This is a genomic window from Nonlabens antarcticus (genome assembly GCF_015356755.1).
Taxonomy (GTDB): Bacteria; Bacteroidota; Bacteroidia; order Flavobacteriales; family Flavobacteriaceae; genus Nonlabens; species Nonlabens antarcticus.
In genome coordinates, this window is the sequence record NZ_JADFCO010000064.1 from 1 (window position 1) to 230,686 (window position 230,686).

A 230,686-nucleotide genomic window follows, 5' to 3' on the forward strand; every position below is an offset into this window, starting at 1 on the left:
ATACAACAATTTTAGACCACACCTATCCAATCACATGCTCACACCACAACAGATGCATAAACAGAATAAACTCAAAAGAAAACAGTACAAATCAAAAAAGCTCAACGATGCTAGCATCGTTCAGCTTTAAGTAATAAATTTAATCCTTCAATAATCTGTATCGGTTATTTAGGACGAGACATTGTATATTTAATTGCCCCTAAAAATATCCCCCATGAAACAAATTATACTTTTTGTGCTTCTATTTGCAAGTTTTGCAGGTTTTGCACAAGTTACTAATGAGTTTGAACCCAGAAGCTGGTCGATGATTGAAAAGTCATCCGTACAGATGACTCCCGTGATCCTGCCAGCTGTGGATGTCGATGCATTAATTGAAGAAGACCAGGAAATCGCAAAAACAAAGTTTAATAAAGCATTGCGGGTAGGGGAAGATATTGAGGTAGATCTTGATCTATATAACTCTGGATCATGGACTACATTAAAGAATGGCGATCGTTTATGGCGTTTGAATGTAGTTGCCAAAGGCGCAAAGTTCACTAGAGCTATTTTTGATCTCTACAGTCTTCCGGAAGGAGCTGAAATGTACTTGTATAATAATGATAAATCAGACCGTATAGGTCCTTATACGTCAAATGAGAATCAAGAAGATGGTATATTAGGTTCCTGGATCATCGAAGGAGATAATTTGTGGATTGAATATTACGAGCCTGCAAGAGTAAAAGGATTGGGCCGCTTGAGTGTTTCTTCAATCACTTATGGATATATAGATTTATTTAAAAAAAATGATGGGTTTGCCAAGCTGAATGAATCTGGGTCTTGTAATGTGGATGTTTTGTGTAATCCTAACACGGGTTCTCCTGGGATTAAGGACTGGAGTACAGCTAGAGACAACCACATTAACTCAGTAGCGAGGATTTTAATCCCTAGGGGGAATCAAGCATTTTTATGCACTGGTTCTATCATCAATAGTACCGCCCAAAATGCAACTCCCTATTTTTTAACTGCAAATCACTGCCTCGATACTTTTGAAGGCGCAGGAAGTAGTTTTAACGCAAATAACTGGACTTTTGGCTTTCAGTGGTATGCAAACGATTCTGATAAAAGATGTGCCAGTTTTCAAGCAACAGGCGCGAGTAACCCTGTGCCAGTTAGGATTTTAACTGGTGCTCAATTGAAAGCTAACAATGACGATAGTGATGTCGCTTTATTTCTTTTAAACCAAAACCCTCCTCGAGCTTGGAATTTATACTACGCAGGTTGGGATAGAAGTGGTGCAATTCCAACGCAACAATTAGGAGTACACCATCCGAGAGGAGATATTATGAAAATATCTAGAAATGACCAAGCTGCTGATCTTACAACGATAGTCTTTAATGGTCAAAATCAAACACTGACATGGAAGGTTGCAGACTGGGATTACGGAGTTACTGAAGGAGGTTCTTCAGGAAGTTTTTTGTTAAACCAGGATGATCAGATAATTGGTCAATTAGCAGGAGGAGGTGCAGAATGTCTAGGTACTACTGATAATGGAGATCCAGATTTCTACGGCAGGTTCGATGTAAGCTGGAATAGCGGGTTGAATGCGTCTACTAGACTACGTGATTGGCTTGACCCAAGTGCTACCGGAGCAATAACTCAAAAAGGAGCATATTATCAAACGTTAAGCAGCGATGAAATCATTAAACCATCATTGGAAATAAAAATCTATCCTAATCCGTCTACTGGTTTATATATTATTGAAAGTGAACTACCTACGACCTACCAAGTATACAATTTGAATGGACAGTTAATGATCAATGGTTCTACAAGTGTGACCAGCGATCAACTAGACTTAACGCCAGTAGCAACCGGCTTATATTTTATAAAAATTACCGCTGGGAATCAAACTATTACCAGAAAGTTGGTAAAACAATAAACTACGGTTTAAACCTTATACGCGTCGCTAGATTCCTTAATTTTGCGACGCGTTTTTATGGAAAATTTGAAGGATACTAGAAAAGATATACGGTCATTAACTCTCGAGCATTTGCGCGACTATTTTGTCGAACAAGGGGAAAAAGCTTTTAGGGGCAACCAGATCTATGAATGGTTGTGGAAAAAGGGCGCGCACTCTTTTGATGATATGACAAACCTTTCCATGTCTACTCGTGAATTTCTGGAGGAGCATTTTGTTATCAATCATATACGTGTGGATGATATGCAGCGCAGTAGTGACGGAACGATTAAGAATGCTGTGAAATTACACGATGGATTGACAGTAGAATCTGTAATGATACCCACGCCTACAAGAACTACTGCTTGTGTTTCTTCTCAAGTGGGCTGTAGTTTGAATTGTGAGTTTTGTGCTACGGCACGATTAAAGCGCATGCGTAATTTAAACCCAGACGAGATTTATGATCAGGTAGTTGCTATTGATCAGCAAAGTAGGTCCTATTACAACAGACCACTTTCAAATGTGGTTTTTATGGGAATGGGAGAACCTCTTATGAATTACAATAATGTAATTAAATCCATCGAAAAAATCACGGGTAATGACGGTCTGGGAATGTCTCCTAAAAGAATTACCCTTTCTACAAGCGGTGTTCCTAAAATGATTAAGAAACTTGCAGACGATGGACCTAAATTCAATCTGGCACTTTCCCTACACAGTGCGATTGATGAGAAGAGAACAAAAATAATGCCTTTCAATGAACAGTTTCCTTTGGCAGATATAAAGGAAGCGCTTAAATACTGGTACGATACCACAGGCACGCGTGTGACTTATGAATATGTGGTATGGAAAGGCATCAATGACCAGATGGAAGATGTAGATGCACTCGTTAAATTTTGCAAAGTGATTCCTTGTAAGGTGAATATTATCGAGTACAACAGCATCGACGACGCTAGGTTTGAGCAAGCAGACCAGTCTGTCATTGATATGTATGAACACGAGCTTGAAAGAAATAGAATTGTTGTAAACATACGTCGCAGTCGTGGTAAGGATATTGATGCGGCTTGTGGGCAACTGGCAAATAAGTCTTCTCAATAATTATTTTCCGCTTACGCGAAAAGGATCTTACTCTTCATTAATTAAACTACTCTTGACCTTGTTATAATATTCAAGATGAAATAAAGATTGCTTTGAAGCGTTTTACCAACGCTCTAAAAATTCAGTCTAACCGGTATCGTATCGTGATACATTGAGCGCTTACTCTTATCTTTGAGATATGAAGATTGTAGAGCAGATCAAGCAGCCTATAGGATATGAAATGGAACTTTTTGAAGAGAAGTTTCGTTTATCGATGGCATCTCGCATTCCGCTGCTTAACAGAATCACCTATTTTATTGTCAACCGCAAAGGGAAGCAAATGCGCCCCATGTTTGTGTTTCTCGTTGCAAAAATGATAGGTAATGGTCAAGTGAATGATCGCACCTATCGCGGTGCTGCCGTTATTGAATTGATACACACTGCAACTTTAGTTCATGATGATGTTGTGGATGAAAGCTTCAAAAGACGTGGTTTCTTTTCGGTAAATTCCTTGTGGAAGAATAAGATCGCCGTTTTAGTAGGTGATTATTTATTGTCAAAAGGATTGTTACTCTCTATAGATAATAAGGATTTTGATCTCTTACAAATTATCAGTGTAGCAGTTCGCGAGATGAGTGAAGGGGAACTGCTACAAATTGAAAAGGCAAGACGTTTAGATATTACAGAAGAGGTCTATTATGACATTATTACAAAGAAAACTGCTACTCTAATTGCTGCTTGCTGCAGCTTAGGTGCTTGTGCGGTATCTCCTGAAAGTCCAGATGTGGAAAAGATGCTCAAATTCGGTGAGCTTATCGGTATTGCATTTCAGATCAAGGATGACTTATTTGATTATGGTAATCAAAGAATCGGCAAGCCGACTGGAATTGATATTAAAGAGCAAAAAATGACACTCCCTTTGATCTACACGCTTAATAATGTTTCAAATAAAGAGAAGCGGTGGGTAATTAATAGTGTAAAACGCCACAATCGTGATAAAAAAAGGGTTCGAGAAGTGATACAATTCGTCAAGGATAATGGAGGTCTTGATTATGCGGTAGCTGCGATGTATGATTACAAAAACAGGGCGTTAGAAATTTTAAATACTTATCCAGAATCAGAATATAAAAGGTCACTTCTAATGATGGTTGATTATGTAATCGATCGTGAGAAGTAAATATGCTTTGTAGAATTTCGCTTTCGCGAAAGCGAATGTTTCATCATAATTAAGACAAGAATTGTCAATCATTCAAGAGCAAAAAACTGACCTCTTTTGCACGTCGTAAGCCCTATTTTACCGATTATAACTCTGCTGAAATTAACGTCTTCTTGCGAGCCTAAAAAAAGTACCTTTGCAGCTGCAAAAGCAGGATTATGAGTATAGTAGCTATAGTAGGTCGTCCCAACACGGGAAAAAGCACCCTTTTTAACCGTTTAATCAGACGCCGTGAGGCGATAACCGACGCTAGGAGCGGTGTGACAAGAGATAGACATTATGGAAAAAGCGACTGGAATGGTCGTGAATTTTCAGTCATTGATACTGGTGGTTATGCTATAGGTAGTGATGATGTTTTTGAGGAAGAGATCGATAAGCAGGTAGAACTTGCCATCGATGAGGCTGACGTTATCTTATTCCTAGTCGATGCAGCAGATGGGATTACCCGGGAAGATGAGGATGTTGCAAATCTATTGCGCAAGATCAAAAAAACTGTTTTACTCGTTGTTAATAAGGTTGATAATCCTACAAGAGAGCAAGCAGCATATGAATTCTATAATTTAGGATTGGGCGATTATTATTCCATTTCCAGTATTAGCGGTAGTGGAACTGGTGACTTGCTAGATGCCGTGGTAGAAGCTTTGCCAGAACATGTGGAGGTTGAAGAAGAGGATCTACCTCGATTTGCTGTAGTAGGACGTCCTAATGCAGGAAAGTCTTCTTTCATCAATGCACTTATCGGACAAGAACGCTATATCGTTACTGACATTGCTGGAACGACAAGGGATTCTATGGATACCAAATACAGTCGTTTTGGTTTTGAATTCAATTTAGTTGATACCGCAGGAATTCGCCGTAAGAAAAAGGTAAAAGAAGACTTGGAGTTTTATAGCGTGATGCGCAGTGTACGTGCCATAGAACATTGTGATGTATGTCTTGTCGTGATGGATGCCACTCGTGGCTTTGATGGTCAGGTGCAGAACATATTCTGGCTGGCAGAGCGCAACCGTAAGGGAATTGTGATACTCGTAAATAAATGGGATCTTGTGGAAAAAGATACCAACTCCGCTCGAGATTATGAGGCAGAAATCCGTCGTGAGATGGAACCATTTACAGATGTTCCCATTGTATTTATATCGGTTTTGAACAAGCAACGTATTTTCAAAGCTATTGAGACGGCTGTAGAAGTTTACAAAAACCGAAGCAAGAAAATTAAGACCAGTAAATTAAATGAGATCATGTTGCCTATTATTGAGCACACGCCACCGCCATCGCTTAAAGGTAAGTTTGTCAAGATCAAGTTTATTACACAGTTGCCTACATCACAGCCACAGTTTGCTTTTTTCTGTAATTTGCCACAATATGTACGTGATCCTTACAAGCGCTTTTTAGAAAATAAATTACGAGAGAATTTTGACTTTAACGGAGTTCCCGTGAGCGTTTACATGAGGAAAAAGTAATAGATCAATATTTTAAACGTTTTTATTATAGACTAAAAGATTATGAAAAGGATTTTATTCATGGGTATGCTTTTTTTAACGAGCACTACCGTTTTTGCACAACAATTCAACATTACAGGAACCGTGGTGGACTCCTTAACTAAGCAAAAACTACTGAGTACGACTGTTTTCTTAGAATCTGCTCAGGACTCGACTTTAGTCACCTATTCAATCACAGATATTGAAGGTAATTTTACATTAACGGGAAATACTAATTATGAGATTCTGAATTTCTTTACGTCGTTTCAAGGATATAAAGAAATTACTCAAACCATTGATCTTTCAAAGGAGCGCAACTTTGACATGGGTACCATTTTACTGAGTAGTGATATTGAATCATTAGGGGATGTTGTGGTCAAAGCTCGAAAAGCACCGATCACGGTCAAAAAAGACACCCTTGAATTTAATGCAAAATCTTTTAATACTCAGGCAGATGCAACGCTAGAAGATGTTATCAAACAGCTACCAGGAGTTGAACTGGACAAGGAAGGTAAGATAACCGTGAATGGTAAAGAGGTCACTAAAATTCTAGTAAACGGGAAAGAATTCTTTGGTGATGATCCACAAATTGCTTTAAAAAATCTTCCTAAAGATATAATTGACAAAATTCAGGTAACCGAATCAAAAACCGAAGAGCAAAAGCAATCTGGAGATTCTGGAGATGATAATGCGAGTGAGATTAATATCACTATTGATAAAGATAAGAACAAAGGAATTTTCTCTAGACTTACCGCTGGTGGTGGTACGGACGATCGATATTCTTTAAGCGGTATCGTGAACTACTTTAATGAAGAGTTTAGAGTTAGTGTTTTGGGAAGTAGCAATAACATTAACAGTCCTGGTTTTTCTTTTGATGAGATCTACGATGCAATGGGAAGAAGTGCGTACTCCGTGAGCCGCAGTTCCGGTGGAAGTTTTGGAATTAACGGTCTCAACTTTGGTGGCGGTGGTGGAATCACGAGCAGTAGATCAGCTGGACTTAATGTGACTAATGAATTTAGTGAAAAGCTGGAAACTGATGGAAATTACTTCTACGGTAAATCTGATAATATCTCAGAAAGTAATTCAAGAAGAACCACTTTTCTACCAGACCGTACCTTTACTACAGAAAGTGCTAACCGCAGTAATAGCCTGGGTGATAATCATAGATTTGGAGCTAGGATAACTATCAAGCCAGATACTTTAACTACTATTTATTTTAGACCTAGTGGTACGATCTCAGATAATACTGGATTTAGCGACCGATTTTCTGAATCTTCAGATGAGCAGGGAAATGTTATCAACGATGTTACTACATCAAACCAGAATACGTCAGACAATCGAAGTTTATCTGCTAACCTATATGTGAGTCGCAGGTTAAAGACAAAAGGAAGTTATCTAAGTATTTCTGCGGAGGTTTCTGATAATAAGAGTGACTCTGAAAATTTGTTTAACTCGGTTAGAAACACGTTTGGGAACAATAATACTAGTGAGGTACAAGACCAACTTATTGAGCAAAATACCCAGAATACAGAGTATAGCTTGAATCCAACTTACCGTCAAGCTTTTAGTGAAGCCTGGCGTGCAAAAATTGAATATAATTATATCAACAGGGACCAAACCAGCAACCGTAGTGTTTTTGATCTGAACGTAGGTGGTGGTCAGAATGCTTTTGATCCTTCTTTGAGCAACGATTTTAATGTATTAAGTGAGCAACACCGTCCAGAATTAGGAGTGGAATATGAAAAAAACGATCTACGGGTAGAATTAGGAACCGGTTATATCTATCAAACTCTCGAGAGCAAGGATGTTTTGCAACAATCTAGTTTTGATAAGGATTTTAATAATATCTATTTGCGTGCAAACATTCGTCAGAAATTAGGAAAATTTGGTCGTATGTCCTTAAGTTACCGCAATGGTGTTGATGTTCCTAGCGTTCGACAATTGCAACCAGTAGCAGACCGTACAGACCCTACAAATATTGTCGTGGGTAATCCAGACCTTAACGCCACAGTAAACCACAATATTTCTGTGAACCTGAGCAACTATAATTGGGAAACAAATCAAGGTTTTTTTATGGGTGGTAGACTAACCTTCAATCAAGATGATGTTACCGCTATAACAACGACCGATGAGAATTTGATACGTACCACTAGCTATACAAACGTTGATGGCAATAGAAATGGTTATGTGTATGCAGATTATAACAAATCCTGGAAAAAAGACAACCGTGAAATAGGTGGTGGACTTTCCTTGAACGGGAACTACAACCGTAATTTTGGTTTTACTAATGGGGCAATGTTTGAAAGTGTGGCGACCACCATCACTCCAGGAGCAGAGTTTGAATATTCCATAGTGGACCTATTTGATATAGATATAGAATACAGTCTCAACCTGAATAACACGGCTTATGATATTTCTTCCATCGAGGATCAAGAATTTGTAAATCACAATCTTTCCATTGACCTCACGTCCTACTGGCCTAAGAACATTACTACCGGTTTGCGTGGAGAGTATAACCGTTATGGCAATGTATCTCCAGAATTTGACAACGATAGTTTTGTGCTCATCGGTAGTCTGGGGTATAAATTTGCAGGAGATAAAGCGATCGTTAAAGTAACGGCCTATGATATTCTTGACCAGGTGATTAGCACGAGGCGTGTGGCTACACAAGATTACGTTCTTGATACCAGTAGCTTAGTTTTACAACAATATTTCATGGCTAGTTTTACCTATAAGTTTTCAAGATTCGGTGGTAAGGATCCTAATAATAATAGAAGAGGCTAAGATCTTTATGACGAGTTAGCTTTCGCGAAAGCGAACTCGTTTAAACTCTTTTAGGAACGATAATTTTAGCAACGACCATTTTAATTCACACATTTTACTAAAATCAGTCATAGAAAACTCTAGGTAGGATTCCATCGTATATCTTATCATAACTGACTTATTTATATTCTTCCCAACTATTTTGTCGACTTGTTTTGACTTACTATACTTGTAAGCTTAGGACATTGTAAAATGAATATGCAATTGTCCTTTAAATCTTTCTTCCCTTGATTAATAGTCCTGTCATCAAAGTAATTATTCCAGCCTTTAATGAGGCAGACTCTATAGGTTTAGTAATTAATGATCTTCCTGATATTGTGACTGAAGTTATTGTTATAAGCAATAACTCTACTGATGACACCGTAAAAAATGCTACAGCCTCTGGTGCAACCGTTTTAGAAGAGCCTAGACGTGGCTATGGATTTGCTTGTCTTAAGGGATTAAGATATATAGCAGACAGTAAAGCAAAGCCAGATATTGTAGTATTTGTTGATGGAGATTATAGTGATTATCCAGAACAACTCACAGATATTATTAAACCGATTATAAACGATAACATCGACTTGGTCATAGGTGCAAGAGATAAGAGGCTCAGGGAAACTGGGTCCATGACCGGACCACAGATATTTGGGAACTGGCTTGCTACATCACTGATGTCATTATTTTTCAGCTCGCGGTTTACAGATTTAGGGCCTTTTAGAGCCATTAAGTATGAAAAGTTACTAGCGCTTCACATGGAAGATCAAACCTATGGATGGACAGTAGAAATGCAACTTAAAGCACTTAAGAAAAATTACTCTTATGTAGAGGTGCCCGTCAAATACCGTAATAGAATAGGCGTATCCAAGGTTTCTGGAACTTTGAAAGGGGCTATATTTGCAGGTGTAAAAATCTTAACATGGATCTTCAAATACGGGCTTAAAAAATGATTCTCGAGTGGATTTGTATTATTATATACTCAGCATCATTAGTAATGATTTTGTTTTATGCATTATCACAGCTCAACTTGCTGGTTAATTACCTGAAGGCTCATAAGGAAACCGCCGTAGAAATTGACCCTGTTTTCTTAAACCCTGATCAACTACCCTTTGTTACTATACAACTTCCTGTGTATAATGAATTGTACGTCATGAAGCGGCTATTGCAAAATATTGCGTTGATTGACTACCCTAAAAATAAATTAGAAATTCAGGTTCTGGATGATAGCACAGACGAATCTCTCGAAATCACCTCTAACGAGATTGATAAATTACAGATTTTGGGATTTGATATTGAGCATATTATGCGTGTGGACCGTGACGGTTATAAAGCTGGAGCGCTCAAAGAAGGATTGAAAACTGCCAAAGGGGAGTTCATAGCCATATTTGATGCTGACTTTCTTCCTGATCCAGACTGGCTTCATAAAACCGTAGGGTATTTTCAGGATCCTGAAATAGGAGTGGTTCAAACACGATGGTCACACCTTAATCGTGATTACAGTATTCTAACACAAGTCCAAGCGTTTGCACTAGACGCTCACTTTACACTGGAGCAGGTAGGTCGCAATTCTAAAGGACATTTTATCAACTTCAATGGCACTGCTGGAATCTGGCGCAAACAAACCATTTACGATGCTGGTAACTGGCAAGGCGACACCTTGACGGAAGATCTAGATTTGAGTTATCGTGCCCAGCTTAAAAACTGGAAATTCAAATATCTAGAAAACGTTACCACACCTGCAGAACTCCCTATCGTTATCAGCGCCGCCCGCACACAGCAATTTCGATGGAATAAAGGCGGTGCAGAGAATTTTCAGAAAATGTTCAAGCGTGTTTTGAGCAGCGATCATTTGTCTTTCAAAACTAAATTTCACGGGATATTACACCTATTGAATAGCACCATGTTTTTAAATGTACTCATAGTGGCCGTATTAAGTATCCCTATGCTTTATATTAAAAATGAGTACGAACACCTAAAGGTCTACTTCATTGTCATGAGTTTTTTTGTGATTAGCACCGTGATATTTTTCATCTGTTATTGGTTTATGTACCGTAATATTTATGGTGGTGGTTTTAAGAAGTTTATTAGATACATAGGAATGTTTTTCGCATTTTTTTCCATCGCTATGGGTTTTTCCTTACATAATTCCATTGCTGTAATAGAAGGTCATTTTGGGAAACGTAGCGAGTTTGTTCGCACGCCTAAATTTAATCTCTCAACCATCGGTAGCAATTGGAAAACAAATATCTATCTCAGAAAAAACATGAGTCCACATGTGATAGTTGAAGGATTACTCACCTTATACTTTATTTTCGGCATGTACTCTGCATTTATAGTGGGCAATCAGGGTGGCGATTTTGGACTATTTCCGTTTCATTTAATGCTTGCATTAGGGTTCGGTTTTGTATTCATCCGTAGTTTAACCGACAAGCAGTAGATGAAGTCGCGTTTACAGAATGGCTTTGGAATATTATTGATTCTTAGTTTTTTTTGTTACGCTATATTTAGTTCGCTTTCGCGAAAGCAGTTTTCTGATAGCCTTATTTGCTATGCAGGATTATTTGTGCTCTTTTTTGGATTTTACTGGATCTCAAAAAAAGCCGAAGCTAAAAACCTCTCCTTATTTCCAGCTTATCTAGGAAAATGGTTGCGGCAACCCTCGTATATAATAGCCTGGTTTTTTGCAGGAATCGCGCTGCGGCTCGTATTTTTATGGGATACTCCTAATTTGTCTCAGGATTTCTTTAGGTTCATTTGGGATGGGCATCTACTTCTCAATGGCTTGAATCCGTATCTCTATTTACCTGATGATATCATCAAATCAACTGCCGACTTCATTCCAAATGCTACATTTTTACATGCATCAATGGGCGAGCTATCTAGCGGTCATTACACGAATTACCCACCTCTCAACCAACTTTTCTTTGCTGTTGCGGCTTATTTAGGTGGTGAAAGCATGCTTGCTAGTGTTATCTGGATGCGGTTGTTTATAATATGTTTTGATATTCTAATATTCATATATGGACTTAAGTTATTGGGATTATTAGGAAAACCAGATTACTTGATGCTTTTATACTTTTTGAATCCTTTTATTATTATTGAATTAACCGGAAACCTACACTGGGAAGGCGTGATGGCTTGCTTGATGCTGATGGGAGTTTACTATTTCATAAGCTATGACCGCATCAAAAGTCCCATCTTTTTGGGTTTTGGAATCTTGTTAAAACTGCTTCCTTTGATGATTTTACCATTGTTAATCAAAGGAATGCGCTGGAAAAAGGCCGTATGGTATTTTTTAATATTGACAGCAACGGTCTCTTTGGGTTTTGCACCTTTTATATCGCAACAGCTGATCTCAAATTACAGTTCTTCCGTAGGACTATGGTTTGGAACTTTTGAATTTAATGCCAGTATTTACTACCTGATTCGATATATCGGTTTTGAGATTACTGGTTACAATATCATAGGCATTGTTGGCAAGATCCTACCGTTAGTAACGTTTATGGTTATTTTATTGTTCGCCGCCATTAGAAAAAACCAATTTCCAGAAATTCTGCTGGGAAGTATTCTGTTTTCGTTCACGGTATATATAATGCTTTCCACCACCGTCCATCCCTGGTATTTGACCATTCCATTATTGTTTTCCATATTCACCAGATATAGATATATGGTGCTATGGAGTGCCTTAGTATTTTTGAGTTATTCTGCTTATTCAAATCTAGATTTTCAAGAAAATTTGTGGTTGATAGGTATAGAATATGCTTTAGTTTTAGGGTTCCTCATTTATGAACTCACAAAAAATTCTAATTATCTAGTACAACCACCACACGCAGATTAGTTTTTATGTAGCTGAAAATTAGTAGATTGTCACGATTGTCCTATAAGTGTCGCATATAAGTCGATCTGATTATTGATATTTAAGGATTGGCTCCAGCTACATTTGGACTAACAAATAATTCAAGATCATGGAATCCATAGCCGCCAAAATAAAGCAAGCTCGCATCAAGAAGGGAATGTCTCAAGAAGAGCTCGCAGAAGGTTCCCAGATAAGTCTGCGCACCGTTCAACGCATCGAGAGCGGTCAAAATGAACCACGAGGCAAAACATTACAGCTCATTTGCGAAACCTTGCAAATCAATATTGAGGATTTGTTGGATTATGGAAAGCATGAAGACCGGCAGTTCTTAATGTTCTTTCATTTGTCGGTTATTACGGGTGCTTTTATTCCCGTCGGAAACATCATTTTGCCATTGGTATTATGGATGACTAAGAAAGATAAAATTGTTGGGTTACATAGAATTGGAGCAAAACTTTTAAACTTTCAATTGGTGTGGACATTTTTTGCATATGCAACACCAATTTTATTTAGCATTTTTATCTCAGGACCTCTAATTAATATTGACTTTGACCCTGTTACCGTAACTCTACTTCAAATATTTGGGCTGAGTACAATCAATTACTTGTTTGCTATCCTTTTTGGGATCCAAAACTATCGCGGTAAACAAATAACCTATCCCAGTATTATTCCTATGATCAGATAACTCTTCTGGGTTATGAGAAATTAAAAAAACTGCTTTAAGATTATTACTCAAAGCAGTTTGATAATTTTTGGCCTCACTTAAATTACAAAGGTTCTACCGATTCTATCAATTCAAACTCTAATTCACCACTATCACTCAGTTGGTATTTATATAGACTTCTACCTAATATATGTCCATCTTCATAGTCAGCGATCAGCCATTCTGCTCCCAATAGCTGAACACGAACGAAATGCATCTTACCACCAAGAACTGCTTCTAATGGGATCAACTCTGGTCTGGAACGAAGTGTTTTCTCAATAAATTCTTCTGGACTATCAATGTTGTGTTTCTCGAATTGCTTACCATGAAATGCCTTGTTAAACCAGTAATTTGACTCTGGAGTTTGCGTGCTCAATACATTTAATAATGAATCGTATCGTACCTCCAAGGCTTGTTGTTGAAATACCTGGTTATTCTCTTCCGATTTATCTTTTGGGGTTTCCGTGCAACTAGAGATGAAAAATAAAATTGAAATTAACACTATTGCTTTGTTCATCTGAATAGAAATTATGTAAAGCTGCCGCAAGATCTCTTGAGGCAGCCTTTGAATTTTGTGAGTTGATAAACCCTTAATTATTTAAGTTTTTTCTTTTTAACACTATACAAGTCGGTACGACGATCTTTAATGTTTTTAACCGCACCATAATTATGCAGTTCTTTTAATAAATCAAGATCCACATCTGCCACCAGGATCATCTCAGTATTAGGCGTTGCTTCTGCTTTGACTCCGTTTGCTGGGAAAGCAAAATCACAAGGTGTAAACACGGCACTCTGGGCATAAGAAATGTCCATATTTTCCACGGCAGGTAAATTTCCAACGCTACCAGCAATAGCTACATAACATTCATTCTCGACCGCTCGAGCCTGACAACACAAGCGAACTCGTGCATATGCATTCTGTGTGTCTGTTAAGAAGGGAACAAATAGAATTTGCATTCCATCTTCCATCATAATTCGACTAAGTTCAGGGAACTCGCTGTCATAACAAATCAGGATGCCTATTTTCCCGCAATCGGTGTCAAAAGTTTGAATTTTGTTTCCACCCTTTAGTCCCCAGACTTTCTCCTCGTCAGGTGTAACATGGATTTTTTCATAGCGTTCTATAGTTCCATCACGCCTGCAAAGGTTTCCAATATTATATAGCTGCCCATCAATAATTTCAGGCATAGAACCCGTAATAATATTGATGTTGTACTTTATGCTCAACTCAGAAAACCGCTCGCGTATCATCACGGTATATTTAGCAAGCTCTCGTATGGCATCACTGACGCTGTGGTCATTATATGCCGCCATTAAAGGCGCATTAAAGTATTCTGGAAAGAGGGCAAAATCAGATCTATAGGCGGCTAGTGCATCAACAAAGTATTCTACTTGTTGCATGAGTTCCTCAAAACCAGAATAGGGACGCATTTGCCACTGGATCAAGCCTAATCTTACCGTACTCTTTACCGTTTTTGTGTCGTCAGCCTTAAGCGGTGCGGTATAATAGATATTATCCCATTCTAATAAAACGGCATACTGTTTAGAAGCAGCATCTTCTTCAAGATAATTTTTAAGTACTCGTGAGACGTGGAAATCATTGCTCAGTTGAAAGTTCAAGACAGGGTCATTGATCTCTTTCATGCGTACTTTCTCAATGTACTGTTTAGGAGTTAAATCCTTTGAGTGGTTGTGATATCCAGGAATTCTACCGCCAAAAGCGATTCCTCTTAAATTGAGGTTCTCGCACAATTCCTTACGATAGTCGTACAAACGCCTTCCTAATCGCATCCCTCGATACTGTGGTTTTATAAAGACCTCAATTCCATAGAGAACATCACCATCTGCATCGTGTGTTCCAAATTCATAACTACCAGTTACTTGTTCATAGGTGTATTGTCCTCTAAAATCATCGTAATTCACGATAATAGTAAGCGCACAAGCCACGATTTCTTCATTGACTTTGAGTACTACTTGCCCTTCAGGAAATTTCTTTACTAAGGTTTTTATTTGTTCTTTATCCCATATAGAATCAGGTAGGTTTGAATAGGAATCGATCATGGCATGTCTCAGCTCATTATAATCGCTTACCTGTAAAAATTCCAGATTTAAATTATCAATTTTATCCATCGGTACCGTACTCATATTCTAGTGTTGTCTTGTTATTGTCGTTGAACCTAATATAGGATAAGAGGTCTTCATGTTTTATTGTAATGCTGTTAATTTTAGCACTTAAAAAACCTGTAATCCACTTTGAAGTGGCTTACAGGTAATTGTTATGATATTTAATATGATGCTGGTACTCTTAAATAACAGCTTTGCGTCGCAATACTGCTCTCAAGTTTATCGCCTTGAATCAGATCGATTATGTGTAGTTATGCCTTTGAAGTCAACATAATGATTACAATCGCTTGTGCATGAAAAAGAAAGTGTTTTCCACGCAGTACCGTACAAACTCTCTAACGTCGCACCATTGTCCGTAGGAACGATTCTGAATTTGAATTCCGGCAAATCGTCGCTCAGATTGATTTCTTCGTTAGACTCGTCAGCCATACCATAAGCATTGATAACCTGAGATCGATTGTTGTTTTTAGTCCAAGATAGCTCTGTCCAGGCACATCCTTCTGTACATTCCAGTTTTACAGTACCATTATTTACTTCTAGGATGCTAATTTTAAAATTCTCAGATACTTTATCTTTTCCTTTGGTAGAGCCACAGGAAGCAAGAACAACTCCCATCAATAATGTCAAAAATATATTTCTCATAATAGATGTTTTATAAATAGTTTGGATAATACCGATATGCTTTAAAGTTAATCATTTCGCTCGATGACTTAATGCTTGTCGTTTTTACTAGATATACTTATACAGCATAAAGACCATTACCTTTTTTATCAGGTGCTAGCCTAGTTTACATTTCCAGTAAGTAAGCAAAGATCAATGGAGCAACAATTGTCGCATCACTTTCTACAATAAATTTAGGGGTGTCAATATCTAATTTACCCCAAGTAATTTTCTCATTAGGTACAGCTCCCGAGTAACTCCCATAACTGGTCGTAGAATCAGAAATCTGACAGAAATAACTCCAGAATGGCGTGTCAGTGCGTTCCATATCTTGATACAACATAGGTACAACACAGATGGGGAAATCTCCCGCAATTCCTCCACCTATTTGGAAGAACCCTATACCGTTCTTGCTGTTGTCTGTGTACCAGTCTGCGAGATAAGTCATGTATTCGATCCCACTTTTTACGGTGCTCGCTTTGAGCTCGCCTTTCAAGACATAGCTGGCAAAAATATTTCCCATCGTACTGTCTTCCCATCCAGGAACAACCATCGGCAAGTTTGCTTTGGCAGCGGCATACATCCACGAGTTCTCAATCGGGATCTCATAGTGCTCTTCCAGGACGCCACTCAATAATAATTTATACATGTATTCATGCGGGAAATAACGCTCGCCTTTCGCTTCTGCATCTTTCCATATTTTTACGATATGCTCTTGTATTCTTCTAAAAGCTTCCTCTTCTGGAATACACGTGTCCGTCACCCGGTTCAGTCCTTTTTCCAGTAATGCATATTCATCTTGCGGCGTCAGATCACGATAGTTAGGAACTCTTTTATAATGAGAATGCGCCACAAGGTTCATGACATCTTCCTCTAGGTTTGCACCGGTACAGGAAATGATCTGTAATTTATCTTTACGAATCATTTCGGCAAAAATCTTACCGATTTCTGCGGTACTCATAGCTCCAGCTAGGGAAACCAGCATTTTGGAACCTTTATTCAATTGATCCTCGTACCCTTTGGCGGCATCCACTAGGGCAGCGCTGTTAAAGTGTAGGAAGTATTTTTCTATAAATTCTGTAATCGGCTTACTCATAGTTTTGATTTAAAAGGACTAATCCTCATTTATGTTCTTCATTTTCTTCAATCCCGCTTTCGCGAAAGCGTTTTCAGCATCATATCCAGCCTCACCTTCCAGGGCAATATCTTTAAACTTGTAGCTCAACATTTTATAATACAATTTTGCCGCAAGGAAATCAGACGCCTTCTCATTAGGGTTGGGGCACAATTCAACAATGTCAAATCCTACCACATTCTTCTCTTCAAAAACACCTTTTAGAAATTCTAATGTCTCATACCAGAATAAACCTCCTGGCTCCGGAGTCCCAGTAGATGGACAAATTGAAGGGTCAAAACCGTCCAAGTCTATGGTGATAAACACGTTGTCCGTCAAGGCTTCTGTAGCTTTTTCCTGCCAGTAATCATCTTGCGCCATATCGTGCGCATAAAAAGTCTTTTCATCCTCATTGATTCCCAACTCTGCACTGTCCATGCTACGAATACCTACCTGTATCAGATTTGTAGTTTGACTGGCCTCATAAACGGCACAGGCATGGTTACAGGAACTGCCGTCGTATTCTTTTCTCAAATCTGCATGCGCATCAATTTGCAGCACGCTCAAGTTTTCAAACATTTCATTAAAAGCACGTATGCTTCCTATAGAAATAGAATGTTCCCCCCCAAAAAGGGTTACGAACTTATTCTTCTTGATATATTTTTTAGTGATTGCGTGAACAGCATCTACCATCGCTTCTGGCGAACTATTTTCTGTTACAGCATTTGCTAAAAATACACCGTGTTGGTAAACTTCTGTATCGGTTTCAATATCGTATAATTCCATGTTGCGACTCGCGTCCAGGAATGCATCAGGACCTTTGTCTGCTCCTTTTTGCCAGGTGCTGGTTCCATCATAGGGAACCGGAATAAGAACAATGGAGGCTTTGTCTAATCCAGCATATTCATCTTCAATGCCGGCATAATTTTTAGTGCTCATGAGAAAATAGTTAAAATCAAGGAATAAATATAATTAATAATCTGGGCTCATTAATAGCCTAAAATATCCAGCATTTGTTCTGATGTCTGTTGATCCCTAAAGATCCTGGATTGCAACTCGCCGTTATCGTCCCTATCAATAAGAATGTGTTTAGGAGTAGGGATCAAGCAGTGTTGTAAACCACCGTAACCACCTATTGATTCTTGATAAGCACCGGTATTGAAAAATCCTATGTATAAAGGTTTGTCTTTGTGATATTTAGGCAAGTAAATGGCATTCATGTTTTGCTCACTATTGTAGTAGTCATCGCTATCGCAGGTCAATCCACCTAATAGTACTCGCTCATATTCATCATTCCAGCGGTTGAGGGGCAACATGATAAACCTCTTACTGATCGCCCAGGAGTCTGGAAGTGTTGTAATAAATGAGCTATTAATCATGCTCCATTTCTCACGGTCATTCTGTTGCTTTTGATGCAAGATCTTATAAATCGCACCACCGCTTTCACCTACGGTAAAGGAACCAAATTCTGTAAACAAATGTGGGACATCAACACCAGAATCATCACATACGATCTTGATCTGGCTCACGATTTCTTCTACCATGTATTGATAGTCAAATTCAAAGGCCAGGCTGTTTTTGATAGGAAAACCTCCACCTATATTTAAACTATCAAGTGACGGGCACATTTTCTTAAGTTGCACGTAAACTTGCAAACATTTATGCAGTTCATTCCAGTAATAAGCGGTATCGCGTATTCCCGTATTTATGAAAAAGTGGAGCATCTTAAGTTCCACCTGATCGTTGCCTTCAATCTGATTTTTATAAAAGCCTTGGATACTTTTGTAACCTATTCCTAACCTGCTGGTGTAGAATTCAAACTTAGGCTCCTCTTCACTCGCAATGCGTATTCCTACTTTAAATTTCTTTTCCGTTGCTTGCTGTAAAAGCGGTAATTCTTCTAAATTGTCAATAACTGGAATACAGTTGTGTTGCCCATCATTAATAAGACTGGCAATATTCTCGATATATAAATCACGCTTAAAACCGTTACAGATTACATATGTATCCTTGTCGATTTTCCCGTTTGCCTTCAGACTTTTTACAATATTGATATCAAATGCACTGCTGGTCTCGATATGGATATCGTTCTTTAATGCCTCATCTAGGACATGTTTGAAATGCGAGCTTTTAGTGCAATAGCAATAGGTGTAGGATGCTTTGTAGTCCGCTTTCGCGAAAGCAGCACTGAACCATCCTTTTGCACGGTTTATATTTTCTGAAATCTTAGGTAAATACGTAAATTTCAAGGGGCTACCATATTCCTGAACCAGCTGCATCAAATCGATGCCGTGGAATTGCAGTTGGCGTTCTGTTAGCTCAAATTCCTCTGTCGGAAAATGGTACGTTTGATCTATAAGATCTATGTATTTGGTATTCAATACGTTGATTTAAATATAATAATGAATTTACTAAGTTCTATATTGTAGACAACATCTATGTTAGACAAATTATAAAATTATGCCTTCATTTTTAGGTTGATGATCTCTTGTTGATTCAATAAACGGTAATTCCCACGCGGTAGGTCTTTTTTAGTCAATCCACCTATAACTACACGGTCTAAAACTACTACTTCATAACCTACATTATCAAAAATGCGCTGTACAATATTGTCTTTATTGCTGTGTATTTCAATTCCTACCTCATTATTCTTTCCACCTTCTACATAGTTCACATCTTCCACATTGATCTCATCGCCTTCAATGGAAACACCGTTACGTATTTTCATTAAATCTTCATGCTTGAAACTGCGATCTAAAGCAACATGATAAATCTGTCGTACTTTTTTAGTAGGATTATTCATAGAATTAGCTAGGTCCAGATCATTGGTAAAAATCATTAGACCAATTGATTTTCTTCCCAACCTGCCTATATAATGTAGTTTACTTTCACTGGCGTTAGCCATCAGGTCCATAACCGTTTTTGAAGCTTTCTCTCCTGAGCGAGGTGTGATGAATCCCTTAGGCTTATTAAGTAGGAAATATTCTTTTTTCTTAGGTTCAATAGAGCGACCGTCAAACTTTACATCGTCAGACAGCTGCACGCGGTAGCCCATTTCAATCACCGGTTTATCATTCACGGTCACACTACCTGCAGCAATATAAATATCTGCATCGCGACGGCTACAAATACCACTATTTGAAATATACTTATTCAAGCGTATTCCCTTAGCGTCAGACTTTCCAGCAACACTAGTTTCTTTTTTCTTTCTAGAAACATACTCTTTTTTTGTCACTGGGTTTCCAGATCTGGAAGTTCCTATGACTTGATTTTTCCCACCACGTGTATTACTGGTAGACGCGCTGCCACGTCCTGAATTGTTACTTTTATGATCTTCAGATCCAGCATTTCTTCTATTTCCACCCTTTCCAGTTGATTTGCCGCTACCACCTTGACGGCTACCGCTTTTTCTTCCAGATCCTTCGTTGCCTCTGCTCATCGCTTTAATTTTTTGCAAAGATAACTTTTTGATATATGCTATACGAAAATGAAAATGAAATTGAATAAGAATTTGGAAAATAAGAGGTTAGAATCCTCATAATAATTAAAACAGCAAGATATGATAGGGTTTAACTATTGAAATATCATCATCCATTTTAAAAATAGGGCACTTCTTAAACCCAGTATCACTAATCTTAGATGAATTAATAATAAGACTGTCTCTCAAAACAATGTCAGAATATTCTAAGAAATAGAAATCAATGCTTTACTATAAACCTAGTAATAGCATGGTGTTTTTCTAATTCCATCATACGGTCTATGATTTATTCAAGGCTTTTTAATTATAGATCATTAGTAGTTCTTCACATTCTATGATATCGCACTATCTAACATTACTTTAAATTCGTTATTAACTGCTGTCAATAATTAAATCATAGTGTTTATCCTATTGAAGATTCCGGGTAAGTCAATTAACAGAATGGAGAATACACCAGCCACTATTATGATTTTGAGAATAAAATGAATGAGAAGGTATTCGCGCTTTCTTCTTGAAGACCATAATAGCGGTAAGCATACCAGTAATGCACCTGTGATGAATGCAAAATAGTAGTTCATGTATCCTGTCTCAAAATAAACCATTAGAGAAACTACGGGAATAATTGATATCACCGTGAGTACCGTGTAGAATTTTTTAGTCATTTTCTCTCCTAGAACTACTGGAAGTGTGTTGTAATTCTGGGCGAGGTCACCTCTCAGATTTTCTAGATCTTTTATCAATTCCCTCATCCCTATGATAAGAAATAGGAAGGAACCATGTACTAAAATGACAAGATAAAAATTCTTGTAATACATGAAGAGTACAAAAAACGGCAAGACCGCGAGAGCAGCAGCCACGAGGTTTCCAACGAAAAGGACTTTTTTGAGTTTATGGGAATAAAACCACATGGCAGTAATATATACAGCATAAAATAAACCGGCCCGCCAGGAAACAATCATTCCTAATACAAATGCCATCCCATTGAGAAAAAAGTAAACTGACCATAAAGTAGATCGCTTCACCTGGTTCTCTAACATTGTTTTTTGCGGTCGATTGATTAGATCTTTCTCACGATCGTAAAAATTATTTATGATATAACCTCCTGCAATCGTAGCAGCAGATGCTATGATGATGAACCATAATCGATAATCGGTTATAGTACTGAGAATAGGTTTATTGGGAGCAATGATAAAAATGACAGCCATCAATTGGGCCAGTGCTACTATGGCTACATTATACAACCGTACAGTGGAAAAAAGACTCAACACTTTTATAGCGAGAACCCTAATACTACGTTTTTTTAGATTCAAATCGGTTGGGATTGCCATACTACGAAGTTAGCAATTAATAGAACGTAGATTGTGAAGTAGGATATTGATTTATACCTAATAAATCAAAGTCAAATTGCTGACAGGTAAGCATTAATGATAGCTTTTATGAGATATTAGAGACTAATGAACTATTAAAAATAAGTCCATAAAAAAAGCCCGAAACCTAAGTTTTGGGCTTTCAAAATAAGTGATTAACTTATTATTTTGCTGGCATCAATACCGCGTCAATTGCGTGTACTACACCGTTAGATTGCTTAACATCTGCAATGATCACAGTTGCTTTACCACCTTTAGCGTCTGTTAGAACTACTTCACCATCAACTACCTCAGCAGTTAATTTTCCACCGTTTACGGTATCAAGTGTTGCTTTACCATTGTTTTCTTCGATCATTTTGATCAATGAAGCTGCATCTACATTTCCACTAACTACGTGGTAAGTAAGAAGACCTGAAAGTTGTTCTTTCATTTCTGGCTTCAAAAGACCATCTACAGTTCCATCAGGAAGAGCTGCAAAAGCGTCATCTGTAGGAGCAAATACTGTGAAAGGTCCTTCACTGTTTAAAGTTTCTACTAGACCTGCTTGTTTAACAGCAGCAACTAAAGTAGTAAGGTTGTCCGCTTGTGATGCATTTTCAACGATAGTCATGTCTGGGTACATTTTTGCACCACCTACAGTAACCGCCATTGCGTCACGTTCCATCATTTTGTCTTCTTCCATTTTAAGAGAATCAGCAGTACGCTGTTCCATCTCCATTTGGTCAGCTTCCATTTGTTCTTTGTCTCCATCCTTACAAGAAACTAGTGATAAAGTTCCTGCTAAAAGAGCAAAAGTAAATACTTGAGTAAATTTCATAATTGTTGATTTAATTGAGGTGTAAATATATTGTTAGAATTCGCTATCTCTACAATGTCTAACGTATGTTTATCGTTTGATTAGCTAATATTTAACAATACCGCTGTTTTTTAATGTGTAACCAACTGATAAACAGTAAAATGAAAAATCGCTTGATCGAGAAATCAAGCGATTTAATTTAAATATTTTTACGTTTTATAGGTCTGAATCACCTAAAACAGCTACTTCACTGTCTAACATTGCAAAGAATTTGTCGAGATTAGGCATAATGACGATTTGAGTTCGTCTGTTTTTTGCCATATTCTGCTTAGAATCATTAGCAACTATAGGATCAAAACTCGATCTCCCAGCAACAATGAGTTGCTCCTGTGGAACATTGAATTTAGAACTTAATCTACGAGCTATTGCCGCAGCACGTTCTGTACTTAGATCCCAATTGTCTTTCACATAACTACCTTCTTTAACGGTGCGGTTGTCCGTATGTCCTTCTACTAAAATCTCAAGGGAAGGTTCTGAATTTACCACATCTGCAATTTTAGATAGAATATCATCTGCTTTGTTGCCTACTCGGTAACTGCTATCGTTAAATAATAGATCATCAGCAATCTGGATCATAACCACGGTATTCTCGATTTTCATATCGACATTTTTACCATCGTTAGCTCCTTTTAATCGCTGCGACATTTTATAACTGATCGCAAGATTTAAACTGTCCTTTAAAGTAACCGCTGTTGCAAGTTGCTCCTGCGATACATTCTTTAAGGTACGACGCATTGATTTTTTGTTCTTTTCAGAAACGGCAAATTCACCATTGTTAGAGGTTACTAACATTCCTTCTTTGTCAGACTGTAAGGAGGCAATCTTGTCATTATATCGATCCACTCTGGTCTCAATTGCTGCAAATTTTGCTTCCAGATCTTCTTTTTCTACTCTAGTTCTGAGCAGTTCTGATCTTGTGTCGTTGTAATTTGTTTCCAGTTCTGTGTATTTCTTTTTAGAAACACAACTTACTAGTAAGGCTGCGATGGTTAGGGTACCAACTACCTTATTTAACTTGTTATTCATAATTAGGGTTTTTAGGTTGCATACAAAACCCTCAAATTGTGTCATTCGTATGTTGAGTGTATTAGAGTTTTGTTAAACTATGTCAAGAAGATCCCAACCTTGATTTCTTAAAAGCAGATAATGTGAGGCTTATATCGCTTTCGCGAAAGCGAACTCCTTCACAAAAAAAGTTCCGAAAAGAGAATTTTCGGAACTTTGTTAAATATAAATAGCAATTTTCTACTCTTCTTCTTTGCGAGCAGTGCCATCCATTTGCAGCTTATTATTAAATTCCAGTGTTCGTATTGGGAACGGCACATTAATATCGTTTGCGTCATATATTTTCTTCATAGCAAGTATAGCATCGCTTTGTGCTTGTAAATTTTGCTTATTCTTCACAGCATCTACCCAGAAACGCACAATAAAATTGATGCTGCTATCACCGAATTCCTGATAGAAAAACTCAATTTCCTCACCGTCATTTTGCTTGAATTTTTCTGATAGCGTGTCAATGGTTAGTTTCTTCACAAATTCAAGATCCATTTTATATCCTACACCACATGATATTACCACTCTCATACGAGGCGTTAAAGAAAAATTCTTCAGCGGGTTATCAATAATTGTCTTATTGGGAAGGATGACCATATTGTTATCTGCCTGTTTGATAATGAACTTATCCAGTTGGATTTGGATCACTTCACCAGAAAAATCAGTCGTTTCAATCCAATCGCCCACCTTAACCTGTTTGCGGAAGGAAAGGATGATACCACTAATTATATTAGACATGGAGCCCTGCAAGGCCAGACCTATTACCAGACCAGATATACCAGCACCCGCAATAATCCCTTGAACTGCATCATCTAATTGTAAGACGCTCATGGCAATAAAAATACCGGTCAACACCACTACTATTGCAACAGCTTTACCAGCAAGATGTCTTACACTAGCCTGGGAAACTTTATTATGAAGCAAGCTTTGAACGCCTCTACTCACCCATTTTGCTAGAAAATAGGAAATTACCAAAACCAGTATGGCAATCCCGATATTAGGCAAATGGGAAATAAAGGAATTGTACCATCCCGCCAGTTGATCTAAAATCAATGTCCCGCTATCTTTTAATTCTGTACTTGTATTAGCAGCATTGTCTGTTTGAGTTGCTGCATCTTGTAAAAATATCATCATGTTCCAAATTTAATTTTTTGATGCTATTATTATTAACGCTTAACAGCTTTTAACGTTAAATTACACCAGAAAAATTGGTAATAGGTCTAATAAGTAGCGAATTCACTATAAAACCATCAGTAATAGATTTTAATCCTTCCTGTGGTTTTAAGGCAATGAGCTGTAAAATGACCCTATCTTTGCAGCATGGAACATAAGGCAGGATTTGTAAATATCGTTGGAAACCCTAATGTAGGGAAAAGCACACTCATGAATGCACTGGTAGGCGAGCGTCTATCGATCATTACCAGTAAAGCACAAACCACACGTCACCGTATTTTAGGAATTGTGAACGGCGAGGATTTCCAAATGGTTCTAAGCGACACACCTGGAATTATTAAACCTGCATACAAGCTGCAGGAAAGCATGATGGAATTCGTAAAGAATGCCTTTGAAGATGCAGATTGTATCCTTTATATGGTAGAACTGGGTGAAAGAGAGTTAAAAAATGAAGCCTTTGAAAACCGACTGACATTTGCAGAAGTTCCGGTAATTGTGCTGATTAATAAAATTGATTTAGGGAATGAAACACAACTTACGGAGGCCTTAGACCACTGGAAAGTACGTTTGCCTAAAGCGGAGATATTTGCCATCAGTGCACTAGAAAACTTCGGAGTGCCACAGTTACTGGATCGTATTGTTGAAATTCTACCCGTTTCTCCAGCCTATTACCCTAAAGATGCCTTGACAGATAAGCCAGAGCGCTTTTTTGTGAACGAGAGCATCCGGGAGAAAATATTGATTCATTATAAGAAGGAGATTCCATATTCTGTAGAAATAGATACTGAGGAATTTTTTGAGGATGAAAAAATAATCCGCATTAGATCAGTTATTATGGTCGAGCGGGAAACTCAAAAAGGAATAATTATAGGTCATAAAGGGACTGCTCTTAAAAGAGTAGGCGTAGAATCACGTCGGGATTTGGAAAAATTCTTTGGCAAGCAAGTGCATTTGGAACTCTACGTGAAAGTGAATAAAAACTGGCGTAGTGATGAGAAGCAACTCAAGCGTTTTGGGTACAAAGGCGAGAACAAATAGTTTCTTAAACTAAAGCTTAAACCTAAACCTAAATCAAAAGGTGACTCGAATTCGAACTTAAAGTTCAAATCGATGCTTGATTTGAGTTCAAAACTATAATTGCGGCTCGTATCGAATTAAGAGATGATGCCGAAATTGAAGCCGAAATCGAGTTCTAAATCCTTAACAGAAGTTAGACTGAAACAAAACCCTCTTTAATCCGCGATTCTATTTCATGTCCAGTTACCACAAATGATTTCCCATTGAGATTTTAAATTCAATTGGTTCAGGCGATTGACCTGTAATCCATGCAGTAAGGTCAAAAGTATCTCTACATCCATTTCCATCAGCTCTACGGGTGATTTAATCGGCACTAGGAGGTTTAATGTTATAGCCCAGATTTGATAGAATTAGTAATTCGTCCAGATAGGCCTCTTCCATAATTGCTAGTCCTTCATCATTGTAGGTTGTGATTGTAAAACCATCTGACGAGGTCATATTATTGGTAGCTTCTTGACCTTTAAAAATACCTGTGTTTGTTCCAGACGCCGTCCACTTTGTAAATGTTTTATTACCTGATATTGCAACCATCTCGTATGCAAAATTTATATCTGCAAATGCGGTACGGTATTGTTCAATTAATGCTACATATCCATCCTTTCCTTCAAACTGGAGCTGCCCGTTAGAGTATCTTTTAAAGTCGTCGCTCAAGGTAGAGAGCATTAAATCTGTATCACCGGTATTCCACGCCTTAAACCTATTCTTGCTGCTTTCCCTCATTTTGGTCTCCATCATGTCGCTGTTTGAATCGGTGGATTCCTGTGGTTTTTGATTGCAAGAAGTGACGAGTAACGCTAGAAATAGTACGGCTGTAATGTTCATTGCTGCTTTCATGATATTTCCATTTTGGAGTTATCTCCCTAAGGTAATAATTGTTTTGCTCTGATTATCAGAAAAGTATAGTTATTTCGCTTTCGCGAAAGCGTGATGCCACCTGCTTTAAACCTCTTTTCTAACAATACTGTTTTCCATAGGATTCTGCTATTTTAGCATGGAGATTAAAAAATAATATTTTTCAAATTTTCAGGCAACCATTTAAAAATAGCGGTGTCTATATAAATAGAAAGCACCTAAAACGTGAAAGTGATCCAACTTTATACCAACGAGAAAAAGCTGATTGAGAAAGCCGCGCATGGGGACCGTAAGGCACAGCGCAGGCTTTACGATAAGCACGCTGGTAAAATGCTGAGTGTTTGCCGGCAGTACATCTCGCCATTGGAAACGGCTGAAGAAATTATGTTGAATGGTTTTTTCAAAGTCTTTTCAAAGTTGGAAAGTTTCCAACATGAAGGGAGTTTTGAAGGCTGGGTGCGACGCATCATGATCCGGGAATGTTTGAACGCGCTGCGTATAAAAGATCCCTTTAAATGGAGTAGCGAGATCGATGAGGAACGTCTTGAGGATCAGGATGAAGAAGAATGTGATGACTTACCACTGGATCAGATCCAGCAATGTATCGACGGTTTGCCAGATGGTTACAAAAGTGTTTTTATAATGTTTGCGATTGATGGATTGAAACATCGGGAAATTGCAATGATGCTGGATATAAGTGAGAGCACGAGTAAGACACAATTCCGCAAGGCAAGATTGTTATTGCAGGAACAGTTAATGATTTTAAAAAAGAAGCACTATGAAGCTCAATAATATAAAGAACAAATTTGAAGGTCGGGAGATCCAGCCCAGTGCAGATTCTTGGGAGAAGTTGTCCCAGCGATTGGACTCTGAAAAGACCAAAAGTAAAAAGCCCATCATCTTTTGGTTGGGAGCTATTGCGGCTGTGTTGGTTTTGGGATTGACCATGGTTCCTTCCTTATTTGTAGCTGACTCTGAAACGCAAGCGGATCAAAAGATAGTTATAGAGGAACCAGCGATTGAAAATTCAGATACGGAAACTAAATTACAGAAACCAATTCCAGTGATCCAAGATCAAAACAACAGCGTAGCGGCAAGTGAAGGTAAAGAACCGCAGCCTGCAACAAATGAAGCAAAGCCTAAAGCACCTAAAGCAAGGGTTGTTCAAGATCCATTCTTAAATCAGAAAAATGAAATCGCTTTTGAAGAAGTTAAGGAACAGGAATCCAAGTCGGCTATTTCAAAACCGAACATCATCATCGAGGACGTGGCCGCTGTTGCTCAGAATAATAATGCAAATCCCATCTCTGAATCTGACGCCTTGCTCAACAAAGCACTTGAAAACATTGCCATAAAGAATAAAGGTCAAACAACGGGCATCGCAGCTAACAAAACAAGGTCTATAAACCCGCAAAAATTGTTACGGGAAACGGAATGGGACCTGGAAGCCCAACGCCGCAATAGATTAGAAAACACGTTGCTCAATGGACTGGGCAGACTCAAACGAGAAGCCGTCGCGTTGATCGACAGAAACCAGTAAATCAAAATAAACACCAACTTAATAAGAGTCAGCTATTTAGAGATAGCAGACAGGAATTACTCACTTTAAATTCAAAACAAATGAAAAAGCAACTCTACTTCGTAACTATCATTTTATTGCTCGCTGGCACTTTTGCTGGTTGGGCTCAAGAAAAGGATAAAGACAAATCGTATACCGTGATTGACACACTAAACGGCGAGGTCAGAACTAATATTTATGAATCAGAAAAAGCATATTTAGAAATTCTCGAAAAGAAAAAGAGACGTATTTCCTACCTGAAGGTGTGGCGCAGGACTTATGAGGCTACGCAGCGCAAGGAGCTCGCTCAGAACGTTGGAACGATCAATGCTCGAGTAGAATCGTCTGACGATTACACGATAGAAATGGCTCAAATAGATAAGGAAACTATCGCTGCAGTCTACGCTGACAAAATCATGAAGCATAACATAATGATTGATTCTGAAATTGCATTTGTCGAAGTAAGCGATTCTCAATATGATAGTAATAAATCTGGTACAACGTTAAAATTATTAGGAACTCCGGGAATAACGTCGGTAGGTTCTGATAAGTATCGCAAAACTGTCTCTACCACATCGGGACTTACATTAGGATTAGGTTATAATTTTATTAATGGCGACAATCTAGGTATTGATGATTTTAGCTACGGGAATAATAATTATTTTTCTGTAGGAATAAACTGGAAAACAACACTCAATAAAAACCAAACCTTGAGATTTAAGTATGGTATCGAATACCAAACTCAAGGAACAGAATTGAATGGCAACAGAGCATTTACCATTACAAATCCAGAAAACACTCAGATTGAACGGTTAGGCTTCAATGCCAGAAAAGCAAAATTCCGTCAGGACCAGTTGGTTTTTCCACTTCATTTTGAAATAGGTGGAACAGAACGCAGAGAATATGAGGATGGTCGCGTAAGGTATAGTGAAGGCAACCAGTTTAAATTTGGTGTTGGTGGTTATGCAGGTTTAAATATGAGGTCTCAATTGAAATACAAATATGAGCTAGAAGGTGAAGACATTAAACAGACTACTATAAATTCTTTCGACAACAATATTTTCGTTTATGGTGTGGATGCCTATGTAGGCTTTGATAGTTGGACGCTTTTTGGTCGTATGGGATTAAATGACATCTTCAAATCGGGATCAGTGGACGGTCAGTATGTCGCCTTTGGGGTTAGGTTGCAGTAAACGATTTTTTAAATTGACCCTGAACAACCCTTGCAAAACTTTGCACAGGTTGTTCTATATTTAGATCAAACTAACAAGATGAAAATGAGATTATTATTACCACTTTTCTTACTAACACTAGCGGCAACTAAAGCGCAAGAGTCCGAGAAGGATGCAGATAAAGAAACTTTAAAGCAGGCCCCTAATGATTTTTTAGATCTTTTTGACTCCTCAAGAAGGGATCGGGATGTTCAGACTAAAACTAACTTATTTTTTGCTTTTGGTTGGAATCAAGCACTGGGAAATGGTAATGGTATAGGAGATGACTACACATTCTGGGGTTCAGGAATTTTTGAAGTTGGCCTCGATTTTTCTACAAAATTGTCAAGTGAGAATGATTTAATGCGTTTTAACTATGGACTTTCCGGTCAATGGCAAACGCTGCGAATCAGAGGAAACCGCGAGTTTCAAACACTAAATGACATTACAAGCTTAGAGGCTTTGAATTTTAATGTTGATAAATCTAAGTTTGAGCAGTTTACATTAATAGCTCCTTTACATCTAGAAATAGGACAAAGGGAAAAGCGCGAGTTTGATAATGGAATATCAAGATATGAAGACGACGACAGCATTGTTGTCGGCATCGGTGGTTACTTGGGATTGAGTCTTACCACCAGCCAGTTTTTAGAATTCGAGCGTAACGGTAGGGATATTTCAAACAGGCTTTACAACGATTTTGAGATGGAGGATTTTGTCTATGGATTGAGTATTTACGGCGGTTATGGAAGCGCACAGATATTTATGAAATATGGACTCAACAGTATTTTCAAGGATTCACCGGTAGACCAGCAGTACGCCAGCATAGGTTTTAGATTTAGATAATTTTTTTCATGTCAAGCCATCGCAGGATGGCTCCGTTAGCTCGTTTCATTGAAATCTTGTGTGTTTCGCTTTCGCGAAAGCGAACTCCTCACAAACCTTTTCCCTATTTTTGAACTTTAGTTTTAAAGGAAATTTAAGCTGAAATTCTCAATAGAAATCCATGATCTCACGTTCCACAGTTGATGCTGTTTTTGACGCTTCTCGAGTAGAAGAGGTTATAGGCGATTTTGTGCAGCTTAAAAAGTCTGGTTCTAACTTTAAAGGACTGAGTCCTTTTACGGACGAGCGCTCTCCCAGTTTTATGGTAAGTCCTGTCAAACAAATTTGGAAAGATTTTTCTTCGGGAAAAGGAGGGAACGCCGTGACTTTCATCATGGAACACGAGCATTTCACATTCCCGGAAGCCATAAAATACCTCGCAAAAAAATATGGAATAGAGGTAGAGGAAACGGAGCAGTCTGATGAACAAAAGCAAATCCAGGACGAGAAGGAATCTATGTTCCTAGTCTCGAAATTTGCTGCAGAATGGTTTGCTGGCCAGCTCAAAACCGGTGAAGGAAAAACCATAGGTTACAGCTATTTCAACGAACGAGGATTTACAGATGAAACAATTGAGTTTTTCCAACTGGGATATTCTCCAGATCAATGGAGTGCATTTACAGATGCAGCCATAAAGGCTGGTTATAAGTTAGAATTTCTGGAAAAAACCGGAGTTTCTATCGTTAAGCAGGACAAGCAATTTGACCGCTTTAAAGGTCGCGTGATGTTTCCCATACGCAGTATGTCGGGAAGGACTCTAGGTTTTGGTGGTAGAATCCTGAAAACCGATAAAAAAGCTGCAAAATACCTGAATTCCCCCCAAAGCGAGATTTACGATAAATCAAAAGTTCTTTACGGAATCTATGAGGCCAAACAAGAAATGGCCAAAGAAGATTTGTGTTACCTAGTTGAAGGTTACACAGACGTGATCCAGCTGTATCAAGCGGGAATTAAAAATGTGGTTTCCAGTTCTGGAACAGCGTTGACCGCAGAGCAAATAAGATTGATCAGCAGGTTGACTAAAAATATTACCGTATTATATGACGGTGATGCTGCTGGATTGAGAGCGGCAATACGCGGTATCGATTTGATATTAGAAGCTGGAATGAATGTGCGAGTCTGTACATTTCCAGAAGGTGAGGATCCAGACAGTTTTGCAAAATCCCATACAGAGTCAGAAATAAAGGAGTTTCTTGAGGACAATTCCATAGATTTTATAAGATTCAAATCTGGATTGTTAAAAGACGAGGCAGCTGGCGATCCCATAAAGAAAGCAGGAATGATTCGAGAGATCGTTCAAAGTATTGCTAAGATTCCAGATGATATATCGAGAGAAATATATGTAAGGGAAAGTGCTGCAATACTTGACATAGGGGAAGAAGTCCTTTTTTCCACACTGGCTCAAATGCGCAATTCAGAACTAACGGAAGAACGTAAAAAACAAAGTCGCGATCAGGAGTCCAGACGTTTGCAAAAAGTTCCAGAAGCCACGGCATCAAAACCGGTTGACAGGCGTGAAATTTTAGAACGCAGTCTTATTAAGATTCTATTGCTTTATGGAGACAGGGAAGAAATATTTGATGAGGAATATATCCAGGAGTCTGGGGATGGTGAGCTGGTAATGGAAAAGAAAAAGGATACCATGCTGGTCTATGAAAAAATTTACCTGGATCTACAAAATGACGAAGTTGAGTTTTCCAATGACTCATTCAAAAATCTGTACCCTAAACTTATAGACGTATTGCTCTTACAAGGAAGAATTGATGTGAATACGGTAATGACAGAATTAAAAGATGAAGAAGCTCAATTAGTGGCAGATCTCATTATGGATGAGGATCGCTATCAGTTAAGCAGGTGGGACGAAAAACAAATTTTTGTAAAACAGAAGGATGACACTGTTGCCATTTATTTGATGGATACCATTTTAAACTTTAGAAGATTAATGCTTGATGAAAAAATCAAGTCGTTGATGAGTGGAATGGGCAAGGATGATGACGATCAACGCTTAGAAATAATGTCACAGATTAAGGACAACTTAGGATTGCACCGTCATCTAGGAAAAAGGTTGAATAGGGTAATTTAACTTGTGATCTGTAATAACCTAGATTGATGAATCAACTCTGCGATATTGTCCACGTTCAGTTTTTTCAATAACCTCGTTTTGTAGGTACTGACAGTTTTCTCATTAATTGCAAGATCTTGTGCAATCTCTTTATTGCGTTTTCCTCTAGACAGTAGATTAAGTACTTCTATCTCTCTGGTAGAGAGAGTTTTGAATTTAAGTATCTCAGATTTACGAGCATCTGTACTTTCTCTTTTTTTAATATTTTCAGAAAGGAACGTCTCATTGTTACAAACAGTCAATAGTGCCGCAGTAATTTCTTTGACAGATCTGGTCTTTGCAATAAAACCATCCGCACCTGCTTTTATAGAAGAAATGGCATAAATTTCTTCAGGATGACAGCTTACAACGAGAACTTTTAAATCAGGAAAATTATTGCGCAATTGTCGTAATGTTCCCACGCCGTTTGAATTGGGAAGATCGATTTCTAGAATCAAAACATCAGGTTGATGTTTCTGTATCTCTTGTATTAAAAAACGACCATCTTCAACTTTCCCTTTGAAATTGAATTTTTTGTCGCCTTTCAACATGCATTTTAGTCCACGACGGAAAACGGGATGGTGATCTGCTAAAAGAATCTTCATTTTTCGGGTTATGCTATAAACTTGGTTGACAAATATAAAAGTATCATTTTTATAAAAATGATAATGTTCGTAGGTAATTACTTACTGAGCAGTAGGCTATCGTTGCAATCACCTCAAGCGTTCTGGAAAATTCCAGATGGGAATAGGATTCATTTTGTGTTGATTGCGAGCATTGAGTTTTAAATAAATCTTTAAAACATCTTTTTGTCTACCACTGAATGATTCAACAGGATTTCCTTCAGATAGTTGTTTCATTGCCCATTCAAGTTCGTCATAACTCGCTCCTATTTGATCTTCATCGGTTTTTTCTGCGCCATATAATCCATCACTAGGAGCGGCATTCATAATATCTTCTGGTACAGATAGGTGTTTTCCCAATTGATAAACTTCGCTCTTCATTAAATCTGCAATAGGACTGATGTCAACGCCACCATCCCCATATTTAGTATAAAATCCTACACCAAAATCTTCCACCTTGTTACCTGTCCCAGCAACTAGAAGGTTATTCATGCCTCCATGATAATAAAGCGTTGTCATGCGCAAGCGTGCCCGTGTATTTCCTTCCGTTAAGCTTTTCAGAGCATTTGATTCACTTTTGGGCATGGATTTGATAAATTCATCAAATACAGGAGTTAAATCAGATCTGACGTCACGAACATTTTCAAATGTAGATTTCAGATAAGAAATATGGCCCTGCGCTCTAGTTACATGGTCTTCATGCTGATGGATAGGCATTTCCACACAAAGTACATCCATTCCTGTGCGAGCACATAAAATAGAAGTTACAGCGCTATCAATGCCACCACTTACTCCCACAACAAAACCTTTCATGTGGGCGTTTTCTGCGTAATCCTTCAGCCATTTTGTAATCGAATCAGCTACTCGTTCTACTTGCATAATCGTATTTTTACCATCTCAAAAATATCCAAAGCAATGGATAGTTACTACATGATTAACAAGATAACAAGGATTTTAATCGTTCTCGCTTTCGCGAAAGCGTTAACCTCATGCACTCAGGAGTCTAAACTGGAGGAGCAAATACAAGCGATGCCCTTGCAAGTAGAATTTGTGAAGTTTCATGAAGAATTTGCTAATGCGCAAGTAGCTGATTTATCGACTTTAAAGAGAGAATTCCCGCAGTTCTTTCCGGTATATATAAAGGACAGTATATGGGAAGCAAAAATCAACGGGAAAGACACTATTCAAAACATACTGGAACAAGCTACTGAGAACGCACAATTTGATTATCTGAGGATGAAGGAGGAAATTGAGCTGGTTATGAAACATGTGGAATATTACTTCCCTGAGTTTGAGCCTACACCTATTATTACGGTTTTAAGTGAAGTGGATGATGAATTGAAAGTTGTGCCTACTCCTGAATCGTTGATTATAGGAATCGATAATTACCTGGGGCCAGATCATGAATTGTACACCGGTATCAATAAATACAAATCTGTAGCGCTGGACAGAGCCCAACTTCCAGCAGATGTTGCTCTAGCTTATGCTAAATTATTTGTGCCACCCAGTAACGAACGCAAGTTTATGGGGCAAATGATTTATTACGGTAAATTACATTATGTTCAACAATTGTTTGCACCTGCCGCACCGCTGTCAAAATTGATGGGTTACCCAGAAGAAAAAATGCAATTTACTATAGAGAATGAAGAATATATTTATCGATATTTTATAGATAAAGAAATACTCTTTAAATCTGACAGAGAACTCATTAACAGATTCTTGATGCCTGCACCATTTTCTAAATTTTATCTAGAAATTGATCAACAAACTCCTGGTGGTGTCGCTCAATATATAGGTTATCAGATTGTTGCCAGTTATGCAGCAAACAATAATGCAACAATTGAAGATGTTATCAGGACATCTGCAATTGATATTTTTAATAAATCCAGATATAAACCCAGATCATAAATGGCTGATAAGAAACGCTCAGAAATCCGAATAGGAATAGAATTAGATGAAAATCGTGTTCCAGAGAATATAGTCTGGAGCGCTCCAGATGGAGGTGTGGAAAGCGCCGTATCAAAAGCGATGATGGTTTCCATGTGGGATAGTGTAGAAAAGGAAAGTTTCCGTATCGATCTATGGACTAAGGACATGCCGGTAGATGAAATGCGGGTATTCTTTCACCAGACACTAGTTAGCATGGCAGACACTTATCATCGAGCTACCAATGATGATAAGATGCGAGACACCATGATTGATTTCTGCGATTATTTTGCGGAGAAATTGGAGCTTAAAAAGGACGAGGAAAAATAGATATCATCGCAAATCCCATGATAATGATAAGAGTTATGGATATAATAGGTGATAAAGAACCATGTTATCAATGAAAATGAGATGCTCCATTGTATGACATTGTCTCTCTTGATTTTTGCTGTTTTGTTTTTCATGACTATTCTTTGTTTGTTATCTATACGTAGTTAGAAATCAGGATATGTTACAATCTGATAGCATTCAAAAATTCTGGAATACATCGATCAAGAAAGTAACTTTAAATTTTGAAGTATAAACTCACACATGACAGACCTCCCATTTAATCATAAAGAACTCATCGAGCTGGCATGGTATAAGATGCCTTTTGGTGCGCACAAGGGGAAGTTTTTAAGTGAGTTGCCTGAGTCCTACTATATTTGGTTCCGCAGACAAGGATTTCCTCCAGGAAAATTAGGGAATTATATGCAAACTGTTTGCGACATGAAAGTCAATGGTATTGATTCATTATTATATGATATAAGACGCAATACAGTAAATGATCACTGATTAATAGTTAGTTGAGGGAATTTTCCTGCGCTATATTTCTAGGTAAACTCAATTGAAAGAGGCAAAATAAACCTTCCTAAAACTCACCTAAAATGAATGTAATTTTAAAAGTAGACTTCTATTCTATAGCTTGGAAACTCTTTCCTACTAGTGCTGAGGTCTTTATTTGAAATCGTTATTCATCGACTGGTTGATTCCATCGATGTATGCCAGTAATTCATCTCTACCCATTTTATTGGAAGAACTCGTAACAAAATAGGGCGGGACCTCTTCCCAGATACCATTCAATAAGACTTGTTTATAGAGATCTATATTTCTGTCCAATGCGTTAGGCTTGAGTTTATCCGCTTTTGTAAAGATGATGCTAAACGGTATCCCGCTTTCACCTAGATATTCCATGAATTCCAAGTCAATTTTTTGAGGCTCATGACGCACGTCTACTAGTACAAAACCACAAACGAGCTGTTCTCGTTGCTCGAAATATTTAGTAATAAATTTTTGAAACTTGGCTTTGCTGCTTTTGGAAACTCTAGCATAACCGTAACCGGGAAGATCCACTAGATACCAGTTCTTATTAATTAAAAAATGGTTGATTAGTTGCGTTTTTCCGGGACGGCCAGAAGTTTTTGCCAGGTTTTTATAATCTGTGATCATGTTGATCAGTGAGGACTTGCCCACATTTGAACGTCCTATAAAGGCGTATTCTGGCAACCTATTGGTAGGACATTTAGATACATCCTGATTTGAAATAACAAATTCAGCGCTATTGATTTTCATGCGTAACGGTTTTTCTAGAACTGGCGTTCTTTAAGCCATTTGAAAAGAATCTCATTGAACTGATCTGGATGCTCCATCATTGCAGCATGACCACATTTATCAATCCAGTATAGATCGCTATCTGGAAGTTTTTCGTGAAATTCTTCGGCTACATTTGGTGGGGTCACCCCATCTTGTTTTCCCCAAATGATACAAATGGGCGTGGACATTTTAGGAAGATCCTTAGACATATTATGGCGAATCGCGCTTTTTGCAATGGCTAGTGTTTTAATCAGTTTTCTCCGATCATTAACCACTCCAAAAACCTCATCTACAATTTCTTTAGTCGCTACCGCTGGATCGTAAAATACATCTTCTGCCTTTTTCTTGATATACTCGTAGTCACCACGTTTAGGATAGCTTTCTCCCATGGCACTTTCATAAAGACCAGAGCTTCCAGTAATTATGAGGGCTTTAATTTTTTCAGGATATAACTTAGTCGTTACAAGACCTATATGACCACCTAGAGAATTTCCTAAAAGGATAACTTCCTTCCAGCCCATATGATCAATAAAGCTGCGAATGTGCTTTGCAAAGGTTCCCACGCTCGTTTTAATTAGCGGCATGGTATAAAGCGGTAGTGATGGCACTACAATCTGATAACCTTCTTTTGGGAAATAATCAATAACGCCCTGAAAGTTGCTCAGGCCGCCCATCAATCCATGCAAAATGAGGATAGGTGTTCCTTCGCCTGATGTAAAGTATTCAAACTTGCCATCCTTAATTAAGTCTTGCGTCATAATTTGATAAGTGTCCTTAGGGCAAATATAGTTGATTTGCTTTAAGAAAATCAACGATTACACGAGCCAATATTTGAAAAATCTTCTTCAATTGCTCTTGAAAATGGCAGCAAATAACGCAAAATTTAAATTGTTGATAAGTGCCGTACTTATTCAGAAAAGGCCGCTTTTATCAACAATGTGGTAAATTGTGGTAAAAAGTGGGTCAGAGTTTTCTATATTTGACTATAACAGTCTATTAGACCCGTTTTTAATGAACCATTTCATAGGAACATACGAGTGTAAAGCAGATTCAAAAGGTCGCTTTATGATGCCTGCCTCCATAAAGAAGCAATTGCTTCCTATGCTGGAGGAGGGTTTTGTGATCAGGCGGTCCGTTTTCCAGCCTTGTCTAGAACTATATCCTATGAAAGAGTGGAATATCGTGATGGAAAAAATGGGAAAATTGAATCGCTTTAAAAAAAAGCATAACGATTTCATACGAATGTTTACCGCCGGTGCAAAAACGGTAGAGGTAGATACAAATGGAAGATTGTTGATACCGCGTGACCTGATTAATGTCGCGGGAATCTCAAAAGAAATTACGGTTGCCAGCGCTATCAATATTATAGAAATCTGGGATAAAGATAAATATGAGGAGGTTATTGACGCTAGCAGCGTTGATTTTGCAGACCTCGCACAAGAAGTAATGGGAAATGACACAGCAGACCTCTTATCATAATCCAGTCCTTTTAAAGGAATCTGTAGATGGACTTGATATAAACCCTTCAGGGATTTATGTTGACGTTACCTATGGCGGTGGTGGGCATTCCCGCGAGATCCTAAGTAGACTGGATCAACACGGAAAGTTATATGCATTTGATCAGGATCCTGATGCGCAACGGAATGTCATCGATGATGATCGATTTGAGTTGATTCCAGAGAATTTCAGGTATATCAAAAGGTTTTTACGTTTACACGGTGTCAAACAAGTGGATGGGATTTTAGCAGATTTAGGCGTGAGTTCCCACCAGTTCAACGAGCCATCTCGTGGTTTTTCCACAAGATTTGAATCGAGACTGGACATGAGGATGAATCAAAAATCAGATCTAGACGCAGTCAAGATTCTCAATCAATACGATGAATCTGAATTGCACCGCATTTTGAAAGAATATGGTGAACTGCGTAATGCACCACGTCTCGCGAAAGAAATCGCTAGCAGTCGTCAAGTTCAACCTATTAAAACTGTGGACGACCTGAAGAAAATTTGTGCACCATTAGTTCCCGCCCGAATAGAAAATAAACAAATGGCTCAGGTTTTTCAAGCTATCCGTATTGAGGTAAATAGAGAGATGGAAGCTTTGAATGAGTTTCTGGTCCAAAGTAAAGAATTATTAAAAGTAGGAGGTAGACTAAGTGTGATCTCTTATCATTCCTTAGAAGATCGTCCTGTAAAAAGATATATACGTAGTGGCTTATTTGAAGGGGAGCCAGAAAAAGATATGTTCGGTAAAACGAGTGTTCCATTTAAAAAGGTAGGTGGTTTAATCGTACCCTCAAAAGCAGAGTTGAAAGAAAATAGCCGTTCCCGCAGTGCAAAATTGCGCATTGCAGTAAGACTTGATCAAGAATAATATGGCAGCAAAAGTCTATGACATTTTAAGAGGTGGCTTTTTGACCAATCAGGATGCTTTCAAAAACTGGAAGTTCATGCTGTTTGCCACCGGTCTTGCGTTATTTATGATCTGGACAGGACACAGATTTGAAAGTAAAGTTCATTATATAGGTCAGCTTAGTGATGAGGTTAATGAATTGCGCAGCCATTATGTAGATGGTCAGCGCGAGTTGATGTATTTGCAAATGGAAAGTACCGTCGCAAGCCGGTTAAAACACACGGGAATTGCTCCGCCTAAGGATCCACCCTATAAAATTATAGTATCAAAAAACGCTAATGGCAATAACTGATAGAAACATACTGCACCGCATTTATGCTGTGAGCATATTGTTTGTGATCGTGGCAATTGCCATTGTTGCACAGACAGTCTACATCCAATTTTGGGAAGGTCCAGAATACCGTGCCAAAGCAGGCAAGCGCATCTTCCGCAATCAAATTGTTGATGCAAACCGTGGGAATCTTTACGATTCTAACGGTCAGTTGTTAGCTACTTCTATTACTAAATATGACATACGTTTTGATGCAGTTGCTCCCAACCAGAAAGATTTCAATAGTGATATTGATGCTCTCGCAAGTTCGCTTTCGCGAAAGCTGAACAAACCTAAATCAGAGCTGCTTCAAAAGTTCCGAAAGGCGAGAGCTAACAATTCAAGATATCTTGAAATTGCTAAAAATCTAAGCTTTACAGATCTACAGGAAATTAAGAAATATTCATTGTTCAATCGCGGTGCCTATCGTGGAGGATTGATCGTTGAGCCTCATGTAGAGCGGGAATATCCACTGGGAAAAATGGCAGAGCGCCTGGTAGGTTATGATGAGCCGGGAAAGCCTAGTGTAGGTTTAGAAGGCGCTTATCGTACCTTTTTGAAAGGTGAAAATGGTTCCCGACTAGAACAGAAAATATCTGGAAATGAGTGGAAACCTATCAATAATGTCAACGAGACGGAGCCCAGAGATGGTCTTGATGTTTACACAACTATAGATGTAAATATGCAGGATGTCGCGCATCACGCATTATTGGAACAATTAGAATATTACGAGGCTCATCATGGAACCGCTGTAGTAATGGAAGTAGCAACTGGCGAAATCAAAGCGTTATCAAATCTGGGACGTGCCAGTGACGGCACTTACTTTGAGAAGCGAAACTATGCCCTTTGGGAGTCGCATGAACCAGGGTCTACTTTCAAATTAATGAGTGTTGTCGCTGCTTTAGAAGATAAAGTAGTGGATACCAGTACCATTTTTGACACTCAAAATGGAAAAATTTCTTATTACGGTAGAAATGTGCGTGATTCAAAATATGGTGGCTACGGTAAAATCAGCGTGGCTCGTGCCTTTGAACTTAGTTCAAACACTGCTCTAGTTCAAATGGTGCAAGACAGTTATGGAGATGATCCAGAACGTTATGTTGACCGGCTTTATAGTATGAATATCCAGACTAAATTAGGTCTTCCTATAATAGGTGAAGGGAAACCTTTGATCCCTCATCCAGACGACCCTAACTGGAGTGGTCTTTCCTTACCGTGGATGGGCTTCGGTTATGGGGTTCAAATGACACCGCTTCAAGTTTTGACCTTTTATAATGCCATCGCAAATAATGGTGTGATGGTAAAACCTAGATTGATAAAAGAAGTTCGATCTAAAAATAAATTGATCGAAAAATACGAGCGCCAGATCATTAACCCTTCCATTTGCAGTCAGGAAACGATTGATAAGGTAAAAGTGATGATGGAAAATGTAGTACGTCGTGGTACTGCTCAAAACTTATACAGTAAAAACTTCTCTATGGCTGGAAAAACGGGAACCTGCCAAACAGAATACTGGAAAAGCGCCGGGAATTACATAGCCTCCTTTGCAGGATATTTTCCAGCAGACAACCCTAAATACAGTTGTATTGTAGTTATACATAAACCTAATACTGCTAAAGGTTATTACGGAAACATAGTTGCCGGTCCAGTTTTTAAAAAAATCGCTCAAAAAATTTATGCCAGCAATCCGCAGGCAGATGAAGTAAAAATGCCGACCACCGTTCCAGCTGAGATTCAGAAAAGTATGGATCGCTATTACACGAAGGCTCAAAAGACAAGTAAAAACCTACCAGACCTGCGCGGGATGGACGCTATGGACGCCATTGCCATTATTGAAAATATGGGCGCCAATGTAAAAATTGTGGGGTCTGGTAAGGTTGCCAGTCAAAGTATCAAACCAGGCACAACCTTAACGAAGTCACAACAAGTAATTCTAACCCTTTCATGAAGAACTTAAAAGACATATTATACAAGGTCAGAATTGATACGGTTATAGGTTCTACAGACATAAAAATTAATGAGATTCATTTTGATTCTCGTGAAATTACAACTGCTGATGTTTTTGTCGCGATTAATGGAACTGCTAGTGATGGGCACGATTATATCAATAACGCAATACAATCAGGCGCAACAGCTGTAATTGTGGAAAAACTTCCCGATGACCAAAATGAAAAAGTAACCTACGTGGTTGTTGAAAACTCTCATGAAGCGCTGGCATTGATAGCTGCTAATTTCTTTGAGAACCCTTCAAGAGATATGAAACTAGTAGGAGTTACTGGAACAAACGGCAAGACAACTACAACAAGTTTGTTATATCAGTTGTTTAAGAATCTGGGGTATAAATCTGGTCTTATTTCTACGGTTGAAATTTTAATCGATGGAAAATCAATAGCTACAAAACACACCACACCGGATCCATTAACAACCAATGCTCATCTAGCAACGATGCGCGATGCTGGTGTGGATTACTGTTTTATGGAAGTGAGCAGTCATGGCATTGCTCAGGAGCGAGTGACAGGATTGCAATTTGCTGGCGGGATTTTCACAAATCTCTCTCACGACCATTTAGACTATCACGCAAGTTTTGCCGAATATCGGGATGTAAAAAAGCGATTTTTCGACATGTTACCTGCAACAGCTTTTGCAATTTATAATAAGGACGACAAGAATGGACCCATCATGGTTCAGAACACCAAAGCAAGAAAACTGGGCTACGCCTTAAAAACCTATACAGACTATCAAGCGCAGATTTTAGAAAATCAGTTCGGTGGACTTTTGTTAAAAGTCAATGGTCATGAGCTATGGACTAAAATGATAGGCGAGTTCAATGCTTATAATGTGCTTGCTATTTATGCCTGTGCAATTGAATTAGGCCTCAAAGAGCGGGAAGTTTTAGAAACAATTTCAAAACTGGATGGTGTTGCTGGTAGGTTTCAATATTTCACAACTGTCAAAAAGAAAATAACAGCCATCGTTGATTATGCTCATACTCCAGATGCACTAAAAAATGTACTGGAAACTATCAACAGTATTCGCACTAAAAATGAACGATTGATTACAGTGGTAGGTTGTGGTGGCGATAGAGATCATACAAAACGTCCCATCATGGCACATATCGCAACAGAGCTTAGCGACACTGTAATCTTAACCAGCGACAACCCACGTACAGAAGATCCATTGCTCATCCTTAAAGAAATGGAAGCTGGCGTGGAACCACAAAATTTTAAAAAATCAATCACAATTGCAGATCGCGAGCAAGCCATAAAGACGGCTGCAAACATGGCTACTGAAAACGACATCATTCTAATTGCTGGAAAAGGTCACGAGACCTATCAAGAGATTCATGGAATCCGTCATGATTTTGACGATAGATTAAAAATTACAGGCATTCTAAACCAACTAGAAAAATAATATGCTCTATTACCTGTTTCAATATTTGGAAAGCGAGTTTCAAATGCCTGGTGCATCCTTGTTTGGATTCATCACATTTAGATCTGCGATAGCATTTGTGTTTTCGCTAGGCTTTTCTACGATTTACGGTAAGCGTATTATCAACTATTTACAGCGCAAACAAGTAGGGGAAAGTGTGCGCGATTTAGGGCTGGAAGGTCAAGCGCAGAAGGCGGGAACGCCTACCATGGGTGGAATCATTATTATTCTAGCAACGCTCATTCCTACTTTATTAATAGCGCAACTAGATAATATTTATGTTATCATGTTAATCGTTACCACTATATGGATGGGACTGATAGGGTTTACTGACGATTATATCAAGATTTTCAAAAAGGATAAAGGCGGTCTTAAGGGCTGGTTCAAGATTATAGGTCAGGTCGTTTTGGGTTGCATTATAGGAGCCACAATGTTTTTCCATCCAGATATCACAATCAAGGAAGAGATCATAAATCCAAAGAATTCCCAGGAGCTGATTACACAAAATTCCTATGCAGAATTTGGCCCAGCAGAGCAATCCACAAAGACGACGATACCTTTTGTGAAGGAAAATGAGTTTGATTACACGTCCTTAGTGACTTGGATCAGTCCAAGTCTTGCAAAATATGCCTGGTTGATATTTATTCCTATCGTGATTTTTATTGTTACGGCAGTTTCTAACGGCGCAAATCTTACTGATGGAATTGATGGTCTGGCAGCTGGTACTAGTGCGATTGTAGTTATAACCCTTGCATTGTTTGCCTGGATATCGGGAAACATTGTTTTCTCAGATTATCTTAATGTGATGTACATCCCTAATTCTGGTGAGATGGTTGTCTTTGTCACTGCATTTGCTGGATCGCTGGTTGGTTTTTTATGGTATAACACCTATCCCGCGCAAGTATTTATGGGCGATACGGGAAGTCTGACCATAGGCGGCATCATTGCTGTACTTGCCATTGCGACTCGCAAAGAGTTATTGATTCCTATTCTTTGTGGTGTTTTTATCATGGAGAATTTATCCGTGGTGATGCAAGTAGGCTGGTTCAAGTATACCCGCAAAATGTCTGGAGAAGGGCGCCGCATATTTTTAATGTCGCCATTACACCATCACTATCAAAAACGAGGTTTTCATGAAAGTAAGATTGTAGTCCGCTTCTGGATCGTCGGGATTTTACTTGCTATTATATCCATTGTAACACTAAAAGTGCGATAATGGTATCAGGAAAAAACATATATGATTTTTCAAGTGTCGTCATTTTAGGTGGCGGTATCAGCGGTATGGGCGCTGCCTTACTGGCTGCTGATCGTGGTTATAATGTTTTTCTGAGCAATAGAGATGAGCTTGATACCGCTTTCGCGAAAGCGTTACAAGACAACAAAATTCCTTACGAAACAGGAAGTCATACGGTTAATAAAATACTCTCAGCAAGTTTGATCGTGAAAAGTCCGGGAATACCGGACACTATCGAGATTATAATGCAAGCAAAAGAAGCTGGAATCCCAGTGATATCAGAAATCGAATTTGCAGCCGCGCATACCCAAGAAATTATAGTGGCAGTAACTGGAAGCAATGGTAAAACCACAACGACCAGCTTACTAGGACACGTTTTTCAAGAAGCCGGACTCGATTATACAATGGGTGGGAACATAGGTAAAAGCTTTGCTCAACAAGTTCAGGAAGGTGCTGCAGAATACCGACTGCTCGAGGTGAGTAGTTTCCAACTGGACGGCATTGAAAACTTTAAGCCACACGTGGCGCTATTACTTAATGTAACTCCAGACCATCTGGATCGCTACGATTATAAATTTGAGAACTATCTGGATTCTAAAATGCGTATTGCAATGAATCAAGATCAAGATGATTATCTCGTTTACAATGCAGATGATGAGGCTATAGTTGCCGCCTTAGAATCTAACAAACCAAAATCACAACTGGTTCCCTTCTCCTTGACAAGAGAGTTGGAATACGGTACATCACTAATAAACAACATCATAAAGGTCGCTATTGACCAAACACCATTTTCTATGTCAATTGAACAACTTTCCCTCAAGGGTCAACACAATACTGCTAATGCAATGGCAGCAGCAACTACTGCAAAACTTTTAAAAATCCGTAAGGAGACGATTCGTCAGAGCATGCAATCATTTCAAGGGGTGGAGCACCGTCTGGAGCAGGTTTTGAAGATTAATAAGGTGCAATATATCAACGATTCCAAGGCAACAAATATTAACGCAACTTTCTATGCATTAGATAGTATGGAGCATCCTACCGTATGGATTGTGGGTGGCGTTGATAAAGGAAATGATTACTCGCAGCTATTCCGTCTGGTGAATAAAAACGTGAAGGCAATTGTTTGTTTGGGAACAGACAACTCTAAAATCGTCAATGCTTTTAGTGGCTGTGTGGATCAAATGGTTGAAACAAATTCAATGGAAGATGCTGTGCGTGTTGCCTATAAATTAGCAGATGCTGGTGATAATGTTCTATTGAGTCCAGCTTGCGCAAGTTTTGACCTTTTTGAAAACTATGAGGATCGCGGACGCCAATTCAAAAATGCTGTAAGAGGACTATAAATTGAGAATCAAAGACTACATATCAGGAGATTTATTTTTGTGGGCACTAGTGTTGATGCTTGCGATATTTTCCTTCTTACCCGTGTATAGTGCGAGTAGTAATCTTGCCTATCTAAACGGTGGCGAGGGCAATACCTTGAAATATGTAGCAAAGCATTTTGCCCATCTGGTCCTAGGATTGGGAATTGCATATGCTATCCATAAAATACCCTACAATTACTTTAAGGGATTGAGTTTAATCATGCTTCCTTTTGTCATCGTGTTATTAATATTCACGGCCTTTCAGGGAACTAAAATGGATGGAGCAAACGCAAGCCGCTGGATAGAAATTCCCGTGGTAGGAGTTGGTTTCCAGACAAGCACGTTAGCGGCTGTTGTTTTAATGGTCTTTGTAGCTAGGTATCTCAATTCTATGAGAGAAAAAGTTATTGAGTTTAAAAAATCCATCGTGCCACTGTGGTTGCCTGTAGGCATTGTACTAGCGCTTATTTTGCCGTCTAACTTTTCTACCGCAGCCATCATCTTTATGATGGTAATATTGGTTTGTTATATAGGCGGTTACCCATGGAAATACTTACTAGGAATTATAGGGACCGGACTTTTAGTCTTGTCATTATTTGTTCTTTTTGCTAAAGCATTTCCCGGTGTTTTTCCCAACCGTGTAGATACATGGGCAAGCCGTATTGAAAGTTTTGCCGGTGCAGGGGATTCCGATTCTGAGTATCAAGTAGACAAAGCTAAAACGGCAATTGCAACTGGATATATAAGTGGAGTAGGACCTGGGAAAAGCCAGCAAAAGCATTTTTTACCGCAATCCAGTAGTGACTTTATTTATGCAATTATAATCGAGGAATTTGGTTTAATAGGTGGCGGTGTTGTGCTGCTATTATATATGCTGGTATTATTTAGAGTTGTTGTTATAGCAAACAAAGCAGATTCGGTTTTTGGGACCTTACTTGTTATAGGCGTTGGTTTTCCTATTGTATTACAAGCCTTAATCAACATGGCGGTCGCTGTAAATTTATTTCCAGTTACCGGACAGACATTACCGTTGATCTCCAGTGGAGGAACCTCCATATGGATGACGTGTATGGCAATAGGTATTGTCTTAAGTGTAAGTGCCAGAAGACAAGCGATAAAAGCTCAGGAAACTCCTGAAGAAGAGTTGAACCCTTTAGATATTCTAAGTGAAGCCTTATAAAATCATCATATCTGGCGGTGGCACTGGAGGTCACATCTATCCCGCGATCTCGATTGCAAACGAGTGCCGTCGCAGGTGGCCCGATTGTGAGCTTCTTTTTGTGGGAGCAAAGGATCGCATGGAAATGGAAAAAGTTCCAGCAGCTGGTTATGAAATTAAGGGATTGTGGATAAGCGGACTACAGCGCAGCCTTTCCTTAAAGAATCTGTCATTCCCATTAAAAGTGGCAAATAGTCTGATAGATGCACGTAAGATTATCAAAGAATTTCAACCGGATATTGCTATTGGTACAGGTGGATATGCCAGTGGCCCGTTATTGTATATGGCTTATAGAAAGGGAGTTCCAACGCTTATTCAAGAGCAGAATTCCTATGCTGGAATAACGAATAAGTTACTGGCTAAAAAAGTAGATAAGGTCTGTGTGGCCAGTGACAACATGGATCGGTTTTTTCCAAAGAAAAGGATAGTTCTCACGGGAAACCCTATTCGTCAGGATCTGGTGGAGCAAAATGCTGATAGCAAAACAGCTTTAAAACATTTTAAGCTGGATGCTGCGTCAAATCATAAAAAGACATTGCTAGTATTAGGCGGTAGCCTGGGTTCTAGAAGAATTAATCAGCTAATTGAAGCAGAGTTGCCCACGCTGGAAAAAGACGTTCAGGTTTTATGGCAGTGTGGAAAACTATATTATGATCAATATAAACATCACGAGTCTGAACAAGTTAAAGTGATGGCGTTTGTAGATCGTATGGACCTGGCTTATGCAGCGGCAGATATTATCATATCACGGGCTGGTGCTGGAACGATTTCAGAACTTGCACTGGTTGGAAAACCGGTACTATTTATTCCTTCACCTCATGTTGCTGAAGATCACCAGACTAAAAATGCGCTGGCCATCCAGAATCTGGATGCAGCATTAATGATACGGGAGGAGGAACTATCAGAAAACTTCCCAATGATATGGAAGCAACTGATGGAGGACGAGCAATTGCAAGAAAAATTATCTGCTAATTTCTCAAAAATTGCAAAACCAAACGCTACCAGAGACATTGTGAACCAAATTGAAAATTTACTTCATGCGTGAGTTGAAAGACATAACCCATTTTTATTTCGTCGGTATAGGCGGCATAGGCATGAGTGCGCTTGCTCGGTATTTTAAATCGCAAGGCAAGCAGGTAGCGGGTTATGATCGTGTGGCAACAACGCTGACAAATAAATTAGTGGTGGAGGGAATTTCTTTGCACTACAACGACAACTACGATTACATACCTGACGGGTTTAAAGATCCTGAAAAAGCCTTAGTGGTTTATACACCTGCAGTTCAACAGGGATTTGGAGAAATGGTTCGCTTTCGCGAAAGCGGAATTCCCATCACTAAACGAGCACAATTGCTGGGTGAAATATCTAAAACTATGACCTGTCTAGCTATTGCTGGAACTCATGGTAAAACAACAACAAGTGCTATTTTGGCACATATATTATACGCCAGCGGTGTGAAAATGACTGCGTTTTTAGGTGGTATTCTGGAGGGATATAATACAAATTACCTTCATTCTGGAAGTGATGTAATGGTGGTGGAGGCTGATGAATTCGATAGATCATTCCTACAGCTTGATCCTGATTTTGCTGGAGTAACTGCTATGGATCCAGACCATCTCGATATTTATGGCAGCGCAGAAGCCTTTGAGGAAACGTTCAAGGAATTTGCAGTTCTCGTCCCTAATGATCAGCTTTTCATAAACGAAAATGTAGAACTAGATGGAAAAAGGGTAGGAGTGGATCATGGTGATTATTATGCTCAAGAACTATCAATCGTTGACGGCGCATATCATTTTGATTTTCTTACTCCGCAAGAGGTCATCAGCGATTTCTCTTTCAAGCTTCCCGGAAGACATAATTTAGCAAATGCTTTATTAGCTCTTTCCATAGCCCATAGCTATGGAGTTCAAGCTGAGAAATTGCGTTCAACAATAGCAAGTTTTGAAGGAGTCGAACGCCGGTTTAGTTACAGAATCGACTCTGAAGAATACGTGTTAATTGATGATTATGCGCACCACCCTACAGAAATAGATGCAGTTTATAATGCGGTCAAAGAAATGTATCCTGATGAAAAATACACCGTCATTTTTCAGCCTCATCTATATTCCAGAACTGCTGATTTTATGGAGGAGTTTGCAATAAGCTTGAGCCAGTTTGATAATGTCGGTCTTCTAGAGATATATGCCGCTAGAGAAGAGCCAGTTCATGGCATTAGTTCAGGTGTTTTGAGCACACGTATTTATGCACAAGAAAATGCACCAATGGTTAGCTCTGTAGTTGAAAAAATAGATTTAGTAGAGTTTATAAAAGAAATGGGCAGCCGGATTGTCCTAATGTTGGGAGCTGGAGATATAGGTGTAGAAGTAACTAAAGTAAAAGAGCAATTAGGTTCATGAGAGGTTTAAAAGACATATTAATTTTGTGCTTGGTTTCCCTCTCAATTTTGGGGTTGTATGCATTTGCGGGAAACCGTCACGATAGGCTAAGAGTTAACGATATAAACATCTCATTTACAGATTACAGCAACCCTTTAATCTCTGAGGGAAACGTTAATAAACTGTTGATACAAAAAGACGATACATTAAAAAACTCGTACACAGAAAATCTAGATTTGAATAAGAGTGAAATGCGTCTGGATGCGAACCCAATGATCAGAGCTGCAGAGGTTTCTGTTGATTTGAATGGTAAACTTAATGTGTTAGTGGAGCAGCGTACGCCCATTGCAAGGATTATAGGTAAAACTGATTCTTATCTGGATGTAGATAATAAGCTAATGCCTCTATCAAGTGAGCATACCGTTTTAGTACCGATTGTCACTGGTTTTAAAGAAGCTTATCAGGAAGAATTGTACTCGTTTTTAATGTATTTAAAAGCAGACGATTTATTGGAAATGGGGATTACACAAATAGGATTTGATAAAAATGGCAGTGTAAGCTTAAGATTGCGAGCCCATAGTTTAAAAGTGCAAATGGGAGAATTGAAGGGTTACGAATGGAAAATGCCCAACTTTAAAGCGATGCTTGCCAAATTAGAAAAGGATAAAACTGTTGACTCAGTAGAAAAAATTGACTTGAGATTTGATCATCAAGTGATTGTAGTTAAAAAGGATTAGAAGGATGGAATCACAAGAATATGCAGTAGGACTAGACATCGGGACGACTAAGATCGTAGCGATGATAGGTCGTAAAAATGAGTACGGCAAGTTGGAGATTCTCGGTGTGGGACGATCTAAAAGTTTAGGTGTACACCGTGGAGTGGTAAATAATATTACCCAGACAATCACCTCGATACAGCAAGCGGTTGCACAGGCCGAGGCTGTTAGCGGTATATCAATAAAACAAGTAACTGTGGGTATTGCCGGACAGCACATACGCAGCTTACAACACAGCGATTATATCACTCGTAGCGATAGCGAGATGGTCATTAATCAAGAAGATATTACAAAACTATGTAATCAGGTTTTTAAACTGGTGATGCTTCCCGGTGAGGAAATTATTCACGTTCTACCTCAGGAATACAAGATTGATGGGCAATCAGAAATCAAGGAACCTATCGGAATGTATGGAGGGAGACTCGAGGCTAACTTTCATGTTGTTGTGGGGCAAGTTGCTTCTATAAGAAATATTTACCGCTGTGTAAAAAGTGCAGATCTAGACTTAAGTGATATTACACTAGAACCATTAGCAAGTGCAGAGGCAGTTCTTAGTCAGGAAGAAAAAGAAGCTGGAGTAGCGCTTATTGATATAGGTGGCGGTACTACAGATCTCGCCATTTTTAAGGACGGAATCATTCGTCACACGGCTGTAATCCCACAAGGAGGGAACATTATTACAACTGATATCAAGGAAGGCTGTTCCATTATTGAGAAGCAAGCAGAGCTGCTGAAAACAAAATTTGGTAGTGCATGGCCGGGAGAAAATAAAGAGAATGAGATTGTTTCCATTCCAGGTTTACGTGGAAGAGAACCTAAAGAAATTACGCTCAAAAACTTGAGTAAAATTATACATGCTCGTGTTATTGAGATATTAGAAACTGCATTTGTGGAAATCAAGAACTATGGTCATGACGAACCTAAAAAGCAGCTTATTGCTGGAGTGGTTTTAACAGGTGGTGGAGCACAATTGAAACACATCAAGCAGCTGGCAGAATACGTTACCGGTATGCCTAGTAGAATAGGTTATCCCAACGAACATCTAGCTGGTGATAGTGATACAGAAAGCACAAGCCCACTGTTTGCGACTGCTGTAGGATTGGTTTTGAAAGGATTACAAGCTCAGGAACTTGATGCGGCAGAAAAAAGATCCAGCACGCAACCGGTCTCTCCGCATAGTAAAACCGGAGCAAAACCCAGTCAAGTAGAAAACGAACAGGATGAAGTTGAGGAGGATGATGAAGATGATATTATTACTAAACCATCGGTAACCCAGCCGAAAAAGACGAAAGGCATTTTTGAAACCTGGGCGAATAAGTTTAAGGATTTTTTAGACAAAGCGGAGTAAAAAATAAAATAAAACGAAGATCAAAAACAAGTTTTGGTTAAAGTGGTTTACAGTTAAAGACGATTGAAAGAAGAAAGTAGTTTCAATATCAGTTCGAGCGCAGTCGAGAACAGGTGTGTAGCAGAGAATAACTTTTGAAACAAGAATAGAGAGAAAGTGATTTTCTTACCGAATTACGGTAATCGACAAGAGGAACCGTCCTGCGACGGTTTGACAGAATTTGAAAGATGAGCAATTAAGTTCTGATAAGTAGATGTTTGAACTAGTGAATTTTGAATTTATATTTTTTTAGAATTTGAGATTTGAGATTTGAGATTTGTGATCTGATGAATTTTGAATTGAAAGAAGGTATAGAAACATAAAGGAGTAAATAAAATTTTAAAAAACGACGTGTTACCCGACCGTCTATAATATATTAAGTAGTTAAAGTAGCAGCATATGAGCAACGACGATTTCAACAGTATTTCATTTGACCTCCCTAAAAACCAGTCTAACGTGATTAAGGTTATAGGTGTAGGCGGTGGTGGCAGTAATGCCATCAAACACATGTTTCAGCAAGGAATTAAAGGTGTGGATTTTGTTATCTGTAATACAGATGCACAAGCCCTAGAAAATAGTCCTGTCCCTAATAAAATCCAGTTGGGAGTATCTCTGACGGAAGGTTTAGGAGCGGGAGCAAATCCAGAAGTGGGTGAGAGGGCAGCTCAAGAAAGTATTGAGGAATTAAGAGCAATGCTCGACCCTCGCACTAAAATGGTATTTATTACCGCTGGAATGGGTGGTGGTACAGGAACTGGAGCGGCACCCGTGATTGCACAGGTGGCTCGCGACATGGAGATTTTAACCGTCGGGATCGTAACCACTCCTTTCCATTTTGAGGGTAAGGTTCGTAATGAACAGGCCCAAAAAGGGATTGAAAAATTCCGCCGTAATGTGGATTCACTAGTTATTATCAACAATAATAAACTGCGTGATGTTTATGGAAATCTAGGATTTAAAGCTGGGTTTAGCAAGGCAGACGAGGTTCTTGCTACGGCTTCCCGTGGTATTGCAGAGGTGATTACCAACCACTACACGCAAAATATTGACTTGCGCGATGCTAAAACCGTGCTTGCAAATTCTGGAACTGCCATTATGGGAAGTGCCCAGGCAACGGGATCTAACCGTGCCCAAGAAGGAATTTTGAAGGCGCTCGATAGCCCGCTGTTGAATGATAATAAAATCACAGGTGCTAAAAACGTATTGCTACTTATCGTTTCTGGGTCTGAAGAAATTACTATTGACGAGATAGGAGAAATTAACGAGCATATTCAGAATGAGGCCGGCGGTGGTGCAAACATTATTATGGGAGTTGGCGAGGATGAATCTCTAGGTGATGCGATTGCTGTAACGGTGATTGCGACGGGATTTAATGCAGAGCAACAAAATGAGATCTCAAATACAGAGGGCACTAGAATTATCCACACTCTAGAGGAGGAGCAACGTGCTACTCAAGTTTTAGATGATAAAAAGGACCGTGTCGTTGCGGGAACTTTGATCATGGATGACAATGATGTTGCTCAAGAGGATGCTCAAAATCAGAACATATTAAACGATTCATTAGATGATAATGAGTCTGAGAATGAGTCCGCTTTCGCGAAAGCGGAAACTCCACAAAATCCTGCACCAGCACAAGCTCCATCAGAGCCAGTGATCATCGTACACGATTTAGGCGATGAGCATCCTGAAGAAATTATTACGCCTAAGAATCAGAACCCACTAATTCCTACTACAGAGTTTTTGAGAAACCTAAGTGTCGTTTTTGAAGAGGTACTTGATCAAGAGCCTAAACTAGTCGTTAGTCGATCAGCAGAAGCTCCAGCACAGAAAAAGGCGGAAACTAGAGAGGAAAAAGATCAGTTTTTATTTGACTTTGAAATGCCGGCAAGTAAAAATAAAGAGGCGGAACACGAAGCGCCACAAGAAAAAATCACTTATCAATTAGATGATATTGAAGTGAATGATCCAGTAGCTGTGATTCCAGTGACTGAGGTTTCTAATGAGGGCGTAAAGAAATATTCTCTTGATGATTACATGGAAGTTGAACGAAAATTGAATAGTGCTTCTTCATCCCCTAAAAAATCTTATGTAGAAGAAGTCCATATTACAACAATGGAAACGCCACAAGAAGATTTAAAAAAGGAGATTCCAGCAGATGTAGATCCTACAGATTTACCTATAAATGAAGTATTGAAATTGAGAGCGGAAGAACGTAAAACAAAGATGCATGCTCATAATTTCAAATTCAAAAGCAGTCATAGACTGGACGAGATTGAAAAAAAACCGGCTTATTTGCGTCATGGTATTGAACTGGATAAAAATCCTTCAGAGGGAGAACGATCCAGAACAAGTCTTTCCACAGATGAGAATAACGATGTTCATCTAAGATCAAACAACTCCTTTCTTCACGATAACGTGGACTAGAAAAGAACTTTAACTGATATGTAGACCCGAAATCATTATGGTTTCGGGTTTTTTATGAACTTATTTTAAGGTGTAGTTATAGTATTGAACAAGCGGTTTTGGCATTCAAATCATTATTTTTGTAATTAAAACTAGAGAATTATGAGTCTTGAAAAAGAAGTGATGACAGCCTTGAAAGATGCTATGAAAGCTAAAGATCAAACGGCTCTAGCGGCATTAAGAGCAGTTAAAAGTGAATTGTTACTAGCAAGAACTTCTGGAGATAGTGATGGAATGAATGAAGAGGAAGAGGTGAAACTAGTGCAGAAACTAGTAAAACAACGTAAAGATAGCGCTCGAATCTATTCAGAACAAAACAGAGAAGATCTTGCGGAACCAGAACTGGCTCAAGCTGCGATTTTAGAACAATTCCTGCCAGTCCAATTAAGTGAAGAAGAGATTGCTGCTGTGATAGGAGAAATAATCGTTAGAACAGAAGCTAGCGGAATGAAAGATATGGGTAAAGTGATGGGAATGGCAAATACCCAACTCGCAGGAAAGGCAGATGGTAGAACAATTAGTACTATAGTTAAGGCAAAATTGTCTTAAGTTTGCGCTTGATAAAAAACGATTAATTGGCCTCGTGGCGCAACTGAATAGCGCATCAGATTTCGGCTCTGAGGGTTGGGGGTTTGAATCCCTTCGAGGTCACGAATAAATGAAAACACCTGAAAAATGTCTGAGCTTGCTCAAGCATTTTTCAGGTGTTTTCATTTTCAGAGCGTAGCTCTGTAGGGAAAGCCGTGAGGCAATCCCTTCGTTTTGATTTCCAAAACGGAGCTCTGTAGGGAAAGACCGTGAGGCAATCCCTTTATTTTCATTTCCAGAACGGATTTCTTTAGCGTTAACTGCAAGTATTTTTTCATTTTCAGAGCGTAGCTCTGTAGGGAGAGCCGTGAGGCAATCCCTTCGATTTCATTTTCAGAGCGGATTTCCTTAGCGTTAACTGCAAGTATTTTTTCATTTCCAGAGCGGAGCTCTGTAGGGAAGGCCGTGAGGCAATATCTTTATTTTCATTTCTAGAGAAAGATTCTTTTGTATAAGCTGAAAGTATTTTTTCATTTTCAAAACGGAGCTTTCTAGAATAAGCCGTGAGGCAATCACTGTTATTACTTTAAAAGCAGATTTCTAAAGGAAGCCTTCAGAAATTGCGCTTTTACTTGGCAAACGCTTGAAATTTTAAGCAAGATTTTTCATTTCCAAAGCGGATTTCTACCCTAATACAGAAAGGCATCTCCATTTCTTATACAGATTTTAAATAATGGAACTTCCAAAGATTCTATTTACAAGACAGAACAGTGTAAATTCATGACGCTCGTTGTTTTTCAACATTTGACTCTCATTGTCGGATAGATTTAAGATCCGTTAGAAACTATAGAGATACAAGGTTAGACAACCAGCTTTTCGCTCTTGCATTATCTTTAACTTTGGACAACCTTTTAAGATTTTTGATATTCTTTTATCCAGCCAAAACTCTCTTGAATGATCAGTTCCTTTTTATCATTTAAGAATTTTAAATAAGCCTCAGCAGTTGGAGAAAGCTTTTTAGCCTTAAGCCATATCAGACACCACTGTGTGCTCATAGGCAATCCTTTGGTAGTAATAATTTGTAAATCTTTATTTTGAATCTCGTTCTTGATTCCTATGAGTGGCATGATAGAATATCCTAAACCTGCAACGACTGCCTGTTTAACTGCTTCATTAGAGGTGAGCTCTATCTTTTTACGTACTGGGTGATGGTGTTTTGTAATAAATGTTTCCATAGCGTCGCGTGTGGCAGATCCATCTTCCCGATAGATAAAAGATAAGTTCTCAAAATCCTCTTTTTTAATAGTCTTTCCTTCAAATTTCCTCTCATTATTTCCAACTAAAAAAAGCTGGTTTTTCATAAGTTCAACGTGATGAATATTTAGTTTTCTAGGCAAAACAGAAACGAGTGCGAAATCCACCTCATTTCGTTCCATACTTCGCACCACTTTAGACTTGTTGGTCACATCCATTATTAATTCTACTCCCTTATGTTCCTTAATAAATTCAGATAAGAAATAGGGCATTACATATTTACCGGTAGACGCTACAGATATTTTAAGTTTTCCGGACAATTCTCCCTTAAAGGCTAGAGTCTTATAATTAATAGCATCAACCTCGTGGATAATTTTCTGCGCTGCCTCTGCTATTTCCATTCCAAATTCCGTCACGTACAATTTTCTACCTACTACTTCTGTCAACGGAATTGAAAATTGGTTTTGAAAATTTTTAAGTTGGATCGATACAGCAGGCTGAGTAAGAAATAATTCTTCTGCTGTTCGTGTAATACTCTGATTATTTGAGATTCTCAGAAATATGTTAAGCTGGTGAAGTGTGTAGTTCATAAAAACTATTTATGCATAGCATTGCAAATATAAATAATAACTAATGGATTAATTGGGTAACCTTTGCCACGATAAATCCCATAAAATCGAACCATGGAAAACTCTAAAGCAGTAGAAAACAAATCCGATCAAAAAATTCAACTTGTAAAAGGAGAGTTTACTCCATCACAAGCCTCTGAAGTTATCAATGCACTGATCGATCAGAAGATCAACTATCACAAGATTGAAAACATACAGATGTGGGAGAAAGATCACAGTACTGATCAAGAGCCTCTAAAAAAACGCATTAAGGAATTGGAAAACGAAAAAGAAGTCGCAAGAAAGTTTATTGCAGACTTGAAAGCTAAAGGTAAAAAGCTCACAATGGACGGAACGATCATCTTGAAAGCAATCGATTAATTCTGTTTCATAAATTAAATTCAGTTTTCATTCTACAATTTCAAAACAAACAAAATGGCATTGACCCAGACGGCAAACCATCATACTCAAGGTAGCATTGTAAATCACAAGGAACATCAGATCCCATTCATCTCTAAAATCGCTGCTCCCCTATTATGGTTGTTCTTTTTTACTTCCATTGCACTTTTAACCTATTATCTTATTGAGAAACCATTCTGGAATATTCAAAATATATTTTCTATAAACAGTTTTACCCTTCTTATCTGGACTACGGTAACTTTCTTTAGCGCCATCGTCAGTACTTACTCTAAAAGCTACCTGAACGGCTTTACCTACCAAGCAAAATTCACTGCATTGTGTTTAGGTTTCACCCTTTCCGTAATGCTGTTTGTAATGTCCAGCCATATTGCACCGTTCTTAATCTGCTGGTTGGCAATGGGGTTCTTCATGGCTCAACTTATAGGTGTGGACTCTAAATGGGGTGAGGCGAGAGAAGCTTCTAATTTTGCTCAGAAATTCTTTTTGACGGGAACGATTTGTTTAGGTATAGGCGTAATCCTTTTAGCCTATACCACCCAGCAATACACCATTTTAGGAATTATGGACAATTTGAGTATGGTTTCAGATTACACCTTAATAGTAGCTGCCTTATTCATAATTCTGGCGGCCATTATTCAGTCGGCTATTTATCCGTTCCATCGCTGGTTGCTATCTGCAATGACGTCGCCTACACCGGCATCTGCGTTGATGCACGCGGGATTTGTCAACGGTGCGGGAATTTTACTCGCACTATTTGCTTCAGTTATGGTAAGTTCAAACACGTTGACCTTACTCTTTATTATAGGCGGTCTTACCGCAATTATTGCACAGTTTACAAAACTCTTACAGGTTAACGTTAAGCAAAAACTGGCTTGTTCCACCATCGCACAGATGGGATTCATGATTATGCAGTGTGGACTAGGGTTTTTTAATGCTGCGGTCGCTCACTTGATCCTACACGGATTTTATAAAGCTTATCTATTTCTTTCCTCTGGGGAAGAGATCGCTCAAGGTACGCCGCATAAGCCGCATAAAATTAGCATCAAACCGCTAGAAGCTGTGGTAGTTTTAGTTTTCGGAATAGCGGGAGCGTATTTATTCTCTATCCTCACCGGAAAAACAGATATGACAGATAGCAGCATTTTTCTAACCCTGATCGTTGCCATAACAGTAGGTCAAACAACCTATAATATTGTAAAACAGGAAAGTTTTTCCTTAGTTCAGAAAGTGTTCGTCCCGATCGCGTTATTCGTTACTGGAATTGTATTGTACGCTCTTCTGTATAACGGAGTTACCATCGCGATGGCAGACTTACCTATGATTGAACAACCCCAGCCGTTGTCTATAATTCAAATAGTATTCGGGATTATATTTTTAATTGGATTCTTTATAATGAAACTAGGAGTGTATCGCAAAGTGCCATGGCTTTATGTAAAACTCATGAACATTTCACAGCCTAACGCACAAACTGTTTTAAAATATAAAACTTTACAAAAATGATCAATCAAAGCTTTTTAAACAGCATAGAACAAGCCAGTAATGTAGTTGGAAAAACCTGGCCTTTGTACTCATTTGTAACCTCAAATCCGCTTGTTGGGTATGAAAACATGCATTTTGCAGAGGCAATTAAATCAGTGGAGCAATTATTAGGGGCAACCACACTGCCTTCTGCCTCTGCTTTTAGACAGGCTTTTGAACAAGGAGAAATAGATCAAGATATAATTTATAAGTTACTGGTTGAAGGTGGCTTTAATGAAACGATCGAATTTTATATCAATCAACTTAATTCTGAAGTAACAACCAAGGCATTTAATGAAAACCATAAACTGGATAGAATTATGGTTAAATGGCTTTCTGCGTTTATGGACGAAGGTCTAGCGGAATGGGAAATGCCTCATAAAGAAGAAGGATTTTTTAAATCGTGGCGCAGTCTGGCAATCTATGATAATGAAATAGGGTTTAAATCATTAGGTGCCATTCCTAAGACGAGTTCTAGCGCATTGCAGGAAGTTTTGGGCAAACACTCTGCAGAGGAAAGACAACGTATTTTTGAATATCATCTGGGCGCATTACCAGGCTGGACGGGATACATAAAATTCAGAGAAAAGGACAACACGCTCTGGCAACAAGCTTACCGCATAACATTAGAAGAATATCTCGCGGTACGATTAACGGTTGCTGACGTTATCAAGGCGCAAATTCTTCCTGAAAAACAAGCCCTAACTGGAGAAAATCCCATCAGGAATTTACAACACATCTTTTTGAAAGCCTGGGAGAAAACCTGGCAAGCATCCATGCTGACAAAGTTAAAGCAACAAGGAATTGATGCAGGATCAAAAAACGCTGTCGATAAGTATGATGCGCAACTTGTATTTTGTATTGATACCAGATCTGAATTGATTCGTAGACATGTTGAAAAAGTTGGGAATTATGAAACTTTTGGGTATGCTGGATTCTTTGGTATTGCAATGGATTATACAAATTTTGAAGATGGATTATCTAGAAAATCCTGTCCTCCTATAGTAGGGTCTGCATACCAAGTTTCTGAATCTGTTTTAAAGGGAAAAACGGGAGAAGTTGAAAAGGTCATAAAACGAAATGAGCGTAAAACCTTTGTCAATTACTTTCTTACTCGTATGAAAAACATGCTTCCTTCTGCATTTGGGTATGTGGAAGGAGCTGGTGTCTTTTATGGATTTTCACTACTCTCGCGCACTCTTTTACCTGCAAAAACTTATAGTCCTGAACGTAGAAACCAATTAGATTATGAGAATGTTTGTAGTCCAGAAATGAATTCGACTAGTACCGATATCAATCACAGCAGCATCCCATTAGAAGAAAAAATCGGTATTGTGAAATCTGCTTTTGATCTCACGGGATGGACACAATTTTCTCCTTTAGTTCTATTTGTAGGGCATGGTAGTCATTCTGCAAACAATCCTTTCGGTTCTAGTCTTGATTGTGGTGCTTGCGCTGCAAGTCCAGGTAGACATAATGCAAGAATGCTGGCAAAGCTGGCAAATCTGCCTGAGGTAAGAAATGCCTTAAGAAATAGATATCAACTCGATATTCCGGCAGATACTATTTTTATAGGAGCAGAACACAATACCACTACAGATGAAATAGTAATTTTTGATTCTGAGGTTCCAGATTCTCATGCGACTAAACTTGATGCACTTATACAAAATTTGAAAAAGGTACAGGAAATGGCTACCCAAGAACGTTTAGGTACTAGATCAAGCGGAGTTCCTGCAGCACACAAAAAAACAAATAATTGGGCCGAAACGAGACCAGAATGGGGACTAGCTAAAAACGCAGGATTTATAGTAGGTCCTCGTTCACTTACTAAACAAATTAACTTAGAAGGAAATTGCTTTCTTCAATCCTATAACTGGGAACTTGATACGGAAGGAAAGGCATTGGAAGGAATCATGCAGGGTCCCATGGTTGTTACACAATGGATCAACAACCATTACTATTTTGCAACTGTAGATAATGAGAAATTTGGTGGAGGTTCAAAAATCACCCACAATGTTACTGGAAGGTTTGGCGTGGTACAGGGAAATGGAGGTGATTTAAAAATAGGTTTGCCTCTGCAGTCGGTTAACAGTTCTGATGATCGATTGTACCATAAACCGCTCAGGCTTTCCGTTATGATTCAGGCACCTAAAGATCGTATTCAAGATATATTAGTAAGAAATGAAAACCTCAAATCGCTTTTAGATAATGAATGGATCTACTTATTGGTTATGGATCCTACCCAAGAAAATGAAGTCGTAATCTATAAGAAGGGTTTGAACTGGATCAACACTCTTTCTAAGAGCGATACTATGGAAACGATTAATAGCTAATCTAGATCGTTAAGAATGTCACGATTGTTGATGGTTCTAATTGTAATATAAATACTTGACGTTAGTTGAGATGTTGATGAAAGTTCCGCTTTCGCGAAAGCGGAACTTTTATAATTGATATCAGAAACTTACTGTTCTTCTTGAACAGCACTGGGAGGAATGATGGATAAACTATCCACCATAACGCTATCCACAACCACCGGAGGATTTCTAAATAGGGAATCCTTAATCCTCATGGTTTCTAAATAAGTGCTATCGCTTTTGAAATAATTTGTGGCGTCAGATGCACCTTGCTCATCAAAGGCCGGACAGGGAAAGTATGGTAAATCGTATTCAAAATTAGTCAACATAGGACGGTTCCAACTGCTCAGGCTTTTGAACATGGAAGCCACCATAGGCATGGCAGTATTAGCACCACTTCCCATATAGGTACTTTCAAAATGAACCCGTTTGTCACGCGCTCCTACCCAAGAACCGATCACGACTTGCGGCGAAGCTGCGATGAACCACCCATCACCATTGTTCTGTGTGGTGCCCGTTTTTCCAATGATATTAAAAGGAATATTCCATCTGCTGAATCCAGCGCCAGTACCTTCTGTCAAAACCTCTCCCATCATTTGCTGTAGTTTCTTAACACTGCTAGCTGATGCTACACCGCCATCATACTTAGGTTTTGCCTGATACAAAATAGTTCCCTCTGTATCTGTAATTTGCTGGATCATGTAGGGATTAACCTTATTGCCGCCGTTGGAAATACTAGCGTATGCCGTCACCATCTCCATCAAACTAATATTTGCGGTTCCTAATACAATAGATGGAACTTCTGGAATATCTGAAGTAATCCCCATTTTACGCGCTTTATCTATAGTATTAGAAACTCCTACCTGCAATTGCAATGCAGCAGATATCGTGTTGACTGAATTTGCTAATGCACCGTGGAGACTATAGCTACCGCCATAAGATCCGTTACTGTTTTTAGGTTGCCAGTCTTCATATTTGCTATAAGTACGTAGTGAGTTGTCATAATAGGTACAAGGATCGATTCCTTGATCTAATGCTGTGAGATACGTTATAGGTTTAAAGGTGGAACCTACTTGGTTTTTCCCCTTGATATTATCAATCTGGGAAAACCCATAATCGATTCCACCTAAATATCCTAAAATCGCACCATTCCTAGAGTTCATGGCTAGAATACCAGTATGCAAACGAACCATGGAACTGATGATACTGTCTTCAACAGATTGCTGTCTGGGTTCAAAGCCTTTACCTATTTCCCAATATTTTCTGCTTTTCGTGGTATTTAGATACTGCTGTATTTGAGCTTCACTCTTGCCAGCTTCCATCATGTTTTTAATCACGGGTTGGATGGCCATTAAATTCTCAATGAAAGCTTCCTTACCACCTTCTGTGGTTTTACTGGTCCAGTGTTTGTCCATCAAATTCTGTAAACGCACCATATTGCGCTCCATAGTTTGTTCTGCATATTTCTGGATATTAGGTTGTAGTGTGGTGTAAATCTGAAGCCCATCTAATTCTAAATCATAAACCTCACCATCAGGCCCTGGATTTTCCTTTGCCCATTCATTAAATTCTTCACGCACATATTCTTTATAGTATCCCGTAAGTGTAGAGTTTTTTTCTGCTGGACTGTATTTCAATACAAGTTCTGTTTTTGCAGCATCTGCTTCTTCTTGAGTGATGACCTCATTTTTTACCATTTGTTGTAAAACGACATTACGCCGGTTGGTTGAATTCTCAGGATTATTTCTGGGATTATAATAAGAAGGTGCCTTCAAAACTCCTACTAAAGTTGCCGCTTCTGTAAGAGTTAGGTTTTCAGGAGTCTTGCTAAAAAACCGCTGAGCAGCCTTTTCGATACCGTAAAGATTTTCACCGAATGAAACGGTATTGAAATAAAGTAGTAGCAATTCTTCTTTTGAATATACTGCTTCTAATCGTTTTGCAATGATTACTTCGCGCATCTTATTAATGGGTGTACTCAAAAACCACAGGTCTTTCCTTCCAAAAACATTTTTGGCGATCTGTTGTGTGATTGTACTGCCGCCACCTTTACCTTGTTGCATAAGGATAGATTTGACAAAAACGCGACCATAACTTCTATAATCAACGCCTGAATGTTCATAAAACCGGACGTCTTCAGTAGCAACTAATGCTTTTATCAAATAAGGATTTAATTGGGTAGAATCGATGTTACTGCGGTTTTGTAGATAGAAATAAGCAATGGGCTTTTTGTCACTCCCATACACGGTTGAGGTAACCGGGTTTTCTAATTTGGCCAGCTCTTTACCGCTAGGCACATGACCGAACAGTCCTGCATAAGTGCCCAAGAATAAAAAACCAACAAACGCGATCCCACATAAAACTAAATACCCAGCAAATTTGAACGGGTGATGTTTTACGAAATTTAAAAATCCTTTAAATCTTGAGTTTCTCTTTTGAGAGTCGGTTGACGGGATCATACTTGTTAATTGTGGCTATCGGTGGTTATATCATCAAAATTGAACAAAATGCTTTAGGGTTGTCACTTAAATTAGGCAGCATTTTTTAAGCAATTATTTTGATCTTCTTAGTAATATTAAAATACTGGTTTGAATTGCCTGAATTTACGCTTTCGCGAAAGCAACATAAACTAGTATATCAATAAATTTCTTTAATTATGTAAATATAACGCCGCACTGTGTAAAGTTTATATAAAATGAAAGCATGTTGTGTAAACCTCTTTCGATCAGTATTTTATACAGGTTTTATTTTTTAGTAGAGTGTGAAATGTTTTAAAACTTAAAGGAATCGTACTATTTAGAAGCGGGTTTAGAGGATTGAATTATTGGTAAATAGGATTATTATTCAAAACGAAAAATAAGCCCTAAATAACACTTCAACAACAAAAGTTAAATCGCGATTTCGTCTGGCCATAATAGTATCTTTGCGCCGCTTTTAAATAAAGAAAAAAGCTATGGAGGAATACTGGACTTTTGGATTTAGTGTGTTTACCGGACTTTTTGCGATTACTAATCCTATCGCAAATGTTCCCGTGTTCTTGGGATTAACCGATGGCGCGGGAAAAATAGAAAAGCATAGGATTAATTCTAAAGCCACGATGACGGCTTTTATAATCATAGCACTTTTCACGTTATTGGGTAAATTTATTTTTGACTTTTTCGGGATTACCATACCAGCATTTAAAATCACTGGTGGATTGTTGATTTTCTACGCAGGTTTCCGCATGTTGCAATCTAAAAAGTCTAATATGAGACATTTAGATGAAGTTGCAGTTGATGAGAATATTGCGATTTCCCCACTTGCCATACCGTTAATCGCTGGTCCTGGAACAATCGTAACGACTATGAATTATGTTACGGATGCCTCTTACCTATATATTGCGATTGTAGTTGCGGTTGCAGGATTGATCTGTTGGATGAATTATCTAGCATTCAGATACAGCAACTTAATTGTGGAAAAGATCGGGAACAATGTAATCACGGTTATCGGTAAGATTATGGGTTTGATCATTTCTATTATCGGAACAACTATGGTTATTGATGGAATCAAACTAACTATCGCACTAGGATAACTTCCGCCGATTTTCTTTATAGATTAAATCTAATCTCGTTACAGGAATAGCATTGCTCACTTTATAGAACTAAACCGAAAAGAATCTAGTTTGTATAATTAATACATATTATTTAGATCTTCATGATTTAAATCTTTTGAGTGGACTATTTTAAAACAACAGATATCCAGATTTTGTTTATCATGAACTCTCGACTTTAAAAGTTTAAAATCAAGAATAGTAGAGTGGATAATAGACCCACCTTGAAAACACTTGAATTTTAGAAAACATCGTTTGATTTAATCTTTAAATCTACCCGACCGTGCTATTCTAAATTAGGTCAATTAACCTCTGTAGGAAATTAATTTAAATTAAGCTCGCGCATCATAAAAGTATTTTTAGGATTGAAGTCATCGCATGAAATTCTGTATACGAGCAATACGTCGATTCTGAAAAAAATGATTTACTAGGCAGAGTACCAGATCTTGATCAACATGACCTAAAACATAACATTTCATTTCATATATTGATTTGATCATGTTTTTGAAATTGTATCTTGAAATTCAAAAGCCGCTCCATTTATCTAATGAAGCGGCTTTTAAAGATGCTGGAAATAATTTAATCCTCCTTTTCAATCACCAAGTAATCTAGCTTGAGCGCGTTAAATTTAGTATTAAACTCTTTTATATCGTTATTTAAAACAGCGTTGAATTTATCCAATTCTGTATCGATTTGAGCTGTCAATTCGTTTTTTACACCTGTATCTTGGACGGTAGGTCCAAAGTTACCCATAGTCACAAGCGAGTTGAGGTGCGCCAATTTATTAGTTAATCTAATCGGGAAATTTAAAGGATCCTGTCCACTGCGGTTTTGCGTCTGATACAAGGCTTTCTCTACCTCTTCAAATTTTGTTTTCATGGAATCTGCCATAGTTAGCATTGCTTTAATTCCATCATCTTTACGGTCTCCATAAACCGTTTTGAAAGCAGATAGTTTTTTATTGAAAGCACGAATGTTCTTCATGGATTTATGTGCCTTATCAACTGTCGCGTTCACTTCATTTACAAAAGTAAATTGAGCTTTCATGTCTTCTACTGTAGCTTCACTTACCGGTGTTCGTTTTATAATTATAGGTTGAGATTGTTTGACACCATTCAATTCTAATTCTACCGTGTAACTCCCAGGAACAGCTTTGGGTCCTGATAAATCTGCCCACCATAATATCATTCCATCTAATTTTTCAGCACCATCGTATTGAGTATCCCAATTGAAGGAGTTAGCTCCAGTTTTAGGTTTGATTTTATTGTCCTTAGAATATGTGGCATATTCTTTAATCAACGTATTGCTAGAATCTAAGAATCTAATTGCTACGCTATCTTTCTCCTTAACCTCTGGTAAAAAGTAGTTTATCCTCACGCCTGATGGGTGATTTGTTCCTGCAGTTAGGGAACTACGGCCGCCGTAACCATCCATTCGATAGGATTCTTTAGGCTGGAAGAGTTTGAACTCTTTGTAGGCTCCTTTGTTTCCCTTATTATTGGCTGCCATTGAAAGTCCCTGGCGTACAATAGCAAGGTCATCGTGAATCCACAGACTACGTCCTTGAGTCGCGATTATTAGATTATCATCTTTCACGGCAAGGTCAGTTATTGGAACAATTGGTAAATTCATCTGAAAGGATTTCCAAGAATCTCCATCATCATTACTAATGTATAGGCCAGTTTCAGTTCCAGCGTAGAGCAATCCTTTTTGCTTCTTGTCCTCACGCACTACTCTTGTAAAATATTCGTCAGGAATACCTTTAGTGATTTTTTCCCAGGTCTTACCGTAATTTGTAGTCTTATATAAATATGGCGTGAAATCTCCTAATTTATACTTTGTAGCGGCAATGTAACAGGTAGCTGGGTCAAATTTGCTGGGTTCAATGCTGTTTATCTGTGCCCATTCAGGAAGACCTTTGGGTGTAATGTTACTCCAGTTTTTACCACCATCCTTAGATAAATGCACGAGTCCATCATCACTACCTATCCACAGTTCACCTTCTTTTAAAGGCGATTCCGCAGCTGCAAAAATGGTACAATAGTATTCGACACTAGTGTTGTCCTGGGTTATTGGACCACCACTAGAACCTAATTTAGTAGGATCATTTCTAGTTAGATCCGGAGAAATTGTTTCCCAGCTTTGGCCTTCATTACTTGTCACGTGAACGTTGTTTGAAAAGGCATATAATTTATTATCACCGTGTTTAGATATGAAAATCGGGAAGTTCCATTGAAATCTGTATTTCATGTCTTCGGCACCATGACCCATGGGGTTATCTGGCCAGACATTGATTCCTCGTTGTGATTTTGTAGCGTGGTTGTATCTTGTTAGAAATCCGCCATAACTACCACCATAAACGATATCATTATTGTTGGGATCAACGGCTATGTGAGCACTTTCTCCACCAGCAGTTTCTTCCCAATCTGTGTCTGTAATAGATCCTCCATTAGTACGGTGTGGAATTCTCACCGTGCTATTGTCTTGTTGCGCGGTATAGATTCTATATGGGAAAGCATTATCTGTCGTAAGTCTGTAAAATTGCGCTGTGGGCTGATTGTGATAGGTACTCCATGTCTCGCCGCCGTCATATGTAATTTGCGCGCCACCATCATCTGCAATGATCATCCTGTTAGAGTCTTCGGGAGCAATCCATAAGTCATGATGATCACCATGCGGTGCATTAGAACTCGTAAAATTACGTCCACCATCGGTGCTTTTGTGGTAGGAAACATTCATAACATAAACAGCATCTTCATCCTGTGGATCTGCATAAATCCTAGTGTAATACCAGGCGCGTTGTCTTAAACTTCGGTCGTCATTTGTTTTTGTCCAGGTCAAACCGGCATCATTGCTGCGGTAAAGTCCACCCTCATCTTTATTTTCTACAATAGCATAAAGTTTATCAGAATTCATGGGAGAAACGGTGATACCCATAATTCCCAAAGTCCCTTTAGCAAAGCCCTCATTTTTTGAAATCTCTACCCAGTTTTCTCCATAATCGGTACTTTTCCAAAGAGCACTGCCGTCCCCACCGCTGCTTAAACTATATGGCGTGCGTTGCAATCTCCAGGTAGAGGCATATAAATTACGTGGATTACTGGGATCAATTATTAAATCAACTGCACCTGCTAGATCATTTGTAAAAAGTGTTTTTTTCCAACTCTTACCACCATCAATCGATTTATAAACGCCACGGTTTTCAGTGCCTTTATAAATGTTTCCCATGACCGCAGCATAGACTATATTGTGGTCATTAGGATCTATTTCCAGACGTGAAACATGTCTACTGTCTGGTAATCCAGCTTGTTTCCAGCTTTTACCAGCATCTACAGATTTCCATATTCCATAACCGCTAGACACATTCCCGCGAACGGTTTTTTCACCACCACCTACATAAATGACATTGTGGTCACTGGGAGCAACGCTAACGACGCCAATACTGCCACCAAAGAAACCATCAGAAATGTTACTCCAAGTGCGACCGCCATCCATTGTTTTCCAAACACCACCGCCTGTACTTCCAAAATAAAACAGATTTGGTTTCCCGGGAACTCCAGTAACTGTAGCACTACGTCCTCCACGGAAAGGTCCCAGTAATCTAAATTCCTGTGATTCATAATATTTCTCTGCCTCAGGTGGGTCTGGAAGTTGTTGGGAGTTCGCTTTCGCGAAAGCGAAAAAACTGAGAATCGCAAGAGCATAATATAGTTTCATAGGTGCATAGTTAGACTCTAAATATAACGAATCAAATAGACTATCAGAATAGGGTAAAATGGGAAATGTTACTGTGAACGAAGGCTAACTATTAAGCTCAAATGCACGCATCTTTGTCTCATCACTTTCTTAAATTTTTTCACGAGCTTACTTAATGTACCTAAAAGAGAAAAAATAGTTTTGCCGACTCTAAAATGAATCATGAATGGATTTTAATCTTAATGCATCCATTACTTTTAATGTAAACATCTTAGAAATCAACCTCGATTTTGGAAATTTCCAGCGTCATTTTCAAATAAAAAACTACAGGTTGTAAATCTTACGGTTAGCCAGGTGAGTGGTTGTGATTATTGCCTTGTATTATCTGCAATATTAAAGAAAGGAGCAGGTTTGTTAGAAGATCAGATCTTAGGCACTTTTACATCAATTCTTACCGATCATGAAACATTAAAAGCGCTCGATGTGTTTATAAAAAACCTTACAGAAAATCGCCATTCTACAGATCGCGATATTATTATAGTGCATGCTGCATTAAGTGAATTCTAGTCAATACTTTAATAGTAACCGACTTAGAATGATACGCAAATAGTGTTCATATTACGGCGAAGTTTGATGCAGAAATCTCATTCACCAAAGCAGTGTGCCTTATTAAAAATATATTTTAAATGATGGTTTTTAAAACATAGCTCAATTATTTTTATAATAATTGAGCTTTTTTTAGGACTGGGCATAAATAATTTCTCCGCTTGCTTCTTTATCACGCAATTCTGAAACTAAATTTACCGCATCAGGAACAACGTCACTACAGCATACTATTAAGCATCCTTTTTGGGCATTTTCCACAGCATGCATAATCGCTTTTTGCTCTGAAGGAATCACGGTGATCTTTATTTTAGAATTCTTTTTTTTGATTCCATCTTCTAACATTTTAATCAATTCTTCCTCCGTTTTGCCTCGCAATTGCTTGTCTTGCCTGATGATAATCTCGTCAAACATTTCTGCGGCAATGCCGCCTATTTGATTGTTATCTTCAATTCGTCTGTCACCTATTCCTGCTATGATCCCTACTTTGTAAGTGTTTTCAAAAGTGTCCACAAAATCTTTTAAGGCATACATTCCGGCTGGATTGTGAGCATAATCTAATAAGACATCGAAATTCTTGAACTTGAACATGTTCAATCGGCCAGGTGTAGTTTGCGCTGATGGGATGAAGCTCTCTAAGGCAGCTCTCATATCTTCAATACTGATTCCCTGTACATTACCAGCGATTACTGAGGGTAATATGTTCTTAATCATAAACTGGGCTTTACCGCCGTAGGTCAACGGTACATCCTCAGCCTTTATAATGCGCATTTTCCACTGTCCTTTACATAGAGTTATGAATCCATTTTCATAGACTGCTGTGATCCCACCCAGTTTTTGCAACGCTTTGATACGCGGATTGTTTTCATCCATTGAAAACAGAGCCAGATTACAATTAATTGTTCTGCGCATTTCATATACGAGATCGTCATCTGCATTTAAAATGGCATAACCTTCTGGTAATACCGTTTCTGGAATTACACCTTTTACTCGAGCTAGTTGCTCAATCGTATGAATACCTTTTAATCCCAAATGGTCTGCACTGACGTTAGTCACGATACCTATGTTACATTTTTTAAAGCCTAATCCAGAACGCAACAAGCCGCCGCGAGCACTCTCTAAAACTGCGAGGTTTACTGTAGGATCACGTAAAACAAATTCTGCACTTCCTGGACCGGTGCAATCACCGGACATGAGTAAACGGTTTTGAATGTAGACTCCATCACTAGTAGTGTATCCTACTCGATAGCCTTTAAACTTTGCCATGTGCGCTATTAAACGACTGGTGGTCGTTTTTCCATTTGTTCCTGTAATGGCAATTATAGGAATGCGTCCCGTGTCTCCATGCATAGGGAATAATTTATCCACTACAGGAGCCGCTACATTTCTAGGTAAACCTGTGGTGGGCGATAGGTGCATACGGAATCCAGGTCCGGCGTTAACCTCGATAATAGCGCCATCAGTGTCTGTAAGAGGTTGGCTTATATCTGTGGTCATCATATCGATACCGCAGATATCTAAATCTATAATTTTGGAAATGCGCTCTGCCATTGAAACGTTGGCAGGATGAACAATATCTGTTACATCCTCAGCAGTACCGCCAGTACTTAGGTTAGCTGTGTCTTTTAAAATCAAACATTCGTCCTTAGGCAGAATACTTTCTAATGTATAACCAGAGGCTGCAATAATAGTTTCTGTAAGAGTGTTAATTGAAATTTGTGTCAATACATTCTCATGACCATAACCACGCCGCGGATCTTTATTAACCGTGTGAATTAAATTTTCCACAGAGTCTTTACCATTACCTATAACATGAGCTGGTGTTCTTTTAGCCGCTGCTACCAAAACGTTGTTTATAACGAGCAGCCTGTAGTCTGAACCTACTACCATTTTTTCAACAATGATGCGACTGGAAACTTCTTTTGCTTCTCTAAAAGCCACTAGAGCTTCATCGTAACTATTAATATCTACTGTAATGCCGCGACCATGATTACCATCTACTGGTTTTATAACTAATGGAAAACCTACATAATTGCAAGTAGCTTCTAGCGACGTCTCGTTGCGCAGAATTTCTCCGCGCGGTACGGGAACTTCCGCTTGTTGTAAAAGATATTTAGTATCCTCTTTATCGCAGGCTAATTCTACTCCTATACTGCTGGTTTCACTGGTGACCGTGGCTTGAATTCGCTTTTGGTTAGCTCCATATCCCAATTGACACAGAGAATATTTATTTAATCTTATCCATGGAATACCACGGCTTTCTGCCTCTTCTACTATAGAACCTGTACTTGGTCCCAATCGGGTCGCTTCTCGCAACACTCGCATTCTTTGAATGTCTGGATCTAGATCGTAATCTTCAGCACTAATCAATGCCTCACAAATACGTACTGCTGCGGTGGCGGCATAACGTCCCACCTCCTCTTCCATATAGGAAAACACTACATTGTAGACCCCTTTTTCTCCAAAATCTCTAGTCCTTCCAAAACCAGTATCCATGCCAGCCATTGTCTGAATTTCTAGGGCGATATGCTCAATGACATGCCCCATCCATGTGCCGTCCTTAACTCTCATAAAAAAACCACCCGGACACCCTTCAGAACAGCGATGCGTGTACATACCTGGTAAAAGCCTTTCTAAACGCTCACCAAAGCCATTGATTTTGTTAGTAGGAAACTCCTCCATCTTTTCCAGATCTAATACCATGACAATTAATTTATGGCGTCTAATGGACCAGTAATTAGGTCCGCGCATGGTATTGATCTCTCTGATATTCATATTAAAGGCTTTAAGTAAGATGATAGCTTCTAAATGTAGGCCTTTCTGTGTACAAAGAGTATTTTTGTAAATGCTAAAAAGCGTTAAAAATGAATATTAAAGGAACACTAATTCCTATAGGTGGTAACGAGGATAAAGGAACAGAAGAACAGGAAATCTATACTCTTGAGTTTATTGAGGAGGGAATTTTAGCGCGCGTCGTAGCCGAAACAGGTGGAACAGATGCCTGTATTGTAATTATTCCTACTGCAAGTCAGATTCCAGTAGAGGTTAGCGAGAACTATTTAAAAGCTTTTGGTAAGTTGGGTTGTAAAAATGTTCATATTATGGATATACGAGAGCGAGACGACTCTCTTAAACCGGAATATTTAGAATTAATGCGATCTGCAAATTGTGTCATGTTTAGCGGTGGTAATCAATCACTTATAACTCAGAAGATAGGAGGTACAGAGCTGCACGAAATTATTATGGACAAGTATAAAAACACCTCGTTCGTTATTGCTGGAACCAGTGCCGGAGCGATGTGTATGTCTGAACAAATGATTACTGGCGGTAGTGCCAAAGAGTCATTTGTAAAAGGAGCGGTAGGTCTGGGATCAGGAATGTCCTTTATCCCAAGCTTAATAATAGACTCCCATTTTATAAGACGCGGGAGATTTGGACGTATGGCAGAAAGTGTGGCAACATTTCCAGATCTACTGGGAATAGGTCTTGCAGAAGATACAGGACTGATTATTAAAAATGGTAAAACTATAGAAGTTATAGGCTCAGGAATGATCATCATATTTGACCCTAGAAAGATCAAACATAACAACTTGCCTTACATAACAAAGGGTGACAATCTATCGATCACAAACATGCGAACGCACGTTTTGTCAAACGGCGATGTTTTTAATATCAAAAACCGCAAGCTTGAAATAGTTCCTGCGTCGGTACATAATTAATGTTTTAAAAACTGATTCCAGAGAGTTTTCAAGGCACTTATTCGTCCTTATATATAGATATCGTTTTGGGAGAGTTCGCTTTCGCGTAAGCGCGGTACATGCCAGCGGTATTAAATGGTAGAGATATATTGCCTTTAGCATCCACAGCAATCAAGCCGCCATCGCCCCCTAATTTCTTGATGCGGTTATGGATGACCTCATTTGCAGCATCTTCCAACGACATATTCTTAAACTCCATCAAAGCACTAACTTCATAAGCGACAACACCTCTAATAAAATACTCGCCACTGCCGGTACAGCTCACTGCACAAGTTTCATTGTTAGCATAATTTCCAGCACCTATCATGGGACTATCGCCTATACGGCCCCATTTTTTATTAGTCATGCCACCGGTAGAAGTGGCCGCGGCTAGATTACCTTGTTGATCCATGGCTACAGCGCCAACAGTGCCAAATTTAGAATCTTTTTTTACTGAATGATCCAGCTGGAAATTGTCACTGTCCTTTATAGCCTGCCACTGGTCATGTCTCAATTGATCAAAGAAATAATCTGGATCCTCTAAAGAATAATCTCTTGATTTTGCAAATTCCATGGCACCATCACCTGCTAGAAATACGTGTTCACTATATTCCATCACGTCTTTAGCAAGTTGAACGGGATTTTTTATTCCCGTAATAAGAGACACTGCACCTGCGTTCAATGCCTTGCCTTCCATAATCGCCGCATCCATTTCATGAGTTCCCTGTGCGGTAAACACACTGCCTTTCCCAGCATTAAATAAAGGGGAGTCTTCCATAAAAGATACCGCAGCTGCTACAGTATCAACAGCGCTTCCACCATTTTCAAGAATTGTTATCCCATGATTTAAAGCTTGACTTAATGCCTCTGTGTATGACTCTTCTTTTCGCTCGGTCATATGCTCCTTAAGCAACGTTCCTGCGCCGCCGTGGATAGCGATGGTATAATTTTTCATTTTATGGGTTTTATAGTTGGCGAACATGTGTGATTTCGATGCTCGCTAAATTGATTTTTACAATGAAACCTAGTGATTTTCTAATCGAGTTTTATAAATTGAAGCTCTGAATCAATAATATCGCTTTTAGCTTTAACAACAAAAAGACTGTCCTGCACTTTTATAATATCGCAATTTATTTTCTTCCCGATCACAGAACTCACATCACCTGGGTAATTCTCAATATTAGTGTAGGTCATTTCATAACTGCAGTCAGAAGTCCATTTGATGGAAGAAGTCACAACAATATTATTCACAGGGTTCGTTTCTATTTGTGAGGTCTCTGTTCTCACGATAATTTCAGGTCTGCTTCCACCTGTATAGATAAAATTTCCTGTTTTTAAATCTGAACAATCATTTTCTTGGGAGCAACTAACTAAGGTTAATACTAGCATCGCTGATAAATACAAATACTTCATAAACTGACTTAAGCTGGGTATTAATTAAAATTCATTTTTTCTATACTCTAGAGGAGTTCTTCCGGTTTGTTTCTTAAAAAATTTAGAGAAATGGCTAGGTTCGCCATATCCTAAATCGTAAGCGATTTCCTCTGCAGTCATTTCTGAATTTCGCAATAAGCGTTTTGCCTCTAATGCGATGCGTTCGTTAATGACTTTAAGTGGAGATTTTACATCATGTTTTCTGAAAAAATTCGACAGTGTTTTGGGAGACTTAAAAAGTAAATCGGCATAGTCTGCTACTTGATGTTTTTCTTTAAAATGCTGCTCTACTAGAATGTTGAATTTTCTTATCAAATCTACCTGCTTAGTACTAAGGTTTTCTTGATGTCGATCTGTTTTAATCAATCGAGTTGCTGTTATCAACATACGCTTGAGCATTGCACGCAACATTTCACCTTGAATGTGATCCTTATTCTCGAATTCTTCTTGAAAGAGCACCAGCATAGCACTCATACTATTTTGCTCTCTCAATAAAAGATCAACCACAGGTGCGTTTGAAGAACCATAAAACAGGAGCCCTAAACAAGAGACTTCCGCATCTTGATTTTGAATACAGTAGAACTCTCTATTAAATATATAGGAAATCAGACCATAATTGTCTTTCGGTATATTGACAATATTATCTGGTGTACAAAATAACACCTGATTTGCTTTGAGAATTACATCATAGCCATCTACGGTTAATTCTTGTTCGCCAGAAACACACCACACTATTTTATAAAGGTCCTTTTCGGTTAATAAATGAAGCGATGGACCGCACTGAAAACTAGTGACGATAAAAATTCCCTCATCTCTAATATTGTGATAATCGAGTTTCATGCCTTAAAAATAAGTAATTAGGCAAGATAACCTCATTTGTTAGCGATCTGCTTCTTGACGTTTTTAATACCGCCGGCATTGACAACTTTAAATCCATTTGCTTTTAATTGTGCTGTCGCAATAGCACTGCGTCCTCCCATTGCGCAGTAAACGATGACAGGCTTGCTTTTATCAACTTCTGACATGCGCTGGTCAATGGATTGCACCGGAATATTTTTAGATGTTTGTAGGTGTCCAGTGTTGAATTCAGAAGACGTACGAACATCTAGTAGCGTAGCACCTTGATCGAGGTACTTTTTAATTTTGCGATTCTTACTGTTATTAAAAATTCCAAACATATATAGGGTCTAATCTTGTTGCTAGCAACTTAGGGAGATTGCTTTTTGATTGAGGCATGAAAGTTAAAAAAGGCTACTCTCCTGCCGCTCAATGGTAGTCGAAATGATAAGGTGTTCCTTAATTAACGTTACTTCGAAAATTCTTTTTTAATTCTTACAATTGACTTTTCAAACATTAAAACCATAGAGGTTTAACTACAATCTGATTGATGGTGAAAATTTGCTTTGACTATGCACGAGTCAAACGGTAGATGTTGTTTTTAGCTCATATTGAGATCACAATTTATCATTTGCAACAAATTTCAGTAATAAATTCAAAAACAACATCATTTTAATACTGAAGAAGGAGCTGCATTTGTTAAATGATAATTACTCAAGCAGTTCTTCAATCTCTTCTACCAATAACCATTCTTCAGGGAAATTTTCTAAAATCTCAACTTTTAGTTTCTGGAGCAACGGTTCATTGATTTTATCCTGCTCGCGATAATCACGGATTTTTTGATATAACCCATGAACAGCCTGCTCTCTTTTAGAAGGCTTGGGTTTCATCATTTTATCATCGCTTTCATGAAATACCAGGTCAAAACTGTGGTAATCTGCTGGGCCTGCATAAGCGCTAACGATCTCTTTCCCTACAGCGAGATGAAGAATACCGTCTGCAGGCGAGAATAGAATTTCGTCTTGGTAGGTAACGGTACAATCTGTAAACTGGATAAGCATGAGTTTACCGTTCACATTACGCATGCCGGTAACATTTAGTCCTTCAACGCGTATGCCGCTTTCATAGGTGAATTCTATACGCTCGTTATCATAAAAATTATATGCTTGCAAATCACGTGGCCCCATATCTTCAATAGCAAGATTGATTCCCTTCAGTTTTCCAATAGGAGATAGAAACCCCTTGTTATGAGTAGCTACACCATGACTAATTAATTCTTTCTCCCTATAAGCTAAAGCCGATTTCCCGCTGGTTTCAAAATAAATAACTTCATTGTCCTCATTTTTTATCATGCGGGTAAAGACTCCAGAAACCTGCAAGCCCGTACTCAACTCTATCGTCCCTAGGCTTTTTGAATTGATGAGCTTTTGGAGTCCTCGATGGCCACCTTTGCGCACTGCCATAGTATTTGCAAACTCTTCCAACACCTCGCTCAAATGAGCAAAATCTGGAGTAACGTAAAGATGAGGTTGCTTGCTGGTAATATCAAAATCTTGATAAGCAGCATCAATGGTATAAGGACGTTTTTCCACGGCTGGATCTAAGCAGCTTTTACTTTCACCTATGCTAGAAAGCAAGCCAGCACCATAGAGTTTAGGCTTTTCTAGTGTTCCCACAAGACCGTATTCCACAGTCCACCAGTGTAGATTTCTAATTAAAGACATTTCACTGGGTTCTACTTTTTTATTTTGAAGGCGCTCAATCTCTGCTTCCGCATTTTTGATTTTTTCTTCAAGTGTTTGGTTTTTTTGCTCGCTGCGTATTTCTTTTAAAATTGAAATCTCGCGCACCGCTTCATACATCTCATGGTCGTGGGAACTGGAAATTGCCTTGCTACCTATTTCACCAAAACGCCTGAGATATTCCGCATAATCTGGGCTGGCAATAATGGGAGCGTGACCTGCCGCTTCATGGATAATATCTGGGGCAGGAGTGTACTCGATATTTTCCAGCTTCCGAATATCTGCCGCAATCACTAAAATTTTAAATGCCTGAAACTCCATAAAAGCTGCTGGTGGTATGAATCCATCAACAGCAACCGCAGCCCATCCTATTTCTTTTAGGATACGGTTCATCCCATACATTGACGGAATTTCATCAACAGATATTCCGGTTTTTTTCAATCCATCCAGATAGGAGTTATGTGCAACTTTGGAAAGGAATTCTACATTTTTATGCATCACATGACGCCACACGGCTTGATCTTGTGCAGTGTACAATTCATAATTCTGCGGTTTGATAAACTGCTTCAAATGAGGTGGCAAACGATCAATTAATGGGTTCGTTTCTATGTTCTTTGTCATGTTCAATTAATATGTATCAAAGCTACTTTAAATAATCATCAAGCAGTGGAAGTGAGTAAGAGGTTGTAAAGAATTAATGTCACTATTTTAATAGCCTAAACCTATAATATCCTATAGAATTTCTTTAATGATACCTTTGCAGTAATGACAAAACGTAAAAATCAAATCATTACCACTGCGGCAGCACTTTTTAAAGCTCGCGGTTACAGTGCCGTGACCATGAGAGACCTTGCGGCATCTATGGATATGAAAGCAGCAAGTTTATACAATCATATCTCTGGAAAACAAGAGATCTTGACTCATTTAATTCTTGAAGTTGCCCATAAGTTTACAAAGGGGATGAATTCCATTGTGTCTGATGGCGATTCCGCTTTCGCGAAAGCGGAAAAACTTATAGCATTACACATAGAAATTGCCATCCTGCATTCTGACGCACTCGCGGTATTAAACACCGACTGGATGCATCTGGAAGGAGCAGATTATGATGAATACATCGCTTTGCGCAAAGGATATGAACAGGATTTCAAAAAGATTTTACAGCAGGGAATTCTAGCTGGCGAGTTTAAAAACCTACATGTGGAAACCATACTTTTCAATTTGCTCAGCACATTGCGATCCATCTACCTATGGATACCAAAAAAATCAGCTACCGAAGTAGCTGATCTTAAAAATGAATTACCTGAAATTCTTTTAACGGGAATCAGAAATTAATTATTTTTTTCTTGCTCTAATGTAGGGTAATCAGTGTAACCTTCAAGTCCTTGAGAGTAAAAAGTATCCTGATTCCAGTCAGCAGTTTTTGCTTTAAGTTCAAAACGGTGAACTAGATCTGGGTTTGAAATATATAATTTCCCATAAGCTACAAGATCTGCATTTCCTTCCTCAATAACTTTATTACCAGACTCACGGTCAAATTGGTTATTGATCATCAAATTTCCTTTATAGATAGGACGGTAGTGTTTTGCTATGTCATCTACTAAGAAATCAATATCGCTTACATCGGTAAATGGTTCTGATAAGTGTAGATAGGAAAGGTCGTAATCATTCAAGCGCTCGACTAGATAATCAAAAAACGGAATAGAATCTGGAGTACCTTCCAGACCGAATACTTTATTCAAAGATGGGTTTAAACGACAAGCGATGAGGTTCTCAGGCCAGTGTTTTTTGATTTCATCCAATACTTCAAAGAAAATTCTAGCTTTATTCTCGTGACTTCCTCCATATTCATCAGTTCGCACATTTGAATTGCTATTGAAGAATTGATGTAATAGATAACCATTAGAACTGTGGATTTCTACTCCGTCAAAACCTGCTTCTTTAGCATTTGCAGCCGCTTGTCCATATTCTTTTACGGTTTGCGCAATTTCCTCTTTTGTCATTGCGTGAGGAGTTACTGTAGGGTGTTCTTTTCCATCAGGGCCTACCATTTGGATATTTGGATTGATGGCACTAGGTGCCCAGGTCTCTCCATCTTCATGATAAACAGGTAAAGAATTACGACCTACGTGCCATAATTGCATAAATATTTTTCCACCTTCATTGTGGACACTTTCTACCACTTTTTTCCATCCTGCAATTTGCTCCTTATTAAATATTCCAGCTACATAAGTGTAACCTCTTGATCTTCGAGATATTTCTGCACCTTCAGTAATAATCAATCCAGCACCAGCGCGCTGTGTATAGTATTCTACATGTTTTTGTTCAGGAGACTGAGTTTCATTAGTAGCTCTAGAACGGGTCATAGGTGCCATTACGACACGGTTTTTTAATTCAACTCCGCCTATGGTTATAGGCTGCAGTAGTGGTTGTGTAGTGCTCATGTGTTGTTCTTTTCTACAAAGTTATTGTACATACAAGCAATTGCGGTTAACGTGGCGTTAATTGAGAAAAGTTTGCAGTTTAGAGCTGAGGATTCTAGAACTTAAATGAGCTTTGAAGCTCCCGTCAAATAGTCGTTAGTTGACGATTACTGGTGTCTTTTCGCGAGTTCTTTTTCAATATCTTTTAAGGAAAATCCTTTAGCTTTAAGCAATACAAGATAATGGTACATCAAATCGCCGGCCTCATAGATAAAGTCTTCTTCGGTTCCATTGATGGCGTCGATTACAGTTTCTACGGCTTCTTCGCCCACTTTCTGAGCAACTTTATTGATTCCTTTTTGGATCAGAGAATAGGTGTAGGAACCCTCCGCTTTATCGTCGATACGCTGGTGGATCGTTTTTTCTAGATCGGCAATCGTAAAACTTTCGTTTATTCCGCTTTTGCGAAAGCGAACTTCTTCTCCAGTTTCTGCACTATGCGGAGCCGAGGCATGGTCACTGAGCGGAGTCGAAGTGTCAAAACAGGAAACAGAACCTGTATGACAGGTTGGGCCGTGGGCATTTGCCATAACCAGAATAGTGTCTTGATCACAATCGATTTTCATATCAACCACGTCGAGATAATTATTTGAAGATTCTCCTTTAGTCCAAAGGCGCTGCTTGCTGCGGGAGAAAAAAGTCACGCGTTTTTCTACTTTTGTTTTTTCAAAAGCTGCGGCATTCATGTAGCCCAGCATTAAAACTTGTTTGCTGGTATTGTCTTGAACGATCACGGGTAAAAGGCCGTCGGTATTTTTATTAAAGTCAGGTTGCATCGTTTTGTTCTTCTAAAAATTGTTCTGGAGTAAGCACGGGAATCAATGATTTTTTGAATCCCTTTTCATCTCTTGTTATTATGTAATCACATTTATAATCTAACGCGCTTTGGTATTGCAATGAATCCTCAAAATCTTTCCATCCGCTATTAATAGCTAATTCTGCCTGCTCTTGATCCATCGTGCAAACTTCAGTAAAAGAACTCATATTTCTAAACCGATTCGTAAAATCAAAAACATCGTGATGAGCAGCTAGAACGTAATCTGCATTTGCCATTGATAGCGGTGTTAAATAAATGATCGCATTATTTTCTATATGGTAGGCAAATAATTTGAGCGTGGTTGCATGGTGGAATCTTGCATCAGTTAAAAGGTCGATAAGTATATTAGTATCCCAGAATATTCTCATTTACCATATTTCTTCAAAAGATATTCGGCTTTGGATTTTTTATAATCAATGTTCTCATCTGCTTTTTTACCACCTTTAAAACTCAACGCAATTTCCTTTACTTCTGGCGATAATTCTTCATAGATGTCATAGGACTTAGGTTGGACCCGTCGCCTAAGGTAATCTTCAATAAATTTTGACAAACTAGTACCTTGTTCTTTAACATATTCCTTAGCCAAATCAATAATCTCCTTATCGAGCTTCAATGTGAGTTTAGTATCCATGATTTCTCAATTTAATTCAAATGTACGTATAAAAAATATAATTAGCACGTATGGATATCAGTTTGATATTGTTAAGTCGTCGACTCGTTCTGAGCATAGTCAAAACAAGAATTGCTTCCCTATCTCATTTAAATCTAAATCATCTTGAATAGTCGTATTTTTATGTAGAAAGAATTCTAATTTCAACTCCAGCCTCAACCAATTGCCTTTTCAACTCAGGAACCGGCAATTCTCCAAAATGAAATATACTCGCTGCAAGCCCAGCGCTCGCATGAGTGTCTTTAAACAATTCTTCGAAATGCGCTGCTGTTCCACCACCGCCAGAGGCGATGATTGGAATATTTAACTTACGCGAAATCAAGTCTGTAATCTCAAGGGCAAATCCGTTTTTTACACCGTCATGATCCATGCTGGTCAACAATATCTCGCCAGCGCCACGACGCTCGCACTCTTCACACCACGCGATGGTTTCAAGGTTAGTTTCTATCCTGCCGCCTGCGACAAATACTTTATTCGTCAAGCCGTCGGCCTGTGCTGAGCGTAGTCGAAGTAAGGACGGCTTCGCTTTGTCGTTTATCTCAATTTTGTTTATATTTCTTCCATTATCAGAATCATTCTGAACTCTCTTTGTATCCACTGCCACCACCACACATTGACTTCCCAGTTCTGCCGCCAGTTCGCTTATTAGCTCTGGTCGTTTAACCGCAGCGCTATTGATGGCTACTTTGTCAGCACCGGCTTTAATAATTTCTTTAGCCAGCGTCACGTCATTAATCCCGCCACCAACGGTAAACGGAATATTCAATACTGCCGCAATTTCCCTTACCAATGGAACGAGTGTATCACGCTTCTCAACAGTCGCTGTGATATCGAGAAAACACAATTCGTCAGCACCCTGCGCTGCATATTGTTTGGCAAGTTCTACTGGATCGCCAGCATCTCGCAAACCAACGAAGTTGATTCCTTTTACGGTTCGTCCATCCTTGATATCAAGGCATGGTATTATTCTTTTTTTAAGCCCCATTGTCCTGCGGACATTTCCCCAAAAAGGGAAACTAATTTTAATTAATATTTCGTTTTCAGCCTCACACTCTTTAACTATTATGCTCCTTTTGCGAGCGACTTGAGATCGGAATTAGCTTTGCTAATTCTGACCTAGGACATAAGACTAAACAAAAAATAGTCTTATGTCTTATGTCAGGCAATGCATAGCACTGCCAAATCTTATGTCGTCTCTATAAATTCTCTTAATAGTTATACTCAAAATTAGAAAATCAACCAGCTAAATTATTGCCCTGATCAATAATCACTTTTCCCACTCTTCCCTTAACAATCCAAATTCAAAATTATCACTCCATCCAGATTTTAATGGCAGGTTCTGTCGTTGAATTCCTTCCTGAACGAATCCGCATTTTTCTAGAACTTTTTTTGAGCCATGATTTTCAACGGCACATCCAGCTTCAACCCGATGTAATTCATCTCTTGTAAAGCATTGTTTTAAAAAATAGTTCAACGCCTCTGTTGCATAACCTTTATTCCAAAATTGCGGATCAAACTTGAACCAAACCTCTGCTTTTTGATATTTTGCATTGGAATATTTAATTCCGAAAATGCCTATGAATTCATCCGTTTTTAATTTAATCGCATAGGTTCTACTTATTCTCTCTTCTTTATCATTTTCAGTAACCCAATTGTTTAAAATCTCTTTGGTTACTTTTTCGTCCTCAGGTATTCCCAGCGCATTGAATTGATCGACTTCTGGAATAGAATGCAATCTGTGGACTGAATCTAAATTCTTTGCTTCCAGCAATCGATATGTTAATCGCTCACTATACAAATTCTCTCAATTCTTTAAAACTTATTCGACCTTCATAGAATGCTTTTCCCACGATAGTTCCCTCACAACCCATCTCTTTCAAACGGTGTAAATCCTCCACAACCGCAACGCCACCAGAGGCAATGAGCTTGATGGGGTGCTCAATACTGATATTATCTAATGAAAACATCGGTGTCTCAACCACATCAATTTTATTCAGGTTTAAAATACTTTTATACAGCTGATAGCTGGGTCCAGCAAGCATTCCGTCTTTTGCTATGTCGGTACAAACGACGTACTCAATTCCTTTCTTGTTCCATTCGTGAATGAATTCTATAACTTCGAGCTCGCTACTTTCTAGCCAACCGTGGGTTGCGATCATTCCATCCTTAGCATCTGCGCCTAATATTATTTTGTTGCTTCCATACTTCTCAATCCAACCATCAAATGTTTCAGCATCCTTAACCGCAATACTTCCACCAGAAACTTGCTGGGCACCGCTTTCAAAAACTGTTTTGATGTCGGCATCCGTTTTCACTCCACCGCCAAAATCTACCTGTAAACCAGTCTGACCCGCAATACGCTCCAATACCTTCCAATTGACCACGTGCGCACTTTTAGCCCCATCCAGATCCACTAGATGTAAATGCTTGATTCCGTTCGCCTCAAATTCTTTAGCCACCTCTAATGGGTCTTCGTTGTAAACCGTTTTTTGGTGGTAATCTCCCTGGGAAAGCCTCACGCATTTCCCGTCTATTATGTCTATCGCTGGTATTATTCTCATAGTGCATTCCTCTCATTTCGCTCCGCTCATTCGTCGGATGCAGGCCGTAGGCGGAGATCTCTACGATTCCAACGCCTACGACTGATTTATTTGTTTTACTCACAGGGCGCAAGCCCCATTGTCCTGCGGACATTTCCCCAAAGGGGAAAACCTCAGTTGATTATTTTTGTTAGTGTCAAGCCGTCGCAGGACGGCTTCGCTAAGTCGTTTACTTCAAAGTGCAAATCTGAAAACCAATTAAAATCCCTTCCGCTGGAAGGGATTTAGGGCAGGTCTACAAAATTCCTCAAAATCCTTTCCCCAACTCCCGCGCTCTTCTCTGGGTGGAATTGCGTTGCATAAAAATTATTCTTCTGCAATACGCTACTAAATGGCAATATGTAACCACAAGTTGCTACAGTATCATCGCAAATCTCTGCATAATAGGAGTGGACATAGTAAACGTCTGCTTCCTGCGGTAATTCTTTTAATAATTCAGAATCGAGAATTCTAAATTCTGAATTAAGCGAGTTCCACCCCATATGAGGCACCTTAAATTCTTGTGATTTGAATAATTTTACATGAGTATCAAAAATACCAAGACATTTTGTATCTCCTTCTTCACTGTGATTGCACATCAATTGCATGCCCAAGCAAATGCCTAGAAAAGGTTGTTTTAAACTGATCAAGACTTGATCCAGTTCTCGCTCGCGCAAATATCTCATTGCCGTTCCAGCCTCGCCCACACCTGGAAAAATCACTTTATCGGCAGCTTGCAATTCTGCAGGATCGTCTGTGACTTTGTTTTCGATTCCTAAACGGTTAAGCGCGTTTGTAACACTACCTATATTTCCCGCATTATATTTTACGATCGCAATCATAGCGTTCCTTTGGTGCTAGGCAACTTGCCGTCGCCGGTTTGCTTGACGGCCATTTTTATCGCTTTTGCAAATGCCTTGAACAACGATTCAATCATGTGGTGCTCATTATCGCCTTCCACCTTCATATTCAGGTTGCATTTTGCCGCATCACTGAAGGATTTGAAGAAGTGGAAGAACAATTCCGTAGGCATATCGCCCACGTATTCTCTCTTAAATTCTGCTTCCCAAACGATCCACGGTCTTCCTCCAAAGTCCACCGCAACTTGTGCTAGCGAGTCGTCCATAGGTAACAGAAAACCATATCTATTGATGCCTTTTTTGGTGGATAACGCTTTCGCGAAAGCATCTCCCAGCGCAATTGCGGTATCCTCAATAGTATGGTGCTCATCGATTTCCAGATCGCCATTGACTTTTATATTAAGATCCAAAGAGCCGTGACGCTGCAGTTGTTCGAGCATATGATCATAAAATTTCAAGCCGGTATCAATCGTTCCATTTCCAGAACCATCAAGGTTTAATATGATCTTAATATCGGTTTCATTTGTTTTCCGACTAACCGATACTAAGCGTGGCTGACCTCTCAAAAAATTGAAAATTTCTTTCCAAGAGTCTGTTTTTAAAACAACCAACTCATCCTCAAAAGTCGAGCTGTCGGTAATAGAAGGCAATTGAATTCCCTTACAACCCAGGTTTTTAGCAAGCTCCATATCGCTATTGCGATCGCCTATCACAAAGCTGTTGGCTAGATCATAGTTGCCTTTAATATAATGAGTCAATAGGCCCGTTTGCGGTTTGCGGGTTGTTGCATTTTGCTCGGGAAAAGATTTGTCTATCAAAACTTCGCTAAAAGTCACACCTTCAGATTCGAGCACATTCATCATTAAATTATGCACTGGCCAGAAAGTGTTTTCTGGAAAACTATCTGTTCCCAGTCCATCCTGATTAGTTATCATGACTAACTCATAATCCAGTTCTCTCGCAATGCGGTGCAATTGCGTGATAGCTTGCGGCAAGAACTCCAATTTTTCAAAACTATCCAGTTGATAATCTGTTGGTGGCTCTTTGACGATAGTACCGTCCCGATCTATAAATAATACTTTTTTCATGCATTCCCGCGAAGGCGGGAAACTCATCCCGCAAACGACTTTATTTGATTAAATGCCTAATTTTCATTGGGTCTTAAAAAGGCAGGAATCTCTGTGAATTCTACACCTGCATTAAATTTATGCCGTTAACTAGCGGCTACTTTATTGTCAAGCCGTCGCAGGACGGCTTCGCTTCATACCTACCTAAATACTTTTATACTCTTTCAACGCTTCCATCAACGCCTCACACTCATCTTTAGTCCCCACCGTAAATCTCAAAGTATTTGGAATTTGACTACTGCGGTTTCGTATGATCAAGGATTTATCCTTGAGGTAATTATAGACTTTGGTCGCATCCTGAACCTCCGCCAAAACAAAGTTAGCCTCACTAGGAAATACTTGTTTAACGAAATCAAGTTGTTGTAAATCGGCTATGAGGATTTCTCTGTTGTCGATGATTTCTTCTACCTGCAATCTAGTGTTGTCAATATTATTTAAAGCAGAAACTACGGCTTTTTGCGATAATTCATTGACATTATAGGGTGGCTTGGTCTTATTGAACAATGCAATAATTTCTTTGGAGGCAAAAGCAAAACCAGTTCGCGCACCAGCAAGACCGTGCGCTTTGGACATGGTTTGTAGAACCACCAGATTTTGGTAATCGGCGAGTCTGCTTATGAAACTTTGGTTTTCCGTAAAGTCTTGGTACGCCTCATCAACGATAACTATTCCATTGAACCCACCGATCAATTGATCCATCAACCGTTGATTTTCCTTCAATTCCTCCTCAAATTCTGGAGCATAGGGCATGTCCATCATTCCGCCTTTGGTATAATTCTCTGCCTGCCAGTCGTGTTCTAAGTCGGCTTTTAGGAGAACGTTTCCTGTGGGGTTGTTGGGCGAGCAGATCCATAGGAGTTTCGCCTTTGCAAAAGCGTTACTCTTCAAAATCCCGTCGACATCAAGGTCAAATGTGCTGGTCAAGGGAAATTCTACCACCGCAACATCATTAATCGCTGCGCTCACTTCATACATTCCATAAGTTGGCGGACATGTAATAACTTGATCATTTCCAGGCTCACAGAAAATTCTATATAGCAAATCAATCGCCTCATCACTACCGTTACCCACAAAAATCTGATCTGCATCCACACCTTTCTGCTCACACAAGATTTCCTTGATCTCGCTCTGTAATGGGTCGGGATACCTATTTAAGTTAGGAATTATGAGTTCAGAATTCAGAATAGACGGATCATTGGGGTTTTCGTTCGCATCTAATAATGTGAGCCCCATTTTTCCCGAAGGAGAATTTCTTGCTGTAGACACATCGCCATAAAGCTTGAATTCACTTCGCGCGCTGGAGTAGGGCTTTAGCTCCCAGATATTTTTGCGTACTATATTTTTTAGATTGAATTTACTCATATGCTAAGCCCCATTGTCCTGCGGACATTTCCCCAAAGGGAAAACAGTTCTGTCTCGCTGCGCTCGTTATATTTTTTTGAATTCATTATATTTTACTTTTAATAGATTCAATGACAGCCTCTTTATCTTTTAAGACTTCTATATCGGTAAATCGTAAAAATTCAAAACCTTTAGATTCTAAAAATTCCTGTCTTCCTTTATCCTCATCTATTTGAATACGATGAATTCCTCCATCAATTTCTACGATAATTGATTTTTCAATACAGGCAAAGTCAACGATATATTTATCAATGATGTGTTGCCTTCTAAATTTGACGCCCAATTTTTTATTTCGTAATTCTTGCCAAATAAGATCTTCTGTTTCGGTTGGATTTTTACGCATTCTGGAAGCTCGTTCCTTCAAGGTTCCATAAATAGTTTTGCGAGCCGTTTCATAAGAATACTTTTCTCGACCTAGAGAGGTCCCTTCCGCTGGAAGGGATTTAGGGTTGGCTTGCAGATGTTTCAATCGAACACTTACCGCACTCTTATGAGCATCAAGTCCCTCAGCTGCAGCCATGGTTTCAACCGCAGGCCCTAGATTTTGCAAACCTTGTGCTGTAGCTTTTTGATAAGTCACTTTATTTACAAAACTATCAACAGAAACGCCGCTATAATTGCGCGCATAGCCGTAGGTAGGCAGCGTGTGGTTAGTGCCGCTGGCATAATCACCCAAACTTTCACAAGTGTAAGCTCCTATAAATATGGAACCCGCAACCTTTATCTGATCTGCGATTTCTTCAGAATTCTGTGTATTGATAATCAAATGCTCTGGTGCATAAACGTCAGACCAATCAATACATTCTGCGATACTGCTCAATACAATGACTTTGCTATTTTCCAGTGCTGCAAATGCCGTCTCTTTTCGCGAAAGCGATTTGATTTGTGCTTCAATCTCTTTATTCACTTCGATAGCCAATTCCTGAGAATTTGTCAATAAGATAACCTGAGAATCGTGTCCGTGTTCTGCCTGCGCCAGCAGATCTGCAGCTACAAACGCAGGATTAGCAGCGCCATCTGCAATTATTAAAACCTCAGAAGGTCCAGCCGGCATATCGATAGCAACACCTTGTTGCTGGGCTAACTCTTTAGCCCGAGTCACAAATGCATTTCCAGGACCGAAAATCTTTTGAACAGCTGGAACGCTTTCAGTTCCATAAGTCATCGCCGCGATGGCTTGAGCACCGCCCACCTTATAAATTTCAGTAACTCCACATAGATTTGCCGTGTAGAGAACTACCGGATTAATGTTCCCATCAGCATCGGTAGGACTGCAGAGGACTACTTGTTCATTTCCAGCGATTTTAGCAGGGATCGCCAGCATTAAAACCGTAGAGAAAAGAGGAGCAGAGCCTCCAGGAATATATAATCCTACTTTCTGAATAGGCAGCGACTTTCTCCAGCAGGTAATACCAGGCGTGGTTTCAACTACGGGATAATCCTTAGTGAAACAGGCAGCGTGAAATTTAAATATGTTGTTGTAAGCAACTTGTATTGCTGCTTTCAAATCGGCATTTACTTGTTCAGATGCTTTTTGAATCTCTTCGGTAGTCACTTTAAGGCTGGATAATTTGGCATTATCAAACTGTTCTGCAAAAGCGATTAGAGCATCATCACCATTTTCTACAACGAGCTGGATGATATCCTTAACAGCGCTATCGACTTCTGATCGCTGTTTAAGCGGTCTCTCTAGCAAAGAAGACTGGTGAGATTGCGATGGGTTGAGAATGATTTCCATCAGACGATTAGTTTTTCAATAGGACTTACTAATATTCCTTGCGCACCAGCTTCTTTCAATTGGTCAATGACATTCCAAAAGTCGTTTTCCTCAATCACACTGTGTAAACTGCTCCAGCCTTCTTCTGCGAGTGGAAGTACCGTTGGGCTTTTCATCCCGGGAAGTAGCGCAGTGATTTCCTCGATTTTATCGTTAGGTGCGTTAAGCAATATATATTTACTCTTAGCAGCGTTCATGACGGCCTCCATGCGGAACATTAATTTGTCCAGCAATTCTTTTTTTTCATCGTTCAATGAGGGGTTTGATATTAAAACGGCCTCACTATACATTACCGTTTCAACTTCTTTAAGACCGTTCATGATTAAGGTAGAACCGGTAGAAACAATATCACAAATACCCTCTGCAAGACCTATTCCTGGGGCGATTTCAACACTTCCACCTATTTCTTCTGTAGTGGCATTAATCCCTTTTGCTTCAAAGAATTTTTTGACAATATTAGTATAGCTGCTCGCAACGCGCTTACCGTTAAACCATTCAAGTCCAGGATAATCAACGTCTTTTAAAACGGCAAGGCTCAACCTACAGCCCGCAAAGCCCAATTGTTTGATCACATCTACTTTTTGATCTTTTTCCTCAACCTCATTAAGGCCGAGAATTCCAAGATCTGCAACTCCCTGAGCAACATATTGCGGGATATCGTCATCTCTTAAAAATAAGATCTCGATGGGAAAATTCTTTGCTTTGGAGCTCAATTTCCGGGTTCCGTTGTCAAATTTGATCCCGCAATCCTTTAATAATTGAAGAGACTTATCACTAAGTCTTCCTGATTTCTGTACTGCTATTCTAATCATAATTTTTGTTGTCATTCCGCACTTAATGAGGAACTTTTTAGATCTCTGTCAAAGCTGTTTTTTGCATCAATAGAAAACAAAAAACCCGCCTTGAAAAAGACGGGTTTATAAATATGTTGAGTTACATCAATACATTCTTAGCTCGCCTGACGGGAAGTGTTGGAATGATGGTGATGTAAATTTGTGTTTTTCATTATTATGCAAATGTAAGTGGTGTTTCGCTTTCGCGAAAGCGAAATTCTAAATAATCACGTTTATTTAACGCTAGCTTCTTTTAAGGCGATGATCAAAAGTAAATGGCTGAACGTCCTTGATCAGCATCTTTTCCAAATTTTTGTGTTTTGGATTAATCAAAATATTGTGCTCGCCTGGAACAACGTAACTGGGTACACGCAAGCCGAAGAGAATTGGATTCATCACAAATTCATCGCCCAGTCGTTGTGTAGCTTTTAAATGATACTCCCGTATATCCTTATCCAGAACAGCTTCATTAACTCTTTGATTATTGGGTATATGTAAGGTAACCATCATCATATCCTGCGGCAGATCCCTAAGTTTAAGGTGTACAAAAACCTCTGCAAAAGCAAGGGCGCGGTTTTGAGCCGTATACAACATAGGAACACCCATAGAGTTCCATCTGGACACGGGACTTAAGGATGCGCCATAGCCTGATAAGTCCCGTACGTATGGCAATCTGGCCAATCTATAAACAATCATGCAAAAACACCGTGATTGATCGCGTGAAGCTCGCCTATTACAAGCTCCTTTCCATAACTATCCCTAATAAGATCGATAGGTGGAATATTATTTAAGGCTGGCATGCCATCGAGACACCAATCGTGAAACTTATCTGGATCGCCGAAGGTCTCAATACCCAACTCACACACTTCAACAATTTCAAGGATGCGCTCACTATGAATCAATTTGAAAATATGCGTGCCTTCTTTATCATATCGTTGAAGGGACTTTAATGACATATCCAGCAATACCGACCATTCCTCGTCAGTAAAGGGAACGGTTTTACGCAATTCCTTGAATACAACATAGTGGATGCCGTCACGAATTAACCTGACCTTATCCATGATTGACCGGTTGCCGTTCAAATAGTTGATTGCTGGCTCGCGTAATTCTATGGATGAATTGTTACTAATTTTGTAGGTTTTCATAATCTAGAATTATTTCTACAAATTAACGACATATTTCTGATTCTGACAAGTTTCTTTAATACTAAGACAAGTGTCTATTTCTTAATTTCCTTTACAAATGAGGCTACGGTCTGTTTCAAATCAGTCGTTTCTGCAATCTGGCGTATAAACTCACTGCCGATGATCGCTCCATCCACGAATGAGCATGCATCCTTGAAGTTTTGGTTATTTTTTATATTGAAACCCGTCAGAACGGGCGTTTTCAAGTCCATGTCCCGCAACTTGCCCAGATAGTCTGCCGCAGCAGAGAAATCTGCCTTGCTGCCCGTCGTACTTGCGCTGCTCACAGCATAAATAAAACCAGTCGAGTTGGCATCAATCTCGCGGATGCGTTTTTCTGAGGTTTGAGGTGTGACTAGAAACACATTAGAAATATTATGTTTTTCAAAGGTTGCTTTGAATTCGTGTTCATAGATAAACATGGGCAAGTCGGGTACGATCAACCCGTCAACACCGACCGAAGCACAGCGCGCACAAAATTTATCGAGGCCGAATTGCATTACTGGATTCAGATAACCCATTAATAAAATAGGAGTATCTGCTTCAGGATTTTCTTCTCTGTAGCTTTCGAGCTGAGTGAATAATTTCTCAATCGACATCCCGTTTTCAAGCGCAATCTTGCTGCTTTCCTGAATGGTAGGCCCATCTGCCAAAGGATCACTAAAAGGAATCCCGATTTCAACAAGATCGACTTTAGCTTCTTCCAAAGCCTTCAGAATAACAGTGGTGTCTTCCAGTTTAGGATAACCAGCCGTGAAAAATATATTGAGCAAGTTTTTAGGCTTACTGCTGAATAGTTGGGTTAGGTTGTTCTGCATGGCTTAAAGTTCGTTGAGTTTGAGTTCTCGCATATACGTATCCATATCCTTATCGCCACGACCAGAAAGGTTAATAACCACACGATCTGTAGGTTTCAAATCTAGATCTTTCAATACAGAAAAGGCGTGAGCGGTTTCCAGCGCTGGGATAATGCCTTCTAATCGGCTGCATTCTACGGCGGCTTTTAGTGCATCTGCATCGGTTACCGCCATATACTGGGCGCGATCAGAAACTTTTAACCAAGCGTGTGCTGGGCCTATTCCCGGATAATCCAGTCCCGCACTAATGCTGTGTGGCTCAATGACCTGGCCATCCTTGTCCTGCATCATGATAGAACGGCTGGCGTGTAAAACACCTGGAGTTCCCAACGTTAATGTTGCTGCCGTTTTATCCGTATCAATTCCCAAACCAGCCGCTTCAACACCTATCAATTTAACCGATGGATCATCTAAGAAATGATAAAAAGCGCCCATAGCATTCGAACCACCGCCTACACAGGCAATGACATAATCAGGTAAGCCCTGCATCTGTTCTTTGATCTCTTTGGAAATGATACTTTGATAACGTGCTACCATATCTGGATAGGGATGTGGCCCCACCACAGATCCTATGATGTAATGCGTGTCCTCTGGATTGTTGATCCAGTCGCGCATGGCTTCGTTTGTCGCGTCTTTCAAGGTTTTAGAACCGCTCATGGCGGGTCGTACTTCTGCACCCAGCATCTTCATACGGGCGACGTTGGGTGCTTGACGTTCGATGTCTTTTTCGCCCATATAGACGATACATTTCAATCCTTTCAAGGCACAAACTGTTGCTGTCGCAACGCCGTGCTGGCCTGCGCCGGTTTCAGCAATGATACGTTTCTTGCCCAGTTTCTGTGCTAGAATGATCTGGCCTACAGTATTATTTATTTTATGAGCACCGGTATGGCAAAGGTCCTCGCGCTTTAACCAGATTTCGCCGCCGTATTTTGCCGACAATCGCTTAGCTAAAAATAACGGCGTAGGACGCCCTACATAATCTTTCAAAAGCTGGTGAAACTCGGTTTGAAACTCCTCGCTTTTTTCAATTTTGAGGTAGTTTTCCTGCAGCTCTTCAATGTTAGGGTAGAGCAGTTCGGGAATGAATGCTCCTCCAAATTCGCCGTAAAATCCTTTTTCATCTACTTGATAGCTCATTTTCTCAATTTTTCTATGAAACCTTTAATCATTTCAATATTCTTCAATCCTGGGGTATCCTCAAACTGTGAATTGAGATCCACACCCAGAAATAGTTCGTGTTTTATGCTTTTTATTGCCGCCGCATCTTCACTGGAAATACCGCCACTTAGCAAAAATGGCACCTGTCCTTTATAGGAGTCGAGCAATTGCCAGTTAAATTTCTTGCCGCTGCCACCGTAGTTTTTGGTCGCCGTATCAAACAGGAAAAATAGCTTGCCTGGAAACTTTTCGGCAAGTTGTTCCCATTCTTTTAAGCTGTCAAAATCAAAGTCTTCCTTGATTTGAAATACCTTAAATACTTTGAAGTCTAATTCTAATATCGCTTTGGCGAAAGCGGGCTCCTCATCCCCATGCAACTGCACTACATCTAACTGCAACGGAATGATATCCTGCAGGATTTCTTGAAAGGTTGCATTGACATAAACGCCCACGGTTCCCTTATTCATGGTCAGTTGCTCAATCGCTAATTTTTGCTTATCGTCCACAAACCGTTTGCTTTTAGGGTACCTAATGATCCCCATAAAGTCAATGTCCAACTCCTGTAGTGCGTTGATGTTGTCCGATTCTCGCATTCCACATACCTTAATCATCATAGTGTGGTCTCTTTGATAAATTTAGTACAGCTGCGACCAGGATCGTTAGTTTTCATGAAGTTCTCGCCGATTAAAAAACCGCGATAACCCAAGTCTTGTAATTCGCGTACAACTTCTGGATTTGAAATGCCGCTTTCACTTATCGCCAAAACTTTTTTAGGAAAATGCTCCAATAAATCTTTACTGATCTGTATATCTGTTTTGAACTTTTTCAAGTCCCGATTATTCACACCGATGACATATCTACTGGATTTGAAATCCTTTGAAATATTTTTGATGCGTTTCAATTCTTCGAGATCATGAACTTCAAATAATATGTCCAGATCTAGGTTGAGCGCTTCCATCGAAAGCGTTGTCAATTCTTCATCATTCAAGCAGGCGGCAATAAGTAAGATGGCATCTGCGCCATAAGCTCGTGCCTCGTGGATCTGATAAAGATCTACGATGAAATCTTTCCTTAATATTGGGATTTCAACAAAACTCCTTGCATCCTCAAGATCTTGAAGCGTACCGCCAAAAAAGGGTTCGTCCGTCAAGCAACTGATAGCGCTTGCGCCAGCTTTTTCGTAACCTTTGACCACCTGTTCCAGAGTTGCAGGACAGTTGAAAGAACCTTTGCTGGGACTCTGGCGTTTATGCTCTGCAATGATGCCGCTACCATTTTTGATGGCATCGTGAAACGAAATCGTTTCGCGTGCATACCCAGGGATCGCTCGCAGGTCAGAAAGAGTTCTGATTTCTTTTCTGATCTTGAGATCGGCGCGTGTTCTGTCGGTTATTTTTTTTAGTATGTCTTCCAAGGTAGTATTAAGTATTTAGTACAAGGTATTAAGGCTTCCTTACCTAAGGGTGGACTTAAGTCCACCCTTAGGAAAATGAACGTGTTGTTATTGTATGCTCAGTAGTTTTTCAAAACATTTCAGAGCCTTTCCAGATTCTAGCGATTCCTTTGCTTGTCCTACAGCTTCTAGTAGTGAAATTTCTTGTGATACTGATATCGCCGTAGCGGCATTTGCAATAACGACCGACTTTTGTGCTTCAGTCGCTTTGTTATGCAAAACGTTTCTGAAAATAGTAGCGGCTTCTTCAATAGTATTACCCCCAGATATTTGTTCTAGTGTTAATTTTGGTAAATTGAAATCAGTTGGTTTTACGTCTGCAACTCCATTGTTCCCTGCAATTCTGGTTTTTCCCGTTAAACTGACCTCGTCATAGCCATCGTGAGCATGGAGGATTGCGTAACGTTTTCCTTCTTCATTTTGGAAAAGATACTCATAGTTGCGGGCTAGTTGCAAATTGAAAACACCAACGCTTTGCAATTTAGGTCGGGCTGGATTTACTAATGGCCCTAACATATTGAAGAAGGTTTTTATTCCCAGCGCCTTTCTAATGGGCGCTACCGCTTTCATAGCTGGATGGAATAGGGGAGCGTGTAGGAAACAGATGTTGGCTTCATCAATCTGCTTTTCCAGGGTTTCGAAATCATTCGTAAACTTAAATCCCATCGATTCCATAACATTACTGGAACCGCTGACAGAACTCACGCCATAATTACCGTGTTTTGCTACTTTGACACCTGCACCAGCGGTTACAAAACTTGCGAGCGTACTGATGTTAAACGTATTTTTTCCATCACCGCCGGTACCACACAAATCGATAGGATTGTATTTATCCAGATCGATTAATAACGCCTGTTCCAGCATTGCATCTCTAAAACCTGCCAGCTCATCCACGGTAACACTGCGCATTCCATAAACGGTAAGGAAGGCAGCGATCTGTGAATCATTTACCTCGCCTGCTGTTATTGCAGTAAGGATGTCGTGAGCTCGCTTTCGCGAAAGCGTCTTATGTTCAAATAATTCGTTTAATATTTCCTTCATTCTAAAGTGTCGCTAAAAAGTTCTTAAGCATCAATTTTCCCTGCGGCGTCATGATACTTTCTGGGTGGAATTGAACGCCGTAAATAGGCAGTTCTCTATGTTTCAATGCCATAATCTGCTTGTTTTCATCACGGGCGGTGATTTGCAATACTGCAGGAAAGTCTGACTCCTGAGCATTCCAGGAATGGTAGCGGCCCGCCTCAAACTTCTCATCGACTCCTGTAAAAAACGGACTGTTATCATGTTGCATGGTAGTTGCGATACCATGATATACTTTTTCAAGATTCACGATGGTACCACCGAAAGCTTCTGTAATCGCCTGATGGCCTAAACAAATTCCAAGGATAGGAACATGAGCTTTTACGGTTTCTATGATTTCCATCAATCTGCCAGCCTCAATAGGAATTCCAGGACCAGGAGAAAGTACGATGGCGTCGTACTTTAAACATTCTGACGGTTCAATCTTATCATTTCTAACAATGGTAACTATTGCATCCAGATCTTCCAGATAGTGTACAAGATTGTATGTGAAGGAGTCGTAGTTATCTATGACTAAAATATTAGGAGACTTTTTCATTCCTTTATGAATTTACCATATTCATCGACATAGGCGATTTCAACTGTTCCATCGCAGATTGTTTCAATTCTTAGATCGTCGTTAAGTATTCCGGTACAATCGATATCGTTAGTGTTACTTGCCATTATATAAGAATCTATAATTTTAAAATCTTTGCTAAATGAGCGCAGGACAAATTCATAAGATTTCCCATCTGCGTTTGAGTATGTTCTTAAAATTACACGTATCTGAAATTTATCCGACTTATAAATTTGTTTGCCTTTAGAAATTGAAGCGACTAGAACTTTTTTATAATCTTCATTAGTAAAATATTGATAAGCACTATCCTGGATGATCTCAAAAGGCATGTTAGGAACGAATTGCACTACCTTTTCTTCATTTTTTTTAATGATATCTACCTTAAATAATGGATCGTTATCGGCACAGGAAATTGTTCCAATAATTATAAAACAGAAGGAGAAAAAGAGCACTATTTTATTTTTACACATGGTTTGCTTGTTGAATCGCCTTTCTAAGGGCATTAGTTTTATTAAATACTTCTTGATTTTCGCTTTCAGGATCGCTTTCTACAACTACTCCCGCACCTGCCCTAAATTGTATAGTGTTATTTCTGGAAAGAATGGTTCTAATAATAATGGCGTGGTTAAAACTACCATCAAAACCTAGGTAACCTATTGCACCACCATAAAATTCACGAGCAGATTTTTCATATTGATCAATTAATTGCATAGCGCGGTATTTAGGCGCGCCGCTTAAAGTTCCTGCAGGAAAAGTATCGCCTATTAAGGGTATTCTATTTTTAGCCTCAATGGTTCCACTCACTTTACTCACCATGTGGATGACATGGGAATAAAAATGAATATTTTGATAGTCAGTAACTCTAACCTCGCGAGCGTGACGGCTCAAATCATTTCTGGCAAGGTCGACCAGCATCACGTGTTCTGCGGTTTCTTTGGGATCTTTTTTAAGTAGGGTAGCTGCTTCTAAATCTGCGGCATCATTACCTGTTCTTTTGTAAGTTCCCGCAATGGGTTGAATGCTTGCGGTATCCTTTTTAATTAATAACTGTGCTTCTGGAGAGGATCCGAAAATTCTAAAATTCCCATAATCAAAATAGAAGAGATAGGGACTGGGGTTAATGGCTCTCAATTGACGGTACACATTAAAATCATCACCCTTGTATTGCTGTGTGAATTTCCTGGAAAGTACCATTTGGAAAACGTCACCGCGCTTGCAGTTTTCTTTTCCTTTTTCTACTAATTTTTTAAAATCCTTATCAGTCATTTCTGATGCTTCAGCTCCATCTGTAGAAAAATCATATTTGGCAATGTCTCGGTGTTGGATACTGTTTAAAACGGGTTCCATTTTTGAAGAACCACCACTATAAACATGATCAAATACATAAAGCTGATTGTGATAATGATCAAAAACTAATACATTTTGAAACACCTGGTAATGCACTAAAGGAATGGATTCGTCATCCATAACTTTAGTTCTATCAAACTCAATATTTTCAAAAAGCTGTACGGCATCATAGCTTAAATAACCGAATAACCCATTTGTAGGAAATGGAAAGTCAGCGGTTCCAGGATCAAAACGGTTCTTGAAAGTTTCCAGCCCCTTGACAAGGTTATAATCGGTAGAAAACGCTTGTTGTTCCACAGATCCATTTGGTGCTGTGATTGTAATGCTAGAATAATCAATCTCAAAAGTAGCCACAGGATTGCAACATATAAACGAGTAACTATTGCTGCGCTGCCCGTATTCATTGCTTTCCAGTAGAATACTTCCGGGATATTTGTCTCTTAACCTCATGTAAATGCCCACCGGTGTCATGGTATCTGCAAGGATTGTGGTGAGAGAGGTATCAGGTTTATAAATCATGTAATTTCAAGTTATAATAAAAGCTTAAAAACAAAAAAGGTCTGCCGTTAAGCAGACCTTGTATAGTTAAACATACGGGTGACTTCACGGCTGTTGAGCTATGTTATTCCACCACCATGTATGATTTGTTCCTTTCATTGAGGTTCAAAGATAATTCCGCTTTCGCGAAAGCGCAAACTTTACAGCATCCATTTTAATATCCATCATCATGTACTCCCGCAACCGCTCTGCCAGAAGGGTCGTTCATGTTTTTAAACGCCGCATCCCACTCGAGTGCAATAGGAGTAGAACATGCTACAGATTTCACGGAAGGTACGCAACTTGCAGCAGCATCGCTGGGAAAGTGATCGTTGAAAATACTACGGTAGTAATATTCTTCCTTACTCTGTGGTGGATTGATTTTGTATTTATAAGCCGCCGATTCCATCATGTCATCAGTAATTAAACCGTCAACCGTTTCTTTTAAGGTATCGATCCAGTTGTAGCCCACGCCATCGCTAAATTGTTCTTTTTGCCTCCAAGCTACACTCTTAGGCAGATAATCCTCAAACGCTTCACGCAAAATGTGCTTTTCCATTTTACCGTTACCACACATTTTGTCTTTAGGGTTCAATCGCATTGCAACATCCATGAATTCTTTATCCAGAAATGGAACGCGACCCTCAATTCCCCAAGCCGCCAGCGACTTATTAGCTCTTAGGTTGTCATACAAGTGTAACGTGTCTAGTTTACGAACGGTTTCCTTATGGAATTCCTCAGCAGATGGTGCCTTATGAAAATAAAGATACCCGCCGAAAATCTCATCACTGCCCTCACCAGAAAGTACCATCTTTATTCCCATGGATTTAATCACTCGAGCGAGTAAATACATAGGCGTGGAGGCGCGTATAGTGGTCACATCGTAAGTTTCTAGGTAGTATACAACATCTTTTATAGCATCGAGACCTTCCTGAATGGTGAAGTTGACACTATGGTGCACGGTGCCTATATGGTCTGCAACAACCTGAGCGGCGGCAAGGTCAGGACTTCCCTCTAGGCCTATCGCAAAGGAGTGCAGTTGTGGCCACCAGGCGTCTGTATTATCGCCAGATTCAATTCGTTTTGCTGCGTATTTTTTTGCGACGGCGCTTACAATGGAACTGTCCAGCCCGCCAGAAAGAAGAACACCATATGGAACATCGCTCATCAGGTGTCTGTGGACGCTCTCTTCCATGGCCTTGCGCAATTCTGAGACAGAGCTGGTGTTATCTTTAACCGCATCATAATCTTTCCACTCGCGATCATACCATTTTGTGAAGCTCTTGTCTTCACTGTAATAGTAATTCCCAGGAGGGAAAGGAGCGATCTCATTACAAGTACCTTCAAGAGCTTTTAGTTCGCTGGCAACATAAAACTGACCCATCTCATCTCTACCATAATACAGTGGAATAATTCCTTGATGATCTCGCGCGCACAAGAATAGATCCTTCTCAGAGTCATAGAGCGCAAAGGCGTACATTCCTAGTAAATCATCCATAAAGTCTACGCCCTTATCTTGATACAGGGCAAGAATTACCTCACAATCAGATTTGGTTTTGAAATTATAATCAGGATATTTTGCCCTGATTTCCTGGTGGTTGTAGATTTCTCCGTTGACAGCAAGTATAACCTTACCATCTGGGCTGTATAAAGGTTGTCCACCAGATTGTGGATCAACAATAGTGAGACGCTCGTGAGCTAGAATAGCATTTTTGCCACAATAGATCCCTGACCAGTCAGGTCCTCTATGTCTCAGTTTTTTTGAAAGCTCAAGTACATCTTCTCTTTGTAAAGCACTTTCTTTTTTCAGTTCGAATACCCCTACGATTCCGCACATAATTAAATTTTTAAATGAAAAAAGGTCTACTGTGAAGTAGACCTTTTGATTTGTTTTAAATACCAGGACTACCTTACATACGTAAAGAATTATTGTTCCCGATATTATTATTGTTTGTCATGATGAAGTAAATGTAGATAATAAACATTTATAATACAAGCAGTTGTAAATTTTAAAAACTGTGCTTAATTACTTCTGCAAAAAATTAAGTTTCATTTTGTCATGATTGAACCTATAGACTTTTATCAAAAGCAGTTTTTGTGTTCATTTAATTTTAGTTATTCTACCATAAATAAACCATCTATTAGCAACACAATAAAAGCCTTTACACATTGTAAAGGCTTTTATTTTGCTTTATAATTTTAGTGACTCACACCTTCTTTAATAACATTAGGCATTTTTGCCGCAAATTTTCTCCATCTAGGTATAGAAACATTTTGAATGTAGCCGTTGCTGGGGTTTAACTCCGCATAATCTTGATGGTAATCTTCTGCTACCCAAAATTTTGAAAAAGGTTGTACTTGCGCAGCTACTGTAAGACCTTCAGCTTCTAGTGATGCAATTTTATCATCAATTATTTTCTTTTGAGTGTCATTCTGATAAAAAATAATACTTCTATAAGATTCACCTCGATCTGGACCCTGGCCCATCACTTGTTCAATATTTTGAGAAGCAAAATAAACATCTACTAATGTTTTAAAAGACACCACTTCTGGGTCATAGATAATCTCATTAGCCTCTGCGTTATCTCCATGGTCCTGATAGGACGGGTTTTGAGACTCACCGCCGCTGTAGCCTGAAATAGCTTCTTCCACACCATTAACACTTTCAAAAATCTCCTCTACACACCAGAAACACCCGCTGGCAAAATATGCTTTTTCTGTTCCTTCAGGTGACATGGGAACTTGAACTGGATCGTTCATGACAACCGTTTCATCTTGACTCATTTTTTCTTTAGGCTCTTGATTGCAGCTATTGGCAATAAATAGAACCATTAAAATGCTTAAAATTTTCATGGGGTTTTATTTATTGTAAATGTAAAAGCGCCTGACGCTCATTCTATTAAAACCTAGTTAAAAGAAAAACCCTCCTAGACTAACTTGCCTAGAAGGGTTTCAATATTTTAATGAATGACCGTATTTACATTTTATCAAATGTTGCACTCATTTTTTCAGCTTGTTCGTGAGCGAGAGCTGCATCTACAAGAATACGTCCTGAATGTTCATCAGTAATGACTTTCTTGCGACTTGCAATCTCTACTTGAACTTGTGGTGGAATGGTAAAGTAAGAACCACCTGAAGCACCTCTTTCAATCGGTACAACGGCAAGTCCGTTTTTCACACTCTTTCTAATCTTATTGTATGCCTTAATCAATCTAGGCTCAATAGAATTTGCATGATCTCCAGACATTTTCATCAAGGCTTGCTCTTCCTTCTCAGTTTCCTTAAGGATTTCAGCTAGCTCATCACGCTTATGTTTCAAGTGATCGTTACGTTTTTCAACGCGCGCTTTACTTTCTGTGATAACCTCATTCTGTTGCTCAATCTGTGCTTTGAATTCACGTATGTGCTTTTCTGCAAGTTCGATTTCTAACTCTTGAAACTCAACTTCCTTAGATAGGGAGTTAAATTCACGATTGTTACGTACGTTCTTTTGTTGCTCAGAATATTTCTTGATGAGGGTTTTAGCTTCCTCTATCAAATTTTTCTTACCCTTAATCTGCTCATTGAGATCCTCAAGATGCGTATCAAGTTTGGTTAGGCGTGTATTCAATCCTTCTACTTCATCTTCAAGATCCTGAACTTCTAATGGCAATTCACCACGTACGTTACGGATCTCATCTATCCTAGAATCGATTAATTGTAGGTCGTAAAGCTCTCTTAACTTGTCTTCTACAGTTGCCTCGGTCTTTTTTGCCATCTGCTATATATAATTTACAGGGTTTGTTTGCGTCTGTGCGCAAAGGATTGCAAAATTACTAAATTTTTCACTAAGATATTCGTGTAAAAGGTTTTTTGTAAACTGTTCACTCTCATAATGTCCCACATCGCAGAGTAGTATGTCGTCTCCTTGAAAAAAATCATGGTATTTTAAATCGGCAGTAATGTAAGCATCAGCTCCTGATTGCTTTGCGTTTTTAATAGCAAATGCTCCAGAACCACCTAATACCGCTACTTTTTGAATGGTTTGCTTTCGCGAAAGCGAACTTCTCACAACTCCGCAATTGAAAGTTTGCTTCACAGTTTTTAGAAAATCGTCTTTGGACATTTCTTTTTCCAACTCACCGATGGCACCCATTCCTATGTGTTGATAATCGTTTTCTAAGGTAGAAATCTCATAAGCGATCTCTTCATAAGGATGATTTGAACGCATAGCCTCGAGTACTGCAGACTGTAAATGGGGTAAAAATGTCATCTCTAGAACACTTTCTTTTATAGTAGATCGAACCCCAGCTTGACCCGTGTAAGGTTGACTTTGATTATTTCCCTTGAATGTTCCAGTACCGTCAAGTGTAAAACTGCACTCTGCATATTTACCTAGGTGTCCACCACCAGCTGCAAACATTGCTTCTTGCATTTTGGACTTATCATCTTCCAAAACGTGTATGGAAATCTTCTTAATTAGATTTTTCTCTGGAATGAGTGTTTTTACATTTTTAAGTTTGAGTTCCTGCGTCATACGGTAGCTTACGCCGCCTTGTGCCATATCCAGCGCAGTGTGCGTGGCATAGATGGCTATGTCATTCTTTATTGCCTTTACAACAGTACGTCGCACATAATCGCTCTCTCTCAAATGTTTTAATCCTGAGAAGATAATAGGGTGGAAGGTAATAATCAAGTTGCATTTTTTTTCAATCGCCTCATCAACTACTGATTCTAAACAATCCAGTGCAATCATAACTCCAGAAACCCCTGCGGAACTATCTCCTACTAACAACCCCACATTATCAAAATCCTGGGCGTAATGCAATGGGGCGAGTTTTTCTAAATAATCTGTAATCTCTTTAATTTTCATAAGTGGAGGTAAAAAAGTAAAGATAAAATTTAAGCTACTTTTGGAACTATGCAAGGCTTGCGAATTTTACTCTATCCTTTTTCCATTTTATACGATGGTATAACTGGTTTGCGCAATTATGGTTTTGATCGCGGATGGTTAACTTCTACAAAATTTGATATTCCCATTATTGCTGTAGGAAATTTGAGCACTGGCGGCACTGGAAAAACGCCTATGATCGAGTTTTTAATCAGGCAGAATACAGGTAAGAAAATTGCTGTTTTGAGTCGTGGATATGGCAGGAAAACTAAAGGGTACAGAGAAGTTACCATAGAGAGCAAAGCGATCCAGGTAGGAGATGAACCACTCCAGTTTAAAAGTAAATTTAAAGATGAGATAATCGTTGCCGTTTGCGAAAAACGAGTTCAAGGAATTCAGCGGTTAATTCAAGATCACAATCCAGAAGTCATATTATTAGATGACGCGTACCAACATAGGTATGTTCAAGCTTCACATTACATTCTATTGACAAGCTATGATCAGCCTTTTTATAAAGACCTCGTATTGCCAGCAGGTAATTTGCGGGAGTCAGTATCTGGTGCTGTTAGAGCTCACAGTATTATAGTGACTAAATGTCCTGCGGAATTGAGTGACAAAGAAATGGCAGAGATCCGGTCGCAATTAAAACCAAGAGAACATCAACAAGTTTATTTTTCTACTATTTCCTACTCGGCAAATGTGATAGGATTAACTAAGGCGATATCCCTTGAAAGCTTGAAGGATCAAAATATAACGGTTGTTACTGGAATAGCAAAACCTAGCTATTTTGTTGATTTTCTTAAAAAATATATGACTGTAAAACATTTGCAATTTCCTGATCATTACAATTATAAGCAAAAGGATATTCAGCTTTTCAAGGATCAAAACAATATAGTCATCACTACGGAGAAGGATTATGTAAGGCTCAGGGAATTTAATATATCAAACCTTTATTACATTCCAATAGAAGCAAGGTTCTTAGGTAGAATGCCCGATCCTAATAAATCTGATAATTTGTAAAAGCCTTTTGGATTTTCTCAAAAAATTCATTCATTTTGAACGGCTTTGGTATGATGTCGTCAAAACCTATTTCATAGAACTCCTTTTCTGATTCATCCAGAGTTACGGCAGTCAAGGCAATGATAGGTAATTCACGGTCAAACTTGCGAACCTCCCTTGTACATTGCTTTCCGTCCATACCGGGCATATGAATGTCCATAAGCACTAGATCGTACTGTGTTTCCTTGATCTTGGCAAGCGCCTCGATACCGTTATTTGCGATGTCACAATCAAAATTCTTTCCTTCAAGAATCTTCCTTGTTATCATTTGATTGATCTTATTATCCTCAACAATTAAAATCTTCTTTGAGATTAAATCTTGTGGGGTGGCGTGTTTTAAAGAAATTATTGGGTTTTCAGCAGGAGATGGTTTTGACTTCTCATCCGTGTTATGAGTTTTTGTAATCGGGTCTTTTTCAGCTTTGTTTATTTTCTCATCTGATTGCACCTCTTCATTTTTTTCATCTTCTTCTACCTCTGAATTTGATTTTTGAGATGAGCGAGTCAATTTTTTATGCTCTGGGTATTCTTCTTCATCATTAAAATGATCGTAACCTTTTGTTGAATTTTCCTCATAAAACTTGTTAGTATCTGGTAATTCAAACCACAAGTCAAAAGTAAAAATACTACCGCGACCTATTTTACTATCCAGTTCGATTTTACTACCCATAAGCTCCACCAGGTTCTTTACAATTGCTAGACCTAATCCAGTACCACCATATTCCCTTGTCGTGCTAGATCCTTCCTGAGTGAAGTTATTGAAAATGTCTTCTTGTTTTTCGTCAGAGATTCCTTTACCGTTATCTTCTACCTCAAAACGGATCAAACACTTATCTTCAATTTGTTTGACTTGTGAAACACGTATCCAGATATTTCCGTTTTTAGTGAATTTGATCGCATTGCCGACAAGGTTGATCAATATCTGAGAAATCTTAACTGGATCGCCTTCGATTCGGCTTGGAATGTTTGTGTCAAACTCAAGATTTAAGTTGTTGAGTTGATCTTTAGCTTGATTTTTTAAGGAAACTGTAATGTCTTCAACACGTTTTTTGAGGTCAAAGGGTATTTTTTCCAACTCAACTTTATTAGCTTCAAGTTTATTAAAGTCAAGAATGTTATCAATAAGGGATAGTAGGTATTCTCCAGAAGACTGCAAGGTTTCAAGATGATCCTGTTGATCTTGTCTAGGCTTAGTTTCTAACAATAAATGCGTCAGTCCTGTAACGGCATACATAGGAGTACGCAGTTCATGGGTAATAGTAGAAAGAAAGTCAGCCTTGATTTTTGCTGCATCTTGAGCCCGGTCTCGTTCATCAATCAATGCAGAGTTTTTTACTTCAAGAGTAACATTACTTCTTGCTCGTAATTTATTATTTTTAAATAAAGACAAGGTTAAGAGGGAAAGAAGTGTTAAAAGAATGAGGAATAGGATGGAGTACATGTTGCGCCCCTTAATGGTACTATCTTGATTTGTTATTAGTTTTTTAAGGTTGGAAATTTCAGCTGTTTGCTTATCAATGGTTGATGCAATTTTTGGGTCATTAGTTATTGCATTAGCAGCAGCAACTGTTTTTTCTTTAATTAAGGTATAGCGATTTAAATAATCCCAGGCTTGTTGAAAATTACCCAGTCCTTTTGCAATAGAAGATTTTAATAGATAACTATCTAGTTCAATGCCTTTAAAGTCAAGAGCATTGGCAGTAGAAATAGCACTGGTTACCGCGATATTTGCTTGTTCTAAATTAGAGTTTTTGAAATAAGCTTCTGCTAGATTGTAGGCAGCTTTGGTTTCAAAGAAGAAAAGATTTTGTCTATTTAATTGAGGAATGATCCTTTGGTAAATCTCAATGGCTTGCTCAAGATTATTTGTATGCAAGTATAAATTTGCCCGCTGATATTCTAATTGTGTAGCAAGCTCCTTATTGGAGTTTTCAGCTTTCAAGGTGCTTATCAATTTCAAAGCGGCATCAGCCACAACGAAGTCTCCTTCCTTTATTTTTACATCTGCCTTTACAAGTAACAGTTCAATATAAGATGGAGAATCTTTAGATATTATCTTTTCAAGCTTGCTAATGTTTCTATCGGCTTGCTCTAATTGTCCCGTAAAAGAATATAATCTAGTTTGAACGATTTGGGCTTTGGCATATATGGCAGAATCTGACGCGATTTCTTTAGCGCTTACAAGAATTTTCTGGGCTTCAATAAATTGATTGCGTTGGAGTTCAAGATTTGCACGTTCGAGCATGGCATCAACAGCTATCTGCTGGCTTTCTGAAGAAACCGCATGATCTGACTGTTGTGCCATTCCTAAATTCCCCAACAAGGAAATGGCTATTGCTATATAAATTGCTCTTAACACAAATAATTTTGAGTACCAAATATAGAATCTACGAGCTAGGTAGTAGAAATTAAAGCTAAATAAAACCTATTAACTACCTTTTATCGATAATTACAGTAAAATACTTAACCTTAGTTTAAAGAATTGAGCTTTATGACCATGTCAATCAGGCGGTTGGAATATCCACTTTCATTATCATACCATCCTATAATCTTTACAAGATTACCTATTACTGATGTCATCTCACTGTCGTAAATACAGGAATATGGACTTCCAGAAATGTCAATGGAAACGAGTGGAACAGTAGTATAACTGAAAGTTGTCGGGTGTGCTTGCGAGTAAGCGTAAAATGCTTCATTAACTTCAGAAACGCTGATTTCTTTTTTCACATTTATGGTCATATCCGTAAGGCTGCCATTTGGGACAGGCACGCGGATACCACAACCACCAATAACATCATTCAAATGTGGAAATATTTTTGTCAGCGCTTTTGCCGCTCCCGTTGTTGTAGGAACAATGGATTGTCCTGCAGCTCTTGCGCGACGTAAGTCTTTGTGGGGTTGATCGTGGAGACTTTGATCGGTTGTGTAACTATGTATCGTGGTAATATAGGCCTGTTCAACACCACAGATTTCATCAAGAACCTTGATCATGGGGGCTGCATTATTTGTAGTGCAACTTGCATTTGAAACAATGAAGTCATCAGCATCTAGAATGTCATCATTGACACCCAGCACAACCGTTTTGATATCATCATCAATTGCTGGTGCGCTTAGAATAACCTTACGCGCGCCAGCTGTAATATGTTTTTGAAGTTCAGCTTTAGTTTTGAACTTTCCAGTAGATTCAATCACGATATCAGCGCCAGTCCAGTCTAGGTCCTCTAGTCTGGATTCATGTGAAAATTTAATTTTCTTATCATCAATTGAAATAGAGTTGACGCCAGATGTCACATCATTTTTCAATACACCATGAATAGAATCGTATTTCAGTAAGTGAGCCATAACCTCAGTAGAGGCTAGGTCATTGATAGCAATTACTTGAATTTCTGGGTGAGTTAGTGCGGTTCTCAAGAATGTTCTACCTATCCTTCCAAAACCATTTATCGCTACTTTTATCATTGAACCACAGAGAATTTCTGAATTTTAAAATCAGAATTTATAAAATATGCTTGTGTGCCTTGTAAGAACTGCGCACCAGTGCACCGCTTTCTACGTGTCTAAAGCCCATTTCTAAACCTATCGTCTCGTACTTTTTGAATTGTTCTGGAGTGATAAACTCTTTAACTGGCAAGTGTTTTTTGGAAGGTTGTAAATATTGTCCTATTGTGACAACGTCCACATTATTATCGCGCAAGTCTTCCATTACCGTTATCACCTCTTCTTCTAATTCTCCTAGACCTAACATAATGCCAGATTTAGTTCTATTGATCCCTTGTTGCTTCAAATAGCGCAGCACCTCTAGACTGGTATCATATTTTGCCTGAATACGGACCTCACGGGTGAGTCTACGCACCGTTTCCATATTATGGGAAACCACCTCTGGATTTGCCTTCACAATGCGATCTATGTTTCTTGTATTTCCTTGAAAATCTGGAATAAGAGTTTCTAAGGTAGTAGTAGGATTCATACGACGAACAGCAGCGACGGTTTCTTTCCAGATTATGCTGCCCATATCTTTAAGATCGTCACGATCCACGCTGGTAAGCACCGCATGTTTGATACCCATCAATTTAATGCTGCGAGCGACCTTTTCAGGTTCTGCCCAGTCAACATCCTCTGGTCTTCCAGTTTTTACACCACAAAAACCACAAGAGCGAGTACAGGTGTTTCCCAAAATCATGAACGTTGCAGTACCTTCTGTCCAGCATTCTCCCATATTAGGACAACTTCCAGAAGTACAAATTGTATGCAGGTCATATTTATCAACAACACTGCGCAACTCTTTATATTTTTGTCCCACAGGAAGCTTGACTCTTAACCATTTAGGCTTTCCTTTAGGTGGCGCAACGGTAGTTTCGGCTGTATTCATATAACAAAGTTAAGGATTATGTAGTCGTAAAAAGATCTTTTACCTGACTACTTCCAGCGCTTAGGTTCGCTACTGGTATTAGAGAAAAAGAGACCCAGCTGACAGCTAATGAGTACTAATTCTAGCACTGGTATAAATGGAATAAGTTCGCTTTCGCGAAAGCGAGATAAACCGCGTCCTACAACTATCATTACTATTGTATATCTTAAGAGTACTAAAGCAAAAATTGATTCCCAATGCAAACCAAAAATAAAACCTGCAATTGCAAGTATCAAAAATAAAAACTGTGAAGTGAAAAATGCTCCTAAAGCTATTTTGTGTTTGCGTTTGTATCGTTTAGCGGTACTTACATGACGTTTCTTTTGCGTCCACCATTCACTCCAGGTTTTCTTTGCTTTACTCGTTGTAAAACTGTCTGTATCGAGAGCTACCATGGTGTTTTGAGAAGTTGCTGCTTCATTGACAAAAAGATCATCATCACCACCCATGACTCTCATGTGACTCATAAAACCGCTCACGTCATAGAATTGTTTTGAAGTATAGGCCAGATTGCGGCCCACGCCCATGTAGGGATTTCCACGCAGCGCATAACCCAGATATTGCATTCCAGAGAACACCGTTTCAAATCTAATCATCGCATTGAGAAAAGATTTTGAGATCTTTTCATAACCACCATATCCCAATACGATACTTACAGTAGGACTCAAGGAAGTACTTATTAATTGAAGCCACTCGCTAGTTGCAGGACGACAATCAGCATCTATAAAAACAAGATGCTCGTTTTTAGCTTTTTTAATTCCTAGAGTAAGAGCATATTTTTTATTACCCCAGAAAGCTTCATTATTCACCACTTGAACCATATGGATGTTATGGTGCTGGATCTCAAAAGCTTCAATAACATATTGTGTATCATCAATGCTAGCGTCATTAATTAAAATGATCTCAAAATCTGGATGATTTTGATTCAGCAATTGAGGGACTAATTGTTTTAAGTTTTCGGCTTCGTTCTTAGCACAAACGATAACTGAAACTGGCGTGTTATTTAGTTTAGGATTCTCAAGTTTGTAGGAAGTAACTTTTGAGAAATAGAAATAGTAAGCAGTGTTGAGCAATACGCATCCCAACAGGAGGTAAAAAAATAAGCCTAATTCCATTTAGGAAGCTTTTGCAGTAGAGTCGCAATTACCTTGCTGTTCTGGTAATTTACCGCACATACCACAGGCATCTCCGTTTTTATTTAAATAAGGGTTTTGGCTGGCACAGGTACCAGAAAATTTACCATCTTTTTTTCCCCAGATTTTAATGGCGATACCACCAAAAGCTAGCAACAACAAACCGAATGTAATGAGTAGTAATTCCATATTGCAAATTTACAAAATCAACCGCTTGATTGTTCCTATAATGATGCTAATTCTCTATGAGGTTGACCTCTGTTTCTATGACAATCCCGAAACGTAACTTCACAGCTTTCTGGATATTCCTGGCCACCTCTAGAATCTCTTTTCCTGTCGCTTTTCCATGATTTACTAAAACTAATGCCTGTTTGTCATGGACGCCGGCATCACCGTAACGTTTTCCTTTAAATCCCGATTGATCGATCAACCATCCCGCTGGAATTTTAACACGATCTTCATCCACCTCGTAACATGGTAGCTGTGGATGCATTCTAACTAAATCATCATATTCTGATCTCAGGATAATAGGATTTTTAAAGAAACTACCACTGTTACCGATAATTCTAGGATCTGGAAGCTTATTGGTTCTTATATTAATTACGGCTTGTGCAACCTTATTAATATCGTTATTTCCAGGCAGTTGATTCATTTCTTCTTGAAGGACACCATAGTTTGTATTGAGCGTGTATTCTTGAGTTACATTCAAATCCTTCAATTCAAATTTTACAGAAGTGATAACATATTTACCTAAAGCTTCATTTTTAAAAATAGAATCTCTATAACCAAATTTACAATCGGCTTTTGAGAGTGTAGATTCCTTACCCGTGGAAACTTCCATAACATCACAGGAGTAGAATACATCTTTGAGCTCTACACCATAAGCTCCTATGTTCTGGATGGGAGCGGTTCCAGTATTTCCGGGAATTAAAGCTAAGTTTTCTATTCCAGCAAAATTATTTTGAATACAAAAAAGCACTACCTCGTGCCAGTTCTCTCCGGCCATGACCTTGAGAATAACGGTTCCATTTTCCTGCTTTTGAACTTCTGTGCCTTTGAGCATTATATGAACTACTGGTCTTTCAAGATCATTTATGATCAACATATTGCTACCGCCACCTAGAATAAAAAGTTCTTGCTCACAATAAAACCCTAGAACTTCTCTCAATTGCTGCAGAGAAGTTACTGCAGAGTACGCTTTCGCGAAAGCGGAAACACCAAAAGTGTTGTGCTCCTTGAGTTGATAATGGTGCTTGATTTCTATCACGCGTTGTAAACCTTTAGTGCTTTGTCTAAAATATGTACGGCTTTAACAAGAGATTCCTTTTCAAGAACGTAAGCGATTCTAATCTGGTTTGTTCCCATTCCTGGTGTGCTGTAAAAGCCTGCAGCCGGTGCTACCATGATCGTTTCTCCTTCATATTCAAAGGACTCTAATAACCATTGTGCAAATTTATCAGAATCTTCAACTGGCAATTCTGCCACGCAATAAAAAGCACCACCTGGATTTGCCACTTTAACCCCTTCAATATTTTTCAAACTATTGATAAGGATATCGCGCCGCTCGATATATTCACCTATGACCTCGTCAAAATAACTTTGTGGAGTGTCAAGTGCTGCCTCTGCGGCGATTTGTGCAAATGTAGGAGGACTCAATCTGGCCTGTGCAAATTTCATAGCTGCTGCCATGACCTCTTTGTTTTTAGAAACTATACATCCTATGCGAGCTCCACACATACTGTATCGTTTGCTCACACTATCGATCATGATCGCATTGTTTTCTAATCCTTTTTGATTCATGACAGAGAAGTGCTCTCTACCATCATAGGCAAACTCACGATACACCTCGTCTGCTACTAGGAAAAGGTCATGCTTCAAAACCAGTTCTTTTAATTGATCCATTTCTTCCTGCGTGTATAAATAACCGGTAGGGTTTCCTGGATTACAGATGAGAATCGCTTTAGTCTTATCTGTGATTAATTTCTCAAATTCAGAAACTGGAGGTAAAGCAAAGTTGTTTTCAATTGTAGTGGTAATAGGTTTGACCGTTACCCCACTTGCCGTTGCAAACCCATTGTAGTTTGCATAAAATGGTTCTGGAATTATTACTTCATCGCCATAATCACAGATACTTCCCATAGCAAACAAGAGTGCCTCGCTACCACCAGTAGAAATAATTATATCCTCAATGGATAGATCCATATCCAGTTTGTTATAATGGGCAATCAACTTTTCCCTATAACTTTGATTACCCGCACTGTGGCTGTATTCTAGAACTTCCATTGTTGAGTTCCTTACTGCAGCGAGAGCTTGTTCTGGGGTTTTAATATCTGGTTGACCTATATTGAGCTGGTATATATTTGTACCTCGTTTCTTTGCAGCTTCTGCAAATGGTACTAATTTACGAACTGGAGAAGACGGCATTTGTCTTCCTTTTTCTGATATCTGTGGCATGTAATATTTTTTACTTTGCAAAGGTAAGCAGAGCGCCTCGCAAGCTCAAACAGGATGATGTATATTTAAATATATATGAGGATAAAATCATTATTAATAACGATTTCATGTTTTGGAGCCTTATTTACATACGCTCAAAAAGGGTTTCATCTACCTGAAGATGTAGATAGACTAAGTATTCCATTTGCAAAGGTCTTCAATTTGATTGTTGTACCTATGGAAGTTAATGGTACACCTTTAAATTTTATTCTGGATACGGGTGCTTCTAAATCGATCATTTTTAATTTAGGAGGAGTGGATTCACTGCTTGTGGCACAAGGTAAGGTTCTTCAAATATCTGGATATGGAACCAGCGATACTTTTGAAGCCTACTACAGTGAAAACAATAAAATCAATGTAAAAGGATTTAAAAATGATAATGCTGAGTTTTTGATAATGGCAGGCCAGGAGGTCAATCTTGCAGAGGTATTAGGACTGAGGGTAAATGGGCTAATAGGTACTGATTTTTTTACTAATTCCATAGTAGAAATTGATTATGCAAATCAAAAATTAACCATTTTAAAACATAATTCTAGACAAGCTAAAAGATTACAAAGACAACATTCCATTACCATCTCCTTTATTAATAAGAAACCGTTTATACCTATTGTGGTTCAAAATGAGCAAAGTGAAATCACTACAAGTTTATTAATTGATACAGGTAACGGTGATGCATTATGGTTATGGAATATTGAAAGCAATTTCACAATGCCTCAAAAGGGATTTGAGGATCGGGTAGGAGTGGGGATGAATGGAAATGTGGAGGGGTTTCGTTCTAAACTTGATCGAGTTTCATTAGGCGATTATCAGTTGAATCGAGTAACCGTTTCATTTCCTAACAAAAACAGTTATAAGACAGATAAAGAAGATCCGGTTATTAACGATGGTACTATAGGTGGGGAAGTTCTCAGTAGATTTAAAATATTCTTGGACTATAAAAACTCCAAGATGTATCTCGAGCCTAATCGCAGTTATAAGGATGGATTTTATTACAATATGGCGGGTATAGAACTTTCAGAAGGTGAAAGTGAGATATTTACAGTTGTTAAAAATAGGGAGTTTGAAGAAGTTGAAAGTCAATATGGCGTTGTGAGGGGACAAAAAACCATAAGGACAACTCAAACACAAATAATTAAACTGGTTCCTAAAGTAATGGTGCGTTACGTTAGGCCAAATTCTCCTGCAGATTTTGCCGGTGTCAAAGCGGGCGATCAAATCACAAGAATTAATAGAATTAGAAACGACAGATTGACACTAAATAATACAGCGTCTAAATTTTTTAAAGATCCCTATTCAAAAATTCGATTAAGAGTTTTAAGGGGGCAAAAAGAAATTAAAATCAAGTTTGTATTGAAGCCTATCATAGATTGATTACTCCACTACAATTCCTTTGAGCTTTAAAGCTATAATGGGCGGAATCATATTCCCTTTTACCGTAAGAGTTTTAACGATAGGGCCTACTTTTTTTGTATCATAAGTTACTACGATCTTTCCTTTTTCCCCTGGTTTGATAGGCATGTCAGGTTTAGAAACGATATCACAGTTACAAGAGGAGAAGATATTTGAAATTTCAAAATCCACAGATCCTGTATTCGTAAATATAAATGTCCGGTTGCCATCGCTACCTTTCTTTATGGAACCATAATCTATAACCTTACTTTCAAATTCTATAGTAGTATTTTGATCAGTCTGGGCAGTTGCATTTATATTAAACGCAATCAAGCTAATAAAAAATGCTAGGTATTTCATAATTTAATCTTTATTTTAAAGGTACTCTTTGTTCTTAAACCAGCAGCTCATGCTGCTTATGATTTAACTTATAATTACTTTTGCAGCTTAAATTCAATAACTAAGCCAAACATGTCCCTAGCCACAAAATACGATTCAAAAGCTGCTGAAGATAAGTGGTACAACTACTGGATGGAAAACGATTTTTTCACGTCGGTTCCTGACGATCGTGAAAGTTATACCATTGTAATCCCACCACCTAATGTTACAGGCGTTTTGCATATGGGACACATGTTGAATAATACCATTCAAGATGTTCTAATTAGAAGAGCAAGACTCAAGGGATATAATGCCTGCTGGGTGCCCGGTACAGATCATGCATCAATTGCTACTGAGGCTAAAGTTGTTCAGAAATTAAAGGAGCAGGGTATTGACAAGAATGACCTGACCAGAGAAGAGTTTCTATCGCATGCATGGGATTGGACTCATGAATATGGAGGCATCATATTAGAACAGTTAAAAAAACTGGGTGCAAGTTGCGACTGGTCAAGGACTAAGTTCACGCTGGATGATGACATGTCAGCAAGTGTGATTCAGGTTTTTATTAATCTTCATAAGAAAGGGTTGATATATCGCGGTTATCGCATGGTCAATTGGGATCCTGAGGCACAAACGACACTCAGCGATGAAGAGGTGATTTATGAAGAGCGCAATGGTCATTTATACCACCTAGAATACCCCATCAAAGGATCTGATGAAAAGGTGACTATCGCAACGACACGTCCTGAAACAATTTTGGGTGATACTGCAATTTGTGTACATCCTGATGATAAACGATACACGCATTTAATCGGTAAAACGGTTCTAGTTCCCATTGTGAATAGAGAGATTCCTGTAATTGCAGATGAATATGTGGACATGGAATTTGGTACAGGATGTTTAAAAATCACGCCCGCACACGATGAGAATGATAAGAAGATAGGAGAGAAGCACAGTCTTGAAGTGATCGATATTTTTAATGCCAATGCAACGCTCAATAGCTTTGGATTGCATTATGAAGGCAAAGACCGTTTCATAGTGCGCAAAGAAATTTCCCAAGAATTAGAAGAGAAAGGCTTTCTCATTAAAAAGGAAAACCACGTACATAAAGTAGGTACTAGCGAGCGTACTAAAGCTGTGATTGAGCCAAGACTTTCTGATCAATGGTTTTTAAAAATGGAAGATCTTGCGCAGCCTGCTATAAAGGCGGTGCGCGAGGATATTGTAGAGCTGCTCCCAGCAAAATTCAAGAGTACTTATTTCCACTGGATGGAAAACGTACGCGACTGGAACATCTCCCGCCAGCTCATGTGGGGACAACGCATACCGGCATACTATTATGGTGATGGCAACGATGAATTTGTTGTGGCAAATTGTATGGAGGAAGCAGTGACGCTTTCGCGAAAGCAAGCAAACAACAACAACCTGCAAGCTTCAGATTTGAGGCAAGAAGAAGATGTGTTAGACACATGGTTTTCCAGCTGGTTATGGCCTATCAGCGTTTTTAACGGTGTTTTAGAGCCTGAAAACGAAGAGATTAAATATTACTATCCTACCAGAGACCTTGTAACTGGACCGGATATTTTATTTTTCTGGGTAGCGCGTATGATTGTTGCTGGTTATGAATTACGTGATGAACGGCCTTTTGATAAAGTGTATTTGACAGGCTTAGTACGTGATAAACAACGTCGTAAAATGTCAAAATCACTGGGGAACTCTCCAGACGCCCTGAAATTATTAGAAGAATATGGCGCAGATGGTGTTCGTGTAGGTTTGTTGCTAAGCAGCGCAGCGGGAAACGACTTGATGTTTGATGAAGACTTATGTCAGCAAGGAAAGAACTTTGTCAATAAGATATGGAACGCATTCCGGTTGATACAAGGCTGGGAAGTTGGCAAGACTTTACCACAACCTGATTATGCAGCGCAAGGAATTGTGTGGTACCGCAGCCGTTTTGCAGAAGCGTTGACTGAGATCGAGTACCACTATTCTAAATATCGCATTAGCGATGTGTTGATGGCGAGTTATAAATTGATCTGGGATGATTTCTGTGGATGGTTATTAGAGATCATAAAACCAGAATATCAACAACCTATTGACCCTAAGACGCTCGCTGAGGTTACAGAGTTGCTGGAGGATAATCTACGTCTAATGCACCCATTTACACCTTTCATTACAGAGGAAATATGGCAATCGATTGCAGATCGTAAGATAGAAGAAGCTTTGTGTATCAACACGTGGCCTGAGATTAATACTATTGACAAAACTCTTTTAACCGATTTTGAACTCGTACAAGAAGCGATTTCAGGAATTAGAAAGGTTCGCAAGGAAAAGCAGATCAGTTTCAAGAATGAAGTTGAATTGATGGTAATGAATAATGAAAACCTTTCCGCAGGATACAATGAGCTTATCCAGAAAATGGGAAAAGTTTCTAAAATTGAAATTGTGGAAGATCAAGTGGCTGGTGCCGCCAGTTTCCGTGTAAAATCTAGTGAATATTTCATTCCATTATTAGGAGCTGTTGACACAGAAGCAGAACTTGAAAAACTAGCAGCAGAATTAAAGCAGGCTAAAGGCTTTTTAATAGGTGTTCAAAAGAAACTGGGTAATGAGCGATTTGTTTCCAGTGCTCCAGAACAAGTGGTGGCTTTGGAAAAGAAAAAAGAAGCAGACGCACTTGCTAAAATTGAGACGCTAGAATCAAGTATGAAAGCGTTAAATTCTTAAACTATGAATCCATTTACTTTTATAGTTGTGTTTTTTGCCGCCATGATTGTTTGCCTGATTGCGCTTGCGATCTTTATCATGAGAAAGAAGTGATGGTTAATAACTTAGATTCACCTTAGAAATTCGCGATGTTACTTATATAACAGGTGATCATTTTTCCTGTAATCGTTCCTCAATTTGCACTGGTTGCAACTGGCAATAGGTGGAGTTGTCACGTTATGTGTATGTCGAAATAATTATCTGACTCTTAAAGATTCAGGGAAGTTCTGCGTTGATTTTTGTAGAAATATTTTGATGTAAAAATATAGGTTGAATATCTTTTTCGATCTCTATACCTGTATCGGCAAAATTCACCTAAATGGTTCGTCGATATTTAGAAACTGCGATACTATTCATTTGTTGTTATACCATTACATGGCACATCAAGGCTAAAAGAATTGTATGCTAGAGAATATTGTAATTACCACGGTTTCGGATATAGATCCTCGATGATCTGAATGTAACGTTCCTTTGCTTCTTTCTTTGAAATTTGTTGGACTTGAATTAATGCATTCATCTTGAAACCAGATCTCAAATCATTGGTTTCAAAACTTCGGTTGCTTACAAAGGATTCATTGATAGCTCTTTTGTAATAAGCATACAAGTGAAGTTGAAGTTCCATGGGAACCTCTGATTGCTCTTCAGAACTGGCTTTCGCGAAAGCGGCTTCAAATGCTATATTTAATTCTTCTCCCGTCATCTAGAACGTTGCTAGTATCGACTCTCCACCTTTAAGTTTTTGATTGAGCTCTACTTTAATGTTTGTATCTAAAGGAAGATAGACATCAACACGGGATCCAAATTTTATGAATCCGCTATCAGTTCCTTGAATGATTTGGTCGCCTTCTTCTGCATAGTTTACAATACGTTTTGCAAGCGCACCTGCGATCTGGCGATACATAATTTTAGTAGAATTCTTATGGTCAATGACAACAGTAGTTCTTTCATTTTCCTCACTAGCTTTAGGGTGCCATGCAACGAGGTATTTTCCAGGGTGATACTTGCTATAAGCCACTTTTCCACTAACTGGATAGCGAGTAACATGAACGTTTATAGGCGACATAAAAACGGAAATCATGATGCGTTCCTCATTGAAATATTCACTTTCCATCACCTTTTCAATGACTACAACCTTACCATCAACTGGTGAAACAACACTGGTGTCATCAAGTACCACACTGCGTTGTGGATTACGGAAAAACTGCAGTATTATTACAACAGTAAATACGGCTAAAGCCAGGAGTACAAAATGCAACCAGAGTGGCACGGGTACTGTGAATGCAACTGCAGTTAATGCTGCTGCAACAACTATGGCTATTAATATGGATGTAGTACCTTCTTTATGAAACATGATTGATAATTAAAAATGTCAAATAAGCAAATGGGGCCGCAAAAATAATGCTGTCCATACGATCAAAAATACCGCCGTGACCTGGCATGATGCTGCCACTATCTTTAACTGCGGCTTGACGTTTGATCTTTGACTGAATCAAATCGCCTATAGTACCAAAAAAGGCTACCACAAATGCAATCGCAGCCCATTGATAAACCGTGTAGTCATCAATGCCTGTCGATGCAAGATAATAATGTAAAACTATTCCTGCCACTATTGCCATGATCAATCCACCTACAAATCCTTCTATGGTTTTTTTAGGGGATATTCTTTTCATTAATTTATTCCTGCCCAGTAATCGTCCGGAGACATAAGCAAAACTATCATTTGCCCAGATGATCGTAAATATTCCAATTAACAACTCTGGTCTGTAAGATTCGACAATATCTGGAATAAGAGCTAAGAATAAACTTGAACCTATAAGATACAATAAGGCGATGACATGCTTTTTAGTATTGAAAAGTGCAATACGATCTACCAAAACGAGATCCCTAATTAAATAAATATTCACTAAAACGGTAGCAATAAGTAGAACATAGATAACATTTTGCGGTACTCCTTGCCAGACTATAAAATAATATGCAACAGGAAGCATGGGGTAAATGATCCACTGTCGCAAACGAATCATAGGCATAAGCTCTACTAAGCAGATAAAGGCAAATAAACAAAATAGCAGAATGAAAACGTCTCTGGAATATAAGGCGCTAAGCACCACTAACGAGACATAAAGAATTCCCGAAATAGATCGAACTAGGAGTTCTCTCATATTATAAATCTTCTAATAAAAGCAGATAGAGTCGCTTGTTGGGAACCATATAATTCATAAGATCTTTTTCTTTTTCCTCTTTTAAAGCGTGATCCTGAAAGTTTTTGAGAGTTGTAATGTTAGTGGGTATCACTCCTCTACTATTAAATTTTATCCCACGCAAACCCTCACCTATAGATTCCACGATCTGGCTGGTACTTGCAAGAACCACAAAAGTATCTGGAAGCTCTTTTGGTTTACTTTCCTTAATTTGATTTGAGGAAAAAAGAATGGCGCCGTTATCTGATATTACGTACTCGCAAGTAGTCAAGAAAAAGCTGCTATTCGATTTTGAGTTGTTATAGTTGAGGTTAAAGTCATGAAACCTATTTTTTAATTGCACATCGCTACAAAAAACGTCAGTTTCAAAAAAATCATGTTCTACAAGAATGTCTTCAAAATGCTGTTGCACTTCATTTTCATCCACAGCATATAAAAATCTACCGCCATGCTGAGTGAAATTATGGATGAACTGCTCATCTAACGGGAGTTTCTCTTCAGGCATATATTTTGATCGATCAGCATCTTTTCTGCTTCGATCATCAGTATAGGTTGATTTTTTGAAGATTTTTTTGAATATGCTCATCACCTACGGTCACCATTATTTAGAGGATTAATGTAAATATAGCTACTTATTTATACGGTAGCAAACTAATCTTCTTTTGTAGGGTCTGTCGCAGGTTCTGTCGCAGGTTCTGTAGTAGTCGTTTCATTAGATGGTTCAACCGGTTCAATAGGCTCATCAGCTGGTGCAGGATTAGATCTACTGGAGGATTTAAGTGCAATAGGTTCTTCCTTAATAAAGGCACGTTTACCAAATATCTTCTCTAAATCATCTTTGAAAATCACTTCTTCTTCTAGCAATAATTCTGCAAGCTCTGTCAGTTTATCCTTGTTTTCCGTAAGTATTTGAATAGCTCTTTGGTATTGCTCTTCAATTATTTTAGAAATTTCCTCGTCAATGATAACGGCGGTGGATTCACTATAAGGTTTTGTCATACTATATTCTTGCTGACCGCTAGAATCATAATACGTGATATTACCTACTTTTTCATTAAGTCCATATATGGTTACCATGGCTCTTGCCTGCTTAGTAACTTTTTCAAGATCACTCAACGCTCCTGTAGATATGTTATTGAAAATAACTTTTTCTGCAGCACGCCCTCCCATTGTAGCACACATTTCATCCAGCATTTGTTCTGGTCGTACAATCTGTCTTTCTTCTGGCAAATACCACGCAGCTCCTAAGGATTGACCTCTAGGTACAATCGTTACTTTTACTAGCGGTGCAGCATGTTCAGTAATCCAGCTTACCGTTGCATGTCCAGCTTCATGGTAGGCAATTGTTTTCTTTTCACTGGGTGTGATTAATTTGTTTTTCTTTTCAAGTCCACCAACAATACGATCCACAGCATCAAGGAAATCTTGTTTACCTACGGCTTTTTTACCTTTTCTAGCAGCTATTAACGCAGCTTCATTACAAACGTTAGCTATATCTGCACCACTAAAACCAGGAGTTTGACGAGCTAGGAATTCCGTATTTAATTCATCTGCTACCTTTTTGATAGGTCTTAGGTGAACTTCAAATATTTCTTCACGCTCTCTTACATCTGGAAGATCAACATAAATCTGACGGTCAAAACGCCCAGCACGCATTAAAGCTTTATCAAGAATGTCTGCACGGTTAGTTGCGGCAAGTACAATAACGTTTGTGTTAGTTCCAAATCCATCCATCTCTGTCAAGAGTTGATTCAGTGTATTTTCTCGCTCATCATTAGACCCAGACATATTAGACTTGCCACGAGCACGTCCTATAGCGTCAATTTCATCAATGAATATGATTGCAGGGCTCTTTTCTTTTGCTTGTTTAAATAAGTCTCGTACACGACTGGCACCTACACCTACAAACATTTCTACAAAATCAGAACCACTCAAAGAGAAAAACGGAACTTTAGCTTCTCCGGCAACAGCTTTGGCAAGTAGGGTTTTACCGGTTCCCGGCGAACCTATTAATAACGCTCCCTTAGGAATTTTTCCTCCTAGGTCTGTATATTTTTCAGGATTCTTCAAGAAATCGACGATTTCCTGTATTTCTTCTTTTGCTCCTTCAAGACCTGCGACATCCTTAAAAGTTGTTTTTACGTCTGTTTTTTGGTCAAAAAGTTTTGCTTTCGATTTTCCTATGTTGAAAATCTGTCCTCCAGCACCGCCACCGGCGCCACCTGACATTCTACGCATTAAGAAAATCCAAATACCAATGATTAGGACGAAAGGAAGAACACTTATTAAAAAGCTAGACCAGCCATCATCTTCTGCATCAAACTTTAACGTGGTCTGCAAATTATCTTCTGAGATTACCGCGTCTATTTTTTCTTGGAAAAGAGACAAATCTCCATATTCCACACTGTATTGTGGAACGTCACTGCCTGCAAGAACACCGTCTTTTTGAGACTTGCTGTGCTTTTGAAGCTTTGAAGCATCTTCCGTTAGATACACCTTAGCAATGCTGCGGTTTTTCACAATCACGACCTTGTCAACCTCGCCAGCTTCTAAGTACTGGTAAAATTCATTAGGAGTTGTTACTTTGGGCGCTGATAACTGGCTAGAAACAAAATTATAACCTATAAAAACTAGGATTATGGGCACCGCGATCCACCAGATACTGAATTTAGGCTTATTATTTAAAGGAGATCCTGACTTTTTAGGCCCCTTACTTTTTTGGTTTTTATTATCTTCAGACATGTAATGCGTTTGATATTAGTAATTACTCTCGATATTAGTGGTCTTTGCATCGCCCCACAGTCCTTCTAGGTCGTAATATTCACGTATGTGTTTTTGAAATACATGAACCACGACGTCTACATAATCCATAAGAACCCATTCTGCAGCAGAAGATCCTTCTACATGCCAGGCATTTTCCTGTAGCTCCTTGCTGACTTTTCTTTGTACTGAATTTACGATGGCGTTCACCTGAGTGTTTGAATTACCGTTACATATAATAAAATAACTTGTCACGGTATTTTCAATATCTCTTAGATCGAGAATAGTAATATTATTTCCCTTTGCATCTTCCATTCCAGCAATGATTTGGGAGATGAGCGCGTCGGGAGAAACTTTTTCTTTAGTCATTAAAAATTTTTTGTGTCCACAAATTTATTCTTTTTTTGAACAAGCTTAACTTTACCGTCTAAACTTGTTCTAATTCGTGTCATTCAAACTAGTCAAATTACATGCCACTGGCTCCACTAATGATGATTTGAAAGTTCGCTTTCGCGAAAGCGAACTGACTCAACTTACTACCATATATACAGATCATCAAACAGCGGGTAGGGGACAGATGGGTGCAAAATGGGTGTCAGAGCCTTATAAGAACCTAACATTCAGCACATTGTTAACTGTTTCTGTGGCTGGTTTAAGCGATTTTGAAATCAACAAATTTGTTACTGTAGCTTTAGTAGAGTGGTTGCGCAAAAAATTACATGTACACGCAGTTATAAAATGGCCTAACGACATACTGTCAGTAAACCATAAATTGGCTGGATTGCTAATAGAAAATATCTACAAAGGATCGACTCGAGAGTGCTCCATAGTGGGAATAGGGCTCAACGTGAATCAAACCGATTTCCAGTCGTTTGCCAAAGCAATATCGCTTTGTCAGATTACAGGAAAGAAATATGATTTAGAAGAGTTGCTTATCGACTTCTTAACATTATTAAAAACCGAATTGAAACATCCTGAAAAAACGATTGCACGTTATGAATCATACCTGTTCAAGTTTATGCAAACGTCAATTTTCCGTAAGAATGGTATAGAATTCACGGCTATTGTCAGTGGGACAGATAATCTGGGAAAACTACTGTTGGATCATAATGGTACACTACATTCTTATGATTTAAAAGAAGTGGAATGGGTGTATTAAAGCTTCTCAATTCCAGTCGCCAGCTGCTCTATAAATTTATTGATAGGTCCTTTAATCATCATTGCCATCATCGAATTGAAATCCCCATCAAATAGAAGTTGTGCCTGCGACCCAGTGGCCATTTGCTCTATTTTACAAGTTAATGTAAAGGACATCTTGTCGCCTAATGAACCTAAAACGACTTTAGTAAATTTTATCGAATCTTTCAGTCCTAATTTAATCTCAGGCATTCCTTTAAGACCGAATAAAAACTTATCGGTATCTAGCAACTCAAATTTTGTGTCTTCCGGTAGCAACTGTTTGAAATTCTCAACTTGAGTCAGAAAGTTGTAAAGTTCTTCTGGTGATTTTTGTGTGTTTACCACACGGCTTTCTAGATTCATAAATTTAAATATTGTGTTTCCAGTTGCTGGGATCTTTTCTCCAGCTTGTTAGTAACTCTGTTTCTGCGGTGTCAAAATGACCTTGTTTTTCCGCCACTTCAATCAAATGATTGTAGTCGCTCAATGTAGTTAATTCAATCCCTGCTTCCTTAAAATTATCGATTGCAAAGTCAAAACCGTAAGAGAACAAAGCGACCATGCCTTTCACTTTTGCCCCAGCTTCATGAAGAGCTTTGGCGGCGTTTAAGCTGCTTTTTCCTGTGCTGATTAGATCTTCAACGATTACTACCTTTTGATCTTTTTCAAGAAATCCCTCTACTTGATTCTGACGGCCATGTTTTTTTGCCTCTGGTCTCACATAGACAAATGGGAGCTTCATATAATCTGCTACGAGCATTCCTATTCCTATGGCTCCAGTTGCAACACCAGCGATAACATCAGGTTTTCCATAAAGCTCTTCAATCTGGGCGGCTAGGTGTTCCCGCAAGAAATTCCTTATCGTGGGATAAGAAAGTGTCACCCGGTTGTCGCAATAGATAGGCGACTTCCAGCCACTCGCCCATGTAAAAGGCTTTTGCGGTTGCAATTTTATTGCTTTAATTTGCAATAACAACTCAGCAGTTTTAATCCCAACGTTTTTATCTCTGACCATGCCGCAAATGTATAAAGTTTTTGTCAAAGAAGTCGCTATTATCGTGACGTCAGACAAGGATCTTTTCCCAGACCATGATGTGTTCGAACTTAAGAGCGTAAACCTAAAAAAACTGGTTAAAGCCGTGAAAAAAGGTAAGGTAGAACGTCCATTGCTGTATTCAAAAAGTGAGGGAAAGCTTCTCAAGCGTCTTCATAAAAAATTGCCTTTAGTGCTGGCAGGTGGTGGTCTTGTTGAAAATCAAAATGGGGAACATTTATTCATTCATCGTAACGGTAAATGGGATCTTCCTAAGGGAAAAACAGAAAGTAACGAAAGTATTGAAGAAACTTCCCTCAGAGAAGTTGCAGAAGAAACTGGTGTTGAAAACCTGGAAATCTCTAAGTATCTAGGCCCGACATATCATGTTTTTTCTCGCAATGGCAAGATGCGATTGAAACTCACCCACTGGTATTCTATGACTACCAATTATACAGGTAAACTGATTCCTCAAGAGAAAGAAGGAATCGATAAAGCGGTCTGGCTTGACCCGATAGAAGCAGCCGCAGCTTTAAGGGATAGCTATGCAAATATTAGAGAGCTATTTCCAGAACCTATTCCTGTTAAATAGTATCTCAATTCAGTTTATAAATAGGATAGGTTAAAAATGCCTTTTCATAATTTTTTGACCGCTCGTGCAACCAGTTTAATTGCGCATTGTTACTGCGTGCAAAATCCTTATCAACCTTTCTTAGGGAATCAAATTTCTTTTTTAAAATAGGATCCTCCGCGAGCATTTGTTTTGCCGTCGATTCAAATACATATGCTGAAAACCCTTCTTTTTGTTGTAGAATAGCATCAAAAAAGTTCCATTTAAAAAAAGAGTCAGGTGCCGCGGGCTCCAGGGTTTCGATAATATATTTGATGCCAGGCTGTGCCGTAGGTACAAGTACATCACTCTGTAAAAAGCCTGCTTTTTTGCTGGTTTCTTTTACCACTACGTCATTGTGCGGGTAATGACCTTCATAAGCGCTTGAGGCGGTTTTATAGTCCTTAATTGAATATTCAGAAACAGTCATTATGCTGTCCTTAGTCAGTGGTTTCATAATAATGTTATTGAGTCTCAGCAACTCTATAACCTCCCACCGTCCTTGGGGTACTACATAATATTCTGGAATACGAATGGAGTCTTTCGCCTTAAAATAATTGTAGAAAGGTGTTTTTCTATTATAAGGTTGTGTCCTATCATAGGTGGTTAATTTGTTTCCTGTCAAATCGCTCACTTCATTCAATGATTCATAACCCTTAAAGTTTAAAGTGTCTGCCTTTGATTTATCGACTTCAAAATTAATGGGGTAATATTTTAAGTTCTGAAAAGCGGTAAAGCTTTCCTGACGTGCCTTTTTGAGGTTTTTAATATCTGCACTTCCTATTTTAATAACTTCTTCCATTATGGCCTTTGTGCCTAGAACGCGGTCTTGGTAGGGTTTCAACATGTGTGTTTCTACCATTAAACCTATAGTGTTCCAGAGTGATGTGTAACCCGTGGAATATCGCGGGTAATCCATAAACTGACTGAACCCTTTATCTGGAGACTGGTTATGAACGTTTACATATGGGGTGATATCAAGTGATCTACTTTCTAAAGCTTGCTCTAGAGCTGGCTGGAAGGAGTTGTGTACATAATTACCTGCTGCTGCGCCCAGTCTGTTATGCTGTGTAAATAAATGCGTTAGTGTGTATTGATAATCTGCACCGTTACTGACGTGATTATCAATAAAAATGTCGGGTTTGATTTTATGATATACCTGTGCAAAAGCTCTGGCATTGCGAGAGTCGGCTTTTATAAAATCTCTGTTTAAATCATAATTTCTGGCATTTCCTCGAAAACCATAAGATTCTGGGCCGTTTTGATTTGTTCTGGTACTGGAGTTTCTGTTAAAAGAGCCACCTACATTATATATGGCAATGGAACTAAATATTACATTTTTGTCCACTTTTAAAACTCCCGTGGCAAGATCGCGCATTAACATCATTGTGGCATCGATACCATCGCTTTCTCCTGGATGGATACCATTATTAATTAAGATCTTTACTTTATTCTCATTAGGTGATTTCCAGTCTATGGCAGAGTTTGAAAAATGAATCACATGTAATGGTTTTCCGAAATCAGTCAAACCTATTTCTTCAATAGTTACTGACCCAAAATCTGCTGCCAGAGATTTATAAAAGTCTATACACTCTTCATAGGTTGCGGTCTGATTGCCATTTCCCTTTTCGAATGGGGTTTTATATTCTTTTCTTGCCGTTGCGATTTCTTTGGCATTCTTTTGATCGCTTGTACAAGAAACGTTTATCAGTAAAACGGGAATAAGTAAGTATATTAATTTCTTCATTTTTGAACGGTTTTAGGTACCAGCAAACTATAATCTCCATCATTGCGCATGACGTCGCGTACTATGGAAGAGGAAATATAACTGGTTTTTGTACTGGTCAAGAGGAATACGGTTTCTATATCACTTAACAATCTATTCGTATGTGCGATGGCTTTTTCAAATTCAAAATCGGCGGGATTCCTAAGACCTCTCAGTATAAAATGGGCGTCATTTTGCTGACAGAAATTGACGGTCAAGCCTTTATAGGTCATAACCTTCACTTTTGGCTCGTCTTTATATAGCTCTTCAATAAAAGAAACCCGTCGTTCCAGCTCAAACATATATTTCTTGTCAGCATTGATTCCTATGGCAAGGATAATCTCATCAAAAAGATGGAGTCCGCGATTGATAATGTCGCTATGACCCAAAGTTATCGGGTCAAAACTTCCTGGAAATACAGCTCTTCTCATGGTTGGTGGTTTTTGATGGTATCTTCAATAATGTCAGTAAGAACGTTTTGCAACTCAAGTCCCGCGACTTTTATCTGTTGGGGGATAATACTCTCACGGCTCATTCCTGGATTAGTATTGATTTCAATAAAATGCGGAGTTCCATTATGGAAAATGAAATCTGCTCTAGCAATTCCTTTTAATTTCAAAATGGAATAGATGCGCTTGCTCAATTCTTGTACGGCAAGTGTTCCAGATTCTGTCAACCTGGCTGGCGTTATTTCTTCGGCTTTACCCAGGTATTTTGCCTCGTAGTCAAAGAAATCGTTTTCACTGACAATTTCGGTAGGTGGTAACGCTGTAATGGTCTTGCCTATTTTATAAATCCCTACAGATACTTCCATTCCATCGAGAAAGGACTCAATGATGATCTCATCGTCCACTGCAAATGCGGTTTGTAACGCTTTCGCGAAAGCGGACTCTTCATAAACTTTAGAAACACCAAAGCTACTGCCACTGCGATTTGCCTTCACAAAGCAAGGTAAACCTACTTCATCAATAATGTTTTGAAAAGAAACTTCCTCGCCTTCATTCATGTATAAATGCCTGCCCGTGTGGATGCTCCACGGCTTCAATACCGCAATACAATCACGCTTGTTGAAGGTGATGGCAGACTGATAGGAGTCACAAGAAGTATGTGGAATCTTTAATAATTCCAGATAGGCTTGAAAAATTCCATCCTCACCGGGAGTACCATGAATGGTATTATAAACGCATTCAAAAAGAATCTTTTCACCTGCAACGTTGATGGAGAAATCATTTTTATCAACGATATAAGTTCCAGAGTCATTTGTAAAAGACCACTGTTCTTCTGTCACAATAATAGGATAGCCAGAATAACGTGAGACATCCAGATTTTCTATAATCACCTGACCGCTTTTAATGGAGATTTCCTTCTCGCTAGAATAGCCACCCATAATGACCGCAATGTTTCTCATGTAGTTCTATTAATGCATAATCGTTAACAACAAAGTTACAAAAGCAGTCGTTCTAAGTTGGGGCTACAATCGTATCTTTGATTTTTATTTTTAACCCCTTATTTGAGGCGATTATGTCTCGTGAAGAAATTGATTGCTTATGAATTTTATCCAATTCATGTTTACTAAAACCTTCTGGATTCAGGTGGTTCTGGCTATTCTTTTGGTAGTGGTGCTGTGTTTCGGTTATCTGTACTGGCTCGACTGGCATACCAACCACGGTCAGAAAATTGAAGTACCAGACCTGAAAAGGAAATCCCTTTCAGAAGCAGATTTCATGCTGGAAGAATTGGATCTACGCAGAAGAATTATAGATAGCGCCAGTTTCAACCCAGAATATCCACCACGATCTGTGATTGAACAAAACCCGAAAGCAGGACGTTATGTGAAGGAGAACCGTCAGATTTATATCAAATTGAACCCTTCAGGATATGGAAAAGTTTTAGTCCCAAATATTGTTTTCAAAACGAAAAGGCAAGCAGTGCCAACGCTAGAGGCTCTAGGATTTAAAATAGGAGATGTCACATTCCGCCCCAATATTGCCCGTGATATGGTGCTGGAAATGCGTCACAATGGTAGCGTTTTAGAACCAGGAAGCCAGCTGCGCAAAGCATCTGTAGTTGATCTTGTTCTGGGGGATGGCAACAGGCCTGGAGCTACTTATGAAGAAGAAACAATTGATCCCTTAGAAGGGGAACTTGAAGAAGAAGAACCGATTGAATACGATCAAGAAAATGAAGATGATGGACAGTGAGAACGATAGCGACCTAGATCAAGATGACTTGCACGAGCATCATCATTTTACGGCAGGACCCAGTCAAAAACCACTGAGAGTCGATAAGTATTTGATGAATTTTATCGAGAATTCCACACGTAGTAAAATACAATCTGCTATTAAAGATGGCTCAGTAAGAGCGAACGAGGAAATTGTAAAAGCAAATTACAAGGTAAAGCCGGGCGACGACATCCGCGTGATGTTAGATCACCCTAAACCGGAGCATTTGCTGGTGGCAGAAAATATTCCATTAGATATTATCTATGAGGATGACACGGTCGTTGTGGTAAATAAACCAGCAGGAATGGTGGTACACCCAGGACATGGTAATTATTCTGGAACTTTAATTAATGCCCTTATCTATCATTTTGAAAACCTACCTAACAACTCTAGTGAGCGACCGGGATTGGTACATCGCATAGATAAAGATACCAGTGGGCTGTTAGTAGTTGCCAAAACGGAGCATGCAATGTCTTATTTGTCAGCACAATTTGCAGCCAAAACCAGTGAGCGTGAATATATCGCCATTGCCTGGGGAAATTTTGATGAACCTAAAGGAACTGTAGAAGGAAACATAGGACGCCATCCTAAAAATAGATTGCAAAATATGGTCTGGGAAGGTGATGAAAGTGATAACGGGAAACCAGCGGTCACTCACTATGAGGTACTTGAAAACTTAGGTTATGTTACGGTCATAAAATGTAAACTGGAAACAGGGCGCACACATCAGATAAGAGTTCACATGAGATACATAGGTCACACTTTATTTAATGATGAACGTTATGGCGGTGATAGAATTTTAAAGGGAACAAATTTTACTAAGTATAAGCAATTTGTAGATAACTGTTTTAAAATCCTGCCTAGACAAGCATTACACGCTAGAACACTGGGTTTTGAACATCCTGTAACTAAAGAGTGGATGACCTTTTCCTGCGACATTCCTGAAGACATGCAGGCATGTATGGATAAGTGGCGTTCCTATGCTAATAACTCCATGCAGGAATTATAACTAATACTTTAAGCACATCCTGCGATATTGAGCGGTTCAAGTAGTATTTTTAGGGTTCAAACTTTATAAAAATGAAAATATTGCTATCTCCGGCAAAAACGCTGGACTACGATACAAAGCTGCCCACGTCGCGTGCCACCCAGCCCATTTTTGCAGCGGAAGCCATTCAGGTAAATGCTAAGCTCGAACGCTTTTCTAAAGCAGAAATAAGCGATATGATGAGCATTTCAGATAAGCTTGCTGACTTGAATTACCAGCGCTATAAAGATTTTCAAGATACCTTTACTAAAAGTAATGCAAGGCCATCCATATATGCTTTCGCAGGTGATGTATACACTGGCTTTGATGCTTATACCTTAAATGAAAATTTACTGGATTATGCTCAAAACTCCATCCGCATTCTTTCTGGAATGTATGGCTTTTTGAGACCATTGGATTTATTGCAGCCTTATCGACTGGAAATGGGAACAAAACTTCCTATAGAGCGTACTGAAAACCTATACGAATTCTGGAAAGACAAAATCACGCCAGAACTGAACAATCAAATGAAAAAAGATGAATTGCTCGTGAATCTCGCTAGCAATGAATATTTCAAGGCAATTGATAAAAAGAATCAAAAGGGAACTTTAATTTCTCCAATCTTCAAGGATTATAAAAATGGGGACCTTAAGATTATTGCTTTTTACGCAAAAAAAGCACGAGGGACCATGGCGCGATATCTGGTAGAAAATAAAGCAGACTCCTTTCAAGACGTGCTGGCATTTGCAGGTGACGATTACAAATACTCAGAAAAGGATACAGAGAAGGAGAACGAACCCGTATTTACTAGATAAATCAGAATGGCTGAAAACCCTGCATATGTTTCCATAAAAGACTGGTCAGAGGATGACCAGCCACGAGAAAAGCTACTTTTTAAAGGAAGTAGTAATCTGAGTGATGCAGAGTTGATAGCTATTTTGTTAGGTACCGGTAGCGTCGCCATTAGCGCAGTTCAATTAAGCAGGAATGTTATGCAAGATGCAAATCAATCATTGCAACAATTGGGAAAAAAGACGTTGAAAGAGTTGATGAAACATAAGGGTATAGGTCAGGCAAAGGCTGTTACTATTGTCGCTGCCATGGAACTGGGAAGACGTCGTGCCATGGAAATGCCAGAACGCATTGTAAAGATCACTTGCAGTCACGACGTGTTCAAAATACTGCAACCTATAATGGGGGAGTTGATGCACGAAGAATTCTGGATTTTACTGATGGACAATAATCACAAGGTGCTCGAGAAACACCAGATCAGTAAAGGCGGGATCACAGCAACTCATGTAGATTCCAGATTAATTTTTAAAAAAGCAATTGAAGCTGGAGCTGTGGCTATCATAATGGCACACAATCATCCTAGCGGTACTTTAAAACCCAGCACTGCAGATCGAGATATCACTTCTAGAATTATCACAGCGGGAGTAACGCTGGATATTAAAGTACTGGATCACATCATCATCACCCAGCAGGATTATTACAGTTTTGCAGATAACGACATCCTATCATGATTCTGATTTACTGTCCCGACTTGACACCGCGCAAACAATATATTTTCAAGCACATCTTCCGCAGGTTGATGAAGGCAGAATATGATATCACCTCAGAACTTAATGTATTTGTAGCACATGAAGGTATCAAATTTTCTTACGGCTCAAAACCACTGGGAGAAGAGATGTTCATATGGTCTTATGGCTTGCTGGATGAACATGGGATAGACGATCATGATATTGAGGTAATACAATGGGACAATTTACCAGCTTTCTTTTCGGCACCAGAAAGGAGCGATGTACCTTTTGATATTTTTTCTGCAGCCTTTTATTTAATCACGCGATATGAAGAATATTTGCCGCAGGTTAAGGACGATTATGGGCGATACAGCCCTTATGAAAGCACTGCTTTTAAGAATGGATTTTTAAAGTTACCCATGATTGATTTATGGGTTCAGAAACTTTCGAGACAGTTGCACGATGATGAATTGAGCACCTTAACCCGCAAACAAGATATTAATAAACTTATCGCTATAGAAGTAGCTACATTCAGTAAATATAAAAAGCGTGGAGTCGTGATTAATGCCTCAGCATTTGTGCGTCACATACGTAAGTTGCAATTAGATCGAGCCTGGAGTCAATTGAAAACATTGTTTAATGTAGAAGATGATCCTTACGATAATAGTGATTTAATACTCAGCTTATTTAGAAATTACAGAAAGACAAAAAACAAGCTTGTAAAACAAAAGCTGGACATGTTATTTTTCTTTCATTTGGGAGACTACAACGACCAGAATACAGGGGTTACCTATAAAAGTAAAAGCTACTTAGAAGCAATCAAGCATATTGCAGATTATGTAAGAATAGGTTTGCGATTTTCTGCAAATACGTCTCAGAAGGATGTTTACAAAGAAGAAAAGCGCTTTGATGAACTACTTAAGCGACCACTGCAATATACAATGGCTGCTCACTCAAAAATAGCAATGCCTGGTCACTACAAGCTTTTAGTGGATACTAAAACGATGGAAGATTACAGCATGGGATATGTAAATGAACCAGGAATGAGAGCAAGCACCTGTTTTCCATTTTACTTTTATGATCTTGATTATGAGGTTCAAACGCCATTATTAATCCATCCCTATGCTATTCATTATAACAGTATATCCCTTAACATGTTGAACGGTCAACAACAAGTATTACACGAGATCATGGAGAATGTGAGATCTGTAGGGGGAAATTTTGTAGCTCAATATTATTATGAACATTTTGACCGTGACATTAAAAGTCACGCACTAGGAGTATTAGAATCTATCATCCATGAGTAAATACCACGACGTAAAACACCTATTTTTTGATCTAGACCACACACTTTGGGATTTCGATCGCAATAGTAAATTAGCATACGGGCAAATATTTGAAAATGAGGGCATTGATCTTTCTCTAGATGTATTCATTGAGCAATATGAACCCTTGAACTTAGAATTTTGGAGACGCTTTCGCGAAAGCGAAATAACCAAAGAGGAATTGCGCTATCAACGTTTGAAATCCACGTTTGATGCGTGCAACTTTCCTGTAGAGGATGAGGCGATTCATAAAATGGCAGATTTATATCTAGAATATTTGCCACAGCACAACCACTTATTTCCTAATTGTATTGAAATGCTGGATACATTAAAGGGAAAATATCAACTGCATCTAATTACTAACGGTTTTGACGTGGTTCAGGGACATAAAATTAATAATTCTGGGTTGCGGGAGTACTTTCCATATATGTTGACTGCAGAAAGCGCTGGAATCAAAAAGCCTGATTTAAGAATATTTGAACGCGCATTAAGTGATACAGGAGCTAACGCAGCAAACAGCATAATGATAGGGGATAGTTATGAGGCCGATATTTTGGGAGCTAGAAATGCTGGATGGCGGACTATCTGGTTCCATACCACTGGTCAGGATATTCCAGAAGGAGAGGTAGTCGCTCATGACCTGGCTGATATTTACTCTATATTATCTCGATAATCATAATGATCCTTCCAGCGTTTTTGTAGAAACTCTTTTTGGACTTTTTCTCTGGGGTTATTTCCAGGTTGAAATAAGGTCGTGCCGCTCACTTGTTCAGGCATAAAATCAAAATGCGCAAAATTTCCTGGGTGATCATGGGCATACTTATAAGTGTTGCCATAACCTAGATCTTTCATAAGTTTAGTAGGTGCATTGCGCAGGCCTAATGGTACTGATAGGTCTCCGGTTTGCTTCACCATTTGCTGCGCTTTATTAATCGCCATATAACTCGCGTTGCTTTTGATGCTCGTGGCTAGATAAATCGCACATTGACTCAAAACAATTCGAGATTCTGGATACCCTATGGTACTGACAGCTTGAAATGTGTTATTTGCCATTATTAAAGCGGTAGGGTTTGCGTTTCCTATGTCTTCACTCGCCATAATTAGCATGCGTCTTGCGATGAATTTTAAGTCCTCACCACCTTCAATCATGCGCGCGAGCCAGTAAACTGTTGCATTAGGATCACTGCCACGCATGGATTTGATAAAAGCGCTTATTATATCATAGTGTTGCTCACCAGTTTTGTCATACCGTGCGGGATTTGACTGCACTTGTTCTAGAACCATTTTATCATCGATACTGATCGCATCTCCTTCCTGAGAATTGATAATGAGCTCAAAGACATTGAGTAGTTTGCGTGCATCGCCACCACTGATGCGTAACAGCGCATTAGTCTCTTTTAAAGTAATCTGCTTTTTAGAAAGAATGGAATCGACCTTCATTGCACGAGCAAGAAGTGCGATAAGATCTTCCTTAGAAAATGCGTCTAGTACATATACCTGGCAGCGCGAAAGGAGTGCTGGTATAACCTCAAAACTTGGGTTTTCTGTGGTAGCACCTATCAGCGTGACCCAACCTTTTTCAACTGCGGCTAATAGAGAATCTTGTTGGGATTTACTAAATCTATGAATCTCATCAATAAAAAGGATCGGATTGCTTGCGGTGAATAGGCCACCTGCACTTTTTGCTTTTTCAATGACCTCACGTATGTCTTTCACACCGCTATTGATAGCACTTAAAGTGTAAAATGGCCGCTTTGATTCTTGAGCAATAATGTTTGCTAAGGTTGTTTTACCAGTACCTGGAGGTCCCCAGAGAATCAAAGAAGGAATGGTTCCTGTAATTATATGACGGCGTAATGTTCCTTTTTCACCTACTAGGTGAGACTGGCTCAAGTAACCATCTAAATCATTAGGACGAATGCGTTCTGCTAGTGGAGTATTGGACATTCCACGAAGATACCATTCCAGGAGCGCAGGGACAATTGCTTTAAGATTTCTATCTGACAATTTAACCTAGATATAGAAGTGGGCTGTATTTTTGATTTAACTATAGTATGAAGTCAAACACATACATCTTTGATGCAAAAACGATAGGTGTACCGCTATTGATCGTTTTCTTGATGTGGTTTGTATTCTGGGTTGAGATGCGTTTTCATACGGATTTCACCAAATATGGGTTGGAACCACAAACTGTATCAGGTCTTTTAGGAATTTTAACCAGTCCCTTCATTCATTCAGGATTTTCACATTTGTGGAGCAATACGATCCCTATGCTGATTTTATCCGTCAGCCTAATGTATTTCTACCGCTTCATTAGCATCAAGGTTTTGATTTATGGAATATTACTTACTGGAGTACTTACGTGGGGGATAGGAAGAAATTCTTTTCACATAGGAGCCAGTGGACTTGTATATATGCTTGCTAGTTTTTTATTCTTCAAAGGTATTTTTACTAAATACTACAAGCTAATCGCATTAAGCTTTACCGTCGTGTTTTTATACGGGAGTCTCGTCTGGTACTTATTTCCAGTGGATCCCAACATCTCTTGGGAAGGGCATTCCAGTGGTGCTATGGCTGGATTGATACTAGCTATTTTGATGAAATCGAAAGTAGTTCCAGAAAAAAAATACAACTGGCAGCAGCCAGAATACAATGCTACAGAAGATTTATTCATGCAACAATTTGATGAGGAGGGAAATTTCTCACCACTCAAACCGGATGAAGAGGAATAGAGAAAGTCTTAGCCTTGTCTTTGTCTTACGGCTTCATATAACATTGCACCACAAGCAACAGATACATTCAGAGAAGCTATCTTTCCTAACATAGGAAGTTGAAAAGTCTTATCTAATGTTTTAAGGGTCGATGGATTGATACCGCGATCTTCACTTCCCATAACAAGAGCCAATGGAGTATTTAAGTCGGTTTGATAAATAGAATGATCTGCTTTTTCAGATGCGCCCACGGTTTGAATACCATAAGCCTGCATTAGAAAGATCGCATCTTTCAAATGATTTACTTTACAGATAGGAATATTAAAAACGGCACCTGCGCTTGTTTTTACGACAACTGCATTAATAGGAGCAGAGCCTTTTTCTGAGACAATGACAGCTGTAACACCAGTACATTCTGCCGTTCTGATAATAGCACCATAATTACCTACGTCTGTAACTCCATCGAGTAGTAAGAACATAGGATTTGTAGTTAGGTCTGTAGATTCCAATATTTCTTCTAAGTTAGAATATCCAACGGGAGAAAGAACGGCAACAGCACCTTGATGATTTTCTTTAGTGAGCTTATAGAGTTTTTCCTCAGGAACAAAAGAAGTTCCAACACCTGCCTTTTTCGCAGCAAATTTCAACTGATTAAATAATACACCATTACCTTCCTTTAGAAAGTAAATCTTTGAAATATCTCTTTGGTTTTCAATAGCCTCGAGAATAGGGCGTAGCCCATAAATCATATCATCTTTGTCCATGCTGCAAAGATACTTTCATTTAAGTAGAAGCGGTGGTAGTTATTATAAATAAAAAACCCGTCTAGTTTCCTAGACGGGTTTTACAGAATGTTAAGATGTTAACTAATAAAAAATGGCTATTCTTTGGAATAGCCATTTTAGTTTATTCTGAATCAAATTTCATTTTTTTTTGAAAAAATGAAATCATCAATTGTCAGAGTTAGTTTTTAATTAGTACAAACTGAGATTCTTGTGCTGCTAGACCATTAGTACTACGAGAATTCTCAATATAATTAACAATGATTTCAGAATCATCAGTTAGATCATACGTGGTATTCATAGTAGAAGGTATATGTCTAATACCACTATTTGCCACGTAAAATAAAGTATTACCTAAAGCAATTGTTCCACAATTCAAGTTAAGAATAACATCTTGAGTAATCCCACCGTTTACAGGTAGAAAAGAAGTTCTAAATACTCGTTGAGTAGGAGATGGTCCTTCACTCAATGTCACATTCCCTTCGCCTAAATTAAAGTCTCCAAATGCTGGGCCAATCGTCGATATCGTATTAACCAAAAGATAGGATCCTACCAAATAATCTTCTGGAATAGGACAAATTTGAAATACATTAACTGTTGTTCTCTGATTTGTATAAACAACTCCAGCTGGAGCAGTTAACTCAAGAACAAGTGGTAATGGATCAACATCAACACCAGCAACATCAGTCCCTGTTATTGTTATAGTACCTTCATATGCTCCCGCAGGGATAGTTACGTTTGCTGGAACAGCATAAGAACCATTAATTGCTTGAGTTTCTTCTGCTACAACACTAACGTTAAACGTACGGTCAACGCTTGAAATTGTTGAAACCTCAACTACAACCTGTCCTGAACCTACAGCATCAATTTCAATAGGTAAATCAGAGGAAGTACTTTCAAAACTTAGTACTTGCTGACTATTTTGATTGTCAATTATTTCGCCTATAACCTCTCTTTCACAGGAGCCTAGGATCAGTGTCAAAGCTATTAAGACACTATAAATTTTATAATTTTTCATGTTTTTCATAATTAAATTAATATCCAGGGTTTTGTTGTCCTGCAATAGCAGGATTTCCAGTGAATTCTAACAATGGTACCGGTAGGTATTTTGTCTCCGTATCAGTCGCTGGACGATCACATAATGGTGATTGATAAAGAGTACAGTCTACAGGATCTCTATCGTAACCAGTACCTGCTAATTCACCCAATCTCTTTACATCAATGTAGCGATGACCTTCAATAAATAACTCAACTCTACGCTCCAGTAATATATCTGCATATGCTGCAGTAGGGTTAGCATAGGTAGCTGTAGTAGTAGACGTCGTGTAACGAGCATTTCTTACTAGATCTACTTGTCTTGCAGCTTCTGCAAAATTTCCAGCACGGGCTGCAACTTCGGCTAATATAAAGTGCATCTCTACAGTTCTCATGATCTTATTATCATTACGTAAACCACCTTGTAAACCTCCTAAACTAGGATCTCCAGGATACTTATCGATAACTAATTCATCAGAATCACGTGGGTTGACGTCAGTAGCATAACTAGGCGAAACTTCTGCAGTAGCATCTATAAAGACTGGGCGTCTAACGTCACCGTTATTGGCAAAAGTATTTTGCAATCTATTGAACACAACTCTACTCATGTCAAAAATGGGTCCTCCATTTAAATCACTGGCGTTTGTATTAAACAAGCTTACTAATGCAGGCCCGCTGTTTAAAGTTACATCTAATGTAAGTATTGATTCATTAGCACCTGCGCCTGAAACATCAGCCCAAAAATCTCTATAGTCAGCTTCATTACCTACAACCGGTAATGTAAAGTTAGCGATAACAGCATTTGCATTAGCTGCTGCAACTGCAGCTCCCGCCGCACCGCGGTAGTTAGCTACTCTAGCTCTCAAACCTCTTACGAAATCTTGTGACACATAAAATTTGTCATAGGTAGTACCAGCGCTATCGAATAGATCTTCTGCTCTTTGTAAATCATCAAAGATAAATTGATATGTTTCACCAACTGTGCTTCTAGGTAATTGAGTAGAAGCATTTGCTGGAAAATCAATTAAAATCACACCTAGTGAAGAATCATCCTCAAGATCTTCACCATAATAGGCTAAAAGTTGACTGAAAGCATAAGCTCTTAATGTAAGTGCTTCTGCAATTGACGAATTATAAAGATCCTGTTCATCAGCTTCTGGTGTGATGTTTTCAGAAGCAGCAAGCAACGTGTTGACTCTAAATACCGTAAGGTAGCTATTCGCCCATAATGCTTGTGCATAACCTGAATTCTCATTCAGTATGCCTTGGAGTATCTCTGTGTCTTGTCCACCATGGGATGAGCCTATGGCGACCTCATCTGTAAATCGAGAGGTAAATGCTATAGGGTTTCCTGTGTTCACTACTGAATAAATACCAGCCAAACCTACTGAAAGATCATTTACTGAAACAAAGGCGGCACTAGCACCCAATTCCCCTGGTTGTGTTATATCTGTTGCATCATCGCAGGAGGCTATAGCCGCTACCATACATAATGCTATTATTATTTTTTTCATTTTATTTTTTTTTAAAAGTTAAGATCAACACCAAAACCTACTAGTCTTCCTTGTGGGAAATCAAAAGCAGTCTGAACTTGTCTTTGTTCAGGATCACTACCTCTAAAGTCAGAGAAAGTTAATAAATTCTCACCCGTTACATAGAGTCTTCCGCTTGATAGGAATGAATTGTCTAATAATGATTGTGGTAAGTTATACCCTATTTGCGCAAATCTCAGTCTTAAGAAGTTTGAGTCTACAAAGAATCGATCGCTATTTGCTGCTGGATTTAAATTAGTAGCATTTAAAGCAGGAATATCGGTAACACGATTAGCAGGTGTCCAAGATCTTTCAAGATCTGCAGATAACGTACCATTACCAGCAAAGTTAACATCTAGTAAGTTTTCGTAATCACCATCCAAGAAGCCTGTTCCTGTTACGTAGCTAAATTGCGTTTCAATAAAGAAATTTTTATAAGCTGCTCTAAATCCAAATCCTCCAAAAAATTCAGGATTTAAACTTTTACCATTGAATCTACGGTCTTCATTATCGATAGTTTCTGTTAGATTGTCGTCAATATCTCTGAATAGTAGGTTACCATTCGCAGGATTTATTCCTACGTAAGGAACTAAGAAGAATTCATTGATACGCTGGCCTTCTTGAAGAATTGTCAAACCTCCATTGTCAATTCTACCATCTTCTGGAGATAATTCTAATATTTCGTCTTCATTATAAGTTCCATTTGCAAAAACAGTGAACTCAAAATCACCTTTACTTTGAGCTCTTATTACGTCATAGTTTACAACTAAAGTTGCACCATTATTTCTTAAGCTACCTACGTTCTTATTAACATTACTACTAGGGTTTACTAGTGATATGTTTTGTGGAGCAAATAAATCATCGGTAACTCTGTTATATAATTCCATGTTACCATAAATTCGATTGTTTAAGAAAGCATAATCGATACCTACGTTAATTGTAGATACTGTTTCCCATCTTAAGTCAGCTACTGGTACTGTATTACTAGGAACAAAAGTTTGTTCATCTCTGTAACCTACTCCAGTTGCAAATAATTGTCTGGTATTGTTAAGCGCACCGTAATATCCTCCAGTAATTCTATCATTACCTGCCTCACCATAAGATACTCTCAATTTTAATAAGTCAATTGTCTCACTATCTTTCAAGAAATCTTCTTCGCTTATATTCCATCTCACTACACCGGAAAAGAAAGTTCCCCAACCATCATTTTCAATAAATCGGAAAGACTTATCTCTTCTTACAGTTGCCTCAAATCCATATTTCTGATCATAATCATAAGAAACGTTACCGAAATAAGAAAATAATCCGGTTTCAATCTTATTTGCAAAAGCATTAGCACCTACTTCATCACTATTACCATTGTCATCTATGAAGGATGTTCCATCACCAGGAGCAAATGTTCTAGGGTCTAAACCTGTTTGATCAAATCCGAAGCTTTCGAAATGTCCTTTCACATATTCTAAATAAGCATTAGCAGTTACACTGTGCTTCTTTTCTGCTTCCGTACCTTCTCCAAATCTCTTCGCCCATCCTAAGTTCAGGTTTGAGTTAAAACGTATATCTCTACTAGTTGATTGGTCTGTGGTACCTTCAAAAGGTTCAAAATCATTGCTGCCTGCACGTACTCTGGCCAACGCAGATAATGGACTTGTAGTAGCAAGGTTGTTACCTTGAGTATAATCTAAACCTATTCTATATCTTAAGGTGAAATCATCATTCAAATCGTAAGCAGCGTCACCACCTAGGATAATCTTAATTTCATCAGTTTCTTCTCTGTCAAATTCTTGACTGTTTAAATTTACATAAGGAGCATTAGCAAAAGCAAATGCTGCAGCACCAGTTAAGAATTCTGAGGTATTGATATTAGGATCTTTGTAAGGTAATCCGTTATTAGCCGCCCAGATAGGGTTGAAAAATACAGATCCACTTCCATCAGCTCCAGCAGTTCTAGAATCGGAAAAACCCATGTAAGTTGTAGTTCCAAATCTGAATCTTTCGTTGTCTGATTTTCCGTTTACATTAGTTCTAAAGGACATTCTCTGTAAAGTTCTTCCTGCAAGTGAAGACTCCTGCTCTGTGTAGTTAACAGATGTAAATTGTGTAAGGTTGCTACCACCTGATCTCAAACTTAAATTGTGAGATTGATTCGTTCCTGTTTGAAAAAAGATCTTTTCCCAATCAGTGTTTATTGCAAAGGCATCAATTTCAGCATCAGTAAGTGTCTGACCTAAACCAGCACCACGTCGCTTCTCTAAACGTAATAAGCCTCTAGAGTCATAACGGTTGTAATCAGTATCAATAAATTCTGTAAAACCAGTTGAAGCACTATAGGAAATAGCTAATGGAGAATCATACTTACCACCCTTAGTAGTAATTAAGATAACACCATTCGCACCACGATTACCATAAATCGCCGTTGCCGCACCATCTACTAGAGTTACAATGTTTTCAACGTCGTTAGGATTAAAAGTAGCAAAGGCATCTTCATCCACTGGTACACCATCTACAATGATTAACGGTTCTGTATTACCATTTAAAGAGGATGCTCCTCTTAATTGGATAAAAGCATTTCCCCCTGGCTGACCAGAACTAGTCTGTACGGAAAGACCTGGTACTTGACCCTGTAATCTTTGGATTACAGATGCATTTGGGCGGTCGACAATATCCTCAGCACTTAGTTGGGAAGCGGCAATGTTAGCTTCTTTTAAAGTAGTGGTACGATACGCTTGTACTACTACCGCATCTAATGATGTTGATAATGTAACATTTATTGTGCTTTTATTACCAACGTTAACTGTTTTAGGGTCATAACCAGAATATTGAAATACTAAGGCGTCAGTAGTTGCAGCAGTGATGCTGAAGTTTCCATCAAAATCTGTTGTAGTAGCATTTTGACTACCCTTTACTAGAACTGTAGCCCCTAATATGGGCAGTCCCTGCGAGTCAGTTACCTTACCGGTAACTGTTTGTTGAGCAAAAGCTACTTGCACAACTAACGCTAACAATAGCGTTAAAATTCCATTTAATTTTGTTTTCATGTTTAGATTTATTTGAATTAGCCAGTGCCAAAAATGCCAAAAACAAGTTAATAATACAAACGTTTCAAGGAATATTTTAAGTTAGACTTAACCTTAGCATAACAATAGTAATGATTATTTGTCATATTAAATAGCTAGAGTGTTTAAAATGAATGCTATCAGAATACTTTTAAAGAGCCTAAGTATTTTTGTTTTTAATTGAATACCTATCATTAAAAGATTAAAATTTAACCAATTACGGTTGAATCATAAATGTATATGGGTAGAAATCCTGTTTAAATGTGACTTTTAGTTAGGTTGCATTTTGTAAATTCATCTTAGGTCTCAGTTTGCAACTTCATGATCGAATATGTTAATAAGGTAAAACAGCACGCTTCTTTTTTAAGTTACTCATACTCAAAGTCTCCTTTTAAGTTTTTATCTATAGGGTATTTATGTCAGATGCTTTAGCATTGTGATATGCTTAATTTTTATCTAACTCGATTGATTTAGTAAAGAATAGTTTAAAAGATCAATCTTTATAGATGTTGATCTTTGTTAATTTTCACTTCAGTAATGTTTTACCTATGCATTGCTTCTTGCCTTGTCTAGCTTCATTATAATTAATTCGAGATTTTGCAATTTCTTCAAACTTATTTCAAAGCCGTCGTTACATCTTTTTCAATTACCCAGTTTTAAAATTATCTATTAATACCTTAAACCTAAATTGATGTTTTAAGGGAAACGATACCCGTTCGATGCGATTCATTATGATTAATGGACATAAAAAAACCCAGAGAAGATATTTCTCTGGGTTTAATAATTGAAAGCTTTTTAATCTTTTACTTATTAGTATCCGGTGTTTTGAGTAAGTTGAGAAAGTTCTACTTCTCTTGCAGGAATAGGCAAGATAGTTAGTGGGCTTCCTGCTGCAGACTCAGATACTTTAGCCATACCTGCTCTTCTTAAGGACAAGCCATTTCTAAGTAAGTCCATTCTACGTTGCCCTTCAAATGCGAGTTCCTTTCTGCGCTCAATCAAGATCTGTGATAATGTTACAGCTATAGGACCTAACCCTGCTCTTGTTCTTAAACGTGTAATGTCAGCTAAAGGTGTCGCACCGACAGAAGATCCTGCTCTGAAATTAGCTTCTGCACGTGTAAGAAGTGCTTCAGTATATCTTAATACTGTAGCGTTATCTCCATTACTAGTTCCATCAGGAAATTTAGAACTAAAAGTTCTTATTGCATTTGCAGCTGCTGAAGGTCCCGTTTGATTCAAATTAGCAAAACGTAAATCTCCAGGCTCAGAATTGTAAGCATCAATTAGGTTCTGCGAAAATGGAGCATCACCTCTACCTCCAGCTGGAATAGGATTCAACAAACTATTGTATCCCTGAGCTGGTTGAGGATTAACAGAAGAGTTCACTAATGTAAAAAAGTGTTCTCCAGATAACGTATTATAGAACAAATAATTAGGAGCTAAGGAAAATTCAGCATTAGAAAGAGCGTTGTTAGCCATTGTAGCTGCTTCAGGGAAACGTTCTTGATATAGATATAACCTAGCAAGTAGCGCTTGTGCTGCTCCTTTAGTTGCTCTACTATTATCGGAGTTAGAAAGAACCGGAATAGCTTCCATTAAGTCGGTCTCAACTTGATCATGGATCTCGCCTAATGTTGCTCTTTGTGGAGCTGGATCACCATTTATTACAGTTACTAATTGAACTGAAAGGTTTGCTCGTCCACCTTGTTGAAAAGGTTGACCGAAAAAATCAGCCAATTCAAAATACATCAGTGCTCTCATAAACTTAGCTTCACCAACTAACTGGTCTTTTCTAGCTTGAGTAAATGTAGGGTCTGGTACTCCTGGTATGTTTTCAATAACCAAGTTTGCCGTTCCTATAACATTATAATGTTGATCATAGAAAGGAAAGATTGAAGTATTATCAGCCTTAGTTTCATAGATGTTTATTTCTTGTAAGGTTGGAAAAGATCCTACGAAATCAACATTGTCAGCTTGCCATTCTTGAGCAAGTTGAAATGTTCCATTCAGAGCATCTGCGCTTTGAGCAAATGAATACAATCCATTTACAGCAGCTTCCGCTCCTGGTGCGTCGCTGAATACAGCTGCCGGAGAAAGTGAATCTTCGGGTAAAATGTCTAGGCGGTCTGAACAACTGTAAAGCGATGCGACAGCCAGAGATAAAATTAAATATTTTTTCATTTTCATTTTATTTATAATTAAAAAGTGAATGTTGCCCCAAAAACGTAGGACTTAGACTGTGGTGGTGTAAAGAACGTAGAACCTTGTCCTAGTGCTCCTCCTACATCCGTAACTTCTGGATCAATTCCATCTAAGTTATCAGCTTTCAGTGTTACTAAATTTGTTGCAGTTGCATAAAGTCTTACGGACTTGAAAACATTGAGTTTTTCCATCAATGTTTGTGGTAGGGTATAACCCAACGTCACATTCTTAAGTCTCAAATAACTTCCATCTCTCAATTGAGCAGTGGATCTTTGAGCATATCTGCCAAAAGTAGCACTAGTAAACGCTGGTACAAAAGCATTGTCTCCTGGCGCTTGCCATACATCAAGTGTAGCTGCTCTGTTATTAAATGAGCCACTACCTACGTTATCTGTAAATCTAAAACCATCTACGAAGATATCATTTCCATAACTAAAATTAGCTAGCACATTTAGATCGAAACCTTTGTATCTAAAGGTATTTGTTAAGCCACCTACAAATTCAGGATTTGCATTTCCTAATAATACACGATCGCTAGCTGATGGGTTGTTCGTTATGTCTCCATTAACGTCTAACCATTCCGCATCACCTGTTTGAGGATTTACTCCTACATACCGTACTAAGAAATAGGTGTTAATTGATTCACCTACTACAGCGCGTTGATTTGATCCTCCAGAAATGAACTGTCTGCCTTGTGCATCAACCGCAGCACCTGGTAATGATAAAACTTCATTTTCATTGAAACCAATGTTGAAAGATGTTGTCCATTTGAAGTCTTCAGTTCTGAAGTTATCCGTTGAGATACTTATATCAAAACCTCTGTTCTGAACTTCACCTACGTTTGCTTGTCTCGTGTTAGGACCTGCTGCTGTTGCTACTGCAAATGGTACTGCTAAGATTAAGTCATCTGTATTTTTCTTATAGTACTCAATCGCAAATCGAACTCTGTTGTTGAACAAATCTCCAGAAAGGCCTAAATCAAAAGATTTGCTGCGTTCCCATCTCAAATCTGGGTTTCCAGCAGAACTTAATGTAAGCGCTGGATTTTGATTGTAGTTACTAGAATCAAATAGAGCTAGATAATTGAAATTTCCAATTCTATCATTACCTGTAATACCATAGCTACCACGTATTTTTAAATTGTCAACCCACGATACTTCTTCCATAAAGGATTCTTCAGAAATATTCCAACCAGCAGCACCAGCATAAAAGGTACCAAACTTGTTGTTTTCTCCGAAACGGGAAGAACCATCACGTCTTACGGAACCTTCAACAACATATTTACTATCATAAGCATACGTTGCTCTACCGAAATAACCTTGTAATTGTGAGGTTACTCCTGAAGAAAATGTAGTCACTGGAGTTGAACCAGACTGTACGTTTACTAATGCATCACTTGCAAAACCAGTCGCTGACGCAAATACTTGTCTTTGATCATTTTGTTCGTAAGATGTACCTATGATCGCAGACACGTCATGAACTTCGCCAAATGTCTTGGCATAATTCAAGGTGTTTGTAAAAATAAATCTATCATCGGTAAGGAAAGTGTCACTTGCATCACCACCTGGAGTGTTAAGTTCACGTCCACGATTCTGCTCTTCCACTAATACTCTATCAACTCCAAAAGTGGTTCTGAAGTTAAGTCCTTCCATTAACTTGAAGTCTCCAAATACATTACCATTCAATCTTCCTTGTGTGGAACGACTAATGTCTTGTGCTTCTACAGCTATTACGTTTCTAACAAAACCAGTAGCCACAAATGCACCATCTGCATCTCTAGGTTCTAGGAATGGAAGGATTAAGTAAGCAGAAGTAAGCGGAGCAAATACGTTGTTCTCTGATCCTACACGATCATTGTCGGTAAATGAATATGACAAGTTTGCACCTATACTTAACCAGTCTGTAGCATCATGATTTAAGTTAATTCTAGCGGCTCTGCGCTCAAGTCCATTTCCTATGATAAATCCTTGCTCATTTTTTACGTTAGCACTTACGAAAAAGGAAGTTTTTTCACCACCACCTTGTACGGAAACATCGATATTTTCATAGGTACCTGTTTGAGTAACTCCATCTACCCAGTCAAATCCACCTGTTGGCACATTTGTTAAATTTGGAAAATAACCTGCATCAAGTCCGAACTGTCTGAATTGATCTGCGTTTAGCATTTCAATAGTATCCGTAGACTCACTAAAACCTGTGCTAACATCAACCGTTACAATCGTGTCTTGATTCTTTTTACCTCCTTTAGTAGTTATTAATACAACACCATTGGAACCACGTGAACCATAGATAGCAGTAGCTGCTGCATCTTTAAGAACAGTTAAGGAAGCAATGTCATTTGGATTGATATTCGCTAATGGATTCAGCCCTTGTCCACCTTGACCTCCAGTAAGAACAGCATCATTCAATGGCACCCCATCAACCACAAATAAAGGTCTGATACCTGAATTGATGGTAGATGTTCCACGTATTTTAATTACGGGAGCAGCTCCTAAAAGACCTGATGACTGTACAACCTGTACACCTGCAGCCTGTCCTTGAAGCAATTCTTGTGGGGAGTTAGCAGGAATGTCTCTAATAGCTTCCTCATCAACTACTGCAATGGAAGAAACATTCTTTTTAGTAGTCTGAGTACCATAGGCAACAACTACCACGGCATCTAGTGAAGTTGATAAGGTAACGTTGATTACCGTTTGATTTCCTACGACTATTGTTTTAGGATCATAACCTGAATAAGAAAAAGTTAAGGAACTAGTTGCATCTGCACTAATGCTGTAATTCCCATCAAAATCTGTTGTAGTAGCATTTTGACTACCTTTTACAAGAACTGTAGCCCCTAATACTGGGAGTCCTTCTGAGTCAGTTACCTTACCGGTAACCGTTTGTTGTGCAAATGCTACTTGCACAACTAACGCTAATAAAAGCGTTAAAATCCCATTTAATTTTGTTTTCATGTTTAGATTTTATTTGAATTTGCTAACGTCAAAAATGCTGAAAACAAGTTGATTAAACTATAAAGGGAGGAGTTATTTTAATAAATCATTAAGATTCCTTTAACGATACTCTAACACTTTAAAAAGACAACACAAAGTTTAAATGTGCTATAGTGCTAGTCTTTAGGTCTGTACGATCTAAAAAATAACCATTTGCGACTTGGAATTTTAGAATTCCGGCACCTGTTAGGATACCAAATCCGCCACCAAATGCATACATATATTGAGGATTACGATCCGTAAAACGCTCAAATACACCTGCATCTGATAAAATATTAACATAAATCTGACTATTTAATGCGTATCTCAACTCAGTTTGCAAGAAAGTGTATGCTGCTGTATCGATATTATTCTGATTAAAACCCCTAATGGTATTAATTCCTCCTACCTGTTTGAGTTCATTAAATTGCAAATTATTGGTTTTCAATAAATAACTATTGACATTAGTTTCTAGATTAAAGTTATAGGGAAGTTTCCATAATTTGCCTAAACTCGCTCCCACCTGGTATTGAAAGTCGCTAGATTCATTTAGTGCTCTCTCTTGCACTCCAGCCTCTAGAGTAAGACTGAAGTCTTCTGGTTGTAATCGATCTCCACTATTTTTTAATACAGAATAGGATACAAGAATGCCATTTGTATTGTAATCTGGATTGTTAGAGTCGTTAAATTCGTTGCTTGTACCTGTTGAGGAGCTATTTTCATAGGTAATTTTGAGTAATGAATTTCTGGGAAGGAGATAATTCAGTCCTATGCTTAGGGATGTATTTTGATACAGGCTATCTCTTCTTAATATCTCCAAGCCGCCACTGACTCCTATTTTTTTTCTAATTAAGCCGGGAAAACTAGCGTTGATATTTAAACGCGATTGATCATCAGTATCGTTTCTATATTCTAGATTGATTTGTTCTCCATAATTAAAATTGTTCAAAAAGCTGGCTTCTAAATAACCATTAATTTCAAGATCTCCATTTTTATCAGTATTGAATCCTATCAAGCCATCAGCAGCATTTGCAGATTTCTTTTTGATATAAATATAGAGGAGTGTGCTATCATTTTTAAAAAGCGTTTCTGGTTCTTTAAGAACCTCTATATAATTTACACTGCTTAATTGAGATTGTATGTTATTTAAATTCCGACTATTATAAGTGGGTCTTCCCTTTACTAAGTTGTTAATTAGGTTCTTTGGATATTTAGGATATCCCTTGACAACGATTCTATCGACCTTTCGAGATTTTTCAGAAAAGACTTCTAAAAATATCTTAGCTGTATCTGCCGACGAGAAATCCCAGCGTGCCGGAATGATTTTTGCAAATGGTTGACCGCTATCATTTAATTGTTTCTGCAATCTTGATAGCTCTTCCTGTAAAGATGCTGGAGCGATGAATCGATTCCGCTTTCGCGAAAGCGAACTTTTCCCATTTGTTTTATAATCATCAAGTCTCGCGATTATAATCTCAATAGTGGAATATTGCCTTCCTAAATAAATCGTTTGACGCCACGTAGAATTGAATGTAACAGAATCTGTCTTTGAAGTCAAATTCAAATATCCTGCGTTCAGATATTTATTACGGATACTATCAGAAGCGGTTTCAACATCTTTTCTGGTTCCTAAATTTAGGATGGTATCAACAGCAACTCGAGAATCCTTCTCCTTATATATTGTACTTTCTAGTTTCCATTGCTGTGCAAAGACAGATGTGAAGCATAAGGTATATATAATAAGGACAAGGGAAAATTTCAACATTTAAGAAATGAAGGTAATTGTAAGGTAACGCCACGAGGAAGGTTTTCTTGCCGGTGCATAAAAGATATTGTAAAAACTTGAAGATGAGATTTGAATAAGCAATTATTATTCATACCTTTGCCGACCCTAAAATAGGGAAATAATTTATTAGCGTAAAACAATATGCCAACGATTTCACAATTAGTACGTAAAGGAAGATCCAAAATAACCAAGAAGAGCAAATCTGCTGCTCTAGATTCTTGTCCTCAACGTCGTGGAGTTTGTACTCGTGTTTACACCACAACGCCTAAGAAGCCTAACTCAGCAATGAGAAAGGTAGCGCGTGTGAGACTTACCAATGGTAAGGAAGTAAATGCATACATTCCAGGAGAGGGACACAATCTACAAGAGCACTCGATAGTATTGGTTAGAGGAGGAAGGGTTAAAGATTTACCAGGAGTTAGATACCACATTGTACGTGGTGCTTTGGACACAGCAGGTGTTGCAGGCCGCACGCAACGTAGATCTAAGTATGGTGCAAAACGCCCTAAGAAGTAAACAAATTTTTAAAAAACCTGACATCACCATGTCGGGACTTTTTAATTAACAATTTCAACAAGAAGAAATGAGAAAAAGACAGGCAAAAAAACGGCCGATCCTTCCAGATCCACGTTTCAACGACCAGCTAGTGACACGCTTTGTTAACATGATGATGATGCATGGTAAGAAGTCAGTAGCGTTTAAGTGTTTTTATGATGCAATGGATATCGTAGAAGAAAAAAATCAAGACGAAGAAAAAACTTCCCTAGAAGTGTGGAAAGATGCTCTTTCAAATGTGATGCCTCACGTAGAAGTACGTAGCCGTCGTGTAGGTGGTGCAACGTTCCAGATTCCTATGCAGATTCGTCCGGATAGGAAAATATCTACTGCAATGAAGTGGTTGATAAGCTATTCTAGAAAGCGCAATGAGAAATCGTTCTCTCAAAAGCTTGCCTCAGAAATTTTAGCTGCGGCTAAAGAAGAAGGAGCGGCTGTTAAGAAAAAGACGGATACTCATAAAATGGCAGAAGCCAATAAGGCATTCTCACACTTCAGATTCTAAGAACTAATGGCAAGAGATTTAAGATTAACAAGAAACATTGGGATTGCGGCTCACATTGACGCTGGTAAAACAACGACTACAGAACGCATCCTTTTTTATACAGGAGTTTCCCATAAAATGGGTGAGGTTCATGATGGTGCATCAACGATGGACTGGATGGAGCAAGAAGCTGAAAGAGGTATTACTATTACCTCCGCAGCTACTACTTGTGAGTGGGTTTTTCCAAAAGAAAATGCAGAGCCTACTCCAGAAGCACAAGAATATCATTTCAATATTATTGACACACCAGGTCACGTAGACTTTACGGTGGAAGTAAATCGTTCTTTACGTGTTCTTGATGGTCTTGTATTTCTTTTTAGTGCAGTGGATGGTGTTGAGCCACAATCTGAAACTAACTGGAGACTTGCAGATAACTATAAAGTACCACGTATAGGTTTTGTTAATAAGATGGACCGCCAGGGAGCTAATTTCCTTGAAGTATGTTCACAAGTGAAAACGATGTTGAAGTCTAACGCTGTACCTATCGTTTTGAACATAGGTGAAGAGGAAAACTTCAGAGGGATCGTAGATCTTGTTAAGAACAGAGCTGTTGTATGGCATGATGAGAACTTTGGTTCTACGTTTGATGTGGTGCCTATTCCTGAAGATATGAAAGATGAAGTACGTGAGTTGCGTGCTAATCTTATTGAAGAGGTTGCTAGTTATGACGAGAGTCTTCTTGAAAAATTCATGGAGGATGAAAATTCAATAACTGAAGATGAGGTGCATGCTGCATTGAGAGCTGCTGTTATGGATATGGCGATCATACCTATGGTATGTGGTTCTTCTTTCAAGAATAAAGGTGTTCAGTTTCTTCTAGATGCTGTATGTCGTTATTTGCCATCTCCTATGGACCGAGAAAGTGTTATAGGTACAAATCCTGATACTGGAAAAGAAGAAAGACGCAAGCCAGATGTTAATGAGCCTTTTGCTGCTCTTGCATTTAAAATTGCTACAGATCCTTTTGTGGGTCGTTTAGCATTCTTCCGCGCTTATTCAGGACACTTAGACGCAGGTTCTTATATTTTGAACAATCGTTCAGGTAAAAAAGAGCGTATCTCTCGTATCTATCAAATGCACTCTAATAAACAAAAAGCTATCGATTTTATCGAGGCTGGAGATATAGGTGCTGCAGTAGGATTTAAAGATATTAAGACTGGAGATACCATGTCTGATGAGAAACACCCAATTGTTTTAGAATCAATGGATTTCCCTGATCCCGTAATCGGTATCGCAGTGGAGCCTAAAACTAAGGCAGATGTGGATAAAATGGGTATGGCTCTAGCAAAACTTGCTGAGGAAGATCCAACGTTCCAAGTAAGAACTGATGAGGCTTCTGGCCAGACCATTATTTCTGGAATGGGAGAGCTTCACTTAGACATTATTGTTGACCGTATGCGTCGTGAATTTAATGTTGAATTAAATCAAGGAGCTCCACAGGTTGAGTATAAAGAAGCTATTACTCGTGCTGCAGAGCACCGTGAAACTTACAAGAAGCAGTCCGGTGGACGTGGTAAGTTTGGTGATATCGTATTTACAATGGAGCCTGCTCATGAGAATGAGGATGGTAAGATTGAAGAAGGTTTGCAGTTTATAAATAAAATCAAAGGTGGTAACGTTCCTAAGGAATTTATTCCCGCGATCGAGAAGGGATTCAAGGACGCGATGAGTAATGGACCACTAGCCGGTTTTGATATGGATAGCATGCGAGTAACATTGACTGATGGATCTTTCCACCCTGTGGATTCTGATGCACTTTCCTTTGAACTTGCAGCAAGAATGGGTTACAGAGCAGCTTCTAAAGCAGCCGGTGCCGTAATTCTTGAGCCTATCATGAAAGTAGAAGTAATCACCCCAGAGGAAAATATGGGTGATATTGTAGGTGACTTGAACCGCCGTCGTGGTCAGGTTAATGACATGGGCGATAGAGCAGGAGCTAAAGTTGTAAAAGCAGAGGTTCCACTTTCTGAAATGTTCGGTTACGTAACAACGTTGAGAACACTTTCATCTGGTCGTGCAACTTCTACAATGGAATTCTCTCATTATGCAGAGACTCCTAAAAACATCAGCGAGGAAGTGATCGCTGCAACTAAGGGTAATAACTAATTTTCAAGAGATGAGTCAAAAAATCAGAATCAAGTTAAAGTCTTACGATTACATGCTGGTAGATAAATCTGCTGAGAAAATTGTAAAGACCGTTAAAAGTACAGGTGCGGTAGTAACAGGGCCTATTCCATTACCTACACACAAAAAGATCTTCACAGTTTTGAGATCTCCTCACGTTAACAAAAAGTCACGTGAGCAGTTTGAGCTAAATTCTTACAAGAGATTGTTAGATATCTATAGTTCTTCCTCAAAAACTATTGATGCTCTTATGAAGCTTGAGCTTCCTAGTGGAGTTGAAGTAGAGATTAAAGTGTGATAGAAATAGGAGGTTAGTGCTATTTCGCTTTCGCGAAAGCGGAACAACAAGAATAAATAATAACAATTAATTAAATATTATGTCTGGGTTAATAGGAAAAAAAATCGGGATGACCAGCATCTATGATGAGAATGGTAAGAATATGCCATGTACCATCATTCAAGCAGGTCCTTGCGTAGTTACCCAAGTCAGAACTGAAGAGATAGACGGTTATGCCGCTCTGCAACTAGGTTTCGATGACAAATCAGACAAGAATGCTTCTAAAGCTGCTCAAGGGCACTTCAAGAAGGCTGGTACTGCTGTCAAAAGAAAAGTTGCTGAATTCAAAAGTTTTGCTAAGGAGTACAAATTAGGAGATGCTGTTACAGTTGACATGTTCACAGAAGGTGAGTTTGTTGATGTTTCAGGAACTTCAAAAGGTAAAGGTTTTCAGGGTGTTGTAAAACGTCACGGGTTTGCCGGTGTAGGTCAAGCGACCCACGGTCAACACAATCGTTTAAGAGCACCAGGTTCCATTGGAGCTGCATCTTATCCCGCTAGAGTATTCAAAGGAATGCGCATGGGTGGACAGATGGGAAATGAAAAGGTAAAAGTTGAAAATTTAAGAGTTCTTAAAGTGGTTCCTGAGAAAAATATCCTTGTAGTAAAGGGTGCAATTCCAGGTCACAATAATTCTTACGTAATCGTTCAGAAATAATGAAAGTAGCTGTAATAGATATTAAAGGAAAAGAAATAGGTCGTCAGGTAGAATTATCTGATGAAATTTTCGGAATTGAACCTAACGAGCACGCTATTTATCTGGATGTGAAACAGTACCACGCTAACCAGCGTCAGGGAACTCACAAAGCGAAACAACGCGCAGAGATTGTAGGTAGTACTCGAAAGATTAAAAAACAAAAAGGAACGGGTACAGCACGTGCTGGTTCTATAAAATCAGGTGTCTTTAGAGGTGGTGGACGTATTTTCGGCCCTGTACCTAGAGATTATTCTTTCAAATTGAACAAAGGTCAAAAGAGACTGGCACGTAAAAGTGCATTGAGCCTTAAAGCTTCAGAAGGTAATCTTCACGTAGTAGAAGACTTCAATTTTGATGCTCCTAAAACAAAGACATTTATGGATGTTTTAGCGGGATTAGGACTTGATAATAAAAAATCTCTCTTTGTGTTGGGTGGATCAAATAATAATGTATATTTGTCTTCGCGAAATTTGAGGGGTACTGAAGTTATAACTTACTCTGAATTAAGCACTTATAAAATAATGAACGCTAATAACGTTGTTGTTTTGGAAGGTTCGCTAGAAGGAATTGAGCAAAATCTAAGCAAATAAGCCATGAGCATTTTAATAAAACCCATTATTACAGAAAAAGCAACTAGCGATAGTGAGCTATTAAATCGATACGGTTTTGAGGTGTCTCCTAAGGCTAACAAGGTGCAGATCAAAAAAGAAGTTGAAGCAACTTATGGCGTCACGGTTCTTAAAGTAAGAACTATGAACACTAGAATAGGTCGCAAAACAAAACACACTAAAACAGGGATCCAAGTTGGTAAAACAAGTGCTCGTAAGAAAGCTTTTGTACAACTTAAGGATGGTGATACCATCGATCTTTATAGTAATCTATAAACTAAATACTGAATGTCAGTAAGAAAATTAAAACCTGTAACCCCTGGGCAGCGATTTAGAGTTGTAAATGGCTTTGATGCCATTACGACTGATAAGCCGGAGAAGAGCTTGCTCGTACCGAACAAACGCTCAGGAGGTCGTAATGCAAAAGGTCGTATGACCATGCGTTACATAGGTGGTGGACACAAACGTCGCTATCGTATTATCGATTTCAAACGAAATCGCTTTGGCATTCCAGCCACTGTAGCATCCATAGAGTATGACCCTAACAGGACTGCTTTTATTGCCTTGGTAAATTATCAAGATGGTGAAAAAACTTATGTGATTGCACAGAATGGTTTGCAAGTTGGTCAGAACATTGTTTCTGGTGACCAAGTTGCTCCTGAAGTTGGAAATGCAATGAAGATTTCTGGAATACCATTAGGTTCTATAATTAGTTGTATTGAATTAAGACCAGGTCAAGGTGCTATAATAGCTCGCAGTGCTGGATCTTTTGCTCAATTATTGTCGAGAGATGGTAAGTATGCAAATATCAAAATGCCTTCTGGAGAAGTAAGACGTATTCTTCAAGAATGTATGGCAACTATAGGGGCTGTGTCAAATAGTGATCATCAACTTGTTGTTAGTGGTAAGGCTGGTAGAAGTAGATGGTTAGGAAGAAGACCTAGAACTAGACCGGTTGCGATGAACCCAGTAGATCACCCAATGGGTGGTGGTGAAGGCCGCGCTTCTGGTGGACATCCAAGATCACGTAATGGTATACCTGCTAAAGGTTTCCGTACTCGTGACTTGAACAAAGCAAGTACTCAATATATCTTAGAACGTAGAAAGAAATAAATTATGGCTCGTTCATTAAAAAAAGGACCTTACGTATTCTATAAGTTGGAATCAAAGGTGGCTCAGAATATTGAGTCCGGAAAAAAGACCGTTATTAAGACATGGTCACGTGCATCAATGATAACTCCTGATTTTGTAGGTCAGACAATAGCAGTACATAACGGACGTCAGTTTGTTCCTGTGTTTGTTACTGAGAACATGGTAGGTCATAAGCTGGGTGAATTTTCACCTACGAGATCTTATCGTGGTCACACGGCTTCAAAGAATAAAGGAAAAAAATAAGATAGGCTATGGGAGTTCGTAAAAGACAGACAGCCGAAAGGTTGAAAGAAGAGAAGAAGAGCATATCATTTGCCAAGTTGAACAATTGTCCAACTTCGCCTCGTAAGATGCGTCTTGTTGCAGATATTATTCGTGGAAAGAAAGTAGAGGATGCATTAAACATTCTTAAGTTTTCTTCCAAAGAGGCTGCTGGGAGATTAGATAAATTAGTTCTTTCTGCAGTAGCTAACTGGCAGGCAAAGAATGAGGAAGGTGATGTCGCTGATGCTGGATTATTTATTAAGGAAATCCGCGTGGATGGCGGTACTATGTTGAAGAGACTAAGACCAGCCCCACAGGGTAGAGCGCATAGAATTAGAAAAAGATCAAACCATGTCACTCTAGTGTTGGGTGAATCCAATACCGTGAACAACTAGTAATATGGGACAAAAAACAAATCCAATAGGAAATAGATTAGGAATCATCTTCGGATGGGAATCTATGTGGTACGGAGGAAACGATTATGGAGATAGACTTGCTGAAGATGATAAGCTTCGTAAGTACATCCATGCTCGTCTTGCTAAAGCTAGTGTTTCAAGAATTATTATTGAGCGCACGCTTAAACTTGTAACGATTACTATTACTACGGCTCGTCCTGGTATTATTATCGGGAAAGGTGGTCAGGAAGTTGATCGTTTAAAGGAGGAATTGAAAAAAATATCCGGTAAGGACGTTCAAATCAATATCCACGAGATCAAGAGACCAGAGTTAGATGCTCATTTAGTAGGAGCTAGTGTTGCTCGTCAGATTGAGAATAGAATTTCATACCGTCGTGCCATTAAGATGGCTATTGCAGCTGCCATGAGAATGAATGCTGAAGGTATCAAGATTCAAATTTCAGGAAGATTGAATGGAGCAGAGATGGCTCGTTCAGAATCTTACAAAGACGGACGTATTCCATTATCTACTTTTAGAGCAGACATTGACTATGCTCTAGTAGAATCACATACTACTTACGGTAGAATAGGTGTGAAGGTATGGATCATGAAAGGAGATGTATATGGTAAGCGTGAGCTTTCCCCTCTAGCAGGTCTGTCAAAAAAACAAGGTAAACCAAGTGGCGGAGATCGTGGTGGCAACACTCGTCGACGTAGAAAATAATATAGCTAGAAATGTTACAACCTAAAAAGACAAAATTTAGAAAACAACAGAAGGGCCGCATGAAAGGTAATTCTGGTCGTGGTAATCAGCTAGCGTATGGTACCTTTGGAATCAAATCATTAGATTCTGAGTTTATCAACTCAAGACAGATTGAAGCAGCTCGTATTGCAGCAACGCGTTTTATGAAAAGAGAGGGATCTCTTTGGATTAAAATATTTCCGGACAAACCTATCACTAAGAAGCCTCTTGAGGTTCGTATGGGTAAAGGAAAAGGAGCTGTCGAGTATTGGGCAGCAGTAGTAACTCCAGGTAGAATTCTTTTTGAAATCTCTGGTGTTCCGTTAGCGACAGCCCAGGAAGCGTTAAGATTGGCGGCACAAAAGCTACCAGTTAAGACTAAGTTTATTGTAGCCCGTGATTATCAAGAATAGATTCAGACCATGAAACAATCAGAAGTAAAAGGATATTCTCAGGAAGAATTGAAAGATAGATTAGCAGAGTCGCAAAAGACTTATGCAGATTTGAAAAGAACTCACGTAGTTTCTCCATTGGAGAATCCTTCAGAGATCACAAAGCTTAGAAAGACAATTGCAAGGTTAAAGACTGCAGTTAATAATTCATAATACGAATTGTAATGGAAGAAAGAAACTTAAGAAAAGAGCGTATCGGTGTGGTTCGCAGCAACAAAATGGACAAAAGCATTGTCGTTGCAGAAGTCAAAAGACAGAAGCACCCTATGTATGGTAAGTTCGTATTGAATACCAAAAAGTATGTAGCTCATGATGAAAAGAATGACTGCAGAGAAGGCGATACCGTTAGAATAATGGAAACTCGTCCATTGAGTAAGACTAAGACATGGAGATTAGTCGAAATTTTAGAAAGAGCTAAATAATGTTACAACAGGAATCAAGATTAAAAGTTGCGGACAATACTGGAGCCAAAGAAGTTCTTTGTATTCGTGTGTTGGGTGGTACTAAAAGACGTTATGCGTCTGTAGGAGACAAAATTGTTGTTTCTGTTAAAGAATCTACTCCTAATGGAAACATTAAAAAAGGAGCTGTTTCTACGGCTGTTGTCGTAAGAACGAAAAAGGAAGTACGTCGTGCTGATGGATCTTATATTCGTTTTGATGATAACGCTTGTGTATTGTTGAATCCTAATTCTGAGATGCGTGGTACTCGTGTTTTCGGACCGGTAGCGAGAGAATTGCGTGACAAGCAGTTTATGAAGATCGTTTCTCTAGCTCCAGAAGTATTATAATCAAGTCATGGGAAAATTAAAAATAAAATCAGGAGATAACGTTCGAGTCATCGCTGGAGCACATAAGGGTGCAGAAGGTAAGGTTACACGTGTCTTTATTGATAAAAACAAAGCCATAGTGGAAGGTGTTAACATGGTCTCTAAACATGAGAAGCCAAGTGCGACAAACCCCCAAGGTGGAATTAAGGAAAAAGAAGCGGCTATTCAGGTTTCTAACCTTTCTTTAATCGACGGTAACGGTAAGTCTACTAAGGTAGGTTACAAGCTGGAAGATGGAAAGAAGATTCGTATAGCTAAATCAACTAAAGAAGAAATTTAGTCATGTCATATATTCCAAGACTTAAGGAAGAATATAAAGAACGCATTACAGGTTCTTTGAAGGAAGAGTTCGGTTACTCTAACGTAATGGAAATACCTAAACTTGAAAAAATAGTTTTGAGTAGAGGTGTGGGCGCTGCTGTTGCAGATAAGAAGCTCATCGATTATGCTATGGAGGAGTTGACAGCAATTACTGGTCAAAAGGCGGTTGCTACTTTATCTAAAAAGGATATCGCTGCCTTCAAACTTCGTAAAGGGATGCCTATAGGTGTCAAAGTAACTTTACGTGGTGAGCGCATGTATGAGTTCTTAGATCGTTTGATCACAGTTGCACTTCCTCGTGTTAGAGATTTCCAAGGAATTAAATCTGGTGGATTCGATGGACGTGGTAACTATAACTTAGGTATTACAGAACAAATCATTTTCCCTGAAATCAATATTGATAAAGTGAATAAAATATCTGGAATGGACATCACATTCGTTACCAGTGCAAAAACAGATAAAGAGGCTAAATCACTTCTTACGGAGCTAGGTTTACCTTTTAAAAAGGACTAAGCAATGGCAAAAGAATCAATGAAAGCGCGTGAGCGCAAGAGACAAGCGTTAGTAGAGAAATACGCTGAAAAACGTAAAGCACTCAAGGAAGCTGGTGATTATGAAGAGCTTCAGAAATTGCCTAAGAACGCTTCTCCAGTTCGTTTGCACAATCGTTGTAAGTTGACGGGTCGTCCTAAAGGATATATGAGACAGTTTGGACTTTCTAGAGTAACTTTTAGAGAGATGGCTAATAAGGGTTTAATACCAGGTGTTAAAAAAGCTAGTTGGTAACTAGTCTAAAGATAAGATTATGAATACAGATCCAATAGCAGATTATTTAACTAGACTTCGTAACGCAGTGCGTGCGAATCACAGAGTAGTTGAAATCCCAGCATCTAAAGTAAAAAAAGAAATAACAAAGATTCTTTTTGATCAAGGTTTCGTTCTTAGCTATAAATTTGTTGAGCATCCCGCACAGGATATCATCAAAATAGCTCTTAAGTATGATCGTGAAACTAAAGAATCCGTAATCAAGGATATTCAGCGTATGTCTAAGCCAGGACTTAGAAAGTATGCTGGTTCTAAGGAATTGCCAAGAATTTTGAATGGTTTGGGTATTGCAATCATCTCTACTTCTAGAGGAGTGATGACAGATAAGCAAGCTAGATCAGAAAACGTTGGTGGTGAAGTTCTTTGTTACGTTTACTAAAAACTGAATTATGTCAAGAATAGGAAATAATCCCGTAGCAATACCATCAGGTGTTAAGGTTACAGTAACCGACGGAAATATACATGTGGAAGGTAAGTTAGGTAAACTAGTACAGCCGTTTGCAGATGTTGAAATTAAGGTTGAAGATAACGAGGTTATTGTAACCCGTCCTTCTGATTCCAAAGACCATAAAGCAAAACACGGTTTATATCGTTCTTTAGTGAATAATATGATTGCTGGTGTTTCTGAAGGATGGACAAAGAATTTGGAATTGGTAGGTGTAGGTTATAGAGCCTCAAATCAAGGCCAGAAATTAGAACTTGCACTTGGTTTTTCACACAATATCGTTTTGGACATAGCTCCAGAAGTTAAAGTTGAGACTGTTTCTGAAAAGGGAAAGAATCCTGTGATTAAGCTAATGTCTTTAGATAAGCAACTTGTAGGACAAGTAGCCGCAAAAATTAGAGCCTTCCGCAAGCCGGAACCTTATAAAGGAAAAGGTGTTAAATTTGTCGGAGAAATTTTAAGAAGAAAAGCTGGTAAATCAGCATAACAATATAGTATTATGGCATTTTCAAAGTCAGCTAGAAGAGAAAAAATACGTGGTAGAATCAGAAAGACTATTTCTGGAACTGCAGAACGTCCTCGCTTATCTGTTTATCGCAGTAATAAGGAAATCTACGCTCAGGTTATTAATGATGTAAATGGATTGACCATTGCATCAGCAAGCTCCAGAGAGTTGAAATCTGACGCTCCCAAAAAGGATGCGGCTAAGGAAGTAGGTATGAAAATTGCCGAAAAAGCTAAAGCAGCAGGAGTGGAATCGGTATCTTTCGATCGTGGTGGTTATTTATATCATGGTAGAGTGTTATCATTAGCAGAAGGCGCTCGTGAAGGCGGCTTGAAATTTTAATCAGAAACATTTAGGATAATGTATCAAAAGTATAAAAACATAGAGCAGGTTAAGCCTGGTGGTTTAGATCTTAAAGATCGTTTAGTTGGCGTTCAGCGTGTAACTAAAGTAACTAAAGGTGGTAGAGCTTTCGGATTTTCTGCAATTGTTGTTGTAGGGGATGAGAATGGAGTGGTAGGACACGGTTTAGGTAAATCTAAAGAAGTTTCTGAAGCTATCTCAAAAGCTGTTGAGGATGCTAAAAAGAATTTAGTTCGTATTCCATTGCAGAAAGGGTCTATACCTCATGAGCAAAAAGGAAAATATGGTGGAGCTAGAGTGTTACTTCTTCCTGCTTCTGCGGGTACCGGAGTAATTGCTGGTGGTGCTATACGTGCGGTTCTTGAAGCCGTAGGAGTTCACGATGTTCTTTCCAAGAACCAGGGTTCTTCAAATCCTCATAATGTTGTTAAGGCAGTATTTGATGCTTTGTTACAATTACGTAACGTTGCTACTGTTGCAAAACAAAGAGGTATTTCAATCGATAAAGTATTTAACGGATAAAAGTTTACCATGGCAAAGCTGCATGTAAAAAAAGTACGTAGTGCGATCAATAGGACTGCACGTCAAAAGAAAACTTTGGAGGCTTTAGGTCTGCGCAAGATGAACCAAGTTGTAGAGCACGATGATAGCAAAGCAGTTTTAGGTATGATTGCCAAAGTATCACACTTAGTTTCCGTAGAAAAAGCATAATAACATTAAGAGATGAATTTACATAATTTAAAACCAGCAGAAGGTTCAGTAAAAAAATCTGCCAAGATTATAGGCCGTGGTCAAGGATCTGGTAAGGGTGGTACTGCAACTCGTGGTCACAAAGGAGCTAAATCAAGATCGGGTTATTCTAAGAAAATAGGTTTCGAGGGTGGTCAAATGCCATTACAGAGACGTGTTCCTAAGTTTGGTTTCACAAACATCAACCGTAAGGATTATAAAGGGGTCAATATTGACACTTTAGAAGCTTATCATGCGGAGGGACGTTTTTCAGAAACAGTTACTGTGGAAGATCTTATAAATCAAGGATTAGTTTACAAGAACGATCTAGTTAAGATATTAGGGCGTGGAGATATTTCTTCTTCCTTGAATATCACAGCCCATAAATTTACCGCTTCTGCGAAAGCCGCTATCGAGAAAGCTGGTGGTAAAGCAGAAATCGCATAACAGCATTCCATGAAGGTAATTGAGACATTAAAGAACATCTGGAAAATAGAGGAGCTAAAGGATCGTATTATTATGACCCTTAGCTTGCTTTTAGTTTATAGATTTGGTGCACAAGTTGTGCTACCATTTATAGACTCAACTCAATTAGCCGGTTTTGCAGCAAATTTTGAAGGTGGTGGAATAGGTACTATTCTTAATGCGTTTACAGGTGGAGCATTTGCTAACGCATCTGTTTTTGCTTTAGGAATCATGCCATATATTTCTGCTAGTATTGTTGTTCAACTCATGGGTATTGCAGTTCCTTATTTGCAGAAACTGCAAAAGGAAGGTGAGTCTGGTCGTAGAAAAATCAATCAAATCACACGTTGGTTAACGATTGGTATTTGTTTAGTTCAAGCTCCTAGTTATTTATTGAGTTTAGGATCCTTAGGTGTTCCTCCGGAAGCTTATCTAATCGATAATCAAACTTTAATTCTAGTCGTTGGTACAATAATTTTGGTAACGGGTTGTGTATTTGCAATGTGGTTAGGTGAGAAGATTACCGATAAAGGTATAGGGAATGGTATCTCTTTACTGATTATGGTAGGTATCATAGCTACTCTTCCACAGGCATTTGCTCAAGAGCTCGTTTCAAGATGGAATGGTACTGGTGGTTTGTTTGTGATAATTATAGAAGTTGTTATTTGGTTATTAGTTATTATGGCATGTATTATGCTAGTAATGGCTGTGAGAAAGATACCAGTACAATATGCTAGGAGAACTGCTTCAGGAGGATATGAGAAAAATGTTTTCGGATCCCGTCAGTTCTTACCTTTGAAGTTAAATGCATCGGGTGTAATGCCTATTATTTTCGCGCAAGCATTAATGTTTGTACCACAGGCAATCGGGACATTAGATTCTGATTGGGCAGTATCAATAGCAACAGCGTTCAGTGACATATTTGGTTTTTGGTACAACTTAGTGTTTGCACTACTGATCATAGTCTTTACTTATTTTTATACGGCTATAACCGTTCCTACGAATAAAATGGCAGATGATCTCAAGCGTAATGGTGGTTTTATCCCTGGAATAAGACCAGGAACTGAAACATCAGAGTATCTTGATCGTGTAATGTCTCAAATCACATTGCCTGGTTCTATTTTCCTCGCATTGATAGCAATTGTTCCAGCGTTTGTTTCATTGATGGGTGTTACCCAATCATGGGCGTTATTTTACGGTGGTACTTCTATGTTGATCATGGTAGGAGTTGCGATAGATACCATGCAACAAATTAATTCATACTTGTTGAACCGTCATTATGACGGGTTGATCAAAACAGGTAAAAATAGAAAAGCAGTAGCATAATATGGCTAAACAATCCGCTATAGAACAAGATGGTTCCATTATCGAGGCTCTCTCAAACGCAATGTTTAGAGTGGAATTGGAAAATGGTCATGTTGTAACAGCACACATATCTGGTAAGATGCGTATGCATTACATTAAATTGTTACCAGGAGATAAAGTTAAATTAGAAATGAGTCCTTACGATTTAACGAAAGCAAGGATTACTTATAGATACTAATATGAAAGTTAGAGCATCAATTAAAAAGAGAAGTGCAGATTGTAAGATCGTACGTCGTAAAGGACGACTTTACGTAATCAACAAGAAGAACCCAAAATTTAAACAAAGACAAGGTTAAGCTATGGCTAGAATCGCAGGGGTAGATATACCTAAAAACAAAAGAGGTGAGATAGCACTTACTTACATTTACGGGATTGGAAAAAGTAGAGCTCAAGAAGTACTGGGCTCAACTGGTGTTGACGTAAACAAGAAAGTAAGCGAATGGGACGATGACGAAATCGGTAAAATCCGTAATGCTATTGGTGAGTTCACTATTGAAGGTGAATTACGTTCTGAAACTTCCGTAAACATCAAACGTTTGATGGACATAGGATGTTACAGAGGTATTCGTCATAGATCTGGTCTTCCACTTAGAGGTCAGAGAACTAAGAACAACTCTCGTACTCGAAAAGGAAAACGTAAGACTGTTGCTAACAAGAAGAAAGCAACTAAATAATAACGAACTGATATGGCAAAGTCTAAAACAGTAGCAAAAAAGCGTAAGGTTATCGTTGAATCAGTAGGAGAAGCTCATATTTCTTCCTCTTTCAATAACATCCTTGTATCGCTTACAAATAAAAAAGGAGAAGTCATTTCATGGTCTTCTGCAGGTAAGATGGGCTTTAGAGGTTCTAAGAAGAACACTCCATATGCAGCACAACTTGCGGCTGAAGATTGTTCCAAGGTAGCTCATGAGGCTGGTCTTAGAAAAGTGAAAGCTTATGTGAAAGGTCCTGGTAACGGTCGTGAAAGCGCTATACGTACCATTCACAACGCAGGAATTGAAGTTACAGAAATTATCGATGTAACTCCATTACCTCACAATGGATGTCGTCCTCCTAAAAGACGTAGAGTATAATTTTATTTATTAATAATATCTAGTGATTATTAGACCGCTGAAGGATACAGACCTGAATTCTCGGTACATCGCTTAAAAACAACAACAAAATGGCAAGATATACAGGTCCTAAGGCAAAAATTGCTCGTAGATTCAGAGAACCAATTTTTGGCCCTAGTAAAGCATTGGAGAAAAAGAATTATCCTCCAGGAATGCACGGAAACGGCAGACGTCGTGGTAAGGAATCGGAGTATGCGATTCAGCTTAAAGAAAAGCAAAAAGCTAAATACACTTATGGAATTCTAGAAAAGCAATTCCGTTTGATGTTCGAAAAAGCAACACGCGCTTCTGGTATAACAGGAGAGATTTTACTACAACTAGCAGAATCAAGATTAGACAACGTTGTCTATCGTATGGGTATCGCTCGTACACGTCGTGGTGCAAGACAAATCGTTTCTCATAGACATATAACTGTTAATGGTCAACTCGTAAATATTCCATCCTACCAATTGCAGGCTGGTGATGTAGTTGCTGTTCGTGAAAAATCTAAGTCATTATCTGCTATAGATGATGCTTTATCATCTAACGAGCATGTGTACGATTTCATTACATTCAACAAGGCCAGCATGTCTGGTACTTTTGTAGCTGTTCCTGAGAGAATTCAGATTCCTGAAAATATCAAAGAACAGTTGATAGTTGAATTGTTCTCTAAATAATATTTAACCCACAAAATTCTTATGGCAATATTAAATTTCCAAAAGCCGGATAAAGTAATCATGATCGATTCAACCGATTTTGAAGGTAAGTTTGAGTTCAGACCTTTGGAACCTGGTTATGGGTTGACAGTGGGGAATGCTCTGAGAAGAGTATTACTTTCCTCTCTAGAAGGATTTGCAATCACATCTATCAGAATTGAAGGTGTTGACCACGAATTTTCAACTATAGAAGGAGTTGTTGAAGACGTTACTGAAATCATTTTGAATTTCAAACAAGTTCGTTTCCGTCGACAAATAGACGAAGTTGACAGTGAGGTTGTAAATATTTCCTTTTCTGGAAATAATCAATTTACAGCTGGTGACATGCAAAAATATATTTCAGGTTTTCAAATCTTAAATCCTGAAATGGTTATCTGTAACACAGAATCTTCTATTAGTCTTAACCTTGAGTTGACTATTGAAAAAGGAAGAGGTTATGTACCTGCAGAAGAAAACAAGAACACAAATGCTGCTCTTGGTACCATTGCAATCGACAGTATCTTCACACCTATCAAAAATGTTAAGTACAGTATTGAAAACTACCGTGTAGAGCAAAAAACCGATTATGAAAAATTGGTTTTTGAAATTATCACAGATGGTAGCATTCATCCTAAGCATGCGTTAACTGAAGCAGCGAAGACATTGATTCACCACTTTATGTTGTTCTCTGATGAGAGAATTACATTAGAGGCTGATGAGATAGCTCAGACAGAAACATATGATGAGGAAAGCTTACACATGCGTCAGTTATTAAAGACCAAACTAGTTGACATGGAACTTTCTGTTCGTGCACTTAATTGTCTTAAAGCTGCTGAAGTTGAAACTTTAGGTGATTTAGTTTCTTACAATAAGAATGATCTGATGAAATTCAGAAACTTCGGTAAGAAGTCCTTAACTGAGCTTGAAGAACTCGTAAATGTGAAAGGTCTAAACTTCGGTATGGATCTATCCAAATATAAATTAGACCGTGACTAGGTTTTCACCTAGTTGTAGAAATAGAAAACAATGAGACACGGAAAAAAAGTAAATCATTTAAGTAGAAAAACCGCTCACCGTAAGGCGATGTTATCTAATATGGCTTGTTCTCTTATTGAGCACAAGCGCATTAATACCACAGTTGCAAAAGCTAAGGCGCTTAAACAATTTGTAGAGCCATTGATCACTAAAGCTAAATCTGACACGACGCACAACCGTCGTTTGACCTTTGCTCAATTAAGAAGTAAAGAATCAGTTACAGAGTTATTTAGAGAAGTAGCTTCTAAAGTAGGTGATCGTCCTGGTGGATACACAAGAATCATTAAGTTAGGTAACAGATTGGGTGACAATGCTGACATGGCAATGATCGAGTTGGTAGATTACAACGAAATCTATGCAACTGGAACTGATGCTAAGAAAACTACTACAAGACGTAGCCGTCGCGGAAAGTCGAAAGACACTGAGCCTGCTAAAGAAGAAGTAAAAGCAACTAATGAAGAAGAGTAAACCTTCATAACAATTATTTAAAGGATCAATGTTTTTGCATTGATCCTTTTTTTTTATCATTATTTTTGAATTATGGCATATTTAGAGAAAAAAGACGCGATTATCATGTTAGATGATGGAACGATTTTCCATGGTAAAATGGTAGGGCCAGAGGGAACTACAAGTGGAGAAATCTGTTTCAACACTGGTACAACAGGGTACCAAGAAATTTTCACAGATCCTTCTTACTACGGTCAGATCATGGTGACCACAAATGCACACATAGGCAATTATGGAACTACTGATTTAGATCTTGAATCTACATCAGTTAAGATATCTGCACTAGTTTGTAAAAACTTTTCAGGCGAATTTTCGAGACCTCTTGCAACAGATTCTTTACAAGGATTTCTCCAAAAGGAAAATCTTATCATAGTTTCAGACGTTGATACCAGAGCATTAGTAGCGCACATACGGGAACATGGGGCTCAGAATGCCATCATTTCTTCTCGTGTTGATGATAGAGAGAATCTTAAAAGAGAACTTAAGAACACTCCTTCTATGAAAGGATTAGAACTTGCTTCAAAAGTGAGTACTAAGGAAGCCTATACCTTTGGTGATGAATCAGCAACATATAAAGTTGCAGCCCTAGATCTAGGTATTAAAACTAACATTCTACGCAACTTTACTACTAGAGACACTTTCGTAAAGGTTTTTCCTTACAATACTAGTTATGAGGAAATGCTTGATTTTAAACCCGATGGATTTTTTCTCTCCAACGGGCCTGGAGATCCAGAACCTCTTGAGGACACCATCAAGTTGACGAAAAAAATATTGGAGAATAACCATCCGCTATTTGGTATTTGTTTAGGTCATCAGATAATCGCTTTGGCAAATGGCATTGAAACTTATAAAATGCATAATGGCCATCGTGGAATCAATCACCCCATTAAAAACTTAGCCACTGGTAAAGGTGAAATTACTTCACAAAATCATGGTTTTGCAATTAACAAGGAGCAAACTGAGGCTAATTCTAATGTAGAGGTAACCCACATACATTTAAATGATCAAACAGTTGCTGGAATCCGGTTGAAGAACAAACCATGCTTTTCAGTTCAATATCATCCAGAAGCAGGTCCAGGTCCTAACGACGCAACTTACCTGTTCGATCAATTTATGGAATTAGTTAAATCAACTAAAAGCAATTAATTATGAGTACTATCATAGAAGTTCACGCTAGACAGATTTTTGATTCACGTGGAAACCCAACGGTTGAAGTTGATGTAATCACCTCTAATGGTATTATGGGTAGAGCAGCAGTGCCTTCCGGCGCTTCGACGGGTGAACATGAGGCGGTAGAATTGCGCGATGGTGGTAAGGATTATATGGGTAAAGGAGTCATGAAAGCTATTCATAATGTGAATAAGACAATTGCTGACGAGCTGCGTGGTGTTTCTGTTTTTGATCAGACTTATATTGATCAAACCATGATTGAACTCGATGGAACTGCTAATAAAGCAAACCTGGGAGCCAATGCAATTCTGGGTGTTTCTCTAGCAGTTGCTAAAGCAGCTGCAAACGAATTGAATCAACCATTGTACAGATACATAGGTGGGATGAGTGCTTGTACGTTACCTGTTCCTATGATGAATATTATCAATGGTGGCTCACATAGCGACGCGCCTATTGCCTTTCAAGAATTCATGGTAATGCCTGTAGAAGCAGAGTCATTTAGTGAGGCATTGAAAATGGGAACTGAGATTTTTCATAACTTGAAAAAAGTACTTCAGGAGCGCGGTTTAAGCACTGCTGTAGGTGATGAGGGTGGATTTGCGCCTACACTTGATGGAACTGAGGATGCTCTGGAAACGATTCTTTTAGCTATTAAAAATGCAGGCTACACACCGGGTAAAGATGTCATGATTGCTTTAGATTGTGCCGCTGCAGAATTCTTTGTAGATGGGAAGTACGACTACACAAAGTTTGAAGGTGCTAAAGGACTGATTCGAAGAAGCAAGGAGCAGGCCGAATATTTATCACAACTGGTAGATAAATATCCTATTATATCCATTGAGGATGGAATGGATGAGAATGATTGGGAAGGCTGGAAGATGTTGACCGAAATTGCCGGACATAAAGTGCAACTGGTTGGGGATGATTTGTTTGTCACTAATGTAGAGCGTTTATCGAGAGGAATCGATCAAAATATTGCAAATTCCATTCTGATCAAAGTAAATCAGATAGGAACATTGACAGAAACTATCGCTGCTGTTAACATGGCTCATAAGGCAGGATACACATCTGTCATGTCTCACCGTAGCGGTGAAACAGAAGACAATACAATTGCAGATCTTGCAGTCGCATTGAACACCGGACAGATTAAAACTGGTTCTGCATCGCGTTCAGATCGCATGGCAAAATACAATCAACTATTGCGTATAGAAGAAGAGTTGAATTCTTCAGCTTACTTTCCAGGGCGTAAGGCGTTTCGTATTTCTTAATCATTTATGGAGACGAAGTTTCAACAACGGCATCCATTTTCGGTGCCGTTTTTTGATGGAATAGATGTAGATTCCTCTTTCGCGAAAGCGGAATTACATTCAATTTCACAACAAAATATGGTTTGCCGGACCTTATGGCACAATATGAGTGCTTAAAAACCAAATTTTATACTAAATACCAAAACATCAATCACTAAAATTTCACTTTGAGTGGTTCCCGTTGTATTTTTGGAAATAGAAAAATAAGAAAGACAGAAAGACAATGACAGATAAAGCGATATTAGAGATTGACGGGAAAAAATTCGAATTCCCAATAGTTACTGGAACGGAAAATGAAAGAGCGATCAACATCAAAACCCTAAGGGGTGTGACTGGCGGTGTGACGACAATTGATCCAGGTTTTAAAAATACAGGAAGTTGCGAGAGTGCCATTACATTTCTAAATGGTGAGGAGGGCATCCTGAGGTATCGTGGCTATTCCATTGAAGAACTGGCAGAAAAAGCTAGTTTTTTAGAGGTTTCTTATTTATTGATTTTTGGTGAATTACCTACCTCTACGCAATTAGAGAAATTCCATAATGATATCAAGGCAAATTCTCATGTAGATGAGGATATGAAGAGAGTTTTAGATGGTTTTCCTAAAACAGCCCATCCTATGGGCGTGCTATCGTCGCTTACCAGCGCGTTAATTGCTTTTAATCCATCTTCAGTAAATGTAGAAAGTGAACAGGATATGTATAATGCTATCGTTAAGATACTTGGGAAATTCCCAGTGTTGGTAGCATGGACGTTGCGTAAAAGAACTGGGCAGCCTCTAGACTACGGCGATGAGAATCTAGGTTATATTGAAAACATTCTTAAGATGATGTTTAAAAAACCTAATTCAGAATATAAGATGAATCAGACACTGGTCGATGCACTAGATAAATTACTGATTCTGCATGCAGATCATGAACAAAATTGTTCTACCAGTACGGTGAGAATGGTAGGATCTGCGCACACTGGTCTTTTTGCTAGTTTGAGTGCTGGTATTAACGCATTATGGGGCCCGCTTCATGGTGGTGCAAACCAGGCTGTTCTTGAAATGCTAGAAGGTATTAAAGAAGACGGTGGTGATACTAAAAAATACATGGCTAAAGCTAAGGATAAGGAAGATTCCTTCCGTTTGATGGGCTTTGGACACAGAGTTTATAAAAACTTTGATCCACGTGCTAAAATCATTAAAAAATCTGCAGACGAGGTTTTAAGTGACTTAGGTGTTGACGATCCGATTTTAGATATTGCAAAAGGACTGGAAAAAGAAGCTTTGGAAGATCCTTATTTTGTAGATCGTAAATTGTATCCTAATGTTGATTTTTATTCAGGAATCATTTACAGAGCGATGAACATCCCTACGGAAATGTTTACCGTAATGTTCGCACTGGGAAGATTACCAGGATGGATTGCTCAATGGAAAGAAATGCGTGAGAATAAAGAGCCCATAGGACGTCCACGTCAAGTGTATACTGGAGAAAACCTCAGAACTTTTACAGAGATTTCTGAGAGATAATATTTTTCAAACATCAATCAAAAACCCAAACTTTAAAGTTTGGGTTTTTTTGTGCAAAATGCATTTGATAAGATTCGGGAAAACCATTGGCTTTTATGATTAGAATGCCCGTTTAAGAAAGTATTTTTGGCTTATGGAGAGATTGAATTTAAATGTACAGAATGAGACCTCGCGATTGCGTGCGGTTGTTCTAGGAACCGCACGTAGCAACGGCCCAGTTCCTAATGTTAAGGATGCTTATGATCCTAAATCGCGAGAGCATATCCTCGCAGGAACCTATCCTAGTAATGCAGATATGATTATAGAAATGAAAGCAGTTGCAGCCATTTTTGATAAATACGACGTAAAAGTTTTTAGACCAGAACAAATTGAAGATTGCAACCAGATTTTTACTCGGGATATAGGATTTGTTATAGATGATGTTTTTGTAAAAGCAAACATATTACCAGACCGGGAGGAAGAATTAGTGGCTATACAATACGTACTCGATAAAATTGACTCAGATAAAGTTATACGCCCGCCAGAGGAAGTTCATGTAGAGGGAGGTGATGTCATGCTTCATGGAAATTATATTTTTGTCGGCACCTATCGAGGAGCAGATTATGCTGACTTTATCATAGCCAGAACTAATGTTGAAGGAGTGCAGTGGCTTCAGGAAACTTTTCCCAATAAAAAAGTTATTTCTTTTAATCTGCGAAAAGATAATCTGAACCCGTACAACAATGCGCTACATCTAGACTGCTGCTTCCAGCCTGTAGGAACAGATAAGTGTATTATCTATAAAGGTGGTTTTCTGCAAGAAGAAGAGTATCAGTATTTAGTCGATTTATTCGGAAAGGAAAACTGCTTTGAAATCACCAACGAAGAAATGTATCAGATGAATTCAAATGTATTTTCCATCGCTCCAGATGTTGTGATATCAGAACGTAATTTCACAAGATTAAACACCTGGTTGCGCGGGCATGGTATAACTGTTGAAGAAGTACCGTATGCTGAAATTTCAAAACAAGAAGGCCTTTTGCGCTGTTCTACTTTACCCCTAATACGAGACTAATGAAACAAATTACCGACACCGTTCTAATGGTACGTCCTGTGCAATTCCGCTTGAATGAGGAAACTGCTGTAAATAATTTTTATCAAGACCAGAAAGCCCAGCAGAATAATGATAAAGCTGCGGCTAATCTAAAAGCACAGTCAGAGTTTGACGCTTTCGCGAAAACGTTACAAGCTCAAGGCATCGAGGTGATTGTTGTAAATGATGATGCAAAACATGATACCCCAGACTCTATATTTCCTAATAACTGGCTTTCTACTCATGAGAATGGAACTGCAGTTTTATATCCCATGTTTGCTGAAAACCGTCGATTAGAACGACGTCCAGATATTTTAGATACGATTGAAGAAAAAGGCTTCCGCATCAAAAATGTAATGGATTACACCAGTGCAGAAGAGGAAGGTTTCTTTCTAGAGGGAACAGGAAGCATCATACTTGATCGAACTAATGAGAAAGCCTATTGCAGCATTTCGGCAAGAGCAGACGAGGAATTACTAATTGAATTTTGTGAAGACTTTGAATACACACCAGTCATCTTTACAGCCTACCAAACCGTAGAAGACAAACGCTTACCCATCTACCATACTAATGTAATGATGGCTCTAGGCGAGGAATATGTAGTAATCTGCCTAGACTGCATTGACGATGCTAAGGAACGTAAAAGCATTCTGAAATCATTTAAACAAGACAATAAACAGGTCATAGCTATTTCAGAAACTCAGGTCAATTCTTTTGCAGGAAATATGATGCAGGTCAAAAATAGAGATGGAAAGAAGATTCTAGTCATGAGTGACCAAGCTTATAAATCACTTGATAAAGACCAGATTCAGAAACTGGAAAAGTATAATGAAATCATTCATCCAGATATCTCCACGATAGAAGCTTTAGGCGGTGGAAGCGTACGCTGCATGATGGCAGAGATTTTCTTGCCTAAGGTTGTGATGGAGGTGGTTCATAGCTCTTAAAAATATTCTTAAATAGCGGGAGGATCCACAACCCAATTGTACCTGATAATATATTCAATTATTCAATACGTTTATTCCCTATCCCGGTTGATATTTTCCCGCGCTCACTATATCTCGCTTGTTGGATTTCATAGATGTCTCTATTATTGTCTCACATATATAAAACTGAAACAATGGAGACTACTAAAAAACTTAATCGAGAATTAATTATTCTCAGAACATTTACAGTCGCTACCGTGGCTATAATAACTGCATTACTTCTATTTGCTTTTAAAACGAATATCAATCAAAAGTTCAAAACTATCGATGTGGAACGCATCAATATAGTAGAGTCAGACGGTACCGTCAAAATGATAATTACTAATGTGGAACAATTCCCAAATGGCACAACTACTATTAATGATAGGCCGGTAACTAAGGACAGAAAAAAACGTTCAGGGATGTTATTCTTTAATGAAGATGGTATTGAAAGTGGCGGTTTTATTTATGATGGTGCTAAAGATGAAAACGGACATAGTTCTGGATTGTCCCTAACATACGATCAATATGACGGTGACCAGGTGATGCAACTTCTGACTACAGACCAGGGAAAAGGCGACCAAAGAATGGTTACGAGTGCATTGACTTTTAAAGACCGAGGTGCTTATGAAACCCAGCAAGGTGTAACAGATATAATGGAGGAGCTGGATACTATCGAAGATAGAAAAATAAGAAGAGAAAAATATCTACAGTACGTTGATCAAGGTCGCATTGGCGGGACCAACAGAATTATGCTAGGTAAAACGAGAAGTGAAAATAATGGATTATTTCTGTTTGGAGATAATGGAAAACCTAGAGCTATGTTCTATATTGATAAAGAAAACAATGTGAAATTGGAAATATATGATGCTCAAGGTGTGGTAACTAACTCCTGGCCAGAATAACTTGACACTAATTTTTCTAATTTGATTAACGATGAAAAAGTTATTCAATTATTTACAGATTGACACATACTTTGTGCTGTTTATTTTTCTGTTGAGCTATGTACTCGTGGTAAATAACAGGATTAGAGCAGGTCAAAGCTTTGATGTCATTTTTTTGCCTGATGGACCTATAGGACAATTTTTAGCCGCTTTGGTTATATTTATTTTAATCAAAGGGGTCACAAATTATATAGGCAACAACGATTTTCAGAAACCTAAAGCGCTCAAATCCTACTTGAGTTTCTTTGGAATCGCGTTCATAGGCTACATTTTTGCTGCAAATGTCTTTGGGCTAATCGTTGCTACTATATTTGATACGGTAATCAGAAACTTTAATTTTCAAACTTTGATAACCGTGAATATTTATAGAGTTGTTGAGTTCATTTTATTTGGCAGCTTATATCTAGCTTATTTATATTCAAAGGAGAACATCAATTATAGAACTGAGATTAATGAATATGACAAAGCGCTGGCATCAAGTAAAATACAACAACTAAAGGCACAGTTGAATCCACATTTTTTATTCAATAACCTGAACACGCTAGATCAACTTATAGAAGAAGATAAGGATAAGGCGAGTAACTTTTTGCATCATTTTTCAAAGCTATACCGGTATTCTTTGATAACATCAGAAAAAAAAATAGTGTCGTTGCGCGACGAGATTAAATTTGCTAAAGGTTATTTTAAACTCATGGAAGAAAAATATTTGGGTTATTATTCCTTAGAAATCAACCATTATAAAAGGGTTGAAGAGGTTTTTGTCCCCCCTTTTTGTTTACAGGTTCTAATAGAAAATGCTATAGAACACAATCTAGGCTCGATAGATGATCCTGTACGCATTCATATTTCTATTAGTGCCAATATCTGGGTAACTAATAATAAGGTAGCAAAGAAGTATAAAAAAAAAGCTGGCGGAAGAGCGCTTAAAAACCTGTCTACTCAATTTGAGTTATTAGGAAGTACTGACATTATAATTGAAGAAAATGAAACTCATTTTACAGTGATCTTGCCATTCTTAAATAGGAATGCAGATGTATAAAATACTTATAATCGAAGATGAGATTCCTGCCAGAAAAAAACTTAAAAGATATTTAGCACAAGTATGTAGTTCCTATGAGGTTATTGCAGAGTTAGAAACTGTCGAGGATGCTAGGCTTCTATTATCAAAAAAACATGATGTTGATCTTATTTTTTCAGATATAGAATTAAGAGACGGTAATGTTTTCGAAATTTACAATGATATAGTTATAAATTGCCCAATTATTTTTGCAACTGCCTACAACGAGTTCTTAATGAATGCTTTTGAAGCTAATGGAATAGAGTACCTTTTAAAACCCTATTCATATGAACGGTTTTCAAATGCTTGGGATAAATTTTTGAGATTAAAAGGAGGCCTACCTAAAAATTATATTGAATTGATAGGTTCTTTAAATAATTTAATCGAGGTCAGTCAGGAAAGTAGTGTTGATTATAAGAATCAATTTGCAATAAAATCCAATACCGGAATTTACTTTTTGAAGGTGGTGGATATCGTCTGCTTTCAGGCAGATAATGGAGTTATTTTTGCGATCGATCAATGGAACAATAGGCATGTAATGCCTCAAACAGTTTTTGTTGAAATAGAGCAGTTTTTAGATCCCAAAGAATTTTTCAGAATTAATCGTAGTGAAAATGTTCACCGTAAATTTATTGATAAATTGGAGCGATATAATAAAAATACGGTATTAGTATTTTTAAATTCTAAGAGCAAAATACTTAAAGTAAGTCAAACTAAAACACGTGATTTTAACTCATGGGTAGGTGTTTAGGCTAACAGCTAACACCTATTTACCTACCGCAATCCGCTTGATCATTCCTGCAAAGATAAAGTAGTGAAACGGCAACATACTGTACCAGTATAACCTGCCCCAAAGCCCACGCGGTCTGAAAGTTGCCGTTTGGTGAACGACATTATTCTTGTCAATTTCAAACTCTAACCAGGCTTCTCCTGGAACGCGCATTTCGGCAAAGAGAAGAAGGCGTTTTTCTTTCCGGTCTGCGACCAGCACACGCCAGAAGTCCAATGAGTCTCCCGAGTAAATTTTATCCTGATTAGTTCTTCCTCGTCTTAAACCCACACCACCAAAAAGCTTATCTGTGTAACCACGAATCTTCCAGAGGAAATCTGCATAGTAATAACCATTTTTTCCACCTATGGACCAGATTCGGTTTAGGGCTTCTTCTGGGTTGTCTGTTTTGTAAGTTTGGGCATCTTGTAGACAACCAAATTTCGGTACTTGTTTGAATTGGTTGATATTTTTCTTGAATCTCCCACTTACCATACTGTCTTTCCAGCTGCTGGCAACGTTATTTTGTTCGATTTTGGCGAAAGCCATATCCAGCGCTTCTTGATAACTATAAATAGGAATTCCCAATTCATGCGCTAGCGGATTCTCTCTTGGGATAACTTCCACGGACATGCTGTTTACCAAATTCCGGGCGAGTTTGTAAGAGGTACTTGTCACTAAAAACAGCCAGTAGGAACTGAATTTAGGGGTCATGATGGGAACCGTCCATATGGAAAGGTGCAAATTTCTATTGACAGCATACTGCTGCATCATTTCCTTATAGGTGAGTACATTCTTTCCTCCTATATCATAGGATTCATGATAGGACTCCTCGCGCCCTAAAATTCCTATGAGATAGCTCATGACGTTGCGAATGGCAATAGGATGTGTTTTAGTATTGACCCATTTAGGCGTAATCATAATGGGCAATTTCTCACACAAATCACGGATGATCTCAAAAGAAGAACTACCGCTACCAACTATGATCCCTGCTCTCAATACTGTTGTAGGTATGTGACTTGCACTAAGTATGTCTTCAACATGCTTTCGCGAAAGCAAATGCTTACTCAGCACTTCCTGATTTACAATTCCAGATAAGTAGATGATTTGTTTGCAATAGGTATGTGACAGCTGGTGTAAAAAGCTATGGGCACTTTCGGCTTCCATCTTATCAAAGCTATCTGTACTACTGCTCATGGAGTGAATCAGATAATAAGCAGCATCAATGTCTGCCGGGATAGGATTGACTTCTGGAAGATCTAAAAAGTCAATCTCAATGATTTCTACTTGTGCTCTAATATCGTCTGGAACTGATAAACGGCTTGCGCTGCGCACTGCACAAACCACCTCATGATCTTGCTTGAGTAATTCGTAAAGCAATCGTACGCCTATGTAGCCATTTGCACCTGTGAGTAATACTTTCATTATCTAAAGATAAGTTGCACAAGCATTCCAGAACGATAGGATGTTGTTAAAACAAAAGCGAAATCACATCAAATATTTGTTTGGTTAAGGAATTTCAGTTTTATGTTTTCAGGCAGCCATTTTATTCTCTTCCACTGTGAATATTATTTAAAATCCCTCTACACTTAATTTAAACCTCTTTCCATAAAGAAGTCCTGCAGATCTTACAAGAAAAATCTTCTTAGGCTTGTAAAAGTAAGGATGGAGGATGATCGAAAACTTTCAGAAAATAAAAGTGCCTTTCTCTTGAGAAAGGCGCTTTATAAATTTAGGATATTTGAAGCTTGTTTATTTTTCGCTTTTCTCGCTTACACTACTTCGGTTATCATCTGAATTGCGATCGATCAGTTTATTGAAAGGATCGATTCCCACTTCTACCGGCTTTTCTTTTACAATGATTTTGAAGTCGTTGTTGATACCCGTGACTTTACGTTTTTCAATGTAAAGAACTTTAGGCATGCCGGTATCACCTTCTTCAGCACCAAAGATTCCAACCTCAATATAATCTGCTAATGGCAAGGATTTTAGTGCTTTCTTCTTTCCTTTAGGGGTGAAACTAATGCTATCACCTGGAATATCGTGGTAAGATAATTTCCCTTTTGGATTGCTGCGGGCTTTGGAAACGAGCGCATTGATGTCGACTTCATAGCTACCATCTGCCAACTTTTTATAGCTCGCTTTTTTAACTTTGTTATCGTATAAGGTGATGGTTTCAAACATATCTTTTATTAAATATTGCAGACTGTCTGGCGTCACTGCACGTATATCGTCCACAAATTCTGTCGCCACTGGATATGGAGCACCTTTGAATTGGTGTTTTTCTAAGAACGCTTTTGCAACATTGTTGAATTTCTTTTCACCTATGTAATCACTGATCGCATAAAGTACAAGCGAGCCTTTCTGATAATGGATATACTGTTGGTTCTCATTATACATCAACGGATTCTCACCTATGGATTCTACGGTTCTTCCTATTAAATAACCATCCATCGCATCTTTCAAGAAGTTACGCATCTGATATTTACCATAGGTTTTTTCCAAAACTTTCAATGAGCTGTATTCTGACATGCTTTCTGATAATAAGGTAGCACCTTTTGCATTTGCACCTATAACCTGATGTGCCCACCACTGGTGTGCCAGTTCATGAGCTGTAACGCTAAATGGGTAATCCACGTTATCATTATCCTCATCATCCACGTCTGCAATAAACCCTATAGCCTCACTAAAGGGAATGGTGTTAGGGAATGCTTGTGCAAAACCACCACCAGATTTAGGAAACTCAATAATTCGTGCCTGTCTGTGCTGGTAAGGCGTGTAATTAGCATTGTAATAATCCAGTCCTTTTTTAAGACCTTTCATCATTCGATCCACATTGTACTCATGTTCTGGATGATAATAAATCTCCAATGCTACACCTTCATGTTGATCCTTCAAAACTTTGTATCTACCGCTAAGGAATGCATAAAAGTTGATCATCTTAGAATCCATCTTATAGTGGTAGTACTTACGACCATCTTCCTCCCATTCCTTGATAAGGTATCCTGGAGCAATAGCAATTTGATCCAACGATGTACTTACTGTAGCTTCAAAATCAATCCAGTGCGCGTTAGGGCCTAAGTAATTGCGATCCTGGGCGCCAGGAGTTTCTGGGGAAGGTAATCTGTCTTTAGGAGCAAGATCATAGCGTTTACGTGTTTGAGTGTCTCGCAACTCTGCACCATCGTTATAACCTATGGAAGGGAAAATACCATTATTTATAAACGTTCCATTATCAAGTACAGGGGAATTGTTTTCTAAAAACGTATTGGGAGCATTTGCCGTGGTAAATGAAAACTGCAAGGTGTCTCCTGGCATTAAAGGCTTTGCAAATTGATACATGCGATACCCGTAATCTTCATTATCATAGACAATTTCTGACTTGCGATCCAGATTGATGGAGGTAGGTTGTGATTTTTCATCCGGCACATTTACGTGAAGGGTGTCAATTGCAACATCTGTTCTATTCACCATCGTGTAGGTTGCTCCAGCCTTGAAATCTCTAGAATCTGGAAAGATGTCCATAAAGGTATTTATTGCCACCGTTTCCGGTTGTGGGACGCCAGAAAATTTGCCTAATTCCTTTTCATAATTGACGACTAATTGTTCACGCTCCTTACCGCTCAGCTGTTCCTCGCCTACGTTGTTGAGATACCATAAATAGCCTCCTATTCCAAAGAATACGATTAAAGAACCCACAATAGTTACGGTGGAGGTTATGGTAGTTCTCGCTTTCGCGAAAGCGAACCTCTCCTTCATACTGCTGCCCATCCCACGTCTGTAGAACAACACCGCAACCACGAACAATACCATTCCTAAAGCAATCCAATACAAGCGATAGGTGTAGAAAATAGGCAGGGCAAAACCGTAGCCATTCATATCACTAGGTGATGGAGAACCGCCACCCTGATTGAAAATAAATTGAGATTGATCAACGCCCAGTGCTCCTAATAATGGAGGAAGACCGATCGCCAAAACAAGTAAAGTCAGCAAGCCTAACCATTTATTTTTGATCAGTGTATGAACCAGTATAGTCATCATGATCCATGGTATAAAATTCCAAGAATTGATGATATACAAATCAAATAAATACAACGGAACCTCAAAATCAAAGTAACCGTTATAGCCTTGAATGATTATCCCGCTTATCATTACTATGAGCAGTAACGTCAGCGTCATTAAGAATAAAGCGATGAATTTTGAAAGTAATATGGTCCAGTTTTTAGTAGGAGTTGCATCGATCATTTGTTTTAAATGAGCTGTATTTGCACGATCCATAATCAACCCACCGTACAGGTAAATCAATAAATAAATAAATAGCGTGAACAAACCAGAAACGATGCTCAACATAAGCCAGGTTTTAGGTAAGATCCCAGTCCCATAGATCTCTCCAGAAACCAGCATCGTCACTAATGAAAAAGCAAATGCCGTAACGACAATAATAATAAATGGCCAGCCCGTAACGATAAATTTCAAGTCTGATTTTGCCAAAACCCATGAGGTTTTGAGTTGGCCTAACAAAGAGAAATCTGAAGTGACCTTAGGCATAATGATCGACTGGATCGTCCCAAAATTGCGCTTTGTAGCTCGCTGAGGTTTACTGCGTTTTAGTTTGAAGCTCACAGGACTTTGTGCAAACTTAAAGCTGATCAATACAATGAGGAATACTAGAACAGAAATTCCCAACCAGATCAAGCGGTTATAAAGCAAGGTGCCTTCCACAGGAATAAGTTGATTGCTTTGTTCCTCAGGCGTCCAGTATTCAACGATGGCACCTGTGGCGGCTTGTCCTGTAGGTTCAAATAACTCTAACCAATATGTGTCGTCCACAGAATCACTACTGGCACTCACTGTAGTTTGTACGATGATCAAACACAGCACCACCATAAATCCGATGTTGATGTTGCGAACAAAAGCAGTGATGGAGAATACGATGATCCCGTAAAAAAATACATTGGGAATTATATACAGCAGGAATGGCTGCAGATAATTCATGATTTCAAACGGTCCTACCAAGAAATCATTAGCTCCAGGCAAATAAAATCCTATCGTTAGACCTATCATGCTGGCAATGATTACCAGCAGGGTAATGCTCATTCCAGCGCAGAACTTGGCCAGTAAATAGCTAACCTTAGTCAACGGGTAGGAGTAAAGAACGTTGTGCATGTTATTTTCAAAATCACGCTGGATAGTTCCACCCATTATGGAGGGAATCAATAAATAGGTAATCAATGCAAAAACAGAGGTCATGCTGTAGATTCCTATGGCACTATTCAATTCAATCGCAGAAGTTACCGTGACATTATCGCTGTCAAAAACACCTACTGCAATCGCAGATAGGAGCATGGCAAAAACGAAAAGTGCACCAGCATAGATGTAGAACAAGGGTTTCTTAAACCAGGTCTTGATCTCGTGTGTGTAAATGGTAAGGAACATATCTAGACAGTTTCAGGTTGCGCGACCAACTCATCGTGGCTTAGCGTTGTGAAATAAACATCTTCTAAAGAGGGCGTTCCTGCTACAAATTCAGCACCAGGAGATGTTGCTGATAGAACACGTACTTTTAGATTATTGTCATCATCAAAACTGGAGGAGATAACGTTGAATCTTGTTTGAATATCCTCAATATTTTCACGGGCGACGATAGTCGTCCATATCCTTCCGTGTAAACTCGCAACCAGTTCTTTAGGGGTGGCGTGAGCGAGTATTTTTCCTCCGTTAAGAATAGCCATATCTGTACACAATTCCTTTACGTCATCAACGATGTGGGTAGAAAAGATTACGATGTGGTTTGTTCCTATTTCTCGCAGTACGTTAAGAAAACGGTGGCGCTCTGCGGGATCTAGTCCTGCTGTAGGTTCATCTACAATAATGAGTTTAGGGTCGTTGAGCAACAATTGTGCAATACCAAAACGTTGTTTCATACCGCCGGAATATCCAGCAACGTGTTTATGTTTTACTTCTGTTAGGTTTGTAACTTCAAGAGCTTTAGCAACTATCGCGTTGCGTTCTGCTTTATTGGTAATGCCTTTAAGACTGGCAAAATAATGTAATAAATCCTCTGCACTCATTTTAGGATAAACACCAAATTCCTGTGGTAAGTAACCCAACGTTTTGCGGAATTCAATTTTCTCTTCCAGAACATTCATTTCCTCAAGATGAATCTCTCCACTATCTGGCGTTTGCAATGTTGCGATAGTACGCATCAAGGACGATTTACCAGCACCGTTAGGTCCTAGCAGTCCGAACATTCCATTATTTATATTTATGGTCACGCCGTCCAGCGCTTTCACTCCGTTACTATAAGTCTTAGAGACATTTTTTAAACTCAGTATCATTTGATCGGATTTACTATTTGAACAATTAGTAAACCTTAAATCAAAAATGTTACAAAAATCTTAAGACAATAATGACCCCATAATAGAGATCACACTACTGCTTATATACTCTATTCCTATGGCGATAACTATAAATCCTACAATACGAGAAACTGCATTAATTCCAGATGCGCCTAAAAACTTTACGATATGTGAACTGCTGCTCAGAACCAGGAAGATACTGATGGCAACCGCTATAACTGCAATAATGATCATACTGCGATCCACCCATAATGGGAACTCTTGATAATATCCTATCAATAAAGAAATAGTCCCAGGTCCCGCAAGCATGGGCATCGCGAGGGGTGTAAGTGATATAGAATCTCGAGTATAAGCATCATCTTTTACCCGTTTATCCATTCCCTTGTGATTAGAAAAAGTTCCTGTCAATAGCGCAAATCCAGAGGAAACGATGATGAGTCCGCCAGCAATCCGCAAGGAATGAATGGAAATGCCAAAAAATGAGAGTACATATTTCCCCACAAAAAATGAGATCAATAAGATCACTCCTGTATTGATGGCAGTGAGCAGTGCGGCTTTTCTCTTTTCGGTAGGAGTATAGTCTGTAGTTAATCCTACAAATATGGGAACAGTTCCCAGAGGGTTTACCACGGACAAGATGGCGGTAAAAGCCATTAATATTGTTGTAATCATTGCTTTTTATGCAAAGATCCAGCTGGATAGAGCTTGAATAGGTAAGGAAATCCTTATCAAAAAAAGCTGATGTGTTAACTGTAAAACATCAAATCTCGCCTTTTGGGTTATGTCTGTATTAATTGAGTTGAGACAACTTCATCTTACTAAGAAAAGTTGACACTGTATTTTCTAAAAATCGACACTTATTGGTGCTTTTAAATAAAATCGCTTTCGCGAAAGCGGAAGTCACCACCACATAATAACACGTTAGAATATGCTTTTTACTCAATGGAAATCACTTTAAACCCTCTAAAAGATTTGTAAAAGAATTGGTATGAAAGTAAAAGCTGACGTCACTTTATTAATCTTACGGTGATTATCAACTCATGGAATAATTGAGTAAATCCTAAGATTAAAGATCATCCACGTAGGTAAAGCCTTGATCGCTTTTCAACTGGGAGATCTTTTCTATAAATTTATGGATACCTTTTTTATCGGCTCGTATCTTGAAGAAATAGTTATCGCGGTACAGACTGTATTCTTCCGCGCGGCCTTTGTATAGTGTCAATTTATAATAGGGAATAGGCAATGCATAGGTTTCTAACAAGGAACGAAAGCGTATAATTATTCCCTTTTCCCGCAGTTCAATGTTACAGGTATTTGCATTAATGTCCAGCACCATCAGATTGTATATGTGTATGCTGCAATCTGTCACGTATAGCCTGGGCGAGCCTGACCCCTTAAGTTTCCAACGCTCTTTTAGGGTCAACATAGGGCCGACTTCCAGAGCGATTTTCCGTTCAATTTCACGATTGTTATAAGAGACGTTGTGTAGCATAATCTAACAGTTACAAACTTAGTCTACGTACCGGCTCAAGCCTTTCAATATCCTTATATTTGTGCGCTCAAAATTGAGCTATGCGATTACTAGAAAACCTGGAAAAAAAGACGATAGAAATCGTGAAATCTATCTTTCACGTCGATTTACAATCGGTGGATATATCGCTCACAAGAAAAGATCAAACCGGCGATTATACCATCATGGTTTTTCCCATGCTGCGTCACATCAAAGGAAACCCAGCGGTCATAGGCCAGCAGATAGGAGATGAGTTGCTAAAACAGAGCGATTTAGTTGCCGGTGTTGAGGTAATTAAAGGGTTTTTGAATTTAAAACTTTCTAGCAACGCATTCTTAACGGAATTCAATTCTATTCTATCAAAGGAAAATTTTGGCAAGACATCTGTAAATACAGATCTTCCCGGCGCTATGGTAGAGTTTAGTTCACCTAACACAAATAAGCCACTACATTTAGGTCACATTCGTAATATAGTTCTGGGATACTCTACGGCCTTGATTTTAGAAGCTACTGGAAAGGAAGTGACAAAGACCCAGATTATTAATGATCGAGGTATTCATATTTGTAAATCCATGCTTGCCTGGATCAAGTATGGAGAGGGAGCGACGCCAGAATCTACAGGTTTAAAAGGCGACAAGTTGGTTGGGAATTATTATGTAAAATTTGACCAAGAGTACAAGAAAGAAATTATTGCTTTAATACAAGAGGGCATCCCTGAGGAAGATGCAAAAAAGAAAGCTCCTTCCATTATTGAGGCGCAAGAAATGTTGCGCAAATGGGAGCAGGGCGATGAAGAAACTGTGCGACTGTGGAAGATGATGAATGGCTGGGTATATGCAGGTTTTGATACTACATATAGAGATCTGGGAGTGCATTTTGATAGTTTGTACTATGAGAGTGATACCTACCTTTTAGGTAAAGATGTCATTGCTCATGGTTTAAATACCGGTGTGTTCTTTAAAAAAGATGACGGATCTGTCTGGATTGATCTGACAGATGATGGTCTGGATGAAAAAATTGTTTTGCGAGCTGACGGTACTGCCGTATACATGACTCAAGATATAGGAACTGCGGTTCAAAGAGTGAGAGATCATGATATTGATAGTATGGTTTATACCGTAGGAAATGAGCAAGATTATCACTTTAAAGTACTTTTCCTGATCCTACAAAAGCTAGGTTATGAATGGGCGGAAAATCTGTATCATTTAAGTTATGGAATGATTGACTTACCGTCTGGTAAAATGAAGTCGCGTGAAGGAACTGTCGTTGATGCAGATGATATAATCCAAGAAATGACTGATACTGCACGTGACATTGCGCAAGAGCAGGGAAAGCTGGAAGGATTAAATATGGAGCAGAAAGAGGAATTGTATCAAATGATTGGGTTAGGAGCATTAAAGTATTTCATGCTCAAAATTGACCCTAAGAAAAGTATGGTTTTTGACCCTAAGGAATCTGTGGATTTTCAGGGGAATACGGGACCTTTCATACAATATGCTCATGCAAGAATACAATCCATACTAACTAAGGCTGGTTTTGATAAAACCCAATTAGAAGCTCAGGAAGATTTACCATTAATAGATAAGGATATTGCCGTTATAAAATTATTGCAGCAATATCCAGAGACGATTGCTTCTGCAGCTCGCAATTATAGTCCAGCTCTAGTGGCTAACTATTTATTTGAACTCGTCAAAGAATTCAATAGTTTCTATCAAAATGTACCGAAAATAGTAGAAGAATCAAATGCCGACTTAAAACACTTCAGACTGTTGTTGTGTTTCAAAACAGCAAAAGTGATTAAGAGTGGTTGTGACCTATTGGGGATACAGGTTCCAGATCAAATGTAAAAGAGGCGATGCTTAAATAATGAAACTCACCACAATACAAATTGTCATCTGATCTTTCAAGCTTGTTGGAGTGAAAATAGCAAAATTTAATGCACCATTAATTTTCAGCTTCATGTCAAAAGGGTAGACTTAAGTCTACCCTTTTGAAAAGTATGTATGATACAACACTAGAATTTAAACTACTTACTTATTCAAAGCATCCATTTTCTTGGCGACTTTATCAGCTTCCGCATAGGCGGCGTCGCTGGCAGTGCGATCTGTAGTGGACAGACGGTGGGAATCTGCCATTAATTTTTTGTATTCTTCTTGTAATTTTTCTGCTTCTGACTTCTTCTTGAATAATCCGAACATCTTTTTAAGGTAGGTCGGTTATGCGGTGGTTTCTTTACTAAATCTCCAGGCGAGTATGCGGCTCTCCTTATTTCCCGTTTGCATGGGAATAATCTGAACCTCGGCATTTAGTTTTTTGGCTTGTTTCTCTAATTTGGCAACGTGTTGCTTTTTAGAAATTAAGCTGGTAAACCATTCTACTTGATCTTTAAAGTTTACGGATTCTTTAATCATCCTTTTTACAAATAAAGCTTCGCCGCCGTTGCACCATAATTCATGGGACATTCCAGAGAAATTACGGCGTTCCTCATAGGTGGCAAGTTTGCGTTGTTTTTTCTGATTGACCTTATCGGTTTCTTCCTGGCTGGAAAAGAACGGAGGATTACACATCGTGAAATCATATTTCTCGCCTTCTAGAATGATCCCTTCCAGAATGTTAGAGCGGTCCTTTTGGAGCCTGATTTCTATAGCGGGATTTTTGAGCGTATTGTCTTTCGCGGAAGCGATACTGTCTGCATCCACATCACTGCCTACCATCTTATAATCATAGATCGCGTTGCCCAGAATAGGATAAATCGCACTCGCACCGCATCCTATATCCAGGCCGGTTTTAATTCCTTTTCCTACTAGGTCAGATATATGGTGGATATAATCAGCACGCCCGGGAATGGGTGGGTACAATGTGTTTGCCGGTAATTTCCAATAGCGAACATCATAGTGATGTTTCAATAAGGCAGTATTGAACTCCAAAATGGATTCTGCCCTGCTAAAATCAATGCTAATGGAGCCTGTGGGCGTATTCACTAAATGATCTGCCAGCGCGGGATGGGCGGTGACCAATTTAGGAAAATCGTAGCCGTATCTATGTATGTTTCTTATATGCACGCTGCAAAGATAGGGGATCTAGAATTTGAAGCTGATCTCGACCTCGACCTTGAACTTTAAAAATTAAAATTAAATAGAGAATAAATAGTAAAAGGGTCGTGACGACGATTTGAACGGGAAAAATCAGGATTTTCAAAAGAACTACCTTTGCAAAAAATTAAATTACGCTTCATGAAAACCTTTGAAGAGCTTCAATTAAAGACTCCGCTTAATAATGGACTTAGTGATCTGGGTTTCCAGACGATGACTCCCATTCAGGAAGCGGCATTTCCTGCTATTCTTTCTGGTCGCGATATGATAGGTATTGCGCAAACAGGTACTGGAAAAACCCTGGGTTATATGCTGCCGTTGCTGCATGAATTGAAGTACAGTCAGGATCTAGACCCGCGCATTTTAGTGCTTGTTCCTACTCGGGAACTGGTGGTTCAAGTGGTGGAGCAGATTGACGCTTACGCGAAATATCTTAATGTTCGAGTCATCGGTATTTATGGAGGTATGAACATCAACACGCAGAAGAAAGCGCTGGGTGAAGGCTGTGATATTGTTGTGGCGACACCGGGAAGGCTGTATGATCTGATTATAGCACAATCGGTTAAGTTGAAGTTCTGTAAAAAGATCGTGATTGATGAGGTGGATGTAATGCTAGATCTAGGATTCAGGTTCCAGCTCAATAATATTTTTGATCACTTACCTACAAAACGTCAGAATGTGATGTTTTCTGCAACGATGACTGATGATATTGAGGAGTTCATCGTGGCCTACTTTTTCAACCCATTAAAGGTAAGTATCGCCGTTTCTGGAACACCATTGGAAAACATTGAACAAACCAGTTATCCAGTCGCTAATTTTTACACTAAGGCAAATTTGTTAATGCACCTGGTTTCAGATAAGGAGGAGTTTTCTAAGGTTCTCGTATTTGTACCCAACAAGAAAAGTGCAGATCGTTTGCAAGAAGTAATGTCACCGCAATATGGTCAAGAGATTGCTGTTATACATTCTAATAAAACTCAAAATTACCGTCTGCGCAGTATTGAATTATTCGACAGCGGTCAATCCCGTATTTTAATTGCCACAGATGTAATGGCCCGTGGACTCGATCTTTCTAAGGTTTCTCATGTTATTAATATGGATGTACCGCGTTATGCAGAGAATTACATGCACCGTATAGGACGAACTGGTAGAGCTGAACAAAAGGGTAAATCCATCTTATTCTTCACAGAGCAGGAAATCGATCAAAAGAATAGGATTGAGGAATTGATGGATCGCAAGATTGCGGTGACAGAATTTCCCGAAAAAGTCGAAATTTCCTCTCAGAAAACTCCAGAAGAAACTCCTATTAAACGGGAAACTCACAATCCACATGCGGTTATTGAGGATGAACGTGGAGATTCCTTTCATGAAAAAAAGGATAAGAATAAAAAGCAAAATGAAGGTGGAAGCTACCGACGTGAAATTGCCAAAAAGTATAAGAAACCCAAGACTAGAGGCGATAAAAATTATAACAAGCGCAATAAAAAATAGCCGATTAAACCATCACTTTAAAAAATGGTCTAGTATTTGAATTAACCTTCAAAATTTTTAACTACAATGGCTGACTTGCTTATCTTGCGGCCTTTAAAATCCTTAAAATGAAAAAAGTACTTTTATTATTATTTTTAGCAGCAGGAACAGCAATGGCTCAAACTGGATTTGTTCAGTATGAAGCGATTCTTGCAAGTATGCCAGATGTTGAACCTATCCGTAAGGAGTTAGGTGATCTTTCTGAAAAATTACGTGGTGAGCTAGACAAAGCGGAAGCTAACTCTACTCAAAAACTGCAGGATCTTCAGTATCAAGCATCAAAACCGGGAACTACTGATGCTCAAAAACAACAATTAGGTCAACAAGCCGCAGCACTTCAAAGCGAATATCAAAATGCAGCGAAAGCAGCAGAACTTCAATTAGGTGCAAAAGAAAATGACTTAATGAAGCCTATCCTTACTAAATTGAATGAAGCCATTCAAGCAATTGCAAAGGAAAAAGGAATGAAACTGGTTGTAAACGCAACTCAAGTAGTATATTCTGAACCAGGAGCAAATATTTCTATAGACGTAGCACAACGTTTAGGTATCAAGATTGATGCTGACGGAAAACCTACTGGTAAGTAAGAATCCGTACGACTTATAAAAAAAAACCCAGCTCATTGAGCTGGGTTTTTTGCGTTATAGAAAACCAACTAAACAGGGAACAGTTCGTAAATTAGTCGAACCTTAGAAATTAATTAAATGGCAAAGGACAACATTAGTTTAAGAGGTGCGATCGCGATAGGAATAGGTGGAATGGTAGGTGGAGGGATTTTCGCTGTTTTAGGACTTGCGATTTCCTTAGCTCGTGGTGCTACTCCAGTTGCATTCCTTGTTGCTGGATTTATAGCTTTGGTAACCGCCTATAGTTATTCAAAATTATCCATCGCTTTCCCAGATAGCGGTGGTACGGTTCGGTTTATCAATGAAGGTTTCGGTAGAAATATCTTCAGTGGAGGTTTAAATAATTTGTTGTGGATCAGCTATATTATTATGCTGGCCTTGTATGCCAGTGCATTTGGATCCTACGCTCCTAATCTTTATTCTATCACAGGTGATCCTAAAACCGACTCACATATTTACATTACTGCGGTAATCCTCATAGGTACGCTCATTAATTACTTTAGTGCTGCACTGGTCAGTCGTATTGAGAGTTATGCGGTTATAGTCAAGCTGGTAATATTGATAGGTTTCATAGGAGTTGGAATTTATGGATTGACTTCCAGTGAACAATTTTCCCAGCTTAATCCGCAAAATTGGGAGGGTACTTTTCAGATAATTACAGGGGGAATGGTAATTTTTGTGGCTTATGAAGGTTTTGAACTTATTGCAAATGCTGTTTCTGGACTCAAGGATCCTGAGAAAAATATTCCACGAGCTTATTTTATTTCAGTGGGATTTGTAGTGTTTTTATACATTGTAATTGCAATTATTGCTGTAGGATCGCTATCCTTTGACGCGATACAAGAGGCTAAGGATTACGTGCTTTCTGAGGTCGCAAAACCTAGCTTAGGTCAGACAGGTTTTACTATTATGACTATTGCTGCGCTTATCTCTACGTTTTCTGCGATTAACGCCACACTTTATGGAGGAACAAGAGTGAATTACACCGTCGCTGAAGACGACGAGTTGCCTAAAGAGTTTACCGCACAGTTATGGAACCATCCTGTAGGACTAGCCATTATATCCGTTGCTACTTTATTACTTGCAAACCTTGCTCAGTTAGAAAGTATTTCTACCTCTGGAAGTGCGGGTTTTTTGCTCTTGTTTGCAGTGGTGAATTATTCAGCATACAAGAATAGGGAAAGAATTAAGGCCCGCAGTTGGTTCCCGCTTTTTGGAACGTTTTTATGTTCCACTGCCTTTGTGGTGCTTATTGTACAACAGACCAGCAGTAATCTTACTGGAGTTATTATCATAGGTAGCGTGATAATTGCTTGCTTCTTGATGGAGTATGTTTACAAAACAGTCCGTAAAAATTAAATCTATTGAGTCATCTGCTTTAAAAAAAAATGGACACAAGAGCCTGCAAAGCTGATTTTTTAATTACAGGTGATTCAAGGTTGTAAACCCACATAATCTTCTTGTGATTTGGCTTCAAAGGTTGGCGTTATAACTTCACATTCCATGAAGTCCATTATTTAATATTTCTGGTGTCTTTCAATTTATATTCAATACGGTATTGGCTTCGAAGACTATTTTAAAGTTTGCCATCGAGAGTCCTAATATTTCCAGTATGCTAAAAATGATTCTTCAATGAATCTTTATATTTGAAACTCACACCTTTCTTATGTTTAAAAACTATATCGTTCTACTTGTTTTTTTGGGGCTTTACTTTCCATCGTTTGCCCAAGAACCAGCTGATAGTTTAAAGAACAAAGCAAATGATCCTCCTTCTGAGGAATCCGTAGTGGAAGATGATGCTACTTATGGTAGCAATCCTATTCTCGAGTACAACGAGTCTTATTATATACTTTCTAAAATAAATGAAAATTTAGGACTCCCGCCTAATAGGTTCAATCTGCGAACGCCACAAGCAGCTCTTGAAGAGTTTATCTACTCCAGCCGTGATGGTAATTTTGAAGACGCCAGCTATGCGCTTAACCTTAATAGAATGCCTAGCAACCTAACAAGGGAAGAAGCCACGATCCTTGCGGAAAAGCTGTTTTTTGTTATCAATCAGCGTGTCACGATTGAATGGGGAAGTATTCCTGATAGACCAGATGGTCAAACTGATATTCAGACTGCAACAAACAAGGCAATTGCGGGTAAACCCAGACGTAGCGTCTTTTTCGGCGAGATCAATTTGAATGGAAGAGATATTGTATTGCGGTTACACCGCATCAAGCATAAAGACTATGGCGCTTTCTGGATGATTAGTGCAGACACCGTAGAAAATATAGAAGAACTGTATCTCGCATATGGACCACGCAAGTTAGATTTAATGATGCCAGACTGGGCAAAATTTGACTTTATGGGAGTTCCTGTTTGGAAGTTGATAGGGACTTTGATACTAGTAGCGCTCGCATTTTTACTTGGTAAGTTAGTAGCTGTAGTAATTCGCAAATTTCTGAAAAAATCGAACTTTCCATGGTTGCGAGTTGTACGTAACACTCTTGCAAAACCTACAGGGTTTGCAGCTGCAATATTGTTTTTTTACGTCACATTAAACTCACTTATCAGTTTCAGCGGGACGTTTGCGAGCTGGTTGTATTCCTTTCTACTAATTACGGTAATTTGTTCTATCACCTATTTAATTATGAAGTTCATTGATAGCTTCATGATTTATGTGGCAGAAAATCGAATAGGAGATACAAATTTAGAAGAAAATAGTGGCGCTAGACAAATGCTTACCTACGTTTCAGTCGCTAGGCGAGTGATTACTTTTATCATAATTATAATAGGATTCTTTGTCATTGTTGGTCAGTTTCGTTCTTTAGAAAAACTTGGAGTTTCTCTATTAGCTTCGGCTGGAGTTTTAACGGTAGTTCTGGGAGTTGCCGCTCAAAGTACCTTAGGCAATATCATTGCAGGTATTCAGATTGCTTTAACTAGTCCTGCTAAAATAGGGGATACTATATTTATAGAAGACGACTGGTGTTATGTTGAAGATATACGATTTACATTTATGGTAGCTCGTACCTGGGATGAGCGCAGACTCGTGATACCATTAAAAAATATCATAACAAATACATTTGAAAATTGGTCGATGACCAGTCCACGTCAGGTGCGGCCTATTATTATTCATGCAGATTATAGGATCAACGTAGAAGATGTGCGTAAAAAATATGATGAATTACTTCGAGCAAATGATAAATGGGATGAAGAGTTAGAACCTGTTTTACAAGTAACTGATGCAGATAAAGATACCATACAGATTAGGGCTCTTTGTTCTGGAAAAGATGCCAGCACTACTTGGGATTTACACTGCGAGTTAAGAGAACAACTCATCGATTATGTCGCGCAATTAGAAGATGGATTATACTTGAACAGGACAAGGGTGGAAATGAAAAGACCTCCTAATTCTTAAAGGCGGCATGGTTTATCTATGACATGCTCAAGACGAACTGCAGCTTATAAATAGATTGAATAATAATATATCGAGGAACTTAAAACAGAGTCAGAAATTGATGTGGATTTTAATTTTTAGGGAGTTCGCTTCCGCGAAATCAAAAAATTAAGAATGACCTTGTATCAATTGATTCAGTAATTTATTATCGATGATTTTTATGCGTTTTCCTGATGTTATAATCAAACCTTCTTTCCTGAAGTTTGTCAGCGTACGTATGAGAAGTTCTGTCGCTGTACCTACAACATCAGCGATATCAGATCTTGAAAGTTGCAAATACAAATAGCCATCCTCATCTGTTCCAAAATTGGTGTGAAGATAAATAAGCACCTCAGCTAATCGTTGACGAACTGTTTTCTGTGCCATGTTGACAATCGTATCATCTGCGATTTTGAGTTCGCTAGCCATGTGTTTAAGAACAGCATTAGTAAAAGCAGGGTTATCATGTAAACTATTTTCGATATGGCTTTTAGGAATAAAACAAACCTCCATGTCTTCTAGAGCAGTAGCGCTTAAGTTTGTTTGCTCAGAAGTTATCACAGATCGCTGACCTAAGATTTCACCTTTAGTAGCCAGTTTTACAATCTGTTCTTTGCCGTTGTCGCTAATTTTAGAAAGTTTTGAAATTCCATTACGCACACAAAAAACACCTGCAAGACGATCCCCTTCCTTAAAAAGCGGTTCTCCTTTTTTAAATTGTCTGGTTTCCTTACTGTCAGACATTGCTTTAAGCTCATCCTTTCTCAATGCTCTAAAGCTATGCATCTGTCTGATAATGCAGTTTTCACAACGATTGAGATCACGATTTTCCATATTTTCAAAGCTAGCCATAATTAATGGAACGGCTCACAAGTGTTAAGGCATGGTTTTCATAGAATGATCTTCATAAAAATCTGCGAAAGTCTTGTCAGTATGGTAATCATCTTTAAGAACTCTAATTACCGTGTAAACCAGAAGTGCTTGTCCAGCACAACTCGCATAGAATACCCAGCTGAATGGAAAATTCATAGCTGAGAAAATGACGACGGTCAATAAAACTAAAGTCGTTATCGCTAATAAAGTGAGGGCAGAAAGTTTCATAGTTTTTATTTTAAATTATAGATATAATTCCACAATACGTGCCAACAGATTCCTAATTGTTTTGGTGCAACTGACATAAGTCATGTTTTGCATCAACCATTCTCAACACCTTTGTACCAGGTATAGAGTAAATTATGGAAAATTGTTATCACTGTGGCGACGCTTGCCGAGATACAACTATTGTGCGGAAGGATAAATTCTTCTGTTGTCAAGGTTGTAAAATGGTTTTTGACATTCTAAATGAGAATGAGCTTACCTATTACTATGATCTAGAATCTACACCCGGGAAATCACCGCTTGAGATTGCCGGACGTTATGATTTTTTAGATAACCAACCCATCATTGATCAGCTTCTGGAATTTGATGAGCAGGATACTCAGATCGTTTCTTTTACCATTCCACATATTCACTGTAGTTCCTGCATTTGGGTATTGGAAAATTTAAATAAAATTAATCCTGCTATCAAAACTGCGCAGGTCAATTTTCCAGAAAAATCTATTCGCATTACCTACAATTCTTCTGAGGTACAGTTGAAGGAATTAGTTCTATTGCTTTGTAGGCTAGGATATGAGCCTAATATTTCATTAGAAGATTTTAATAAGAAAGAGAAAAAAATTGACAGGAGCCTAATTTACAAACTAGGCATTGCGGGTTTTGCCTTTGGTAACATTATGTTTCTATCGTTTCCGGAATATTTTGAGGTCGATGAATTCTGGCTGCATCAATTTAAAAATATGTTCCGCTGGTTGATGTTTGCTTTTTCTCTACCGGTGGTTTTTTACTCTGGCCGTGGCTATTTTGAGTCGGCATATAAGGGGTTGAGGTCTGGAATTTTGAATATTGATGTTCCCATTGCGATAGGTATTGCGGTTTTATTTTTAAGATCGACACTAGATATAATCATGGACTGGGGAACTGGTTTTTTTGACAGCCTCGCAGGATTGGTTTTCTTTTTATTGTTGGGTAAATTCTTCCAGCAAAAAACCTATGCATTTCTTTCGTTTGAGCGGGATTATAAATCCTACTTCCCAATCGCTGTGACCCAATTGATGCAGGAAGAAGATGGTGAGTCCGCTTTCGCGAAAGCGAAAAATCTTTCCACCCATGAACAACAAACCCCAGTTTACGAGTTAAAACCGGGACATAGGATTTTGATACGTAACAATGAATTAATCCCAACCGATGGGATTTTAAAAGAAGGAACGGCGCTGATAGATTACAGTTTTGTAACGGGAGAAGCAGTGCCGGTCAGCAAAGTTTTAGGCGATAAAATCTATGCTGGCGGACGGCAACAGGCCGGTGTGATTGAAATGGAAGTTACTAAGGCTGTGGAACAAAGTTACTTGACACAATTGTGGAATAATGAAGTATTCAGCAAGAATAAGGCAACCACTTTTGAAAATTTAACGGACCAGATAAGCCGCCGTTTCACGATAGGAATTTTAAGTATTGCCGTGGTGGCGACCATCATCTGGTTGTTTACAAATCCGTTTACCGCATTCAATGTATTTACCGCAGTTTTAATTGTAGCCTGCCCTTGCGCCATTGCTCTTGCGGCTCCATTTACTTTAGGGAACATGTTGCGCATTTTCGGAAAACATAAGCTCTATCTCAAGGAAAGTAGTGTGCTGGAACAAATGTCTCATATTGATACTGTAGTGTTTGATAAAACGGGAACTCTTACCACGCATCGCCAGAATCTTATCAGTTATGAGGGGATTAATTTAACTGATGAGGAGCAAACCGTTCTTACTAGTACCCTTAGAGCCTCAAACCATCCTTTAAGCCGTGCATTATATGACATGTTGCAGGATCAGGGTATTTGTACGCTTGATGAATTTGACGAGCACACCGGTTCAGGAATTACAGGATCTCGAGGTAAGATCTCTGTAAAAATAGGCAGTCCAACGTTTGTGGGAAATCAAGCTCAAATGAATCCTAGTACCAATACTCAAGTGCATATTAGTTCCAATGATCAATATAAAGGATGCTACATTTTTTATAATAATTATCGCGATGGAATGCAGCAGTTGTTTTCCAACCTAAACAGAACAGTGCAACTGGTAATTCTTTCAGGTGATAATAATGGCGAAGAAGCATTTTTAAAAACACAGTTGCCAGCAAATGCTATTTTGAAATTTAATCAGAAACCAGACGATAAGCTACAGTTCATAAACCGTTTACAGCAAGAAGGTAAAAAAGTCATGATGGTAGGTGATGGTTTGAACGATGCCGGTGCGCTTGCACAAAGTAATGTGGGTATTGCAGTATCTGAAGATGTAAATGTGTTCTCACCCGCTTGCGACGGGATCATTGATGCTAGTAAATTAATGGATTTAGCACTGTTTATGAATCTATCACGCAGATCTATCCGCATAATTAAATATGCTTTTGTTTTCTCACTTTTTTACAATCTGATAGGTCTTGCATTTGCCGTTACAGGTAATCTAGCACCAGTTGTTGCTGCTATTTTAATGCCGCTCAGTTCTATAAGCATAGTAGTATTTACCACAATTAGCACCTACTTGATAGGTAGAAAAATAACTCCTTAAATATTTTAATCATGAAGAAAGAAGTCACACAGCTCCACAGTAGATTAAAACAATTACAGTTCATGTACGATCAGAATCAGGATCAAGAATGTGAATCTATACAGCTCTATTTTAAAACAGAATATGCTCAGATAACCGCAAGGCTCAAAACCATTGAAGAACATCAATCCAGAAATAATCAGTTCCCACAATTCCTCCTAGCTGATGTATTACAGACGGCAGGTATTCTAGGAATGTATGTAATGGTTTAAGCAATTTTAAAAGATTTAAGTAGAAAAAAAGTATGTCAAGATGCCATGCAAATTACTTATTCAAAAGCGCTACAAATTTTATCAGACAATACAAGGCTATATCGCTAAGCTACTGATAAAGTGATCAATTATCAATTTCAATTTCAATTTCAATTTCAAAATTACTTTCTGCAACTGACAAAAGTCATGTTTTATGAAAGTCGTTGCGGGTAGTTTTACATCATAATTAAGATAGGTATGAGTATCATTTATTTACTGATTACAGTGAGCGTGATCGTCGCCGTAATTTTCTTTATCGCATTTGTCTATTCCGTTAGAAGGGGCCAGTATGATGATACCTACACCCCATCAGTGAGAATGCTTTTTGATGACGAGCTGGTAAAACCGGCTAAAAAGAATCCAGAAATCCAATCAGAAAATAATAAAATCCAGTAACCCATTTCTTATGCAAACAGAACAATTTTACTACGATAATAAGATCGTAAAGAAGTTTGTGAACGCCACCATCTTTTGGGGCCTTATCGGGATGAGCGTAGGCTTACTTCTCGCTTTTATGTTCTTATTTCCAAACATCACAGACGGTATCTCCTGGTTAAGTTTTGGACGTCTGCGACCCTTACACACTAATGCTGTAATTTTTGCATTTGTGGGTAACGCTATTTTCGCAGGAGTTTATTATTCTTCTCAGCGTCTGTTGAAAGCACGTATGTGGAAGGACTGGTTGAGTAACTTGAACTTCTGGGGATGGCAGGCCATAATTGTAGGCGCGGCAATCACTTTACCATTAGGGTACACCACCTCAAAAGAATATGCAGAATTAGAATGGCCTTTTGATATTGCGATAGCGGTTATTTGGGTGGCTTTTGGCGCAAACTTAATAGGTGCGATTTTAAAAAGAAGACAGCGACATTTATACGTTGCGATCTGGTTTTATCTGGCCACATTTGTAACTGTTGCAGTTCTACACATTGTGAATAGTGTCGAGGTTCCTGTTCATTTTTTAAAGAGTTATCCTGTTTATGCAGGAGTTCAAGATGCTCTGGTACAGTGGTGGTATGGACATAATGCCGTAGCATTTTTCTTGACCACACCATTCTTGGGATTGATGTATTATTTCGTTCCTAAAGCGGCAAACCGTCCGGTTTATTCCTACCGGTTGTCTATCGTTCACTTCTGGTCTTTGATTTTTATCTATATCTGGGCAGGTCCACACCATCTGCTTTATACTTCACTTCCAGCCTGGGCACAAAACCTAGGAGTGGCATTCTCTATTATGCTTCTCGCACCTTCTTGGGGAGGTATGATCAATGGATTATTGACTTTGCGAGGAGCCTGGGATAAAGTACGGGTGGATCCAGTGTTGAAATTCTTTGTGGTAGCAATTACAGCTTATGGTATGGCCACTTTTGAAGGCCCGCTACTTTCACTTAAAAACGTGAACGCTATAGCACACTACAGCGACTGGATTATTGCCCACGTTCACGTAGGAGCACTGGGTTGGAATGGGTTTTTGACTTTTGGTATGATCTACTGGCTGGTGCCTCGATTGTTTAAGACAAAACTGTGGTCCGTTAAGCTGGCTAACGCTCACTTCTGGGTAGGGACTTTAGGTCTAATTATGTATGCATTACCTATGTATATCGCAGGATTTGTTCAAGCATCGATGTGGAAGCAATTCAATCCTGATGGAACACTAACCTATGGTAACTTCTTAGAAACCTTAGTAGAGATCATCCCTATGTACTGGATGAGAGCTATAGGTGGAACCTTATTTATCCTGGGATCCTTCCTCATGTTATACAACGTGATCAGAACGGCGAGACAAGGAAGCGCGGTAACAGATGAGTTAGCAGAATCTGCGCCTTTACCAGTTGTTACTAAAAAGAGAACGTCTAAAGAAGGATACCACAGCTGGTTGGAAAGACGTCCTGTAAAACTGACCATTTTTGCTACGATCGCAATTTTGATAGGAGGAGCAGTACAGATTATACCATCCTTGATAGTAGATGATTATGTACCTGTAATTTCTACAGTAAAACCATACACACCATTAGAACTAGAAGGTCGTGACCTTTACATTAGAGAAGGTTGTGTGGGTTGTCACTCACAAATGATCCGTCCCTTCCGTAGTGAGGTGGAGCGTTATGGAGAATACTCTAAATCTGGAGAATATGTGTACGATCATCCTTTCTTATGGGGAAGTAAACGTACCGGACCAGATTTGTTTAGGGTAGGTGGTAAATACAGTGATAACTGGCATCTAAACCACTTTTATGATCCACAGAGTACAAGTTCTGGTTCCATTATGCCTTCCTACAAATGGTTGATCGCAGACGAGCTAGATAAATCTTATACCGAGACTAAAATGAGAGCCATGGTGAGCGTAGGTGTTCCTTATACCGAAGAGGAAATAGCACGTGCTCAAGAATCGATGCTCGCGCAAGGTCAAAAAATTGAGCAGAACCTATATTCAGATCCGGATTTTGAAAAAACCTATGAGGCTGATAAGAAATATGCAGCTGAAAACGGACTTGATTTTATCGAAATGCGCAATCGTGAGGTAGTGGCGTTAATCGCTTACCTACAGCGATTAGGAACAGATATCAAGATCAAAACGCAAGAAGAAATGACTACAAACCAAAACCAATAATCATGTTTAGATTCATAAAGGGTAACCTGGAAAATATTGACGGTATAGCGATTTACCCCATGATCTCGCTCCTCATTTTCTTTTTCTTTTTTATGGGACTTTTCTGGTGGGTGTTCACCGCTAAAAAAGATCACATCACTGAAGTGAGCAATATTCCGTTTGAAGACGATAACACTAACGACGAGATTTTATGAAGACAAATGCAATTCTAAGAATCATAGCTTTTGGACTGTTCGGCTATTTTTTCCTGTACTTTATTGGAACTACCGGTGAGACTTCTGCATATGTGGAGCAGCCTATTTTGTGGGCATTTTTAGCGATTCTTCTCTTAATTTACATTGCTGGAGAGGTGAGTGTAGAAGCCCTGAGCAGGATTTTGTATAAAACCTTGCCTCTTGAAAAGCAGGAGAAATATGATGTAGATATCGCTTCCGCGAAAGCGAACAGATTCCGCTGGATACGGGAAACCTACAAAAAAATGCTAGGTACCAGACCTATTGAAACGGAAGGTGAGATTGTTCTGGATCACAACTATGATGGGATACGCGAGCTGGATAACAACTTGCCGCCATGGTGGGTTTATGGATTTTATGCTTCTATCATTTTTGCTATAGTCTATATGGCGCGCTACCACATTTTTGATGGTGTGGATCAGAATGAAGAGTATCAAATGGCCGTCGCACAAGCCGAAATTGATATTGAAGAATACAAAAAGACCGCGAAAGACCTTATTGATTTCAATACGGTAGAAATGCTGGCAGATGTATCTGACATTAAAGCTGGAGAATCTCTATTTACCGGTAATTGCGTGGCCTGTCATAAAGTAGGTGGCGGTGGTGGTATAGGCCCAAATCTTACGGACGACCACTGGATTCTGGGCGGCGGTATTAAAAATGTTTTCAAAACGATTTCTGAAGGTGGTCGCGCTGGTAAAGGAATGGTAGCCTGGAAATCTGACATGAAACCATCAGAAATGGCGCAGGTAGCAAGTTATGTACTGTCCTTGCATGGTAGTAATCCCGCTGATGCAAAAGAAGCAGAAGGAGAAATCTGGCTAGACCCTAATGCCCCTGTGGAAGAGATTCAAGTCAAAGTTATCGACAGCTCAAAGATTGAAGTAATGATCGAGGATCAACCCGTTACTGGAAATGTGATAGATAAATAATAATGCTTATGGAACTGAAAGAAATGAGTGACCGTATAAAATCCAGTGCTTTACCTGTTACTACTAAGATCTATGAAAAAAACGGCATTAATATCACCGCGATTGGTCTAGCTCGTGGTGTGGAATTGATTGAACATGTGGTTCCCTGTAAGGTAAAATTGCTGGTTGTGAAAGGAGAAATTGATTTCAATATGGATGGTCAAAGTTCCCGATTAGGATGCTTTGAGAGTTTTGAAATCCCGATCAATATCAAGCATAGCGTGGTAGGATGGGACGAGGCGATTTTCCTATTGATTAAGGATACAACGGTACGAAGTTGAGGTGACAAGTTTTAAATACTAGCTTTTAAAGTGTGAAATAATATCTGATTGAAACAAAATGGCAGAACAAGGACAGGATAATTTTAGGGATACCATCGGTACACTTGATGAAGATGGTGGACGCGCTTGGGTTTTTCCTAAAAAACCTGTAGGCAAGTGGTACGAGTATCGCAAGTATGTGAGTTATGTATTGCTGGCAGCACTATTTGCTGCGCCTTTTATAAAAGTAGGCGGCCAACAGTTTTTGTTGTTTAATGTTTTAGAACGCCGTTTCAATATTTTTGGGTTTCCTTTTTGGCCGCAGGATGTTTACATTTTTGTGATGATGATGCTAGTAGGAGTGGTATTTGTGATTCTGTTTACGGTAGCTTTTGGTAGGTTATTCTGTGGCTGGGTTTGTCCACAGACTATTTTTATGGAAATGGTATTCCGTAGGATTGAGTACTGGATCGATGGCGATCGAGGAAAACAGATGCGGCTTGCAAAAATGCCATGGAATAAAGAAAAGATCCTTAAGCGGTCCTTAAAATGGTTCGTGTTTTTTGTAATCTCATTTTTGATTGCAAATGTGTTTCTAGCTTATTTAATAGGAAGTGATCGACTGATTAGATACATAACGGAAGGTCCTATGCAACACTGGAGCACATTGATATCCTTAACGATTTTTACCGGTGTTTTCTATTTTGTATTTGCCTGGTTTAGAGAACAGGTCTGTATTATCGTTTGTCCTTATGGAAGATTGCAAGGGGTTTTATTAGACAAAAAATCTGTAGTGGTCGCTTACGATTACAATCGTGGAGAAAAAGAAGAAGGCAGAGCAAAATTCAAGAAAAATGAGGATCGTGAGGCCAGCGGTAAAGGTGATTGTATTGATTGCTTTCAGTGTGTTCAGGTTTGCCCCACAGGAATAGACATACGGAATGGAACCCAATTAGAATGCATCAATTGTACAGCATGTATCGACGCTTGTAACAGCATTATGGACGCGGTGGATCTTCCTCAAGGATTGATACGATATGCCAGCGAAGACAATATAGAGAAGAAAACCAAATTTGAATTTACGCCGCGACTGAAAGGATATAGTGTCATACTCGGTATTTTGATCACCGTTTTAGTAGGAATGCTTTTTTTAAGAAATGATGTGGAAGCAGATGTACTGCGGCTGCCGGGACAGTTGTTTGAACGTAAAGGCGAAAACAATATCAGCAACGTATATACTTATAAGTTGCTCAACAAGACAAATTCAGATATTGAAAATGTCAGATTTCAACTAATGTCACATAATGGAACAATTAAAATAGTAGGTCACGATACGTTCACCGTTCCTGCTGGAGGTTTATCTGAAGGAACACTATTTATAGAATTAAATGCAAGTGCTTTAAATGGAGACAAGGACCGGATGGTGATAGGAGTTTTTAGTGGTGAAGAACAAATTGAAACTACTAGAACGGCATTTTTAGGACCTAGGTCTTTTAATTAGTAAGATGGGAGGTAGGTTAATATCTAAAATGGAGATTGTAATTTTATTCTAAATCAAATTTAGCATTAATCAAAACCGTGCTCACTTCGACAAGTTCAGCGCAGGTCGACGGCTTGAAAAGATGGCTTATTAGTTAATGTAATGAAGAGAAATTAAGAGTGACTTGTGAGTTCGACTGCAGCTGATCAATTGTGTAAAATAGAGGTAATGATGCGTGAGGGATAGCAGTCAAAATCCTTTTCTAAAGGGCGGAGGCAATTAGAAAAAGATTGAAACGAATAGCCCGACCGAGCTTTTTAGCGAGGACACGCCCGGATACAAGTAAAAGTGAAAAAACAAAAATAAAAATAGGGAAGTGAATCTAAGACACATATTTCAATCTAGCAGAGTTGCTCAGATTTCAGAAAAGAAATTTCAGAAAGAAGTATAAAGAACATAAGTTTAAAATAAGTAGATATGAAAATCAATTGGGGAACGGGACTGGTTATAGGGATGGGACTTTTCATAAGCTTCATTCTTTTTTTAGTCTTCAAAATGAGTACAAATCATGATTTAGAACATGATTTAGTAACCGATAATTATTATCAAAAAGAACAAGAATTGCAGGATGACATTTTTGCACAACAAAACTCCGCAGACATGGAAAAACAAATCACAGGACTAAAAACCGACATGGGTTACCTGCTCCAATTTCCAGAGGGGTTTGATCCAGAAAAAATTACAGGAAACGTGTTCCTTTATAGACCTTCTAACAAGCAACTGGATTTTGAATTGCCACTGCAGCTCACTGATCCTAATTTGCTCATACCTGACAATCGCTTGCTGGAAGGTCGCTGGAACATAACTATAGACTGGGAATATGAAGGGAAAAGTTTCAGGTTCAAAAAACAGATCATTTATTAAGAACTAAAGAATTCGATGTGAAATTCTTTAAATAATTGGTGCTTTTAAGGTTCCAATAATTCAAACGTTTAACTCAAAATAAATGCTACTTACTGCTCTTGTATTCGGTTTACTGGGAAGTTTCCACTGTGTGGGAATGTGCGGGCCTATCGCATTTTTACTTCCTGTGGATCGCAACAATCCAGTGAAACGGGTGTTACAGGTGGCTAGTTATCATGCCGGTAGGTTGTTTACTTATGGAACGATAGGATTGCTTTTTGGTTTTTTGGGAAGACGTCTGGACCTTTTTGGGTTTCAACAGCAAATTTCTATAGTGATAGGATTTCTTATGATTTTGGTAATTCTATTACCAACTAAATTATTCAGCCGTTACAATGGATCCAGATTCATGTATAAATGGGTAGGAAAGGTAAAAAGTGCTTTGGGAGCAGAGTTGAAAAAGAAAACAATGGATAGCTTTTTTACAATCGGTTTTCTGAATGGGTTTTTACCATGCGGCCTGGTGTATATGGCAGTATTCGGCAGCGTTGCCGCTGGCGGAGTTTTGCAAGGTGGATTGTACATGTTGTTTTTTGGACTGGGAACAGTTCCTTTGATGACTACGGCTACCTATCTGGGAAACTTCCTCAATGCTACTTTGAAACAGCGCGTGATGAAAGTGATTCCAGTATTTGTAGTTATTGTAGGTGTGCTGTTTATACTGCGTGGTCTGGGACTGGGAATTCCATATGTCTCTCCATCAGAAAAAGTCGCGGTAGAACAACAAACGGCTTCTGAAATTTGTCATTAAAATAATTAATCTTTAAATAAACTTGATATGAAAGCTATTTCTTTACCTCTAGTAAATTGGGGAATGGGAACTATCCTGATAGGCGTGTTCGCTTTAGTGTGTATAGGTCTTGTACTAGTCATTTATAATATGTCACGCAGCACAGAGGTTGCTCCTAGCGATGAAGTAAATGAACAAGATGATGTTGACACTGAAAATCCCATGTTATGAATTTTTTATATCTAATGCTTCAAGAGCGCTGGACGGGAGGATGGTTGGAATACAGTATTTACGGAATTGTTGTTCTGGGAATTGCTATCTTTTTACTATCTAAATTGACTAAGGCTAAGGATCGCAAACGTAGAAATGAGCGCTTGCGTGAGGATGATATTGAGGATAGAAAGAAGAATTAGAAAGTGGGAGAAGTTTCATTCTTTCCCTCAATAGGATAAGACTCGTCATATGCTAGAAAATAGAGATTTGCATATTTCCTAAGGGTTTTATATTAGAAAATTTAGATCGTACTCCTATTTGTGTACCGATTATAAATTCTTTGAATTATGTTTTTTGTGACCCAGGGAAGAATAGCGCATTGTAATAATAAATTGTCTTATTGTGGTGATGGTCGCCTTATTAATTGATAATTTGAATCTACTAAAATGAAAACCCTACGCTGATTTATCAGCGTAGGGTTTTCATTTTGTTACAAGATCTCTAGTTAAACCGTCATGGAAAACAATCGTGTTTCCGGCTTTTTACGCTGGAGTCTTAAATCAAAAGGTAGACACACATTACGTACATAAGGTTTTCCAGCTTCGGTAATTTTCAATCGTTGATCACCTATTTTAATTAATCCGTCAGATTCCATTTCTGAAAGTTGGTTCAGAATTTCTGCAATTTGCGGAATTTGTAAATCTTCTGATTCCCACGATGTTTCGAAATGGCACATTAAATTTAAAATATGACGGCGAATGATTAAGTCTTCAGCGTTAAGTAAATGGCCGTGTTGAATAGGCAAATGATCGTTTCTAAGCAGCTCATAATATTCCTTCAATGTCTTTACATTTTGCGCAAAGCCATACCAACTATCTCCTATTGCAGATACTCCTAATCCTATCATAATCTCAGTTTTTGAAGCAGTATACCCCATAAAGTTACGATGAAGTGTTTGCCTCTCTAAAGCTTTTGAAAGGTCATCAGTTGGTAAGGCAAAATGATCCATTCCTATCTCGAGATAACCTGCGTTTAATAATAGCTGCTTTCCTTTCTCATATTGCCGTCGCTTTTGATCAGCCGAGGGTAAATCGGCATCATTATAGCCTCGTTGACCATTGCCTTTAATCCATGGCACGTGAGCATAGCTGTAATAAGCGATGCGATCTGGTATCAATTTTATAGTTTGGTTTATGGTATGCTCGACATGCTCCATAGTTTGAAAAGGAAGTCCAAAAATAATATCATGTCCCACAGACGTATAACCGGTTTCTCGAGCCTGGACCGTAGCCTGCTCTACATTTTCAAACGGCTGGACACGGTTGATTGCTATCTGTACCGTTTCATTATAATCTTGAACGCCGTAACAAACCCTTGTAAAACCATTACGGTTTAAGGTTATTAGATGCTCTCGGGTTGTATTATTAGGGTGTCCTTCAAAGCTAAATTCTGCATTTTGTGCTTTATCTGCTACTTTGAAAATCCCCATCAAAAGCCCTTCTAGATTCTCCGCTGAAAAGAAGGTGGGAGTCCCACCACCTAGATGTAGTTGCTGGATTATTAGTGGATTCCCCAGCGCTTTTCTATACATAGCTAGCTCCTTTAAAAGGGCTTTAATGTAGGGGATTTCTACTGTGTGATTTTTAGTGATTCGTTTTGTACAACCGCAAAAAGTGCACATACTTTCACAAAATGGTAGGTGAATGTAGAGGCTGATACTGGTGGGTTTTCCGCTTTTGCGAAAGCAAAATCCTTTCAACAAACTATCCTTCCATCCATCAACGGTAAAATCTTCCTTTTCCCAATAAGGCACCGTTGGATAGCTGGTATAACGCGGTCCGGGAACGTTATATTTTGAAATTAAATATGATTCATTTTTCATGTAAAGAAACTATAGTGATGATACTGGCATTTTTAATTGAAAGCAAAATTAAAGGCAGCGAGTACTATATTCTATGACTTAAGTCAGCTGTCAAATGGGAATCTAAAATTGTGTATTTTATTTACGGATCATTCTGAAATTAATATACAACACCCACGAGATACTGTTTAAAATGAAAATTTGAATAGCATGAGCACAGTTACTTTTTACTAATTAATACTGGCTTTAAGACGCTAGTTTGAATCTGTTATTCAGGGAAATGAATATGGTTGTAATGTCTTAATTTATAAACCGTACTGGAGAATTAATGGAATAGTGTAAGACCATTTAGTTTCACAGTTTAATAGTATCCTGTCGATAGAACTCGATTGATAGTAATAACCACACACACAGATATTGATCCTAATTTATATTTTAATTGGTTACATACAGTCGTCCTGACAACAATTAAGTTTAATCAAGTCTATTGTTAGAACTTTTAGTTAACGGGCAATACAACTGAAGTTTTAAAAAACAGTGATTGAAACTTTAGAATCGACATTTTTTATCAAAAAAGGAATAATTAAAAGCAATAAAAGTTAAATATGTATACATAAAAAGCTAGACCGATGTTAAAAAGATTTGATATACCTGATTATGTATTAAATTGTTATTATAAAATTCAAATCATGAAAAAGTTTTTTAGAATATTCACAGTCCTTCAATTTGTATGGCAAGCTTACCGCTGGTATAAGGATAAGAAAAAAGAAAAACAATTAAAGTTAGCAGCGAGAAGCTCTAGTTCAAACTAAGGAGAACAATTGAGATTTACCATTTTAGACCTATAAAACTCTTTTATCAGGCGCATCCCTTCCTTTATTATTCACCATTTATATTATGAATGTTTATTGGTTCAAACGTGATTTCAGATTAACAGATCTAGAAGGATTAAGCTCTTTTTCAAATAATGATGAGGATCTTTTGCTTGTTTATATTTATGAGCCGTGGATCTGGGAAGACTCTCATTACTCGCGCCGACATCTAGATTTCATAAAAGAGTCGTTGACTGATATGAATTCTCAACTAGAACCTTATAACACACAGATTTTAGCAGTCAGTTGCAACGCATTGGACTTTTTTGAAAGGCTTAACGATATCGAGCAGATCACTGCTGTACATAGCAGTGTTGAAACTGGTTTAGACATCACTTACAAACGAGACAAAAAGGTAAAAAACTTTTTTACAGATCATAAAATAGTCTGGAAGGAGTTCCAAACTAATGGTGTTTTTAGAGGTATTAAAAATCGGGATACATGGAGCAAGGACTGGTTCAATTATATGAATCAGGAAGTTTGTTATGTAGATCTTAAAAAGTTCGCTTTCGCGAAAGCGGATAGATTTTTTAAAAAATTCACACCGCTGGATTTGAGAACTAAACATGGAAAGTTTCAATTAGGTGGTTCCACTCAAGGGCAAAAATGGATGGATAGTTTCTTTGAAATCCGCTTGAAGGATTACAGTAAGCTCATTTCTAAACCCTTGCTGTCTAGATATGGTTGCAGCCGACTGTCTCCCTATATTTCATGGGGAAATATATCAATACGCTAGCTTTACCAACGAGCTAAAGCAGAAAAAGAACATAGTAATTATAAAAAATCGCTTAACGCTTTCAATAACAGATTGCGCTGGCAAAGCCATTTTATTCAGAAATTTGAGCAGGAACCACGTATGGAGTTTGAAGCGATTAATAAAGGGTATCTGAAATTAGACCAGCCTTTTAACCAAGAGTTTGTAATTGCATGGAAAAACGGAGCTACTGGTTATCCACTGGTTGATGCATCTATGCGAGCAGTGCGGGTAACCGGATACATTAATTTTAGAATGCGCAGTTTAGTGACCTCCTTTTTATGTCATCATTTATTTCAACATTTTACTACCGGCAGTGATTATCTCGCTGCGCAATTTTTAGACTGGGAACCCGGGATTCACTATGGACAGTTTCAAATGCAAGCTGGACTCACGGGAACAAATACATTACGCATCTATAATCCTACAAAGGGAGCACACGATCACGATGCAGATGCTTTGTTCATTAAACATTATGTAAGGGAACTATCCCATTTATCGCCTCGATATGCTATTGAACCTTGGCTGTTAGACGAAGAGTTGCATGAATTTCAGGATTTTAATTATGGTGTCGATTATCCACGACGGATTGTAGATATCAGTGAGACTAGAGAAATAGCACTAGAGAAAATTTATGGACTTAGAAAAGATCCATTAACACAAAAAGAAAAAGTAAGAATACTGGCTGCACATTCTATGAAGCGTAGAGATCAATGAGTGAAACAATCCTATACTGGTTTAAAAATGACCAACGTTTGACTGACAATGAAGCACTTTTCCAAGCAATCGGACAAGGAAAACAAATTATACCACTATACATTATTGATCCTCGCAGTTACAATACGCAGGTTTATGGCGAGCGTAAAACAGGCATTATTAGATTTAAATTTCTTCATCAGTCTTTAAATGATCTTCAGGATAGTTTAAAAACGTTAGGGGCAGATTTAGATATTAGAGTGGGATATCCTGAAGATGTATTACCTAAAATTGTTAACGATTATAAAGTTTCCAGAATTTATTGTGAGCAAGAGTATGCCGATGAAGAGTTGCAACTCAAGACCTCCATAAAGTCAAAATTACCTGGAACTTGTGAATTAGTTTCTTACTGGGGTAAAACTTTGTATCACATAGATGATATCCCCTATGCTATAAACGAGATTCCAAAGACTTCCAAGGCCTATAGAATTAACACTTCTAAAAAAGCGGAAGTGAGAGAAACATTTTCAAAAATAGGTGCTTTTGATACTCCTAAAAATTACAAGTTCACACCGTTTCCAGATCCTGTTGAGGTCGGTTTTACTAAAGAAGAAATTGAAAGTGCTGGAGATCCATTTGTAGATGGTGGAGAAACAAAAGCGTTAGAAAGATTAAGATATTACACATTTGATTCACAGTTGTTGACTTCCTATAAATGGTCACGTAACAAATCATTAGGCCTAGACTACAGCAGTAAATTATCTCCCTATCTCGCGTTGGGAAACATATCACCTCGCACTATTTATGAAATGGTCAAATTATATGAATCAGGGATCAAGAAAAATATAAGTACGTGGTGGCTGGTTTTTGAAGTTGTGTGGCGCGATTATTTTACATTTAAAGGGATGCATTACGGGAGTCTAATTTTTCGAACTGAAGGTTTCAAAAATAAAAAGTTAGCGTTTGATAATAATGAAAAACTGTTTAGCGCTTGGAAAGAAGGGAAAACAGGAATTCCGTTTATTGATGCCAGCATGAGACAGTTGAACACTACCGGTTATATGAGCAATCGTGGTCGTGTCAATTGTGCCAGTTTCCTAGTTCACGATCTGAAAATTGATTGGACATGGGGAGCTTCTTATTTTGAATCAAAACTTATTGATTACGACGTCTCCGCAAACTGGCTTAACTGGCATATGCAAGCTTATGAAATCTGGTACACAAATCCTGTCAATCAAGCGTTGAAATACAAAACGGGAGAATACATTAAAACCTATATTTTAGAATTACAAAATCTGGATGAAAATCAAGTTTTGGCACCATGGTTATTTGAGGAATTGAATCATTCTTATCCTAAACCAGTAGTTCTATTTCAGAAATGGACAAGGGCCATAAATCTTATTAAAAAAGCAAATGGAATTGAGGATTAACTAAAGGGTACTCGATTTATCACCTGATTTTATTGACCTCTCATATCTAAATTGATCTTCATAGATTGAAAATAGGTGCTGTCATTCAGATAAACTTACATCTGCTATAATGCAGTCTATATTTTTAATTAAGCGCCCACCGGTATAGCGCAAACAGTTACATCTCGACTGTCGCTCGATATGGAAATAGAATCTAGAGCTAGTATTTGTTTCTTCAATTTTTGAATCTAAATGATTTCTGTTTCGAACAAGAATTAAGAAACGGAATACATAATATTGAAGGATTGCAACACACCACATCTCGACTGTCGCTTGATATGAAAATAAGATTTACAGATAGTATTTGTTTCTCCAATTTTTGAATCTAAATGATTTCTGTTTCGAACAAGAATTAAGAAACGGAATACATAATATTGAAGGATTGCAACACACCACATCTCGACTGTCGCTCGATATGGAAACAGGATCTACAGCTAGTATTTGTTTCTCCAATTTTCGAATCTAAACGACTCTTGTTTTGAGCGAGAAACAAGAAAGGGATTTGGTTCCGCATCAGGATTGCGGCGTAAAACTCTAAAACTTAAATCTAAATTTCAAATTGAGATATTAATCTACAAACTTAAAGCTCAAAGCTCAAAGCTCACGACTCAACACTCACACAACTTCATTTACAATTTGAAAAACCTGCCTCGCAATCTCTAGTTCTTCGTTGGTTGGAATAACCAATATTTTCACTTTAGAATTAGCCGTATTAATCTCCTGCAAAACAGCTGATCGCTCTTCGTTTTTTAAATCGTCCAGTATCATTCCCAGATAATCCATATCGGTGCACACCATTTTACGAAGCACAGCCGAGTTTTCTCCTATTCCTGCCGTGAAAACGATCGCATCCACGCCATTCATCGCCGCAACGTAGGAACCTATGTATTTTTTAATTCGGTAAGCGTTCATTTCCAGGGCTAAAATGCAGTCTTGATTTCCTGCTTCTGCTTCTCGCTGGATATCTCTTAAATCGGCATGACCGGTGAGGCCTAGCATGCCACTTTTTTTGGTAAGCAAGTGTTCCACTTCTTCGAGTTGGTAACCCAATTTATTGACCAAATGAAAAATGATGGAAGGGTCAATGTCACCGCTTCGCGTTCCCATGATCAATCCGTTAAGAGGTGCAAAACCTAGACTGGTATCGACGCTTTTACCATTCAGAACGGCAGTCATGCTACAGCCATTTCCCAAGTGGATGGTAATGATTTTGGACTGCTTCAATTCTAAATATTCAATCGCCCGCTCCGAAACGTATTTGTGGCTCGTCCCGTGAAATCCGTAGACCTGGATATTATCATCGGTATAGAATTTATTAGTAATGGCATATTTCTTTGCCATCACCGGAATAGTTTGATGGAAAGCCGTATCAAAAACGGCGATCTGTTGGGCCCTAGGAAAAAGCTCTTCCGCCAGAATAATTCCCTCCAGATTGTGCGGATTATGAAGCGGTGCGAGCGAACATAACTCTGCGATTTTAGACTTTACCGCTTCTGTTATTTGAGTGGTATCGCTGAATAGTTTACCGCCGTGAACCACGCGATGTCCTATGGCCGCAATCTCGTCCACGTTTTTAATGACCCCTTTTTCAGGATCGAGCAAAAGCCCAACAATTCGTTCCAACCCTATTTTGTGGGTCAGAATGGGTTCCACTTCTTTGAGTTTGACAGCATCAGTTTCGTAACCTAAAATCGCATCCTCTTGACCTATACGTTCAACGATGCCGTTGCAGGTGACCGTGGCCGCTGGCATTTGTAGGAGCTGGAACTTGATGGAAGAACTTCCCGCGTTGATCACTAATATATTCTTGGAATTTTTAGAAAGAGTCATCCTGTGCTTGTATGGCCGTCACAATAACGGTGTTAAAAATATCATCAACGGTACAACCCCTGCTCAGGTCGTTGACCGGTTTGTTCAATCCCTGGATAATTGGGCCTATGGCGAGCGCTTTGGTCTCCCGCTGCACGGCTTTGTAGGTATTATTACCGGTATTCAAATCTGGGAAAATGAACACATTTGCTTGGCCTGCGACTTCAGAATCGGGCATTTTTGCCTTGCCCACGCTCATGTCAACCGCTGCATCGTACTGGATGGGGCCTTCCACCTTCAAATCGGGTCGTTTTTGCTTCACGATTGCGGTGGCTTCCCGCACGCGCTCCACATCTTCGCCTACTCCAGAGCTGCCTGAAGAGTAGGAGAGCATCGCGATTTTAGGGTCAATCCCAAATGCTTTGCTGGTCGCCGCAGACGATATGGCGATCTCTGCAAGCTGCACTGCTGTTGGGTTGGGGTTGATCGCACAGTCACCATAAACGGACACGCGATCTTCCAGACACATAAAGAATACAGAGGATACGATCGATGCATCAGGCCTGGTTTTGATAAATTGCAATGCTGGCAAAATGGTGTGCTGCGTGGTGTGCACGGCGCCAGAGACCATCCCGTCTGCCTTGCCCTGATAGACCATCATCGATCCATAATAGGACACGTCTTCCATTAAATCCCGTGCCATGGCGAGATTTACATTCTTGTGCTTTCTTAACTCGTATAACGCTTTCGCGAAAGCGGAAAAGTCTTCACTCTCAGCGGGATAAACGACATTTACTTTATTCAGGTCAAGCCCTAAATCTAGCGCTGCAATCTTCTCTGCGATCTCTTTTCTATCGCCCAAAAGTGTGATTTGCACAGCATCGATATCTGTCAATTGCTTGGTCGCTCTTAATATGCGCTCGTCCATTCCCTCAGGCAAAACGATGTGTTTCTTGTGTGCGGTGGCTCTTTTCAACAAATTATACTGAAACATCCTGGGTGTAATGCTATCGGTTTTGAAGGTGATCAAACGCTCCACCAGCGCATCGACATTTATATATTGTTCAAAATCCTTTACAGAAGTTTCAATTTTTTGAGTGTTTGCCGCATAGATCTGGGATTTGATATCGCCTATGGTATTTGTGACCTTAAAAGTGCCCTCTTGTACAGAAATAATGGGAACCACATCAGTCAGTCCCTCAATCAGTTTGTTGATGGAATCTTCTGGAACCAGCCCGCCAGTCAACACAATACCCGATATGGACGGATAGTTTGCCGAGCTGTGCGCTTGTAATGCACCCAGAATTATATCGGCTCGATCGCCGGGCGTTATCACCAGGCCGTTCTCCTTCAAATGGGTTAAATAATTGCGCAACTGCATCGCACCAACGCTGAAATATCCGGCCTGATTGTTTAAATAAGCTTCGCCAAATAGCACTGTTCCATCCAGTGCCTCCACGATTTCCTTTATCGACGGATTTGCCAAAATAGGGTTGAGGGGTATAGCATTAACGATCACATCGCTAGGCAGAATCTTCTGCAATGCGCTAATAATCGGTTCCCGATTTTCTGTTTGAACCTTATTAGCAATAACCGACAAAACCTCTACGCCCTTATCCCGAAAAGAGTCAAATGCAATCTGTAGGCTCCCCACTAAATCTTCAAAAGATTTCCCCACACCACTTGCTAGAATTATCGCCGGGACACCTAGGTTTTTAGCAATCATCAGATTGACATCAAATTCAATGAGCGATCCTTCCCCAGAAAAACTGGTGCCTTCAATCAGCACATAATCAAAGCGTTCTTCCATCGCCTTATATTTCTCAATAATCCGGCTTATGATCTGATCCTCCCGATTCAAATTCTTCAATCGGATCACCTCGCCACGCTGGAAGGCATAGGCATCCTCAAACTTGAGGTCCAGATTAAAGTGGGAAGTAATGGTGTTGATATGGTTATCGATTTCCCCTTTCTTAAAGTCATCAATAATGGGCCTGAAATAACCCACTTTGGCCGTTTTGCCCAACAGCAATTTCATAAGCCCCAGCGAAATAATAGACTTCCCGCTATGGGGTTCAATGGTGGTAATGTAGATCGCCTTGTTAGTTTGCAGTTGCGCCATAAGAAGTGGTGGTTTTAAAAAGGGAAATTATGTGTTCTTGTAAAAATAACCGATAGTCGTTTAAGGAACTAGGAAGTTGGTAGGAGTTGGTAGGGCAATAGAGTGGAGTTTCATCTAATTTAAAAAATAAGTTTCCAGTCTTCCTGCTCTCATCATAAAGAAAGTTTCCCTTAAAAGATATTGCAAGTTGAATCTTACTAATAACGGCGATTCACCCTTTAAGGACTAACGTTCTTGAAACCTTAAAATCTCATCAATCATAGGTTGCATCTTCTCGTCTATAAAACACTCTAGAATAGCATCTACTCCATGAATGGAGCCTTTAGTGTTGCGACCTACACTGTAAAGACCACTAACAATCTGATCATCTACAACATGATTACCAGTGGTAGTCACTTGTATTCCTAGATCATCTACATACTTCTGGCCAAGATGACGATCAATTATGGATATCATTAGTTCATCATCCAGATCGTCCGCGTTAGGTCTTGCGAGCACGCTATCAATCATGGCATCGCAAATAATAGATTTTGATTCTTTCACTATTTCATATCCATCTCTTACAAGCTTAATTTCAGGATTACTGACAAATTCAAGCCTCAATATCCCAGCTTCTTGTAAAGCAACCAACTCTAATATACTTTTAACCGGCGGGCCAAAACTATAGCGCTTTGCCTTATCGTTCAGAATGATGAAATCCTTGACAATATCCTTTGGTAATAATCGGTAGGAGTATAAATAATAGAGATCAATTTGAATCATGCGCCATACTTGACCAATCGTGTAATCTAGGGAAAATGGATGTTTCCCATGTGACATTTTACAAGTCAATTTCATATAATCAAGCGCGGGCATTTTCGTATTAATAATATGCTCGCTTTTTGTGGATTGATCTTTTAACCAGGCTATAATTAATTCTATTCCTTTTATGGGATCTAATTTTTCGTTAGCATAGTTCGATTCAAAGCCATTATAAATGCGTATTGTTAATTGCGCTACCAGTTTGAGAATATCATCTACACATTTAATCTTGTTCTCATGGATATCGTTTTTCAGTTGCACCAGCATCCGTTCCTTTCCAGCAGCAACCACATCAAAATAATCGTCAATTTTTTTACCTACCGGCTTGGGAACCATCGGTAACCCATCAAGGGAAAAAGGAATAATTTGGATAGCAACATCGCCTTTATATTTCAAGCGATAATCATTTTCAACTTCTTCAAAACTCCCTGGTTGATGACTCATTATCATTCCCACGACATCAATCATGGCTAGGCCGAACCCTTTTATAGCTATATGCTTAGAATTATGGTAGATGGCACTGGCCGCGGCTGTATAGATCTTATTATTAAAATCACAGTTTGTTTCCCTAGCATGCTCTTGAAATTCTAGGTTCTGTCTCGACGAATTATTTGATAAATGACCCAGTGCGAGAATTACATGAGTAGACCCATAGTGAGAACTACTGGTAGTAGACAACTCAATCTTTCCATCACGTTTAGCAAGTTTCTGTACTCGTTCTTTAACGATGGTAATAAGTCCTAATTTCTCTAAAGGTTCAACAATGGTTTTGGCACGTTGTTGTAAATAAGCTCCGGTAATTTTTCTCAGGGAAAATGAATCTTTCTCTGAGTTAATTTCTACATCATGTTCAACAGCGAGCCATTGTAAATAATTGGGAAATGAAGGAAAACGAACCCCTTGAATTTCAAACTCTGGTCGTCCATCAAAAGTTTCCAGTGCACGGTCAGATATATTACTGACATTTGTTTCTGATTGTCTAGGATCCCATGCCAGCCCAGTTCCCAAGATGTCATGAGGTTCAAATAATAAGATTTTATAGTGCAAATAATCAACTATTCGCTTTCGCGAAAGCGAAATAAAATAAAGTTCCAATGCATGCAGTCCTCTGGCTCCACAACCTACGATGGATAAATGATAAAATTCCTTCATATCACAAAGAAATAAACTCCACGATCAAATTACTCACTACATTTTCCCAATTCAATCGCATCACCATTTTTAAAAAATTCATGTCTAACTTAGTTACCATTATATCATTGCCTTATAGATAAGGGGGATATTAAATATAAATCCCATTCAAGTTTTGACTATGCTTTTTAGGCATTTGAAAATTTATTGCTTTTGTAAGTGATATCTGACAAATTTAATAATGAGCAAGACAAAATAACTATTCGAACTCACCATGCAATTGGCCATAAAATGTTGTTTTATTGCGAGTTTTTGAAAAAAAATAATGATTTATGTAATTCTGAAAAGATTCTTGCCTCATGCAAAAAAACCGCTTAATTACGATCCTTACCTTTCTTGATCTTTTCATCTGCCCATTTTTCATCGCTTTCAGAGGCATCTAGATCTTCTTGTTCCCACTGGGCTTCGGGAGTATAATTTAGTTTGACGTAAATAGGAAAATGATCGGATCCTATGTTCTTTTCTCTCGCCATTTCTACAAGGGTGAAATCATTAGTGTGAAAAATATGATCCAGCGGCCAGCGCAGTAATTTATAGTCAGCACTGAAGGTATTAAAAAACCCTCGTCCACGTCTGGGATCTAAAAGCCCACTAATCTTTTGAAAAACTTTAGTAGTACGGGACCAAGCAACATCATTAAGATCACCAAATACCAAAACTAATTCGGCATCTTTATCAATCTCTTTACCCATTAATAATAGTTCTGCATCTCGATTTGTTGAGGTTTTACTTTCAGAAGGACTAGGCGGTCGTGGGTGCAAGCAATGAATATTAACGCGCTTTCCATTATCCAGTTTTAAATAACCATGAAACGATGGGATATCATCCTTGATCAGGAATCGTATCTGCATATCCTCTAAAGGTAATTTGGAATAGAGGTGCATACCATAAAGATTATCCAGCGGTTCTTTTACCGTATAGGGATAATCTGCTTCTAGATGTTCAAGTGCATCTTCCCATTTCCTATCTGATTCTAATGTTAAGAATACATCTGGATCTCGAGAAGTAACTACATCAATAAACTTACCATAGTTGCGATTTGTGGTCAAAACATTACTGACTAGAATGCTTATTTCATTGTCGTTATCCGGCCCACTATATCTTTTGACTTGGCGTTTCCAAAAAATGGTATAGGGTAAGATATGCCACAATTGATAAATTAAACTGACAAGGACTAAGCCTGTTACGACCCAATGCAATGGAGTATTAAAATCATAAAAAATAATGCTTAGAATCAAGCATATAGATATGAAAACAGAGATTTGTATTCTAGGAAAATCAAAACCCCTTATCCACCAGTAATCAAACTTAGTAGTGGAAGCTATCGTGGGCAAGCAAGCCACAATATTAATTACTAATAAAACTACTTCTAAGAAACTCATATTCTAAAATCAATATAATTGCGACAAAAACTCGTTTCCATGTTCACAATTCAAATTGTTATAAAGGTATCAAGAATTTCACGGTCTAGAGGATTGAATAGCATAATGATGAAGAGTTCGCTTTCGCGAAAGCAAAATATCATTTCCTATCGCCTGCAAACTTAAAAGCTAAAGAAATCTGCTTTGCTATGTGTTGTGTTGCCTGACGTATTAACCAAATCAAATTCATTGGATTGCTTATTGTACTTGTAATCTTGCGCCCATTCTTTCTGGTTGTCAATAATGGCTGTTATCGCATTTGTAATAAACAGCAGCTCGGCATTAGTAAGAGTTGGATGTAGTGATACCCGCACCCATCCCGGTTTATCGGTTAAGTTTTTAGCTTCGATATCATTCATTATGCCCATTGAGGTTTCTGTATCTATATCCAGCAGATAATGAGCATAAGTGCTCGCGCACGACCACCCGCCGCGCACTTGAATTCCATAACGGTCATTAAGCAATCTAACCACCAAGTTGTAGTGCATCCCCTCAATATTGAATGAAATACAACCTATTCGGTTTTCGTTTTGACTCCCTAAAATATGTAGGGAGGAGTTTGATTTGAATTGGTTTGTGAACAGTTTCAATAACTCGAGTTCCCTTGCATGCATCTTATCAGGATCCATGGACTCCTTGAGTTTAATTACTAGAGCCGCGCGCATCACTTGAAGTATTCCAGGTGTACCACTATCCTCCCGCACTTCAAGATCGTCATGGTATTGTTGTTTACCAGAAGGGGTGGTCCATTTTACATTCCCGCCACCAGGTTGATCTGGAGTTGTTTTTTTGTGGAGTTTTTTATCATAGAGAAGAATACCGCAGCTTCCTGGACCTCCTAAAAATTTATGAGGGGAAAAGAATATTGCATCCAGCTTTTCTTCTGGATTCTCAGGATGCATATCCATAGAAACATAAGGTGCTGATGCTGCAAAATCAACAAAGCAGACACCAGCATGCTTATGCATTATTTTGGCCAGCTCATGATATGGGCTTTTAATGCCCGTGACGTTAGAACAAGCGGTAAAGGAGCCTATTTTTATCGAGCGATCCTTGTATTTATTCAGTTGATTTTCTAAATGTTCAGGATGGATGAGCAATTCCTCGTTAGGCGGTAATATGACAATGTCTGCATCTAGTTCAAACCAGCAGGCCTGGTTAGAGTGATGTTCCATGTGGCTTAGGAATATGACGGGCTTATCGTTAATACTATCGTATAAGCTGGAATCATTTTTAGCTTTGAGATCCAGAATGCGCAATAATTTATTGAGCGCCCCAGTCATGCCAGTTCCCGTTGTGATTAGAATATCATCACCAGATGCATTTACATGTTGTTTGATGATATTCCTAGCCTCGTGATAGTGATAGGTAGTTTCCTTACCGCTCTCGCTGGAAAACGAATGCGTGTTTGCCATGATGGGACCTATACCATTACAGATCTTGTCCTCAATGGGCTGATACAATCTACCACTGGCGATCCAATCTGCATAAAGCATTTTTTGCGAACCATAAACCGTGTCAAAATGAAAATCCCTTCCAACAATGCCCGTTCTGAATGGTTTAAAATAATTCTCTAGAGATGTGGTGTTTTTCTCGTTCTGCTCGATAATTAGTTCCTCTTTTATCATTGCTTAAAGTTTTCAATTCCTGTTTTGAGCCATTGATCGTACTCTTCATAATCAGGAGTATAACCTACTGGTTCGTTCAAATTTTCCTCATCAAGTCCTATCAATACATAAAATGGCTGCGTATTGGTTTTATAACGAATGGTCTGGAATTCGCTCCATTTTTGACCTATGTATTTCAGTTTTTTGCCTGGTCTTAGTTTTGATTCGGTTACCTCATCTTCCGGTAGCGGTCGTTTATCATCCACATAAAGAGAGATCAGTACTACATCGTTTTTCAACTGCTGCAATACTTGTGGTTTAGGCCATACGTTTTGCTCCATCTTGCGACAATTAACACACGCCCATCCCGTAAAGTCCAGCATGATGGGTTTGTTCACTTTTTTAGCGTAAGCGAGCCCTTTATCATAATCATTAAAAGCTAGAATTTGATGCGGAGCCAGTAAATGTGCGCCATCAGGAATTTCCTGTACGGCGCCTCCAGAACCTAATCCCACTTTAGAATTCCCAACACCGTAAGGCGATTCTGCATAATCTAACGGTGGTGGGAATGCACTGATCAGATTGAGAGGCGCGCCCCAAAGTCCGGGAATCATATAAACGGTAAATGCAGCGACCAGCAAGCCCAGACACAGCCTTCCTACCGATATTTTAGTCATTGGAGAATCGTGGGGCAACTGGATTTTCCCCAAAAGATACAGCGCCAGCGCTCCAAAAACAGTAATCCATATCGCAAGGAAAACCTCGCGTTCGAGGAAATGTAATTGCAACACAAGATCTGCTTGTGAAAGAAATTTAAATGCTAGTGCCAATTCTAGAAAACCTAAAACCACCTTGACCGTGTTGAGCCACCCGCCAGATTTAGGCAGCGAGTTCAGCCATCCAGGAAATGCTGCAAAAAGAGCAAAGGGTAATGCAATCGCTAGGGAAAATCCTAACATGCCGATTATGGGAGCGATCCCACCTTTAGAAGCCGCCTCTACCAGCAGGGTTCCCACAATAGGTCCCGTACAGGAAAAGGAAACGATAGCGAGTGCCAGTGCCATAAAAAACATTCCTACCAGGCCACCGCGATCTGCTTGCTTATCTACTTTATTCACCCATTTATTAGGTAACATGATTTCAAACGCGCCTAAAAAGGAAAGTGCAAATACAATCAATAATAAAAAGAAAATGACATTGAACCAGACGCTGGTGGATAACGCATTGAGGGCATCTGCGCCAAATATGGCGGTGACCGCCGTACCTAATAGCACATAAATTACCACGATAAAGGCACCATAGATTATAGCATTCTTAATTCCCTTAGCCTTGCTCTTGCTTTGCTTTGTAAAAAAGCTCACTGTCATGGGAATCATCGGGAATACACAGGGTGTAAGCAATGCCGCAAAACCTGAAATAAAGGAGATAATAAAAATGGCCCACAGTCCTTTGTTTGATTCTTGTTTTTCCTCCTTTTCAATCTGTGCTACTGCAGCACTTTCACCGCTGTTGTCATCTTCTATCGATTGTGTGATATCTGCAGACATGGCTGATGCAGAAGCCTCAGTGGCGGTTGATAAATCAAAATTTAAATCAACGTAGGAAGGAGGGAGGCAGCGCTCATCATCACAGACCATGAATTCTACCTCGCCCGTGATCTGGTCAAGGGAACCGTCACTCACTTTAATGCGTTGTCTGAAACTAGCACTGTTCCCAAAAAAGGTAATCACCATATTGAAAACAGGGTCATTAATCGTCACCCCTTTTTCTTCTCGCGTATCACCAACCAATTCATAACCGGTGACCTCGTTAAAAGTAAAAGTGGTCGGGATAGGACCGTTTTCTGGAACGCTTTGAGAATATAAATGCCATCCCGGATCAATGGTAGCATTTGCGACTAGATCATATTCATTCTCAGAAATTTGCTCCACAGATGTCGACCATGTGACGGGTTTGAAAATCTGTCCCGTAGCGACAAATGCAAAGAGTAAAAAACCAAGAAAAAGAAAATGTCTCATAACATACTGTTTTTATAAGGTGAGATAGAGGGCGAACTCTACTTTTTAAGTGGCTCTCCGTTTTGATCGAGAGATCCCGCTTTTATGATTACTAGTTTATTCAAATCAATATATTTTTTGATGGCATCATTTACCTGCTCGACGCTAACGGCATTGAGATCTTTAGAATATTGATAGACATAGGATGGATCTTCCCCACGCTCCACGACAGAAAGAATGTTAGCAGCCATTCCTGTAGTAGTGGCAAGTCCTATCTTAAAACTACCATTTAGATTTGACTTTGCGTTCTGTAACTCGGTGGAAGTTACTCCATCTGCTACCCATTTTTTGAGTTGCTTCATGGTGGCATCTTCACCCTTCTGTAAAAGTTCTGGGTTGAAAGATGCGTTGATCATCCAGTGACCGCCAGTAAACTGGTGCCCACTGTGCGCGCTGTAGATTCCGTAAGTGAGCCCTTCTTTATCACGCACGTTCAACATCAATCTACCAGAGAAATCGCCACCTAGAATAAAGTTGCCTAGGTAAAAAGGGAGGTAGTCTGGATTTAATCTATCCAGTCCTGTGTATTGCGCTATAAAAAATTCAGCACTTGGTTTTTCTGGTATGGAAATTACCGTGGTTTTGCCCTCTACTTTTGTCATTGATTTCTTCTTGACGTCTCTTGCTGTTCCACCTTTCCAGTTCTTAAAATGAGAATTCAATGTTTTGTAGATGACATTATTATTTACATCACCTACTGCTACCAGATGCATGTCTTTAGGACCAAAATAAGTTTGATGAAACGTCTTCACATCAGCGATGGTGGCGTTTTGTGTGTTGTCAATTCGATCTTGTATGCTATAGGAATAATTAGGGTGTCCTTCTTTATAGATCGTTTGTGCCAGCATGATGCGCCCTTGTGTACCAGGATCAGAGAGACCTTGTTGCAATTGACCTACATATTGTTGCTTCAACAACTCAAATTCATTCTCATCAAATAAAGGAGAACGTAATTCCTCCGCAAGAATTTGTACCACAGTATCCACATCATCTGACAAGCATTTGAAACTCATACTTACCTTGTCATCGTCCGCGCCTATGTAAATATATACGCCCAGTTGCTCCAGCTTTCGCGAAAGCGTGCTCTTATCATTTTTAGTGGTTCCCTTAGAAAGCATTGCTGCAGTGAGACTGGGAATCATTTCATTTTTAGCTTTGCCGAAATAGGCATCAATGGGAAAACTTGCTGCCACGGTTAGAAAACCTTTGGCACCTGTTTTTTTGGTAATCACATCAATTCCTGCAATCGTTTTTCTATTGAAACCGGAGTCATCCTTTAATATTTTAGTGATCGTCACCTCATCAGTCTGGATTGATGGATTATCAAAGTTATTAAAGAGTGCTGGATCGCGGTAAAAGTTTGGCGATGAGGTTGTGGTAAATCGAGTAGCTTTCGCTGTAGTTTCTGGGTTGGAACCGCTGGACTTAGGGATGAAATATCCCGTGGTACTTTGATCTTCAACCAGATATTTTACTGCGACTCTGTCCACATCTGCAGCGGTAACTTTTTGAAGTTTTTTGCTTCCATTGATATAATCGGTCCAGTCGCCACCGGCAATATATTCTGCAAGATCTGCTGCAATGCTGCCAGCACCATCACGGTTAAGGATGGCTTGCGCATTGTTGTTTGCTACAATCCTGTCAACATTTTTTTGTTGAGCGCCGTTCTTTTTAAACTCTTCGATTACATCAATCAATCGCTTGTCTAGATCTTCATTTTCTTTAGAAACATCAAATCCTGTCCCTACTGTTAAAAGACCTACTTCTTGAAATTCTGATGCAGAGGCGTAGGCATAAAATGCCTCGCCACCGTCAACGAGTTCGCGGTGTAGGGAAGATAATGGACCGCCACCTAACAATTCTGCCAACACCGTAATTGCTGGATAATCCTCGTGAGAAACTCCGGGAATTTTAAAACCTTGAAGTACCACCTTGCTCTCGCCTGCTTTTTTAATAGTGACACGTCTAGGCCCGTATTGTGTTGGTTCTTCCGTATTAGGCGATGGAATCTCATGGGTGGAGCGATTAATTTTTCCAAAATGCGTATCGATCATTTCAAAAAGTTCTTTCTTATCAAAATCTCCTACCACTGTTAGATAGGCATTATTAGGCCAGTAATACGTATCATAAAAGTCCCTCAAGTCTTCCATAGGCATATTTTCAATATCAGATCGCCAGCCTATGGTAGCGTGATGGTAAGGATGAGCCATGTAAGCCGTTGCCCATATTTCTTTTCCCAGCACAGAGTTGGGGTTGTTCTCACCACGTTCAAACTCGTTGCGCACAACAGTCATTTCCGCATCTTTATCTTCCTGCAGCAATAATAAGTTGCGCATGCGATCTGCCTCAATTTCCAGAGCCAGTTCCACTTTGTCACTGGGGATCGTCTCATAATAATTGGTCCGGTCGTTCCAGGTGGTCGCATTCATTTGTGCACCTATGCGCGTCAATTCAGTATCGATTGAATTCCCATTTTCCCGATTGAACTTATCGGTTCCCTTAAACATTAAATGTTCTAGTAAATGGGTGGATCCTGTGTTGCCGGTGACCTCATGTTTCGAGCCTACCATATAGACCATTTGTACGTTTACTACGGGAGCTGCCTTATCCTGCACCAGTAGAATTTTCAAACCGTTAGGCGTGTAAAGGTATTCTTCCACTCCTTCTAGAGCTCGTGTTTTTGTAAATAGGGTTGATGGGGATTGCGCTTTCGCGAAAGCGGAAACCATCAAAAGGCAAACAAGATACATGCATACCGTAGTGCAACTTAGATTCTTCATAGACCGATTTGTTAGTAATTATCAAGCAGTATTCTCGCTGGATAGGGCAAAAAAGAGCTTATTCCTAGAGGTTATATCCAGGATGATAGTGAGAAATTAAAGTAAAAAAAGCCTCCCATCGGTATCCATAAAATGCCGATGGAAGACTCTAAATTGAGGAGTGGACTAGATGTCTAAAGAGTCGAAAAGCTCCTTCAATCGTGGTTCACTAGGGCGAGGAGCATCATAGGTAATGATGTTTCCCTGTGGATCTAACAAAATAAATCTTGGTATTCCATATATGTAATAGTCTCTTACAAATTTAGAATCTATCTGATTATCAGCCAGCAATTGTGTACCATGAAGTTCTTTATCTACAATCATATCACGCCACTTTTGTTCATCCTTTGCAGGATCGTCAATGGACAGACCGATAAACTGGATATTCTTGTCAGCATATTCCTTCTCAATCTCATTCATGTAGGGCATTTCAACAATGCAGGGAACACACCAGGTCGCCCATATGTCTATGTAAACATATTTACCACGGTAATCTTCAAGGTCATTTGTTCCACCACTATAATTTACATAATCTGTAAAAGGTGGAGAGGGCATTCCCTTGCTAAGCTTGCTATTAATCTCTAACTGTTCTTTGTGCTGCGCAGTAATGTCTGTCTTGAAATTTTGAAGATTTTCTTTTTGTAATGTGATAAACTCTGGGGACATCACTTCTTTCTTAGCATCTAATATCTCTATAAGGCCATTGTTATAATCGTCGGTTTTACGGTCAAAAGCAGCATCGTCAAGAGCTAGGTATTCCTTATAATCTTCACCCATTAAAACCCCACTGCGTTTGTTTTTCTCTCTAAGAAAATTATTTTCCTCGGCTCCTTTCCCTGAAAAAGCAATGGTTTTTGTGATATTTTCTTTGTCAAATGTGAGTTCTAGATCCATATCGTTTTCTAGATAGATCCCGAATACATTTTCATAAACCCCATTGAAAGAGGCTGGTTCTTCCAGTTTTAAAGTGTCTCTAAAAACACCATTCTTATCAACTGGAATAGTTACTGATTTACTGGTGGCTGGATTGTACAGCCTAAAACCTAATCCTTCTGTAGGGTTGCTGATTTTCCCGTGGATGACGGCATAATCTTTAGGCGGTTGTTCTTCTTTCTTGCAGGAAGCAAGGATTAGGCACATAAATAATAACGATAGATATTTCATTGTTGTTTGTTTTAAAAATTAGTATCCCGGATTTTGTATTAGGGCATTATTTCCAGTAATGGCAGTTGTTGTGTACGGGAAAATAAATTTGTCTTTGGTGGTTAAAGTTGGTTTTATTGCTGCAGCAGAGATATCGCCTAGTTGATCATAACGAACCAAATCATAATAAGGCTCTCCATTTTCAAAAAATAGTTCCAATAACTTCTCCTGACGGATATCTTCAAGAAGCGTGGCTTTGTCGGTAAACACTTTATCCGTTGCTCCAGCTCTATTTCTTATGGTATTTAAACTACCTAGTGCAACCGTTGCAAGATCGCCTCCGGTTCTTCTTGCCTCAGCTTCAGCATGTACTAGATAAATCTCGCCTAATCGTAAGTGGTATAGTGTGTTGTTCTCACTGTTCGTAAAGTCATTATAAGGATATTTTCCATTTGATTTCACACCTTTGGTTGCTCCAGAATAAGCATAGCTAAATCTTGCATCATAGCCACTTCCAACACCGCTAAGTGATCCATCACTTCCTGTTCCCACCTGGTTGTCAGCAATACTTCTAAGCGTTTCACTGTAAGTAGTTCTATTTACCTGGCTCATTTGCGTACCACCTTCTGCTCCTGGGCCCGTAAATGGGGCAAATAAAACCTCAGAGGAATTTGACTTGTTAATAAAGATGTTTTGATAGTTAGACTCAAGGGAATAGCCATCTGTATTATTAATGACTTCAAGTGCTAGGCTTGCAGCGATATCATAATTACCGCGATATAATTCAACTTTAGAAAGTAATGCTCTGGCAGCGGTACTTCCCGAATAAAAATGTTCAATAGATTTTGGACCATTCTGTGCAGCAAACTCTAGATCTGCAGCGATGAGGTCGTACGCTTCCTTAACCGTACCACGAGGTTTTGATTCCAACTCTGTAGAAAAATTTGTACTTAGTACGATTCCAAAATTAGAATTGAGGTCATAGAATTGGCCAAAATATCTCAGCAGGTAAAAGTTGGTAAGTGCTCTTTGAAACTTAGCTTCAGATATGATGATGTTTTTACGATCCTCTTCAATACCTACCGCTTTGCCAGCCTCTAATTCTTCAATTAGGAAATTGGTTTGGTTCACGATTTTGTACAACCCATTATAAAGGTTTGTCAAATAACGATTGGTTACTGGTATATTGTTAGTGTTATAGGGTGTAGAACCTCCTGATAGAAATCCGTTAATGACTCCTTCATTCCCGTAAGCAGCAACATAAATGGGAAACCCACTTACATCAAATTCACGTCCTAAATCATAGACTCCATTAAGTACTTGTTGTGCAGATGCCTCGTCACGTATGGCGTTTTCAGAAACCAACTGATTAATAGGCTGAATGTCATCCATGCTACAACTGCTCACGATAAAAGCTATTGCTGCAAAAACTAATATTTGAATATTGTTTTTAATATTTTTCATCTTTTGATTTTTTAAAATTGGACTTGTAGTCCTAATGAGAATGATTTAGCTAGCGGGTAAGGATCATCGTTGCCTGTCTGACTGGTGATACCGCCACGCTCAGAGAATGATTCTGGATCTAATCCTGGCCATTTAGTCCAGGTAACTAGATTAGATCCCGTTAACAAGAGTCTTAAGTTCTCCACGCCCATTTTTTGCATTGTAGCTTGATTAAAGTTGTAGGTGAGCTGTAAACTCTTTAATCTTAAATAAGAGTTATCAAACAAATATCTATCAGAAACTCTACTGCTTTGAGAAGGGTCAAAATAAAGGGCTCTTGCATAACGAGCATCCGTATTTTCTGGAGTCCAAGTGTTCAATGCATATTCACTGTATTTATTAGGTCCTAATGCGTTGAACGCTTCTTGCGGTATCGCATTCCAGATGGATTCACCACCTACAGAATATTGGAATAGTGAGGTTAAACTGAAGTTCTTATAAGTAAAAGTGTTAGAAATACCACCGAAGAATGATGATTCAATATCTCCTATAATCGTGCGATCATCTGCAGTGATTTGTCCATCTCCATTTACATCTACATATTTAAAATCGCCTATACCGGTAGATAATTGATCATATAAACCAGTGGCAGATCCTGCGTTAGCAGCATCAACCTCGTCTTGAGACTGGAAAATTCCCGCTACTTTATAACCTTTAATGGTTCCTACAGGCTCTCCTTCAACAAAGAAGTCAAGCTGGAAAGGATTGATACTCGCACCATTCAATTTTACCAGTTTATTTCTATTTAAAGACCAGTTAGCTCTAGCACTCCATGTAAAATCTTCAGTCTGTATAATATCTCCTCCTATTCCTAATTCAACACCTTTGTTAGTAACATCAATGAAGTTTGCAAAATATGTGTTAGGTCCCAGTTCTAATGCGATAGGCGTGTTTACCAAGGCGCCTTCCGTTTTTCTGGAGTACACGTCGATACTACCTCTTAATCTGGAATTAAAGAATCCAAAGTCAAGTCCTAGATTGACCTCGCTGGTTTCTTCCCATCCTATATCTTTATTAGGGAACGTATTGTTTGCAACAATTGCAGAGCTTCCATTGTAAATATCGCTGGAATTGGTCTCAAAGAACTGTAGGTAAACAAAATCTGATACGTTTGTAGATCCCACTTGACCTACACTTGCTCTTATTTTAAGATCATTGATGCTTTCGTTTTCACTAAGGAATTCTTCATTAGCAATATTCCAGCTGGTGGAAAGCGATGGGAAATATGCTCTCTTATTACCAGGGCCAAATTTTGAAGAAGTATCCGTTCTAAAGTTTACCGTTGCGTTATATAAATTCTTGTAAGCATAAGTAACTCGAGAGAATAGGGAATTTAATCCCGACTCTCGTCTACTGCTGGAGTATCCCAAAACATTTTCTGCTGAGGAGCCATTGATCAATATATCCTCATCTGGAAAACCAGAATAGAATTGAGTATTCGTATCAAAGTTAGTTCTATCCCAGGCAGCACCGGCTAATGCACTCATCCTATGATCTCCGAAGCTAAAGTTATAATTTGCCGTCAGGTTTGTGGTAATATTAGAAACGGTAGAGCGATCCTCAAATAGAAAAGAATCGTTGTCACCGAAGCCAAAGTTTGTTTGAGTGAAGCCTGGTATGAAAGAGCTATTATTTGTATTAAATACAGCCGCATTAACATCTGCCTTTATTTTTAAGCTTTTTATAGGCTCAATTTCTAGATAAGTGTTTCCAATAAAGTTGTAAGCCTTGTTTCTAGTTTTATTACCTAAACGCATCAATGGATTAGGCTCAAAAGTTTCAAAACCAAACTGGTAATCTGGCTGGGCTAATAAATTACCATCCTCATCATAAACTGGTAGATCTGGTCTTGCACGTGCGATGGATGTATTCACAGTAAACTGATCCAGCACAGTGTTTTCGCCATTTTTAGCATCAGAATAAGAAACGTTGATCGTACTTCCTACTTTAATGAAATCATTAATATCAGAATCAAGAGACATTCCCAGTGTGTACTGCTGCAATTCATCTTTGACCGTCAATCCTTCTTGATCGATAAAGGCAAGGTTCATTGAGTAGTTTGTATTCTCACTACCACCCAGCAAACCTACATTAGCTTGTTTAGTTATGGCTGCACTTCTAAAAACCTCCTTATTCCAGTCTGTATTTGCAGTACCGAAAACGTCATCGCGCAATCCATTATTTGTCGCTTGGAATGTTCCAAAATCAAGATCAACATTTGCGACATTTCCTAAATCAAAAGCTGTAAATGCATCCAACTGACCTGTGTTAATAGCGTTAACCGAATTGTTCACGAGCAAATCATAAAAGGCTCTGTATTGAGGGCCGTTTAGTGCATCCACCGTATTAATAGGCTCAGCAATTGTTGTCGTAAATGAGGTGCTTATTCTTGGTTTTTGGTTACGTTTTCCTTTTTTGGTTTGGATGATGATAACTCCGTTTGCCCCACGAGATCCATAGATGGATGTTGCTGCTGCATCTTTAAGAACATCAAAACTTTCAATGTTCGTCGGGTCAAGAGTTAATAAGGGGTTTGTTCCACCTATCGCATCTAGGTTAAATGGAACACCATCGATAACAAATAACGGCTGGTTCAATCCATTTGAAGATAGAGGAGAAGTTATCCCTCTTACATTGATACGTACAGGAGAACCTGGACGACCTGAAGATTGTGAAACATTAACCCCTTTAACGAGACCACCTAGAGCCTTATCAAAACCTATAGATCCAGTAGCTGATTGTACCAATTCTTTAGTGTCTATCGATGATACTGCACCAGTGACATCTTCTCTTTTTTGCTCGCCATATCCTATCAATACGATGCCTTCCAGCTGAGCAAAATCTTCCTGCATCGTTATGTTTATCACCGTGGTTTGTTCCACCACAGCACGCTCCGTTTTATATCCCAAATAAGAAAATACCAGAGTGGATTCTCCGTCCTTTAACTTTACCGTATACTCTCCATCAAAATTTGTTACCGCTCCCAGATTAGTTCCTTCTACAGTCACGCTCACGCCTGCCAGTGGCATTCCCGACGGATCTTTAACGATACCAGTGATGATCTTTTCGGGCATTTTCAGATCGACATATTTATAAGGACTTGATTTTATAATAATCGTGTTTTTGTCCGATAGACTCACGCTAAAGTTGCCGCCTTTTAAACTCGCGTTGAGAAGATCATTTGCTTTAACGGTGCCTTTCTTGAGGTTCACTTTCGCGAAAGCGTTAAATATTCCTTCTTGGTACACAAAACGATAATCCGTTTGTTCCATAATTAGATCAAACACCTCGTCCACCGTGATGGTTTTGTTCCTATCTATCTTAACAGTAGTGTTTTGCGACGTCACCGTTTCTGGAGTAAATCCGAAAGCAGAAATGCAAAAAAGAAAAAGAAAACTTCTCATAGTGAAGAGCATTAGTTTTTTTCGAGGCTTGAAAAAAACACTCGGTGGTTTAATTTCCATAAATTTGAATGTTACTTATTGATTAGACTTGATTGATTAGTAATGACTAGGGGAATGAAGAATTAAGCTTTCGACGGTGTAATCTTCTTCCCTTTTTTATTTTATATAAATGGTATTTCTTTTGATTTGATAGCTTTGGATCTCACTGGCTTCCGTCAGGACATCTAAAATTTCTTTTATGGACTGATCTTTAGAAAGGACTCCTTTAAATGTGGCATTTTTTAAGGAAGGTTTTTCAAAAACGAACTGCACATCGTACCATCTTGAAAGAACCATGGCTAGTTCTGTCAGCGTTTTACCTCTAAAACTGAAGATGCCTTCCTTCCAAGAGACCTCATCGTAAATGTTCACTTCATTTAGTGATATTCCACCGGCATCAGATGCAACAATAGCTTGCTGACCAGGTTTGAGTGTCACTGTTTTATTTTGAGTTGCCAACTCAATTTTTCCTTCGGCAAGAGTGGTTAATGTTTTCTTTTCATCCTGATAAGCCTTTACATTAAACTCTGTTCCCAGTACATCAATCGTTTGATTTCTAGCCAAAACTTTAAAATGCTGGCCATTATGCTCCTCACTAGGGGATACATCAAAGAAAGCCTCGCCATAGACTAATTCAACGACACGAGGCTGACCATCAACAAAATTCTGGGGGTATTTTAACTTGGTTTCTGAGTTGAGCCATACCTTAGTATGATCTCCTAAAACAACATAATATTGACCACCGCGTGGAATAGTTAGAAAATTATAGGAAATTGTTTCGCTGTCTTTGGAAGCGCCATCGTCATAAACTAAACTGTTACCTGTACTATTTACATTGCTATTGCTATAAGTGCTGCCTTTTTCCAAAGTGATTTCCTCACCAGTATCCAATGTTAGAATTGCTTTATCAGTCCCTGCATTAATAGGGGTGTCAACGATTAGGTTCTCTGAATCTACCGCGCCATCAGTCGTGAACAAAAACATGCTACCGAATATTAAAATAGCAACCGCTGCTGCCGCAGCTAGATAGCTCCATTTAAAGATCGGCTTCTTTTCTACCGCTTCTTCCTTTTCAATACTATTCAAAACTTCCTGCCAAACCTTAACTGTACTCTGATCCATCCGATCAAATTCTTTGACAGGATTCTTGCCATCTCTAGGTTGGTAAGATTTCAGAAAAGCTTCCAATAATTGGGTTTCCCGATCCTTGCAGGTTCCATCAATATATTTGGAAAAGAGGGATTTTGCTTCTTGCTTATTCATAGTTAAATTTTGAAATACCAGGCATTTTGTAATATGGCTTTCATAGGTAAGTACCAGAAAAACTATTAAGGTACACGTGCAAAGTCAATTATTTTTAAGAATATAATAGAAAAACACGCTTAACCCTTGTCAAATCAGTAATCTTAAGGAAAATAAAAAATTTCTTATCGGAATAAAAATAGGAACAAATAGACCAACCCATCATCCTTCAAATGATTTTTCACGTGAGTTAATGCTTTTCCTATTTGATTTTTGACAGCTTGAATGGAAATACCCAGTTGATCAGCTATATCCTTATTGGACATATATTCAAACCTACTCATCTTAAAAATCTGATTGCAACGTGGCGGCAATTCCTCTATATAGATATGGATGGAACGTTCTAGATCATCATATTCCATTTTTTTAAAGGAATCGATGGAGATGTCCAGGATGTTTAATCGGGTGAGATCTTCCGTTGTGAATTTTTGATCTCTGAAGTATTTGAATATTTGAAACTTAACTGCCCTGAATAAATAGGAGCTGACATTATCGATTTGTATTGTTGTTCTCTTAGACCATAATCCTATAAAAATATTCTGAACGATATCTTCAGTTGCTGCTGTATTACTGAGGATACTATTGGCATAAACCAACATCCTCTTGGCATGACGTTCATAGATTTCTTGAAACGCCTTCCTATCATCATGGGCGATGCGCTCAATTAAATCTTCATTACTTATAGTGGTTAACATTCAACGGTCTGTGGATCGTTAAATTTATAAAAATTAAGAGTCGTTAAAATATTTTGCAATGAAGAATTTAAAATTATCTAAGTAGAAGATGGTTTTTATAGTTAATGATATTTTTACGCACCTTCTAAAACATCTCTTTACATGATGATAAGCGTCAAACCGTTAGGCGCCTCGCCAGCCACCTTTAATAACAGCGATCCAGAACCACAGGTGGGATCGTATGCACTGTAAGAAGGCTTGTCTGCCTTGTGGACATCAATGACTTTGGAAAAGATCCGCGAAACTTCCGCAGGAGTATAGAATTGGCCTTTGCTTTTACCGGATTCCGTTGCAAAGTGACGCATTAAAAACTCGTAGGCATCGCCTAGCACGTCATCATCTTCGGCACGGTTGTTCTTAAAATTGAGCGCAGGATTTTCAAAAATGGCAATGAGCTTAGAAAGCAATTCTACCTTCTCCTTGTCGCTACCTAGTTTTTCGTCATCGTTGAAATCGACGATTTCCAGCGAACCACCCAGTCAGTTAGAGTCAAAAAGCGGTCGCAGTATTTCCTTATTAATGCGGTCACCAATATCTGGCTGACCTTTAAGCGCCACCATATCTTCAAAAGAGGCACCTTGTGGTACCTCGATCAGACTGTTTGCATTACCTGCATATTTATCTGACACATAATTTACAAAAAGCATCGTCAGTACGTAATCTTTATATTGTGAGGCGTCCATACCGCCGGCACCCCTTAATTTATCACAGCTATCGCAAAGGAAAGCGTAGAGTTCTGATTTTTTTATGGCCATTTAGTAGGGTTTGTAGTTGTTTCGCTTTCGCGAAAGTAGGATATTAAAAATATGAGGTCGTAGAATGTGAATGATTAAAGGTCTGTTAGGTGATCTAAGATTATAAATTTGACTTAATTAAAAAAGCTCCATATCCACTCATAAGTGCTTGCGAAAAAAGAGAAAATGAAAACTATCAAATAATAAATTACTACGCTCAATACTAAAACAGCAATTGCTAAAAAAACGGCTTGCTTATTGACTTTTTTAATAATTGCGCGATCATCCTCTACAAAACCTGTTACAAGTCTAAAGTTTTTTTTGTACGACCTATAGAAAAGGTCTGCTATATCACCCACAAAAAACGGTATCAATCCTAAGGTGACATCTGCAAGAATATTAAAAAGTATGGCCATCGATAATGGAATCGATTTAATTCTGAATAAGGATACGTATAAAAATGGTAGGCTAAAAAGAATAGTTATCGCATCTCCTACAATTGGGATAAAACCTATAATACCATCTAGAAAATACCTGTCCATCCATTTAGTCGTAAACTTTATGAGCTTGTAAGATTTGCTTTTTTCGATTTTAAGCTGTCGATCATTTTTACGAGTTTTACGCTGCTTTTCTTTAGCAAGAGCTGCTGTAACATCGACTCCTAGATCTTCCGTAAGTTGATCTTGATAATTACTTTTTCTACGTGAGCTGCTTTGAGTAAAATTCTGTTCCATTAAATAGTGATTGATTTACCAGACTTAAACGTAGCGATAACCTCCATATCGGTAATCCAGAAATCATCCTCTGTTTCTATTAGTTCTTTGAGCGAATCTACCTGTAATTGTTGCTCGCTTGTATTAATAGATTTTATGACCTGAGCTAAAACTTGTGATCTATCATTCACGGCATCTACTTTAGTTTTAAACTGCTGTCTTAATTCTTCTAATTTAGATTCATATAAATTACGGGCTAAGAAGTTTTCAATCTCTAATTTCTTGAGTTTTGCGGTTTCTTCCACGATATCAATTGCGATTAAAGCCGTATCTAATATTTGCTTTTCCATCAAAAGAGATTGACCCTTTGTAATTGCTACATTATCAGAAGCGATCTTTTTTGAGGTTAGTTCTGTTAATTTTGAAATTTTATTAGCGTTATTAGAACCATTATTTTCATCAGTCTTTACTTCATCTTTCTTTGTAGGTACAATAGTATCAACTAAAGAGACTTCTTTAAACGCGGTAGTGATTTCGGTTTTTAGAGAATGAGTAAACTCATTTAATCGCTGCATAGTGCTATCTGGTAGTATTTCCAAATTCATTTGCTCAATTTTAATTGGTGCAAGAAATTCACTATCAATTTTTAATTCTGCTACTTTTCTTCCTATTCTAAGTAAATTTATAATGGGAACTAAGTGTTTTGATAACTTTTCTTGAATGTTATCATCCTCGCTTATAGTATTAAAAATAGCTGTACTGTTTTTATCCAGTTCGCGAGATAATTTCTTAAGCTGGATTTCCTTGAGTTGTAATGCTCGTTGATGATGTTCTAATTCTTCTTGATCAATTTTAACATCTTCATTTATATCAAAA

The 230,686-nt window shown here is 38.7% G+C and carries 215 protein-coding genes and 1 tRNA gene (1 of these 216 cut by a window edge); 112 read left to right on the top strand and 104 right to left on the bottom strand.

All coding sequences use genetic code 11. The annotated features are described in order from the left end of the window. Window positions 1-214: 214 nt before the first annotated feature. The 9 genes from IQ282_RS06045 to IQ282_RS06085 all read left to right on the top strand — a co-directional run bounded on the left by IQ282_RS06045 (window position 215) and on the right by IQ282_RS06085 (window position 13,047). On the top strand, window positions 215-1,915 hold the full coding sequence (locus IQ282_RS06045; protein WP_194850960.1) for a T9SS type A sorting domain-containing protein: 1,701 nt from the start codon (window positions 215-217) through the stop codon (window positions 1,913-1,915). Between the two features lie 57 nt (window positions 1,916-1,972). Then, window positions 1,973-3,028 (top strand): 23S rRNA (adenine(2503)-C(2))-methyltransferase RlmN, encoded by a 1,056-nt coding sequence (gene rlmN, locus IQ282_RS06050; protein WP_394355195.1) that lies wholly within the window; start codon window positions 1,973-1,975, stop codon window positions 3,026-3,028. Between the two features lie 178 nt (window positions 3,029-3,206). Next, window positions 3,207-4,184, top strand: coding sequence for a polyprenyl synthetase family protein (locus IQ282_RS06055; protein WP_194850961.1), 978 nt, complete (start codon window positions 3,207-3,209; stop codon window positions 4,182-4,184). A gap of 194 nt (window positions 4,185-4,378) precedes the next feature. Next, a complete protein-coding gene (der, locus tag IQ282_RS06060) occupies window positions 4,379-5,683 on the top strand; it encodes a ribosome biogenesis GTPase Der (RefSeq protein ID WP_194851325.1) in 1,305 nt (434 codons plus the stop codon). Window positions 5,684-5,725: 42 nt separating this feature from the next. Next, entirely contained in the window at window positions 5,726-8,488 is a 2,763-nt protein-coding gene (locus IQ282_RS06065) for an outer membrane beta-barrel protein (RefSeq protein ID WP_194850962.1), read from the top strand. A gap of 266 nt (window positions 8,489-8,754) precedes the next feature. Next, window positions 8,755-9,456, top strand: a complete 702-nt coding sequence (locus tag IQ282_RS06070) for a glycosyltransferase family 2 protein (RefSeq protein WP_194850963.1) — start codon at window positions 8,755-8,757, stop codon at window positions 9,454-9,456. Beyond that, window positions 9,453-10,943, top strand: a complete 1,491-nt coding sequence (locus tag IQ282_RS06075) for a cellulose synthase family protein (protein WP_194850964.1) — start codon at window positions 9,453-9,455, stop codon at window positions 10,941-10,943. The genes IQ282_RS06070 and IQ282_RS06075 overlap by 4 nt, the downstream gene beginning before the upstream one ends. After that, window positions 10,944-12,344, top strand: coding sequence for a hypothetical protein (locus IQ282_RS06080; protein WP_194850965.1), 1,401 nt, complete (start codon window positions 10,944-10,946; stop codon window positions 12,342-12,344). A 127-nt stretch (window positions 12,345-12,471) separates the two neighbouring features. Continuing rightward, on the top strand, window positions 12,472-13,047 hold the full coding sequence (locus tag IQ282_RS06085; RefSeq protein WP_194850966.1) for a helix-turn-helix domain-containing protein: 576 nt from the start codon (window positions 12,472-12,474) through the stop codon (window positions 13,045-13,047). A gap of 82 nt (window positions 13,048-13,129) precedes the next feature. On the opposite strand, the gene IQ282_RS06090 is transcribed toward IQ282_RS06085, so the two are convergent. From IQ282_RS06090 to IQ282_RS06140, 11 genes are all read right to left on the bottom strand, one after another. Beyond that, on the bottom strand, window positions 13,130-13,582 hold the full coding sequence (locus tag IQ282_RS06090; RefSeq protein WP_194850967.1) for a hypothetical protein: 453 nt from the start codon (window positions 13,580-13,582) through the stop codon (window positions 13,130-13,132). Window positions 13,583-13,659: 77 nt separating this feature from the next. Then, a complete protein-coding gene (locus IQ282_RS06095; RefSeq protein ID WP_194850968.1) occupies window positions 13,660-15,210 on the bottom strand; it encodes a bifunctional GNAT family N-acetyltransferase/carbon-nitrogen hydrolase family protein in 1,551 nt (516 codons plus the stop codon). Between the two features lie 198 nt (window positions 15,211-15,408). Beyond that, entirely contained in the window at window positions 15,409-15,831 is a 423-nt protein-coding gene (locus IQ282_RS06100) for a hypothetical protein (protein WP_194850969.1), read from the bottom strand. Between the two features lie 145 nt (window positions 15,832-15,976). After that, window positions 15,977-16,945: a deoxyhypusine synthase family protein gene (locus tag IQ282_RS06105; RefSeq protein WP_194850970.1), complete on the bottom strand. Its 969-nt coding sequence runs from the start codon at window positions 16,943-16,945 to the stop codon at window positions 15,977-15,979. Between the two features lie 18 nt (window positions 16,946-16,963). Continuing rightward, the gene (gene speB / locus IQ282_RS06110; protein WP_194850971.1) at window positions 16,964-17,902 is read right to left on the bottom strand and encodes an agmatinase; all 939 of its coding nucleotides are present in this window, start codon (window positions 17,900-17,902) and stop codon (window positions 16,964-16,966) included. 50 nt (window positions 17,903-17,952) lie between these two features. Further along, window positions 17,953-19,344 carry a type III PLP-dependent enzyme domain-containing protein gene (locus tag IQ282_RS06115; RefSeq protein ID WP_194850972.1) on the bottom strand — a complete coding sequence of 464 codons (1,392 nt, stop codon included), beginning with the start codon at window positions 19,342-19,344 and terminating at the stop codon, window positions 17,953-17,955. A 77-nt stretch (window positions 19,345-19,421) separates the two neighbouring features. Next, the gene (locus tag IQ282_RS06120) at window positions 19,422-20,402 is read right to left on the bottom strand and encodes a pseudouridine synthase (RefSeq protein ID WP_194850973.1); all 981 of its coding nucleotides are present in this window, start codon (window positions 20,400-20,402) and stop codon (window positions 19,422-19,424) included. A 428-nt stretch (window positions 20,403-20,830) separates the two neighbouring features. Next, window positions 20,831-21,769: a geranylgeranylglycerol-phosphate geranylgeranyltransferase gene (locus IQ282_RS06125; RefSeq protein WP_194850974.1), complete on the bottom strand. Its 939-nt coding sequence runs from the start codon at window positions 21,767-21,769 to the stop codon at window positions 20,831-20,833. A 202-nt stretch (window positions 21,770-21,971) separates the two neighbouring features. Then, on the bottom strand, window positions 21,972-22,625 hold the full coding sequence (locus IQ282_RS06130) for a fasciclin domain-containing protein (RefSeq protein WP_194850975.1): 654 nt from the start codon (window positions 22,623-22,625) through the stop codon (window positions 21,972-21,974). Window positions 22,626-22,820: 195 nt separating this feature from the next. After that, window positions 22,821-23,690 (bottom strand): OmpA/MotB family protein, encoded by an 870-nt coding sequence (locus IQ282_RS06135; protein ID WP_194850976.1) that lies wholly within the window; start codon window positions 23,688-23,690, stop codon window positions 22,821-22,823. A gap of 219 nt (window positions 23,691-23,909) precedes the next feature. Next, the gene (locus IQ282_RS06140) at window positions 23,910-24,851 is read right to left on the bottom strand and encodes a mechanosensitive ion channel family protein (protein ID WP_228547249.1); all 942 of its coding nucleotides are present in this window, start codon (window positions 24,849-24,851) and stop codon (window positions 23,910-23,912) included. A 186-nt stretch (window positions 24,852-25,037) separates the two neighbouring features. On the opposite strand from IQ282_RS06140, the gene era reads away from it, so the two are divergent. Continuing rightward, on the top strand, window positions 25,038-25,928 hold the full coding sequence (gene era, locus IQ282_RS06145) for a GTPase Era (protein ID WP_194850977.1): 891 nt from the start codon (window positions 25,038-25,040) through the stop codon (window positions 25,926-25,928). Between the two features lie 342 nt (window positions 25,929-26,270). Here era and IQ282_RS06150 read toward each other — a convergent pair whose 3' ends face one another. Further along, the gene (locus IQ282_RS06150; RefSeq protein WP_194850978.1) at window positions 26,271-26,801 is read right to left on the bottom strand and encodes an ester cyclase; all 531 of its coding nucleotides are present in this window, start codon (window positions 26,799-26,801) and stop codon (window positions 26,271-26,273) included. Between the two features lie 249 nt (window positions 26,802-27,050). Between IQ282_RS06150 and IQ282_RS06155 the strand changes: the two genes are divergently transcribed. From IQ282_RS06155 to dnaG, 5 genes are all read left to right on the top strand, one after another. Further along, window positions 27,051-27,611 carry an RNA polymerase sigma factor gene (locus IQ282_RS06155; RefSeq protein ID WP_317174186.1) on the top strand — a complete coding sequence of 187 codons (561 nt, stop codon included), beginning with the start codon at window positions 27,051-27,053 and terminating at the stop codon, window positions 27,609-27,611. After that, window positions 27,598-28,359 (top strand): hypothetical protein, encoded by a 762-nt coding sequence (locus tag IQ282_RS06160; RefSeq protein WP_194850980.1) that lies wholly within the window; start codon window positions 27,598-27,600, stop codon window positions 28,357-28,359. Before IQ282_RS06155 ends, IQ282_RS06160 begins: the two co-directional genes overlap by 14 nt. Before the next feature lie 80 nt (window positions 28,360-28,439). After that, complete coding sequence (locus IQ282_RS06165; protein ID WP_194850981.1) at window positions 28,440-29,570, top strand: porin family protein; 1,131 nt, start codon at window positions 28,440-28,442, stop codon at window positions 29,568-29,570. Window positions 29,571-29,654: 84 nt separating this feature from the next. Next, entirely contained in the window at window positions 29,655-30,431 is a 777-nt protein-coding gene (locus IQ282_RS06170; RefSeq protein ID WP_228547250.1) for a hypothetical protein, read from the top strand. A gap of 160 nt (window positions 30,432-30,591) precedes the next feature. Continuing rightward, complete coding sequence (gene dnaG / locus IQ282_RS06175; RefSeq protein ID WP_194850983.1) at window positions 30,592-32,553, top strand: DNA primase; 1,962 nt, start codon at window positions 30,592-30,594, stop codon at window positions 32,551-32,553. On the opposite strand, the gene IQ282_RS06180 is transcribed toward dnaG, so the two are convergent. Then, window positions 32,550-33,176 (bottom strand): response regulator, encoded by a 627-nt coding sequence (locus IQ282_RS06180; RefSeq protein WP_194850984.1) that lies wholly within the window; start codon window positions 33,174-33,176, stop codon window positions 32,550-32,552. The two genes, dnaG and IQ282_RS06180, sit on opposite strands and share 4 nt — an antisense overlap. A 108-nt stretch (window positions 33,177-33,284) precedes the next feature. Continuing rightward, complete coding sequence (gene nadE / locus IQ282_RS06185) at window positions 33,285-34,073, bottom strand: NAD(+) synthase (RefSeq protein WP_194850985.1); 789 nt, start codon at window positions 34,071-34,073, stop codon at window positions 33,285-33,287. A 51-nt stretch (window positions 34,074-34,124) separates the two neighbouring features. On the opposite strand from nadE, the gene gldB reads away from it, so the two are divergent. From gldB to IQ282_RS06200, 3 genes are all read left to right on the top strand, one after another. Beyond that, entirely contained in the window at window positions 34,125-35,102 is a 978-nt protein-coding gene (gldB, locus tag IQ282_RS06190; RefSeq protein ID WP_228547251.1) for a gliding motility lipoprotein GldB, read from the top strand. Then, a complete protein-coding gene (gene gldC, locus IQ282_RS06195) occupies window positions 35,103-35,450 on the top strand; it encodes a gliding motility protein GldC (RefSeq protein ID WP_194850986.1) in 348 nt (115 codons plus the stop codon). Between the two features lie 261 nt (window positions 35,451-35,711). Further along, the gene (locus IQ282_RS06200; protein ID WP_194850987.1) at window positions 35,712-35,954 is read left to right on the top strand and encodes a DUF3820 family protein; all 243 of its coding nucleotides are present in this window, start codon (window positions 35,712-35,714) and stop codon (window positions 35,952-35,954) included. 162 nt (window positions 35,955-36,116) lie between these two features. Here the strand turns inward: IQ282_RS06200 and yihA are convergent, their stop codons facing one another. Together yihA and IQ282_RS06210 are read right to left on the bottom strand one after the other, a co-directional pair. Beyond that, window positions 36,117-36,731 (bottom strand): ribosome biogenesis GTP-binding protein YihA/YsxC, encoded by a 615-nt coding sequence (gene yihA / locus IQ282_RS06205; RefSeq protein WP_194850988.1) that lies wholly within the window; start codon window positions 36,729-36,731, stop codon window positions 36,117-36,119. 14 nt (window positions 36,732-36,745) lie between these two features. Continuing rightward, complete coding sequence (locus IQ282_RS06210; protein ID WP_194850989.1) at window positions 36,746-37,510, bottom strand: alpha/beta fold hydrolase; 765 nt, start codon at window positions 37,508-37,510, stop codon at window positions 36,746-36,748. A gap of 253 nt (window positions 37,511-37,763) precedes the next feature. Between IQ282_RS06210 and mraZ the strand changes: the two genes are divergently transcribed. From mraZ to IQ282_RS06285, 15 genes are all read left to right on the top strand, one after another. Next, the gene (mraZ, locus tag IQ282_RS06215) at window positions 37,764-38,231 is read left to right on the top strand and encodes a division/cell wall cluster transcriptional repressor MraZ (RefSeq protein WP_194850990.1); all 468 of its coding nucleotides are present in this window, start codon (window positions 37,764-37,766) and stop codon (window positions 38,229-38,231) included. Continuing rightward, entirely contained in the window at window positions 38,206-39,123 is a 918-nt protein-coding gene (gene rsmH / locus IQ282_RS06220; RefSeq protein WP_194850991.1) for a 16S rRNA (cytosine(1402)-N(4))-methyltransferase RsmH, read from the top strand. Before mraZ ends, rsmH begins: the two co-directional genes overlap by 26 nt. A gap of 1 nt (window position 39,124) precedes the next feature. Further along, a complete protein-coding gene (locus tag IQ282_RS06225; RefSeq protein WP_194850992.1) occupies window positions 39,125-39,454 on the top strand; it encodes an FtsL-like putative cell division protein in 330 nt (109 codons plus the stop codon). Beyond that, window positions 39,441-41,420: a penicillin-binding protein gene (locus tag IQ282_RS06230; RefSeq protein WP_194850993.1), complete on the top strand. Its 1,980-nt coding sequence runs from the start codon at window positions 39,441-39,443 to the stop codon at window positions 41,418-41,420. Before IQ282_RS06225 ends, IQ282_RS06230 begins: the two co-directional genes overlap by 14 nt. After that, window positions 41,417-42,883, top strand: coding sequence for a UDP-N-acetylmuramoyl-L-alanyl-D-glutamate--2,6-diaminopimelate ligase (locus IQ282_RS06235; RefSeq protein ID WP_194850994.1), 1,467 nt, complete (start codon window positions 41,417-41,419; stop codon window positions 42,881-42,883). Before IQ282_RS06230 ends, IQ282_RS06235 begins: the two co-directional genes overlap by 4 nt. Before the next feature lies 1 nt (window position 42,884). Next, entirely contained in the window at window positions 42,885-44,117 is a 1,233-nt protein-coding gene (gene mraY, locus IQ282_RS06240) for a phospho-N-acetylmuramoyl-pentapeptide-transferase (protein WP_194850995.1), read from the top strand. Beyond that, window positions 44,117-45,478, top strand: a complete 1,362-nt coding sequence (gene murD, locus IQ282_RS06245; protein ID WP_194850996.1) for a UDP-N-acetylmuramoyl-L-alanine--D-glutamate ligase — start codon at window positions 44,117-44,119, stop codon at window positions 45,476-45,478. The genes mraY and murD overlap by 1 nt, the downstream gene beginning before the upstream one ends. A gap of 1 nt (window position 45,479) precedes the next feature. Next, the gene (locus IQ282_RS06250; RefSeq protein ID WP_194850997.1) at window positions 45,480-46,679 is read left to right on the top strand and encodes an FtsW/RodA/SpoVE family cell cycle protein; all 1,200 of its coding nucleotides are present in this window, start codon (window positions 45,480-45,482) and stop codon (window positions 46,677-46,679) included. Next, window positions 46,666-47,763 carry an undecaprenyldiphospho-muramoylpentapeptide beta-N-acetylglucosaminyltransferase gene (gene murG / locus IQ282_RS06255; RefSeq protein WP_194850998.1) on the top strand — a complete coding sequence of 366 codons (1,098 nt, stop codon included), beginning with the start codon at window positions 46,666-46,668 and terminating at the stop codon, window positions 47,761-47,763. The genes IQ282_RS06250 and murG overlap by 14 nt, the downstream gene beginning before the upstream one ends. Beyond that, the gene (gene murC / locus IQ282_RS06260) at window positions 47,756-49,114 is read left to right on the top strand and encodes a UDP-N-acetylmuramate--L-alanine ligase (RefSeq protein WP_194850999.1); all 1,359 of its coding nucleotides are present in this window, start codon (window positions 47,756-47,758) and stop codon (window positions 49,112-49,114) included. Before murG ends, murC begins: the two co-directional genes overlap by 8 nt. After that, a complete protein-coding gene (locus IQ282_RS06265; protein WP_228547252.1) occupies window positions 49,111-49,830 on the top strand; it encodes a cell division protein FtsQ/DivIB in 720 nt (239 codons plus the stop codon). Before murC ends, IQ282_RS06265 begins: the two co-directional genes overlap by 4 nt. A gap of 4 nt (window positions 49,831-49,834) precedes the next feature. Further along, entirely contained in the window at window positions 49,835-51,217 is a 1,383-nt protein-coding gene (ftsA, locus tag IQ282_RS06270; RefSeq protein WP_194851000.1) for a cell division protein FtsA, read from the top strand. Window positions 51,218-51,655: 438 nt separating this feature from the next. Then, window positions 51,656-53,680: a cell division protein FtsZ gene (ftsZ, locus tag IQ282_RS06275; RefSeq protein ID WP_194851001.1), complete on the top strand. Its 2,025-nt coding sequence runs from the start codon at window positions 51,656-51,658 to the stop codon at window positions 53,678-53,680. Window positions 53,681-53,821: 141 nt separating this feature from the next. Then, window positions 53,822-54,268 carry a GatB/YqeY domain-containing protein gene (locus IQ282_RS06280; RefSeq protein WP_194851002.1) on the top strand — a complete coding sequence of 149 codons (447 nt, stop codon included), beginning with the start codon at window positions 53,822-53,824 and terminating at the stop codon, window positions 54,266-54,268. Window positions 54,269-54,296: 28 nt separating this feature from the next. After that, window positions 54,297-54,370 (top strand) — tRNA-Arg (locus IQ282_RS06285). Between the two features lie 788 nt (window positions 54,371-55,158). Here IQ282_RS06285 and IQ282_RS06290 read toward each other — a convergent pair. After that, complete coding sequence (locus IQ282_RS06290) at window positions 55,159-56,091, bottom strand: LysR family transcriptional regulator (protein ID WP_194851003.1); 933 nt, start codon at window positions 56,089-56,091, stop codon at window positions 55,159-55,161. Between the two features lie 93 nt (window positions 56,092-56,184). On the opposite strand from IQ282_RS06290, the gene IQ282_RS06295 reads away from it, so the two are divergent. From IQ282_RS06295 to IQ282_RS06305, 3 genes are read left to right on the top strand one after another with little or no spacing between them, the layout of a single operon-like run. Further along, the gene (locus tag IQ282_RS06295; protein ID WP_194851004.1) at window positions 56,185-56,490 is read left to right on the top strand and encodes a hypothetical protein; all 306 of its coding nucleotides are present in this window, start codon (window positions 56,185-56,187) and stop codon (window positions 56,488-56,490) included. Window positions 56,491-56,544: 54 nt separating this feature from the next. After that, complete coding sequence (locus IQ282_RS06300) at window positions 56,545-58,029, top strand: proton-conducting transporter transmembrane domain-containing protein (protein WP_194851005.1); 1,485 nt, start codon at window positions 56,545-56,547, stop codon at window positions 58,027-58,029. Next, the gene (locus tag IQ282_RS06305; protein ID WP_194851006.1) at window positions 58,026-60,380 is read left to right on the top strand and encodes a DUF2309 domain-containing protein; all 2,355 of its coding nucleotides are present in this window, start codon (window positions 58,026-58,028) and stop codon (window positions 60,378-60,380) included. The genes IQ282_RS06300 and IQ282_RS06305 overlap by 4 nt, the downstream gene beginning before the upstream one ends. A gap of 128 nt (window positions 60,381-60,508) precedes the next feature. On the opposite strand, the gene IQ282_RS06310 is transcribed toward IQ282_RS06305, so the two are convergent. Beyond that, window positions 60,509-62,860 (bottom strand): transglycosylase domain-containing protein, encoded by a 2,352-nt coding sequence (locus IQ282_RS06310; RefSeq protein WP_194851007.1) that lies wholly within the window; start codon window positions 62,858-62,860, stop codon window positions 60,509-60,511. Between the two features lie 494 nt (window positions 62,861-63,354). Here IQ282_RS06310 and IQ282_RS06315 point away from each other — a divergent pair, with 494 nt between their 5' ends. Continuing rightward, window positions 63,355-63,972 (top strand): MarC family protein, encoded by a 618-nt coding sequence (locus IQ282_RS06315; RefSeq protein WP_194851008.1) that lies wholly within the window; start codon window positions 63,355-63,357, stop codon window positions 63,970-63,972. Between the two features lie 597 nt (window positions 63,973-64,569). Here the strand turns inward: IQ282_RS06315 and IQ282_RS06320 are convergent. Further along, window positions 64,570-67,707 (bottom strand): WD40/YVTN/BNR-like repeat-containing protein, encoded by a 3,138-nt coding sequence (locus tag IQ282_RS06320; RefSeq protein ID WP_194851009.1) that lies wholly within the window; start codon window positions 67,705-67,707, stop codon window positions 64,570-64,572. A 717-nt stretch (window positions 67,708-68,424) separates the two neighbouring features. Further along, on the bottom strand, window positions 68,425-71,064 hold the full coding sequence (cphA, locus tag IQ282_RS06330; RefSeq protein ID WP_194851010.1) for a cyanophycin synthetase: 2,640 nt from the start codon (window positions 71,062-71,064) through the stop codon (window positions 68,425-68,427). Between the two features lie 89 nt (window positions 71,065-71,153). Between cphA and IQ282_RS06335 the strand changes: the two genes are divergently transcribed. Then, a complete protein-coding gene (locus tag IQ282_RS06335; protein ID WP_194851011.1) occupies window positions 71,154-72,008 on the top strand; it encodes a cyanophycinase in 855 nt (284 codons plus the stop codon). Window positions 72,009-72,045: 37 nt separating this feature from the next. On the opposite strand, the gene IQ282_RS06340 is transcribed toward IQ282_RS06335, so the two are convergent. The 5 genes from IQ282_RS06340 to IQ282_RS06360 form a co-directional block, all read right to left on the bottom strand. Continuing rightward, a complete protein-coding gene (locus IQ282_RS06340) occupies window positions 72,046-72,981 on the bottom strand; it encodes an isoaspartyl peptidase/L-asparaginase family protein (protein ID WP_194851012.1) in 936 nt (311 codons plus the stop codon). A gap of 80 nt (window positions 72,982-73,061) precedes the next feature. After that, the gene (locus tag IQ282_RS06345; protein WP_194851013.1) at window positions 73,062-73,439 is read right to left on the bottom strand and encodes a hypothetical protein; all 378 of its coding nucleotides are present in this window, start codon (window positions 73,437-73,439) and stop codon (window positions 73,062-73,064) included. Between the two features lie 24 nt (window positions 73,440-73,463). Then, window positions 73,464-74,300 (bottom strand): helix-turn-helix domain-containing protein, encoded by an 837-nt coding sequence (locus IQ282_RS06350; RefSeq protein ID WP_194851014.1) that lies wholly within the window; start codon window positions 74,298-74,300, stop codon window positions 73,464-73,466. A gap of 32 nt (window positions 74,301-74,332) precedes the next feature. Continuing rightward, on the bottom strand, window positions 74,333-74,638 hold the full coding sequence (locus IQ282_RS06355) for a rhodanese-like domain-containing protein (protein WP_194851015.1): 306 nt from the start codon (window positions 74,636-74,638) through the stop codon (window positions 74,333-74,335). A 369-nt stretch (window positions 74,639-75,007) separates the two neighbouring features. Then, complete coding sequence (locus tag IQ282_RS06360) at window positions 75,008-76,660, bottom strand: aromatic amino acid hydroxylase (RefSeq protein ID WP_194851016.1); 1,653 nt, start codon at window positions 76,658-76,660, stop codon at window positions 75,008-75,010. Between the two features lie 144 nt (window positions 76,661-76,804). On the opposite strand from IQ282_RS06360, the gene IQ282_RS06365 reads away from it, so the two are divergent. After that, a complete protein-coding gene (locus tag IQ282_RS06365) occupies window positions 76,805-77,371 on the top strand; it encodes a TetR/AcrR family transcriptional regulator (RefSeq protein WP_194851017.1) in 567 nt (188 codons plus the stop codon). Here the strand turns inward: IQ282_RS06365 and IQ282_RS06370 are convergent. From IQ282_RS06370 to IQ282_RS06495, 26 genes are all read right to left on the bottom strand, one after another. After that, window positions 77,368-78,480: an alkene reductase gene (locus IQ282_RS06370; protein ID WP_194851018.1), complete on the bottom strand. Its 1,113-nt coding sequence runs from the start codon at window positions 78,478-78,480 to the stop codon at window positions 77,368-77,370. The two genes, IQ282_RS06365 and IQ282_RS06370, sit on opposite strands and share 4 nt — an antisense overlap. 146 nt (window positions 78,481-78,626) lie before the next feature. Next, window positions 78,627-79,295 carry a bifunctional phosphoribosyl-AMP cyclohydrolase/phosphoribosyl-ATP diphosphatase HisIE gene (gene hisIE / locus IQ282_RS06375; RefSeq protein ID WP_194851019.1) on the bottom strand — a complete coding sequence of 223 codons (669 nt, stop codon included), beginning with the start codon at window positions 79,293-79,295 and terminating at the stop codon, window positions 78,627-78,629. After that, window positions 79,285-79,704, bottom strand: coding sequence for a type II toxin-antitoxin system VapC family toxin (locus IQ282_RS06380; RefSeq protein WP_194851020.1), 420 nt, complete (start codon window positions 79,702-79,704; stop codon window positions 79,285-79,287). The genes hisIE and IQ282_RS06380 overlap by 11 nt, the downstream gene beginning before the upstream one ends. Further along, on the bottom strand, window positions 79,701-79,967 hold the full coding sequence (locus IQ282_RS06385) for a DUF6364 family protein (protein ID WP_194851021.1): 267 nt from the start codon (window positions 79,965-79,967) through the stop codon (window positions 79,701-79,703). The genes IQ282_RS06380 and IQ282_RS06385 overlap by 4 nt, the downstream gene beginning before the upstream one ends. A 160-nt stretch (window positions 79,968-80,127) precedes the next feature. Further along, window positions 80,128-80,991 carry an imidazole glycerol phosphate synthase subunit HisF gene (gene hisF / locus IQ282_RS06390; RefSeq protein ID WP_194851022.1) on the bottom strand — a complete coding sequence of 288 codons (864 nt, stop codon included), beginning with the start codon at window positions 80,989-80,991 and terminating at the stop codon, window positions 80,128-80,130. Window positions 80,992-81,273: 282 nt separating this feature from the next. Beyond that, the gene (locus IQ282_RS06395) at window positions 81,274-81,804 is read right to left on the bottom strand and encodes a GNAT family N-acetyltransferase (RefSeq protein ID WP_194851023.1); all 531 of its coding nucleotides are present in this window, start codon (window positions 81,802-81,804) and stop codon (window positions 81,274-81,276) included. Beyond that, the gene (locus IQ282_RS06400; RefSeq protein ID WP_194851024.1) at window positions 81,797-82,567 is read right to left on the bottom strand and encodes a 1-(5-phosphoribosyl)-5-[(5-phosphoribosylamino)methylideneamino]imidazole-4-carboxamide isomerase; all 771 of its coding nucleotides are present in this window, start codon (window positions 82,565-82,567) and stop codon (window positions 81,797-81,799) included. The genes IQ282_RS06395 and IQ282_RS06400 overlap by 8 nt, the downstream gene beginning before the upstream one ends. A gap of 263 nt (window positions 82,568-82,830) precedes the next feature. After that, window positions 82,831-83,427, bottom strand: a complete 597-nt coding sequence (gene hisH, locus IQ282_RS06405) for an imidazole glycerol phosphate synthase subunit HisH (protein ID WP_194851025.1) — start codon at window positions 83,425-83,427, stop codon at window positions 82,831-82,833. Further along, on the bottom strand, window positions 83,424-84,533 hold the full coding sequence (hisB, locus tag IQ282_RS06410) for a bifunctional histidinol-phosphatase/imidazoleglycerol-phosphate dehydratase HisB (RefSeq protein ID WP_194851026.1): 1,110 nt from the start codon (window positions 84,531-84,533) through the stop codon (window positions 83,424-83,426). The genes hisH and hisB overlap by 4 nt, the downstream gene beginning before the upstream one ends. A gap of 183 nt (window positions 84,534-84,716) precedes the next feature. After that, window positions 84,717-85,934, bottom strand: coding sequence for a pyridoxal phosphate-dependent aminotransferase (locus tag IQ282_RS06415; RefSeq protein WP_194851027.1), 1,218 nt, complete (start codon window positions 85,932-85,934; stop codon window positions 84,717-84,719). A gap of 85 nt (window positions 85,935-86,019) precedes the next feature. Next, window positions 86,020-87,711, bottom strand: a complete 1,692-nt coding sequence (hisD, locus tag IQ282_RS06420) for a histidinol dehydrogenase (protein ID WP_194851028.1) — start codon at window positions 87,709-87,711, stop codon at window positions 86,020-86,022. Then, window positions 87,711-88,562: an ATP phosphoribosyltransferase gene (hisG, locus tag IQ282_RS06425; RefSeq protein WP_228547253.1), complete on the bottom strand. Its 852-nt coding sequence runs from the start codon at window positions 88,560-88,562 to the stop codon at window positions 87,711-87,713. The genes hisD and hisG overlap by 1 nt, the downstream gene beginning before the upstream one ends. Before the next feature lie 264 nt (window positions 88,563-88,826). Next, window positions 88,827-89,279 (bottom strand): RES family NAD+ phosphorylase, encoded by a 453-nt coding sequence (locus IQ282_RS06430; protein ID WP_194851030.1) that lies wholly within the window; start codon window positions 89,277-89,279, stop codon window positions 88,827-88,829. Next, window positions 89,276-89,728 (bottom strand): type II RES/Xre toxin-antitoxin system antitoxin, encoded by a 453-nt coding sequence (gene parS, locus IQ282_RS06435; RefSeq protein ID WP_194851031.1) that lies wholly within the window; start codon window positions 89,726-89,728, stop codon window positions 89,276-89,278. The genes IQ282_RS06430 and parS overlap by 4 nt, the downstream gene beginning before the upstream one ends. A gap of 74 nt (window positions 89,729-89,802) precedes the next feature. After that, on the bottom strand, window positions 89,803-90,585 hold the full coding sequence (gene trpA, locus IQ282_RS06440) for a tryptophan synthase subunit alpha (protein ID WP_194851032.1): 783 nt from the start codon (window positions 90,583-90,585) through the stop codon (window positions 89,803-89,805). Window positions 90,586-90,588: 3 nt separating this feature from the next. Further along, window positions 90,589-91,764 (bottom strand): tryptophan synthase subunit beta, encoded by a 1,176-nt coding sequence (gene trpB, locus IQ282_RS06445; RefSeq protein WP_194851033.1) that lies wholly within the window; start codon window positions 91,762-91,764, stop codon window positions 90,589-90,591. Then, window positions 91,761-92,399: a phosphoribosylanthranilate isomerase gene (locus tag IQ282_RS06450; RefSeq protein WP_194851034.1), complete on the bottom strand. Its 639-nt coding sequence runs from the start codon at window positions 92,397-92,399 to the stop codon at window positions 91,761-91,763. Before IQ282_RS06450 ends, trpB begins: the two co-directional genes overlap by 4 nt. Further along, window positions 92,396-93,199 carry an indole-3-glycerol phosphate synthase TrpC gene (trpC, locus tag IQ282_RS06455; protein ID WP_194851035.1) on the bottom strand — a complete coding sequence of 268 codons (804 nt, stop codon included), beginning with the start codon at window positions 93,197-93,199 and terminating at the stop codon, window positions 92,396-92,398. Before trpC ends, IQ282_RS06450 begins: the two co-directional genes overlap by 4 nt. A gap of 87 nt (window positions 93,200-93,286) precedes the next feature. Continuing rightward, on the bottom strand, window positions 93,287-94,279 hold the full coding sequence (trpD, locus tag IQ282_RS06460) for an anthranilate phosphoribosyltransferase (protein WP_194851036.1): 993 nt from the start codon (window positions 94,277-94,279) through the stop codon (window positions 93,287-93,289). A gap of 1 nt (window position 94,280) precedes the next feature. After that, entirely contained in the window at window positions 94,281-94,856 is a 576-nt protein-coding gene (locus IQ282_RS06465; protein WP_194851037.1) for an anthranilate synthase component II, read from the bottom strand. Then, window positions 94,853-95,344 carry a hypothetical protein gene (locus tag IQ282_RS06470; RefSeq protein WP_194851038.1) on the bottom strand — a complete coding sequence of 164 codons (492 nt, stop codon included), beginning with the start codon at window positions 95,342-95,344 and terminating at the stop codon, window positions 94,853-94,855. Before IQ282_RS06470 ends, IQ282_RS06465 begins: the two co-directional genes overlap by 4 nt. Then, entirely contained in the window at window positions 95,337-96,740 is a 1,404-nt protein-coding gene (locus IQ282_RS06475) for an anthranilate synthase component I family protein (RefSeq protein WP_194851039.1), read from the bottom strand. Before IQ282_RS06475 ends, IQ282_RS06470 begins: the two co-directional genes overlap by 8 nt. Before the next feature lie 193 nt (window positions 96,741-96,933). Continuing rightward, the gene (gene asnB, locus IQ282_RS06480) at window positions 96,934-98,595 is read right to left on the bottom strand and encodes an asparagine synthase B (protein WP_194851040.1); all 1,662 of its coding nucleotides are present in this window, start codon (window positions 98,593-98,595) and stop codon (window positions 96,934-96,936) included. Between the two features lie 362 nt (window positions 98,596-98,957). Then, window positions 98,958-99,611, bottom strand: a complete 654-nt coding sequence (gene msrA / locus IQ282_RS06485) for a peptide-methionine (S)-S-oxide reductase MsrA (protein ID WP_194851041.1) — start codon at window positions 99,609-99,611, stop codon at window positions 98,958-98,960. Between the two features lie 124 nt (window positions 99,612-99,735). Further along, window positions 99,736-100,515, bottom strand: a complete 780-nt coding sequence (locus IQ282_RS06490; protein WP_194851042.1) for a zinc ribbon domain-containing protein — start codon at window positions 100,513-100,515, stop codon at window positions 99,736-99,738. A 3-nt stretch (window positions 100,516-100,518) separates the two neighbouring features. Next, complete coding sequence (locus IQ282_RS06495) at window positions 100,519-101,610, bottom strand: Nif3-like dinuclear metal center hexameric protein (protein WP_194851043.1); 1,092 nt, start codon at window positions 101,608-101,610, stop codon at window positions 100,519-100,521. A gap of 48 nt (window positions 101,611-101,658) precedes the next feature. Between IQ282_RS06495 and lpxK the strand changes: the two genes are divergently transcribed. Then, window positions 101,659-102,648, top strand: a complete 990-nt coding sequence (gene lpxK, locus IQ282_RS06500) for a tetraacyldisaccharide 4'-kinase (protein ID WP_194851044.1) — start codon at window positions 101,659-101,661, stop codon at window positions 102,646-102,648. On the opposite strand, the gene IQ282_RS06505 is transcribed toward lpxK, so the two are convergent. From IQ282_RS06505 to IQ282_RS06535, 7 genes are all read right to left on the bottom strand, one after another. Continuing rightward, window positions 102,626-105,046: a tetratricopeptide repeat-containing hybrid sensor histidine kinase/response regulator gene (locus IQ282_RS06505; RefSeq protein ID WP_317174188.1), complete on the bottom strand. Its 2,421-nt coding sequence runs from the start codon at window positions 105,044-105,046 to the stop codon at window positions 102,626-102,628. The genes lpxK and IQ282_RS06505 overlap by 23 nt on opposite strands. 110 nt (window positions 105,047-105,156) lie before the next feature. Then, complete coding sequence (gene gap, locus IQ282_RS06510; protein WP_194851045.1) at window positions 105,157-106,146, bottom strand: type I glyceraldehyde-3-phosphate dehydrogenase; 990 nt, start codon at window positions 106,144-106,146, stop codon at window positions 105,157-105,159. 37 nt (window positions 106,147-106,183) lie between these two features. Next, window positions 106,184-107,056: a lipoyl synthase gene (lipA, locus tag IQ282_RS06515; protein WP_194851046.1), complete on the bottom strand. Its 873-nt coding sequence runs from the start codon at window positions 107,054-107,056 to the stop codon at window positions 106,184-106,186. A gap of 47 nt (window positions 107,057-107,103) precedes the next feature. Next, window positions 107,104-108,210, bottom strand: a complete 1,107-nt coding sequence (locus IQ282_RS06520) for a glycosyltransferase (RefSeq protein ID WP_194851047.1) — start codon at window positions 108,208-108,210, stop codon at window positions 107,104-107,106. Then, a complete protein-coding gene (locus tag IQ282_RS06525) occupies window positions 108,211-108,417 on the bottom strand; it encodes a membrane or secreted protein (RefSeq protein WP_194851048.1) in 207 nt (68 codons plus the stop codon). A gap of 46 nt (window positions 108,418-108,463) precedes the next feature. Next, window positions 108,464-109,492: a UDP-N-acetylmuramate dehydrogenase gene (gene murB / locus IQ282_RS06530; RefSeq protein ID WP_194851330.1), complete on the bottom strand. Its 1,029-nt coding sequence runs from the start codon at window positions 109,490-109,492 to the stop codon at window positions 108,464-108,466. Continuing rightward, window positions 109,492-110,682 (bottom strand): pyridoxal phosphate-dependent aminotransferase, encoded by a 1,191-nt coding sequence (locus IQ282_RS06535; RefSeq protein ID WP_194851049.1) that lies wholly within the window; start codon window positions 110,680-110,682, stop codon window positions 109,492-109,494. Before IQ282_RS06535 ends, murB begins: the two co-directional genes overlap by 1 nt. Window positions 110,683-110,757: 75 nt before the next feature. Here IQ282_RS06535 and IQ282_RS06540 point away from each other — a divergent pair, with 75 nt between their 5' ends. Beyond that, window positions 110,758-112,092 (top strand): aspartyl protease family protein, encoded by a 1,335-nt coding sequence (locus IQ282_RS06540; RefSeq protein ID WP_194851050.1) that lies wholly within the window; start codon window positions 110,758-110,760, stop codon window positions 112,090-112,092. Here the strand turns inward: IQ282_RS06540 and IQ282_RS06545 are convergent, their stop codons facing one another. Next, the gene (locus IQ282_RS06545; RefSeq protein ID WP_194851051.1) at window positions 112,093-112,470 is read right to left on the bottom strand and encodes a DUF1573 domain-containing protein; all 378 of its coding nucleotides are present in this window, start codon (window positions 112,468-112,470) and stop codon (window positions 112,093-112,095) included. Window positions 112,471-112,581: 111 nt separating this feature from the next. On the opposite strand from IQ282_RS06545, the gene IQ282_RS06550 reads away from it, so the two are divergent. Beyond that, window positions 112,582-115,215, top strand: coding sequence for a valine--tRNA ligase (locus IQ282_RS06550; protein WP_194851052.1), 2,634 nt, complete (start codon window positions 112,582-112,584; stop codon window positions 115,213-115,215). 460 nt (window positions 115,216-115,675) lie between these two features. Here the strand turns inward: IQ282_RS06550 and IQ282_RS06555 are convergent, their stop codons facing one another. The 6 genes from IQ282_RS06555 to rsfS form a co-directional block, all read right to left on the bottom strand. Further along, window positions 115,676-115,954, bottom strand: coding sequence for an acyl-CoA-binding protein (locus IQ282_RS06555; RefSeq protein WP_194851053.1), 279 nt, complete (start codon window positions 115,952-115,954; stop codon window positions 115,676-115,678). Further along, window positions 115,955-116,605: a phosphatidylserine decarboxylase family protein gene (locus IQ282_RS06560; protein WP_194851054.1), complete on the bottom strand. Its 651-nt coding sequence runs from the start codon at window positions 116,603-116,605 to the stop codon at window positions 115,955-115,957. Continuing rightward, window positions 116,595-117,413, bottom strand: coding sequence for a phosphatidate cytidylyltransferase (locus IQ282_RS06565; RefSeq protein ID WP_194851055.1), 819 nt, complete (start codon window positions 117,411-117,413; stop codon window positions 116,595-116,597). Before IQ282_RS06565 ends, IQ282_RS06560 begins: the two co-directional genes overlap by 11 nt. A 1-nt stretch (window position 117,414) precedes the next feature. Continuing rightward, on the bottom strand, window positions 117,415-118,038 hold the full coding sequence (locus IQ282_RS06570) for an LUD domain-containing protein (protein WP_194851056.1): 624 nt from the start codon (window positions 118,036-118,038) through the stop codon (window positions 117,415-117,417). 65 nt (window positions 118,039-118,103) lie between these two features. Continuing rightward, window positions 118,104-120,194 (bottom strand): ATP-dependent zinc metalloprotease FtsH, encoded by a 2,091-nt coding sequence (gene ftsH, locus IQ282_RS06575; RefSeq protein WP_194851057.1) that lies wholly within the window; start codon window positions 120,192-120,194, stop codon window positions 118,104-118,106. A 15-nt stretch (window positions 120,195-120,209) separates the two neighbouring features. Then, window positions 120,210-120,581: a ribosome silencing factor gene (gene rsfS, locus IQ282_RS06580; protein WP_194851058.1), complete on the bottom strand. Its 372-nt coding sequence runs from the start codon at window positions 120,579-120,581 to the stop codon at window positions 120,210-120,212. Window positions 120,582-120,657: 76 nt separating this feature from the next. Here rsfS and IQ282_RS06585 point away from each other — a divergent pair, with 76 nt between their 5' ends. Continuing rightward, window positions 120,658-121,371, top strand: a complete 714-nt coding sequence (locus IQ282_RS06585) for a biotin--[acetyl-CoA-carboxylase] ligase (protein WP_194851059.1) — start codon at window positions 120,658-120,660, stop codon at window positions 121,369-121,371. Here the strand turns inward: IQ282_RS06585 and IQ282_RS06590 are convergent. Continuing rightward, the gene (locus IQ282_RS06590; protein ID WP_194851060.1) at window positions 121,368-121,754 is read right to left on the bottom strand and encodes an SRPBCC family protein; all 387 of its coding nucleotides are present in this window, start codon (window positions 121,752-121,754) and stop codon (window positions 121,368-121,370) included. The genes IQ282_RS06585 and IQ282_RS06590 overlap by 4 nt on opposite strands. 4 nt (window positions 121,755-121,758) lie before the next feature. Further along, window positions 121,759-122,406, bottom strand: a complete 648-nt coding sequence (gene pyrE, locus IQ282_RS06595; RefSeq protein WP_194851061.1) for an orotate phosphoribosyltransferase — start codon at window positions 122,404-122,406, stop codon at window positions 121,759-121,761. Between the two features lie 7 nt (window positions 122,407-122,413). Here pyrE and IQ282_RS06600 point away from each other — a divergent pair, with 7 nt between their 5' ends. Next, window positions 122,414-123,016, top strand: coding sequence for an NUDIX hydrolase (locus IQ282_RS06600; protein WP_194851062.1), 603 nt, complete (start codon window positions 122,414-122,416; stop codon window positions 123,014-123,016). Between the two features lie 4 nt (window positions 123,017-123,020). Here the strand turns inward: IQ282_RS06600 and IQ282_RS06605 are convergent, their stop codons facing one another. Genes IQ282_RS06605 through IQ282_RS06615 form a run of 3 tightly spaced genes read right to left on the bottom strand, consistent with a single transcriptional unit; the run spans window position 123,021 to window position 126,207 of the window. After that, window positions 123,021-124,781: a M14 family metallopeptidase gene (locus IQ282_RS06605; RefSeq protein ID WP_194851063.1), complete on the bottom strand. Its 1,761-nt coding sequence runs from the start codon at window positions 124,779-124,781 to the stop codon at window positions 123,021-123,023. After that, the gene (coaD, locus tag IQ282_RS06610) at window positions 124,778-125,230 is read right to left on the bottom strand and encodes a pantetheine-phosphate adenylyltransferase (RefSeq protein WP_194851064.1); all 453 of its coding nucleotides are present in this window, start codon (window positions 125,228-125,230) and stop codon (window positions 124,778-124,780) included. The genes IQ282_RS06605 and coaD overlap by 4 nt, the downstream gene beginning before the upstream one ends. After that, window positions 125,227-126,207, bottom strand: coding sequence for a D-alanine--D-alanine ligase (locus IQ282_RS06615; RefSeq protein WP_194851065.1), 981 nt, complete (start codon window positions 126,205-126,207; stop codon window positions 125,227-125,229). The genes coaD and IQ282_RS06615 overlap by 4 nt, the downstream gene beginning before the upstream one ends. 139 nt (window positions 126,208-126,346) lie before the next feature. On the opposite strand from IQ282_RS06615, the gene IQ282_RS06620 reads away from it, so the two are divergent. The 6 genes from IQ282_RS06620 to IQ282_RS06645 all read left to right on the top strand — a co-directional run bounded on the left by IQ282_RS06620 (window position 126,347) and on the right by IQ282_RS06645 (window position 131,566). Beyond that, window positions 126,347-127,000 (top strand): PASTA domain-containing protein, encoded by a 654-nt coding sequence (locus IQ282_RS06620; protein ID WP_194851066.1) that lies wholly within the window; start codon window positions 126,347-126,349, stop codon window positions 126,998-127,000. Continuing rightward, the gene (locus tag IQ282_RS06625; RefSeq protein ID WP_394355196.1) at window positions 126,987-128,030 is read left to right on the top strand and encodes an RluA family pseudouridine synthase; all 1,044 of its coding nucleotides are present in this window, start codon (window positions 126,987-126,989) and stop codon (window positions 128,028-128,030) included. Before IQ282_RS06620 ends, IQ282_RS06625 begins: the two co-directional genes overlap by 14 nt. Before the next feature lie 71 nt (window positions 128,031-128,101). Then, window positions 128,102-128,863: a peroxide stress protein YaaA gene (gene yaaA, locus IQ282_RS06630; protein WP_194851067.1), complete on the top strand. Its 762-nt coding sequence runs from the start codon at window positions 128,102-128,104 to the stop codon at window positions 128,861-128,863. 6 nt (window positions 128,864-128,869) lie between these two features. Beyond that, window positions 128,870-129,571: a RadC family protein gene (gene radC / locus IQ282_RS06635; RefSeq protein WP_194851068.1), complete on the top strand. Its 702-nt coding sequence runs from the start codon at window positions 128,870-128,872 to the stop codon at window positions 129,569-129,571. After that, a complete protein-coding gene (locus tag IQ282_RS06640; RefSeq protein WP_228547254.1) occupies window positions 129,568-130,875 on the top strand; it encodes a DUF7033 domain-containing protein in 1,308 nt (435 codons plus the stop codon). Before radC ends, IQ282_RS06640 begins: the two co-directional genes overlap by 4 nt. After that, window positions 130,868-131,566 (top strand): YjjG family noncanonical pyrimidine nucleotidase, encoded by a 699-nt coding sequence (locus IQ282_RS06645; protein WP_194851069.1) that lies wholly within the window; start codon window positions 130,868-130,870, stop codon window positions 131,564-131,566. Before IQ282_RS06640 ends, IQ282_RS06645 begins: the two co-directional genes overlap by 8 nt. Here the strand turns inward: IQ282_RS06645 and IQ282_RS06650 are convergent. Further along, window positions 131,545-132,840: a replication-associated recombination protein A gene (locus IQ282_RS06650; protein WP_194851070.1), complete on the bottom strand. Its 1,296-nt coding sequence runs from the start codon at window positions 132,838-132,840 to the stop codon at window positions 131,545-131,547. The two genes, IQ282_RS06645 and IQ282_RS06650, sit on opposite strands and share 22 nt — an antisense overlap. Window positions 132,841-132,947: 107 nt before the next feature. On the opposite strand from IQ282_RS06650, the gene IQ282_RS06655 reads away from it, so the two are divergent. After that, entirely contained in the window at window positions 132,948-133,625 is a 678-nt protein-coding gene (locus IQ282_RS06655; protein WP_194851071.1) for a rhomboid family intramembrane serine protease, read from the top strand. Window positions 133,626-133,633: 8 nt separating this feature from the next. Here IQ282_RS06655 and rlmB read toward each other — a convergent pair whose 3' ends face one another. From rlmB to IQ282_RS06690, 7 genes are all read right to left on the bottom strand, one after another. Then, window positions 133,634-134,368: a 23S rRNA (guanosine(2251)-2'-O)-methyltransferase RlmB gene (gene rlmB / locus IQ282_RS06660; protein ID WP_194851072.1), complete on the bottom strand. Its 735-nt coding sequence runs from the start codon at window positions 134,366-134,368 to the stop codon at window positions 133,634-133,636. A 199-nt stretch (window positions 134,369-134,567) separates the two neighbouring features. Next, complete coding sequence (locus IQ282_RS06665; RefSeq protein WP_194851073.1) at window positions 134,568-135,413, bottom strand: hypothetical protein; 846 nt, start codon at window positions 135,411-135,413, stop codon at window positions 134,568-134,570. A 7-nt stretch (window positions 135,414-135,420) separates the two neighbouring features. Then, window positions 135,421-136,935, bottom strand: coding sequence for a RagB/SusD family nutrient uptake outer membrane protein (locus IQ282_RS06670; protein ID WP_194851074.1), 1,515 nt, complete (start codon window positions 136,933-136,935; stop codon window positions 135,421-135,423). Between the two features lie 11 nt (window positions 136,936-136,946). Next, window positions 136,947-139,991, bottom strand: coding sequence for a SusC/RagA family TonB-linked outer membrane protein (locus IQ282_RS06675; protein WP_194851075.1), 3,045 nt, complete (start codon window positions 139,989-139,991; stop codon window positions 136,947-136,949). Between the two features lie 828 nt (window positions 139,992-140,819). Continuing rightward, the gene (locus IQ282_RS06680) at window positions 140,820-142,193 is read right to left on the bottom strand and encodes a RagB/SusD family nutrient uptake outer membrane protein (protein ID WP_194851076.1); all 1,374 of its coding nucleotides are present in this window, start codon (window positions 142,191-142,193) and stop codon (window positions 140,820-140,822) included. 17 nt (window positions 142,194-142,210) lie between these two features. Next, complete coding sequence (locus IQ282_RS06685) at window positions 142,211-145,168, bottom strand: SusC/RagA family TonB-linked outer membrane protein (RefSeq protein WP_194851077.1); 2,958 nt, start codon at window positions 145,166-145,168, stop codon at window positions 142,211-142,213. Window positions 145,169-145,286: 118 nt separating this feature from the next. After that, entirely contained in the window at window positions 145,287-146,951 is a 1,665-nt protein-coding gene (locus IQ282_RS06690) for a BamA/TamA family outer membrane protein (RefSeq protein WP_194851078.1), read from the bottom strand. A 162-nt stretch (window positions 146,952-147,113) separates the two neighbouring features. On the opposite strand from IQ282_RS06690, the gene rpsL reads away from it, so the two are divergent. The 41 genes from rpsL to IQ282_RS06895 all read left to right on the top strand — a co-directional run bounded on the left by rpsL (window position 147,114) and on the right by IQ282_RS06895 (window position 172,796). Next, on the top strand, window positions 147,114-147,488 hold the full coding sequence (gene rpsL / locus IQ282_RS06695; RefSeq protein WP_194851079.1) for a 30S ribosomal protein S12: 375 nt from the start codon (window positions 147,114-147,116) through the stop codon (window positions 147,486-147,488). 67 nt (window positions 147,489-147,555) lie between these two features. Continuing rightward, complete coding sequence (gene rpsG, locus IQ282_RS06700) at window positions 147,556-148,032, top strand: 30S ribosomal protein S7 (RefSeq protein ID WP_194851080.1); 477 nt, start codon at window positions 147,556-147,558, stop codon at window positions 148,030-148,032. Window positions 148,033-148,038: 6 nt separating this feature from the next. Then, window positions 148,039-150,177: an elongation factor G gene (gene fusA / locus IQ282_RS06705; protein WP_194851081.1), complete on the top strand. Its 2,139-nt coding sequence runs from the start codon at window positions 148,039-148,041 to the stop codon at window positions 150,175-150,177. 10 nt (window positions 150,178-150,187) lie between these two features. Next, window positions 150,188-150,493, top strand: coding sequence for a 30S ribosomal protein S10 (rpsJ, locus tag IQ282_RS06710; protein ID WP_194851082.1), 306 nt, complete (start codon window positions 150,188-150,190; stop codon window positions 150,491-150,493). A 79-nt stretch (window positions 150,494-150,572) separates the two neighbouring features. After that, window positions 150,573-151,190, top strand: coding sequence for a 50S ribosomal protein L3 (gene rplC, locus IQ282_RS06715; RefSeq protein ID WP_194851083.1), 618 nt, complete (start codon window positions 150,573-150,575; stop codon window positions 151,188-151,190). After that, window positions 151,190-151,819 carry a 50S ribosomal protein L4 gene (gene rplD / locus IQ282_RS06720; RefSeq protein ID WP_194851084.1) on the top strand — a complete coding sequence of 210 codons (630 nt, stop codon included), beginning with the start codon at window positions 151,190-151,192 and terminating at the stop codon, window positions 151,817-151,819. The genes rplC and rplD overlap by 1 nt, the downstream gene beginning before the upstream one ends. 3 nt (window positions 151,820-151,822) lie before the next feature. After that, the gene (gene rplW / locus IQ282_RS06725; protein ID WP_194851085.1) at window positions 151,823-152,113 is read left to right on the top strand and encodes a 50S ribosomal protein L23; all 291 of its coding nucleotides are present in this window, start codon (window positions 151,823-151,825) and stop codon (window positions 152,111-152,113) included. 12 nt (window positions 152,114-152,125) lie between these two features. Then, on the top strand, window positions 152,126-152,950 hold the full coding sequence (rplB, locus tag IQ282_RS06730; RefSeq protein WP_194851086.1) for a 50S ribosomal protein L2: 825 nt from the start codon (window positions 152,126-152,128) through the stop codon (window positions 152,948-152,950). Between the two features lie 3 nt (window positions 152,951-152,953). Beyond that, entirely contained in the window at window positions 152,954-153,232 is a 279-nt protein-coding gene (rpsS, locus tag IQ282_RS06735; RefSeq protein WP_194851087.1) for a 30S ribosomal protein S19, read from the top strand. Window positions 153,233-153,240: 8 nt separating this feature from the next. Then, window positions 153,241-153,648, top strand: a complete 408-nt coding sequence (gene rplV, locus IQ282_RS06740; protein WP_194851088.1) for a 50S ribosomal protein L22 — start codon at window positions 153,241-153,243, stop codon at window positions 153,646-153,648. Window positions 153,649-153,652: 4 nt separating this feature from the next. Next, a complete protein-coding gene (gene rpsC / locus IQ282_RS06745; RefSeq protein ID WP_194851089.1) occupies window positions 153,653-154,372 on the top strand; it encodes a 30S ribosomal protein S3 in 720 nt (239 codons plus the stop codon). Window positions 154,373-154,383: 11 nt separating this feature from the next. Beyond that, the gene (gene rplP, locus IQ282_RS06750; protein WP_194851090.1) at window positions 154,384-154,803 is read left to right on the top strand and encodes a 50S ribosomal protein L16; all 420 of its coding nucleotides are present in this window, start codon (window positions 154,384-154,386) and stop codon (window positions 154,801-154,803) included. A 9-nt stretch (window positions 154,804-154,812) separates the two neighbouring features. Then, entirely contained in the window at window positions 154,813-154,995 is a 183-nt protein-coding gene (rpmC, locus tag IQ282_RS06755; protein ID WP_194851091.1) for a 50S ribosomal protein L29, read from the top strand. An 11-nt stretch (window positions 154,996-155,006) separates the two neighbouring features. After that, window positions 155,007-155,264: a 30S ribosomal protein S17 gene (gene rpsQ, locus IQ282_RS06760; protein WP_194851092.1), complete on the top strand. Its 258-nt coding sequence runs from the start codon at window positions 155,007-155,009 to the stop codon at window positions 155,262-155,264. Then, window positions 155,264-155,632 carry a 50S ribosomal protein L14 gene (gene rplN, locus IQ282_RS06765; RefSeq protein ID WP_194851093.1) on the top strand — a complete coding sequence of 123 codons (369 nt, stop codon included), beginning with the start codon at window positions 155,264-155,266 and terminating at the stop codon, window positions 155,630-155,632. The genes rpsQ and rplN overlap by 1 nt, the downstream gene beginning before the upstream one ends. 7 nt (window positions 155,633-155,639) lie before the next feature. Beyond that, window positions 155,640-155,951, top strand: coding sequence for a 50S ribosomal protein L24 (rplX, locus tag IQ282_RS06770; RefSeq protein ID WP_194851094.1), 312 nt, complete (start codon window positions 155,640-155,642; stop codon window positions 155,949-155,951). Window positions 155,952-155,953: 2 nt separating this feature from the next. Then, complete coding sequence (gene rplE / locus IQ282_RS06775; protein WP_194851095.1) at window positions 155,954-156,505, top strand: 50S ribosomal protein L5; 552 nt, start codon at window positions 155,954-155,956, stop codon at window positions 156,503-156,505. 3 nt (window positions 156,506-156,508) lie between these two features. Then, complete coding sequence (gene rpsN, locus IQ282_RS06780; protein WP_194851096.1) at window positions 156,509-156,778, top strand: 30S ribosomal protein S14; 270 nt, start codon at window positions 156,509-156,511, stop codon at window positions 156,776-156,778. 19 nt (window positions 156,779-156,797) lie between these two features. Then, window positions 156,798-157,196 carry a 30S ribosomal protein S8 gene (gene rpsH, locus IQ282_RS06785; RefSeq protein ID WP_194851097.1) on the top strand — a complete coding sequence of 133 codons (399 nt, stop codon included), beginning with the start codon at window positions 156,798-156,800 and terminating at the stop codon, window positions 157,194-157,196. 10 nt (window positions 157,197-157,206) lie between these two features. Further along, a complete protein-coding gene (gene rplF / locus IQ282_RS06790; RefSeq protein WP_194851098.1) occupies window positions 157,207-157,749 on the top strand; it encodes a 50S ribosomal protein L6 in 543 nt (180 codons plus the stop codon). A 12-nt stretch (window positions 157,750-157,761) separates the two neighbouring features. Next, window positions 157,762-158,109, top strand: coding sequence for a 50S ribosomal protein L18 (gene rplR, locus IQ282_RS06795; protein WP_194851099.1), 348 nt, complete (start codon window positions 157,762-157,764; stop codon window positions 158,107-158,109). Window positions 158,110-158,127: 18 nt separating this feature from the next. Then, a complete protein-coding gene (gene rpsE, locus IQ282_RS06800; protein ID WP_194851100.1) occupies window positions 158,128-158,652 on the top strand; it encodes a 30S ribosomal protein S5 in 525 nt (174 codons plus the stop codon). A 9-nt stretch (window positions 158,653-158,661) separates the two neighbouring features. Continuing rightward, window positions 158,662-158,841 (top strand): 50S ribosomal protein L30, encoded by a 180-nt coding sequence (gene rpmD, locus IQ282_RS06805; RefSeq protein WP_194851101.1) that lies wholly within the window; start codon window positions 158,662-158,664, stop codon window positions 158,839-158,841. Window positions 158,842-158,853: 12 nt separating this feature from the next. Continuing rightward, window positions 158,854-159,306 carry a 50S ribosomal protein L15 gene (gene rplO / locus IQ282_RS06810; RefSeq protein ID WP_194851102.1) on the top strand — a complete coding sequence of 151 codons (453 nt, stop codon included), beginning with the start codon at window positions 158,854-158,856 and terminating at the stop codon, window positions 159,304-159,306. Window positions 159,307-159,315: 9 nt separating this feature from the next. After that, window positions 159,316-160,650 carry a preprotein translocase subunit SecY gene (gene secY / locus IQ282_RS06815; protein WP_194851103.1) on the top strand — a complete coding sequence of 445 codons (1,335 nt, stop codon included), beginning with the start codon at window positions 159,316-159,318 and terminating at the stop codon, window positions 160,648-160,650. A 1-nt stretch (window position 160,651) separates the two neighbouring features. Beyond that, on the top strand, window positions 160,652-160,867 hold the full coding sequence (infA, locus tag IQ282_RS06820) for a translation initiation factor IF-1 (RefSeq protein WP_015361146.1): 216 nt from the start codon (window positions 160,652-160,654) through the stop codon (window positions 160,865-160,867). A gap of 1 nt (window position 160,868) precedes the next feature. Continuing rightward, window positions 160,869-160,985, top strand: a complete 117-nt coding sequence (ykgO, locus tag IQ282_RS06825; RefSeq protein ID WP_015361145.1) for a type B 50S ribosomal protein L36 — start codon at window positions 160,869-160,871, stop codon at window positions 160,983-160,985. Window positions 160,986-160,988: 3 nt separating this feature from the next. Continuing rightward, the gene (gene rpsM, locus IQ282_RS06830) at window positions 160,989-161,363 is read left to right on the top strand and encodes a 30S ribosomal protein S13 (RefSeq protein WP_194851104.1); all 375 of its coding nucleotides are present in this window, start codon (window positions 160,989-160,991) and stop codon (window positions 161,361-161,363) included. Window positions 161,364-161,375: 12 nt separating this feature from the next. Next, window positions 161,376-161,765 carry a 30S ribosomal protein S11 gene (gene rpsK, locus IQ282_RS06835; RefSeq protein ID WP_194851105.1) on the top strand — a complete coding sequence of 130 codons (390 nt, stop codon included), beginning with the start codon at window positions 161,376-161,378 and terminating at the stop codon, window positions 161,763-161,765. An 89-nt stretch (window positions 161,766-161,854) separates the two neighbouring features. Next, complete coding sequence (rpsD, locus tag IQ282_RS06840; RefSeq protein ID WP_194851106.1) at window positions 161,855-162,460, top strand: 30S ribosomal protein S4; 606 nt, start codon at window positions 161,855-161,857, stop codon at window positions 162,458-162,460. Window positions 162,461-162,481: 21 nt separating this feature from the next. Next, window positions 162,482-163,474, top strand: coding sequence for a DNA-directed RNA polymerase subunit alpha (locus IQ282_RS06845; RefSeq protein ID WP_194851107.1), 993 nt, complete (start codon window positions 162,482-162,484; stop codon window positions 163,472-163,474). Between the two features lie 30 nt (window positions 163,475-163,504). After that, the gene (gene rplQ, locus IQ282_RS06850; protein WP_194851108.1) at window positions 163,505-163,981 is read left to right on the top strand and encodes a 50S ribosomal protein L17; all 477 of its coding nucleotides are present in this window, start codon (window positions 163,505-163,507) and stop codon (window positions 163,979-163,981) included. 72 nt (window positions 163,982-164,053) lie between these two features. After that, window positions 164,054-165,166 (top strand): glutamine-hydrolyzing carbamoyl-phosphate synthase small subunit, encoded by a 1,113-nt coding sequence (gene carA / locus IQ282_RS06855; RefSeq protein WP_194851109.1) that lies wholly within the window; start codon window positions 164,054-164,056, stop codon window positions 165,164-165,166. Window positions 165,167-165,168: 2 nt separating this feature from the next. After that, on the top strand, window positions 165,169-166,458 hold the full coding sequence (gene eno / locus IQ282_RS06860; RefSeq protein WP_194851110.1) for a phosphopyruvate hydratase: 1,290 nt from the start codon (window positions 165,169-165,171) through the stop codon (window positions 166,456-166,458). A 6-nt stretch (window positions 166,459-166,464) separates the two neighbouring features. Continuing rightward, a complete protein-coding gene (locus tag IQ282_RS06865) occupies window positions 166,465-166,614 on the top strand; it encodes a hypothetical protein (protein ID WP_194851111.1) in 150 nt (49 codons plus the stop codon). A gap of 106 nt (window positions 166,615-166,720) precedes the next feature. Continuing rightward, entirely contained in the window at window positions 166,721-168,007 is a 1,287-nt protein-coding gene (locus IQ282_RS06870; protein WP_194851112.1) for a citrate synthase, read from the top strand. A 133-nt stretch (window positions 168,008-168,140) separates the two neighbouring features. Then, window positions 168,141-169,061, top strand: coding sequence for a dimethylarginine dimethylaminohydrolase family protein (locus IQ282_RS06875; protein ID WP_194851113.1), 921 nt, complete (start codon window positions 168,141-168,143; stop codon window positions 169,059-169,061). Continuing rightward, complete coding sequence (ctlX, locus tag IQ282_RS06880) at window positions 169,061-170,026, top strand: citrulline utilization hydrolase CtlX (RefSeq protein ID WP_194851114.1); 966 nt, start codon at window positions 169,061-169,063, stop codon at window positions 170,024-170,026. Before IQ282_RS06875 ends, ctlX begins: the two co-directional genes overlap by 1 nt. Before the next feature lie 173 nt (window positions 170,027-170,199). Further along, on the top strand, window positions 170,200-170,949 hold the full coding sequence (locus IQ282_RS06885) for a hypothetical protein (RefSeq protein WP_194851115.1): 750 nt from the start codon (window positions 170,200-170,202) through the stop codon (window positions 170,947-170,949). Between the two features lie 31 nt (window positions 170,950-170,980). After that, window positions 170,981-172,027 (top strand): sensor histidine kinase, encoded by a 1,047-nt coding sequence (locus tag IQ282_RS06890; RefSeq protein WP_194851116.1) that lies wholly within the window; start codon window positions 170,981-170,983, stop codon window positions 172,025-172,027. After that, window positions 172,020-172,796: a LytR/AlgR family response regulator transcription factor gene (locus tag IQ282_RS06895; protein WP_228547255.1), complete on the top strand. Its 777-nt coding sequence runs from the start codon at window positions 172,020-172,022 to the stop codon at window positions 172,794-172,796. Before IQ282_RS06890 ends, IQ282_RS06895 begins: the two co-directional genes overlap by 8 nt. Window positions 172,797-172,811: 15 nt before the next feature. Here the strand turns inward: IQ282_RS06895 and IQ282_RS06900 are convergent, their stop codons facing one another. The 5 genes from IQ282_RS06900 to IQ282_RS06920 all read right to left on the bottom strand — a co-directional run bounded on the left by IQ282_RS06900 (window position 172,812) and on the right by IQ282_RS06920 (window position 180,665). After that, the gene (locus tag IQ282_RS06900; RefSeq protein WP_194851118.1) at window positions 172,812-174,239 is read right to left on the bottom strand and encodes an SDR family oxidoreductase; all 1,428 of its coding nucleotides are present in this window, start codon (window positions 174,237-174,239) and stop codon (window positions 172,812-172,814) included. A 327-nt stretch (window positions 174,240-174,566) separates the two neighbouring features. Next, window positions 174,567-178,250 carry a M1 family aminopeptidase gene (locus IQ282_RS06905; RefSeq protein WP_194851119.1) on the bottom strand — a complete coding sequence of 1,228 codons (3,684 nt, stop codon included), beginning with the start codon at window positions 178,248-178,250 and terminating at the stop codon, window positions 174,567-174,569. A 2-nt stretch (window positions 178,251-178,252) separates the two neighbouring features. Further along, the gene (locus tag IQ282_RS06910) at window positions 178,253-179,152 is read right to left on the bottom strand and encodes an ABC transporter ATP-binding protein (protein WP_194851120.1); all 900 of its coding nucleotides are present in this window, start codon (window positions 179,150-179,152) and stop codon (window positions 178,253-178,255) included. 60 nt (window positions 179,153-179,212) lie between these two features. Beyond that, window positions 179,213-179,842 carry a MarC family NAAT transporter gene (locus IQ282_RS06915; protein ID WP_394355197.1) on the bottom strand — a complete coding sequence of 210 codons (630 nt, stop codon included), beginning with the start codon at window positions 179,840-179,842 and terminating at the stop codon, window positions 179,213-179,215. A 397-nt stretch (window positions 179,843-180,239) separates the two neighbouring features. Further along, the gene (locus tag IQ282_RS06920) at window positions 180,240-180,665 is read right to left on the bottom strand and encodes a hypothetical protein (protein ID WP_194851122.1); all 426 of its coding nucleotides are present in this window, start codon (window positions 180,663-180,665) and stop codon (window positions 180,240-180,242) included. 80 nt (window positions 180,666-180,745) lie between these two features. Here IQ282_RS06920 and argS point away from each other — a divergent pair, with 80 nt between their 5' ends. Next, window positions 180,746-182,530 carry an arginine--tRNA ligase gene (argS, locus tag IQ282_RS06925; protein WP_194851123.1) on the top strand — a complete coding sequence of 595 codons (1,785 nt, stop codon included), beginning with the start codon at window positions 180,746-180,748 and terminating at the stop codon, window positions 182,528-182,530. A gap of 183 nt (window positions 182,531-182,713) precedes the next feature. Here argS and IQ282_RS06930 read toward each other — a convergent pair whose 3' ends face one another. Next, window positions 182,714-182,881 (bottom strand): Lacal_2735 family protein, encoded by a 168-nt coding sequence (locus IQ282_RS06930; RefSeq protein ID WP_194851124.1) that lies wholly within the window; start codon window positions 182,879-182,881, stop codon window positions 182,714-182,716. A gap of 18 nt (window positions 182,882-182,899) precedes the next feature. Then, window positions 182,900-183,745: a 23S rRNA (adenine(1618)-N(6))-methyltransferase RlmF gene (gene rlmF, locus IQ282_RS06935; RefSeq protein ID WP_194851125.1), complete on the bottom strand. Its 846-nt coding sequence runs from the start codon at window positions 183,743-183,745 to the stop codon at window positions 182,900-182,902. Window positions 183,746-183,916: 171 nt separating this feature from the next. Here rlmF and IQ282_RS06940 point away from each other — a divergent pair, with 171 nt between their 5' ends. From IQ282_RS06940 to IQ282_RS06955, 4 genes are all read left to right on the top strand, one after another. After that, window positions 183,917-185,266, top strand: coding sequence for a DEAD/DEAH box helicase (locus IQ282_RS06940; protein WP_194851126.1), 1,350 nt, complete (start codon window positions 183,917-183,919; stop codon window positions 185,264-185,266). Window positions 185,267-185,373: 107 nt separating this feature from the next. Beyond that, window positions 185,374-185,892, top strand: coding sequence for an OmpH family outer membrane protein (locus IQ282_RS06945; RefSeq protein WP_194851127.1), 519 nt, complete (start codon window positions 185,374-185,376; stop codon window positions 185,890-185,892). 117 nt (window positions 185,893-186,009) lie between these two features. Next, complete coding sequence (locus IQ282_RS06950) at window positions 186,010-187,290, top strand: APC family permease (protein ID WP_194851128.1); 1,281 nt, start codon at window positions 186,010-186,012, stop codon at window positions 187,288-187,290. A gap of 307 nt (window positions 187,291-187,597) precedes the next feature. After that, the gene (locus IQ282_RS06955; RefSeq protein ID WP_194851129.1) at window positions 187,598-189,337 is read left to right on the top strand and encodes a mechanosensitive ion channel family protein; all 1,740 of its coding nucleotides are present in this window, start codon (window positions 187,598-187,600) and stop codon (window positions 189,335-189,337) included. A gap of 147 nt (window positions 189,338-189,484) precedes the next feature. Here IQ282_RS06955 and IQ282_RS06960 read toward each other — a convergent pair whose 3' ends face one another. Further along, on the bottom strand, window positions 189,485-190,189 hold the full coding sequence (locus tag IQ282_RS06960; RefSeq protein WP_194851130.1) for a Crp/Fnr family transcriptional regulator: 705 nt from the start codon (window positions 190,187-190,189) through the stop codon (window positions 189,485-189,487). Window positions 190,190-190,231: 42 nt separating this feature from the next. Next, complete coding sequence (locus IQ282_RS06965) at window positions 190,232-190,456, bottom strand: hypothetical protein (RefSeq protein WP_194851131.1); 225 nt, start codon at window positions 190,454-190,456, stop codon at window positions 190,232-190,234. 134 nt (window positions 190,457-190,590) lie between these two features. On the opposite strand from IQ282_RS06965, the gene IQ282_RS06970 reads away from it, so the two are divergent. From IQ282_RS06970 to IQ282_RS07025, 12 genes are all read left to right on the top strand, one after another. Then, complete coding sequence (locus IQ282_RS06970; protein WP_194851132.1) at window positions 190,591-193,008, top strand: heavy metal translocating P-type ATPase; 2,418 nt, start codon at window positions 190,591-190,593, stop codon at window positions 193,006-193,008. An 11-nt stretch (window positions 193,009-193,019) separates the two neighbouring features. Continuing rightward, entirely contained in the window at window positions 193,020-193,259 is a 240-nt protein-coding gene (locus tag IQ282_RS06975) for a hypothetical protein (protein WP_194851133.1), read from the top strand. A gap of 237 nt (window positions 193,260-193,496) precedes the next feature. Beyond that, the gene (gene ccoS / locus IQ282_RS06980) at window positions 193,497-193,694 is read left to right on the top strand and encodes a cbb3-type cytochrome oxidase assembly protein CcoS (protein ID WP_194851134.1); all 198 of its coding nucleotides are present in this window, start codon (window positions 193,497-193,499) and stop codon (window positions 193,692-193,694) included. Between the two features lie 10 nt (window positions 193,695-193,704). After that, the gene (ccoN, locus tag IQ282_RS06985) at window positions 193,705-195,909 is read left to right on the top strand and encodes a cytochrome-c oxidase, cbb3-type subunit I (RefSeq protein ID WP_194851135.1); all 2,205 of its coding nucleotides are present in this window, start codon (window positions 193,705-193,707) and stop codon (window positions 195,907-195,909) included. Window positions 195,910-195,911: 2 nt separating this feature from the next. Next, entirely contained in the window at window positions 195,912-196,103 is a 192-nt protein-coding gene (locus tag IQ282_RS06990; protein ID WP_194851136.1) for a CcoQ/FixQ family Cbb3-type cytochrome c oxidase assembly chaperone, read from the top strand. Then, window positions 196,100-197,074 carry a cbb3-type cytochrome c oxidase N-terminal domain-containing protein gene (locus IQ282_RS06995; RefSeq protein WP_194851137.1) on the top strand — a complete coding sequence of 325 codons (975 nt, stop codon included), beginning with the start codon at window positions 196,100-196,102 and terminating at the stop codon, window positions 197,072-197,074. Before IQ282_RS06990 ends, IQ282_RS06995 begins: the two co-directional genes overlap by 4 nt. An 8-nt stretch (window positions 197,075-197,082) precedes the next feature. Beyond that, window positions 197,083-197,394 (top strand): cupin domain-containing protein, encoded by a 312-nt coding sequence (locus IQ282_RS07000; protein ID WP_228547256.1) that lies wholly within the window; start codon window positions 197,083-197,085, stop codon window positions 197,392-197,394. A gap of 58 nt (window positions 197,395-197,452) precedes the next feature. Further along, entirely contained in the window at window positions 197,453-198,874 is a 1,422-nt protein-coding gene (gene ccoG, locus IQ282_RS07005; RefSeq protein WP_194851138.1) for a cytochrome c oxidase accessory protein CcoG, read from the top strand. 456 nt (window positions 198,875-199,330) lie between these two features. Next, a complete protein-coding gene (locus IQ282_RS07010; protein WP_194851139.1) occupies window positions 199,331-199,777 on the top strand; it encodes a FixH family protein in 447 nt (148 codons plus the stop codon). 82 nt (window positions 199,778-199,859) lie between these two features. Further along, on the top strand, window positions 199,860-200,567 hold the full coding sequence (locus IQ282_RS07015; RefSeq protein ID WP_194851140.1) for a sulfite exporter TauE/SafE family protein: 708 nt from the start codon (window positions 199,860-199,862) through the stop codon (window positions 200,565-200,567). Between the two features lie 27 nt (window positions 200,568-200,594). Further along, window positions 200,595-200,777 carry a hypothetical protein gene (locus IQ282_RS07020; RefSeq protein ID WP_194851141.1) on the top strand — a complete coding sequence of 61 codons (183 nt, stop codon included), beginning with the start codon at window positions 200,595-200,597 and terminating at the stop codon, window positions 200,775-200,777. Further along, a complete protein-coding gene (locus IQ282_RS07025) occupies window positions 200,774-200,959 on the top strand; it encodes a hypothetical protein (RefSeq protein ID WP_194851142.1) in 186 nt (61 codons plus the stop codon). Before IQ282_RS07020 ends, IQ282_RS07025 begins: the two co-directional genes overlap by 4 nt. 305 nt (window positions 200,960-201,264) lie before the next feature. Here the strand turns inward: IQ282_RS07025 and hemN are convergent, their stop codons facing one another. Continuing rightward, window positions 201,265-202,641, bottom strand: coding sequence for an oxygen-independent coproporphyrinogen III oxidase (gene hemN / locus IQ282_RS07030; RefSeq protein ID WP_194851143.1), 1,377 nt, complete (start codon window positions 202,639-202,641; stop codon window positions 201,265-201,267). 876 nt (window positions 202,642-203,517) lie between these two features. On the opposite strand from hemN, the gene IQ282_RS07035 reads away from it, so the two are divergent. The 3 genes from IQ282_RS07035 to IQ282_RS07045 all read left to right on the top strand — a co-directional run bounded on the left by IQ282_RS07035 (window position 203,518) and on the right by IQ282_RS07045 (window position 206,372). Then, window positions 203,518-204,228: a deoxyribodipyrimidine photo-lyase gene (locus IQ282_RS07035; RefSeq protein ID WP_194851144.1), complete on the top strand. Its 711-nt coding sequence runs from the start codon at window positions 203,518-203,520 to the stop codon at window positions 204,226-204,228. 72 nt (window positions 204,229-204,300) lie between these two features. Next, a complete protein-coding gene (locus IQ282_RS07040) occupies window positions 204,301-204,963 on the top strand; it encodes an FAD-binding domain-containing protein (RefSeq protein WP_194851145.1) in 663 nt (220 codons plus the stop codon). Then, window positions 204,960-206,372 (top strand): DASH family cryptochrome, encoded by a 1,413-nt coding sequence (locus IQ282_RS07045; protein WP_194851146.1) that lies wholly within the window; start codon window positions 204,960-204,962, stop codon window positions 206,370-206,372. The genes IQ282_RS07040 and IQ282_RS07045 overlap by 4 nt, the downstream gene beginning before the upstream one ends. A 654-nt stretch (window positions 206,373-207,026) precedes the next feature. On the opposite strand, the gene IQ282_RS07050 is transcribed toward IQ282_RS07045, so the two are convergent. From IQ282_RS07050 to IQ282_RS07120, 16 genes are all read right to left on the bottom strand, one after another. Further along, window positions 207,027-208,241 (bottom strand): acetate/propionate family kinase, encoded by a 1,215-nt coding sequence (locus IQ282_RS07050; protein ID WP_194851147.1) that lies wholly within the window; start codon window positions 208,239-208,241, stop codon window positions 207,027-207,029. Beyond that, window positions 208,228-210,342, bottom strand: a complete 2,115-nt coding sequence (pta, locus tag IQ282_RS07055) for a phosphate acetyltransferase (protein ID WP_194851148.1) — start codon at window positions 210,340-210,342, stop codon at window positions 208,228-208,230. The genes IQ282_RS07050 and pta overlap by 14 nt, the downstream gene beginning before the upstream one ends. A 225-nt stretch (window positions 210,343-210,567) precedes the next feature. Then, complete coding sequence (locus tag IQ282_RS07060) at window positions 210,568-212,295, bottom strand: FAD/NAD(P)-binding protein (RefSeq protein ID WP_194851149.1); 1,728 nt, start codon at window positions 212,293-212,295, stop codon at window positions 210,568-210,570. 353 nt (window positions 212,296-212,648) lie between these two features. Then, the gene (locus IQ282_RS07065; RefSeq protein ID WP_194851150.1) at window positions 212,649-213,716 is read right to left on the bottom strand and encodes an endonuclease/exonuclease/phosphatase family protein; all 1,068 of its coding nucleotides are present in this window, start codon (window positions 213,714-213,716) and stop codon (window positions 212,649-212,651) included. Between the two features lie 161 nt (window positions 213,717-213,877). After that, on the bottom strand, window positions 213,878-215,383 hold the full coding sequence (locus IQ282_RS07070; protein ID WP_194851151.1) for an aminotransferase class V-fold PLP-dependent enzyme: 1,506 nt from the start codon (window positions 215,381-215,383) through the stop codon (window positions 213,878-213,880). Beyond that, window positions 215,380-217,380 carry a protein-disulfide reductase DsbD family protein gene (locus IQ282_RS07075; protein ID WP_194851152.1) on the bottom strand — a complete coding sequence of 667 codons (2,001 nt, stop codon included), beginning with the start codon at window positions 217,378-217,380 and terminating at the stop codon, window positions 215,380-215,382. Before IQ282_RS07075 ends, IQ282_RS07070 begins: the two co-directional genes overlap by 4 nt. A gap of 38 nt (window positions 217,381-217,418) precedes the next feature. Then, complete coding sequence (locus IQ282_RS07080; protein ID WP_228547257.1) at window positions 217,419-220,199, bottom strand: M16 family metallopeptidase; 2,781 nt, start codon at window positions 220,197-220,199, stop codon at window positions 217,419-217,421. Between the two features lie 165 nt (window positions 220,200-220,364). After that, complete coding sequence (locus IQ282_RS07085) at window positions 220,365-221,402, bottom strand: TlpA family protein disulfide reductase (RefSeq protein ID WP_194851153.1); 1,038 nt, start codon at window positions 221,400-221,402, stop codon at window positions 220,365-220,367. Window positions 221,403-221,420: 18 nt separating this feature from the next. Then, entirely contained in the window at window positions 221,421-222,845 is a 1,425-nt protein-coding gene (locus tag IQ282_RS07090; protein WP_194851154.1) for a RagB/SusD family nutrient uptake outer membrane protein, read from the bottom strand. 11 nt (window positions 222,846-222,856) lie between these two features. Next, complete coding sequence (locus tag IQ282_RS07095; protein ID WP_228547258.1) at window positions 222,857-226,288, bottom strand: SusC/RagA family TonB-linked outer membrane protein; 3,432 nt, start codon at window positions 226,286-226,288, stop codon at window positions 222,857-222,859. A gap of 156 nt (window positions 226,289-226,444) precedes the next feature. Further along, window positions 226,445-227,590: a FecR family protein gene (locus tag IQ282_RS07100; protein WP_194851156.1), complete on the bottom strand. Its 1,146-nt coding sequence runs from the start codon at window positions 227,588-227,590 to the stop codon at window positions 226,445-226,447. Window positions 227,591-227,754: 164 nt separating this feature from the next. Further along, window positions 227,755-228,324, bottom strand: coding sequence for an RNA polymerase sigma-70 factor (locus IQ282_RS07105; RefSeq protein ID WP_194851157.1), 570 nt, complete (start codon window positions 228,322-228,324; stop codon window positions 227,755-227,757). A 137-nt stretch (window positions 228,325-228,461) separates the two neighbouring features. After that, the gene (locus IQ282_RS14970) at window positions 228,462-228,770 is read right to left on the bottom strand and encodes an N-6 DNA methylase (RefSeq protein ID WP_228547259.1); all 309 of its coding nucleotides are present in this window, start codon (window positions 228,768-228,770) and stop codon (window positions 228,462-228,464) included. Window positions 228,771-228,842: 72 nt separating this feature from the next. After that, a complete protein-coding gene (locus IQ282_RS14975; protein ID WP_228547260.1) occupies window positions 228,843-229,118 on the bottom strand; it encodes a type I restriction-modification system subunit M N-terminal domain-containing protein in 276 nt (91 codons plus the stop codon). A gap of 113 nt (window positions 229,119-229,231) precedes the next feature. Further along, window positions 229,232-229,831, bottom strand: a complete 600-nt coding sequence (locus IQ282_RS07115) for a DUF4112 domain-containing protein (RefSeq protein ID WP_194851158.1) — start codon at window positions 229,829-229,831, stop codon at window positions 229,232-229,234. After that, on the bottom strand, window positions 229,831-230,686 hold the 3' end of the coding sequence (locus IQ282_RS07120) for a hypothetical protein (RefSeq protein WP_194851159.1). It continues 1,382 nt past the right edge of the window; the window shows 856 of its 2,238 coding nt (coding positions 1,383-2,238); its start codon lies beyond the right edge, outside the window; it ends in the stop codon at window positions 229,831-229,833. Before IQ282_RS07120 ends, IQ282_RS07115 begins: the two co-directional genes overlap by 1 nt.

Bases quoted from the DNA above. Each gene is read 5' to 3' on its own strand.
- IQ282_RS06045 (WP_194850960.1), top strand. From the start codon at position 215: ATGAAACAAATTATACTTTTTGTGCTTCTATTTGCAAGTTTTGCAGGT.
- rlmN (WP_394355195.1), top strand. From the start codon at position 1,973: ATGGAAAATTTGAAGGATACTAGAAAAGATATACGGTCATTAACTCTC.
- IQ282_RS06055 (WP_194850961.1), top strand. From the start codon at position 3,207: ATGAAGATTGTAGAGCAGATCAAGCAGCCTATAGGATATGAAATGGAA.
- IQ282_RS06065 (WP_194850962.1), top strand. From the start codon at position 5,726: ATGAAAAGGATTTTATTCATGGGTATGCTTTTTTTAACGAGCACTACC.
- IQ282_RS06075 (WP_194850964.1), top strand. From the start codon at position 9,453: ATGATTCTCGAGTGGATTTGTATTATTATATACTCAGCATCATTAGTA.
- IQ282_RS06080 (WP_194850965.1), top strand. From the start codon at position 10,944: ATGAAGTCGCGTTTACAGAATGGCTTTGGAATATTATTGATTCTTAGT.
- IQ282_RS06085 (WP_194850966.1), top strand. From the start codon at position 12,472: ATGGAATCCATAGCCGCCAAAATAAAGCAAGCTCGCATCAAGAAGGGA.
- IQ282_RS06090 (WP_194850967.1), bottom strand. From the start codon at position 13,582: ATGAACAAAGCAATAGTGTTAATTTCAATTTTATTTTTCATCTCTAGT.
- IQ282_RS06095 (WP_194850968.1), bottom strand. From the start codon at position 15,210: ATGAGTACGGTACCGATGGATAAAATTGATAATTTAAATCTGGAATTT.
- IQ282_RS06100 (WP_194850969.1), bottom strand. From the start codon at position 15,831: ATGAGAAATATATTTTTGACATTATTGATGGGAGTTGTTCTTGCTTCC.
- IQ282_RS06105 (WP_194850970.1), bottom strand. From the start codon at position 16,945: ATGAGTAAGCCGATTACAGAATTTATAGAAAAATACTTCCTACACTTT.
- speB (WP_194850971.1), bottom strand. From the start codon at position 17,902: ATGAGCACTAAAAATTATGCCGGCATTGAAGATGAATATGCTGGATTA.
- IQ282_RS06120 (WP_194850973.1), bottom strand. From the start codon at position 20,402: ATGAGCAGAGGCAACGAAGGATCTGGAAGAAAAAGCGGTAGCCGTCAA.
- IQ282_RS06125 (WP_194850974.1), bottom strand. From the start codon at position 21,769: ATGGCAATCCCAACCGATTTGAATCTAAAAAAACGTAGTATTAGGGTT.
- IQ282_RS06130 (WP_194850975.1), bottom strand. From the start codon at position 22,625: ATGAAATTTACTCAAGTATTTACTTTTGCTCTTTTAGCAGGAACTTTA.
- IQ282_RS06135 (WP_194850976.1), bottom strand. From the start codon at position 23,690: ATGAATAACAAGTTAAATAAGGTAGTTGGTACCCTAACCATCGCAGCC.
- IQ282_RS06140 (WP_228547249.1), bottom strand. From the start codon at position 24,851: ATGATGATATTTTTACAAGATGCAGCAACTCAAACAGACAATGCTGCT.
- era (WP_194850977.1), top strand. From the start codon at position 25,038: ATGGAACATAAGGCAGGATTTGTAAATATCGTTGGAAACCCTAATGTA.
- IQ282_RS06150 (WP_194850978.1), bottom strand. From the start codon at position 26,801: ATGAAAGCAGCAATGAACATTACAGCCGTACTATTTCTAGCGTTACTC.
- IQ282_RS06160 (WP_194850980.1), top strand. From the start codon at position 27,598: ATGAAGCTCAATAATATAAAGAACAAATTTGAAGGTCGGGAGATCCAG.
- IQ282_RS06165 (WP_194850981.1), top strand. From the start codon at position 28,440: ATGAAAAAGCAACTCTACTTCGTAACTATCATTTTATTGCTCGCTGGC.
- IQ282_RS06170 (WP_228547250.1), top strand. From the start codon at position 29,655: ATGAGATTATTATTACCACTTTTCTTACTAACACTAGCGGCAACTAAA.
- dnaG (WP_194850983.1), top strand. From the start codon at position 30,592: ATGATCTCACGTTCCACAGTTGATGCTGTTTTTGACGCTTCTCGAGTA.
- IQ282_RS06180 (WP_194850984.1), bottom strand. From the start codon at position 33,176: ATGAAGATTCTTTTAGCAGATCACCATCCCGTTTTCCGTCGTGGACTA.
- nadE (WP_194850985.1), bottom strand. From the start codon at position 34,073: ATGCAAGTAGAACGAGTAGCTGATTCGATTACAAAATGGCTGAAGGAT.
- gldB (WP_228547251.1), top strand. From the start codon at position 34,125: ATGATTAACAAGATAACAAGGATTTTAATCGTTCTCGCTTTCGCGAAA.
- gldC (WP_194850986.1), top strand. From the start codon at position 35,103: ATGGCTGATAAGAAACGCTCAGAAATCCGAATAGGAATAGAATTAGAT.
- IQ282_RS06200 (WP_194850987.1), top strand. From the start codon at position 35,712: ATGACAGACCTCCCATTTAATCATAAAGAACTCATCGAGCTGGCATGG.
- yihA (WP_194850988.1), bottom strand. From the start codon at position 36,731: ATGAAAATCAATAGCGCTGAATTTGTTATTTCAAATCAGGATGTATCT.
- IQ282_RS06210 (WP_194850989.1), bottom strand. From the start codon at position 37,510: ATGACGCAAGACTTAATTAAGGATGGCAAGTTTGAATACTTTACATCA.
- mraZ (WP_194850990.1), top strand. From the start codon at position 37,764: ATGAACCATTTCATAGGAACATACGAGTGTAAAGCAGATTCAAAAGGT.
- rsmH (WP_194850991.1), top strand. From the start codon at position 38,206: ATGACACAGCAGACCTCTTATCATAATCCAGTCCTTTTAAAGGAATCT.
- IQ282_RS06225 (WP_194850992.1), top strand. From the start codon at position 39,125: ATGGCAGCAAAAGTCTATGACATTTTAAGAGGTGGCTTTTTGACCAAT.
- IQ282_RS06230 (WP_194850993.1), top strand. From the start codon at position 39,441: ATGGCAATAACTGATAGAAACATACTGCACCGCATTTATGCTGTGAGC.
- IQ282_RS06235 (WP_194850994.1), top strand. From the start codon at position 41,417: ATGAAGAACTTAAAAGACATATTATACAAGGTCAGAATTGATACGGTT.
- mraY (WP_194850995.1), top strand. From the start codon at position 42,885: ATGCTCTATTACCTGTTTCAATATTTGGAAAGCGAGTTTCAAATGCCT.
- murD (WP_194850996.1), top strand. From the start codon at position 44,117: ATGGTATCAGGAAAAAACATATATGATTTTTCAAGTGTCGTCATTTTA.
- murC (WP_194850999.1), top strand. From the start codon at position 47,756: ATGCGTGAGTTGAAAGACATAACCCATTTTTATTTCGTCGGTATAGGC.
- IQ282_RS06265 (WP_228547252.1), top strand. From the start codon at position 49,111: ATGAGAGGTTTAAAAGACATATTAATTTTGTGCTTGGTTTCCCTCTCA.
- ftsA (WP_194851000.1), top strand. From the start codon at position 49,835: ATGGAATCACAAGAATATGCAGTAGGACTAGACATCGGGACGACTAAG.
- ftsZ (WP_194851001.1), top strand. From the start codon at position 51,656: ATGAGCAACGACGATTTCAACAGTATTTCATTTGACCTCCCTAAAAAC.
- IQ282_RS06280 (WP_194851002.1), top strand. From the start codon at position 53,822: ATGAGTCTTGAAAAAGAAGTGATGACAGCCTTGAAAGATGCTATGAAA.
- IQ282_RS06290 (WP_194851003.1), bottom strand. From the start codon at position 56,091: ATGAACTACACACTTCACCAGCTTAACATATTTCTGAGAATCTCAAAT.
- IQ282_RS06295 (WP_194851004.1), top strand. From the start codon at position 56,185: ATGGAAAACTCTAAAGCAGTAGAAAACAAATCCGATCAAAAAATTCAA.
- IQ282_RS06300 (WP_194851005.1), top strand. From the start codon at position 56,545: ATGGCATTGACCCAGACGGCAAACCATCATACTCAAGGTAGCATTGTA.
- IQ282_RS06305 (WP_194851006.1), top strand. From the start codon at position 58,026: ATGATCAATCAAAGCTTTTTAAACAGCATAGAACAAGCCAGTAATGTA.
- IQ282_RS06310 (WP_194851007.1), bottom strand. From the start codon at position 62,860: ATGATCCCGTCAACCGACTCTCAAAAGAGAAACTCAAGATTTAAAGGA.
- IQ282_RS06315 (WP_194851008.1), top strand. From the start codon at position 63,355: ATGGAGGAATACTGGACTTTTGGATTTAGTGTGTTTACCGGACTTTTT.
- IQ282_RS06320 (WP_194851009.1), bottom strand. From the start codon at position 67,707: ATGAAACTATATTATGCTCTTGCGATTCTCAGTTTTTTCGCTTTCGCG.
- cphA (WP_194851010.1), bottom strand. From the start codon at position 71,064: ATGAATATCAGAGAGATCAATACCATGCGCGGACCTAATTACTGGTCC.
- IQ282_RS06335 (WP_194851011.1), top strand. From the start codon at position 71,154: ATGAATATTAAAGGAACACTAATTCCTATAGGTGGTAACGAGGATAAA.
- IQ282_RS06340 (WP_194851012.1), bottom strand. From the start codon at position 72,981: ATGAAAAATTATACCATCGCTATCCACGGCGGCGCAGGAACGTTGCTT.
- IQ282_RS06345 (WP_194851013.1), bottom strand. From the start codon at position 73,439: ATGAAGTATTTGTATTTATCAGCGATGCTAGTATTAACCTTAGTTAGT.
- IQ282_RS06350 (WP_194851014.1), bottom strand. From the start codon at position 74,300: ATGAAACTCGATTATCACAATATTAGAGATGAGGGAATTTTTATCGTC.
- IQ282_RS06355 (WP_194851015.1), bottom strand. From the start codon at position 74,638: ATGTTTGGAATTTTTAATAACAGTAAGAATCGCAAAATTAAAAAGTAC.
- IQ282_RS06360 (WP_194851016.1), bottom strand. From the start codon at position 76,660: ATGACAAAGAACATAGAAACGAACCCATTAATTGATCGTTTGCCACCT.
- IQ282_RS06365 (WP_194851017.1), top strand. From the start codon at position 76,805: ATGACAAAACGTAAAAATCAAATCATTACCACTGCGGCAGCACTTTTT.
- IQ282_RS06370 (WP_194851018.1), bottom strand. From the start codon at position 78,480: ATGAGCACTACACAACCACTACTGCAGCCTATAACCATAGGCGGAGTT.
- hisIE (WP_194851019.1), bottom strand. From the start codon at position 79,295: ATGCAACCTGACTTTAATAAAAATACCGACGGCCTTTTACCCGTGATC.
- IQ282_RS06380 (WP_194851020.1), bottom strand. From the start codon at position 79,704: ATGAGAATATTCTGGGATACTAATATACTTATCGACCTTTTAACTGAT.
- IQ282_RS06385 (WP_194851021.1), bottom strand. From the start codon at position 79,967: ATGGATACTAAACTCACATTGAAGCTCGATAAGGAGATTATTGATTTG.
- hisF (WP_194851022.1), bottom strand. From the start codon at position 80,991: ATGGGGCTTAAAAAAAGAATAATACCATGCCTTGATATCAAGGATGGA.
- IQ282_RS06400 (WP_194851024.1), bottom strand. From the start codon at position 82,567: ATGAGAATAATACCAGCGATAGACATAATAGACGGGAAATGCGTGAGG.
- hisH (WP_194851025.1), bottom strand. From the start codon at position 83,427: ATGATTGCGATCGTAAAATATAATGCGGGAAATATAGGTAGTGTTACA.
- hisB (WP_194851026.1), bottom strand. From the start codon at position 84,533: ATGAAAAAAGTATTATTTATAGATCGGGACGGTACTATCGTCAAAGAG.
- IQ282_RS06415 (WP_194851027.1), bottom strand. From the start codon at position 85,934: ATGAGTAAATTCAATCTAAAAAATATAGTACGCAAAAATATCTGGGAG.
- hisD (WP_194851028.1), bottom strand. From the start codon at position 87,711: ATGGAAATCATTCTCAACCCATCGCAATCTCACCAGTCTTCTTTGCTA.
- hisG (WP_228547253.1), bottom strand. From the start codon at position 88,562: ATGATTAGAATAGCAGTACAGAAATCAGGAAGACTTAGTGATAAGTCT.
- IQ282_RS06430 (WP_194851030.1), bottom strand. From the start codon at position 89,279: ATGATTGTTTATAGATTGGCCAGATTGCCATACGTACGGGACTTATCA.
- parS (WP_194851031.1), bottom strand. From the start codon at position 89,728: ATGAAAACCTACAAAATTAGTAACAATTCATCCATAGAATTACGCGAG.
- trpA (WP_194851032.1), bottom strand. From the start codon at position 90,585: ATGCAGAACAACCTAACCCAACTATTCAGCAGTAAGCCTAAAAACTTG.
- trpB (WP_194851033.1), bottom strand. From the start codon at position 91,764: ATGAGCTATCAAGTAGATGAAAAAGGATTTTACGGCGAATTTGGAGGA.
- IQ282_RS06450 (WP_194851034.1), bottom strand. From the start codon at position 92,399: ATGATGATTAAGGTATGTGGAATGCGAGAATCGGACAACATCAACGCA.
- trpD (WP_194851036.1), bottom strand. From the start codon at position 94,279: ATGAAGGAAATATTAAACGAATTATTTGAACATAAGACGCTTTCGCGA.
- IQ282_RS06465 (WP_194851037.1), bottom strand. From the start codon at position 94,856: ATGAAAAAGTCTCCTAATATTTTAGTCATAGATAACTACGACTCCTTC.
- IQ282_RS06470 (WP_194851038.1), bottom strand. From the start codon at position 95,344: ATGTGTAAAAATAAAATAGTGCTCTTTTTCTCCTTCTGTTTTATAATT.
- IQ282_RS06475 (WP_194851039.1), bottom strand. From the start codon at position 96,740: ATGATTTATAAACCTGATACCTCTCTCACCACAATCCTTGCAGATACC.
- asnB (WP_194851040.1), bottom strand. From the start codon at position 98,595: ATGTGCGGAATCGTAGGGGTATTCGAACTGAAAAAAGAAAGTGCTTTA.
- msrA (WP_194851041.1), bottom strand. From the start codon at position 99,611: ATGAAAATTTTAAGCATTTTAATGGTTCTATTTATTGCCAATAGCTGC.
- IQ282_RS06490 (WP_194851042.1), bottom strand. From the start codon at position 100,515: ATGGCAAAAAAGACCGAGGCAACTGTAGAAGACAAGTTAAGAGAGCTT.
- IQ282_RS06495 (WP_194851043.1), bottom strand. From the start codon at position 101,610: ATGAAAATTAAAGAGATTACAGATTATTTAGAAAAACTCGCCCCATTG.
- lpxK (WP_194851044.1), top strand. From the start codon at position 101,659: ATGCAAGGCTTGCGAATTTTACTCTATCCTTTTTCCATTTTATACGAT.
- gap (WP_194851045.1), bottom strand. From the start codon at position 106,146: ATGATAAAAGTAGCGATAAATGGTTTTGGAAGGATAGGTAGAACATTC.
- lipA (WP_194851046.1), bottom strand. From the start codon at position 107,056: ATGAATACAGCCGAAACTACCGTTGCGCCACCTAAAGGAAAGCCTAAA.
- IQ282_RS06520 (WP_194851047.1), bottom strand. From the start codon at position 108,210: ATGGAATTAGGCTTATTTTTTTACCTCCTGTTGGGATGCGTATTGCTC.
- IQ282_RS06525 (WP_194851048.1), bottom strand. From the start codon at position 108,417: ATGGAATTACTACTCATTACATTCGGTTTGTTGTTGCTAGCTTTTGGT.
- IQ282_RS06535 (WP_194851049.1), bottom strand. From the start codon at position 110,682: ATGCCACAGATATCAGAAAAAGGAAGACAAATGCCGTCTTCTCCAGTT.
- IQ282_RS06540 (WP_194851050.1), top strand. From the start codon at position 110,758: ATGAGGATAAAATCATTATTAATAACGATTTCATGTTTTGGAGCCTTA.
- IQ282_RS06545 (WP_194851051.1), bottom strand. From the start codon at position 112,470: ATGAAATACCTAGCATTTTTTATTAGCTTGATTGCGTTTAATATAAAT.
- IQ282_RS06550 (WP_194851052.1), top strand. From the start codon at position 112,582: ATGTCCCTAGCCACAAAATACGATTCAAAAGCTGCTGAAGATAAGTGG.
- IQ282_RS06555 (WP_194851053.1), bottom strand. From the start codon at position 115,954: ATGACGGGAGAAGAATTAAATATAGCATTTGAAGCCGCTTTCGCGAAA.
- IQ282_RS06560 (WP_194851054.1), bottom strand. From the start codon at position 116,605: ATGTTTCATAAAGAAGGTACTACATCCATATTAATAGCCATAGTTGTT.
- IQ282_RS06565 (WP_194851055.1), bottom strand. From the start codon at position 117,413: ATGAGAGAACTCCTAGTTCGATCTATTTCGGGAATTCTTTATGTCTCG.
- IQ282_RS06570 (WP_194851056.1), bottom strand. From the start codon at position 118,038: ATGAGCATATTCAAAAAAATCTTCAAAAAATCAACCTATACTGATGAT.
- ftsH (WP_194851057.1), bottom strand. From the start codon at position 120,194: ATGTCTGAAGATAATAAAAACCAAAAAAGTAAGGGGCCTAAAAAGTCA.
- rsfS (WP_194851058.1), bottom strand. From the start codon at position 120,581: ATGACTAAAGAAAAAGTTTCTCCCGACGCGCTCATCTCCCAAATCATT.
- IQ282_RS06590 (WP_194851060.1), bottom strand. From the start codon at position 121,754: ATGAATCTAGAAAGCCGTGTGGTAAACACACAAAAATCACCAGAAGAA.
- pyrE (WP_194851061.1), bottom strand. From the start codon at position 122,406: ATGGTCAGAGATAAAAACGTTGGGATTAAAACTGCTGAGTTGTTATTG.
- IQ282_RS06600 (WP_194851062.1), top strand. From the start codon at position 122,414: ATGTATAAAGTTTTTGTCAAAGAAGTCGCTATTATCGTGACGTCAGAC.
- IQ282_RS06605 (WP_194851063.1), bottom strand. From the start codon at position 124,781: ATGAAGAAATTAATATACTTACTTATTCCCGTTTTACTGATAAACGTT.
- coaD (WP_194851064.1), bottom strand. From the start codon at position 125,230: ATGAGAAGAGCTGTATTTCCAGGAAGTTTTGACCCGATAACTTTGGGT.
- IQ282_RS06615 (WP_194851065.1), bottom strand. From the start codon at position 126,207: ATGAGAAACATTGCGGTCATTATGGGTGGCTATTCTAGCGAGAAGGAA.
- IQ282_RS06620 (WP_194851066.1), top strand. From the start codon at position 126,347: ATGAATTTTATCCAATTCATGTTTACTAAAACCTTCTGGATTCAGGTG.
- IQ282_RS06625 (WP_394355196.1), top strand. From the start codon at position 126,987: ATGATGGACAGTGAGAACGATAGCGACCTAGATCAAGATGACTTGCAC.
- yaaA (WP_194851067.1), top strand. From the start codon at position 128,102: ATGAAAATATTGCTATCTCCGGCAAAAACGCTGGACTACGATACAAAG.
- radC (WP_194851068.1), top strand. From the start codon at position 128,870: ATGGCTGAAAACCCTGCATATGTTTCCATAAAAGACTGGTCAGAGGAT.
- IQ282_RS06640 (WP_228547254.1), top strand. From the start codon at position 129,568: ATGATTCTGATTTACTGTCCCGACTTGACACCGCGCAAACAATATATT.
- IQ282_RS06645 (WP_194851069.1), top strand. From the start codon at position 130,868: ATGAGTAAATACCACGACGTAAAACACCTATTTTTTGATCTAGACCAC.
- IQ282_RS06650 (WP_194851070.1), bottom strand. From the start codon at position 132,840: ATGTCCAATACTCCACTAGCAGAACGCATTCGTCCTAATGATTTAGAT.
- IQ282_RS06655 (WP_194851071.1), top strand. From the start codon at position 132,948: ATGAAGTCAAACACATACATCTTTGATGCAAAAACGATAGGTGTACCG.
- rlmB (WP_194851072.1), bottom strand. From the start codon at position 134,368: ATGGACAAAGATGATATGATTTATGGGCTACGCCCTATTCTCGAGGCT.
- IQ282_RS06665 (WP_194851073.1), bottom strand. From the start codon at position 135,413: ATGAAAAACATGAAAAATTATAAAATTTATAGTGTCTTAATAGCTTTG.
- IQ282_RS06670 (WP_194851074.1), bottom strand. From the start codon at position 136,935: ATGAAAAAAATAATAATAGCATTATGTATGGTAGCGGCTATAGCCTCC.
- IQ282_RS06675 (WP_194851075.1), bottom strand. From the start codon at position 139,991: ATGAAAACAAAATTAAATGGAATTTTAACGCTATTGTTAGCGTTAGTT.
- IQ282_RS06680 (WP_194851076.1), bottom strand. From the start codon at position 142,193: ATGAAAAAATATTTAATTTTATCTCTGGCTGTCGCATCGCTTTACAGT.
- IQ282_RS06685 (WP_194851077.1), bottom strand. From the start codon at position 145,168: ATGAAAACAAAATTAAATGGGATTTTAACGCTTTTATTAGCGTTAGTT.
- IQ282_RS06690 (WP_194851078.1), bottom strand. From the start codon at position 146,951: ATGTTGAAATTTTCCCTTGTCCTTATTATATATACCTTATGCTTCACA.
- rpsL (WP_194851079.1), top strand. From the start codon at position 147,114: ATGCCAACGATTTCACAATTAGTACGTAAAGGAAGATCCAAAATAACC.
- rpsG (WP_194851080.1), top strand. From the start codon at position 147,556: ATGAGAAAAAGACAGGCAAAAAAACGGCCGATCCTTCCAGATCCACGT.
- fusA (WP_194851081.1), top strand. From the start codon at position 148,039: ATGGCAAGAGATTTAAGATTAACAAGAAACATTGGGATTGCGGCTCAC.
- rpsJ (WP_194851082.1), top strand. From the start codon at position 150,188: ATGAGTCAAAAAATCAGAATCAAGTTAAAGTCTTACGATTACATGCTG.
- rplC (WP_194851083.1), top strand. From the start codon at position 150,573: ATGTCTGGGTTAATAGGAAAAAAAATCGGGATGACCAGCATCTATGAT.
- rplD (WP_194851084.1), top strand. From the start codon at position 151,190: ATGAAAGTAGCTGTAATAGATATTAAAGGAAAAGAAATAGGTCGTCAG.
- rplW (WP_194851085.1), top strand. From the start codon at position 151,823: ATGAGCATTTTAATAAAACCCATTATTACAGAAAAAGCAACTAGCGAT.
- rplB (WP_194851086.1), top strand. From the start codon at position 152,126: ATGTCAGTAAGAAAATTAAAACCTGTAACCCCTGGGCAGCGATTTAGA.
- rpsS (WP_194851087.1), top strand. From the start codon at position 152,954: ATGGCTCGTTCATTAAAAAAAGGACCTTACGTATTCTATAAGTTGGAA.
- rplV (WP_194851088.1), top strand. From the start codon at position 153,241: ATGGGAGTTCGTAAAAGACAGACAGCCGAAAGGTTGAAAGAAGAGAAG.
- rpsC (WP_194851089.1), top strand. From the start codon at position 153,653: ATGGGACAAAAAACAAATCCAATAGGAAATAGATTAGGAATCATCTTC.
- rplP (WP_194851090.1), top strand. From the start codon at position 154,384: ATGTTACAACCTAAAAAGACAAAATTTAGAAAACAACAGAAGGGCCGC.
- rpmC (WP_194851091.1), top strand. From the start codon at position 154,813: ATGAAACAATCAGAAGTAAAAGGATATTCTCAGGAAGAATTGAAAGAT.
- rpsQ (WP_194851092.1), top strand. From the start codon at position 155,007: ATGGAAGAAAGAAACTTAAGAAAAGAGCGTATCGGTGTGGTTCGCAGC.
- rplN (WP_194851093.1), top strand. From the start codon at position 155,264: ATGTTACAACAGGAATCAAGATTAAAAGTTGCGGACAATACTGGAGCC.
- rplX (WP_194851094.1), top strand. From the start codon at position 155,640: ATGGGAAAATTAAAAATAAAATCAGGAGATAACGTTCGAGTCATCGCT.
- rplE (WP_194851095.1), top strand. From the start codon at position 155,954: ATGTCATATATTCCAAGACTTAAGGAAGAATATAAAGAACGCATTACA.
- rpsN (WP_194851096.1), top strand. From the start codon at position 156,509: ATGGCAAAAGAATCAATGAAAGCGCGTGAGCGCAAGAGACAAGCGTTA.
- rpsH (WP_194851097.1), top strand. From the start codon at position 156,798: ATGAATACAGATCCAATAGCAGATTATTTAACTAGACTTCGTAACGCA.
- rplF (WP_194851098.1), top strand. From the start codon at position 157,207: ATGTCAAGAATAGGAAATAATCCCGTAGCAATACCATCAGGTGTTAAG.
- rplR (WP_194851099.1), top strand. From the start codon at position 157,762: ATGGCATTTTCAAAGTCAGCTAGAAGAGAAAAAATACGTGGTAGAATC.
- rpsE (WP_194851100.1), top strand. From the start codon at position 158,128: ATGTATCAAAAGTATAAAAACATAGAGCAGGTTAAGCCTGGTGGTTTA.
- rpmD (WP_194851101.1), top strand. From the start codon at position 158,662: ATGGCAAAGCTGCATGTAAAAAAAGTACGTAGTGCGATCAATAGGACT.
- rplO (WP_194851102.1), top strand. From the start codon at position 158,854: ATGAATTTACATAATTTAAAACCAGCAGAAGGTTCAGTAAAAAAATCT.
- secY (WP_194851103.1), top strand. From the start codon at position 159,316: ATGAAGGTAATTGAGACATTAAAGAACATCTGGAAAATAGAGGAGCTA.
- infA (WP_015361146.1), top strand. From the start codon at position 160,652: ATGGCTAAACAATCCGCTATAGAACAAGATGGTTCCATTATCGAGGCT.
- ykgO (WP_015361145.1), top strand. From the start codon at position 160,869: ATGAAAGTTAGAGCATCAATTAAAAAGAGAAGTGCAGATTGTAAGATC.
- rpsM (WP_194851104.1), top strand. From the start codon at position 160,989: ATGGCTAGAATCGCAGGGGTAGATATACCTAAAAACAAAAGAGGTGAG.
- rpsK (WP_194851105.1), top strand. From the start codon at position 161,376: ATGGCAAAGTCTAAAACAGTAGCAAAAAAGCGTAAGGTTATCGTTGAA.
- rpsD (WP_194851106.1), top strand. From the start codon at position 161,855: ATGGCAAGATATACAGGTCCTAAGGCAAAAATTGCTCGTAGATTCAGA.
- IQ282_RS06845 (WP_194851107.1), top strand. From the start codon at position 162,482: ATGGCAATATTAAATTTCCAAAAGCCGGATAAAGTAATCATGATCGAT.
- rplQ (WP_194851108.1), top strand. From the start codon at position 163,505: ATGAGACACGGAAAAAAAGTAAATCATTTAAGTAGAAAAACCGCTCAC.
- carA (WP_194851109.1), top strand. From the start codon at position 164,054: ATGGCATATTTAGAGAAAAAAGACGCGATTATCATGTTAGATGATGGA.
- eno (WP_194851110.1), top strand. From the start codon at position 165,169: ATGAGTACTATCATAGAAGTTCACGCTAGACAGATTTTTGATTCACGT.
- IQ282_RS06865 (WP_194851111.1), top strand. From the start codon at position 166,465: ATGGAGACGAAGTTTCAACAACGGCATCCATTTTCGGTGCCGTTTTTT.
- IQ282_RS06870 (WP_194851112.1), top strand. From the start codon at position 166,721: ATGACAGATAAAGCGATATTAGAGATTGACGGGAAAAAATTCGAATTC.
- IQ282_RS06875 (WP_194851113.1), top strand. From the start codon at position 168,141: ATGGAGAGATTGAATTTAAATGTACAGAATGAGACCTCGCGATTGCGT.
- ctlX (WP_194851114.1), top strand. From the start codon at position 169,061: ATGAAACAAATTACCGACACCGTTCTAATGGTACGTCCTGTGCAATTC.
- IQ282_RS06885 (WP_194851115.1), top strand. From the start codon at position 170,200: ATGGAGACTACTAAAAAACTTAATCGAGAATTAATTATTCTCAGAACA.
- IQ282_RS06890 (WP_194851116.1), top strand. From the start codon at position 170,981: ATGAAAAAGTTATTCAATTATTTACAGATTGACACATACTTTGTGCTG.
- IQ282_RS06895 (WP_228547255.1), top strand. From the start codon at position 172,020: ATGTATAAAATACTTATAATCGAAGATGAGATTCCTGCCAGAAAAAAA.
- IQ282_RS06900 (WP_194851118.1), bottom strand. From the start codon at position 174,239: ATGAAAGTATTACTCACAGGTGCAAATGGCTACATAGGCGTACGATTG.
- IQ282_RS06905 (WP_194851119.1), bottom strand. From the start codon at position 178,250: ATGTTCCTTACCATTTACACACACGAGATCAAGACCTGGTTTAAGAAA.
- IQ282_RS06910 (WP_194851120.1), bottom strand. From the start codon at position 179,152: ATGATACTGAGTTTAAAAAATGTCTCTAAGACTTATAGTAACGGAGTG.
- IQ282_RS06920 (WP_194851122.1), bottom strand. From the start codon at position 180,665: ATGCTACACAACGTCTCTTATAACAATCGTGAAATTGAACGGAAAATC.
- argS (WP_194851123.1), top strand. From the start codon at position 180,746: ATGCGATTACTAGAAAACCTGGAAAAAAAGACGATAGAAATCGTGAAA.
- IQ282_RS06930 (WP_194851124.1), bottom strand. From the start codon at position 182,881: ATGTTCGGATTATTCAAGAAGAAGTCAGAAGCAGAAAAATTACAAGAA.
- IQ282_RS06940 (WP_194851126.1), top strand. From the start codon at position 183,917: ATGAAAACCTTTGAAGAGCTTCAATTAAAGACTCCGCTTAATAATGGA.
- IQ282_RS06945 (WP_194851127.1), top strand. From the start codon at position 185,374: ATGAAAAAAGTACTTTTATTATTATTTTTAGCAGCAGGAACAGCAATG.
- IQ282_RS06950 (WP_194851128.1), top strand. From the start codon at position 186,010: ATGGCAAAGGACAACATTAGTTTAAGAGGTGCGATCGCGATAGGAATA.
- IQ282_RS06955 (WP_194851129.1), top strand. From the start codon at position 187,598: ATGTTTAAAAACTATATCGTTCTACTTGTTTTTTTGGGGCTTTACTTT.
- IQ282_RS06960 (WP_194851130.1), bottom strand. From the start codon at position 190,189: ATGGAAAATCGTGATCTCAATCGTTGTGAAAACTGCATTATCAGACAG.
- IQ282_RS06965 (WP_194851131.1), bottom strand. From the start codon at position 190,456: ATGAAACTTTCTGCCCTCACTTTATTAGCGATAACGACTTTAGTTTTA.
- IQ282_RS06970 (WP_194851132.1), top strand. From the start codon at position 190,591: ATGGAAAATTGTTATCACTGTGGCGACGCTTGCCGAGATACAACTATT.
- IQ282_RS06975 (WP_194851133.1), top strand. From the start codon at position 193,020: ATGAAGAAAGAAGTCACACAGCTCCACAGTAGATTAAAACAATTACAG.
- ccoS (WP_194851134.1), top strand. From the start codon at position 193,497: ATGAGTATCATTTATTTACTGATTACAGTGAGCGTGATCGTCGCCGTA.
- ccoN (WP_194851135.1), top strand. From the start codon at position 193,705: ATGCAAACAGAACAATTTTACTACGATAATAAGATCGTAAAGAAGTTT.
- IQ282_RS06990 (WP_194851136.1), top strand. From the start codon at position 195,912: ATGTTTAGATTCATAAAGGGTAACCTGGAAAATATTGACGGTATAGCG.
- IQ282_RS06995 (WP_194851137.1), top strand. From the start codon at position 196,100: ATGAAGACAAATGCAATTCTAAGAATCATAGCTTTTGGACTGTTCGGC.
- IQ282_RS07000 (WP_228547256.1), top strand. From the start codon at position 197,083: ATGGAACTGAAAGAAATGAGTGACCGTATAAAATCCAGTGCTTTACCT.
- ccoG (WP_194851138.1), top strand. From the start codon at position 197,453: ATGGCAGAACAAGGACAGGATAATTTTAGGGATACCATCGGTACACTT.
- IQ282_RS07010 (WP_194851139.1), top strand. From the start codon at position 199,331: ATGAAAATCAATTGGGGAACGGGACTGGTTATAGGGATGGGACTTTTC.
- IQ282_RS07015 (WP_194851140.1), top strand. From the start codon at position 199,860: ATGCTACTTACTGCTCTTGTATTCGGTTTACTGGGAAGTTTCCACTGT.
- IQ282_RS07020 (WP_194851141.1), top strand. From the start codon at position 200,595: ATGAAAGCTATTTCTTTACCTCTAGTAAATTGGGGAATGGGAACTATC.
- IQ282_RS07025 (WP_194851142.1), top strand. From the start codon at position 200,774: ATGAATTTTTTATATCTAATGCTTCAAGAGCGCTGGACGGGAGGATGG.
- hemN (WP_194851143.1), bottom strand. From the start codon at position 202,641: ATGAAAAATGAATCATATTTAATTTCAAAATATAACGTTCCCGGACCG.
- IQ282_RS07035 (WP_194851144.1), top strand. From the start codon at position 203,518: ATGAATGTTTATTGGTTCAAACGTGATTTCAGATTAACAGATCTAGAA.
- IQ282_RS07045 (WP_194851146.1), top strand. From the start codon at position 204,960: ATGAGTGAAACAATCCTATACTGGTTTAAAAATGACCAACGTTTGACT.
- IQ282_RS07050 (WP_194851147.1), bottom strand. From the start codon at position 208,241: ATGACTCTTTCTAAAAATTCCAAGAATATATTAGTGATCAACGCGGGA.
- pta (WP_194851148.1), bottom strand. From the start codon at position 210,342: ATGGCGCAACTGCAAACTAACAAGGCGATCTACATTACCACCATTGAA.
- IQ282_RS07060 (WP_194851149.1), bottom strand. From the start codon at position 212,295: ATGAAGGAATTTTATCATTTATCCATCGTAGGTTGTGGAGCCAGAGGA.
- IQ282_RS07065 (WP_194851150.1), bottom strand. From the start codon at position 213,716: ATGAGTTTCTTAGAAGTAGTTTTATTAGTAATTAATATTGTGGCTTGC.
- IQ282_RS07070 (WP_194851151.1), bottom strand. From the start codon at position 215,383: ATGATAAAAGAGGAACTAATTATCGAGCAGAACGAGAAAAACACCACA.
- IQ282_RS07075 (WP_194851152.1), bottom strand. From the start codon at position 217,380: ATGAGACATTTTCTTTTTCTTGGTTTTTTACTCTTTGCATTTGTCGCT.
- IQ282_RS07080 (WP_228547257.1), bottom strand. From the start codon at position 220,199: ATGAAGAATCTAAGTTGCACTACGGTATGCATGTATCTTGTTTGCCTT.
- IQ282_RS07085 (WP_194851153.1), bottom strand. From the start codon at position 221,402: ATGAAATATCTATCGTTATTATTTATGTGCCTAATCCTTGCTTCCTGC.
- IQ282_RS07090 (WP_194851154.1), bottom strand. From the start codon at position 222,845: ATGAAAAATATTAAAAACAATATTCAAATATTAGTTTTTGCAGCAATA.
- IQ282_RS07095 (WP_228547258.1), bottom strand. From the start codon at position 226,288: ATGAGAAGTTTTCTTTTTCTTTTTTGCATTTCTGCTTTCGGATTTACT.
- IQ282_RS07100 (WP_194851156.1), bottom strand. From the start codon at position 227,590: ATGAATAAGCAAGAAGCAAAATCCCTCTTTTCCAAATATATTGATGGA.
- IQ282_RS07105 (WP_194851157.1), bottom strand. From the start codon at position 228,324: ATGTTAACCACTATAAGTAATGAAGATTTAATTGAGCGCATCGCCCAT.
- IQ282_RS14975 (WP_228547260.1), bottom strand. From the start codon at position 229,118: ATGGCCATAAAAAAATCAGAACTCTACGCTTTCCTTTGCGATAGCTGT.
- IQ282_RS07115 (WP_194851158.1), bottom strand. From the start codon at position 229,831: ATGGAACAGAATTTTACTCAAAGCAGCTCACGTAGAAAAAGTAATTAT.